Annotated in this window: 225 protein-coding genes and 3 riboswitches (2 of these 228 only partly in view); of the genes, 163 read left to right on the top strand and 62 right to left on the bottom strand. The window is 40.1% G+C overall.

Features of this window, described 5'->3' with window-relative positions; all coding sequences use genetic code 11:
* Positions 1-1,912 carry the 5' portion of a right-handed parallel beta-helix repeat-containing protein gene (locus A6M13_RS14550; protein ID WP_066548087.1) on the bottom strand. 17 nt of this gene lie to the left of the window's left edge, so the window shows 1,912 of its 1,929 coding nt (coding positions 1-1,912); the start codon lies at positions 1,910-1,912; the stop codon falls past the left edge of the window.
* A gap of 247 nt (positions 1,913-2,159) precedes the next feature.
* On the opposite strand from A6M13_RS14550, the gene A6M13_RS14545 reads away from it, so the two are divergent.
* The 7 genes from A6M13_RS14545 (at position 2,160) to A6M13_RS14515 (ending at position 11,657) form a co-directional block, all read left to right on the top strand.
* Positions 2,160-3,281 carry an AAA family ATPase gene (locus A6M13_RS14545; RefSeq protein ID WP_066548085.1) on the top strand — a complete coding sequence of 374 codons (1,122 nt, stop codon included), beginning with the start codon at positions 2,160-2,162 and terminating at the stop codon, positions 3,279-3,281.
* A gap of 14 nt (positions 3,282-3,295) precedes the next feature.
* Positions 3,296-4,771, top strand: coding sequence for a vWA domain-containing protein (locus A6M13_RS14540; protein ID WP_066548083.1), 1,476 nt, complete (start codon positions 3,296-3,298; stop codon positions 4,769-4,771).
* Between the two features lie 4 nt (positions 4,772-4,775).
* A complete protein-coding gene (locus tag A6M13_RS14535) occupies positions 4,776-5,108 on the top strand; it encodes a hypothetical protein (protein ID WP_066548081.1) in 333 nt (110 codons plus the stop codon).
* A 74-nt stretch (positions 5,109-5,182) separates the two neighbouring features.
* Positions 5,183-6,961: a glycerophosphoryl diester phosphodiesterase membrane domain-containing protein gene (locus A6M13_RS14530; RefSeq protein ID WP_066548078.1), complete on the top strand. Its 1,779-nt coding sequence runs from the start codon at positions 5,183-5,185 to the stop codon at positions 6,959-6,961.
* Positions 6,962-7,214: 253 nt separating this feature from the next.
* Positions 7,215-8,945 (top strand): ABC transporter ATP-binding protein, encoded by a 1,731-nt coding sequence (locus A6M13_RS14525; protein ID WP_066548074.1) that lies wholly within the window; start codon positions 7,215-7,217, stop codon positions 8,943-8,945.
* Between the two features lie 40 nt (positions 8,946-8,985).
* On the top strand, positions 8,986-10,734 hold the full coding sequence (locus A6M13_RS14520; protein WP_083998402.1) for an ABC transporter ATP-binding protein: 1,749 nt from the start codon (positions 8,986-8,988) through the stop codon (positions 10,732-10,734).
* A gap of 80 nt (positions 10,735-10,814) precedes the next feature.
* The gene (locus tag A6M13_RS14515) at positions 10,815-11,657 is read left to right on the top strand and encodes a DUF2785 domain-containing protein (protein ID WP_066548069.1); all 843 of its coding nucleotides are present in this window, start codon (positions 10,815-10,817) and stop codon (positions 11,655-11,657) included.
* Between the two features lie 44 nt (positions 11,658-11,701).
* On the opposite strand, the gene A6M13_RS14510 is transcribed toward A6M13_RS14515, so the two are convergent.
* Both A6M13_RS14510 and A6M13_RS14505 read right to left on the bottom strand, forming a co-directional pair.
* Entirely contained in the window at positions 11,702-14,965 is a 3,264-nt protein-coding gene (locus A6M13_RS14510) for a hypothetical protein (RefSeq protein WP_066548066.1), read from the bottom strand.
* 213 nt (positions 14,966-15,178) lie between these two features.
* Positions 15,179-16,078 (bottom strand): LysR family transcriptional regulator, encoded by a 900-nt coding sequence (locus A6M13_RS14505; protein WP_066548061.1) that lies wholly within the window; start codon positions 16,076-16,078, stop codon positions 15,179-15,181.
* 252 nt (positions 16,079-16,330) lie between these two features.
* Here A6M13_RS14505 and cyoE point away from each other — a divergent pair, with 252 nt between their 5' ends.
* Positions 16,331-17,272: a heme o synthase gene (gene cyoE, locus A6M13_RS14500; RefSeq protein WP_083998386.1), complete on the top strand. Its 942-nt coding sequence runs from the start codon at positions 16,331-16,333 to the stop codon at positions 17,270-17,272.
* Positions 17,273-17,583: 311 nt separating this feature from the next.
* Positions 17,584-17,796, top strand: coding sequence for a thymidylate synthase (locus A6M13_RS14490; RefSeq protein WP_066548042.1), 213 nt, complete (start codon positions 17,584-17,586; stop codon positions 17,794-17,796).
* 108 nt (positions 17,797-17,904) lie between these two features.
* Here the strand turns inward: A6M13_RS14490 and A6M13_RS16390 are convergent, their stop codons facing one another.
* The 3 genes from A6M13_RS16390 to A6M13_RS14480 form a co-directional block, all read right to left on the bottom strand.
* Positions 17,905-18,057 (bottom strand): hypothetical protein, encoded by a 153-nt coding sequence (locus A6M13_RS16390; protein ID WP_169817456.1) that lies wholly within the window; start codon positions 18,055-18,057, stop codon positions 17,905-17,907.
* Positions 18,058-18,069: 12 nt separating this feature from the next.
* Positions 18,070-18,582 carry a GNAT family N-acetyltransferase gene (locus A6M13_RS14485; RefSeq protein ID WP_245669339.1) on the bottom strand — a complete coding sequence of 171 codons (513 nt, stop codon included), beginning with the start codon at positions 18,580-18,582 and terminating at the stop codon, positions 18,070-18,072.
* 507 nt (positions 18,583-19,089) lie between these two features.
* Positions 19,090-19,509 (bottom strand): universal stress protein, encoded by a 420-nt coding sequence (locus tag A6M13_RS14480; protein ID WP_066548036.1) that lies wholly within the window; start codon positions 19,507-19,509, stop codon positions 19,090-19,092.
* A gap of 139 nt (positions 19,510-19,648) precedes the next feature.
* On the opposite strand from A6M13_RS14480, the gene A6M13_RS14475 reads away from it, so the two are divergent.
* Positions 19,649-20,158, top strand: coding sequence for a GNAT family N-acetyltransferase (locus A6M13_RS14475; protein WP_066548033.1), 510 nt, complete (start codon positions 19,649-19,651; stop codon positions 20,156-20,158).
* Between the two features lie 83 nt (positions 20,159-20,241).
* Here A6M13_RS14475 and A6M13_RS14470 read toward each other — a convergent pair whose 3' ends face one another.
* Complete coding sequence (locus A6M13_RS14470; RefSeq protein WP_066548028.1) at positions 20,242-20,424, bottom strand: hypothetical protein; 183 nt, start codon at positions 20,422-20,424, stop codon at positions 20,242-20,244.
* 319 nt (positions 20,425-20,743) lie between these two features.
* Between A6M13_RS14470 and A6M13_RS14465 the strand changes: the two genes are divergently transcribed.
* The 12 genes from A6M13_RS14465 (at position 20,744) to A6M13_RS14410 (ending at position 34,076) form a co-directional block, all read left to right on the top strand.
* Positions 20,744-21,859, top strand: a complete 1,116-nt coding sequence (locus A6M13_RS14465; protein ID WP_066548271.1) for a M20/M25/M40 family metallo-hydrolase — start codon at positions 20,744-20,746, stop codon at positions 21,857-21,859.
* A gap of 196 nt (positions 21,860-22,055) precedes the next feature.
* On the top strand, positions 22,056-23,471 hold the full coding sequence (locus A6M13_RS14460) for a GGDEF domain-containing protein (protein WP_066548026.1): 1,416 nt from the start codon (positions 22,056-22,058) through the stop codon (positions 23,469-23,471).
* Between the two features lie 171 nt (positions 23,472-23,642).
* On the top strand, positions 23,643-24,890 hold the full coding sequence (locus tag A6M13_RS14455; RefSeq protein ID WP_066548025.1) for a DNA polymerase IV: 1,248 nt from the start codon (positions 23,643-23,645) through the stop codon (positions 24,888-24,890).
* A 91-nt stretch (positions 24,891-24,981) separates the two neighbouring features.
* Positions 24,982-25,248, top strand: coding sequence for a hypothetical protein (locus tag A6M13_RS14450; protein WP_066548023.1), 267 nt, complete (start codon positions 24,982-24,984; stop codon positions 25,246-25,248).
* Positions 25,249-25,410: 162 nt separating this feature from the next.
* Positions 25,411-26,094 carry a reverse transcriptase-like protein gene (locus tag A6M13_RS14445; RefSeq protein WP_066548021.1) on the top strand — a complete coding sequence of 228 codons (684 nt, stop codon included), beginning with the start codon at positions 25,411-25,413 and terminating at the stop codon, positions 26,092-26,094.
* Positions 26,087-27,442 carry a hypothetical protein gene (locus A6M13_RS14440; RefSeq protein WP_066548011.1) on the top strand — a complete coding sequence of 452 codons (1,356 nt, stop codon included), beginning with the start codon at positions 26,087-26,089 and terminating at the stop codon, positions 27,440-27,442. The genes A6M13_RS14445 and A6M13_RS14440 overlap by 8 nt, the downstream gene beginning before the upstream one ends.
* Before the next feature lie 78 nt (positions 27,443-27,520).
* Entirely contained in the window at positions 27,521-28,468 is a 948-nt protein-coding gene (rnz, locus tag A6M13_RS14435) for a ribonuclease Z (RefSeq protein ID WP_066548008.1), read from the top strand.
* A gap of 150 nt (positions 28,469-28,618) precedes the next feature.
* Positions 28,619-30,613 (top strand): methyl-accepting chemotaxis protein, encoded by a 1,995-nt coding sequence (locus tag A6M13_RS14430; protein WP_066548006.1) that lies wholly within the window; start codon positions 28,619-28,621, stop codon positions 30,611-30,613.
* A 101-nt stretch (positions 30,614-30,714) separates the two neighbouring features.
* Entirely contained in the window at positions 30,715-31,062 is a 348-nt protein-coding gene (locus A6M13_RS14425) for an NUDIX domain-containing protein (RefSeq protein WP_066548003.1), read from the top strand.
* A 206-nt stretch (positions 31,063-31,268) separates the two neighbouring features.
* The gene (locus A6M13_RS14420; RefSeq protein WP_066548001.1) at positions 31,269-31,904 is read left to right on the top strand and encodes a hypothetical protein; all 636 of its coding nucleotides are present in this window, start codon (positions 31,269-31,271) and stop codon (positions 31,902-31,904) included.
* 48 nt (positions 31,905-31,952) lie between these two features.
* Complete coding sequence (locus tag A6M13_RS14415; protein WP_066547998.1) at positions 31,953-33,707, top strand: hypothetical protein; 1,755 nt, start codon at positions 31,953-31,955, stop codon at positions 33,705-33,707.
* A 180-nt stretch (positions 33,708-33,887) separates the two neighbouring features.
* Positions 33,888-34,076, top strand: coding sequence for a YhzD family protein (locus A6M13_RS14410; protein ID WP_245669338.1), 189 nt, complete (start codon positions 33,888-33,890; stop codon positions 34,074-34,076).
* A gap of 244 nt (positions 34,077-34,320) precedes the next feature.
* Here A6M13_RS14410 and A6M13_RS14405 read toward each other — a convergent pair whose 3' ends face one another.
* Both A6M13_RS14405 and A6M13_RS14400 read right to left on the bottom strand, forming a co-directional pair.
* A complete protein-coding gene (locus tag A6M13_RS14405) occupies positions 34,321-35,364 on the bottom strand; it encodes an acyl-CoA dehydrogenase family protein (RefSeq protein WP_066547994.1) in 1,044 nt (347 codons plus the stop codon).
* 64 nt (positions 35,365-35,428) lie between these two features.
* Positions 35,429-35,938 carry a DUF4242 domain-containing protein gene (locus A6M13_RS14400; RefSeq protein ID WP_066547991.1) on the bottom strand — a complete coding sequence of 170 codons (510 nt, stop codon included), beginning with the start codon at positions 35,936-35,938 and terminating at the stop codon, positions 35,429-35,431.
* A 136-nt stretch (positions 35,939-36,074) separates the two neighbouring features.
* On the opposite strand from A6M13_RS14400, the gene A6M13_RS14395 reads away from it, so the two are divergent.
* Complete coding sequence (locus A6M13_RS14395; RefSeq protein WP_066547987.1) at positions 36,075-36,506, top strand: winged helix-turn-helix transcriptional regulator; 432 nt, start codon at positions 36,075-36,077, stop codon at positions 36,504-36,506.
* A 63-nt stretch (positions 36,507-36,569) separates the two neighbouring features.
* Here A6M13_RS14395 and A6M13_RS14390 read toward each other — a convergent pair whose 3' ends face one another.
* The 5 genes from A6M13_RS14390 to A6M13_RS14365 all read right to left on the bottom strand — a co-directional run bounded on the left by A6M13_RS14390 (position 36,570) and on the right by A6M13_RS14365 (position 44,548).
* Entirely contained in the window at positions 36,570-37,331 is a 762-nt protein-coding gene (locus A6M13_RS14390) for an ABC transporter permease (RefSeq protein ID WP_066547985.1), read from the bottom strand.
* Positions 37,328-38,263, bottom strand: a complete 936-nt coding sequence (locus A6M13_RS14385; protein WP_066547978.1) for an ABC transporter substrate-binding protein — start codon at positions 38,261-38,263, stop codon at positions 37,328-37,330. Before A6M13_RS14385 ends, A6M13_RS14390 begins: the two co-directional genes overlap by 4 nt.
* A gap of 11 nt (positions 38,264-38,274) precedes the next feature.
* Entirely contained in the window at positions 38,275-39,051 is a 777-nt protein-coding gene (locus tag A6M13_RS14380) for an ABC transporter ATP-binding protein (protein ID WP_066547975.1), read from the bottom strand.
* Between the two features lie 482 nt (positions 39,052-39,533).
* Positions 39,534-40,562 (bottom strand): PTS sugar transporter subunit IIC, encoded by a 1,029-nt coding sequence (locus tag A6M13_RS14370; protein WP_066547969.1) that lies wholly within the window; start codon positions 40,560-40,562, stop codon positions 39,534-39,536.
* A gap of 356 nt (positions 40,563-40,918) precedes the next feature.
* Positions 40,919-44,548: a S8 family serine peptidase gene (locus tag A6M13_RS14365; RefSeq protein WP_066547965.1), complete on the bottom strand. Its 3,630-nt coding sequence runs from the start codon at positions 44,546-44,548 to the stop codon at positions 40,919-40,921.
* A gap of 286 nt (positions 44,549-44,834) precedes the next feature.
* Between A6M13_RS14365 and A6M13_RS14360 the strand changes: the two genes are divergently transcribed.
* The 6 genes from A6M13_RS14360 (at position 44,835) to ribH (ending at position 50,967) form a co-directional block, all read left to right on the top strand.
* Positions 44,835-45,749 carry a hypothetical protein gene (locus A6M13_RS14360; protein ID WP_066547963.1) on the top strand — a complete coding sequence of 305 codons (915 nt, stop codon included), beginning with the start codon at positions 44,835-44,837 and terminating at the stop codon, positions 45,747-45,749.
* A gap of 474 nt (positions 45,750-46,223) precedes the next feature.
* Positions 46,224-47,288: a branched-chain amino acid aminotransferase gene (locus tag A6M13_RS14355; protein WP_066547956.1), complete on the top strand. Its 1,065-nt coding sequence runs from the start codon at positions 46,224-46,226 to the stop codon at positions 47,286-47,288.
* A gap of 155 nt (positions 47,289-47,443) precedes the next feature.
* Positions 47,444-48,472, top strand: a complete 1,029-nt coding sequence (locus tag A6M13_RS14350) for an AI-2E family transporter (protein ID WP_066547954.1) — start codon at positions 47,444-47,446, stop codon at positions 48,470-48,472.
* A gap of 103 nt (positions 48,473-48,575) precedes the next feature.
* Positions 48,576-48,709, top strand: a riboswitch (FMN riboswitch).
* 152 nt (positions 48,710-48,861) lie between these two features.
* Positions 48,862-48,995, top strand: a riboswitch (FMN riboswitch).
* A gap of 217 nt (positions 48,996-49,212) precedes the next feature.
* A complete protein-coding gene (gene ribE, locus A6M13_RS14345; RefSeq protein ID WP_066547951.1) occupies positions 49,213-49,854 on the top strand; it encodes a riboflavin synthase in 642 nt (213 codons plus the stop codon).
* A gap of 15 nt (positions 49,855-49,869) precedes the next feature.
* Positions 49,870-50,469 (top strand): 3,4-dihydroxy-2-butanone-4-phosphate synthase, encoded by a 600-nt coding sequence (gene ribB / locus A6M13_RS14340; RefSeq protein WP_066547948.1) that lies wholly within the window; start codon positions 49,870-49,872, stop codon positions 50,467-50,469.
* 12 nt (positions 50,470-50,481) lie between these two features.
* Complete coding sequence (gene ribH / locus A6M13_RS14335) at positions 50,482-50,967, top strand: 6,7-dimethyl-8-ribityllumazine synthase (RefSeq protein ID WP_066547944.1); 486 nt, start codon at positions 50,482-50,484, stop codon at positions 50,965-50,967.
* Positions 50,968-51,003: 36 nt separating this feature from the next.
* Here the strand turns inward: ribH and A6M13_RS14330 are convergent, their stop codons facing one another.
* Together A6M13_RS14330 and solA are read right to left on the bottom strand one after the other, a co-directional pair.
* Positions 51,004-51,567 (bottom strand): dihydrofolate reductase family protein, encoded by a 564-nt coding sequence (locus A6M13_RS14330; protein WP_066547941.1) that lies wholly within the window; start codon positions 51,565-51,567, stop codon positions 51,004-51,006.
* Positions 51,568-51,579: 12 nt separating this feature from the next.
* Complete coding sequence (solA, locus tag A6M13_RS14325; protein ID WP_066547938.1) at positions 51,580-52,695, bottom strand: N-methyl-L-tryptophan oxidase; 1,116 nt, start codon at positions 52,693-52,695, stop codon at positions 51,580-51,582.
* 191 nt (positions 52,696-52,886) lie between these two features.
* On the opposite strand from solA, the gene A6M13_RS14320 reads away from it, so the two are divergent.
* From A6M13_RS14320 to A6M13_RS14295, 6 genes are all read left to right on the top strand, one after another.
* Complete coding sequence (locus A6M13_RS14320) at positions 52,887-55,229, top strand: penicillin acylase family protein (RefSeq protein ID WP_066547935.1); 2,343 nt, start codon at positions 52,887-52,889, stop codon at positions 55,227-55,229.
* A 108-nt stretch (positions 55,230-55,337) separates the two neighbouring features.
* A complete protein-coding gene (locus tag A6M13_RS14315; RefSeq protein ID WP_066547931.1) occupies positions 55,338-55,541 on the top strand; it encodes a hypothetical protein in 204 nt (67 codons plus the stop codon).
* A gap of 171 nt (positions 55,542-55,712) precedes the next feature.
* Entirely contained in the window at positions 55,713-56,144 is a 432-nt protein-coding gene (locus A6M13_RS14310) for a universal stress protein (RefSeq protein ID WP_066547928.1), read from the top strand.
* A gap of 177 nt (positions 56,145-56,321) precedes the next feature.
* A complete protein-coding gene (gene cysK / locus A6M13_RS14305) occupies positions 56,322-57,242 on the top strand; it encodes a cysteine synthase A (protein ID WP_066547925.1) in 921 nt (306 codons plus the stop codon).
* Between the two features lie 791 nt (positions 57,243-58,033).
* Positions 58,034-59,995 carry a transglutaminase domain-containing protein gene (locus tag A6M13_RS14300; RefSeq protein ID WP_066547923.1) on the top strand — a complete coding sequence of 654 codons (1,962 nt, stop codon included), beginning with the start codon at positions 58,034-58,036 and terminating at the stop codon, positions 59,993-59,995.
* Between the two features lie 136 nt (positions 59,996-60,131).
* A complete protein-coding gene (locus A6M13_RS14295; protein WP_066547921.1) occupies positions 60,132-60,374 on the top strand; it encodes a hypothetical protein in 243 nt (80 codons plus the stop codon).
* A gap of 42 nt (positions 60,375-60,416) precedes the next feature.
* Here A6M13_RS14295 and A6M13_RS14290 read toward each other — a convergent pair whose 3' ends face one another.
* A complete protein-coding gene (locus tag A6M13_RS14290) occupies positions 60,417-60,881 on the bottom strand; it encodes a GNAT family N-acetyltransferase (protein ID WP_066547919.1) in 465 nt (154 codons plus the stop codon).
* 219 nt (positions 60,882-61,100) lie between these two features.
* Between A6M13_RS14290 and A6M13_RS14285 the strand changes: the two genes are divergently transcribed.
* From A6M13_RS14285 to A6M13_RS14275, 3 genes are read left to right on the top strand one after another with little or no spacing between them, the layout of a single operon-like run.
* A complete protein-coding gene (locus A6M13_RS14285; RefSeq protein WP_066547917.1) occupies positions 61,101-61,724 on the top strand; it encodes a hypothetical protein in 624 nt (207 codons plus the stop codon).
* A 15-nt stretch (positions 61,725-61,739) separates the two neighbouring features.
* Positions 61,740-62,900, top strand: coding sequence for a tetratricopeptide repeat protein (locus A6M13_RS14280; protein WP_066547915.1), 1,161 nt, complete (start codon positions 61,740-61,742; stop codon positions 62,898-62,900).
* A gap of 10 nt (positions 62,901-62,910) precedes the next feature.
* Entirely contained in the window at positions 62,911-63,201 is a 291-nt protein-coding gene (locus A6M13_RS14275; RefSeq protein ID WP_066547913.1) for a hypothetical protein, read from the top strand.
* A gap of 43 nt (positions 63,202-63,244) precedes the next feature.
* Here the strand turns inward: A6M13_RS14275 and A6M13_RS14270 are convergent, their stop codons facing one another.
* Entirely contained in the window at positions 63,245-64,009 is a 765-nt protein-coding gene (locus A6M13_RS14270) for a TSUP family transporter (RefSeq protein ID WP_066547911.1), read from the bottom strand.
* A 143-nt stretch (positions 64,010-64,152) separates the two neighbouring features.
* On the opposite strand from A6M13_RS14270, the gene A6M13_RS14265 reads away from it, so the two are divergent.
* Genes A6M13_RS14265 through A6M13_RS14255 form a run of 3 tightly spaced genes read left to right on the top strand, consistent with a single transcriptional unit; the run spans position 64,153 to position 65,690 of the window.
* Positions 64,153-64,863: an AzlC family ABC transporter permease gene (locus tag A6M13_RS14265; protein WP_245669337.1), complete on the top strand. Its 711-nt coding sequence runs from the start codon at positions 64,153-64,155 to the stop codon at positions 64,861-64,863.
* Positions 64,860-65,180, top strand: coding sequence for an AzlD domain-containing protein (locus A6M13_RS14260; protein ID WP_066547904.1), 321 nt, complete (start codon positions 64,860-64,862; stop codon positions 65,178-65,180). The genes A6M13_RS14265 and A6M13_RS14260 overlap by 4 nt, the downstream gene beginning before the upstream one ends.
* A 45-nt stretch (positions 65,181-65,225) precedes the next feature.
* Positions 65,226-65,690 (top strand): universal stress protein, encoded by a 465-nt coding sequence (locus tag A6M13_RS14255; protein ID WP_066547901.1) that lies wholly within the window; start codon positions 65,226-65,228, stop codon positions 65,688-65,690.
* Between the two features lie 141 nt (positions 65,691-65,831).
* Here A6M13_RS14255 and A6M13_RS14250 read toward each other — a convergent pair whose 3' ends face one another.
* The 3 genes from A6M13_RS14250 to proC all read right to left on the bottom strand — a co-directional run bounded on the left by A6M13_RS14250 (position 65,832) and on the right by proC (position 68,880).
* Positions 65,832-67,070 carry an ABC transporter permease gene (locus A6M13_RS14250; protein ID WP_066547899.1) on the bottom strand — a complete coding sequence of 413 codons (1,239 nt, stop codon included), beginning with the start codon at positions 67,068-67,070 and terminating at the stop codon, positions 65,832-65,834.
* Positions 67,063-67,962, bottom strand: a complete 900-nt coding sequence (locus A6M13_RS14245) for an ABC transporter ATP-binding protein (protein WP_066547897.1) — start codon at positions 67,960-67,962, stop codon at positions 67,063-67,065. Before A6M13_RS14245 ends, A6M13_RS14250 begins: the two co-directional genes overlap by 8 nt.
* A 111-nt stretch (positions 67,963-68,073) precedes the next feature.
* On the bottom strand, positions 68,074-68,880 hold the full coding sequence (gene proC, locus A6M13_RS14240) for a pyrroline-5-carboxylate reductase (protein ID WP_066547896.1): 807 nt from the start codon (positions 68,878-68,880) through the stop codon (positions 68,074-68,076).
* A gap of 369 nt (positions 68,881-69,249) precedes the next feature.
* On the opposite strand from proC, the gene A6M13_RS14235 reads away from it, so the two are divergent.
* The 5 genes from A6M13_RS14235 to argH all read left to right on the top strand — a co-directional run bounded on the left by A6M13_RS14235 (position 69,250) and on the right by argH (position 74,564).
* Complete coding sequence (locus A6M13_RS14235; protein ID WP_066547894.1) at positions 69,250-70,200, top strand: MBL fold metallo-hydrolase; 951 nt, start codon at positions 69,250-69,252, stop codon at positions 70,198-70,200.
* Complete coding sequence (locus A6M13_RS14230) at positions 70,197-70,937, top strand: SDR family NAD(P)-dependent oxidoreductase (RefSeq protein ID WP_066547886.1); 741 nt, start codon at positions 70,197-70,199, stop codon at positions 70,935-70,937. The genes A6M13_RS14235 and A6M13_RS14230 overlap by 4 nt, the downstream gene beginning before the upstream one ends.
* 81 nt (positions 70,938-71,018) lie before the next feature.
* Entirely contained in the window at positions 71,019-71,690 is a 672-nt protein-coding gene (locus A6M13_RS14225; protein ID WP_066547884.1) for a hypothetical protein, read from the top strand.
* A gap of 250 nt (positions 71,691-71,940) precedes the next feature.
* Positions 71,941-73,134: an argininosuccinate synthase gene (locus A6M13_RS14220; RefSeq protein WP_066547882.1), complete on the top strand. Its 1,194-nt coding sequence runs from the start codon at positions 71,941-71,943 to the stop codon at positions 73,132-73,134.
* 56 nt (positions 73,135-73,190) lie between these two features.
* Positions 73,191-74,564, top strand: coding sequence for an argininosuccinate lyase (gene argH, locus A6M13_RS14215; protein ID WP_066547876.1), 1,374 nt, complete (start codon positions 73,191-73,193; stop codon positions 74,562-74,564).
* A gap of 185 nt (positions 74,565-74,749) precedes the next feature.
* Here argH and A6M13_RS14210 read toward each other — a convergent pair whose 3' ends face one another.
* Positions 74,750-75,196 carry a hypothetical protein gene (locus tag A6M13_RS14210; protein WP_066547873.1) on the bottom strand — a complete coding sequence of 149 codons (447 nt, stop codon included), beginning with the start codon at positions 75,194-75,196 and terminating at the stop codon, positions 74,750-74,752.
* Between the two features lie 120 nt (positions 75,197-75,316).
* On the opposite strand from A6M13_RS14210, the gene A6M13_RS14205 reads away from it, so the two are divergent.
* From A6M13_RS14205 to A6M13_RS14160, 10 genes are all read left to right on the top strand, one after another.
* Positions 75,317-75,940, top strand: coding sequence for a hypothetical protein (locus tag A6M13_RS14205; RefSeq protein ID WP_066547871.1), 624 nt, complete (start codon positions 75,317-75,319; stop codon positions 75,938-75,940).
* 200 nt (positions 75,941-76,140) lie between these two features.
* The gene (locus A6M13_RS14200) at positions 76,141-77,757 is read left to right on the top strand and encodes a YceG family protein (protein ID WP_066547869.1); all 1,617 of its coding nucleotides are present in this window, start codon (positions 76,141-76,143) and stop codon (positions 77,755-77,757) included.
* A gap of 12 nt (positions 77,758-77,769) precedes the next feature.
* Positions 77,770-78,942 (top strand): toxic anion resistance protein, encoded by a 1,173-nt coding sequence (locus A6M13_RS14195; RefSeq protein ID WP_066547867.1) that lies wholly within the window; start codon positions 77,770-77,772, stop codon positions 78,940-78,942.
* A gap of 156 nt (positions 78,943-79,098) precedes the next feature.
* A complete protein-coding gene (locus A6M13_RS14190) occupies positions 79,099-80,856 on the top strand; it encodes an ABC transporter transmembrane domain-containing protein (protein ID WP_066547866.1) in 1,758 nt (585 codons plus the stop codon).
* On the top strand, positions 80,853-82,628 hold the full coding sequence (locus A6M13_RS14185) for an ABC transporter ATP-binding protein (RefSeq protein WP_066547865.1): 1,776 nt from the start codon (positions 80,853-80,855) through the stop codon (positions 82,626-82,628). Before A6M13_RS14190 ends, A6M13_RS14185 begins: the two co-directional genes overlap by 4 nt.
* Before the next feature lie 413 nt (positions 82,629-83,041).
* The gene (locus A6M13_RS14180) at positions 83,042-84,304 is read left to right on the top strand and encodes an OFA family MFS transporter (RefSeq protein ID WP_066547850.1); all 1,263 of its coding nucleotides are present in this window, start codon (positions 83,042-83,044) and stop codon (positions 84,302-84,304) included.
* Between the two features lie 79 nt (positions 84,305-84,383).
* Complete coding sequence (locus A6M13_RS14175; RefSeq protein WP_066547847.1) at positions 84,384-85,670, top strand: glucosaminidase domain-containing protein; 1,287 nt, start codon at positions 84,384-84,386, stop codon at positions 85,668-85,670.
* A 108-nt stretch (positions 85,671-85,778) separates the two neighbouring features.
* Complete coding sequence (locus A6M13_RS14170; RefSeq protein WP_066547845.1) at positions 85,779-85,991, top strand: hypothetical protein; 213 nt, start codon at positions 85,779-85,781, stop codon at positions 85,989-85,991.
* A gap of 249 nt (positions 85,992-86,240) precedes the next feature.
* A riboswitch (glycine riboswitch) is annotated at positions 86,241-86,321 on the top strand.
* Positions 86,322-86,477: 156 nt separating this feature from the next.
* Positions 86,478-87,827, top strand: a complete 1,350-nt coding sequence (locus A6M13_RS14165) for an amino acid permease (RefSeq protein ID WP_066547842.1) — start codon at positions 86,478-86,480, stop codon at positions 87,825-87,827.
* Between the two features lie 431 nt (positions 87,828-88,258).
* Positions 88,259-88,669, top strand: a complete 411-nt coding sequence (locus A6M13_RS14160) for a hypothetical protein (protein WP_141680969.1) — start codon at positions 88,259-88,261, stop codon at positions 88,667-88,669.
* Between the two features lie 46 nt (positions 88,670-88,715).
* On the opposite strand, the gene A6M13_RS14155 is transcribed toward A6M13_RS14160, so the two are convergent.
* From A6M13_RS14155 to A6M13_RS14140, 4 genes are all read right to left on the bottom strand, one after another.
* Complete coding sequence (locus A6M13_RS14155) at positions 88,716-89,162, bottom strand: Dps family protein (RefSeq protein ID WP_066547832.1); 447 nt, start codon at positions 89,160-89,162, stop codon at positions 88,716-88,718.
* 75 nt (positions 89,163-89,237) lie between these two features.
* Entirely contained in the window at positions 89,238-90,344 is a 1,107-nt protein-coding gene (locus A6M13_RS14150; RefSeq protein ID WP_066547830.1) for a TFIIB-type zinc ribbon-containing protein, read from the bottom strand.
* Between the two features lie 12 nt (positions 90,345-90,356).
* Positions 90,357-91,682, bottom strand: coding sequence for an SPFH domain-containing protein (locus tag A6M13_RS14145; protein ID WP_066547828.1), 1,326 nt, complete (start codon positions 91,680-91,682; stop codon positions 90,357-90,359).
* 83 nt (positions 91,683-91,765) lie between these two features.
* Entirely contained in the window at positions 91,766-92,020 is a 255-nt protein-coding gene (locus tag A6M13_RS14140; protein WP_066547826.1) for a hypothetical protein, read from the bottom strand.
* 140 nt (positions 92,021-92,160) lie between these two features.
* On the opposite strand from A6M13_RS14140, the gene A6M13_RS14135 reads away from it, so the two are divergent.
* From A6M13_RS14135 to A6M13_RS16385, 6 genes are all read left to right on the top strand, one after another.
* Positions 92,161-92,358 carry a hypothetical protein gene (locus tag A6M13_RS14135; RefSeq protein WP_066547825.1) on the top strand — a complete coding sequence of 66 codons (198 nt, stop codon included), beginning with the start codon at positions 92,161-92,163 and terminating at the stop codon, positions 92,356-92,358.
* 460 nt (positions 92,359-92,818) lie between these two features.
* A complete protein-coding gene (gene rarD / locus A6M13_RS14130; protein ID WP_245669336.1) occupies positions 92,819-93,721 on the top strand; it encodes an EamA family transporter RarD in 903 nt (300 codons plus the stop codon).
* Positions 93,722-93,810: 89 nt separating this feature from the next.
* Positions 93,811-94,518 carry a cytochrome c biogenesis CcdA family protein gene (locus A6M13_RS14125; RefSeq protein ID WP_066547823.1) on the top strand — a complete coding sequence of 236 codons (708 nt, stop codon included), beginning with the start codon at positions 93,811-93,813 and terminating at the stop codon, positions 94,516-94,518.
* Between the two features lie 49 nt (positions 94,519-94,567).
* Entirely contained in the window at positions 94,568-94,930 is a 363-nt protein-coding gene (locus A6M13_RS14120; RefSeq protein ID WP_066547822.1) for a response regulator, read from the top strand.
* 35 nt (positions 94,931-94,965) lie between these two features.
* The gene (locus tag A6M13_RS14115) at positions 94,966-95,454 is read left to right on the top strand and encodes a CcdC family protein (protein ID WP_066547820.1); all 489 of its coding nucleotides are present in this window, start codon (positions 94,966-94,968) and stop codon (positions 95,452-95,454) included.
* A 169-nt stretch (positions 95,455-95,623) separates the two neighbouring features.
* Positions 95,624-95,788 (top strand): hypothetical protein, encoded by a 165-nt coding sequence (locus A6M13_RS16385; protein ID WP_169817455.1) that lies wholly within the window; start codon positions 95,624-95,626, stop codon positions 95,786-95,788.
* 18 nt (positions 95,789-95,806) lie between these two features.
* Here A6M13_RS16385 and A6M13_RS14110 read toward each other — a convergent pair whose 3' ends face one another.
* On the bottom strand, positions 95,807-96,259 hold the full coding sequence (locus tag A6M13_RS14110; RefSeq protein WP_066547819.1) for a DUF2621 family protein: 453 nt from the start codon (positions 96,257-96,259) through the stop codon (positions 95,807-95,809).
* Positions 96,260-96,371: 112 nt separating this feature from the next.
* Between A6M13_RS14110 and A6M13_RS16380 the strand changes: the two genes are divergently transcribed.
* The 4 genes from A6M13_RS16380 to A6M13_RS14095 all read left to right on the top strand — a co-directional run bounded on the left by A6M13_RS16380 (position 96,372) and on the right by A6M13_RS14095 (position 97,710).
* Entirely contained in the window at positions 96,372-96,593 is a 222-nt protein-coding gene (locus tag A6M13_RS16380; protein WP_066547814.1) for a DUF1659 domain-containing protein, read from the top strand.
* Between the two features lie 35 nt (positions 96,594-96,628).
* Entirely contained in the window at positions 96,629-96,844 is a 216-nt protein-coding gene (locus A6M13_RS14100) for a DUF2922 domain-containing protein (RefSeq protein ID WP_066547813.1), read from the top strand.
* 65 nt (positions 96,845-96,909) lie between these two features.
* On the top strand, positions 96,910-97,032 hold the full coding sequence (locus A6M13_RS16050) for a YvrJ family protein (protein WP_083998379.1): 123 nt from the start codon (positions 96,910-96,912) through the stop codon (positions 97,030-97,032).
* An 84-nt stretch (positions 97,033-97,116) separates the two neighbouring features.
* Positions 97,117-97,710, top strand: a complete 594-nt coding sequence (locus A6M13_RS14095) for an SCO family protein (RefSeq protein ID WP_066547812.1) — start codon at positions 97,117-97,119, stop codon at positions 97,708-97,710.
* Positions 97,711-97,750: 40 nt separating this feature from the next.
* Here the strand turns inward: A6M13_RS14095 and A6M13_RS14090 are convergent, their stop codons facing one another.
* Positions 97,751-99,166, bottom strand: a complete 1,416-nt coding sequence (locus tag A6M13_RS14090) for a SulP family inorganic anion transporter (RefSeq protein ID WP_066547811.1) — start codon at positions 99,164-99,166, stop codon at positions 97,751-97,753.
* Between the two features lie 167 nt (positions 99,167-99,333).
* On the opposite strand from A6M13_RS14090, the gene A6M13_RS14085 reads away from it, so the two are divergent.
* Both A6M13_RS14085 and A6M13_RS14080 read left to right on the top strand, forming a co-directional pair.
* Positions 99,334-100,986, top strand: coding sequence for an AAA family ATPase (locus A6M13_RS14085; RefSeq protein WP_245669334.1), 1,653 nt, complete (start codon positions 99,334-99,336; stop codon positions 100,984-100,986).
* A 50-nt stretch (positions 100,987-101,036) separates the two neighbouring features.
* On the top strand, positions 101,037-101,276 hold the full coding sequence (locus tag A6M13_RS14080; RefSeq protein WP_066547809.1) for a hypothetical protein: 240 nt from the start codon (positions 101,037-101,039) through the stop codon (positions 101,274-101,276).
* Here the strand turns inward: A6M13_RS14080 and A6M13_RS14075 are convergent.
* From A6M13_RS14075 to mscL, 4 genes are all read right to left on the bottom strand, one after another.
* On the bottom strand, positions 101,273-101,956 hold the full coding sequence (locus tag A6M13_RS14075; RefSeq protein ID WP_066547808.1) for a metallophosphoesterase: 684 nt from the start codon (positions 101,954-101,956) through the stop codon (positions 101,273-101,275). The two genes, A6M13_RS14080 and A6M13_RS14075, sit on opposite strands and share 4 nt — an antisense overlap.
* A gap of 78 nt (positions 101,957-102,034) precedes the next feature.
* A complete protein-coding gene (locus A6M13_RS14070; RefSeq protein ID WP_066547804.1) occupies positions 102,035-103,192 on the bottom strand; it encodes an aminotransferase class I/II-fold pyridoxal phosphate-dependent enzyme in 1,158 nt (385 codons plus the stop codon).
* Positions 103,193-103,194: 2 nt separating this feature from the next.
* A complete protein-coding gene (locus A6M13_RS14065) occupies positions 103,195-104,304 on the bottom strand; it encodes a methionine biosynthesis PLP-dependent protein (RefSeq protein ID WP_066547801.1) in 1,110 nt (369 codons plus the stop codon).
* A 357-nt stretch (positions 104,305-104,661) separates the two neighbouring features.
* Positions 104,662-105,057 (bottom strand): large conductance mechanosensitive channel protein MscL, encoded by a 396-nt coding sequence (gene mscL, locus A6M13_RS14060; protein ID WP_066547798.1) that lies wholly within the window; start codon positions 105,055-105,057, stop codon positions 104,662-104,664.
* Positions 105,058-105,170: 113 nt separating this feature from the next.
* Here mscL and A6M13_RS14055 point away from each other — a divergent pair, with 113 nt between their 5' ends.
* Positions 105,171-105,866, top strand: a complete 696-nt coding sequence (locus A6M13_RS14055) for a lytic transglycosylase domain-containing protein (RefSeq protein ID WP_066547792.1) — start codon at positions 105,171-105,173, stop codon at positions 105,864-105,866.
* A 101-nt stretch (positions 105,867-105,967) separates the two neighbouring features.
* On the opposite strand, the gene A6M13_RS14050 is transcribed toward A6M13_RS14055, so the two are convergent.
* Positions 105,968-106,231, bottom strand: coding sequence for a GlsB/YeaQ/YmgE family stress response membrane protein (locus A6M13_RS14050; RefSeq protein ID WP_066547790.1), 264 nt, complete (start codon positions 106,229-106,231; stop codon positions 105,968-105,970).
* 151 nt (positions 106,232-106,382) lie between these two features.
* Complete coding sequence (locus tag A6M13_RS14045; RefSeq protein ID WP_066547788.1) at positions 106,383-106,940, bottom strand: cysteine hydrolase family protein; 558 nt, start codon at positions 106,938-106,940, stop codon at positions 106,383-106,385.
* A gap of 802 nt (positions 106,941-107,742) precedes the next feature.
* Here A6M13_RS14045 and ilvD point away from each other — a divergent pair.
* From ilvD to A6M13_RS13990, 10 genes are all read left to right on the top strand, one after another.
* Entirely contained in the window at positions 107,743-109,413 is a 1,671-nt protein-coding gene (ilvD, locus tag A6M13_RS14040; protein ID WP_066547785.1) for a dihydroxy-acid dehydratase, read from the top strand.
* A gap of 410 nt (positions 109,414-109,823) precedes the next feature.
* Positions 109,824-111,602, top strand: a complete 1,779-nt coding sequence (gene ilvB / locus A6M13_RS14035) for a biosynthetic-type acetolactate synthase large subunit (RefSeq protein WP_066547777.1) — start codon at positions 109,824-109,826, stop codon at positions 111,600-111,602.
* Positions 111,602-112,114: an acetolactate synthase small subunit gene (gene ilvN, locus A6M13_RS14030; protein ID WP_066547773.1), complete on the top strand. Its 513-nt coding sequence runs from the start codon at positions 111,602-111,604 to the stop codon at positions 112,112-112,114. The genes ilvB and ilvN overlap by 1 nt, the downstream gene beginning before the upstream one ends.
* 124 nt (positions 112,115-112,238) lie before the next feature.
* On the top strand, positions 112,239-113,276 hold the full coding sequence (ilvC, locus tag A6M13_RS14025) for a ketol-acid reductoisomerase (RefSeq protein WP_066547770.1): 1,038 nt from the start codon (positions 112,239-112,241) through the stop codon (positions 113,274-113,276).
* The gene (locus A6M13_RS14020) at positions 113,263-114,801 is read left to right on the top strand and encodes a 2-isopropylmalate synthase (protein WP_066547768.1); all 1,539 of its coding nucleotides are present in this window, start codon (positions 113,263-113,265) and stop codon (positions 114,799-114,801) included. Before ilvC ends, A6M13_RS14020 begins: the two co-directional genes overlap by 14 nt.
* Before the next feature lie 118 nt (positions 114,802-114,919).
* Entirely contained in the window at positions 114,920-115,996 is a 1,077-nt protein-coding gene (gene leuB / locus A6M13_RS14015) for a 3-isopropylmalate dehydrogenase (protein WP_066547766.1), read from the top strand.
* 19 nt (positions 115,997-116,015) lie between these two features.
* Positions 116,016-117,428, top strand: a complete 1,413-nt coding sequence (leuC, locus tag A6M13_RS14010; RefSeq protein ID WP_066547764.1) for a 3-isopropylmalate dehydratase large subunit — start codon at positions 116,016-116,018, stop codon at positions 117,426-117,428.
* A gap of 30 nt (positions 117,429-117,458) precedes the next feature.
* Positions 117,459-118,052 carry a 3-isopropylmalate dehydratase small subunit gene (leuD, locus tag A6M13_RS14005; protein ID WP_066547761.1) on the top strand — a complete coding sequence of 198 codons (594 nt, stop codon included), beginning with the start codon at positions 117,459-117,461 and terminating at the stop codon, positions 118,050-118,052.
* A gap of 217 nt (positions 118,053-118,269) precedes the next feature.
* Positions 118,270-119,238, top strand: coding sequence for a LacI family DNA-binding transcriptional regulator (locus tag A6M13_RS14000; protein ID WP_066547759.1), 969 nt, complete (start codon positions 118,270-118,272; stop codon positions 119,236-119,238).
* Between the two features lie 679 nt (positions 119,239-119,917).
* Complete coding sequence (locus tag A6M13_RS13990) at positions 119,918-120,943, top strand: beta-carotene 15,15'-monooxygenase (protein ID WP_066547755.1); 1,026 nt, start codon at positions 119,918-119,920, stop codon at positions 120,941-120,943.
* Between the two features lie 312 nt (positions 120,944-121,255).
* On the opposite strand, the gene A6M13_RS13985 is transcribed toward A6M13_RS13990, so the two are convergent.
* Positions 121,256-122,458 (bottom strand): aminotransferase-like domain-containing protein, encoded by a 1,203-nt coding sequence (locus A6M13_RS13985; RefSeq protein WP_066547741.1) that lies wholly within the window; start codon positions 122,456-122,458, stop codon positions 121,256-121,258.
* Positions 122,459-122,772: 314 nt separating this feature from the next.
* Here A6M13_RS13985 and A6M13_RS13980 point away from each other — a divergent pair, with 314 nt between their 5' ends.
* Positions 122,773-123,669 (top strand): alpha/beta hydrolase, encoded by an 897-nt coding sequence (locus tag A6M13_RS13980; RefSeq protein ID WP_066547734.1) that lies wholly within the window; start codon positions 122,773-122,775, stop codon positions 123,667-123,669.
* Positions 123,670-123,857: 188 nt separating this feature from the next.
* Here A6M13_RS13980 and A6M13_RS13975 read toward each other — a convergent pair whose 3' ends face one another.
* Positions 123,858-124,217 (bottom strand): DUF3221 domain-containing protein, encoded by a 360-nt coding sequence (locus tag A6M13_RS13975; RefSeq protein WP_066547732.1) that lies wholly within the window; start codon positions 124,215-124,217, stop codon positions 123,858-123,860.
* A 96-nt stretch (positions 124,218-124,313) separates the two neighbouring features.
* Between A6M13_RS13975 and A6M13_RS13970 the strand changes: the two genes are divergently transcribed.
* From A6M13_RS13970 to A6M13_RS13960, 3 genes are all read left to right on the top strand, one after another.
* A complete protein-coding gene (locus A6M13_RS13970) occupies positions 124,314-124,907 on the top strand; it encodes a DUF4166 domain-containing protein (RefSeq protein ID WP_066547729.1) in 594 nt (197 codons plus the stop codon).
* A gap of 146 nt (positions 124,908-125,053) precedes the next feature.
* Positions 125,054-126,034, top strand: a complete 981-nt coding sequence (guaC, locus tag A6M13_RS13965; protein ID WP_066547726.1) for a GMP reductase — start codon at positions 125,054-125,056, stop codon at positions 126,032-126,034.
* A 95-nt stretch (positions 126,035-126,129) separates the two neighbouring features.
* Positions 126,130-128,124, top strand: a complete 1,995-nt coding sequence (locus tag A6M13_RS13960; protein ID WP_066547723.1) for an acyltransferase family protein — start codon at positions 126,130-126,132, stop codon at positions 128,122-128,124.
* A 62-nt stretch (positions 128,125-128,186) separates the two neighbouring features.
* Here A6M13_RS13960 and A6M13_RS16150 read toward each other — a convergent pair whose 3' ends face one another.
* On the bottom strand, positions 128,187-128,390 hold the full coding sequence (locus A6M13_RS16150; protein ID WP_141680968.1) for a hypothetical protein: 204 nt from the start codon (positions 128,388-128,390) through the stop codon (positions 128,187-128,189).
* Positions 128,391-128,471: 81 nt separating this feature from the next.
* On the opposite strand from A6M13_RS16150, the gene A6M13_RS13950 reads away from it, so the two are divergent.
* The 3 genes from A6M13_RS13950 to A6M13_RS13940 all read left to right on the top strand — a co-directional run bounded on the left by A6M13_RS13950 (position 128,472) and on the right by A6M13_RS13940 (position 132,280).
* Positions 128,472-129,011: a glycerol-3-phosphate acyltransferase gene (locus tag A6M13_RS13950; RefSeq protein WP_066547720.1), complete on the top strand. Its 540-nt coding sequence runs from the start codon at positions 128,472-128,474 to the stop codon at positions 129,009-129,011.
* 9 nt (positions 129,012-129,020) lie between these two features.
* A complete protein-coding gene (locus A6M13_RS13945; protein ID WP_066547718.1) occupies positions 129,021-130,526 on the top strand; it encodes a GNAT family N-acyltransferase in 1,506 nt (501 codons plus the stop codon).
* A 110-nt stretch (positions 130,527-130,636) separates the two neighbouring features.
* Positions 130,637-132,280, top strand: a complete 1,644-nt coding sequence (locus A6M13_RS13940; protein WP_066547715.1) for an S-layer homology domain-containing protein — start codon at positions 130,637-130,639, stop codon at positions 132,278-132,280.
* Positions 132,281-132,317: 37 nt separating this feature from the next.
* Here A6M13_RS13940 and A6M13_RS13935 read toward each other — a convergent pair whose 3' ends face one another.
* A complete protein-coding gene (locus A6M13_RS13935; RefSeq protein ID WP_066547707.1) occupies positions 132,318-133,385 on the bottom strand; it encodes an FAD-dependent monooxygenase in 1,068 nt (355 codons plus the stop codon).
* A 341-nt stretch (positions 133,386-133,726) separates the two neighbouring features.
* Here A6M13_RS13935 and purU point away from each other — a divergent pair, with 341 nt between their 5' ends.
* Positions 133,727-134,629, top strand: a complete 903-nt coding sequence (purU, locus tag A6M13_RS13930; protein ID WP_066547704.1) for a formyltetrahydrofolate deformylase — start codon at positions 133,727-133,729, stop codon at positions 134,627-134,629.
* A 42-nt stretch (positions 134,630-134,671) separates the two neighbouring features.
* On the opposite strand, the gene A6M13_RS13925 is transcribed toward purU, so the two are convergent.
* Both A6M13_RS13925 and A6M13_RS13920 read right to left on the bottom strand, forming a co-directional pair.
* On the bottom strand, positions 134,672-134,980 hold the full coding sequence (locus A6M13_RS13925; RefSeq protein ID WP_066547701.1) for a thioredoxin family protein: 309 nt from the start codon (positions 134,978-134,980) through the stop codon (positions 134,672-134,674).
* A gap of 34 nt (positions 134,981-135,014) precedes the next feature.
* Positions 135,015-136,943, bottom strand: a complete 1,929-nt coding sequence (locus A6M13_RS13920) for an elongation factor G (protein ID WP_066547691.1) — start codon at positions 136,941-136,943, stop codon at positions 135,015-135,017.
* A gap of 334 nt (positions 136,944-137,277) precedes the next feature.
* Here A6M13_RS13920 and A6M13_RS13915 point away from each other — a divergent pair, with 334 nt between their 5' ends.
* From A6M13_RS13915 to A6M13_RS13895, 5 genes are all read left to right on the top strand, one after another.
* Entirely contained in the window at positions 137,278-138,507 is a 1,230-nt protein-coding gene (locus A6M13_RS13915; protein ID WP_066547689.1) for a saccharopine dehydrogenase family protein, read from the top strand.
* Positions 138,508-138,542: 35 nt separating this feature from the next.
* Positions 138,543-139,700, top strand: coding sequence for a carboxynorspermidine decarboxylase (gene nspC / locus A6M13_RS13910; RefSeq protein WP_066548257.1), 1,158 nt, complete (start codon positions 138,543-138,545; stop codon positions 139,698-139,700).
* A gap of 118 nt (positions 139,701-139,818) precedes the next feature.
* Complete coding sequence (locus A6M13_RS13905) at positions 139,819-140,406, top strand: hypothetical protein (RefSeq protein WP_066547688.1); 588 nt, start codon at positions 139,819-139,821, stop codon at positions 140,404-140,406.
* A gap of 71 nt (positions 140,407-140,477) precedes the next feature.
* Entirely contained in the window at positions 140,478-141,623 is a 1,146-nt protein-coding gene (locus A6M13_RS13900) for a hypothetical protein (protein ID WP_066547686.1), read from the top strand.
* A 178-nt stretch (positions 141,624-141,801) separates the two neighbouring features.
* Positions 141,802-142,395, top strand: coding sequence for an NADPH-dependent FMN reductase (locus A6M13_RS13895; protein ID WP_066547683.1), 594 nt, complete (start codon positions 141,802-141,804; stop codon positions 142,393-142,395).
* Between the two features lie 566 nt (positions 142,396-142,961).
* Here A6M13_RS13895 and A6M13_RS13890 read toward each other — a convergent pair.
* Together A6M13_RS13890 and A6M13_RS13885 are read right to left on the bottom strand one after the other, a co-directional pair.
* A complete protein-coding gene (locus A6M13_RS13890) occupies positions 142,962-143,513 on the bottom strand; it encodes a hypothetical protein (RefSeq protein ID WP_066547680.1) in 552 nt (183 codons plus the stop codon).
* 63 nt (positions 143,514-143,576) lie between these two features.
* Positions 143,577-144,374 carry a TIGR00266 family protein gene (locus tag A6M13_RS13885; RefSeq protein ID WP_066547669.1) on the bottom strand — a complete coding sequence of 266 codons (798 nt, stop codon included), beginning with the start codon at positions 144,372-144,374 and terminating at the stop codon, positions 143,577-143,579.
* Positions 144,375-144,501: 127 nt separating this feature from the next.
* On the opposite strand from A6M13_RS13885, the gene A6M13_RS13880 reads away from it, so the two are divergent.
* Together A6M13_RS13880 and A6M13_RS13875 are read left to right on the top strand one after the other, a co-directional pair.
* Positions 144,502-145,065, top strand: coding sequence for an NUDIX hydrolase (locus tag A6M13_RS13880; RefSeq protein WP_066547667.1), 564 nt, complete (start codon positions 144,502-144,504; stop codon positions 145,063-145,065).
* Between the two features lie 65 nt (positions 145,066-145,130).
* Positions 145,131-145,745, top strand: coding sequence for a DedA family protein (locus tag A6M13_RS13875; RefSeq protein WP_066547665.1), 615 nt, complete (start codon positions 145,131-145,133; stop codon positions 145,743-145,745).
* A gap of 291 nt (positions 145,746-146,036) precedes the next feature.
* Here A6M13_RS13875 and msrA read toward each other — a convergent pair whose 3' ends face one another.
* Positions 146,037-146,558, bottom strand: a complete 522-nt coding sequence (gene msrA / locus A6M13_RS13870) for a peptide-methionine (S)-S-oxide reductase MsrA (RefSeq protein ID WP_066547663.1) — start codon at positions 146,556-146,558, stop codon at positions 146,037-146,039.
* Positions 146,559-146,749: 191 nt separating this feature from the next.
* On the opposite strand from msrA, the gene A6M13_RS13865 reads away from it, so the two are divergent.
* Both A6M13_RS13865 and A6M13_RS13860 read left to right on the top strand, forming a co-directional pair.
* Positions 146,750-147,760, top strand: a complete 1,011-nt coding sequence (locus A6M13_RS13865) for an LCP family protein (RefSeq protein WP_342669478.1) — start codon at positions 146,750-146,752, stop codon at positions 147,758-147,760.
* Positions 147,761-147,823: 63 nt separating this feature from the next.
* Positions 147,824-149,041 (top strand): AI-2E family transporter, encoded by a 1,218-nt coding sequence (locus A6M13_RS13860; protein WP_066547661.1) that lies wholly within the window; start codon positions 147,824-147,826, stop codon positions 149,039-149,041.
* A 133-nt stretch (positions 149,042-149,174) separates the two neighbouring features.
* Here A6M13_RS13860 and A6M13_RS13855 read toward each other — a convergent pair whose 3' ends face one another.
* Positions 149,175-149,972 (bottom strand): enoyl-CoA hydratase/isomerase family protein, encoded by a 798-nt coding sequence (locus A6M13_RS13855; protein ID WP_066547658.1) that lies wholly within the window; start codon positions 149,970-149,972, stop codon positions 149,175-149,177.
* A gap of 235 nt (positions 149,973-150,207) precedes the next feature.
* Here A6M13_RS13855 and A6M13_RS13850 point away from each other — a divergent pair, with 235 nt between their 5' ends.
* The 4 genes from A6M13_RS13850 to A6M13_RS13835 all read left to right on the top strand — a co-directional run bounded on the left by A6M13_RS13850 (position 150,208) and on the right by A6M13_RS13835 (position 153,045).
* Positions 150,208-151,116, top strand: coding sequence for a tyrosine-type recombinase/integrase (locus tag A6M13_RS13850; protein ID WP_066547656.1), 909 nt, complete (start codon positions 150,208-150,210; stop codon positions 151,114-151,116).
* A 49-nt stretch (positions 151,117-151,165) separates the two neighbouring features.
* Positions 151,166-151,351, top strand: a complete 186-nt coding sequence (locus tag A6M13_RS13845) for a DUF4236 domain-containing protein (protein ID WP_066547653.1) — start codon at positions 151,166-151,168, stop codon at positions 151,349-151,351.
* 62 nt (positions 151,352-151,413) lie between these two features.
* A complete protein-coding gene (locus A6M13_RS13840; protein ID WP_066547650.1) occupies positions 151,414-152,403 on the top strand; it encodes an LLM class flavin-dependent oxidoreductase in 990 nt (329 codons plus the stop codon).
* A 168-nt stretch (positions 152,404-152,571) separates the two neighbouring features.
* Positions 152,572-153,045: a hypothetical protein gene (locus A6M13_RS13835; protein WP_066547647.1), complete on the top strand. Its 474-nt coding sequence runs from the start codon at positions 152,572-152,574 to the stop codon at positions 153,043-153,045.
* Between the two features lie 520 nt (positions 153,046-153,565).
* On the opposite strand, the gene A6M13_RS13830 is transcribed toward A6M13_RS13835, so the two are convergent.
* Genes A6M13_RS13830 through A6M13_RS13820 form a run of 3 tightly spaced genes read right to left on the bottom strand, consistent with a single transcriptional unit; the run spans position 153,566 to position 155,115 of the window.
* Positions 153,566-154,009: a DMT family transporter gene (locus tag A6M13_RS13830; protein WP_066547644.1), complete on the bottom strand. Its 444-nt coding sequence runs from the start codon at positions 154,007-154,009 to the stop codon at positions 153,566-153,568.
* A gap of 3 nt (positions 154,010-154,012) precedes the next feature.
* A complete protein-coding gene (locus A6M13_RS13825) occupies positions 154,013-154,672 on the bottom strand; it encodes a Crp/Fnr family transcriptional regulator (protein WP_083998374.1) in 660 nt (219 codons plus the stop codon).
* Between the two features lie 17 nt (positions 154,673-154,689).
* Positions 154,690-155,115, bottom strand: a complete 426-nt coding sequence (locus A6M13_RS13820; RefSeq protein ID WP_066547640.1) for a DMT family transporter — start codon at positions 155,113-155,115, stop codon at positions 154,690-154,692.
* Positions 155,116-155,363: 248 nt separating this feature from the next.
* Here A6M13_RS13820 and A6M13_RS13815 point away from each other — a divergent pair, with 248 nt between their 5' ends.
* Positions 155,364-156,176 (top strand): undecaprenyl-diphosphate phosphatase, encoded by an 813-nt coding sequence (locus A6M13_RS13815; protein ID WP_066547638.1) that lies wholly within the window; start codon positions 155,364-155,366, stop codon positions 156,174-156,176.
* 221 nt (positions 156,177-156,397) lie between these two features.
* Here A6M13_RS13815 and A6M13_RS13810 read toward each other — a convergent pair whose 3' ends face one another.
* On the bottom strand, positions 156,398-156,748 hold the full coding sequence (locus A6M13_RS13810) for a hypothetical protein (RefSeq protein WP_066547636.1): 351 nt from the start codon (positions 156,746-156,748) through the stop codon (positions 156,398-156,400).
* Positions 156,749-156,922: 174 nt separating this feature from the next.
* On the opposite strand from A6M13_RS13810, the gene A6M13_RS13805 reads away from it, so the two are divergent.
* The 17 genes from A6M13_RS13805 (at position 156,923) to A6M13_RS13725 (ending at position 172,218) form a co-directional block, all read left to right on the top strand.
* The gene (locus A6M13_RS13805; RefSeq protein WP_066547634.1) at positions 156,923-157,816 is read left to right on the top strand and encodes an HNH endonuclease; all 894 of its coding nucleotides are present in this window, start codon (positions 156,923-156,925) and stop codon (positions 157,814-157,816) included.
* A gap of 137 nt (positions 157,817-157,953) precedes the next feature.
* Complete coding sequence (locus tag A6M13_RS13800; RefSeq protein ID WP_066547631.1) at positions 157,954-158,931, top strand: ring-cleaving dioxygenase; 978 nt, start codon at positions 157,954-157,956, stop codon at positions 158,929-158,931.
* Between the two features lie 275 nt (positions 158,932-159,206).
* A complete protein-coding gene (locus A6M13_RS13795; protein ID WP_066547629.1) occupies positions 159,207-159,833 on the top strand; it encodes a YczE/YyaS/YitT family protein in 627 nt (208 codons plus the stop codon).
* Between the two features lie 133 nt (positions 159,834-159,966).
* Positions 159,967-160,398, top strand: coding sequence for a MarR family winged helix-turn-helix transcriptional regulator (locus A6M13_RS13790; protein WP_066547628.1), 432 nt, complete (start codon positions 159,967-159,969; stop codon positions 160,396-160,398).
* Positions 160,399-160,413: 15 nt separating this feature from the next.
* Positions 160,414-161,349 carry a VOC family protein gene (locus tag A6M13_RS13785; RefSeq protein WP_066547626.1) on the top strand — a complete coding sequence of 312 codons (936 nt, stop codon included), beginning with the start codon at positions 160,414-160,416 and terminating at the stop codon, positions 161,347-161,349.
* Positions 161,350-161,361: 12 nt separating this feature from the next.
* Positions 161,362-162,294 carry a ring-cleaving dioxygenase gene (locus A6M13_RS13780; protein WP_066547624.1) on the top strand — a complete coding sequence of 311 codons (933 nt, stop codon included), beginning with the start codon at positions 161,362-161,364 and terminating at the stop codon, positions 162,292-162,294.
* Positions 162,295-162,297: 3 nt separating this feature from the next.
* On the top strand, positions 162,298-162,912 hold the full coding sequence (locus A6M13_RS13775) for a flavin reductase family protein (RefSeq protein WP_066547619.1): 615 nt from the start codon (positions 162,298-162,300) through the stop codon (positions 162,910-162,912).
* A gap of 14 nt (positions 162,913-162,926) precedes the next feature.
* Complete coding sequence (locus A6M13_RS13770; RefSeq protein ID WP_066547604.1) at positions 162,927-163,529, top strand: alpha/beta hydrolase; 603 nt, start codon at positions 162,927-162,929, stop codon at positions 163,527-163,529.
* 95 nt (positions 163,530-163,624) lie between these two features.
* The gene (locus A6M13_RS13765; protein ID WP_066547596.1) at positions 163,625-164,632 is read left to right on the top strand and encodes a nucleoid-associated protein; all 1,008 of its coding nucleotides are present in this window, start codon (positions 163,625-163,627) and stop codon (positions 164,630-164,632) included.
* Between the two features lie 245 nt (positions 164,633-164,877).
* On the top strand, positions 164,878-165,948 hold the full coding sequence (gene rsgA / locus A6M13_RS13760; protein WP_066547593.1) for a ribosome small subunit-dependent GTPase A: 1,071 nt from the start codon (positions 164,878-164,880) through the stop codon (positions 165,946-165,948).
* A gap of 120 nt (positions 165,949-166,068) precedes the next feature.
* Positions 166,069-166,905: a MerR family transcriptional regulator gene (locus A6M13_RS13755; protein ID WP_066547591.1), complete on the top strand. Its 837-nt coding sequence runs from the start codon at positions 166,069-166,071 to the stop codon at positions 166,903-166,905.
* Positions 166,906-166,978: 73 nt separating this feature from the next.
* Positions 166,979-168,190: a multidrug efflux MFS transporter NorA gene (gene norA / locus A6M13_RS13750; protein WP_066547589.1), complete on the top strand. Its 1,212-nt coding sequence runs from the start codon at positions 166,979-166,981 to the stop codon at positions 168,188-168,190.
* A 150-nt stretch (positions 168,191-168,340) separates the two neighbouring features.
* Positions 168,341-168,949 carry an NUDIX hydrolase gene (locus A6M13_RS13745; RefSeq protein WP_066547586.1) on the top strand — a complete coding sequence of 203 codons (609 nt, stop codon included), beginning with the start codon at positions 168,341-168,343 and terminating at the stop codon, positions 168,947-168,949.
* A gap of 66 nt (positions 168,950-169,015) precedes the next feature.
* Positions 169,016-169,513 (top strand): hypothetical protein, encoded by a 498-nt coding sequence (locus A6M13_RS13740; protein WP_066547583.1) that lies wholly within the window; start codon positions 169,016-169,018, stop codon positions 169,511-169,513.
* 5 nt (positions 169,514-169,518) lie between these two features.
* The gene (locus tag A6M13_RS13735) at positions 169,519-170,211 is read left to right on the top strand and encodes an AIM24 family protein (protein WP_066547580.1); all 693 of its coding nucleotides are present in this window, start codon (positions 169,519-169,521) and stop codon (positions 170,209-170,211) included.
* A gap of 11 nt (positions 170,212-170,222) precedes the next feature.
* Positions 170,223-170,678, top strand: coding sequence for a DUF1648 domain-containing protein (locus A6M13_RS13730; protein ID WP_066547577.1), 456 nt, complete (start codon positions 170,223-170,225; stop codon positions 170,676-170,678).
* A 196-nt stretch (positions 170,679-170,874) separates the two neighbouring features.
* Entirely contained in the window at positions 170,875-172,218 is a 1,344-nt protein-coding gene (locus A6M13_RS13725) for an S-layer homology domain-containing protein (protein ID WP_066547574.1), read from the top strand.
* Positions 172,219-172,266: 48 nt separating this feature from the next.
* On the opposite strand, the gene A6M13_RS13720 is transcribed toward A6M13_RS13725, so the two are convergent.
* Positions 172,267-173,181 (bottom strand): DMT family transporter, encoded by a 915-nt coding sequence (locus A6M13_RS13720; RefSeq protein WP_066547572.1) that lies wholly within the window; start codon positions 173,179-173,181, stop codon positions 172,267-172,269.
* A gap of 228 nt (positions 173,182-173,409) precedes the next feature.
* Here A6M13_RS13720 and A6M13_RS13715 point away from each other — a divergent pair, with 228 nt between their 5' ends.
* From A6M13_RS13715 to A6M13_RS13660, 13 genes are all read left to right on the top strand, one after another.
* Positions 173,410-173,823 carry a MarR family winged helix-turn-helix transcriptional regulator gene (locus A6M13_RS13715; protein WP_066547570.1) on the top strand — a complete coding sequence of 138 codons (414 nt, stop codon included), beginning with the start codon at positions 173,410-173,412 and terminating at the stop codon, positions 173,821-173,823.
* A 231-nt stretch (positions 173,824-174,054) separates the two neighbouring features.
* Positions 174,055-175,701, top strand: a complete 1,647-nt coding sequence (locus tag A6M13_RS13710; protein WP_066547568.1) for an ABC transporter substrate-binding protein — start codon at positions 174,055-174,057, stop codon at positions 175,699-175,701.
* A 13-nt stretch (positions 175,702-175,714) separates the two neighbouring features.
* Positions 175,715-176,719: an ABC transporter permease gene (locus A6M13_RS13705; protein ID WP_066547566.1), complete on the top strand. Its 1,005-nt coding sequence runs from the start codon at positions 175,715-175,717 to the stop codon at positions 176,717-176,719.
* Positions 176,720-178,414, top strand: a complete 1,695-nt coding sequence (locus tag A6M13_RS13700) for a dipeptide/oligopeptide/nickel ABC transporter permease/ATP-binding protein (RefSeq protein ID WP_211270320.1) — start codon at positions 176,720-176,722, stop codon at positions 178,412-178,414.
* Entirely contained in the window at positions 178,401-179,186 is a 786-nt protein-coding gene (locus A6M13_RS13695; protein ID WP_066547558.1) for an ABC transporter ATP-binding protein, read from the top strand. Before A6M13_RS13700 ends, A6M13_RS13695 begins: the two co-directional genes overlap by 14 nt.
* Positions 179,183-179,815, top strand: coding sequence for a hypothetical protein (locus A6M13_RS13690; protein ID WP_066547555.1), 633 nt, complete (start codon positions 179,183-179,185; stop codon positions 179,813-179,815). Before A6M13_RS13695 ends, A6M13_RS13690 begins: the two co-directional genes overlap by 4 nt.
* Positions 179,808-180,416 (top strand): hypothetical protein, encoded by a 609-nt coding sequence (locus tag A6M13_RS13685; protein WP_066547551.1) that lies wholly within the window; start codon positions 179,808-179,810, stop codon positions 180,414-180,416. The genes A6M13_RS13690 and A6M13_RS13685 overlap by 8 nt, the downstream gene beginning before the upstream one ends.
* A gap of 1 nt (position 180,417) precedes the next feature.
* Positions 180,418-181,059, top strand: a complete 642-nt coding sequence (locus A6M13_RS13680) for a cell division ATP-binding protein FtsE (RefSeq protein ID WP_066547549.1) — start codon at positions 180,418-180,420, stop codon at positions 181,057-181,059.
* Positions 181,052-181,924, top strand: coding sequence for a cell division protein FtsX (locus A6M13_RS13675; protein WP_066547547.1), 873 nt, complete (start codon positions 181,052-181,054; stop codon positions 181,922-181,924). The genes A6M13_RS13680 and A6M13_RS13675 overlap by 8 nt, the downstream gene beginning before the upstream one ends.
* Positions 181,917-182,858, top strand: coding sequence for a hypothetical protein (locus A6M13_RS13670; RefSeq protein WP_066547545.1), 942 nt, complete (start codon positions 181,917-181,919; stop codon positions 182,856-182,858). The genes A6M13_RS13675 and A6M13_RS13670 overlap by 8 nt, the downstream gene beginning before the upstream one ends.
* A gap of 10 nt (positions 182,859-182,868) precedes the next feature.
* Positions 182,869-183,783: a hypothetical protein gene (locus A6M13_RS13665; protein ID WP_066547542.1), complete on the top strand. Its 915-nt coding sequence runs from the start codon at positions 182,869-182,871 to the stop codon at positions 183,781-183,783.
* Positions 183,784-184,033: 250 nt separating this feature from the next.
* The gene (locus A6M13_RS16375; RefSeq protein ID WP_169817454.1) at positions 184,034-184,195 is read left to right on the top strand and encodes a hypothetical protein; all 162 of its coding nucleotides are present in this window, start codon (positions 184,034-184,036) and stop codon (positions 184,193-184,195) included.
* Positions 184,196-184,438: 243 nt separating this feature from the next.
* Positions 184,439-184,648, top strand: coding sequence for a hypothetical protein (locus A6M13_RS13660; RefSeq protein WP_066547539.1), 210 nt, complete (start codon positions 184,439-184,441; stop codon positions 184,646-184,648).
* A gap of 89 nt (positions 184,649-184,737) precedes the next feature.
* On the opposite strand, the gene A6M13_RS13655 is transcribed toward A6M13_RS13660, so the two are convergent.
* On the bottom strand, positions 184,738-185,478 hold the full coding sequence (locus A6M13_RS13655; RefSeq protein ID WP_066547536.1) for a tyrosine-protein phosphatase: 741 nt from the start codon (positions 185,476-185,478) through the stop codon (positions 184,738-184,740).
* Between the two features lie 323 nt (positions 185,479-185,801).
* Between A6M13_RS13655 and A6M13_RS13650 the strand changes: the two genes are divergently transcribed.
* From A6M13_RS13650 to A6M13_RS13620, 7 genes are all read left to right on the top strand, one after another.
* Positions 185,802-186,638, top strand: coding sequence for a phosphate ABC transporter substrate-binding protein (locus A6M13_RS13650; protein ID WP_066547533.1), 837 nt, complete (start codon positions 185,802-185,804; stop codon positions 186,636-186,638).
* A gap of 16 nt (positions 186,639-186,654) precedes the next feature.
* Positions 186,655-187,563: a phosphate ABC transporter permease subunit PstC gene (pstC, locus tag A6M13_RS13645; protein WP_066547530.1), complete on the top strand. Its 909-nt coding sequence runs from the start codon at positions 186,655-186,657 to the stop codon at positions 187,561-187,563.
* A 1-nt stretch (position 187,564) separates the two neighbouring features.
* On the top strand, positions 187,565-188,389 hold the full coding sequence (pstA, locus tag A6M13_RS13640; RefSeq protein ID WP_066547527.1) for a phosphate ABC transporter permease PstA: 825 nt from the start codon (positions 187,565-187,567) through the stop codon (positions 188,387-188,389).
* A 72-nt stretch (positions 188,390-188,461) separates the two neighbouring features.
* Positions 188,462-189,229, top strand: coding sequence for a phosphate ABC transporter ATP-binding protein PstB (pstB, locus tag A6M13_RS13635; RefSeq protein WP_245669345.1), 768 nt, complete (start codon positions 188,462-188,464; stop codon positions 189,227-189,229).
* Between the two features lie 110 nt (positions 189,230-189,339).
* Positions 189,340-189,789: a universal stress protein gene (locus tag A6M13_RS13630; protein WP_066547521.1), complete on the top strand. Its 450-nt coding sequence runs from the start codon at positions 189,340-189,342 to the stop codon at positions 189,787-189,789.
* Between the two features lie 115 nt (positions 189,790-189,904).
* The gene (locus A6M13_RS13625) at positions 189,905-190,666 is read left to right on the top strand and encodes a metallophosphoesterase family protein (protein ID WP_066547517.1); all 762 of its coding nucleotides are present in this window, start codon (positions 189,905-189,907) and stop codon (positions 190,664-190,666) included.
* Complete coding sequence (locus A6M13_RS13620) at positions 190,644-191,090, top strand: ASCH domain-containing protein (protein WP_066547514.1); 447 nt, start codon at positions 190,644-190,646, stop codon at positions 191,088-191,090. The genes A6M13_RS13625 and A6M13_RS13620 overlap by 23 nt, the downstream gene beginning before the upstream one ends.
* Before the next feature lie 110 nt (positions 191,091-191,200).
* Here A6M13_RS13620 and A6M13_RS13615 read toward each other — a convergent pair whose 3' ends face one another.
* The 3 genes from A6M13_RS13615 to A6M13_RS13610 all read right to left on the bottom strand — a co-directional run bounded on the left by A6M13_RS13615 (position 191,201) and on the right by A6M13_RS13610 (position 193,061).
* Positions 191,201-192,106, bottom strand: coding sequence for a cation diffusion facilitator family transporter (locus A6M13_RS13615; protein WP_066547507.1), 906 nt, complete (start codon positions 192,104-192,106; stop codon positions 191,201-191,203).
* A gap of 145 nt (positions 192,107-192,251) precedes the next feature.
* Positions 192,252-192,413 (bottom strand): pirin-like C-terminal cupin domain-containing protein, encoded by a 162-nt coding sequence (locus tag A6M13_RS16565; RefSeq protein ID WP_245669332.1) that lies wholly within the window; start codon positions 192,411-192,413, stop codon positions 192,252-192,254.
* The gene (locus A6M13_RS13610) at positions 192,414-193,061 is read right to left on the bottom strand and encodes a pirin family protein (RefSeq protein ID WP_245669330.1); all 648 of its coding nucleotides are present in this window, start codon (positions 193,059-193,061) and stop codon (positions 192,414-192,416) included.
* 104 nt (positions 193,062-193,165) lie between these two features.
* Between A6M13_RS13610 and A6M13_RS13605 the strand changes: the two genes are divergently transcribed.
* The 4 genes from A6M13_RS13605 to A6M13_RS13590 all read left to right on the top strand — a co-directional run bounded on the left by A6M13_RS13605 (position 193,166) and on the right by A6M13_RS13590 (position 195,570).
* Complete coding sequence (locus A6M13_RS13605; protein ID WP_066547505.1) at positions 193,166-193,693, top strand: TetR/AcrR family transcriptional regulator; 528 nt, start codon at positions 193,166-193,168, stop codon at positions 193,691-193,693.
* A gap of 168 nt (positions 193,694-193,861) precedes the next feature.
* On the top strand, positions 193,862-194,425 hold the full coding sequence (locus A6M13_RS13600; RefSeq protein WP_066547502.1) for a GGDEF domain-containing protein: 564 nt from the start codon (positions 193,862-193,864) through the stop codon (positions 194,423-194,425).
* Entirely contained in the window at positions 194,395-195,117 is a 723-nt protein-coding gene (locus A6M13_RS13595) for an EAL domain-containing protein (protein WP_083998371.1), read from the top strand. Before A6M13_RS13600 ends, A6M13_RS13595 begins: the two co-directional genes overlap by 31 nt.
* 57 nt (positions 195,118-195,174) lie before the next feature.
* On the top strand, positions 195,175-195,570 hold the full coding sequence (locus A6M13_RS13590; RefSeq protein WP_066547491.1) for a hypothetical protein: 396 nt from the start codon (positions 195,175-195,177) through the stop codon (positions 195,568-195,570).
* A 212-nt stretch (positions 195,571-195,782) separates the two neighbouring features.
* Here the strand turns inward: A6M13_RS13590 and A6M13_RS13585 are convergent, their stop codons facing one another.
* Both A6M13_RS13585 and A6M13_RS13580 read right to left on the bottom strand, forming a co-directional pair.
* Entirely contained in the window at positions 195,783-197,141 is a 1,359-nt protein-coding gene (locus A6M13_RS13585; protein WP_066547489.1) for an SEL1-like repeat protein, read from the bottom strand.
* A gap of 144 nt (positions 197,142-197,285) precedes the next feature.
* Positions 197,286-197,528: a hypothetical protein gene (locus A6M13_RS13580; RefSeq protein ID WP_066547486.1), complete on the bottom strand. Its 243-nt coding sequence runs from the start codon at positions 197,526-197,528 to the stop codon at positions 197,286-197,288.
* Positions 197,529-197,692: 164 nt separating this feature from the next.
* Between A6M13_RS13580 and A6M13_RS13575 the strand changes: the two genes are divergently transcribed.
* The 4 genes from A6M13_RS13575 to A6M13_RS13560 all read left to right on the top strand — a co-directional run bounded on the left by A6M13_RS13575 (position 197,693) and on the right by A6M13_RS13560 (position 200,635).
* Positions 197,693-198,058 (top strand): DUF423 domain-containing protein, encoded by a 366-nt coding sequence (locus A6M13_RS13575; protein ID WP_066547467.1) that lies wholly within the window; start codon positions 197,693-197,695, stop codon positions 198,056-198,058.
* A gap of 57 nt (positions 198,059-198,115) precedes the next feature.
* Entirely contained in the window at positions 198,116-198,424 is a 309-nt protein-coding gene (locus A6M13_RS13570) for a hypothetical protein (RefSeq protein ID WP_066547465.1), read from the top strand.
* Between the two features lie 207 nt (positions 198,425-198,631).
* Complete coding sequence (locus A6M13_RS13565; protein WP_066547463.1) at positions 198,632-199,105, top strand: hypothetical protein; 474 nt, start codon at positions 198,632-198,634, stop codon at positions 199,103-199,105.
* Positions 199,106-199,201: 96 nt separating this feature from the next.
* Complete coding sequence (locus tag A6M13_RS13560; RefSeq protein ID WP_066547449.1) at positions 199,202-200,635, top strand: S-layer homology domain-containing protein; 1,434 nt, start codon at positions 199,202-199,204, stop codon at positions 200,633-200,635.
* 116 nt (positions 200,636-200,751) lie between these two features.
* Here the strand turns inward: A6M13_RS13560 and A6M13_RS13555 are convergent, their stop codons facing one another.
* On the bottom strand, positions 200,752-201,354 hold the full coding sequence (locus A6M13_RS13555) for a Yip1 family protein (RefSeq protein WP_066547438.1): 603 nt from the start codon (positions 201,352-201,354) through the stop codon (positions 200,752-200,754).
* Positions 201,355-201,583: 229 nt separating this feature from the next.
* On the opposite strand from A6M13_RS13555, the gene A6M13_RS13550 reads away from it, so the two are divergent.
* The 5 genes from A6M13_RS13550 to A6M13_RS13530 all read left to right on the top strand — a co-directional run bounded on the left by A6M13_RS13550 (position 201,584) and on the right by A6M13_RS13530 (position 209,197).
* The gene (locus A6M13_RS13550) at positions 201,584-203,353 is read left to right on the top strand and encodes a dynamin family protein (RefSeq protein ID WP_169817453.1); all 1,770 of its coding nucleotides are present in this window, start codon (positions 201,584-201,586) and stop codon (positions 203,351-203,353) included.
* A 259-nt stretch (positions 203,354-203,612) separates the two neighbouring features.
* Entirely contained in the window at positions 203,613-204,710 is a 1,098-nt protein-coding gene (gene yfkAB, locus A6M13_RS13545) for a radical SAM/CxCxxxxC motif protein YfkAB (protein WP_066547433.1), read from the top strand.
* Positions 204,711-204,959: 249 nt separating this feature from the next.
* Entirely contained in the window at positions 204,960-206,153 is a 1,194-nt protein-coding gene (locus A6M13_RS13540) for an EAL domain-containing protein (RefSeq protein ID WP_066547430.1), read from the top strand.
* 155 nt (positions 206,154-206,308) lie between these two features.
* Positions 206,309-207,262, top strand: a complete 954-nt coding sequence (locus tag A6M13_RS13535) for a DMT family transporter (RefSeq protein ID WP_066547427.1) — start codon at positions 206,309-206,311, stop codon at positions 207,260-207,262.
* Between the two features lie 243 nt (positions 207,263-207,505).
* The gene (locus tag A6M13_RS13530) at positions 207,506-209,197 is read left to right on the top strand and encodes a methyl-accepting chemotaxis protein (protein ID WP_066547424.1); all 1,692 of its coding nucleotides are present in this window, start codon (positions 207,506-207,508) and stop codon (positions 209,195-209,197) included.
* 96 nt (positions 209,198-209,293) lie between these two features.
* Here the strand turns inward: A6M13_RS13530 and A6M13_RS13525 are convergent, their stop codons facing one another.
* Positions 209,294-209,803 carry a ferritin gene (locus A6M13_RS13525; RefSeq protein WP_066547422.1) on the bottom strand — a complete coding sequence of 170 codons (510 nt, stop codon included), beginning with the start codon at positions 209,801-209,803 and terminating at the stop codon, positions 209,294-209,296.
* A gap of 98 nt (positions 209,804-209,901) precedes the next feature.
* Positions 209,902-210,573, bottom strand: a complete 672-nt coding sequence (gene yeiL, locus A6M13_RS13520) for a transcriptional regulator YeiL (RefSeq protein ID WP_066547419.1) — start codon at positions 210,571-210,573, stop codon at positions 209,902-209,904.
* Positions 210,574-210,665: 92 nt separating this feature from the next.
* Between yeiL and A6M13_RS13515 the strand changes: the two genes are divergently transcribed.
* From A6M13_RS13515 to ald, 3 genes are read left to right on the top strand one after another with little or no spacing between them, the layout of a single operon-like run.
* A complete protein-coding gene (locus A6M13_RS13515; RefSeq protein WP_066547414.1) occupies positions 210,666-211,832 on the top strand; it encodes an MFS transporter in 1,167 nt (388 codons plus the stop codon).
* A gap of 59 nt (positions 211,833-211,891) precedes the next feature.
* On the top strand, positions 211,892-212,266 hold the full coding sequence (locus A6M13_RS13510; protein WP_066547411.1) for a hypothetical protein: 375 nt from the start codon (positions 211,892-211,894) through the stop codon (positions 212,264-212,266).
* A gap of 37 nt (positions 212,267-212,303) precedes the next feature.
* Positions 212,304-213,422 (top strand): alanine dehydrogenase, encoded by a 1,119-nt coding sequence (ald, locus tag A6M13_RS13505; RefSeq protein WP_066547408.1) that lies wholly within the window; start codon positions 212,304-212,306, stop codon positions 213,420-213,422.
* 17 nt (positions 213,423-213,439) lie between these two features.
* Here ald and A6M13_RS13500 read toward each other — a convergent pair whose 3' ends face one another.
* On the bottom strand, positions 213,440-214,282 hold the full coding sequence (locus A6M13_RS13500) for a S1C family serine protease (RefSeq protein ID WP_066547405.1): 843 nt from the start codon (positions 214,280-214,282) through the stop codon (positions 213,440-213,442).
* 664 nt (positions 214,283-214,946) lie between these two features.
* On the opposite strand from A6M13_RS13500, the gene A6M13_RS13495 reads away from it, so the two are divergent.
* The 3 genes from A6M13_RS13495 (at position 214,947) to A6M13_RS13485 (ending at position 220,043) form a co-directional block, all read left to right on the top strand.
* Positions 214,947-216,206 carry an L-lactate MFS transporter gene (locus A6M13_RS13495; RefSeq protein WP_066547402.1) on the top strand — a complete coding sequence of 420 codons (1,260 nt, stop codon included), beginning with the start codon at positions 214,947-214,949 and terminating at the stop codon, positions 216,204-216,206.
* A 416-nt stretch (positions 216,207-216,622) separates the two neighbouring features.
* Positions 216,623-217,438: a helix-turn-helix domain-containing protein gene (locus tag A6M13_RS13490; protein ID WP_066547398.1), complete on the top strand. Its 816-nt coding sequence runs from the start codon at positions 216,623-216,625 to the stop codon at positions 217,436-217,438.
* A gap of 226 nt (positions 217,439-217,664) precedes the next feature.
* Positions 217,665-220,043 (top strand): SMC family protein, encoded by a 2,379-nt coding sequence (locus A6M13_RS13485; RefSeq protein WP_066547396.1) that lies wholly within the window; start codon positions 217,665-217,667, stop codon positions 220,041-220,043.
* A 68-nt stretch (positions 220,044-220,111) separates the two neighbouring features.
* Here A6M13_RS13485 and A6M13_RS13480 read toward each other — a convergent pair whose 3' ends face one another.
* Entirely contained in the window at positions 220,112-221,182 is a 1,071-nt protein-coding gene (locus A6M13_RS13480) for a mechanosensitive ion channel family protein (RefSeq protein ID WP_066547395.1), read from the bottom strand.
* A 203-nt stretch (positions 221,183-221,385) separates the two neighbouring features.
* Between A6M13_RS13480 and A6M13_RS13475 the strand changes: the two genes are divergently transcribed.
* From A6M13_RS13475 to A6M13_RS13450, 6 genes are all read left to right on the top strand, one after another.
* Entirely contained in the window at positions 221,386-222,741 is a 1,356-nt protein-coding gene (locus A6M13_RS13475; protein WP_066547394.1) for a Na+/H+ antiporter NhaC family protein, read from the top strand.
* A 172-nt stretch (positions 222,742-222,913) separates the two neighbouring features.
* On the top strand, positions 222,914-224,407 hold the full coding sequence (locus tag A6M13_RS13470) for an S-layer homology domain-containing protein (RefSeq protein ID WP_083998370.1): 1,494 nt from the start codon (positions 222,914-222,916) through the stop codon (positions 224,405-224,407).
* 380 nt (positions 224,408-224,787) lie between these two features.
* On the top strand, positions 224,788-225,414 hold the full coding sequence (locus tag A6M13_RS13465; protein WP_066547389.1) for a C40 family peptidase: 627 nt from the start codon (positions 224,788-224,790) through the stop codon (positions 225,412-225,414).
* 190 nt (positions 225,415-225,604) lie between these two features.
* The gene (locus A6M13_RS13460; protein ID WP_066547387.1) at positions 225,605-226,324 is read left to right on the top strand and encodes a TspO/MBR family protein; all 720 of its coding nucleotides are present in this window, start codon (positions 225,605-225,607) and stop codon (positions 226,322-226,324) included.
* A 147-nt stretch (positions 226,325-226,471) separates the two neighbouring features.
* On the top strand, positions 226,472-227,329 hold the full coding sequence (locus A6M13_RS13455; RefSeq protein ID WP_066547386.1) for a patatin-like phospholipase family protein: 858 nt from the start codon (positions 226,472-226,474) through the stop codon (positions 227,327-227,329).
* A gap of 11 nt (positions 227,330-227,340) precedes the next feature.
* Positions 227,341-229,152: a DUF4886 domain-containing protein gene (locus A6M13_RS13450; protein ID WP_066547385.1), complete on the top strand. Its 1,812-nt coding sequence runs from the start codon at positions 227,341-227,343 to the stop codon at positions 229,150-229,152.
* Between the two features lie 138 nt (positions 229,153-229,290).
* Here A6M13_RS13450 and A6M13_RS13445 read toward each other — a convergent pair whose 3' ends face one another.
* Positions 229,291-230,262, bottom strand: coding sequence for a hypothetical protein (locus A6M13_RS13445; protein WP_066547378.1), 972 nt, complete (start codon positions 230,260-230,262; stop codon positions 229,291-229,293).
* Positions 230,263-230,360: 98 nt separating this feature from the next.
* Positions 230,361-230,686 carry the 3' portion of a PH domain-containing protein gene (locus tag A6M13_RS13440; protein ID WP_066547376.1) on the bottom strand. It continues 100 nt past the right edge of the window, so only the last 326 of its 426 coding nucleotides appear in the window; the start codon falls outside the window, past its right edge; the stop codon is at positions 230,361-230,363.

The following is a 230,686-nucleotide window of genomic DNA, read 5'->3' as shown; positions in this document are numbered from 1 at the left end:
CTTTTGTAATGGAACTATTGTTTTCAATATAAAATGCTTCGCCGCGTGTTGTACGTGTAATCGAGTCGTGCAGTTCGATTTTTGAATGATGCAACGCTTGAATGTTTTGGGCGACACGCTCATTGTAAATATAGCATTTATGCAAATCAATTGACGAATGCTTTGACACATAAATGTCGGCCTCCATTGCTTCTGTAAAATGAACGGTGCGTAGTTCAACAGAAGAATGGTCATTTACCCAAAGCTGTGGAAAGCGATGTTTGGATAAAAATGTGTCTTCAATTAATGCTTCGGCTTCATTTCCTAGCAATAAGCCATTTTCATAGCCGCTGTGTACTTCACAGTGACGCAAAATAAGCTGGCTATCATCGACGACAAGCTGTGGTAAACGATGGTCGGAAATTTCACTATGCACCATTTCTAAAAACGAACTTTCCGATACTTTAATCCCATTAGATTGACCAGCTGCAATTTTACTATGAAAAATCGTCATCTTTGTGCGCTCACGTATTTCTAATTGAATGCCATTACTTGTATGGATATGACTATGTTCAATTTTAACGAGCGAGTCTTCCAGTGCGTAAATACTTTTGCCATCTGCTAGCTCCGAATAGCGAATATGAATGGACGCACGAGATTTCCCGGCGAAGTGAGGCATCGCATTTTGCGAGAAACGACAGTCATCGGCATACACAGAAGCATGATTCATCAGCAGAACGGCATTGCCACTATTATGAAAAACATCGCTACTAAGTAACTCAACCGATGCGTCAACTGCCGAAATGGCGCTGCTTTTATGAAAGGACACACAACTTTGAATGACATACACGGCTGATTTGCGCTCGCAAAAAATGCCGTTTTGAATGCCGTGGTCAATCGTGCTGTCATATAAATGGAGCACCGATTTTTCAGACACATGGCACTGTGCTAAATAACTCTCGGAAATTTTACTTTCGGTCATATTAACCGTGGCATGATCCTTTAGTTGAATGGCATTACCACGACTATGCATCATTTGTGTTGTTGTAATATGGGCATGCGAACTTAATGTCACTTGTAAATGTGCTAATGTATGGTGCGTAAATTCAGCATCGAATATTTCAGCAGATGCATGATCTCGCAGCATAATACCTGATTCCTTGCCATGTGCAATCAATGTGTTGCGCACTTTCAAATGTGCATGTTGCATCCACACTTGTGGTAATGTATGTTCAAAAATTTGCGAGCCAATTAACGTCACCTCAGCTTGATTAGACGCATAAATGCCATTGCCATTGCCGCGCCAAATCTTACTGCCTTGGTCAAAAATAGAGGACTGCTGATGCGCAATCAGCTGTGTGCCTGTATGGTCATGGATGCGGCATTTTTTTAAATTTAATAAGCTATCATTTTTAAGCCACACAGCGTGGTTTGCTTCATACAGCGCGCAATAAAAGAGCTCGATATTCGCATGATCTGCTAAAATATTAACTTTTCCGTTCGTGTGTAAATGTGACCGATCCATTACCAGTTGTGCGTTTGGGCGTAATTCAAGACCCACTTCTTTTGCGCCGAATACTGTACAGTTTTTCGTTTCAAGCGTACCGAAAACCGTTACTAATGTAGATAATGACGTTGTGGAAATGTCACAGTTATTAAAAAAAGCATTGCCCTTTACAACGATTGTTGCAGAGGGATGCAATGTCATATTTTCAAGAACAATATGCGCGTTTTGCATGATTATTAATGTACCAGTAAAGACCGTTTGTTGTTTGTGCGAACCTTCAATCGTAACTGAACCTTCAATCTCAAGTGTTTCATTATACGTGCCATTTGCAAGGTGAATGACATCCCCTGCTTTTGCAATTTTCAACGCTTTTGTGATTGTACGAACAGTCGAAAAGATAGAAGAAGCGACTTTAATGATGGCCATACAGATTCCCTCCCATTTTTCGAACTTATCAGTACTTATCTATTACACAAAATTGTTTCTTTTAATCATAATTTTAAGTGAAAGTGTATTTTAAGGGCAGAAGCCTAAAAATAGCGCCGCGCTAAAATAGGTCGAATGTTGCGACTTTTTACGGTGATTTTACAAGGAGTGCGATTAAACAGTCGAAAAATAAGGTATAATTTAGGAAGGCGCTACGCAAGGCGGATGGCCGCAGGGGGGAAGAATAATGTCACATCAAAAATTACAGCATATTAAGCAGGCGTTAAACGCCAAGTTTTTTGACCGTACAGCAGAAATTGATGCGCTGTTAACAGCGATATTAGCAAAGCAGCATATTTTATTTATCGGGCCAGCCGGTACAGGTAAGAGCGCTTTAAGTGCTATGTTGGGTGAAATTGTCAAGCCTAGTACATATTTTCAACATTTACTGACACCATTCAGCACACCTGAGGAATTATTTGGTGTGTTGTCGTTAAAAGATTTAGAGCAAGGCATTTATAAACGTAATGTAGAGGGCATGTTGCCACAAGCGCATTTTGCGTTTATCGACGAAATTTTTAAAGCGAATTCGGCGATTTTAAATTCTTTGCTCACATTAATTAATGAGCGTGTGTATTATAATAACGGCGTTCCGGTAATGTCACCACTTCTGACATTAGTCGGGTCATCCAATGAGTATATTGAAGAAGGCGAAGGGCTAGAAGCATTATTTGACCGCTTTTTATTGCGCTATGAAGTAGATTATATACAAGATGAACAAACATTTATCGCGATGCTACAGTCAGATGGTGAGGTCGCCATCCCCACATTAACGATGCAAGAACTTATATTCCACCAACAAGTGTGTGAGCGTGTGGTCATCCCGACGGCAATTTACGAAACATTAGGGAAAATACGTCAGCAATTATTAGATGAAGGGATTCGACCATCTGACCGCCGTTTTAAACAAGCACTGTCGATTATACGTGCACAGGCGTATTTAAATGGCTGTAGTGAAGTGACAAAAGCACATTTGCTTATTTTAGAGCATGCATTATGGGAAACGGTCGAGCAGCAACAAACGACCGCTGCCATTATTCACCGTATTGCCAATGATGATATTGAGGCATTTATTCAACGAATTACGCCTGAATTTGAAGAGATTTTATTAAAGTCACAAAATGCGGCTGTTCAAAAGTCACCCACGTCGCGTAAGGAATTAAGCGATTTACTCGTGCAAGGAAAAGCATTGTTTTTAGAAGTGCAAGCGATGAATCGCCAACAACCAGACCGTGAAGAATTGCGACATTTAAAGGACCATATGCACCAGCGTCTACTGCATATGACGTCGCTTGTGATCGGTTTTTAAAGGAAGTGTTTCGTATGACAACGATGATGTTTGCGGAGAAGGACGTCGTATTTACACGTTTTGTACAGCTTTTGCAACAAGCGCCGATTTTTGAGCAATTATGTCAGCAAGGTGATACATTGCATCCGCAGTTTACAACTGTTACTGCACATTTATTTTGCGCATTGTATGCAGCTGATGTGGAGTGGCTGGACATGCCACTTGCACCTGAACAACGGATTGTAAAGCAAGTGGTAACAACGATTATCGAAAGTGATTGTTACAAAACACGACATCCACTAACAATAGGTGATGATTTATTAGCGTTAATTTGTGCGATGTCATTTGCCGAGGCAATGAAAGATTGGTTAGCACAGCATCATGTAGGTCATCAGCAAGCTGAAAATAAACGAGATACGGATTATGCGAAACAGCAATTGCAACAAGCACGTACACAAATGTTTGATGCGCAAGCAACGGACGCCGAAAAGGAACGGGCGCGGACACGCAAGCAGTTCGCTGAAAAACGCCTCGAACATTTACAGCGACGCGTGGAGCAACTGCGTCAGATGCCGACGCAATCTTTCGAGCAAATGCCCACAGAGGTAATTGTAGAAGCGCTAGAGCAAGCCTATACGAAAGGTACAACAACAACGGCAGCTGTTCAACGATTAATCGGTGACGACGGACAACGCCGCTTACAGCATATTCCACTACGACAGCAGCTCACATTAGCTGAAAAGGTACAATTTCATCCGAACTTACGAGAAATTGCCGAGCTTGCTGGACGCTTTCGACGCATTGCGAAAAAAAAGCAAAAGCAACTGCATAAAAAAACGATGGAGCGTAAATATATTGTACAAGGGCAGGAACTTGCGCGTTTGCTCCCTGTTGAATTAGCCAATTGGGCAATGCCACGGGCGAAGCAAGATTTTTTACGCCGTTTTTCCGAGCACCAAACACTGATGTTTAGTGAAAAGGGCAAAAGTAAGCGTGGCAGAGGACCTTTAATTATTTGTATGGATGAATCAAGTTCGATGTCGGCAATGCGCGCGAAAAGTAAGGCGTTTTGTTTAGCGTTAATGATGACGGCTAAAAAGCAACGCCGAGATGTCGCGATTATTCCGTTTGCGACGACTGTTGGGCAGACGATGTATGTGAAGAAGGGGCAGTATACAAGCGCGGAGTGTATGTCGTTTTGCGACCAATTTTTACATGGTGGTACGAATTATGAGCAGCCGTTACAGCAAGCGCTTCATGTTTTAACGCAAAGTCGTTATAATGAAGCGGATATCATTTTTGTGACGGACGGTGCGAGTCATGTAAGTGACCGTTTTTTACTACAGTTTCAGGACATTAAAAAACGTAAGCAATTTCAATGTTTGAGCGTGGTGTTACAAACAGCATATACTACGGTGGATGTGGCCGTTGTGGCACAGTTTTCCGATGTTGTTTATGAAGTGGATGATTTAGAAAAAGCAGAAGATATTTTTACAGTTGGGATGAGGTGAGTATGTGAGTGTTGTATGGTTTTTATTATTATGGGGCTTTGTTGGCTACATGCTTTATACAAAGTGGCAACGCATGCGTGGATTTGAACGAAAGCGCACAATAGCCGCAATGAAAGAGCCACGTTTTATTTTTTCAGTCGGCTTTTTATTCGGTGGCTTCTTTTTAACGAGTGTAGCGGGCATTTTCCAAAGCGGTATCGTCTATTTAATCGGTATGCTATGTATGGTAATTGGTGCGGTTGTATTAGCCGTACTTAATTGGCGAAAAAACCGTTCATTCAGCTATTTTTTATTAGCGATTGTTGGTTTAGTATCATTTGTTACATTATTTGGTTAAAAACGTGTAGGTATCATCGCTTGTCGGTCGATGCCTACATGTTTTTTAAACTACCAGCATAGAGGGGGATGCGAATGAAGCGAGCACAGCGCGTTTTAACCCATGCATTTCAGCAAATTTTCGAACATCGTATTGAATATGTACGAACGTTTTTAGTGGTGCGCGGTATTCAGGTATTGCTATTTTTACCGCTAACATCGTTGTTATTTTATTGTATGTATACGTGGACAGGGTTTGATGCGATTACCGAGCACAATATCGGAAAATTTTTAGCGCATCCATATGCTATTTTTTTAGTAAGTGTGTGGCTATTATGCTGTATTTTATTTATTTACTATGAGTTAGGCTTTTATTTTTTACAGGCATATTACCAGCAAAAAGGTATGCCGTACACATTCAACAAAATATGGCGACGTTTACATCGCAAAGCGGTTTATTTTTTTAGTGCGCAATCACTTGTGATTATTGCGTATGTTCTTTTATTAATACCGCTTGCGGCATTTTTATTGCCAGTTACGTTAACACAGCAGCTACAATTACCGGCATTTATTGTGGATGAGCTGATGCATTCGACAAGAGGCAAATGGTTGTATGGCATTGCGATTACAGTATTAGGTTTTATGACGCTGCGCTTATTATTTACATTGCCAATATTCATTATTCATCCACATCTTTCCATTTGGGAATCGGTTGTGCAAAGTTGGCAGTTTTCACGCAAAAAGCTATTTGAAACGATTGTATTATTAGCCACATTACTTGTGACATATAGTTCAATGTTGGCACTCATAATTGCTGTGGCATTTTTACCGTTGTGGGCAGTTGAACGTTTTTTACCAGTAGCGGCATTGCCGGTAGCTGGCATAACGCTCACACTATTAGAAGTATTTTTAGTGACGATGTTTACCGTGTTGCAAGCACTCTTTAGCCATATTATTGTATCGGTGCTGTATAACCATTCGCATGCGGTCTTTCATCCACCAACGCCGCAGCGTTTACGCCAGACGTACCGCAAATATATTCGAATAGGCGCACCTATCGTCATACTCGCACTTATTGTGACGAACATCGTCTCATTAGAGCGCAGTATTTACGCACCGGATACGCTGATTATTGCGCATCGTGGCTTTATGAGTGAAGGGGTAGAAAATACGATTAGTGCACTTGTCGCTTCTGTTGAGGCAGGGGCAGATATAGTAGAAATTGATATTCAACAAACGAAGGACGGCGAATTTGTCGTATTCCATGATGCGACACTTAATCGTTTGGCAAACCGGAGTGAGGCAGTGCATACGCTGACATTAGCGCAGTTGATGGCGATTGAAGTAACAGCAGATGGACACCGCGATATGATTCCATCGTTACAACAAATGATTGATGCGGCGAAAGCGCATGACGTCACATTGTTAGTCGAAGTGAAAACACATGGTTATGAGACACCCGATTATTTAGAGCGAATTGTCGCGCAGCTTGCTGATAACGGTGTGCTGAGTACGTATTATGTGCAGTCGCTGAATAATACGATTATGGAAAAAATGGAAGCGTTAGAGCCGCGCTTAAAAACAGGCAGTGTCTATGCGTTTCATGTTGGGTCTTTACCGACAACGGACACGGATTTTTATGCGATCGAAGATTCCTCTGTGTCAGCAAAAGTGTTAGAGGAGGCTCGCCAAAAAAATAAGCCGTTATTTATTTGGACTGTGAACTCAGAACGAAGCTTGCAACGTTATTTAGAGCAAGATGTCGACGGACTCATTACGAATAATCCACATACCGCAGCAAAGCTTCGCAGTCGTTTAGAGCAAGATGAATATTTTTTAACACGTGTCTTCCATCGTTTAACGATCATATTTTAACAACACATGGCTAGTATGAGTTCATTACATATTGAACTTACGCTAGCCATGTTTATTTTATGTATATATACCGTGTGATAAATAAGCGAGATGAGCGATAGAAAAAGAACGTGGCTGTTCATTTTATCTTAATCGGCATCATTTGTGGGCGCACCATTGTCATATTGCTATTTACGTAAAGCCGTAAAAAGGCGTATAGTAGAAAAATGAATGTATACGGATGTATACGATTTTACATGAAAGGAAGAGCTACATGTTACGATTATTAAAATATTTAGCGCCTTATAAAGCGTTTGCGATTTTAGGACCGTTATTTATGGTGGTAGAAGTCGCGATGGATTTATTACAGCCGACCATTATGCAACATATTATTGACGATGGTATTGCGAATAATGACGAAGCGTACGTGTATAAAATGTTCGGCTTACTATTAGTCATAGTGGTTGTTGGTTTAATCGGCGGCGTCGGTTGCTCGATTTTTAGTACACGCGCAGCCATTAATTTCTCGACGGATTTACGCCGTGATTTATACGATGTTATTACGGTGCTGTCAGTCAAAAACAAAGAGGAAGTCGGCATCGGCAAACTGATTACGAATTTAACATCAGATGTTGAAACATTGCAAAAAGCCGTCTTAATGATGTTGAAAATTTTTGTGCGCGGTCCGTTATTATTTATCGGTGCGATTATTGTTGTTTATTTCACAGCACGAGAACTATTTCCACTCTTACTCATTCTCGTACCGATTTTAATGGTACTGATTATTGTATTCACGACGCTCGCAGGGAAAGTGTTTACGAAAGTACAGCAAGCCATTGATAGCGTCAACACGTATATGCAAGAGAACTTAGCAGGTGTGCGTGTTATTAAGGCGTTTAACCGCAGCGCACAGCAAATGGAGAAGTTTGGGCATATTAACTATCACTTAATGAAGCGTAATATTCGCGCTGAGCATGTTGTCGGCATTTTATCACCACTTAGCATGTTTGTCATTAACATTGGCATTATGGCTGCACTTTGGAGCGGCGCCATCAAAGTAGAAGAAGGTATTTTACAAGTCGGCGTTATTTTAGCATTCATTAACTATTTAACAATTATTATGAACGGTATTATGTCGTCAAGTAATGTACTCATTCAAATTGCGCGTGCGATTCCAAGTGCAAAACGTATTAACACTGTGATGGATATGGAAAATAGCGTTACGAATACAGCAAATGCATCAACAACACCACTGCGAGGCGACATTCGTTTTGACAATGTAAGCTTTTACTATTATGACAATGGTGAGTATGTATTGGAGGATATTTCATTCCATGTGAAGCCAGGTGAAACGCTCGGTATCATCGGTATGACGGGTAGTGGGAAATCGACATTAACAAAGCTATTGCCGCGTTTATATGACGCGCAGCAAGGTCAAATTTATATGGACAATCAGCCGATTCAGCAAATTGATTTGACGACATTGCGCCAAGCGATGGGCATTGCCCCACAAAAGGCGACATTATTTAGCGGTACGATTGCCGATAATTTACGCTACGGTGCACCGCAAGCAACAGCAAGTGACATGGCATTAGCGATGGAGACGGCAGTAGCAACAGAATTTGTATCGCGTTTTGACGATGGTGTGGAGCATCATATTGCACAAGGTGGCAAAAATTTATCGGGTGGGCAACGTCAGCGTTTAGCAATGGCAAGAGCATTTGTGCGTCGTCCGAAAATTTTAGTGCTCGATGATTCAACTTCAGCTGTCGATGCGATTTCAGAGCGTCATATTCAGCAAGCGTTAGCACAACAATTTAGCGACACAACAACCATTATCGTCGCATCAAAAATTGCATCGATTCAGCATGCTGACCATATTTTAGTGCTAGAGCATGGCAAAATGGTAGGGCTTGGTACACATGAGGAGCTTGTCGCAACGAATGCGGTATACCGAGACATTTTAGCGACACAGCAGCAACAGGGAGGTGTCGTAGGTGAGTAATACACAACGTACAGGGGTCGAGCGTGGGCAACGTATCGGCATGAGCCTCGAGAAGCCACGTAACCAACGCCAAACACTTACACGCATTTGGCATTATATGCGCAATGAACGACTTGCGGTTTGGGTTGCGATTGTGACTGTTGTGCTCTTTACATTATTACAACTTGTCGGTCCATGGTTAATCGGCGTGATTATTGATGATTATATTTTAAAGCTCGATATTGAAGGTACGATTACGATGGTGCTTATTTTAGGGAGTACGTATGTAGCGACATTCGGTGTCACGTATATTCAAATGGTCGCAATGATTTTTGTTGCGCAAAAAACGATTCGTCGACTACGTCAGCAGCTATTTGAAAAGCTACAGCGTTTGCCAATTCACTTCTTTGACCGTCAGCAACAAGGGGATTTAATGAGCCGTGTGACAAACGATATTGATAGCTTAAACATGGCTTTGACACAAAGCATTACGCAAATATTGTCATCTGTTTTAATGGTCGTCGGTGTGGCAGTTGCCATGTTTTTAATGGAATGGCGTTTAGCGATTGTCGCGTTAACGGTTATTCCGCTTATTGTGTTCGTCACAAAGCAAATTATTAAACGCTCTAGTGTCAATTATAAGGCGCGTCAACGTGATTTAGGTGCACTTAACGGTTATATTGAAGAAACGATTAGTGGAACAGAAGTCGTGACATTATTTGGACAAGAGCAGCATGTTAGTGAAACATTCCATGAAAAAAATGAAAAGCTACGCCACTCGGCACTGCACGCCGAAACGATTTCAGGGATGATGGGACCGTTTAACAATGCGATGAATGGTATCGGTTTAACGCTCGTGATCGGGGCAGGCGCATTCTTTATTTTACAAGGCTACACAACTGTTGGGGTACTTGCGGCATTCGTCACGTATACACGCCAATTTTTCCGTCCAATCAATCAGCTGTCGAACTTATTGAATATTTTCCAAGCGGCAATTGCAGGCGCAGAACGTGTATTTGACGTGTTAGATGAAGACGATGAAGTACAAGATAAACAAGGGGCTGTTGTCGCTACCCATTTTGACGGACATGTACGTTTCCAAGACGTATCGTTTAGCTATAACGAAGGCACACCGATTTTAAAAAACATCTCATTTGAAGCACAGCGAGGGCAAATGATTGCGCTTGTTGGTCCAACGGGTTCAGGGAAAACGACGGTGATTAATTTATTAACGCGTTTTTATGATGTCGATAGCGGACAAATTGAGATTGATGGTCGTCCAATTGGTGATTACACGATGCATTCATTGCGTGAGCATGTCGGCATTGTTTTACAAGATACGTACTTATTTAGCGGCACGATTCGTGAAAATATTCGTTTTGGCAAACTACATGCGACAGATGAAGAAGTAGAAGAAGCGGCAAAAGTCGCGTATGCGCATCAATTTATTCGCCATTTACCCAATCAATATGACACGATGATTACGTCGGGTGGCACAAATTTAAGTCAAGGGCAACGTCAGCTATTAGCGATAGCACGCGCAATTTTAGAAGACCCGGATATTTTAATTTTAGATGAGGCAACGTCAAATGTAGATACGCGTACCGAGGTGCATATTCAGCATGGGTTACTCAACTTAATGAACGGGCGCACAAGCTTTGTCATCGCGCATCGTTTAAAGACAATCGAGCAAGCAGATCAAATTCTTGTATTACAGCAAGGAGAGATTTTAGAGCAAGGCTCGCATCAACAATTGATGGAGAAGCAAGGTTTCTATTATAATATGCAAACAAAGACGCAAGCGCGCTAAATTCGGTGTCTCGATTGCACACTTTTTTGTCAGAGTATGCGATAATAAGAGTAATTTGTAGTGTGGAGGAAAGCATACGTATGGAGCAATTAAAAGAAGTCATTCGCGACGTTTTAGCATTATCAAATGATGAGCGTGCAGACTATATGGAGCAACACGGGGAGTTGCTACTACAACAAATGCTAGAAAATATCGGTTCACCAGATTTAGCGCTACGTGACCAAGCCATTTATAGCTTATTTATGGAGCTATTAGTAAGCAATCAACTATCAGCTGACACGATGGATACGTTAATGAAACAATTGGCAACGGATGCGTATTTATTTTATAAAATGGGCGACCGCATGGATGATTCCGTGTTTACGCGTTCGTTTTCGGCATTATGGTTAGCAGGATTATTACGTATTGATATGATGCAGCCATATTTAACGGATGAGGCGAAAAGTCAGCTATACGATAAGGCGACACAGTTTTTACAACGTGAAAAGGATATTCGTGGCTATGTGGATGGCAAAGGATGGGCGAATGCAATCGCACATACAGCCGACTTATTAGCGTTAATGGTGCGTCATGACCATTTTGAAGTGAAATACGGTGTACCAATTTTACAAGGTATACAGTCGGTGTTTTGGAAAGGGCAAGTACTTGTAGATGACGAGGAAGAGCGTTTAGTTGAAGTCGTGTCAGCGTTAATTGAAGTGGATTTCCCAGAAGAAGTGTTAAGTGAATGGGTAGAGCAAGTATTTGACCAACTGCATTTATACTTAATGCAACGTGGTTATACACGTGAATATTTTACCGCGCGTACAATGGTCTTGCATTTTATGAAGACATTATACTTTGCATTGAAATATAAACAAAAGTATCCACAGTTACTAAGCACAGTGGCACACTTTATCGCGAAAAATTTTAAAGTACAATAATGAAAAACATCCAGCCAATGTACGGCTGGATGTTTTTTTAGTAATTAGTTCAGTAATAATAAATGATACGCACTTAATGTTAACGTATTAAATGACGATAATTCTTCACGCCATGGTGTATCGTCGACTGCTGGGTCTAGTGGCTGTGTATCGATAAGCTTTTGTGCAAGTGCGATATCTTTTTCAGCTTGTGTTACGACGCTATAGTTAAAGATAAGACGCTTTTGTGCCGGTGTAAGACGTTCATAGTGTGCTTTAATTTGCGCAATGGCTGTTTTAAAATCACTAATTGCGACATCACTTGGAATCTCATGATAAAAGTCTTCTGAATATTTTTCATTCACTACAATGCGGTCGATAATCGATGTTAATTGTGTCGTTTCAGTATTTAATGCGTTAATGTCTTGCTCGAATTGCATCACTTTGTCATAGACGCCTGTTGTATCCTCATCCGCGTTAGCTGTCGCGACAAGTAAGCTTACTTGCATGCTCGTTAATTTATCAAAGGCTGTTAAAATCGCTTGCTTTTGGTCTACTGACGGGCTGGCAGGTAGTTTGTTCACTTTATTCATAAATGACTCGACTAGTTTGGCATCTTTAATCGCTGCCGTTAAACGTGGTTTATCGACAATATATTTTTGCAAAGATGGCCCTAAATCTTTGTAGCCTTGTTCAAGCTCATGGATTTCACTTAACGGCATATCATAGCTGTAGCTGTCATTATAGTATTCTTCATACAGATAAACAGTTTCGCCGTCAACATCGGCCATTTCTTCATCGGTTACATTGTTCCAAAGCGGTGTATCAGACAGTTCACCTTCTACCGTAATTAATGTTTCGATGCGTTCATTTAACTGTGTAATCGTTTCGTCTGCCTGTGTTTTTTGCAACATAAACTGTGAGTATGGTGATTCTACACGATCTGTTTCTTCATCGTCTTCATCTAATGTGTATGGCAATTGTAATAATGTTTGCTGTGCAGCCGACAGTTTATAATAGGCGCGTTCAGCTGTTGTCAGGCGCGAAAATTCTTTCGCTAAATCCCCGATAGCTGCTTCAGCTGCATTCATTTTTTTAAGTGTCGCATTCACTGCACGTACATCCGCGACCGCTGTTTGCACGGCTAATGCATTGGTTACCGAGCGACGATGTTTGGACGCAAGTGAACGGTACGCGCTATTCGTCTGGCTAACAACAGCTTCAAAGCCAACGAATGTATCTAAGTCACCATACGAGCTATAGGCATCATCTCCGATTAAAATTGGTAAGCTATCATCAATCATCGCAATGACAATTTCTGCTTCTTCTGGCGGAACATCGACGTTCACGCTTTGTACTAAGTCCGCATAATCGATAAGCGCTTGTTTTTCAAAGACGATCGATTGCTCTAATAATGAAAGTTTCATAAACGCTTTTTGCGCAGTTTGTAGTTTTGCCTTAGCACGGTTATAGCGCTCTTCTGGGTTATGCTGGTTTAACTCTAAAATCAGGCGGTTCACACGCTTAGCCTCTTTAATCGATTGCACCGCTTCTTTTAATTGTAAATAGTTTGGGATGAACTTTTTAGAAACAGAGCTTAAATTATTGTACGCAGTCATAATGGCATTCACATGACTTTCAAATATCGCTAAGTCACGAGGACCAATCGGTGCGCCGTCTAATGCATAAATCGGACGATCCGCATCATCAGTCGCCGTTAAATTTTTAATCATTAATGTAATATTGTCGATTGTTGCTTGTTCTTGCGTAATCGCGTTTAATAATTTGGTTAATTCTTCATTCGTGACAAGTGATTTTTGAAGTGGCGTTAGCTTAATGTAAGCAGCTAGCGCAGTTTTGGCATTGTTAATATCTTGTCTTGTAAATGTTGTCGCATCATTCACACGCACAGCCTTTGTTTTAAAGCTATTGACAGCGCGCAAATCTTTTTGCGCATTGGCAATTGCTGTTTTTTCAAGTAATGCATGGTAACGCGTATTAATGAGTGGGTATTGCTCGGTAATTGCTGTAATTTCTGTTTGTAACTCGGCTAAAGGCAAGCTGTACGCCGCACGGAAGCCATCGTCATTTATCGTAAATAAATCATGAATTTGTGCATTAATACTTTCAATGGTTGCTACAGTTGATGTATAGGATTCGCCAGCAAATGCTGCATCTTTATACGTTAATAAATCGCTTAGCAATGTCGCATGGTTCGGGTCATACTGTAATAAGGATAACTCAAGTTGGTCCAATGTTTGAAACAGAGCGTCTGCTTGCGTCACATTTTCCTTAAATGTTTCAAACTCTTGTGCATAGTTAAATGCGCCTTCTTGTGGGATACCATTATCTTCAATTGTTGTCATAAGTGTAATGAACTGTTGGATATTCGTAATATCCGATTGCGCCTTTTGTAAAATACGCGCATTCGTAATTGTCGCTTTTGATGATGCTGTTAGTTCATCATAGCGCGCTTGAATTTCGGCTACATGCTCAATAAAGCCGTCTAAGCCTGGCGTCGTAATGGATGTAGGTAAGTTTTGTGTATACACATAATAATCGTCATTACTTTCTACACGTAACGCATCAATATCGTCGCGAATTCTTTGTAGAGGCGCTTCTGTAATTTCAATTTTATCAGACATCGCTGTACGAATAAGTGTTGTATTCGTCGGATCATCACCAATACGAGCCGTTACTTCGACCGTTATATACATCAGTGATTCATTCGCTAAGAGTGACGCAGGAATTGTGTACGTTTCGTTTGTGGCGCCGTTGATTTTTTCGGATGCGCCTGAAGCAGATGATTTGTACCACTGGTATGTATACGTCACATCTGTTGCAGGAATGGTTGCAGAAATTGACGATAAATCAATAATTTCAGTATTACCAGCTTTTAATATATCCGCAGGTAGAGCGGTTTCAATCGGTGTTGTGCTCGTTGACGCACTATCAAAAATTGCTGGCTTGTCATGCGCAAAGGCAGGCTGTAATTGCTCAACAAAAGAATAGCCCGTATACGCATTGCCATCTTCATCTAAAGCAACAACTTTTAATGTTTTGCCAGAATAGCTACTTTTTACAGGTAAGATGCTATCAGTCGCACCAGCAATCGGTGTTTCTGTTCCGCTGCTAACTAAATACCATTGATAACTAACGAACACCGTGTCTGCTAACGCTGGGATGTCAAAATTAATCGCTACATTTGTGTAAGGCTTTTGTACGTTATCAGGTGTCAATGTTAATGTCGATGCTTCAGCTGTCATAGGTGCAACGATGACGGCAGTCGCTGCAAGCATGCCGAATGCTAATTTATTTTTATAGGTCATAGTTGGAGTCCTCTCTTTACTTCAAACATTTTACGAGTAGCTTGAATACACCAAATATATTCAAGAGGTCATATTCTACTGTTGTTATCGACCTTGTAACTAAAACTTAAAGGATAACGAGGGAAATTTGACAAAGAGTGGTAAGCGGCATGGGCATAGTAGAAAAAAATCCTAACTGTTTTATGAGGGAAACAGTTAGGAGTAGAGGGAGTATTACTGTGCTAATGATGATTTCGTTGTTTCGATAAGTAGGTTCAGTGCGTCGGATTGTTTTGCTTTTGCATAGTTAATATAAACGTCACATGATAATGAATCTTGTGGCAATGTGTAAATATTCGTGTTTTGTAGTTTTTGTGAGTCCACCGCATACGATGGAATAATCGAGATGCCTAAGTTTGCGGCAACAAATTGTAAAATCGTATCCATGCTGCTTGTTTCCATTAAAATTTTCGGATGAATATTTAAGAGATTGAAATAATGATTAATTTCACGGCGCAGCACGTAGGACTCTTTTAATAAAACAAACGATTCGGTTGCAAGTTGTTTCATTTCAAATGGCAATGGTGTTATCTCTTGAACGTGTTCGTTATACAGACGATGCCCTTTTGGAATTAAAACATACGGTGTCCCTTGCAAAACACGTTCACTGACAATAGCACGGTCAATAACGGGTTGAACTGTAAAACAAAGGTCGACTTTATTCAATAAAATATGTTCGTTTAAATCGAATTGTAATTCCTCAGATACTTTTAATTCGGTTTGTGGTGATAACGCTAAAAAAGATGGTAAAATATTACGTAGTATGTAAGCAAGTGTTGGATGTGTCCCGATAACTAAACGCATGTCATCAGATGCTGATAATTGCTCAATTTCTCGTAATAAAATTTTATAGTCTTGCTCAAGTTTTTGAACCGATGTAATGTACATTTCACCAGCTTCTGTGAAGGCAATTGGATGTGTTTTGCGATTTAGCAATTCTACACCTACAGAGACTTCAAGTGCTTTTACACGATTGCTTAAATAGGGCTGTGAAACATCTAGTGCCTTCGCGGCTTTTGAGAAACTGCCGTGTTCAACAACGGCTAATAAATGCTTTACATCAAATTTTGTCATAAGGTTCTCTCTCTTTCTGGAAACGTTACACGACGTCTTTCGATTTATTATAATCGAAAAAAATTTTGCTTTGAAGTGCTATTTCTATAAATCATCTTTTGGACTTTTTAGCAAGTAGTTAGCTCGTACTTTTTTGTAAAAGTAGAAGTTCTGTGGCATGTATCTCCATTGTATTGACAATGCTCTTCTGAAGAAGGTATAGTCAATAAAGTATGTACACGACAATTATTCATATAGAAATGAGACTTGCACATGAATAACTCATATAAAAGTGAATTAAAACAAACGAATATGGACACTGTGATTGAACCGAAAAGTATGTCAGCCATTATAGCAGCAACAATTAAAACGGGTATTATTAAATCAAATGTCTTTGCGATGTTTGCCGGTTTAGCGATGGCGCTATATGTGAACGGTTTACATCCGTTTGAACACATTTGGCAAATTATTGCGGCTTTTGCCGGTTCCTTTTTAGTCATTGGTGCAGCTGGTACATTTAATAACGTATACGATATTGATATTGATTCGAAGATGGACCGCACGAAGGACCGTCCGACAGTAGCGGGAGATATTTCAAAACGTGCCGCACTTATACTTGGAACAGTAATGATGATTGCCGGTTTAGCCTTTTTATGGAGTGCTAGTTTTTATGCCGCATTATTTGGTTTCTTAGGATTATTTTTCTATGTTGTACCGTATACAATGTGGACGAAACGCTCGACCGTTTATAATACAGAAGTCGGCAGTATTTCAGGCGCATTTCCACCATTAATTGGTTGGGGTGCTGTATCAAGTGATTTAACGAATCCTGCAATTTGGGGCTTATTCTTTGTCATGGTTATTTGGCAAATGCCGCACTTTTACGCGATTGCGATTCGTAAGCATGACGACTATGCAAAGGCAAATGTTCCGATGTTACCGGTTGTAAAAGGCTTTAAACGCACATATATTCAAACGAATGTGTATTTAGTCATTTTAATCGGCGTGAGCTTTTCAATGCTAGCGTTTAGCCCGTATATTATGGCATTAACCGTTGCACTAAGCACAATTTGGCTATGGATTAGCTTAAAGTACGCAAAACTGCAAGATGATGCAAAATGGGCAAAAGTAATGTTCGTTTATTCATTAATTTACTTAATGGTATTGTTTGGTGCCATTATCTTATATTCAATTATTGGCTTATTAATTGCCTAGTATAATGAAAAACTACGTAGCATGAATAATGATGCTACGTAGTTTTTTGCGTTTAGCATCGCGTAGGAAGCGGTTTAATAGCCGTTGCATAACGGGTATGGTTGCTGTACAATACGAAATGATGTTGCGATGGGAAAGAGGGAAAGCAATGGCGAAAATAGTGATGCTAATTGGTGTGATTCTACTCTATATCGTAGCTTTTATATTAATGACTACATCAGAGCCGGTGTTTAGCTTTATACCGCTTATATTGGCTGTGGCTTTGTTGACAAAATTATTTATAGAAGTTTTTGAAAGGTGAGGGAATGCACATGCACGTTGTATTTGTAGATATGGAAACAGGAAATGAATTGTTAGTGACAGTGTCACATGATGTGGCAGGATTGTTAGCGGCATGCCAAGGTGAAAGTGTCACATTTCCTGTAGGCGCATATAAATATGATGCTCATAGTTTAGATTACTATGAAGACGAAGGTGTTTATAAACAAGAGCTTGTTGTGTATTTAAAACGACAACAAACCTAATACATAAATGAAGAAAGGAGCATCTTCCACGATGACAAGTTGTGGAGGATGCTTTTTTTATGTCATATATGATATAAAAAATAGAGGGGGAGTAAATACGTCATAGCTTCATTTTCCACGCGGTAAAAATGCCGTTAATACATAGGCACAACTTGCAAAAAAGGTATAATAAAGCGCTTGTTGCCAAGAACCGGTTATGACCCAAAGTAGGATACATAATGCACCGCAAAATAAGCAGCCTGTTTGAATGAAACTACGCATATGCCCACCTCTTTATGATTGTGCGACGCGTTTACCTAAAATGATTAAATCACGTTCGACATCGTCTAATTGTGCAACTTGTGGCAAGTGTGCCCAACGTTCAAATCCTACTTTTTCAAATAATTTTAAACTTGGCGTATTATGCCCAAAAATAAAAGCAAGCACTGTTTTAATATGAAGTTGTGGTGCTCTTTCAAGTGCATAGTGTAGTACCGTTGTGCCGAGTCCTTTTCCACGTGCGCTTTCTGCTAAATAAATTGAAATTTCAGCAGTACCATTATACGCAGCGCGACCGTAAAAGGATTGAAAACTAATCCAGCCGTACACGATATCATCTTTTTCACCTTCAATTATCCAAAGTGGGCGTGTTGCAGGGTTATGCGCATGAAACCATTCAAGTCGTTCATGAATGGTTACCGGTTCTGTATCTGCTGTGACCATCCGACCTTCAATAATCGTGTTATAAATATCGATGACTGTTTGTAAGTCATCCAGTGTTGCGTCGCGATAAGTAAGTGTTGTCACCGAAAGCATCTCCTTTATATGTATTGCGAAAATTATAGCATTTTTTGCCTCATCGCAGTTATAGTTTCTAAAATAGCCGCCGCTAACAATAGTTGCTATACTAGGAAAAAACATTGAAAGGTGTGTTTTCGTGTATCAGGTTGAGTGAAATGGGCGAGTGGTGATTGATTTGTTACACTGCCGCCACGTATCGTATTAGTCGATGAAACTATGATGGATACATAGCGTTCGTTAAAATGTGTGATGCAGTATAACTTTGACTTTGTGTACTGGGCGCATGTACCAGTACTAGAAGACGGCAAACAGATGCTTCAAGCAAAAAGGGATGTTATTTACAGATGATGGGTGAAGCTGAGCATGCACGATGAGGCGTTATGACACTCGCCACTATTACACAACAAATTTTCTCGAAAATAGCACGATTGTATCACATTCAAATGGTGAATGACCCCGTACACTAATCGTAAGGGCGATTTTACATGACATGTTTTATTTACAAACGCAATATTATTTCACAATTAACGCAGGACAGTTTACTCGTTTCATCACTTTATGACTAACGCTACCAAGCACCATTTCTTGCACTTTATTAAGCCCGCGACTACCGATAACCACTAAATCAACTTCGTGATCATTTGCGTATGTGACGATTGTTGGCCCAGGTTGCCCTTTCAAAATAGTCGATTTAAATTGAATACCAGCTTCTTCAAGTGCTATTTCATATGGACGAATACGTTGGCGTCGCTCTAACGCGACTGTATCAAGCGAAGAAGCATGTAAAACATCGAGGCGAGTTTGATGACTATCAGCTACATACACAAGGTCAATGACAGTTTCTTTGCAATATTGTGCGAGTTTAATCGCTTCTTTTGTTGCCCGCATCGCATGTTCTGAACCATCAACAGCTACTAAAATATATTTATACATGTAAAATACCTCCCAATAATGCGTATTGTTATTCGTAGTTTATCATGGTTATTGACGAAAAAATAGCGCAATATATGCAGGATTTTTAGGGGCATATCTAGAATGTACTATACAAGAGAGAATGAATGGAGAGTGTCGCATGATTCGACCAATTGAAATGAAAGATGCTGAGTCATTTTTAGCGTTATTAAAAGAAATTGACCAGTCTAACGTTATGCGCCAAAGTCCAGGAGAGCGCAATATGACGGTCGATTTACAGCTGCAATTAATTAGTGATATTATTCAAAATCCACGTGCCGTTTTATTTGTCTATGAAGAAGCACAACAACTAATTGGTTATAGTATTTGCCGTGCAGAAACGTTTGTACGCACAAAGCATATTGCTGAAGTAACGATTGGTGTAAGCGAAAAGTTTCGCCGTAAAGGTATTGCAGCAGCACTTATGTTACAAATCGAACAATGGGCTGCGACAGTAGGTATTCATCGATTAGAGTGTATCGTATTTGAGCGCAATGAATATGCGCAGCAATATTTGCATAAAATGGGCTTTACACATGAAGGACGTCGTGTACATGCCTTATATATTAACGGTGATTACTATGATGAGCTTTGCTACTACAAGCTCGTAACACCAGCACAAGAGACGTAAAAAAGGTATCGGCGAATGTGAATTCGTCGATACCTTTTTTAGATGAATAAGAAAAAATTGTTTCTGACTAAACAAGTTGTTTCTTAGCCTAATAAGTTATGCTTTACAACTTCGTATGCTTGGCAAATTGAGGCGAAGTCTTCACGAGATTGTGTTGTTAACATATCATGTGCAATGTCATATAAATTTGATTCGTTTTGCATCGCTAAGTCTGATAATAATGTTGCTTCCATCTGTTCTACATAATAAGTGATTGTTGTATTCATATTGATAAGCTCCTTTTTCGTTCGAGTGATTACCACTAATATACATGGTAAGAGGTCTAACATCAAAAGAAAAAGTGCGTAAAAATAAAGAAAACGCTTTAATTATGACAGAAAAATGAAGGTGTATGAATTTTGCTCGTTGGAAACGCATTTATATAACTGTGCGAAAATTCTAACGTATAAAGATATGGCTGTTATAAAACAAAATAGATTTGTAGTAATACAGATTTCATGTTACTTCACGAATGTCCAACAATTTGGATTTATGGTAAACTATTTAACGACAAAAATTATTCGTGACACGAAGGAGCGCATTCATATGACAAGTCGAGTAGTAGAGCAATTTTTACAATTAGTACAAATTGATTCTGAAACAAAGCATGAGGAAGTAATTGCACCAGTATTAGTATCATTATTAGAAGAGTTAGGTTTTGATGTGTTTCAAGATGATGCATATACGCGAAATGGACATGGTGCAGGCAATATTATTGCGACATTGAAAGGTAATAAAGACGGCGTTGACCCAATTTATTTCACAACGCATATGGATACAGTTGTACCTGGTAAAGGCATTAAGCCAGAAATTCGCGAAGATGGTTATATTTATTCAGATGGCACAACGATTTTAGGTGCGGACGATAAGGCGGGCATTGCGGCAAGTTTAGAAATGGTGAAACGTTTAAAGGAACAAAATATTGCACATGGCGATATTCAATTTATTATTACAGCTGGGGAAGAGAGCGGTTTAGTTGGCGCGAAGGAGCTTGACCCAGCGCATATTCACGCGAAATACGGCTTTGCGATTGATAGCGATGGAAAAGTTGGTGGCATTGTAACATCAGCGCCATTCCAAGCAAAATTAATGGTAAAAGTACTTGGCAAAACAGCACATGCTGGTGTTGCACCAGAGAAGGGGATTTCAGCGATTACGGTAGCAGCAAAAGCAATTGCCCAAATGAAGCTAGGTCGTATTGATGAAGAAACAACAGCGAATATCGGCCGTTTTGAAGGCGGGCAAGCAACAAATATCGTCTGTGATGAAGTTTCTATTTTGGCAGAAGCGCGTTCAATCCGTCGTGAAAAGCTAGATGCACAAACAGCGCATATGAAAGAAACATTTGAGCGTGTGGCACAACAACTTGGCGCACAAGCACAAGTGGATATACAAATTATGTATCCTGGTTTCTCTGTTACAGAAGACGATAAAGTTGTCCAAGTAGCAGTAGAAGCAGTGAAAACGGTAGGGCGTACACCGTTGCTTGGTAGCTCAGGTGGCGGTAGCGATGCAAACGTCATTGCAGGTTTTGGCATTCCAACTGTTAATTTATCGGTTGGGTATGAGGAAATCCATACAACAAATGAGCGTATGCCGATTGAAGAGCTTGAAAAACTAGCCGATTTATTAGTCGAAATTGTTCGTACTGTTGCGAAATAAATAACGAAAAAACACATTATTCACAGCGATTGTTCGTTTATGTGAATAATGTGTTTTTTACCATTGTGAGATAATTAACGGAAAATGATGGATAAAAATACGGCTGTAGTGTAAAATATACCGTAACAAAGAATTTTAATTGTGTCTATTGTTCTAAAATTATTTTTATTTTTAGGTAGTTAGGAGTGTTTTAAGGATGTATGAAGCCTTACAACAAATAGATACGCTAGAACAAGAAGCAATCAGTAAATACGATGACAAACAATATGCAAAGGCAGCGACATTATATAAACGGCTTATTCACTACGCAGAAATAAAAAAAGATTACGTTAATATTATTCGTTACGTCATTATGCTAATTACCTGTTATTTAGAGGCAAAGGACTATAAGATGGCATGTAGACAAGTGGAACTGTATGACTATTTATTCGCGCATAACGTGACATCGAGTCAGAAAAAGCAGTACACATTGTTAAAAGCGACGTTACATATTAAGACAGGGGAGTACCAACGCGCGGAACTCTATTTTCAACAGTTACTACAAATGTCTTTAGACGAGGACGAGTGCTGGGAAATTATTCAATATGGTACGCAGTATATGTCGTTACTCCATCGTATGGGTCAAGACGATAAAGCGCTCTCGATCGCGACACTCATCGAAGGCTATTTGGAAGGTCAAGAGAATAGACAAGTTGAACAGCGTGCAAAGTTTTATGTAAGCTATGTTGCGGTTTTATTGAAATTGAACTTTGCTGAACAGGCACAATATTACTTAACAAAAGCCAATACATTATTAGCGACATTGCCAATTAGCAAATATCATATGTATGCGCAGTATTATGATATATGTGTATGTTTTGCATTACACGCACAGACCGATTTCTTTGCGCGATTTGAGCAAGTACTACAGCAACTCTATGCAGTGCTGGAGCTTGATGATTATGTTTGGTTGCTAGAAGACTGTATTATGCGTTATGAGCAGGCGGCATGTTATAAAGAAATGGCACAGCTGCAAAAACATTATATTACGTTATTAACAGACCCAGCCTATGTAACGATGAAGGCACAGGTGAAAGAAACAGTAAAGAAATTACATTTATCAGAAGCGCAAAAGTTAGCGCATTATGATAGTTTAACAGGCGTATATAATCGCTACTATTTAGAAAAACAAGCAGAAAATACGATTTTGATGAGTCGTATTACAGATGAAAACTGTTCGTGTGCGGTGTTTGATATTGACCATTTCAAGAAAATCAACGATTCGTTTGGTCATTTAGCAGGCGACCAAGCGATTCAAATGCTTGCTCAGCGTGTAGCGCAACAAATAAAAGGTGCACCTGTATTATTTGCGCGTTATGGTGGTGATGAATTTGTGCTCATTTTATCAATGCCAGTTGCACAAGCGGAAGACTTTATTATGAGCTTATATGAAGAGCTGCATGAAACGCCATTTCAATTACAAGGTATGGAGTTAGCGCTTACATGCAGCATGGGACTTGTACACAACGAACATGTACAGGCGAATTCATTCCAAGAGCTGTTTAGACGTGCTGATGAAGCGTTATATTTTGCTAAACAAAATGGGCGAAATCAGCTGTATATCGACCAATAAAAACGAGCGATAAATAGCGGATTTAACGATTCGGTAATACGTAATGGGCAGTGGAACAGCGGTAGGGGAAATGTTATCATTTCTTCTACCGCTCTTTTATTGCGATACACTGTATTTTACTACAAATAAGAATGTATGTTTGGTAAAATGGATTGTATAGAGGTGATTCGGATGAGTGGACGTATTATTTTGCATATTGATTTGAATAGCTTTTTTGCCTCCGTTGAACAATTATTGCAACCACATTTAGCAGGGAAACCAGTGGCAGTTGCAGGGAACCCAAAGCAGCGACGTGGCATTGTTATTACCTGTAGCTATGAAGCGCGTGCGTACGGTGTGAAGACGACGATGCATGTGCGAGATGCGCTGCGTTTATGCCCACATTTAGAAATTGTTGCACCAAACTTTCCTGCTTATCGTGACTATTCCCAGCGCTTTTTTGCGTTGCTTCGGGATGTTTCGCCTATACTACAACCAGTATCCATTGATGAAGGTTACTTGGATATTACAGATGTAGTAGGGGAACACCCGTTACAGTTTGTCGACCAGCTACAGCAACGTATTTACACGGAATTACAATTGCCATGTTCGATTGGGGTAGCTCCAAATAAATTTTTAGCAAAAATGGCGAGCGATATGAAGAAGCCGATGGGGATTACGGTGTTACGTAAGCGAGATGTTCCGCAAATGCTATGGCACTTACCGGTAACAGCGATGCACGGAGTAGGTGCGAAAACAGCAGAGAAGCTCAAAACATTACATGTTACAACAATCGGGCAGCTTGCGCAAACAGAACGGCATGAATTACGTCGGCATTTTGGTGTGCAGGGAGAGCAAATGCATGAGCGTGCAAATGGGCAGGATCGTCGCGCCGTAGACCCACTCGCGATTTATGATACGAAAAGCGTTGGGAATTCTACAACGTTCGCCCAAAACTTAACGGAGCGTGTGGCGGTTTACGAAGCGGTAAAACGATTAAGTGTGAAAGTAGCGAAGCGTTTACAAATGAAATCACTCGCAGGGACAACGGTGAGCGTGATGATTCGCACAGCTGATTGGCAAACATATACGCGTAGTCAAACCGTTCAAAATGCGCTTCAAGATGAGGAAGAGATTAGTAGGGTTGCATGGATGTTAGTGGAACGTCACTGGCAAGGCGAACCGATTCGTTTATTAGGGGTAACAGTCAGTCACGTAATTGATGCACAGGCGCGAACGGAGCAATTAAATTTATTTAATTTTGAACAACATGCGCAAGAAGAACCAATTTTAACGTTATTAGACAATATTAATGCGAAATATGACAAACAGCTCGTCATGAAAGGGATGAAAAAGCGTATGGTGAGCGACGAATATTATGCAAATACGAGTTTTTCTAAGGATGTTTTTCTTCATTTTGATGTGAGTAAAAAGAGCTAATTGATGAGATTTAAACAATGAGCAAATCATTTGGGTGCGTGAAAAAACTATACTATAATAGCCTCATACCTTGAACGAAAGGGATGAGAATATGTTTGACGTAGGACAATGGATTCTTTACCGTAATGTACCAGGTTTTGTATTAAAAGCTGATGAAACCGATAACCGTTATTTAGTGCGCTTACCACGTGTGTCAAAAGATGCGTATTGGGTACCGGCGAAATATATACAAGAAAATAACGATGTACATTTACACTCAGACGATATCCAAGAGCTGATGGCAGTCGCTGTCCAAAGTGGCGACTTCGAATGGTACAAAGAATTAACTGAGCGTAACGTTCCGGCTAAAGATGAATAAGAAACAGATGTCACGTATCTTTTACGTGACGATACATAAAAAACAATATCTCATCCTTCTATAATGGAAGCAAGACGAAGTGCTCGTCTTGCTTTTTTATGTTGTGTTGTTTCGAAAAGTGATACACTGAATATACAAAATCGCTAATAGGAGGACGTACAGATGAATGTTACGCTAGAAATAACGTATCAACCGAAAAAAGGTGCAACAGTTACATTTCACTCTGAGCAGCTGTCCTATGAAGAGGCGATTGTGGTGCTCGAAGATTTACAGCAAACCGGACGTTTACAGCGTTACACTATAACCGATATGTATGATAGTACATGGACGTTAAAAGAGCTGAAGAAATATGCAACAGCACTAATCGAAGAGCCGCATCAAGTTGTTGTCTATTTTGACGGTGGATTTGATGAAGCGTTACAACATGCAGGACTCGGTGTTGTCATTTACTATAAGCAACAGCAAAAAATGCGCTTGCGGACAAATCATTTGATGACCAATATTACGTCTAATAATGAAGCGGAGTATGTGGCACTTTATGAAGCGATACGAGCATTAGAAGACTTAGGTGTTTCTCGTCAAACAATTACGGTAAAAGGCGATGCTCAAGTCGTTCTACAGCAAATGGCTGGAGAGTGGCCTGTGTATGAGCCTGTATTTCAACGATGGGCAAATCGAATTGATGCGTTAGTCGAGAAGTTACAACTACACATTCAATATGAACATATTGCACGTGCACATAATACCGAAGCGCACCGCTTAGCAACCCAAGCACTTGAACAAACGTCAATACATGCAGTAGCACCAATCGTCACAAAGCGACAAAGGAGAAGAACACATGATTGAAAAATTACAGCCGTTTGTACAACAAACCATTGCACATACAGAAGAAATAGAGCGCGATTTGTTTGTATTTTATAATCGCGCCGGTGAAGCAATTGGCGAATACGAATACTTTGATGGCTTATTACAGCGTATTCAATTATTTGAGGCAGAAGATGCCGTACTAGAGCACGTGGCTATTAGCGCCGAGCAAGCAACGAGCATTGCGAAAAATTTTATTGAACAAGTGGATAATCGAGGGCTTGTATTAGAGAGCTTAGTTAATTTTGATACGCATTATTTGGTTATTTTTGAAGAAGTGGATGAGCGATATCACTTACCATTACCAAATACTGGTGCGCATGTTTCGCTTGATGCAGAAGGGTACTTAATTACAGCGATGTTTTTCACAGAGCCGTATACCGTTACTTATCCAAAAAGCTGTATTTCAAAGGAACAAGCACGTGCCATTTTACATGAGCAATTACTTGTCGAAAAAGTGCTAGATACACAAAACTGGCGCTATGTGTATGGGCAAAACCATGAATTATTTGGCGTACATGTTGATGGTTCATTGAATCATTTAGCGCAAGATGACACATTAGAAACGCTTTACCATGATGTGCCACTTACCAAAATTGATGCGCCGCTAGATGTGTTAATGATCAATGAATATCCAGGCGTTGTTGTGAAGGAAGATACGTCACTAGACGGCATGAAGCATTGGTATATTGCACAAACAGATGAAGATGATCATTATCAACTTGATTTATCAAGCTTTGAAGATGTCGATGACGATATTTTAGATTTCGAGCTAGAGGACAATCATTTAGTGGAGCTTCCAGATACAGGTATATACATTGAAGATGATGTGCTACTGCAACGCGCACATGAATTACTGTATGTGCTTGTTGGAAATGAAATGGTCCATTATAAACGCGAAGAATCAACAGGGCTAGCGCAAATTTTACAACATTCCCCGTTTTTTGCCGATGACTTTGAATCGAGTGATACAAATTTCCGTTTCGTATATGCAGTAGACGGTGTGTATATTCATGATAAAGCGATTGATATATCAATTCATCGCAGTACCGGTGTTGTATTAGAAATTGTACAGGCGATTTTACCATACGATGTATTGCGCCGACTAGAACAGCCGAAATTATCATTGTCAGAAGCAGATGCAATCGCGCAAAATTTAGCAGATGTGACATTGGCATTTATGCGCACAAATTTAGAAGAAAATTTATATGAATTAACGTATTTAATTACGTACCCAGATTCGCCAACAGGTGGCCATATTGATGAAATTGATGGGGACACGGGTGAAGTAAGCTATGTCGATACGGGGTTTTCACCATTTGATGAATAACAAAGAGCTGTCCCAGAGACTATTATCAGGGGCAGCTTCTTATATGTCGAAACCGCTGGAAAGAAATGAGGAACATAGATGGAGTTACAATTTTTAGGGACAGGGGCAGGAATGCCATCAAAAGAGCGCAACACAACAGCGATTATGATGAAGTTATTAGATGAGCGTGGCACGATGTGGTTATTTGATTGCGGAGAAGCAACGCAGCATCGCATTTTACATACATCACTGAAACCACGGAAAATCGAAAAAATCTTTATTACGCATTTACACGGCGATCATATATTTGGGTTACCTGGATTACTTGGTTCACGTAGCTTTTTAGGAGGCACTGAACCGTTAACGATTTACGGGCCACGTGGTATTAAAGAGTGGGTAGAAACGACAATTCGTATTAGTGGTACGCATTTAACGTATCCACTGTTTATTGAGGAGATGGACGAAGCAGGCATTGTTTTTGAGGACGAGCAATTTACAGTGTATGCTGCTTGGCTGGAACATGTTGTGCCATGTTTAGGCTACCGCATTGAGCAAAAAGAACTGCCAGGTGCATTATTAATTGAAAAAGCGTATGAGCTTGGTGTACCGAAAGGACCGTTACTCGGTGCGCTGAAGAATGGTGCAGACGTAACATTAGCAGACGGGCGTGTCGTACATGCAAAGGACGTTGTTACGTCGCCGAAAGCAGGGTTTATTGTAACAATCCTTGGGGATACAAAATATTGTGACCAAGCGATTCAATTGGCGAAAAATGCGACCATTGTTGTACACGAGGCAACATTTGACGATACGACAGCGCAACTAGCCGCGCAGTACGGACATGCCACGAATATGGAAGCGGCACACGTAGCGAAGCATGCCGAGGCAAAATATTTAATTTTAACGCATATTAGTGCACGATTTTTGCCGGCGCAAAGTGAAGCGTTAGCGAAGCAAGCACGTACGGTTTTTGAACATACGAGTGTCGCGCATGATTATATAAGCTATGCGTTAATAAGTGATAATGATATAGTTATAAAGGATTAGTTTTTGCGGAGGTAATGTAGATTATCTCCGCTCATTTGTGTCTAAATTCTAATATTTTAGATATTTTGAACCTATAATTTTAGGTAATTTTAACAAAAATAAAATCTTTTGACGTATGATAAAGGAAGAAGAAAAGGAGGACAGTATAATATGTTTACAACGTTACGTTCAAAGATGATGGCACCTATTACAGTTGTAGTAGTATGTATTATCGCGGTTTTTAGTGTGTTCATTTACATGACAACCAATAAAAGTATCGAACAAAATGGAGAAGCGTTAGTTGAATCTGTGGCACTTGGGATAGAGGGCGCTATGGTCGCTCGTGAACAAGCGGAAACGATTATGGAACAAGAAATGGTTGCCCAAGCGGCGTTAGCTTCTTATATTGTTGCAAAAGGCACGACGCATGAAGATTTGAAGCGTTTGTCTGAAGTTGCAGGCATTGATGAAATTTGGAGTACAGATGCACAAGGCAATACGACACTCACATCAATCGCACCAACGATTGACTTTAATTTCGGGTCAGAGCCAGGGAGTCAGGCAGCGGAATATATGGCGTTATTAGAGGCGGACGTGGCGACATCGATTGTACAGCCAGCGCAAGTGCGCGTTGTTGATGATGCATTTTATAAATTTGTCGGGGTAGGTGGTTGGCAAGCCACAGCGCCACAAATTGTACAGGTCGCGCGCAATGGACAGCATTTGCTCGATTTAGAACAACAAATTGGGACAACGTTTTACATAGAACAATTAAAACAGTATTTGAGTGACACTGTACTTTATGCAGCTGTTGTCCGTGATAATGGTGACATCGTTGCGGCAACAGCAGAGGATACATTTGAACATGCAGGATTTACAAAAGATGCGTTAGCAGACAATCACTCGTTTAAAGGGGATGTTGGCGGGACGCGTACAACGAATTTTGTGAAGGCATTATCGAACGGTCAATATTTAGTGATTGCTGTAGATGCCCACGTATTAACGAGCATTTATTGGGGGACGATAATTGCTGCCATTGGTGCGAGTATTCTGATCGCTTTATTAACAAGCGTAACGATTACGAAACAAGTGAAGCGTATTTTAAGCATTCGTGATTCACTAGATGATATGAGCCATGATGAAGCAGATTTAACAAAACGCATTCAAGCAGACTCACACGATGAAATTGGGCAGCTCATTATGTCGTTTAACCAAATGATGGAAAATTATCAACGGATTATTAAAGATTTACAAGCACAATCGATGACAATTCATGCTGTGACCAATGAAATTACACAGCGCGCGCAAACGACTGAAGAGTCCACAGCGATTATCGTTGCAAGCACACAAAATATGAAAGAATTTTCGCATGTACAATTACAAAGTACAGAAGATAGTGTAGATGCCCTTGAAGAGTTAGCGCAAAATATTCAGCATATTACCGCATCCATTTCAGAAATTGCAGAGCGCTCAGCAGCAACGGGGCAAGAAGCGGCAGTTGGCTCTAACGTTATGTTTAATTTAACCGAGCAGTTACAACAAATTGAACAATCAACTGCTATTTGTGTTGAAAAGACAGAAGAATTAGTTAATTTGTCAGGGAAAATCGGTCAATTTACGAGTGTGATTACCGGCATCTCAAATCAAACAAATTTATTAGCACTCAATGCATCGATTGAAGCTGCGCGTGCTGGAGAAGCGGGGAAAGGTTTCGCTGTTGTTGCTGATGAAGTGCGCAAGCTAGCGGAGGAGTCGAAAACAGCTGCGGATGAAATTACCTATGTCGTACAAAGCGTTCAACTAGAAACAACGGAAATTGTGAGCGCGATTTTACAAACATCAAATGTTGTATCAAGCGGTCGCCATGTTGTAGACGAAGCACAAGCGACATTTGGTAATATTTCAGATGGTGTACAAATTATCGCGAAGGAAGTCGAAAGTGTATCTGAAGCCGCGCTTGTAATGTCTGCGAATACCGAAGAAATTACGGCATCTTTTGAACATATTGAACATTTAACAAAGCAAGGTGTCGACAGTATGGATGCAATGATGGACGCGACCGGTATCCAGCATGAAAATATGAATGATATGACAAAATCTGTTCGAACGTTAGATGCAGTCGCGAATAATTTGAAGGAAACGACCGCCAAATATAAATTAACGTAAGCATACATTATTTTTTCGTTAAAATTGATGTGCTTTGCAGGACTTTGCCTTATTTTTCACGAATACAACGTATACTTTCAAATAGAAATGAGGGCATGTTAATGATTCACAAAGCATACGGCTATGTTACATATGAACAAGCAGGCGCACATTTTTTACTGACGTTACCGAATGGACTTGTTCCAAACGATCATGTGAACGATGATGAGGAGTGGGCACAGACTGTGTTACGTGCAGTCGAAGAACAAACGGGCTTACAAGCAACAATCCAACGTTTTTTAACATCGGATTATGGCACATATGGCGGAGAAGCGGTACATCGTCATTTTTATTTATTAACGGTTGATTCGTCACAGGTGGAATTAGCGACAGGGCGTTGGGTAACAGGGGAAGAAATGGACGCATTAGCACCGGATATTTCACGTTATGCTTATTTAGCATTTACATAACGAGTAAGTTGACCTGATTTGACGCGCGATTATATCGTTACGTAACATCCTTATAACGTTCGTAAGAAAGCATCACACTCACATGAAATGTTGAGGTGATGCTTTCTTATATTGTGTTCAGATTTTTGTATGCGTTATGCGTATCTGCTACGTGAAATGGCATATTTTATGGTACGATAGATAGATGAAAGATAGGGGGGATGTGTGTGTCGAAACGCCTTTTTTTATATGCGGCGATCGCGCTCTATGTCGCAGCATTTATACTGTCGATGCCATACCCGAACAACATGAATGTCTATGCAACATTATCGGTGTTGACCATTCCGGTACAGACAACAGATGGCCTGTATATGGCTGGAATTTTTAGTTTAGTAATGTTAGTTGGGAGTATCGTCTGTTTTGTAAGTATGATTAAAAAGTGGAAGTGGGCAGCTGTCGTGTTACCGCTTGTGTTATTTTTAGTCTTGCCAAGCGTGGCGATTCCAATGTACCAAGCATATATTGCACAAGGCATCCAAGCGATTCATTATGACGAAGGGCAATCAGGTTGTCAGGCGACATTATTACAACAGGGCGACATGCAATTGTATTGTGAGTTAACTTTGCATAATTATAGTGACGAAGATGTACAAGCTTCGGTGGAGTTCGTTGGGCAACAACATAATGATGCGCTTGCACATTGGCTAAATGAAGCGGGTCCATATGATATTACGATACGAGCAGAGCAAACCGAAACAATTGTGATTGATCAACAAATTGTAGCACCTGCATATGCGCAAAATGTGCCGGTACAATCGCTCGCAATTCGCTTAATTGAAGGTGATGACCGGCGTACAATGTAGCAAATTATGCTACAATGAAATATGCAATTTCGCAATGAGGAGAGAAGGATGAAACGAGCAAAGTATATTGTATTCAGTAGTATTGCGCTCGCATTAATCGTGCTTACATTCGTCATCAAATATGAGGCAGACCAAGAATATGCCAAAAAGTTAGCAGCGAATCAAGAGCAGGAAAGTGCAACAGCAAAGGATAATGCAGAACTTGATGTAAAGGTAAATCCTGCAGGTGGTGTTTTATTTCATTTAGGAAAAGATGTATACGTGCGGGCAGCAAGCTATGAATACGAATTAGAACAACAGCAAACAATTGAGAAGTCTCATGCAACGGATACGATACTAACGTTTAATGTACGTGATCATGAACAAGCACTTGGTACATTAACAACAACGATTCGCCAAATTGACCGCGGAGATAAATTAGTATTTGCGGAATTTTTGAGTGTCACGCAAGAGCCAGTAACGATTCCATTACAGCTCGTTTCAAACAGCAGTGATGTATCTGAACTACGTTTTGATGATATTGAATTTGTACGGGAGCATGATAATACATTCGGCGTCAATGAAACGACGAATTTAGCAGGACTCTTCCGTTTTGAGGGGCGTGCCTATGAAGTGATTGCGTCGCAAAACTTTATTTCTCGTGAATTAGTGAAAGAATATGAAGATGGCGATAAAAGCGTTGTACGTGAATTAATCGAGGAGCAACGTCATGTAGTGGCAGAGCAACGCGGTGAACAATCGGTTGTGGCGATGCCGCTAACAGGCGCAGCAGGACAAATTTCTGAAAGTTGGTTTTTAGTTGGCGCAAATGCATTATTTAATAACGATGCCGATGCACTGTATTATCGCGATTATTCGGAGATTTATCATATTCGCTCGCAAATGTGGTTAAACGCAACTGGTGCGTATACAAAGCTACCATGGTCGATTGAGCCAGGTACGTCAAAAGGTTATGGACGTAATGTCTTGCATCAACGCGGAAAAATTTATTTAGACGAACTTGTCAGTAATGGCGACACGCGCTTCCATTATTCGATGCTGATGAATTCTATTAACTATTTACTCGATCGTAAAGTAGAAGGACAGCTTTGGGAAACGGAGTATACAAGTACATGGTTAAAGAATGATTATGGCATTCGAGCACCGTATACGGATACACGTCATAATGAGAATATCGCGCTCTTTTTAACCGATGCTGGCGATTATTTAGGTGATGAAATGTTGCAAAATATGTATTTTGAGTATGCGGATTATTTATCGAATCAAGTAAATATTGATAATGTACTCGCAACGGAAAACGGCTATTTCATTTTAGATTATTACGGCGATACATTGACGAAGAAAACACATGTATCACTTAACCATGCGCTCGGTGAAATGAACTTCTTACTACAGGCATATGGTCGCGAACCGAATCAGCGATACATGAATACAGCCATTGCGATTAAGCAGGCAATCGAAGATACAGGGTTGCAGTGGGTACGCGAGGATACGAGTGATTTTTGGTATCAAATTAATGGGGACTATACATTTAGTGGTCGCGATTACGAAATTTTAACGCTAGGGGATATTTTAAATACGTTAACGATTTATAAAAACCTTGGTTTAAAGTATGATCCAGTCCTGTATGCAACAATGATTGGTCATAAAGTCGGGTATATTAATTTAACGGGTATTCCTGTTACAAATGCATTAGAAAATGCGTTGAAACATCATGGTTTTGGCTTTTTACTAACACCTGAAACTGAGCGTGATGATAACAGTGAAAATGAACCAGCAAAAAGTGCACCACAAGCAAGTTAAGCTTTGGTGTACTTTTTTGTGTTTTATGAGGCGAAAGTCGGGTATAGATGTTAAAAAGAAACTAGTTGTCGCAAAGAAGACATATTATATGGCAATGGCGCAAAAAAAGAGGGCGAATGTTTAGAAATTACACAAAAAAATGCGTACAATTTAAAGAGAATGAATGAAAAGAGGGCGGTTATGATGGAAAACTACAGATTTACAGCATTTGGAGATGAAGGCGAAACATTGTTTAATGAGGTGTGGACATTTGAAAATGATGAACAAGCTAAACAAGAAGGACAGAAATTGATTGAAGAAAAAGGTGTTACGAATAAAACACATCGTTTAATTAACGCCAAAGGCAAAATTTTAATTTATCACGTATGAATACATAGAAAAGAGCGTAGGACATAATGGAAATGTCCTACGTTCTTTATTTTGGATTCTATAATATCGTTAGAGTATTTGTACAATTTTGAACGTAAATTACTGAAGAAAAGCTTGCTTGAAAGGAGCGCGATGGTAAAAGTAGAAAAGTGGCAAAAGAAATGTTGTTATTTCTCTTGCCACTTTATTTTGTTTCAGACCTAATATTTACGTTAGAACCTTATTTTGAATAGAACGAACTGTATTATTGGTTTTGAATAATTTTTTCTAAATGACGTACAGTCGGTGTTAAGTTAGCGAAGAAGTATGACTCTCGCAGTAAACGAGACGGCTTACTACCTGCAACATAACCTGCTGAACCATTGTGCAACATGCTAGCTTGTGTAGCCTCAAGTGTTGCATACACTGTGTGTAAACGCGTTTGGCAAATATCTTTTAACGGAGCGCCTTGTGTCAGCGTTGCAAGCTGTTGCTGCAGCGCCTCACGCTTGTCCGTTAAATCGCATGCTTGCGTTTGAAGATATTGGTTACAACCGTTTTGTTTCGCTTTTACTTTTTCAATCGAAGTAATCGCAGCGTCAATTACGCCTAGTCCAAGTGGAATTTGATAAATAATAAAGGCAGGGCGAATGTCAGCAACGAATGCACGTGCTTGATGTGAAATCACATATTCATCTGCTATAAAGACATTATCAAATCGGCAGCTATATGTAGCACTACCATTTAGACCGATAAAGTTGACCTTTTCTTTTAACGGTACGGCATGCTTTGTTAAATCGACTAAAAACATTACTTCTTCATCATTGGGCAATTGGGCAATCCCACCGAAAACATGGTCTGTTGCTAAGTTTGAAACAGCGCCTAGTACACCATTTACAACATAGCCACCTTCTACACGTTCAGCGTTTAAATGAAGTTTTTCAAGTTCAGTATAAAACTTCATTGGATTTGATAAACCTGTTGCGCCAAGTTGCTCACCTTGTTCAAGGCGCGGTAAGTACGTTGCTTGTAATGTTTTATTTGTCGTTGTGCGTAAATATGTTAAAGCGGCCAAATGGCACCAGAGGCAAAAGGCTGTCGTCATACATACAGCAGCTGTCTGTTCGACAAGTTTTGCTTCGTCAAGAAGTAGTGTCGCACGGTCTTTTCCAGCAGAGCGGAAGTATCCTTGCTTCCCTAATTCCCGTAAGTAGCTTTCGGCATACAAAGCTTCCTCGTCGATTTTTTTTACAAACGGTGCTAAATGTTGTTCAATAATTTGTTGGACTGCTAATTGCTCTTGTACCATAATAGGCCTCCTTGATTTATACAAACTTCACATGCAGAAAGCATGTGAAGTTTTTGTGTGTGAACTATTCTAATTCTGATAATGAAGAAATTGGTGTTGATACAGCTTCACGTGCGCGTTTTACAGCAGCTTCGTCTGGTGCATCATAGAAACATAAACATTTTGTCATATCTTCACATACATACGTACGAGAGAATTTTACATCTGGTACTTCTTCGTATTTTACAGAGTTTTTCTTTTTGCGCTCTAAATATTTATCCATTGTAATTTCGGCTGGGATTTCCCACTCTACTAAGTAGTTTACCTTTTCACTTGTACCAGCTTTTACCTCGTCAAGTTCTTTACCGATTAAACGAACTTCTTTTGCTAAATCAACAGTAATTTCTTGCGCTTCAAATGCAGCTTTTGCTGTCGCTTCGTCTGCGGCTTCAACGATGAAGTAAGCACGTGCAAATCCTTTTGCAACTTGAACTTCAATAACTTGTGCAGCTTGTGCAACGCGCTCGATTAATGCGTTGAATTCTTCTTTTGTTGCTACGTTTTGAATAGATGATTCGATTAAATATAATGACATAGTAAACACCTCGGATTAATTAATATTGACTACATGAGTTATTTTATTATACTTAGTTAAGAAAAGCAACTTAATTGTGCGAAAAATTAAAATTCGTTACACTAATACTAGGAATTTGCCGAAGGGGAGAAGATTTGTGACACGTTATGACTTACCATGCAATATTGCACAAACACTCAATATTATTGGTGACCGATGGACGATGCTTATTTTGCATGAATTATTAATCGGTACGGAAAACTTCAATGAAATTAAACAAAAGCTACCAGGGCTTTCAAGTAATGTGCTCTCGGCGCGTTTGAAAGCGCTAGAGGAAGCGGAGCTGGTCACGTCGCAATTATATTCAGCGCATCCACCACGCTATTCATACCGTTTAACAAAAGCCGGAGAGCAGCTAGAGCACGTCTTTAACGCGATGGCTATTTGGGGCAGTGAATATTTAAACCCGTGCTTTAAAGAGGTAGTAGACGCGACGACAGATGAAGCTGTTGAAATTGTATACCGCACAAAAGAAAGTGGTGCGATTACCGAAGACCTTGTCATTCGCGCCATTGAACGTCAACCATAATGAAAGTGCCATTCGAAAGAAAAGATTTCGAATGGCATTTTTATATTCTCTCCGATGAAAAACTTATATTGTTTTACCCGTCCATACTTTCTTGATCGCATGTTCAAAAATGCGTAGTAAGTGGTCAAGTGCTAAGCCGATTACACCAATTGTGACAATAGCTGCAAGTACCGTATCTAAATCTAGTGCATTTCGTGCGTCCACAATTAAATAGCCCAGTCCTGATTGTGCACCGACCATTTCACCGGCAACAAGAAAAATCCATGCTGAGCCAATTGCCATATGTAAACCACTACCAATTGCAGGGAAGGCGGCAGGCAAAATAATTTTCCAAATTAAATCTTTTTGTGATAATTCAAAGTTGGATGCCACCTTTAAATAAAGCGGGTCAATACGGTTCACAGCCGCTACTGTTGCAAGTAATACTGGGAAAAATGCAGCGATGAAAATAATGACAATTGCGGGCATATCACCAATACCAAACCATAAAACAATAAATGGCGACCAAGCAATTGGTGATACAGGACGGATGACTTGTACAACCGGGTCGATTAATGCCCATACGCGCGGCAGTCGACCAAGTAGGACACCGGCAATAATCGCAACGATGACTGCACTACCATAGCCAATGATAAATCGATATAAGCTAACACCAATATGAACAAATAACGAGCCATCTGCAACGAGTGCACACCATTTTTCTAATACAGCAAGTGGACCTGGGAACAAGGCTTCCGGGTAATCGCCAACAATAATCACGAGTTGCCATAGCCCGATCGCTAACGCAAAGCTAGCAAGGGCATACAGCCATTTTGAACCTTTCATTGTGTCACCTCATTTACTAAATAGCTATTATTGACAAAATCTTCGAAGGTTGGTGGATTTTCAGATAGCTCTAAATCCATCATCGCTTGACGTAATACTGTGTACGCATCTTCAGGAATCGCTAAATGCTCATAAGAAATCCACTCTAAAGATTGCGCAAGGACATTGTCTTGTAATTTTAAGAAGGCATTGATTTGTGTTAAAGCATGTTCATCTTTGGCATGTGCGTCTAACCCAGCTTGTGCATATTGCTGTACAAATGCAGTAGTTAGCGCTTCATCACGTTCGATAAAGGCAGTACGTAATACAAGGGCACAGTCAATTGAGTGTGGCCAAATTTCTTGTGATTGGTACAGTACTTTTCCAACACCAAGTGATACCCCAATTGAGCCAAATGGTTCTGCTACAACATAGCCAGCAATACGATTTTCTGATAGGGCAGATGGCATTTCAGCAGGAGCCATTTCCACAAGATTGACGTCATCAATCGAATAACCAGCTTGCTCTAGCATCTGATGTACATAAATATGATGGGTTGAATAGCGATTTGGAATCGCGATTGTCTCACCGATTAAATCTGCGGTTTCTTGAATATGTGGTGCAACGGTTACGATATTGCCATCTTCATGACCAAGTGCGACTGCTTGTAGATCAATGCCTTTTTCATGTGCTTTCATCGCCAGTTCAATTAATACAGAAGCACCGTCCACACGACCAGCATTTAACGCATCCATTAAATCAATCCATGTACTAAATCGAACGAGCTCGACGTCATATTCTGCCGTATCTTCCATAAAGTAAAGTGGACCTGCATGTGTTGTTGGCAAGTAGCCGATTTTAATAATCGGTTTGCCGTCTTCATTTACTGCTTGCTCATCGCTACATGCTACTAGTAGTAGCGCTGTTATAAAAAGTAATAGCCATTTCTTCATCGTCATACCCCTTAAATATTGTATTCAATTGCTGGTGGTTCGTGTGAAAGTTGGAATTCTTTGAAAATCAATTCACGATAGTGTTGAAAATCTTGACTTGCGCGGTCACGTTGCCGTGGCAATTGAATCGTAATTTCTTTGTAAATACGACCAGGGTTTGGCGCTAAAATAACGATGCGGTCTGCTAAATAAATCGCTTCATCAATATCGTGTGTAACGAGTAAAATCGTCATACGTTTTTGTGTATTAATCCGAACAATTTCGTCTTGTAAAAAATAACGTGTAAATGTATCGAGTGCTGCAAACGGTTCATCCATTAAAATGATTTCAGGCTCGATAGCTAACGCGCGTGCAATAGCAACGCGTTGCTGCATGCCACCAGATAACTCATTTGGCATGGCATTGGCGCGATCTTCTAATCCAACAAGCGTCAGGCCGTTTATGACACGCTCATGTCTCTGTTCTTTTGAAAGCGGGCTATTTTCAAGAGAAAATAATACATTGCTATAAACCGTACGCCACGGCAGAAGCCCGTAGTTTTGTAAAAGCATAATACTTTTTTTCGATGGCTTCGTCACGATTTCATTATCTAATAAAATACGCCCAGCTGTTGGGGCTTCAAATCCACCAATCATATTTAGTAAAGTTGTTTTACCACAACCACTTTTTCCTAAAAAGGCAACAATTTCACCATGTTCAATAGATAATGAAATATTGGATAAGACTGGTTTCGTAGCGGTAGGGAATTGTTTATGTAAAGCATCTACATGGATTACGGGATATGTCATCGGTTTCACTCCTAATTCCTACAAAATCTATAAGATTTATATTATAAAGGTTATTTTATTATACTTAATCTAAAAAAACAACCTAATATTCCAGGAAAAAAGATAATGCTCCGAATTATCTAAAAATAAAGGATTTTTAACGGTTTATTGCGAAATAATTATGAAGGGGTGAGGGCATCATGTTGTATCGATTACTAGAATGGGTTATTGCACCAGTGGCATTAATCATCATTGCAATTTATCAAGTAATAATCTATTGGGAAGACCACCGAGTTGTCGCTATTTTTTTCTTCATAGGTGGTGCAATCTCTGCATGGTTATTTGTTTATGGGATACGACGCGTCTTCATGTATCGCCAGCGAATGCGAAAACAAAATAATTGAGTAAAGTATGTACATACATAATGTGAACGTCTTTATCGAGTGACATGAAAAGCCCAACCGAAACGCTAATTTCGGTTGGGCCTGCGTTTGTGTGAGCAATTATTCGTATGTTACTTTGTAATCTTCTGCTTTTGAGAAGCGGAATTTTGCTTCAAATAGTTTAATGAACACAAGATTTAAAATAACTGGTAGAGCAATGAATAATGTGAAGGCAATCGTCATGCTTCCGATATGCCAGCCGACAATGTCTAAATATTTTAGTGGGCCGACGAATCCTGCTAAGCCAAAGCCAGCGGAATAGGGTGTTCCTTCAATTTGGAAATATCCACCAAATGCGCCTAAAATAGCCGCTGTACAAAGCATTGGTAATGCAATAACAGGTTTCATAAAGAAGTTACGCATTTGGATTTTTGCCGAAGCGATGTGTGCGAGTGCCGTACCTAAATTGTTGGCACGGTAGCTCGCAATGGCCATCCCCACACCAGAGGCACAAACGCCTAAGTTCGCTGCGCCCGCGCCGATACCTGATAGCATAATGACAGTAGCAACACCGATTGTAGAAATCGGAGAAATGATGAGTAATGAGAATACCATCGCGATTAATGCACCCATCACAATTGGTTGTAAACTTGTTAAATACATAATAAATTCACCGATAATACCTGATGCGTTTTGAACATAGGGTAGTGTCCATGTTCCGATAATCCCTGGAATGAATATTGTTAGCGCAGGCATTGCCAGAAGGGTCCACTCTTTTAGTTTTGTGCCTAAAAATTGAACAAATAATACCGCAATAGCAGCTGTAACCCCGATGTTAATAACAACGCCAATACCTGCAATTGTCATTGTGCCGTCTGCTGCAACAGTTGTGACACCACTGCCGACGAATGCTGCAAGACCGACTGATGTTGTTTGAATCGGTGTTAATTTAAATTGGATTCCAATCATAACCCCCATAATAACAGGTAATAAGCTCATAACAATAATCGATGTTGTTAATACCGGTTGTAGCCACGGGGCATACGGGATAATTAGTTTTAAAATTTCACCGACAAGCGCGTTTGGGATGAGGCAAACAACAATCCCTAAACTCATGCCTGTTAGCAGTTTACTAAAAAAATCTTTCATAAAAATGTCAGTCCTTTCAATCGTTCCGTTCATTTGGATAAGCTTTATTATAGGGATTCTTAATATTTTATCAATATAAAATATTCTGAAAAATGATGGCTTTTTACACGAAAACTGCAATTTACAGAAAACAAAAGTTCGAAACGAGCAAAAAGTGGTATAAATTATTTTAAGAAAATTATAAAAATGTGCGTGTTTTAATAATATTATGCGTTTTTGATAGCAAACGGGGATGGAATAGAAGATAGATAACATAAAAAGAATGAAATGAACGATAAAACGCACTCTCCGCCAGTTATTGTGCCGAAGAGTGCGTTTTTAGTTATGCATGTTAGTAATATTTGTAATGGAACGTGTTATTTACGTGTAATCGTAATCGTTTGTGTTGTGACATTGCCAGCAATATCCGTTACTTCAAATGTCAGTTCATTTTTTCCAGCTGCTAATGATACAGGAATGGCTAATGTATGCTTATATGCTTTTAAATCATTAACAGATTGCGATTTATTCCATTTTTCATCGCCATTTACTGTTAAGCGAACAGCATCATAATTATCACCGATTGTCACGTTCACTGTTTCTGTTGCATTTTTTGTGTTTTTCTTATAGTTGTTTTTAATACTTAATGTTGGCTTCGTTGTATCAATTAGCACTTTACGTCCAACTTCCATAAAGTTGCCGTGAATATCGGTTGCTTTTGCTTTAATATCGTATACACCGTCTTTTTTGAATGTCAGTGTATGGGTAAAGCTTGTGTTTGTAAATGTCGCTTGCTCACCGTTTACTGTAACGGTTGCAATATCAGATTGATCTTGAATTGTACCTGTAACGGTTACATTTTTCGTCGTTAACGCTTCGAGTAAGTCTGGTGTTGTAATACTAACGATTGGCTTTTTCGTATCAGTAATAATTGGTGCTGTTTGAACTGGGAACGTTGCCGTATTACGTGCCACGTCTGTTACATGTACTTGTACATCTTTATTTGTTGCATCAAGTGCAAATATCGTCGTTGTCATTGGTAATAGGTCACTGACAGCTGCACCATCTACAAGCACTTGCCAATAATCAGCACCTGTACCTGCATCGGCTACATTCGTTAGCGAAACAGTACCGTTTGCATAGCTAACGTTAGCAGTCGGTGCTTGCGTATCGACTTGAACAGGGAAGTCCAGTGATTGCCACTCTGCGCCGTCAAAGTCGATGACTGCACGTAAACGAACAGTATATTGTCCATCTTGTGCGACTTGTCCATTAATGAAGCCGTCCCATGCAAATAAATCACTAAATGTATACGGGCGTTGTGGTGCAGTATTTGTGTAATGTTTACGTAAATCTTCAGCTGTTCGTAATGTGCGAACGACATTGCCATGTTCATCGACAACTTCAGCTTTTAATGCTTTGGCGTTACGTAGTAATGAGAATACAGGGATAACTCGATCACGTACACCATCGCCATTTGGAGAGAAACCGAAGCGATTCATATCGTAATCGCCGCCACCGGAAATGAAGTTTCCTTCGTCATCAGCGAGCGCTGTGTAGCCCCAATATGATTTTTCGTCCCAAGCATAACGGTCAAAAATTGGTGCGTCATCCCATTCGCCATTAAAGCCAGTTACAGGAACAGCTAAATCAGGATTACCTGTTATATCTTGCTGCGGGTCTTCTAACGTTACAAATCCATCGACATAGAAGCCATTTGTAAAGAATTGCTTATAGTCGCTAAGTGCTGAAATATCAGCAGTAACGGTAAATTGTGTAGTGCCATTCGCAGGTACTGTAATTTGATCAACTACATCGACATCAACAGTATCCGTTACAACATCTGAGCCGATAATATTCGGTGCTGTAATAACGAAGCCACTTGATTGCGTTAATGCGTCTACTTGGAGCTGGAAATCAACATCGTATGTCTTTGCTTCATCTCCGTAGTTTTTCGCCTGTAATGTGAACGTGAAGCTTTCGCCTTCAATCTCACGTAGTGCTACTTTACCTTCACCAGTAGCTGTGGACGTAATGATCACTTCATTTTCGAGCGCATTGGCTAATTGCATTAAGCCAGCACCTTGACGACGTGGAGACACATATTCGCCTTCTGATAATTCAACAGGTTTTGCGGTGTTCATCAATAGCTGTTTAGCTAACGTAACACGCTCTGTACCAGTAACACCAAATTCTTCATCAATACGCTCAAATAACAAGGCAGCACCGCCAGCCACATGAGGAGCTGCCATTGATGTACCACTATTTAGACCATATTCATTATTGTTTAGTGTTGAGAAAATATTGCCACCTGGCGCAGTAATTTCAGGTTTGAAATCTAAATTTGGTGTCGTGCCCCATGATGAGAAATCACTCATTTTGCCAGCGAGTTCATTTGGCATTGTAATGAAATCACCATTAAAGGCAGCTTCTACTTTTTGACCAGCATCAATAGCCGCTTTTAACGCCAGTCCATCTTCTTGTGATATGGACATATACGGAATTGTAATAGCAGGGTCGGATGCCATATTAATCGTACCGACAGTATTGTTATAAATAAGTACCGCTTTTGCGCCAGCATTTTGTGCATGCAATGCTTTTTCAACGAACGTATTGCCACCGCGTGAAATCAGTGCAATTTTGCCTGAAACATCGACTTGTGCTAAATCTTCAGCCGTACCAAAGCCAGCGAGTACGACTTCGGTCGGTTCATTGACAACTTGAAGCGGGCTTACATCGTTTGCTGTTAAATATTGAATATTGTTTAATGGCTGTCCATCAGCAGTTGCCGCAAAACTATAGGCTGTTACTTGACTGTTTTCAAATGATGCAACACTTAACGAATTGTTCGACACACTTGGAGAGCCAACTAGTCCATAGTCTGGATTTTCAGCAAGTGGGTAGAAGTAGCCAGAGCCGTACATATTCGAATTACCTGCTGAAATCGCGACAAGTACGCCGCTATCTGTCGCACGTGTAATCGCTTGAGATTCTGCGCTATTTTCATCGACATAGCCGGCTGTTGACCCAAGTGACATATTAATAACATCTGCGCCTAGTTTAATCGCGTCATCAATCGCTTTGATATAAATATCTGAATATGTTGTTGGAATAGCAGGGTCATTACCAAACACTTTCATTGCTAAAATTTGGGCTTCAGGAGCAACCCCCTTAATGCCACCGTTTTCTTCGTCACCATTTGCACCGACTGTACCGGCAACGTGCATGCCGTGCATACCGGTTTCAGCATTATAGTCCACAATTTCAGTATTGCCATCCATATAGTTATAGCCGAATGGGACTTTTTCAGTGAAGTACGCACCTTCATGTACAGCGCCTTGCGTAATTAAAGTTTGTACTTCATCTTTGGAAATTTCAGCTTTTGTGGCATCACTTAAAATAAAGTCTTTATGTGTAGGGTCAACACCGCTGTCAATAACGGCAACGACCATTCCTTCGCCTTTAACACCGTAATTATGCCATGCTTGTTGTGCTTGAACGAGTTCCTTAGAATAGGCCATTTGAGGTTTTTCTTGTGGTGCTTCATATTCATTTGAGGCATAGACTGCTTTAACACCAGGCGTTTTCGCGATTTCATTGACATCTTTCGCTTGTACTTCGGCAGAGAAGCCATTGAAAATCGTTGTGAAGTTTTCAAGCACTTGTACGCTTGCCGCATGTTGTTCGACTTGTTGCTGAATGACTTGTTGTTCAGCTTCAACTTGTTGTTCTAACTTTTGGCGCTCTGCTTGTCGTAGCTGCTTATAAAGTTGTCCACGGTTTTTTGCGACAATAATTGTCGGCTCTTGCTCCAATTCAATAATGACACGTACTGTTCCTTGCTGTTCAACTGCTTGGTGTAATGCTTTGTCAATGACAGCTTTATGAGGTTTCTCTTTTACTTGTCCTTTACCAACTGTAACGTCTGCATGTGCAGTCACTGCAGCGGGGCTTAGTGCTAATAACGCTGCTAATGTACTGATACCTATCGTTTTTTTCGTTCCCACAAAAATCCCTCCTTCATCTGTATTCATAAGTATAGAAAAAAGCTTCGATATTAGAAATAGTTTATAAAGATTATTCTGATAATTCTAACTTTAGAGGGATTTTTCATCATTTTATAGGTGAATAGATACAGTTCATTCTACGTATACATATAAAAAAGTGATGTAATGCTACAAAATAGTTTGTCAATTTGAAAATATTGTGGAAAAATGAATCTTTCGGGTGGAGAAACATTCAGCTGTCTATAGGTATCGTGGCGCATTATAATAAAGACAAGAGGTGAGAACGGTGAAAGCTTTTTATGAGGCATTACGTCGTCATGATGATGAGTTGGCGACCTTTTATTTTGAAAAATGGCAAAAAACAGCCTTTCGCACATACACAGTCCAACATTTTTGCGAAGAAATTGGTCGATTGCGAAAAGTATATAAGGAAACGAAGCGCCAACAAGCACTGTTATTTGCAGAAATCATCGGTCAGCAAATGGTCGCAGCTTTTCCGCAACACGTATATGCGACGCAACAGTATGGCTGGGTGCTCTACGATTTATATGTAAAAAATACACAACAACCGCTACAAAAGCGTATCGATAAAGCACAGGAGATTTTGCAGTTAACAACAGCAGCCACGTATTCACCATTTGAGGTGACGATTTGGAAATTACTACAGTTGTATGAGACGAGCGGCGCACCGACTGAAACGTGTATGGCGTTAGTAGACAAGCTTGACCGTCATACGCTTTCACGTGACGAGTTGCGCATAGAGCGACAAGGTGAGCTGAAAATTTATCCGTCAAGTCGCGAAAAATATTATCGTACAAAAATACGTTATTTGTTTAAAGACAAGCACTACCGTGAATGTTATAAAGTATGTTATCAATTTTTATATGAATCGCATATTACAGTGCGAGATAGCTATGCAGTACATGAGAAAATGCTACAATGCTTATGCGAAATAGGACGCTATGAAGATGCTCTTCAATTTGCAACATCATTAGCGCATCATCAGGAGCAGCGTTATATCCTGTTGTTACAAAAGGTGTGTGGGTATATATTAGCGAACGTAGGAGGTCCACAAACAGAAGCGTTAAGACACATGCCGTTAATAGGGATGAGTACCTTACAACAGCACGAACATGAAATGAATGTACAGATAGGCGTTGTACATAAACAAATATATGGACAGTGGCAAAAATGGCAATAAAAAAATTCTTTCCTCTGTGGTGCCAGCATAGGAAAGAATCATTTATTTAATCGTGTGTACACACGTAGTTTTTTCATACATAAAAGTCCTTTTCTTCATCCATAAAAGCAGATAACCACTCAGCCCTTTTTGAGCGAGTGGTGTTCTTCTATGTGTACAATATCATCGGAGAAATTCTATGTCAAAATACCGTTTAGGGCTAAAAAAGTTAAAAGGTGTATACTACTACGTATTATAACGAACTATTATTTTTTGTTTTGTATCTATTGTAAATATCAATATTATGCCTATAAATCATTGTAAATAAAGGATAAAATCATTTTGTGGTGGTATCGGTTACATATGCATTTTTGCGGAAAAAAGTATTGTTTTATTCGTAATCTTTTTATACGGTAACATAAAATTCGTAATATTTAAAATCTTAAATACGTGGTATGATAGTATTTGTATATTTTATAGTGAGGGGATAGCACGATGACAACGATTCAAATTGAGCAAACGACACAACCAAAACAAAAACCAGCAGTAGAACAGTTAGGGTTTGGTAAACATTTTACGGACCATATGTGTATCGTTGACTATACAGAAGGTCAAGGTTGGCATGATGCACGAATCATTCCGTACCAGCCATTAACATTGGACCCATCGGCTATGGTATTTCATTATGGTCAAACGGTTTTTGAAGGGATGAAAGCATACAAAACAGCGGCGGGTGACATTACATTATTCCGTCCAGAACGTAACTTTGCTCGATTAAACGCATCGAATGCACGATTATGTATTCCTGCAATGGATGAGGCATTAGCGTTACAAGCATTAAAAGAGCTTGTGAAATTAGACGAGTCATGGATTCCGACGGCAGAGAATACTTCTTTATACATTCGTCCATTTATTATTGCAACAGAACCATACTTAGGTGTTTCACCATCAAAAAATTATCAATTTATTATTATTATGTCTCCGGTTGGTTCATACTATGCAGAAGGAATTAATCCGGTAAAAATTTTAGTTGAAAAGCAATATGTACGCGCTGTAGCAGGTGGTACAGGCGAAGCGAAAACGGGTGGTAACTATGCAAGTAGCTTAAAGGCCCAAGAACTTGCATCACAACAAGGATATGCACAAACGCTTTGGTTGGACGGTCGCGAAAATGAATACATTGAAGAAGTAGGCAGCATGAATATTTTCTTTAAAATTAATGGCACGGTCATTACGCCAGCATTAAACGGCAGTATTTTACCGGGGATTACGCGCGATTCGATGATTCAAGTGTTACAACATAAAGGGATTCCGGTAGAAGAACGCCGTATTTCGATTACCGAAATTATTGAAGCACATCAAAATGGCACGCTAGAAGAATCATTTGGCACAGGCACAGCCGCAGTTATTTCGCCAATTGGTGAGCTGAAGTTTGGTGACCATCAGTATGTTATCAATAACGGGCAAATTGGGGAAGTTTCGCAATTATTATACGATACGTTAACAGGTATTCAGTACGGTAAAATCGACGACCCATTTGGCTGGCGTGTAATTGTTTAAGTAACAATAACGCAAGAAGGATTTGCTTGAGGGTATCCTTAAGCAAATCCTTTTTGTCATCTATAAAATTAGTTGAATTTATTGTATAAATTTATGGTAATCTACAGAGTGGCAATTGTTTTCTAACGGTGTTAGAAAAAAGGAGGAATGCACAGATGATGCGATTGCTACAAGATAAGCAATATGTGAAGTGGTTAACGGTGCTAGGTGTTATTGCGCTGTTATTCTTTATGCAAAATGCGCTTAATTTTTTATTGTTAACGTTTATTTTTACGTATTTAGCGCATGCAATTTTCACAAAAATACTCGATGTATTACCCGTATCATTACGTAAGCCTAAACTACTAATTTTTATTATGTATAGTATTATTTTGCTCGCCATTATGACGATTGGGTATCGCTATTTACCAGTTGCATTACAGCAATTTTCAACGATTATTATGCAAGGCTCGTCGTTTAATATACAAGCATATAAAGACGTCTTACCGGAGCAGGTATATCACTTCATTGAAAACTTAGATATGCAAGGTATTTTAAGTGATGTAGGGGCGAAGATTCTTGGGGCAACAGCTGGCATTAGCACGCTGTTATTAGAGGCGTTTGTCGCGGTATTACTGAGCTTTTTCTTTTTGTTCGAACTGGATAAAATTAAAACGTTCTCAGCTTCTTTCCGAACAACGACGACCGCAAAAGTGTATGATCAATTAGTCGCATTTGGTCGCAATTTTTTAAATACATTTGGTTTAGCGATTAAAGTACAAATTATGATTTCTACCGTGAATACAGTTTTATCTGTTATCGGTTTAGTATTGTTCGGTTTCCCGAATATTATCGGCTTAGCGATTATGATTTTCCTATTAGGGTTAATGCCGGTAATTGGTGTCGTCGTGTCGTTAATTCCACTGTCAATTATTGCATTTCAAGTCGGTGGACCACTTTATATTTTATACATGTTTGTCATGATTATGGTTATTCACGCCATTGAATCGTATTTCTTAAATCCTAAATTATATTCGATTACGATGAAGCTGCCTATTTTTTATACGTTTATTGTGTTGATGGTTGGTGAATTATTATTCGGTGCTTGGGGATTAGTTATTGGGATTCCATTATTCGTATTTATCGTTGAAGTGATTAAAGGTGATGTGTACGAAACGGCAAAAAATAAAAAAATAAATGTGTAAAACGTAAGCTATGTCAAGGTTTTGGCATAGCTTACGTTTTATTTTCTGAAAATTTATGTTGACAGTTCATTTTTTCGTCTGCTACGCTTAATGCAATTAAACAAGTTGTCTTCGGGGTCGGGTGAAAATCCCAGCCGGTAGTGATTGAGCACAGTCTCATAAGCCTACGAGCGGTTCGCCGCAGGATTTGGTGAAATTCCAAAGCCGACAGTAAAGTCTGGATGGGAGAAGGCATAGCAACAGTCTGTAAAAAGGCTTATTTTGTGTACGAAAAAACGGATGTTTTCGTTAGAGGTATATAAAAAGGTCATGTATTTTTCAGCTTACTTGCTTTGCATATTTTCGCATCTACGACTCCACGTAGATGCTTTTTTAATACAAAAATTGAATACGGTCTTCGGGGTCGGGTGAAAATCCCAACCGGTAGTGATTGAGCACAGTCTCATAAGCCTACGAGCGGTTCGCCGCAGGATTTGGTGAAATTCCAAAGCCGACAGTAAAGTCTGGATGGGAGAAGACGTACATGAACACAAGCTTTTGAACAAGGGGGAAACCTTGTTTGTAAAAGGCGTCTTTCGTAAACACTTTTTTACGAAAAACACGCTGAAAAAGGGCTTATTTCGTGCACCGTAAATCTTCTCCGTCATGTATGTGGCGGAGTTTTTTATGTAGTACGAATTCACGTGTATAATACTCCCTCCTTTAACCCTAGTAAAAACATATGGTTGGGAGGATTTTTAATGTTTACAGGTATCATTGAGGAAGTTGGCAAAATCGAATATGTACAGCAAACACAGCAAGCGGTATCACTATGTATACAAGCGAAAGAGGTGTTACGTGATGTGAAGCTGGGTGATAGCATTGCTGTGAATGGCGTTTGTTTAACCGTAACAAGCTTCCAAGCAACGAGCTTTACAGCAGATGTAATGCCCGAAACGGTTAAAGCAACCAATTTACTAGCATTACGTCAAGGGAGTTTGGTCAATCTCGAACGTGCGATGTTAGCAAATGGGCGCTTCGGTGGTCATATTGTGTCTGGTCACATTGATGGTGTTGGGTCTATTAAACGCATTCAGCCACAGGCAAATGCCGTATACATTGACATTGATGTACCAGCAAGTATTGCGGGACAGTGTATCGTGAAAGGCTCGATTACATTGGATGGCACGAGTTTAACGATTTTTGATGTAGCGTCGACGACTGTAACGGTGTCACTTATTCCACATACGTACCGCGAAACCATTTTTGCAACGAAACGAAGCGGCGATGCTGTCAATGTGGAATGTGATGTCATTGGTAAGTATGTGCAGCATTTTCTAAGTGCGCAGCAATCGACACCAACAAAGATAAATGAACATTTTTTAGCACAGCATGGCTTTTAAAAGGGGGAATGACCAATGATTGAACAGGCATTAGATGTTTTAAAAAATGGTGGCATTATTATTGTGGTCGATGATGAAGACCGTGAAAATGAAGGGGATTTCGTCTGTTTAGCACAATATGCAACGCCGCAAAATATTAACTTTATGGCAACATATGGACGTGGCTTAATTTGTGCGCCGGTAAGTGAAGCCATTGCAGAGCGTTTAGCATTGCATCCGATGGTAACGACGAATACAGACCCACATGGCACGGCGTTTACCGAAAGTATTGATTTCGAAACGACGACAACAGGCATTAGCGCATTTGAACGTGCGGAAACGATTCAGCAGTTATGTAATGAGCACGTAAAAGCGCACCAGTTTAAGCGACCAGGGCATGTGTTTCCGTTACGTGCAAAAGCGGGTGGCGTTATTGAACGACGTGGACATACAGAAGCGGGCATTGAACTTGCAAAGCTTTGCAACAGTACCGAAGCCGCTGTCATTTGTGAAATTTTAAATGATGATGGTACAATGGCACGTCGTCCACAATTAGAACAAATTGCAAATCAACATAATCTACATATTATGACAATTGAAGCGTTAGTTGACTATGTTCAACTTGCACGCGTATAGGAGGAAATGGAAATGGTCAAAACAATTGAAGCAAATTTAATCGGTACAGGATTACGTGTAGGAATTGTAGTAGGACGTTTTAATGATTTCATCAATGCAAAATTAGTGGACGGTGCAGTAGATGGTTTGCGTCGACACGGTGTAGAAGACGACCTTATTGAAGTGGCATGGGTGCCAGGTGCTTATGAAGTACCATTTATTGCGAAAAAGCTTGTTGAGTCAGGGAAGTATGATGCCGTTATCGGTTTAGGAACGGTTATTCGTGGTTCGACAACACATTATGACTATGTATGTAATGAAGCCGCAAAAGGCATTCAGCAAGTGTCGCTACAAACAGGCGTGCCGGTTATTTTTGGCATTGTGACAACAGAATCAATTGAACAAGCGATTGAACGTGCTGGCACAAAAGCGGGTAATAAAGGCTATGATGCAGCGGTATCGGCAATTGAAATGGCAAATTTAGTGCGCACAATTGAAACAGTTCCGGTAAATGCGTAATATATTATAGAAGAAAGACAAAAGGTTTGTTCGAGATTACACCTCGAACAAACCTTTTTCTAATGGTGGGGGTGCTGGATGAATGACTTCATAACGCAGCTCAACAAATTGACCAAATGTTTCTGAAGCACGCAATCGTAAATGTTGCATATTGAGAACACCTGTAAATAGTGGCACACCTTTGCCGAGTAGCACCGGTGCAATTGTTAAAATCACTTCGTCAACAAGTTGGGCATTCAGTGCAGAACGAATGAGTTGTCCACCGCCGACGAGCCAAATGTCGCCACCTTGTCGATATTTCAAATCATGTAAAAATGTGTCGAAATCGTTATTTATCCATGAAAAGTGCGGGTCATGTGGCTGTGGTGTCGTTGAAATGGCGTAGCATGTTTTATCATGATACGGAAACGGTAAATTCGGAACTTTTTTGAGCCATTCAATAGTGTGACGACCAACAATAATTGTATCAATGGTGTCATAAAACCGAGTGTAGCCATTATCTCCTTGACCTTCTACTGCCTCTAGCCATTCCATCTGTTCATTTTCAGTAGCGATAAAATTATCAAGTGACATCGCGATAAATACTTTGACGCTACGCATGAAGCATTCCTCCTATAGGAAGCGATGAATCGAAAAGCGTTGTAAATTGTACGGCACATCTTGCTTCATCGCCATCATTGCTAACAGTTCACCAATGGCACTGCTAAATTTAAAGCCGTGACCAGAGAAGCCTGTCGCGATAACAATTGATGAGTCAGTTGGTAATGTATCGATAATAAAATCCTCATCAGGTGTCATATTGTATTTACATTCTTTGCCGTATTTATATGTACCCACTTGTGGCATATATGTATCCACAAATGATTGTAAATGCGCTAGGTCTTCGTCATGGAACGGTACAAGTGGTTGCGACGGATCAACCGCCTCACCGCCGTCATGTTTGCCAACTTTAAAGCCACTGCCATCAATGCTAGGGAAACCATAAAAGCAATACTTTGGACGTTCAAGCACAAAAGCGGGGAAATGACGCGCATCATACTGTTCAGGAGCATCAAACCATGCAAATGTTTTACGTGTCGGCGTTAACGGTAACGATACATGAATATTGTCTAACAGTTGCTTTGTCCAAGCGCCTGCACAAACAATGAGCGTTTTGCCTTCATATGTACCGTGTGTTGTTTCAACGATATGTTTATTATGTTTTTTAGACAATTGTTGAACGGGCTCATGTACGCGGTAAATCGCCCCGTGTTGTTCAGCAAGCTGACGATAGCTGCTAACACAGCGTTCGACATGTAATACACCTGCATCTTCTTCATAAACAGCTTCCATTGTATCGGGAATCGTAATCCCGTGAAAACGTTCATTTACGTCCGTGCTAGTTAAGCTTTCGACATGCAAATGATGTTGCAGCGCACTTTGTTTCACATTGTGTAAAAATGGCGCGTCTTTATCGGTCATATTTAATACCCCAACAGGCAGTAGCAATTGTTCACCTGTTAATGTTTCAAGCTCTTGCCATAATTGTTTCGCCCGGAGCGCTAAGTCGACATAATCTGCACCTTCCCCGTAAGCGTAGCGAATAATACGTGTCTCGCCATGATGGCTCCCTTCTGTGTGCGGAGGGTCGAATGCGTCGATACATAACACACGTTTTTGCTGTTTCGCTAAAAAATAACTTGCAGCTGTCCCCATCGACCCTGCCCCAATAATAATGACATCATACATAAAAAAGCACCTCTTTTTTACGCTTAGTATACGCGCTTTCACATCATAAATGTTAGATTAGTATGAAAAGTAAGGATATTTCGTTTGAAGAAGAAACTAGACCGTTCGTTGCATTTCGCGGATTCTACAAAATTCAAAAAGGAATATCGCACTCCTTGTCGAATATAAATAAACGAAAAGGGAGGAATGGTATGAAGAAAGGTTGGAAGATTGCACTCGGCATTATCGGTGCATGTATCTTATTCATGGCACTCGCAATTATTGGAGTGAATTGGTATGTGTCATCATCAAAGGCAGACATTGAAGGGGAAATCAATGTTCCAATTCTTGATGAAGAAGTACAAGTAGTACGTGATGACATGGGGGTACCACATATTACAGCAAAAAATGAAGCGGATTTGTATCGCGCACAAGGTTACATACAAGCACAAGATCGCTTATTCCAAATGGATTTATCTCGTCGCCAAGCGAGTGGACGTTTAGCGGAAGTTGTTGGCGAAGCGGCAGTAGATACGGATAAATTTTTCCGTACATTTAGCTTACGTCACGCAGCAGAAGCTTCGTGGGATGGTTATGATGCGGAATCAAAGCAAGTACTCGAATGGTTCGCAGAAGGTGTTAATGCCTTTATCGAAGAGGAGCAGTACACATATGAATTTAAAGTGCTTGGCTACGAGCCAGAGCCGTGGACGCCGATTGATTCTTTAACAATTGGAAAATATATGGCATATGACTTAGGTGGAAACTGGAATTTACTAGCGTTCCGTCATTGGGCGCTAAATAACTTATCAGAAGACTTATACCGCGAGCTAAATGTGACGTATCCAAAAGATGCTGAAACGGTTATTGCCGATATTCGTGACTCCACAGCACAAGTAGCGTCATGGTTTGATGCAAGTGTATTACCAAATGAATTTAATGGCAGTAATAACTGGGTCGTGTCAGGCGACAAAACAGCGTCAGGTAAGCCATTACTAGCGGATGACCCACATTTAGGCCTAGCAACACCATCCATTTGGTATCAAATGCATTTACAATCGCCAGAACAAAATGTCAGCGGTGTTATTTTTGCTGGGATTCCAGGCATTATTTTAGGGCATAATGAAGACATTGCGTGGGGTGTCACGAATGTAGGGCCGAGTGTACAAGATTTATACATCGAGCGTACAAATCCAGATAATCCGTATTCGTTCTTATATGATGGCGAATATTATGAAGCGGATGTCCGGGAAGAAAATATTCAGATTAAAGGCGGCGACGTTGAGGAATTTGAGGTTGTCACAACGAAGCATGGACCGATTATTTCTGATTTAATTTTTGAAGACCGCCCCGCAAGTGAAGTATATTCGATGCAGTGGACAGCACTTGAGCCGACGCTTGAATTACAGGCTATTTTAGGGTTTAATAAGGCAACCACATGGGATGAATTTGATGCAGCGCTGGCTAATTTTAATGCACCTGCACAAAATTTCGTCTTTGCGTCAACAGATGGAACAATTGCGTATAAAGCAAACGGCAATATCCCAATTCGCTTAAAAGGCGATGGTCAATTGCCAGTACCAGGGGATTCCTCTGAATATGGTTGGAGCGGCTATGTCCCATATGACGAGCTACCAACAATCATCAATCCAGAAGAAGGCTTTATTGCGACAGCGAACAATAAAATTGTCGGCGAGGATTATCCTTACCATATTACCGATTTATGGGCACAGCCGTACCGTTATGAGCGCATTGTTGAATTGCTAGAAGCAAGTGATAATTTAACAGCTGACGATATGATGGCCATTCAAATGGATACGGTGAATTTATATGCGAAAGAGTTTTTACCGCAGTTTATTGCGTCAATAGAAAAGCTAGATGAAGAAAAGCAATATACAGATATTTTAGCTTCGTTAAAAGAGTGGGATTATAACGAGACAGTAGACGCACCACAGCCGCTTATTTTCAATTTATTAATCGAGCATTTAAAGGATAATATTTTCCGTAGTGCTATCCCTGATGATGTGTATAAAATGATGCAAGGGAAATATCAAATTATGGATAACCTACTACGTGAAGGTTATGCTGGAGAAGAAGGCGCATGGTTAACGCGTGCAGGTGGTGTAGATGTTGTTGTATACAATAGCTTTATTGATACGCTTAACCGTTTAGAAGGTATGTACCCAGACGTGGCGTATGAAGATTGGCGCTGGGGTGATTATCACCAGCTTACATTTGACCATCCACTAGCGGTGAATCCATTATTTGAACGTTTCTTCACACCAGAGAAAATGGCAGTTGGTGGTTCACGTACAACAGTCATGGCTGCAGGGAACCCAGCGAGTGGCGAAGTCGACCACGGCGCATCGTGGCGATTTGTAGCAGACCTTGCTGATTTATCATATGCATACCATATTGTTGGACCAGGACAAAGTGGTCACTTTAAATCAGATTGGTATAAAGACCAAGTGGATGATTGGGTGCAAGGTGACTACCATGAAACATCGTTAACGCCTGTTTCTGGTACAGCACATGAACTAGTATTAACGCCATAACGATAAAGCTCCTGAAAAAGTTCTACACTTTTTCAGGAGCTTTGCTTATTTTTAGCATAAACGGGAATAGGTACATTACCAACGAGCTAAAGAAAGGAAGCGAACGGTATGCAAAAGCAACGAAATGAAGAGCTATGGCTATTTTTATTAGGAGCTGTCGTGGTCAGTGCAATTGGCATTTTAATCACTATGTTCACAGAGCAACTAGCTTGGATTTTAGTCGCGTTCGTCATCGGAGTGTTGTTAATAGGAGAAGTCCTTATTTACGCAGCAGAGCAAAAGGCAGCATTTGAAGATGAAGAAAAGAGCTAAAATCATTTGAAGTTGTGCAATTGTTTTTATACAATGACACAGCTTCGAGTACATAGGCATACCGTTTCTAAATGCTCCATTTTTGTATAAACAATGTATTTTTTAGAAAAACACGAAAAAATAACCTATTTTTGTTATACTGTAGAGGAATAGATGAAAGGTGGAGGAACGATGACAAACTTCTATAAACAAATCGTTGTGGCAGTAGATTTTTCTGAAGCATCTAAATTAGCATTTGAACGAGCGGCAGCAATTGCGGCAGCATATGACGCGACTTTAACGATTGTGAGCGTCATTGATGACCGTTCAGCAGCATCGGTTGCTACATATGATAAAAAATATATCGATGAATTGACAACAGAATATAATGAAAAATTAGACCGTGCCAAAGAAAAAGCGGCATCACTTGGTGTGAATGACGTGCGTGTATTAATTGAAGTCGGTTCACCGAAACAAATTTTAACAAGCTTTGATGACGCAGATTTAATCGTTTGTGGCGCGACAGGCTTAAATGCAGCTGAGCGTTTATTTATCGGCTCAATTTCAGAGGGTATTGTCCGTAAAGCAGCGTGTGATGTGTTAATTGTACGTGTAAAAGCATAACAGTCTATAGCTAAATTAAATAAAATGCACCGTCGAGATATGTAATTATTTCGATGGTGTATTTTTTATTAAGAATTGTGCGCCCAGAAATAATCGAAAGCATCTGTTCAATTGAAAGATTTACGCTATAATATAGTCAGTTAAAAAAATAAACCTAGTTTTAGTGGGGGAATTAATATGATTTACGATTCAATCATTGATTTAATTGGCAATACGCCAATTGTACGTATTAACCGTTTAGCGCAAGAAGGTAGCGCAGATGTGTATGTAAAGTTAGAATCTTTTAATCCGGGAGGAAGCGTAAAAGACCGTGCGGCAGCAAATATGATTCAGCGAGCTGAAGAAGAGGGCTTATTAATTCCAGGGAAAAGTGTTGTGATTGAGCCAACTTCAGGCAACACGGGTATTGGACTCGCAATGGTATGTGCGACAAAAGGATATCGTTGTATTATTACAATGCCTGATAATGCGACAAAAGAGCGTATTATGTTAATGGAAGCATATGGCGCAGAAGTATACTTAACACCTGCTGAAGAACGTATGACGGGCTCGATTAATAAAGCGAAGGAATTACTAGAAGGCTTTGAACATGGCTTTATTCCAATGCAGTTTGAAAATAGCGCCAATCCAGATGCACACCGTCAAACAACGGCTGTTGAAATTTATGATGCTTTTGACGGTCAATTAGATGCGCTTGTTTTAACAGCTGGTACAGGTGGTACGGTAACAGGTGTTGGTGAAGAACTGAAAAAACGCATTCCGAATTTAAAGGTGTATGTTGTTGAGCCAAAAGGGTCACCGGTATTATCGGGTGGCGAACCAGGACCGCATAAAATTGTTGGGACGGGTCCAGGATTTATTCCAACCATTTTAAATCAGCAAGTGTATGATGAAATTTTATTGGTCGAAGATGATCCTGCGCAGCAAATGGCACGTGATTTAGCGGCAAAAGAAGGTATTTTACTTGGGACATCAGGTGCAGCGTCAGTATATTGGGGAATAGAAATTGCAAAGAAATTACCAAAGGGTGCACGTGTGTTAAGTTTAGCACCGGATACAGGCGAACGCTATTTATCGTCTGATTTATATCAATTTTAAAATAACAAGGAGATTGCGAGAAAATCTTCTTTTAGTTGGATAAAGAGCCTGGGACAGAAACCTATTTCGGATGAAAATGAATGTCTTGAGATGATAAAAATGTGCTGGTGCGTCCACTATGTGGCGTAGCACCAAAAGTAGAAAAATGAGGTTGAGACAAAACAAAGTGTTAGGAGAAATATCGTCATTTCTCCTAACACTTTTCTGCTTTCATCGTCTTAAATTTTCGAGCAGGCTTTTCTGCGGTACGGCTCGAGCCTGTAGTCTCTCGCTCGTACTGTTCCGCTAGAAGTCCGCTCTTCATTTAACGACGACGTATCAAATGTTTATCATCGAACATCGGTGGGATTGATTTGGATTATCCTTCTGTCCCAAGCTCATTTCTTTTTATATCAGTCTCTTTGTTTCGTTTTTTAGTAAACACCGAGTTGGAGTCATTTTAGATGAGCGTGGTTTCATCTCTATTTTTAGCTTATAAAAAAATATCGAAAAAATAAGAATGCGCAAAAAAATATCATTTGAAAAAACCTATAAAATAGGAGAAAAGTATATTTCTATTATAGGTTGATAAAATAGAGCTTTTTTTCAGTGTATTATTTTTTAATATAGTATATAATACCTTCACTTTTATCTTTACAGTATCGAAAGTTTCATTCATACTGTTAAGTAACAAATAGACGTAGTTTATTAAGCCTAATGATTTATTTTCAAAAAAGGTTAGAAATCCTTATGTTAACGCCGATTAATAGGTAGGTAGATTTTTGTATTCTTGTAGATAGAGGTGTTTAATAATGAAAAAAAGAGTGTGGTTAGCAGGTCCGATATTAGCAATCGCGTTAATGGTTTCTCCAGTTTTAGCGGAAGAGCAAGTGGCACAGCCGTCTGTAGCACAAATGCAGTTCATCCAAAATCAAGCGTTTGTACCTGTACAACAAGGACAACATATATTCGTAGAGAACATGGAAGCAGACCGTCATGTGTCCTCTACCAGTCAAAATGCAATCTCTGTACAAGCGTTTAGCGATGCAATTTATGAAGCCGCATCGAATTTTGAAGAGGTCATTCAGGTGAAATTAACGGTAACACCAACGGAACAGATTTTAAGAACAGCGGTACTGAACGGATTAGGTAAAGGTGAGTATACGTATGGTAACGGCATTTCAACATCATTTGGTATGTCCTCAGATGGCACGGTAACGGTTCGATTTAGCTATCGTATTTCAGAGGCGAAAGAGCAAGCTATTACGAAATATGTAGAGGATATCGCTGCAGAGATTTTTACAAATGATATGACGGATTTTGAGAAAGTGCATGCGGCGTATCGTTACATTATTTTAAATACGAATTATTCGGTAGCACCACAAGCTGACGGTGGCGGGCATTCGATTTACTCGATTTTGAAAGATGGTATTGGTGTATGTCAAGCGTATGCACTATTATTCCAACGTTTAATGGATGAAGCGGGTGTAACATCGAAATATATTACTGGTATTACAGCACAAAACGTTTCGCATGCATGGAATGTCGTAACCATTGATGGCAAAACATATCATGTTGATGTTACGTATGGTGACCCTGTATTTGCACGCCAGCTTGTAAATTTTGATGCAAATGGCAGAGGGACGGTTGACACGAGTGTAAGCCGTCAAGAAGTGAATATGCCGCAATATGTATCATACGGTACATTTTTATTAACGGAGCAACAAATTACTAGCACGGTAGGGCATCGTATTACCGAACAGCGTCCTTACACAAAACCAAACACAGACACCTATTCAAAATGGCATGTGATGGAAAATGCAGTGACATTAGATGGTAAACATTATTATTATCAAAATGTTCGTACACAGGAGCTCGAGATGGTTGATGTTACTGCGCCAACTTTGACGCCAAAAACATTCCGAATTGATAATTATATTAACCGCGCAAATCATTTAGTAGTCTTTAATGACCGTATTTTATTCTCGAATATATATGGCCAACTATCACAAATTAAAAAAGATGGTACGGTTAGTGTCATTAACAGTGAGTATCGCCCCGGGTATAATTCGTTACATGCAGTCGGCTATATTGAGGTGACCAATGACCGTGTGAATGTATATAAGCTAGATGCAGTACAAACAGGGAATTACTATTCAAGTGTATACTATTATTCAAAAAAAGAGTTAATGTATACCGAAATGGCGACGAATCCGGTACAGCCAGAGCCGCCTGTAGAACCGCCGATAGAGCCAGAACCTGAACCAGAGCCACCAACACCGGAAGAACAAGTAAACGAGCTATTTAAACCAAATTCACCAACTGTTCAAGCGATTAACAATGCGATGACAAAAGCTGCATTTGAAGAGCTGCTTAATTCGTTACGTCAATTCATCAACACACCATCGACAAATGCTGAGTTTGTGAAATTTAAACAAAAAGTAGCAGGCTTTGAGGCTGTAAAGGAAATGGAACAGCAAGCAAGTAAGTGGCATAAAGAGTTCGGCGTAGTTGCACAGCAAAAAACGTGGACAATTGAGTTTTCAGCGCCGCTTCTTTCAAGTGAAGTCACGAAGCTAAAAGTTGTTGATATTTTCAATAATGCATTACGTGTACAGTCAAGACTGGATACATCAGGCAAAATTTTAACGATTACACCGCAAGAACGTTATAAAGAAGGGGCAGAATATTATGTTGTCATTCCTGCAGGGACAAAATCTGCTTCAGCTGGTACGTTAGACAAAGCGGTATATGTACCATTTAAATTTGAATAAGCACGAATGGATTGTCATAAAATCGCTATACTTTTTTAGTGAATTTATGTTACAATGAAATCCTTGTGCTATCAATTCGAGTTCACAGAAGTCTTTTTCTGTGAACTCTTTATATGAAAAAACGGAGGTAAGGTGCATGCGTTATTTTGTTGTCAAAGTAGAACAACAATACGTTGCAAATCGCTATGCATCAGCTCAATTTACAGAAGATGAAGAACAGGCATTTGCCTATACTTCATACGAAGAAGCGTTAGCGGCTGCAATGAAATTTAGCGGAATCGTAGTGGAGCAAGCAGTTACGCAAGATGAACTTGATGAACTACATTTCGAAAAAATCGATGTATCAGCGTGGATGGCTGAAACGATTTTTGCAAGCTAAAAGGGTATGTTAGACATTTGTCTGACATACCCTTTTTGTGTATTAAGATAGCTCTTTATACACGCGTTCATTATACGGAATGAAATCATGTTTACGGTAAAAATATTTCGCGCCGAAATTAGTTAACCAATAATCCAACTCAATGCGTGAGACGCTACGCGATTTGGCAATATCAGTTACGTAGTCGAGTAATAATTTGCCATTACCTTGTCCACGATACGGATCTTCAATACTAATTTGGTGAATATACATCGTTGTTTCACCAAATTTAAAGGGTGTTTCTCGTTGTTCGCGCCACTCTACCCACGCGTAGCCAATCGCTTGCTCATCATGCTGTAATATATAAAAGCTATGTTGCGGCTCGTTGACAAGTGCTTGAAACGCAGATGTCATGGCCACTTCATCAAACGGTTTGAAAATGGTTGGATGCAGCTCAACATGTGAATCATGAAAAATACGATGCATTTGTGCGATAAGTTTTGCATCCGTCGTTTGTGTAATTTGCATAAATGTCCTCCAATATACTTCTTTCTTAGAATAATTTAAAAGAAGGTGCTACCTTTAGTGTACCTAAAAAATGAAAAAAGGGTACAATAAAATGTAGCAGAAACATAATTTTTTCATGAAACATGAGGGAATAACGGCAATCTATTGCAAGTTCTATAGGAAAGTCTGTAAAATGAAACATATTGGAAAGAAATATCCATTGAATATGGAGGGATAACGATGGAAGAGCATTTAATGTATCGAAACCAACTGATGAAACAAATCGGGAAGCTACAATCAGTGGATGTCACGAAATTACAACGTCAGTTAGATGTAGCACAAAATGATTTAATTTATGTACTCCAGCAAATTACCGAACAAGTGAAGGTGGAGCTACTACGCAATCCACAGCTTGATACAGTAGCGTTACGGAACGAATTAGCGCCATTTGAACGTACATTACGAGGTGATGTGCTGCCGACTGCTGCAACATCGGTGAAAGAAGAAGTGAAAACGGATAATACATACGATGCGATTTTACTGCAAGCTATTGATAGTTTTGACCGTATTGCTGAGCAGCAAGATTGTGTGAGTGAAGAAACGGAGCGTTATTTAGATGCGCTTGAACAATTGCATTATGCGGAAATTGCAGTTGTAGGTGACCCATATGATGAAACGGTGATGATTCAAGCAGCTGAAGTGGCGGCTGAGGAAGCAGCGTCCATCGCACCAGGACATGTATGTGCAGTTATAGAACGTGGGTTTATTCATATGAAAACAGGGGCGGTACTACGTAAGGCAACGGTCCATGTTGTCGCTTCTCCCGATGTAGCAGACGACACAACGCAAAACGATAACGAATAGAATTGTGGTGTGAACATGACAGTAGAACAACAATATAAACGTGCAAAGTTATTAATGAAGCGCGAGGCGTATGATGACGCGATTGAATTATTTGAAGCGCTTCGAGAAGCATTACAGCATGACGCGCATATTTTAGAGGAGCTCGGTTTAGCATATGCGTTAAACGGCCAACCGTACGAAGCATTGCTTGCTTGGATGGATATCGCCGAGCCAGACGATAGCTTAGTGGCATTAATGGAATCAACTTATCGCCAACTTCCTACATATGACGCGATGTTTTATGATTATAATGAGGCAATTTTAGCGTTAAAGGATGGGCAATTCCAACAAGCGCAGTTATTATTGCATCGTGTCTGTACGCAAAGTTTACCGCTACCGATTTATGTGTATGAAGCCTTTATTTTAGCGATGCAATACGGTGGCAATGAAGATAAAATTGAGTTATTTGTGAATAAATGGCCACGCCGCGTTCAACGTCATAGCAGTATTCAGCGTTTATTGACGATGAAAGAGACGATTGAAGAACAAACGGAAACATTGCATATTTTAGAAGAAGAGCAAGAAGCATCGCGCAAACAAAACTGGATGCTTTATATAGCCATTGTCGTTGTGATTGTCGGTGCGATTATGGCAATTATTTGGACGCAATTACAGCCAGAAGAGCCAGTGACAGAAGACGTTCCAGCACTAGAGCAACCACAGTCAGAAGAACAAGCACCCTCTGAGGAATCAGAGGAGGCAACTTCTGAACAACCCGTGACTGAAACACCTACGCCAACACCATTAACAGAAGATGAAATTCGTGTGATTTACCAGCAAGGGTTAGCGGCATATGAAGCGGGGCAATATAATGAAGCACGCGATATTTTAGAAAATGGTACAGCAGCAGACCAAAGTTCGTATATGGCGGATGATATGGCATTTTTCTTAGCGAAAACATATGAAGCGTTAGGCGACCAAACACGTGCCAATGAATTGTATGAAATTGTCGCTACGCAAGAAGGTAATGTGTTTGTTAATTCATCGTATCGAGATGATAGCTTATTACAGCTTGTATTAATTTATAAAGAAGAAGACCCTGCATATGCGACATTGTTAGCAGAGCGTATCATTGCAGAATATCCAAATGAATGGACAGCGACGTTAGCGAAAAAACATTTAGAAGCGTTACAATAGAGGAGACAGCATGTTTATTATTGCGAGTACACGCCCATTGCCGATTCATTATGACGAACATGCAAAATGGTATTTTAAACGTGGCATTTATGCCGACCGTAAAGTAACGTATCCATTTTTTGTTGAGGTCGAGCGAGGAGCAGACTTACAGCCAGTTATTGGCTATATTGAGCGTTTCATTTCACAATATACACAGTATGAAATGGCGATACATGCCGATGACTGGTACATTCATTTTTATGTACAACAACAATTCCGACACGCCGAGTTTACAAATGGTGTCATATATTTAAAGCGTTAAAAGGCTATATGTGTCCAATGCGACGACATATAGCCTTTTGCCATTAAAAGAAATAGTCATATGTATTTTTAGCAAGTAAAATAACGGTTACGCTAATAAATAGCACACGTACAAAGCCTGCCCCTTTTTTGATGGCATACTGTGAGCCGATAATGGCACCGAAAATTTGGGCAACACCCATAATTAAGCCGTACACGATATATACTTCACCAACGACTAAAAATAAGAGCAGAGCGGCGATATTTGACGCGAAGTTTAAAAATTTAGCATTTCCTGCTGCGCGTACAAAATCATAGCGCAGTAGTAAAAACGTAAAGATAAAGAATGACCCAGTCCCGGGTCCTAAAAAGCCGTCATAAAAACCAATCGCAAAAATCACGAGTAAAAACAGCGCTTTTTTTATAGCGGTTAATGGTGCAGGCTCATTAATGGCAGACCAGTCTTTTTTGAAAATCGTATATACGGTAACAATGGCTAGCATTATTAACATAAGTGGCTTTAGCACATCAGGGTTAATGCGTGTAACGATATATGCCCCAATAAGAGAACCTAAAAAAACGAGCGGAAAATATTTCCCGACATCTTTTAAGTCGATTTTGCCAGAGCGGTAAAATGAAATGGTCGATGTAAAAGAACCGATTGTGCCAGCGAGTTTATTTGTTGCGACCGCAGCTGTTGGGCTTAAGCCTGCTGACATGAGTGCAGGTAATGAGATTAAGCCACCGCCACCGACGATAGAGTCAATAAAAGCTGCTAAAAAGCCAAATACTAATAATAATACAATAATTTCTACGGAAAGTTCGATGATGGGTAGCTCCTTTGCTTCATTTGTCCCTAAGTATAGTAGTTCGGTACCTTACATGTAAATGTAAACTTTTAAGTTGGAATATTGAGAATATTGTATAGGTCATGTACAATAGCGATACATTTGCTGAAAAAGGAGGGAACAATGTGCAACAGACAACAGGAACGACAGAAGATACCTTTATACAAGGTGTGCGAGACTGTATACCAACATTATTAGGTTATATTAGCATCGGTGTCGCATTTGGCGTTGTTGGGGTCGCGTCAAATTTACATATTTTCGAAATCTTTTTACTGTCTGTACTTGTATATGCAGGATCAGCGCAGTTTATTTTTTGTGGCTTATATGTAGCAGGTGCGCCAATGTCTGCCATTATTGTGACAGTATTTATCGTCAATTTACGGCATTTTCTTATGTCGTTAACGATAGCGCCTCATTTTGTGCGCTATTCAGCATTACGTAATATTGGTTTTGGGACGCTGTTAACAGACGAGACATTCGGCGTTGCAGTTACGAAGCTTGCGACCGAAAAGCGTTTAGGTGGCAATTGGATGGACGGTTTAAATAGTACAGCGTATATTGTTTGGATTGTGTCGTGTACAGTGGGCGGCATGCTCGGCGCGTTTTTACCAGATGCACAGCAATTTGGGCTAGACTTTGCGCTTATTGCGATGTTTGCCGCATTACTTGTATTAAATATGCAGGCGCTACAGAAAACAAAAATTATGCATTATTTACAGGTTGTTGGGATTGTCTGTATTTGTATGTATGGTCTAATGTATATCGTGCCTGGACATGTTGCAGTGTTACTTAGCACATTTATTGGCGCAACGATTGGAGTGTGGCGAGAGACATGACAACAGCTACAATGGTTGGATTAATCATCGGGTGTATGCTTGTAACGTGGCTGCCGCGTATTTTACCATTTTTATTTGTGCGAGCAATTACGTTGCCACCGATTCTACTACGGTGGTTACAATATATTCCGGTCTGTATTTTAAGTGCTCTCGTATTTGATAGCGTATTTGAAAAACGCGGAAATATCGTTGTAATCGACTGGCTACATGTAATCGCGCTCGTGCCGACGATGCTTGTTGCTGTGAAAACACGTAGCCTGTCGTTAACGGTCATTGTCGGTGTCGTGACGATGGCACTTTTACGTTTGCTCGCTTAATTGTGGGAAAACATGGGTATAGACGAACAAAGGGAGGGAGTGTACATGACAGTACTTGTATATGAACGAATTTATGTGGCGGTAGACGGCTCGAAGGAAGCAGAGTTTGCATTTGAAAAAGCAGTCGGCATTGCAAAGCGTAATGTTGGCTCCACACTCCATTTAGTGCATATTATTGACCGACGTTCGACCGTCATGATGGATTATTATGATTCTGCTACGATAGAGCAGGCGAAAGATTATGCGGAGCAATTATTAGCTTCTTATGTAGAACGTGCAGCGGCAGTGGGCGTTGAAGGTGTCGAAGTAATCATTGAAGAGGGGGCACCGAAGCAAGCGCTTATTAAAAAATTTACACCGCTTACGGAAAGCGATTTAGTCATTTGCGGGGCAACGGGCTTAAATCGGGTGGAGCGCTTCTTAATTGGCTCTGTCTCTGATAATATTGTGCGCTCAGCGGGCTGTGATGTACTTGTTGTGCGAACACCTGAACGTTATTTAGAGGAATAAGCACTGAAAATGAAACGAGAGATGCTCCAAAATAATGGGCATCTCTTTTTCTTGTTGCATTTAGTGTAACATAAAAAAGTTTGAAAATTCGGTGAAAATTGTGAAGATTGTTTGAAATCAATTGTCACACAATACGTAACATTAGCTTGTTACTTTCATAATTGTCTTGATTTTTTGTAAAACACCGCCTGTTGAATATGTGAGTACAGCACGTTTATAAAATGACATGCTGACCATATAAACAATGACGATAGTCGCTACTAAAATACCGAGCGAAATCCATGCTTCGATACTCGACATATTCGTACCTGATAAACGAAGCGGTAGCACCATCCCTGAAATAAGTGGAATAAAGCTTGAAATTTTAATTAGCAATGTGTCTGGATTCCATGTGCCTGACAGCATAATGTAAAAGCCTGCAAGTGTTACCATCATAATCGGTGACATCACTTGGTTCGCTTCTTCTACTTTGGCAACGAGTGAGCCAAACAGCGCACCAATAATTAAATATAATAAAATTGTTAAAATTAAGAACGCTACTGTAAAGAAAATATACTCGCCAGAAATATCTTTGAAAATATCTTGAATAACAGATAGCATATCGCCGTCACCAACAAGTGAGAAAATGAGGAAGGCATAGCCAACAATCACAATACCTTGTGTTAATGCTAATGCAAAAATCGAAATGATTTTTGCGTTGAAATGTGTTGTTGGTTTAATCGATACAAGCAGCATTTCAAGAGCACGTGACCCTTTTTCCGAGGCTACTTCGGTAATAATCATCGTTAAGTACATCATAATAAACGCAAAGATGATAATACCGACAACATAGGAAATCCACACACCTGCTGTTTTTTCGCCCTCGGATTTGTCGTTTTCAATATCGACGTTTAAAATTTTTGTCGTTGTGACGGGTTGGGCATTTAAAATATTATTTGCATCAGCTGCTGATAAGTTGAGCTGCTGTACCGCATAAATTTTATTGGCATAATCTAATGTGCTTAAAATCGCTGTTTCATCATTTAATGGCAGTGGGTCATAGCTCATTAAATCTGCATGTAAAACACCATCTTCATCGCGAATATGTAACGCGATGGCTTCCGGGTCATCGGTAATTTGTTGTTCAATGGCTGCAACAGATTCATCGCTAAATGTATACGTAAAATCTGCATTTGAAATAAGGAGTTCTTCTAAATTGGCGTCTGTGTCATTGAGTACTGTAATTTGTTGGGCCTCATCATTGAAGAGCGCATCACTAATTTGTGGCCAAAATGCCGCACCGGTTAAGATCAGTAAATAAATGAGTGTCCCAAATAAAAAGGATTTCGACGTTACTTTTTGAATGTACGATTTTTTCGCTAAAATCATAAACTTAGACATGTGTGCCACCTACTTTATGTTTGAAAATTTCATCGAGTGATAAATAGTCCAAACTAAACTTTTCAATAAATAGTCCGTTGCTGACGATGTCAAAAATCGTCTTTGCATAGCGTTCGTCTTGGAGCGTAATCATATATTCATCACGGAACGCTGTCGCTTCTTCAACACCTTCTAATGCAGCGAGCGCATCCAGTGGGTAATCGGTGCGTAAGCGTAATTTTACTTTACCGTATTGCTTTTTTAAATCGAGTAAGCTACCCGCAAACAAAGAGTGCCCCTGTTTTAAAATGCATAAATGGTCGCATAATTCTTCAACGTTTTCCATTTGGTGACTTGAAAATAAAATCGTTGTCCCGCGGTCTTTTAATAATAAAATGGCATCCTTTAGTAAATCTTTATTGACCGGGTCAAGACCACTAAAGGGTTCATCCAAAATTAAAAATTTAGGGCGATGGATAAAGCTTGCAATTAGCTGTACCTTTTGCTGATTCCCTTTTGATAATGTTTCCGCTTTTTCATTGCGCTTATCGTCTAGCTCAAAACGCTCAATCCAAAATTGTGCCTGTTCTTTCGCGTCTTTTTTCGTCATACCACGCAACTCACCTAAATACAGTAATTGTTCCTCGACTTTCATCGTTGGAAAAATACCGCGTTCCTCTGGTAAATAACCGAGGTAGTCACGGTTAATGTTACGAATTGGCTGACCTTCCCATGTAATCGTGCCTTCTGTCGTTTCTTGCAAATCTAAAATCATGCGGAATGTGGTCGTTTTACCAGCGCCGTTTTGTCCGATAAGACCGAAAATCTCACCCGGTTCCATGATAAACGACAGTTGATCAACAGCTGTAAAGTCTTTGTAACGTTTGACGACGTTTTCAAGTTGTAACATAATGCAAGGCTCCTTTATACGTTAATATGTATTCTACGTATCATTATGCAAAAGGATGTCAAATTTATAAAAAAAAAACGAGCGCTCAGAAAAAAAGCACTCGTTTTAAAATCGCTATTTGCCGCTTGCGAGTTCACGCGAGCGTTTTTCAGCGCTCATCACACAATTTTCAATGGCATCTTTTACATGTAGTTCATCTAATACGCGGATACCTGCTTCAGTTGTGCCACCTGGAGAGGTTACTTGTTTACGCAGTGTCGCAGGTTCTTCATCAAAGCGTTTTAACATAGCGGCAGAGCCAGCAATCGTTTGCGTCATCAGTGCGCGAACCGTTTCTTTTTCAACACCGAGCTTTTCACCAGCTGCTAAAAATGCTTCCATTACATAATAAATATATGCGGGACCGCTACCAGAAAGAGCGGTTACCGCATGTAATTGGTCTTCCGGCACTTCGACAACTGTGCCGACTGCATTTAATAATGTCATGAAAAATGCTTTTTGCTCTGCTGTCATCACGTCATTAAACGCAATACCGCTCGCACTCATACCAAGTGTTGCTGACGTATTAGGCATCACGCGAGCAATCGGACGCTCACCTAAGCCGACTTGAATGGTTTCCATCGCAATACCTGCAAGTACGGATAAAATAATCGTATTATTCGCGATAAACGGACGTAGCTGTTCCATACTTGTATGAACATCTTTCGGTTTCATCGCTAATACGATAATATCCATATGCGCGATTTTTTCATTGTTTGCCAGTATTTTTACACCGTATCGTGTTTGTAGCTCCGTTAAGCGAGCTTTGTTTGAACGGTTCGTCACATAAATATGTCCTGGTTTTACCACTTGTTCACGAATCCATCCTTGTAGTAATGCTTCAGCCATTGAACCAGCACCGACAAATAAAATATTTTGCATATTATTTCCTCCTATACATATAAAAAAGCGTTTTCGTCCTAAAATTTAAGGACGAAGACGCTTTAGCTCCGCGGTACCACCTTAGTTTGCCAATAAGAGTATTGACCACTTTATGAACCCTTGTTAACGCTAGGGCATGCGGCTAGTTTTCTAGCAGCTCAGAAGGAGGGTTTGACCATATACAGTGGGTTATGCTCCTTGCAGCCAGTGGGAACACTCTCTAAAAACCTTCTATAGGAAACATGTCTTCATCAACGCTCGTATTTTTGTACTATTCTAAATTATAACAAAACAATCGTCAATGACGGATTGCGAAAAAACGTGTACACTAAAACTATGAGTTATTATTCAGTACAAAGGGGTGTACATATGGATATTACACGTGTTTCTATTCAAACAATTTATCGCAATATCGTCAACCTGTTTATCACAAAAGGAGAAACTTTGACATTAATTGATGCAGGTTTTAAAAGTGAAGAAGGTAAACAGCAAGTTGAGGATGCGCTTCGGACGATGGGCTATACATTAGCGGATGTTGAGCAAGTCGTTTTAACCCATCATCATCCGGACCATTGTGGCTTAGTTGACGCTTTTCCGAATGCTACGATTGTTGGGCATCCGTACTGTAATCACTTTTTGCAGCCGACCGAAGCATTTTTTGCGTATTATGAGAAGTTTCACTTGCATTTACTTGCACAGCACGGCATTCACGGCGTAGACGCGATGCTGCAAGATTTTATGAAGTCGGATATGGAGCATTTCGGGACAAATCCAGTGACGCATTTTTTAGCGCACGGAGACGAAGTACCCGGCATGCCCGGATTTGTCGCACACTACACACCAGGGCATTGTCAAAGCCACTTAATTTTTGTGAATGAACAAACAGGTGTGGGCTTTGGTGGTGATTTAATTTTAGATACGATTTCACCAAATCCATTTGTTGAACCACCACTAGATTTATCGCTAGAGCGAGAGTCTTCGATTTTAAAATATCATGCCTCATTAGCACATACGAACGAACTTGCGATTGATGCGTTATATACAGGGCACGGGGAAGTCGTAACAGATGTACGTGGACGTATTGCAGAAATTTTAGCAGAGCAACGTGCACGCGCACAAAAAGTACAAACATTCTTTGTGAAGGGGCAGCGCTACACAACCGTTCAAATTGCCAAACAATTATTTGGACCTGTATTTTTTAAGCAGCCAGCGCTTACTTTATCTGAAACATTGGCACAGCTGGATTATTTAGTGCAACAACAAGCACTCGATATTGTGTATGACAATGAAACTTACTATTATACATTGAGGGCATTATGACGAAAAAAATTTTTATTACAGGTGCAACGAGTGGTGTTGGGCTACTCATTGCAAAAAAATGCATTGAAGCGGGACATACCGTATACGCGACAGGTAGAAACGCTGCGACACTTCAAACATTACAAACACTCGGGGCTATTCCAATCGAAGCTGATTTACGTGATGTGGCGAGTTTTGAACGGGTGAGTGCGCAATTGCCGCCACTTGATATTGTCGTTTTTTCAGCAGGTGTCGCGACATTTAAACAAGCAAATGTGTTACATCCATCTGAAATTGATGCGATGTTAGATGTAAATGTGCGTGCACCGATGCATTTTGTACGTCACATTACAGCGAAAATGCAACCCGGTAGTCAGTTTATTTTTATCGGTTCGCAAGCAGGAAAAGTACCAACACCAAAAGCGAGTGTGTATGCCGCAACGAAATTTGCAATTGTCGGCTATGTCAATGGCTTACGAATGGAGCTGGCAAAAGAAGGCATTACCGTATCAGCTATTCATCCAGGGCCAATTGATACACCATTTATTGACCATGCAGACACGACAGGTAATTATAAACAATCACTTGGTCGTTTTCTATTGAAGCCGGAAGTTGTTGCGGACGAAGTGATGACATTGATGTGTACACGGAAGCGTGAAGTCAATTTACCACGCATGATGGGGATTTCAAGCAAATTGTATGCAATCGCCCCAGCATTATTTGAACGAATTGCGAAGCCTTTATTTGATAAGAAATAAGTGTTTGTGAAACAGCGCGACCAATGCATAAAGGGAGCTTTCGATGCTCGTTTTACGAATAGGAGAAAGAGGAGGGCGTACATGGATACACTCATTTATACATTATTTACAGTAGCGTATATTGGCTTGATTATTTGGCTATTGCAGCGAAGTGAACCTCGTTTTGTATGGACGAATGTATTATACCTTATTATTTTAGCGCTTATTTACGATAACGGTATTATTGCATTAGGAAAAGTCATCGGTGAAAGTGATATTTTATACTATTTAAATTATATGCGCTTTGTATTACATGCATTTATCACCCCATTACTTGTTGTATTTTCAGTCGCTGCGTTACGTGAGGCGAATATTCGCTGGGCAAAACATCGCGCTGTATTTTTAATCGCTACATTGTATACCATTGTGTTGATGGTCATTGAGTTTATGATTGGCGTATGGGATTTATCTTTACAGCCGGCGCTAGAATACGGCGCGCTTCGATATGAGTCGACAGCAGAACATAGTGGGCCACCTGTCATGATTTTATTAGCAACGGTTGTTATGCTGATTTGTAGCTTGTTTTTATTGTTACAGCGTAAGTGGCCATGGTTTTTCATCGGTGTGGTAGTTATGACGATTGGCAGTATGGTGTCGTTTAGTGTGCCAAGTAGTGCCATCACCAATTTATTTGAATTATTTTTAATGACGATGCTTGTGCTAACGAAGAAATGGTTGGGCCGAGGGAAGCGTTTTGGCTTTGAAGGTGACTGATATACAAAGATATTCAAGAAAATGCATATTACTTGTATAGCGTGATTGTGCAAAATGCAGAAAAATTACACATGAACGAGCGACAACGAACGCTTGTATAAATAGACTTTTTCATTCATTTGAAAAAGTCTATTTTTTTATAAAAATGCACTTGCGCTAATTTTTATTACGTGTTACTATTCGTGTATAAAGTTTTAAAGAAACGTATAAACATACAATATTGATTATATAATTTGGAGGCAACATTCTTATGGCAAACAAAAAAGTAGTACTTGCATATTCAGGTGGTCTTGATACTTCAGTAGCAATTCCATGGTTAAAAGAACAAGGTTGGGACGTTATTGCGGTATGTCTTGATGTAGGTGAAGGAAAAGACTTAGAATTCATCAAAAACAAAGCGTTACAAGTTGGTGCGGTTGAATCTTACATGATCGACGCAAAAGACGAATTCGCTGAAGACTTCGTATTAACTTCTTTACAAGGTCATACTTGGTACGAGCAAAAGTATCCATTAGTATCAGCATTATCTCGTCCGTTAATTTCAAAAAAATTAGTTGAAATTGCAAACGAAACAAACGCTGACGCTGTTGCACACGGTTGCACAGGTAAAGGGAATGACCAAGTTCGTTTTGAAGTATCAATTAAAGCATTAAATCCAGATTTAGAAGTTTTAGCACCTGTTCGTGAGTGGGGCTGGAGCCGTGATGAAGAAATCGAATACGCACAAAAGCATGGTGTACCGATTCCTGCAACACTTGATTCTCCATTCTCAATCGACCAAAACTTATGGGGTCGTGCAAACGAAGCTGGCGTAATGGAAGATCCTTGGGTAGCACCACCAGAAGAAGCTTACGGCTTAACAGTGGCGCTTGAAAACACACCAGATACAGCTGAAATCATTGAAATCGAATTCGTTGCTGGTAAACCAGTATCATTAAACGGAAAAGAAATGAAATTAGCAGACTTAATTCAAGAATTAAACGCTGTAGCAGGCGCACACGGTATCGGCCGTATCGACCACGTAGAAAACCGTTTAGTTGGTATTAAATCTCGTGAAGTATACGAAATTCCAGGTGCAAAAGTGTTATTAACTGCACATAAAGAATTAGAAGATATTACGCTTGTAAAAGAAGTAGCACACTTCAAGCCAATTATTGAACATAAGTTATCAGAAATTATTTATAACGGTTTATGGTTCAATCCAGTACGTGAAGCATTACAAGCATTCTTAAAAGAAACACAACAATACGTAAACGGTACAGTACGTGTGAAATTATTTAAAGGTCACGCAATTGTAGAAGGACGTAAATCACCAAACTCTTTATATTCTGAAGAGCTTGCAACGTACTCTAAACATGACCAATTCAACCACGCTTCAGCAGTAGGCTTCATCGAATTATTCGGTATGCCAACAGTTGTAGCATCAGAAGTAAACAAAAAATAAGAAGAAGGTGAGGGCTTGTCCCTCTTCCTTTATAGAAGTAAGGACAGGTGTAGAACATGACGAAATTATGGGGTGGACGTTTCCAAAAATCAGCGGAAGCTTGGGTAGATGAATTTGGTGCGTCAATCGGCTTTGACCAACAGTTAGTAATGGAAGATATTGAAGGTTCAATCGCGCACGTAACGATGTTAGGCGCACAAGGAATTTTACCTGCTGAAGATGTAGAGAAAATTCTTGGCGGCTTACGTGAGTTAAATGTGAAGGCAGAGGCTGGACAACTTGAGTTTACAGTAGCGAATGAGGACATTCACTTAAATCTTGAAAAAATGCTAATTGATTTAATTGGCCCAGTAGGTGGGAAACTGCATACAGGACGTAGCCGTAACGACCAAGTTGCAACAGATATGCACCTTTTCTTAAAGAAACGTGTAGCGGAGGTTATCGATTTAATCGAGACGTTCCAAGCGACGATTTTAGAAAAGGCCGAACAGCATGTTGAAACAATTGCACCAGGCTATACGCATTTACAACGCGCACAACCAATTTCGTTTGCACACCATTTAATGGCTTATTTCTGGATGCTTGAACGCGATAAGCAACGTTTTACAGAATCGGTAAAACGCATTGATATTTTACCACTTGGCGCGGGCGCAATGGCGGGTACGACTTTCCCAATCGACCGCTTAAAGTCAGCGGAGCTTTTAGGCTTTAGCCAAGTGTATCAAAACTCAATGGACGCAGTAAGTGACCGTGATTTCATCGTAGAATTTTTATCAAATTCTTCACTGATGATGGCGCACTTATCACGTTTTGCAGAAGAAATTATTTTATGGTCAACAGATGAGTTTAAATTCATCGAGTTAGATGACGCGTTCTCAACGGGTTCATCGATTATGCCACAAAAGAAAAATCCAGATATGGCGGAGTTAATTCGCGGCAAATCTGGACGCGTGTATGGTAATTTAATGGGCTTATTAACGGTGCTAAAAGGTACACCACTTACGTATAACAAAGATATGCAAGAGGATAAAGAGGGTATGTTTGACACAGTTCAAACAGTACTTGGTTCTCTAAAAATCTTTGAAGGTATGGTGCGTACGATGACGATTAATACAGCACGTTTAGAACAAGCTGTACAGTCGGACTTCTCAAACGCAACTGAACTAGCTGATTACTTAGCGACGAAGGGAATGCCATTCCGCGAAGCGCACGAAGTAACAGGTAAATTAGTATTTACATGCATTCAACAAGGCATTTACTTATTAGACTTACCATTAGAAGAAATGAAGAAGGAAAGCGAACTGATTGAAGCGGACATTTATGATGTATTAGCGCCAGTTGCAGCAGTTTCTCGTCGTAATTCTTTAGGTGGTACTGGTTTTGAACAAGTGAAAATCCAACTTGAAGCGGCAAAGGCATTACTTTCATAATAAACGCTGCCGGACAATGTTTGACGTTGCCCGGCATTGTTATAAAATTGGTTATTTGAATATTAGCAATCCTCAATTAATGATGTCCAGTGAGGCACAATTGAATAGCGCAGCTTGTGAGTAAACAGAGGGAGAAAGCAGGCTGTTACATAAAACACCATGCCAAGACGGGCATGGTGTTTTTCCTATGTATTTTTTGATTTACGTGCGGCGCGCTTTTCTAAAATGATATAGTCACGATGTTTTTTAATCGGGATGTCATGCGTCAAACAAAATTGCTCCAGTATGGTCGTAATAGTATCCGGCGCAAAATTTGTGAGCGCAATGCGTATCCCTTCGTGGCGACGAATAATGGCTTTTCTATCGGTCCAGTTGCTGCGATGAAATTCGACAGCGTGAATCATTGGTGGGGTTAGATGTGCTTGAAATAATGTAAATGTAAATAGTTTGGCGCTATAGTGAATCGTCTCGTCGTGTATAGTACAGTAAAATCGAATACAACATGCTAGCGAAAGGATAATCGGGATACTATAAAACAGTGGATGAATATGTTGGTCACGCATCAAGGTCGACAACATAACGATTATTGGAATAAATAACGCGCTTTGCATACGGCTTTCATAACGGTGCATGTACGAAACTCCTTTCTCTTAACATGAATTCGAGGTGGATGGGGGAAAACCCTTTTTATCGCCAGAAATCGTATGCTATACTGAACAAAGAAGAGTGTAGTATTAGGAGGAAGTTAACATATGCGTAAGCGTTTTTTAGGAGCGACTGCACTAGCTGTATTAGTGTTAGCCGCATGTAGTGATAAAGAGGAAGCAATAGAAGAACAGGAAGAAATCGAAATTTTACCTGTTGATGAATATATGGCAGAATTTAAAGCGTCAGAAGGCTATGAAACATATATAGGAGAAAATGAACCGCACTTTATTCAGCCGGTTGATTTTACAAAAGATGATATTCCAGAGTTTGTGACGAGTTATGAAGCGGAAGTAGAAGGTAAAGCGTATACATATGTGTCAGTATTTAGCCGTGCAGAGACAGAAGAAGAGGTTAAATGGAATTTAGCGACAGAAATGTATTCAGAAGACCCGAACTATACGTATAATAACTACGGCACATTTAATGAAGATGAGTTTGTCAGCTTATGGGCTGGTGGTTATACAGAAGGCACCGGGGACGATGCAAAAAAAGTGGTGCAAGTGTATGATTTAATGGGCGGAAAATTAACACCACTTGAGTCGATTGAAGGCGTAGCATCAGAAGACGTAACGTTTGATGTGGCAACGGAAACATTAACGTATGTTGGTGAAGTTACATATACCGTACGTTATGAACAAGGACAGCTTGTTGTTGAAAAAATACAATAAATTGAATGGGGCTGGGACAAGACACTATTTTTGTTTTGTCTTAGCCTATTTTTTATAGCTGTACGAAATTTCAGTGGAAAAGACCGCACTTCATTTTGATTTTTTTGAAAACTTTGCGATAATACGAGTAGATGAAACTTTTTACTGAAAAAAACGTATAACAATGAAGAGAGAGAAAGCATAAAAGGAGGGCTTCGTGCATGAAATTTCACCCTCATAACTCTGAGCAACTTGCACTATGGGATGCACAAATTTTAAAGCCATTATCACAGCGCACAGGGTATGCAGAAAGCCCATATACGTATGAGCGTATTGCCGTACAAGTATTAGGCAGTTACCGAGACCACGATGACTACCGCGATTATTTACACATGATTGGTTCCGAGCCTTTATATAAATGGGACATGCTATTTACAGGTATGCCGAAAGAAATTTTGCCCGAAACACGAGCAGAAGTACAAAAAATACTACAAATTCATAAAGAAACCCCGTTGTCTGCGAACCGTATGATGGCATTTTTCCATGGCGCGAATTTATTTCCGCTAAAAGGGACGATATACGATGAGCAGTACCGCGAAACATTCAAACTTTGGTTAGCCATGTTAGAGGAGCGCTATCCGAAACTGCAAGCCCCAAACTTACATCGCTTTTTTATGGATTTAGTGAAATGGTCTGCGCATTATTTTCCACGCTGGATTGCAGAAGGGCGCTTTAACGATGAAGTACCGCGTGTTTTGTGGTACGGCGATGCAAAAGAAACAGAAGTGTATTGGTTATACTTTTTATATATGTATGGCTGCGATGTTGTCGTCATTCATCCAACAGGCGACGATATATTTGCTCCGTACCGTTTGTCATTACCTGTACACCGACTAGACGAAGAAATCCCATATTTTGATTTTCCATTTGAAAAACCTCGTCGCTTACGTACTGTTGCACAAAAGGCATCTGAGGAATTGCAGGAAACAATTTATGGCGAACATTCGTTACATTATCCGTGGAAGTACCGTGACTATGCACCACAAAACCGTATTTTGCAAACAACATACGATGAAATCTTTTTACTTGCGCGCGAACATACGCATATTCGACAAGGATTTGAAGCGGATAAAACGAATGTATATATTCCAACGCTATTTGCAAAAATTGTTGGTGTGTCACGTCATAAAGAAGAGTATATGACGCGTCTAAAACAACTCGTAGATGATGAGTGGACCTATACGATTAATCAGTTGCCAGCTGTGACACGTCAACGTGCGAATATGCAGTTCCATTACCGCGATGCAAGCGTCAATGGGAAGCTACAGCCGGAAAAAATGATGGAGCTTGCGGTATGGCCGTATAAGCGCTTAGCGATTGCGCTACAAAAAGGGTTAGCGAGCGCGATTATTCGTCTGATTGAAGAAGCGCCGATTGAGCGTTTAGCGAGTGAAACACAAGCACAGTATGAGCATTATTTATTCGGGCAAGCACTTGCGATTCCAGATGAAGCGATTCAGTTGTTCCAGCGCTTCGATTATGCATATAGAAGCCCGACCGTTGTTGTGTTTTATGAAGAAGCAAAAGGGGCATTTACACGAGAAGATGCCGTCCTTTTAAAATTACTAAATATGCTAGGGTTTGATATTTTATTATTTAACCCAACAGGTCAGCGTGACATTGAAGCTTATCTGTCAACGGACTTTTATGATACACATTGGCTAGAGGAAATGAGCTTCACGGAAACATTAGAAGCGATTTTAGCCCATCGTCAAAAACCGTCACTCAATGATACACAAACAAAAATACGTACAATGTTTAAACGATTTTTAAATTAGGGGGAATAATAGATGTCAAATAATAATGAAAATCCATTTTTAAGTGAAGATGTGTTTGCGAAGGAGCCAGAGCCAACGCCACAACCAGAGCCGGCGCATGTGCCAGCACAAACGACAATTTTAACACCGACAACAGAGGAAAAATCACAGCTTTTAAAGCAACGTGAAATGTTACGTACAAAGCCAGAAGTGATGCAACTTGCGACGAAGATTGACCCGAAAGACCAAATTGCTGTACTTGAGTTTGGGAAGGAAACAGCAACAGGTATTTCACAGTTCTCAGACCGCATGCTAGCGTCAATGCGTACGTCAAAGCTAGAGCAGTCATCGGTATTACTCAATAATTTAAACTCGATTATGGACCGTTTCGACCCAGAAGACTTTAAAGAAGAAGAGAAAAAAGCAGGGCTCATTAAACGTCTATTCAATAAAGGGAAAGAAAAGCTTGAAACGGTATTATCAAAATACGACACGATGAATAAAGAAATTGATGTCATTTATCAAGAAGTAAAAAAATACGAAGTCGAAATGAAAAAAGGTACGTTAGAGCTAGAAGAAATGTACAATCAAAACTTAGCGTACTTCCAAGAGCTATCGAAATACATTGCAGCGGTAGATGTGAAGCTAGACGAAATTGATGTGCAACTGCCACAATTAGAAGCACGTGCACAAGACGGCAATCAAATGGCAATTATGGAATACGAAACGGTGCGTCGTGCACGTGGTTTACTAGAGCAGCGCCGTTATGATTTAGAAATGGCACAACAAGTATCATTCCAATCTGCCCCACAAATTCGTTTAATTCAAGAAAGTAATAACCATTTAATTAGCAAAATTAACTCAGCGTTCGTTGTGACGATTCCTATTTTTAAACAAGGGTTAATTCAAGCAGTGCAAATGAAACGTCAAAAGCTGATTGCAGACTCGATGTCAGAGCTTGACCGCCGTACAAACGAAATGCTTGTACGTAATGCGGAAAATATTAGCCAAAACTCGGTACGTATTGCCGAGATGGCAGGTAGCCCGTCGATTAAAATTGAAACGATTGAAAATACGTGGCAAACAATTATGTCAGGAATTGAAGAAACAAAACGTATTCAAGCACAAACAGCCCAAAGCCGTGAAGATGGTCGTAAGCGCATTGAGCAATTACAACTAGAATACGAAAAACTGCAAAATAAATAAGGCATAAAGAGGTGTCCAACTGCGTTTTGTTGGACGCCTCTTTTTTATGGAGAATTGCATTTTTCGCTGAAATAAAGACTCGAACGACGAATGTAGTGTTGTTTTGCTAGTAGATTTGCTAGACTAATAGTAATGAAGCGCAAAGTAGGTGAGGAGATGGGGGTTTTTAAAAAGCTCGCATGGTTTTTTGCGATGCGAAAATGGCAATACAGCTTTGGGGTGCTCATGCTGATGCTTGTGACGATCTTAATGCTATTACCGCCAAAAATTATTGGTGCGATAACGGATGCAATCGCCGAGCACACATTAACACGCACAATGCTATGGCAATATATCGGAGCGTTAGCAGTTTTAGCGATTGTGGTTTATATACTACGCTATTATTGGCGTTTATTCGTATTTGGTTCTGCCAATTATTTAGCACAAGTATTACGCGAAAAATTATTTCGTCATTTCACACGAATGAATCCGACCTTTTATCAAAAAAAGCGTGTCGGGGATTTAATGGCACATGCCACAAATGATATTAGTGCCGTACAAAATACAGCAGGCGGCGGTGTTTTGACGCTTGTGGATTCGTTATTTTCCGGTACACTCGTTATTTTAATGATGGCAATAACGATTGATTGGCGTTTAACGCTTCTTGCGCTAATTCCGATGCCGATTGTTGCCTTGTCAACGCAGTATTACGGCAAGCTTTTACATAAACGTTTTGGCGGAGCACAGCAAGCCTTTTCAGCACTTAATGATAAAACGCAAGAAAGTATTACAGGTATGAAGGTGATTAAAACATTTGGGCAGGAGCAACAAGATATTGCCGATTTTCGTGCGAAGTCGGAAACGGTTGTTCATGAAAATATTCGCGTTGCTAAAATTGATGCGTTATTTGACCCGACGATTAATATTGTTATTGCACTCAGCTATTTAATTAGTTTAAGTTACGGTGCAAAGCTTATTACAGAAGAACAAATTACAGTTGGTGATTTAATTGCATTTACGACCTATTTAGGGATGCTTATTTGGCCAATGCTCGCACTTGGCTTACTGTTTAATATTGTCGAGCGTGGCTCAGCGTCCTATGACCGTATTGAAGCGTTATTAGAGGAGCCTGTTGATATTGTCAATGCACAACATGCCTCTACAACAAAACCGAGCGGCGATTTATCAGTAGCGTTAACATCATTCACATTCCCGAATGCGACAAAGCCCGTTTTGCGAGATATTTCCTTTACGATTCAAGCGGGCCAAACATTAGGCATTGTCGGTAAAACCGGTGCTGGGAAGTCTGCGCTCTTAAAGTTGCTATTAAGGGAATACGATGTGAACGACGGAGATATTTTATTTGGGGGTAAGTCTATCCAGCAGTATACGATACAGGCGCTGCGTGAAAGTATTGGCTATGTGCCACAGGAGCATTTTTTATTTTCAGCGTCCATTTATGACAATATCGCCTTTGCAAATCCGCAAGCATCACAAGATGATGTCTATAAAGCGGCGCAACTTGCACATATTCACGAGGATATTTTACGTTTGCCACAGCGTTATGACACCCTTGTTGGTGAACGTGGGGTTAGTTTATCAGGTGGGCAACGTCAGCGTATTTCGATTGCGCGCGCGTTACTTATGACACCAGAGTTACTGATATTAGATGATTCCTTATCAGCAGTCGATGCAAAAACAGAAGAGGCGATTTTACAAGCATTAAAGTCCGTACGTCAACAGGCGACGACGATTATTACATCGCATCGTTTAAGTGCCATTCAACATGCGCACCATATACTTGTCTTACATGAAGGGCGCGTAGTTGAGCAAGGTACGCATGCACAATTGCTTGCATTGCACGGTGTATATGCAGAAATGTATCGTTTGCAGCAGCTAGAACAAATTGTTGAGCAAGGGGGAGACAGCGCGTGACGACATTTACAAAAAAAGAGCAACGTCGCGTGTTACTACGACTGCTCAGCTACTTAAAATATCATAAAGGTGTCACGGTGTTTGCATTAGTTTTACTGGCGATTTCAAGTGCGGGTGAAGTAATTGGGCCACTGTTAATTCAGCGGTTTTTAGATGATTATGTCGTACCGCAACAATTTATTGCTCCCGAATTAATTGAGCTTGCCACTATTTATTTAACGGTATACATCATTTCGTCGATTGTGAAATATATGGAAGTGTTAACATTTCAAAAAATTGCGCTACGTATTATTCAGCAAATGCGCGTGGATGTATTTACAAAAATTCAAACGCTCGGCATGCGCTATTTTGATGATACACCGACAGGCTCAATTGTCTCACGTGTGACGAATGATACCGAGGCGATTAAAGAGATGTTCGTTAATGTGTTGACGGCGTTTATACAGGCATTCTTTTTAATGATTGCGGTGTATATTGCGATGTTTTCATTAAATCCGACATTGGCATTTTGGACATTACTAGTATTACCGGTGCTATTTTTTATTGTATATATGTATCGTAAATTAAGTGGGGTCGTTGTCATGCGGATGCGTGAAAAGCTCGCAGATTTGAATGCGAAGCTCTCAGAAACATTGTCAGGTATGCATATTGTGCAAGCATTTCGTCAAGAGGAGCGCTTTATTCGTGAGTTTGAAGCGGTCAATGAAGCGCATTATAAAGCATCGATGCGCAACACGAAAATGAACAGCTTATTACTGCGTCCGATGATTGATTTAGTGTATTTTGCAGCGATTATTATTGTGCTGTTTTATTTCGGTTTTACATCGTTCTCGACGGCTGTTGAGATTGGCGTTTTGTATGCGTTTATCACATATATTAACCGCTTCTTTGAGCCGATTAATCAAATGATGGAGCAAATGGCCTTTTATCAACAAGCCATTGTCGCGGCATCACGTGTTTTCCATGTGATGGACCATACTGAGGAAGCGCCAACACAGCGAGGGCATGCACCGATTACAGACGGACGTATTGTATTTAACGATGTGACGTTTAGCTATGATGGGAAAGAACCAGTGCTAAAAAATATTTCGTTTACAGTAGAGCCAGGGCAAACAGTTGCGCTTGTCGGGCATACCGGTTCAGGAAAATCATCGATCATTAATATATTGCTTCGTTTTTACGAATATTCACAAGGCGATATTTCAATTGATGGTACATCGATAAAAGACATTGATGCTGCGCAATTACGTCAAAAAATAGGGCTTGTGCTGCAGGACCCATTTTTATTTTACGGTTCGATTCGTTCGAATATTCGTTTGTTTGATGACACCATTACCGATGAAGATATTGTTGAGGCAGCAAAGTTTGTGGAAGCACATCCATTTATTTTACAACTAGAAGATGGGTATGATGCTTTTGTGACTGAGCGTGGTAGTACATTTTCAAGCGGCCAACGTCAGTTGATTGCATTTGCGCGAACGATGGCGACTCAGCCGAAAATTTTAGTGCTTGATGAAGCGACAGCCTCGATTGATACCGAAACAGAAGTCGCTATTCAGCAGTCGCTTGAAAACATGCGAAAAGGTCGTACAACCATTGCGATTGCACATCGCTTATCAACGATTCAAGATGCCGCGCTCATTTTAGTGTTGCATCAAGGCGAAATCGTTGAGCGCGGCACACATCAACAGTTATTACAACAGCGAGGTGTATATTACAATATGTACGAATTACAAAATGGGGAGCGCGCACTCATTGAACAGCAAGAGTGATTTGTACATGTAAAATGGCTCGTATATTTACGAAGCGGTAGGAGAGATTTTGTTATTCTCTTACCGCTTTTTTGCTTTTAGTGCGACGCTACATAGCGGACGCATGAACGCATTTTGAGCGGAAGTAATGCGTTCTCTCGTTTATGCCATGATGTAAGCCGTACATTCATAGGGTTGTCAGACCTTTAATGTTCGGTTTTTGTTGTTTTATTGACGTATAAAAGCGTTTTTTTTTTTTAATGTTCGTGAATTATTTGTGTTTTTAGCGAAAAATGCCTTAATTACATGAAAAAATGAGCTAAACACGATTTATCTTTATGCTTTACTGTTCTATAATGACATTATTGTGTTTTAGTACACAATCAAAATACAAGCTTCTACAGCGAATCTGGGAAGCAAGGAAGAGGCGTTTCATGAGTAAGATAGACAATAAGTGGATGCGCGCAGTATTGCCTGCATTATTAATCCACTGTAGTATCGGGACAGTATACTGCTGGTCATTATTCAAGGCAGATATTGCGCACTACATTGATAAACCACTAGGGCAAGTCGAATGGGCATTCAGCCTAGCTATTTTTGTGTTAGGGATGTCAGCGGCATTTGGTGGTCGCTTCGTTGAAAAAGATATTAAACGTTCCGCAATTTTATCGGCATTATTTTTCACAGTTGGTATGTTAGGAACAGGCTTCTTTATTTATCAAAAATCATTAATTGGTATTTATATTTGTTATGGTGTCATTATGGGGATTGGGCTAGGTATCGGTTATTTAACACCGGTGAAAAACTTAATGCTTTGGTTTAAAGAGCGTAAAGGATTAGCAACGGGGATTGCGGTTGCAGGCTTCGGTCTAGCAAAAGTAATTGCGTCACCATTAATGGAAAACTTATTAGGACCAGCAAATGCAGACGGTGTACTCGTTACACCATCGAATGTCTATATGATGTTTTACATATTAGCGGCAGTTTATTTAATTTGTATGCTGATTGGTTTTGCGTTAATTCGTAAACCAGAAGGGCATGTTGAATCTGCGTCAGCAGCAAAAGCGTTTAGCTACAAAAAGGTATTAACGAACAAAACATTTATCGGTATTTGGATTATGTTCTACATTAATATTACGTGTGGGTTAGCACTCATTTCACAAGAAAAATCAATGCTTGCAGCAGTTGGTTTTACGGCAATTGGCTTTATGAGTGCAATGACTGCGGTGTTTAATGCAGGTGGTCGCTTATTCTTCTCAGCGTGGGCGGACCGTTTACGTGATCGCAACACGATTTACAAAGTTATTTTCGGTTCAGCACTGATTTCGATTGGGGCAATGATTGTCTTTGACGGCATTGATGCTGGCTCTGTGTTATTAGTCGTTGTCTTATTATGTGTCATTAATGCAGGGTATGGCGGGGGCTTCTCAAATTTACCGACATTACTAGCAGACCGTTTTGGCATTAATAGCATTTCGACAATTCACGGTTTAGCATTATCAGCGTGGGCATTTGCCGGCTTATCAGGCAACCAGCTAAGTGCAATTATTTTAGAAAAAACAGGTTCATATGATTATGTTATGTACGCAATTTTAGCGTTATTTTTAGTCGCGATGGCGATGAGCGTCTTTATTGTAAAGCCTGGTCGAGTAATATTTGATGACAAAGCCGTGCAAACAAACGAACAGCACGCATAGAAAACTTGCGCGGGAATAATTTCTCGTGCAAGTTTTTTGTTATGATGGAATGAGAAACGTACAAAAAGGGGGAACATTGATGAAATGGATATATAGTATGATAATCAGTATTATCGTACTGAGTGTTGGCTTAGAAGTAGCGTATGCTGCTAATAATCAAGGGGTCGAACTCGATAAATCGTGGGAAATTACGTTTACCAAGCCACTTTATATAGACGCGTCGATAAAGGATGATAAAGAAGCAGTGTCCGATTTTTATGCACAATTTGTATGTATGATAAATGATGATGTAGTCGATCAGTTTACGTCATGTAAAACGGATAAAACGGTAGCAGTATCTATTGAACGCGTCAATGATACGACATTAAATGTTCGTCTTAACGGTGTATATAGTGGAAAGAACTATACAATTTATGTGGATGGTATTCAAAGTCAGGACGGCGAGATTGCACCGACCTATAGAGAAACGTTTGAGACAGATAATTCTTGTGCATATCGTTGGCATGAAGAAGTGGAACTACATACGACAAAAGCCGTTCATTTCAAAAATCCAGGTGGTAGTAATTTACATATTTGTAGTGTTGGGCATGTAGGTGATACACCGACATACTTAATGAAGCGTAATTATTCTTCGATGGCGCAGGGATATTATTATCCATACGTCGGAGAAAGTGCATTGTATTACGCGGTAAACATTGATGGGCAACTGATGCACGTGTCAAAAAACGATGCGGAAGTTGTCGAGTTAGGTAATAATGTCACAACATATTATACGGTAGAGCAACGTACATTATACCGCCATATTTGGAACGGAACGACGTATAAAAAGTTGTCTTCATACGGAGCAGTAACACCGAATATGGAGCAGAAGCTAACCGACGGACAGAAATATTACAGTACAGACGGCGGTATTACATTGTCTGAAACACCAAATGGTCCAGCAATTGTCACGAGCTATCGTTATTTCCAAAATGTATCGCTACGTACACCGAGTGCTTATCGTGAACAAGAGCTCCGACACTATATTGAACAATATGTACCAGCAAATTCTGTCATTCATAAAGAAGATTTTGCGCGTATTTTAATCGACACACAGCAGCAATACAATATTAATGCGACCTTTTTATTAGCGTTTGCGCTTCATGAAAGTGCAGCGGGTACAAGCTGTTGGGCGACAGAAGCGAACAATATATATAGCTATAAAGTAGTCGATGGCATGACATGTCAGTCACCAGAACATATGGAAGCGGCGAAACACGACAGTATTGCAGCGAATACAGAAGCGATGGCAAAATGGTTAAATGTACAATATGGTCAGCTCGGTGAGGACTATGCAAATGGCTTTGTCATCGGCAATAAAGCATAAGGCTTAAACACACGTTATGCAACAGACCCACATTGGGGAGCGGGGATTGCGCATCATTATGGGCTAATTGATGAACAGCTTGGTGGCAAAGAGCGCAATCATTATGAATTGGCGCGCGTATGGAATAACCTCAATTACATCAATATTCATTTTACAGGTACAAATTCACGTACCCACTATTACACGAATAATCGTCCGCTTACACTCGTAACGAATACAATGAATAATGCTGGGCGTTATGAAGTGTTTTCCGATTATGATGTAGCGCGTACAATGCTGATTCATGAATCGAATATGCAGCGATTTATCGAGCGTCGCTAATGTGAAAATATCTTTTACGATATAATATTGTCGTAGAGGATATTTTTATTCTCTCAAAAAAATTTTTAGTGGTAATTTTTCGACAATAGATAGATAGCTCGCTATAATATTAGTATTTTTGCTTTAGGGCGTTAAAGTAATGAAAATTATGTTGGCATAAAGCGCAAAAACTTGTTATAGTAAACACATTACTACATTGCACGATGAATTTTATAAAGGCGTTGACAGCTATTAGGTCGTTTAATAGCTCGAGCATTTTCTGGAGAGAGTATAAGTAATTATACCGCCGAAGGGTTAACCATCTCAGGCAAAGCGGACAGAAAGGTATTTTGGAAAACATTTTTTGTTATTCATTTTTGGTTTTTTTATTATGGAAGCATAGTGAAGGAAGCATATATCTTTTGTTTTGTTTGAGGTTGGGAAGCATATTCCTAACCTCTTTTTTGTGCCATCAGCAGTGTAAGTGAAGAATTTGGAGGGTTTCGTTTGGCACAACATGAACAACAAGAATTACAACGGGATTTAAAAAATCGCCACGTCCAATTGATTGCGATTGGCGGAACGATTGGAACAGGCTTATTTTTAGGCGCGGGAAAAGCGATAGAATTAGCAGGTCCATCAATTATTTTAGCGTATTTAATTGTCGGGACAGCATTGTTTTTTGTGATGCGCGCACTCGGTGAATTATTATTAACGGATGCAGGCTTTGAAAGCTTCACCGATTTCACAACGCATTATGTCGGCTCATGGGCAGGCTATATTACTGGCTGGACGTATTGGTTCTGTTGGATTATGGTGGCGATGGCAGATATTATTGCGGTCGGGTTATATGTAAACTACTGGTTTGATATACCACAATGGATTCCAGCGTTAATCGCTGTAGTCATTTTACTAGCACTCAATTTATTAACGGTAAAATTATTTGGTGAACTTGAGTTTTGGTTCGCATTGATTAAAATTGTGACAATTATCGGCTTAATTATTGTCGGTATTGTGATGCTTGTGATTGGCTTTGAAACAGAGCATGGTACAGCAAGTGTGACAAATTTATGGGCGCATGGAGGCTTCTTCGCAAATGGCTTATCAGGCTTCTTACTAGCATTCCAAATGGTGGTGTTTGCGTTTGTTGGGGTCGAGCTTGTTGGGGTAACGGCGTCTGAAACCGCAGACCCGAAAAAAAATATTCCATCGGCGATTAATAAAATCCCAATGCGTATTTTATTATTTTATGTCGGTGCATTAATCGTGATTTTATCGATTACACCGTGGACAAATATTTCAGCTGCATCAAGTCCGTTCGTACAAGTATTCACATTAGTCGGTATTCCGGTAGCAGCAGGTTTAATTAATTTTGTTGTGTTAACATCGGCAGCGTCAGCAGGAAACTCAGGGCTATTTTCAACAAGCCGTATGTTATACAACTTAGGGAAAAATGCCAATGCACCAAAAATGTTCGCGAAATTAAATCGCCGTGCAGTGCCACAAAATGCACTCATTACATCAACAATTGTAGCAGCGCTTGGGGCATTATTAGCAAAGTTATTACCCGAGACAGCGTTTAACTTAGTAACGACGGTTTCCGCAATTTGCTTTATTTGGGTGTGGAGCATGATTTTAATTTCACATATTATTTATAAGCGTCGTCATCCAGAGCAGCATGCGGCATCATCATTCCGTGCACCGTTAACACCAGCGATTAACTATGTGATTTTAGCGTTCTTTGCATTTTTACTCGTAATTATGGCAGTGTCAGAAGATACACGTATGGCATTACTGTGCACACCGATTTGGTTTATCGTTGTCGCAATTGCTTATAAACTGACGAAGAAAAAATAATGCATTTGTATAGGGATACGAAACAATGATTTCTTAAATCCAATAAAGGATAGAAGAAAGAACAGACTGAGACAAAACAAAGTGTTACGAGAGATGTCGATAGTTCTCGTAACACTTTTTTGTTTTCGTTATCACACACGCTCGAGCAGGCAATTGTTGCGGTACGGAGGCAAAGTAGATGTTTCTCCTGTAATCTCGCGCTCGTATTATTCCGTTAGAAGTCCGCTGTTCCTTGTACGACGATGTATCCAAATTAGAAAATCTCTACATTTAATTTTTAGATCCACCGAAATTATATCCGAAATAAGTACTTCTACATTGTCACTTCCAGAGATGCTTATTTTTCATGTTCGGACAATTCACATTTGCAATTACTTCTCGTCGTTTCGCTTTTTTAGTACAATAAGAAGAAGCGTAGAAAGGGTGATGGCGTGAGGAAAAGACTAATTGTAGGGTTGACGACAGTATTAGGCGTACTTGGTGTTGTCGCATGGAAAGGTGTACAGTCGTTAGATGAGATTGAACTATTTGGCGATGTTCTAAAAGACATCATCGGTGAGGCACATATTGAAAAGTTAGTCATTACAGATGGTAGCGGCGTAGTCTACACAATTCGTGATCGTGTTCAAATTGATGAAATTATGCAGGCATCCTTTTCGATGGAGCTGTATCCATCACAGCAAGCACCACTCGTTGATTATACGATTGATGTGTATACAGCCGCTTCAGTTGTGCCACAGCGCATTATCGTTGGTAGCGACCATCAATTACAAGTAAATGAGGCACGTTTTACAGTACACAGCGATAATGTATTGTTAGGTCATTTACGTACGCAATTATAAAAAAAGGTTGAACGGGGAAGTGTGATGCGCCCGTTCAACCTTTTTATTATTCTTTCGGATTGTCACCTAAGAAGGCATTTAACATCCATGCATGTTTTTCGAGTGATTGGATAATACCGTTTAATAAATCTTCTGTGCGGTCATCGCCTTCTTCACTTGCGGCATCCATTACTTGTTTCGATGCTTCTTTAACGGTTGTAAAGTCTTTGACGATTTGTTGCACCATTTGCGAAGCATTTTCTGTCCCCTTTGCTTCGTCGACTAATGATACTTTTAATTGCTCTTTTAATGTAGCGACTGGTTTTTCGCCGCGTGATAAAATACGTTCTGCTAACTCATCTAAGTGAAGAGCCGCTTCTGTATATAACTCTTCGAACTTCGCATGTAATGTAAAGAATGTTGGTCCAGATACATACCAATGATAGTTATGCAGTTTCGTATACAGAATTGACCAAGATGCTACTAATTCGTTTAATTGTTTTTCAATTGTCATAAAGGACACCTCTTCAATGAATTGTTTTCTACAATTAATGTATTCCCATCTCTTAGAAGGCTAAACATCTTTTTACTAATAATAACTGCTTTCGCCAAATAACACATAAAAAATGCCGATAACGAGCATCGTGAGCATAATGGCAATAGCAACACGCAGCGGAGAAATTGGTGCGTCCCCGCCGACTTTTCCTGTTTGTCCGTTCACCATAAAACGATACAACTTTTGTTTATATTGGAACGACGAAAGCCAAATCGGCAGCATCACATATTTAAACGTAATATCGTCATGAGTTGTCGAAAATTGTAAGCTTTGCACATGGTCTGCACGATGACGCATGCGAATTTCTTGGCGAATTTGACTATCCAAATCACCATGAATCCCCTGCTGTGCTATACGCCAGCCATCATCTAAACCGATGCTATAGCGCTCTGCTAAAAAGCCAGCGACATATTCGGGTTTATAGCCTTTTGCATTATTCGAATCAAATGGCTGAATTTTAGCGAGCATATCGCGGTCATAACGATTCGTCGCCGATACTAAATAATCGTCATAGTGCTGTTGGTAAATGCCACTCGTTCTATACCACTTTGTTTCGACCTGTGTTTTGCCTTCACGGTCCGTATAGTAGTGATTGATGCCGTAGCGTGCAGAATAATGGCTCATTGTGTTTGTATCAAATGTCCAAAACGGCATATACACACCTTGAAACGCATCCGGTTTCGCACTTTTTTTCGCTTTTGACGGCGTGAAAATACGTCCTTTAATCCATTGATGAAACGCTTCACCAGCTTGCTGTTTTGTGACAGCAAACGGGATAACGCCATTTGGTGCGAGGGTATCGGACGCGCTGGCTTCCATGACTTGATGTGAGCCACAATAGGGACAAGTGTCAGCTACTTGCAGGGCATCGTAAATCGTTTCTGCTGCACATGCTTCACAAATAATACGCTTTTTTTCAACGCCCCAGTCAAAATTACCGCGTGCTTGTGCATCGTGGAAATTAATTTCACGTGCAATCGTATCTTGCTGTTGTTCAGGAATCGGAATTTCCGCGCGGTAGCCACAATAGGGACATTCTAGCAATCCACTTGCGGGGTCAAATGCAATCGATGCAGCACAGCTCGGACATTCCGTATCAAATTCAACCGTTACTTCATTTGTTTCAATATCACGTGTCATGCAAACACCTCTTTATTGTTTGTCTGCGTCATCAAATACATCGCCACACTCAGGGCAAAACTTTGGCGGATTTGTCGGGTCTGCTGGCATGCAACCACAGTTATTGCAAGCGTAAGTAGGAAGGGCAGCAGGTTTTTGTGTACCGCAGTTTGAACAAAATTTGCCTTTATTTTGTGTGCCACATGAGCATGTCCAGTGGTCAGCTTCTGCACTCGGCTGTTTTGCACCACATTCAGAACAAAATTTACCGCTATTGGCGGCACCACATGTACATGTCCAAACAGCCCCAGTTGCCGACACAGGTGGCGGTGGGGCAGGTTGTTGTGCTTTTTGTTGTTGGCTTGTCGCGTATAAATCATTCGCATTAATGCCACCTGCATTTTGCGCCATATTCATGCCCATAAAGCCACCGAGCGCACCGTTTTCATTTTTAGACGCATTAATCATCGCATCAGCTTGGGCGCCTGCTAAATTGGCAGCTGCCATATCTGCATTGCGGAATACCGCATTTTTTTGTAATTGCTTAATCATTGCTTCATCTTCTTCAGATGCTTTTAATGTGCTAATCCCAAATGTAAATACAGCGATACCGCGTTTTTTTGTCCATGAAGCCGATAGCACTTCGTTTAATGCTTGTGCAAGCTGTGTTGTATGTGCAGGTACTTCACTATAACGCACACCTTGTGCAGAAATTTGTGCAAATGCCGGCTGAAGTGCCGTCATCAGCTCTGATTTTAGCTGGCTATCAATTTGCGCGCGGTTAAATGTATCTGGTACATTTCCAGCAACGTTTTTATAAAATAAAATCGGGTCGACAATTGTATAGGAATACTCACCGTGGCAACGAATGGCAATATCGATATCAAGACCGATATTGCGGTCCACTACACGGAATGGTACGGGTGCAGGTGTACCGTATTTATTGCCTGGAATTTCTTTAATATTCACGAAATAGAGGCGCTGGTCTTTCGGAGGTTCACCACCAAAAACGAAGCGTTTGCCAAATTGTTTAAAGCTTTCGATAATCGAGTTTTTCAAACTACCAGTGAAAATACTCGGCTCTGTAGAAAAATCGTATACATATTCACCAGGCTCTGCACTAAAGTCTACAATACGCCCTTGTTCGACAATGATCATACATTGTCCTTCATTAATGGCGATAATCGAACCGTCAGAAATAATATTGTCATTACCTTTATTATTCGAGCGTTTTCCTGTTCGGCGATTTGCCTTTACCATTAAAATATCAGCTGGCAACGCGTCCACATAAAAGTAATCACGCCATTGGTCTTCAAGCACACCAGCAGCTGCATCTTTTCCAACTTGTAATAAACCCATACAATCCCTACTTTCTTTATTTTGAATGTTTTACATAATTCAGTATAACAAAAAAACTTACGTTGGAAACTTTCCAACGTAAGTTAGTAGAGTACAGTATGTAGCGTAATAAAAATAGCTGTTGTGCTTAAAATACCACCTAGCTCAAATGTAACCGTAAATAGATCGAGTGATTGTTGTTGGAGCTGTATATAAAGCCGCTTACATGTGTAAGCAATAAATGGTAGCAGTAAAATCGTTATCGGTAACGTGGTTGCGATAATGAATAAGCTAAAGCAAGCATATAAAATAAGCAGCTTTATGCGTTTATCTTCTAATCGAGTTGTCAGTTGTTGCATGAAAACCACGCTCCTTTCTATAATATATAATACTTTAATATAAGAAGTCAGAAAAGTAAATATTTTTAGATTAATTTGTATTTCTATTTGTTTTGCCGTATGCTGTTACTAACAGCACTATGTTATGTGGGGGAGAAATTATGCAACAGAAAATCATTACGTATATTGACCATGCAATGATTCTATTGATGCTTTGTTTTATAAAAGATTATTTTATTATAAATACCGTCTATTCAAAACAGCTCGTAATGATGAATATTATTTGTGCGCTAAGTTTAGCATTTGTCGTACCTGCTTGTTATGAATTATTTTTTGAGCGACGTGATACATCACAATAAATGAATCAGTAACTATAAATGACAACTTACTACGGTTTATAGCGCGTAGTGGGGGATATAAAGAGATTGGAACCAAAAGAGGCTGAGACAAAACAAAGTGTTAGGAGAAATCTGGTCATTTCTCCTAACACTTTTCTGCTTTCGTCGTCGTAAATTTTCGAGCAGGCTTTTCTGCGGTACGGAGGCAAACACGATGTTTGTCACATCTGTCTTGCCACACAACGTGGCGTTTTTGGCCGATATCCCTCTTTTAAATGAAAATATGCTAGAAATGTGCATTATTTCAAAAATAGGCATCTGCGTATTGTTATACAACAAATATAATTTCGCTTGTGAAGAAATGAGCAAGTCTCTATATAATAGGAAGAAACTCCATTTGGCTATTTGTGTTGGCTCATTGTTGTTTATTAAAAGAAGGACTATAATTGAACAAGGAAAAATGATGGAAAGGAATGTTCGTGTGAATGCAAAATTAGGTTTTACAAATGGCATCGCTACATATGTCATGTGGGGGCTATTTCCACTCTTTTGGACATTGCTTGCACATGTGAATAGCTTTGATATTTTGGCCAATCGTATTGTTTGGTCTTTTGTTTTTAGTGTTGTAGCGATGATTGTATTAAACAAGTGGCATCGTTTTACCGACGTTGTGCGACAACTCATTGAATCTCCGAAAAAAGCCATCATTTTATTTTTTGCCTCGGTATGTATTTCGGTGAATTGGTTCATGTATATTTGGGCGGTTGCCAACCATCATGTTATTGATACAAGTTTAGGCTATTATATTAATCCGTTATTATCGATTGTGTTTGGCGTTATTATTTATAAAGAGACATTACTACGTGGGCAGAAAATTGCCATTACAATTGCGGCCATAGGTGTAGCGATTATGATTGTGAGCTACGGTGAAATACCGTTTATTGCGTTAACATTAGCTGTGTCATTTGCGTTATATGGGGTTATGAAAAAGCAAGTCCAGCTAGAGGCGTTACATTCTGTTGCCCTTGAAACGCTGCTTATCTTGCCAATTGCACTAGGGTATATGGTGTACCAATGGCAACAAGGACAGGCTGCATTTTTACACATTCATTGGACAACTGACGTATTATTAATCGTGTCAGGACTTGTAACGATTATTCCGCTTGTTTGTTTTGCGGTGGCTGCAAAAAACTTACCGTTATATGTTCTTGGGTTTTTACAGTATATGACGCCAACAATGACGTTACTATTCGGTCTGTTTTTATACGGCGAAACATTTTCACAAGCAGATATCATTGGCTTTAGCTTTATTTGGTTGTCATTGTTTATTTTTTCAGTGGCGACCTATCGACAACATCGTCGGATGAATAAAGTTGCATCATAAGCGTAAATGAAAAAATTAAGAGAGCAAACAAGCGTAATTTCTTATGACTTTTGGTAGGATGGAAGAAGCAGATAGGAGTTGACGATGAAGTGGCAGATGTGAATATTTTTTTAGCATTTGGTGCAGGGTTTTTAAGTTTTATTTCGCCGTGTACATTGCCACTCTATCCCGCATTTTTATCGTATATTACGGGGATGAGTGTCGATGCGTTAAAAAATGAACGGGGGATGATGCAAAAGCGAGCGATTTTACATACATTAAGTTTTTTAATCGGCTTTTCAATCATTTTCATTGCGATTGGTTTTAGCACCTCGCTCGCACGTGATTTTTTTGTGACATATCAAGACTTATTGCGACAAATTGGCGCTATTTTAATCGTATTATTTGGTACAATGATAGTAGGTTGGCTACAAATTGATTGGTTAATGAAGGACCGTAAAGTGCATTTTACGAATCGTCCATCAGGTTATATTGGGAGTGCTATTATCGGGCTTGCATTTGCGGCTGGTTGGACACCGTGCACAGGTCCAATTTTAATGGCAATTATTGCGTTAGGTGGCACAAATCCAGATGCAGCTATGTCGTATATGCTTGCATACTTTTTAGGATTTGCGATTCCGTTTTTCGTACTCTCATTTTTTATCGCGCGTCTTGGATGGATACGCAAGCATAGTCAAATAATCGTTAAAGCTGGCGGTTACATTATGATTGCGGTCGGTATATTATTGTTCTTCGACGGTATGACTTTTATCATCCGCATCCTTTCTCCTATTTTTGGTGGATTTACTGGTTTTTAGTCTGCTAAAATAAGATAAAGATAAAGAGTGGGGAAGAGGTGGCGTTAATATGCCAAAAGTGTTAGTCGTCGATGATGCATTATTTATGCGTGTAGCATTAAGTGATATGTTAACAAAATGGGGCTATGAGATTGTTGGACAAGCATCAAATGGTAAAGAAGCAATTGAAAAATATAAGCAATACCAACCAGATATCGTCACAATGGATGTAACGATGCCGATTATGAATGGCGTCGATGCACTTGAGCAAATTGTGCAGCAAGACCCACATGCAAAAGTTGTGATGGTCACCGCACTCGGCCAACATAAGCTTATGAAGCGTGCTTTACAAAGCGGTGCAAAAGAATTTATTACAAAGCCGTTTGAGCCGAGTCGTTTAAAAGAAGTGTTAGACCAAGTGCTAACGATGTAAAAATCGGAACGTAAGTGAACGAAGGAGGGACGAAAATGTTAGAGGCAATCCCTTCACATTATTTATTGATTGGTTCAACAGTGTTGGCGCTCTGTATGGGTATCGGTGTAACCGTTATGCGTATGCGTGCGCATTTACGACCAATTAATGCAAAGCGAATTATTATTCCACCATTTGCAATGTCAACAGGTGCATTGATGTTCATTTTTGAACCATTTCGAATCGCACCGATGCAAATACTTGAAGTATTTTTATTAGGCGCAGTATTTTCCATTTTTCTTATTTGGAAAACGCAATTCGAAGTGCGCGCGCAACAAATTTTCTTGAAGAAATCAAAGGCATTTATCATTATTTTATTTGGATTATTGGCCGTGCGTATTGTGATGAAGCTTGTACTACAAGATACGCTCGATATTGGAGAACTTGCAGGTATGTTCTTCTTATTAGCCTTTTCAATGATTATTTGCTGGCGAGTAGCGATGCTCATTAAGTATCAGAAACTAAAAGCGACATTAAATATGTGAATGACACGCATCGATGCCATGTGAAATGATAGCGATGCACAAACATAAAAGAAGCACCATCTGAAACAAACGTGTTTTCAGATGGTGCTTCTTTTATAGGGGTTAAAAGCGTTACAGTTTCAGCATAGTTGCAACCTTTTTAATGATACAACGTATATATAGGAGTGAGGTGATTGTTATCGAACTTGTTATATTTATCGTCATTATCGCAGCGCTTATTTGGTTATCATTTCAGTTAGCGGGATGCTTTGTTGGAATTATCCGCATTGCGGCCATTTTATTTTTATTATGGTGTATGTATGTGTATATAATTGTGCCTTTATGGCCATCATAAAAACAGGCAGTGTCTTATTTATTCAGACACTGCCTGTTTTGTGTTGTCTTGTAATAAATGTTCATATGGAGAGAGGTCGATATCCATTTCATGCAATTTTTTACGTAAAAATTTATGGTCCCGTTTTGGTGAAGCCATAATATAACCGCGAATAATTAAGTCGAGCGTTAATGTTTTTGCCCGTTCTTCTACTGCTAATTTGCCAATCATACCACCAATTTTTTCTTTTGCAACGGGGCGAAACAGCTCGGGAACGGGTGCAGTTAATTCATTCAGTAATGCTTTATGTTCGTCTTGCCACAGGTGGAGTGTTTTATGTAAATAATAGTTTTGCCAATCAAGCTCCGATTTCCCGTCTTGCTTTGGCAGCTGTTTTAAAAATTTGCGGAACATAAAAAAACCACCAATTGCCATTAATACAACCATGATGATAATCCATCCAACAATAAATGTAGAAAACATGCCACTCATGCATCTCGCCTCCTTTTCTCTATTATACCGACTAATGTTGCAAAAAAACAAAACAAAATGTCCTCTTTTTCGACGGAATTTGTTATATAAGCGCGAAAAGGAGGTGAGCAATATGGCGACGAAAGTATTTGAAAAAGCAACGTTACGTCTGACGTTGGATGAAGGGATTAACGAAGGCGGTGCAGTTGTATTTAGCACAAAAAGCTTTACACATGTTCGTGAAAACGCAACATCGGAGCAATTGTATCAATTTGCCGCGGCGTTTAGCTCATTAAGTGCACATCCATTAGTGGACGTACAAATTGTTCCACAATATGCAGTGCAACCAGTGTAACGTGACAGATCGAAAATAGAGGAGGTGACACGGTTATGACGAAAGTGTTAGAGTTGCTATTTACAATGACAGGCGATAAAACAAAAACGTATACGGTCGATGCACCACAGGCAAATTTGACTGCTGCTACAATTGAAGCGGCGATGCAGACGATGATTACGGCATCGATTATTGAACAAGAAGGGCAGGCACTACAAAGCATTAAAGGTGCGCGTTATGTCGAGCGCATTGTCACACCAGTGATTGCGTAATAAACAGGGCTTGTCTTTAGGGAACTAAAGGCAAGTCTTTTTATATGTATGGGGGAGGTGTTGACATGGAACCATGGATGGAGTTTATTTCAACGGTTGGTTTTCCAGTAGCGATTGCTTTTTATTTATTACATCGCATTGAAACGAAGCTCGATGCAATGATTCAGTTGCTCTCAACGATTAAATGAACGATTTTTCACAAAATTGTGAGACTTTGAGAGCTTGTCGCTTTATCGTGCGTACGATAAGATAGATGTAAGGGGTGATAGGAAATGCAAAAGCAAGTAATCGCAGTTTTCCTTTGTGTATTACTGCTAAGTGGTTGTAGCAGTTATCAATTTAAAGCGGATACGAACTGGGAAGTCGAATCGTTTACGATGACCAATCACCGAGGTGAGACCGTAACGAATGAGACATTCGCTGGTAAACCGTATTTAGCGATGTTTATGTTTACAAGCTGTGTTACTGTATGTTCACCGATGACATTTAATATGACGCAAATTCAACAGGAGCTTGCAACATTAGGGGTGGAAGACTATCATATTGTTGGGTTCTCTGTAGATCCAGATGTCGATACACCACAAAAATTAACCGAATATTTATCGTTTTATGAGCCAGCAGATGAATCAAAATGGCAACTTTTAACGGGCTATGACCAAACGTTTATTACACAGTTTGCGAGAAATTCATTTAAAACATTAGTGCAAGATGACCCAACATCAGACCAAGTGATTCATGGCATTACGTTTTATTTAGTCAATGAGGATGGCATTGCTGTTAAAAATTACACAGGCTATGCCGAAGATGATAACGCTGTGCCTATTGAGCAAATGGCGAAAGATTTACAACAATTAATCGAACAATAAAAATGCGATGCCCATCACGTGGCACCGCATTTTTTGGTGTTTATAGGTGATATTTAGCCAGTAATTCTTTTCCGCTAGCATTCACACCAATGACTGTAAGTGTACAGTTGCTTTTTTTTAGCATTTCTTCAATACGCATCACACAAGCAACGGCAGAATCATCCCATAGCTGACTATTTGAAAAATCAAGCGTGACATTCGTATCGTGGAATTCCATTGCGTCAATCGCCTTCACAAGCTGTTCTGTGGAAGCGAAAAATAGCTGTCCGTGAACGATAACTTTTGTCGAAATACGTTCAATACGCAACTTCGAAATTTTGGCTGCAAAGAACATCGCACTAATAAATACACCACCGATAACACCAATTGCTAAGTTATGTGTCCACACAACTAACGCAACAGTTGCGAGCATGACGATCACATCTGCACGAGGCGCTGTACGGATATAGTGGAAGGATGACCAGTCAAACTGTGCGATACATACCGTTACCATAATTCCAGCTAATACAGGCATTGGAATGGACACAACATAATCCCCTAAAACGAGGATTAAAAACATTAAAAACGCACCGGAAACGAATGTCGATAAACGACCACGTCCACCTGACCGAACATTAATCACCGATTGACCAATCATGGCACAGCCCGCCATCCCACCGAAGAAGCCGTTGACAAAGTTAGCGATACCTTGCCCGCGCGCTTCTTTATTTTTGTCGGAAGGTGTGTCCGTCATATCGTCTAAAATGGATGCTGTTAAAAGTGACTCCATTAAACCGACTACTGCTAATGCAAGTGCATATGGCAAAATGATTTGCAATGTTTCAAAGTTAAATGGTACATCTGGAATAAAGAATGTTGGCAAACTTTGTGAAATTGTACCAAGGTCGCCTACATTTTTCATATCTACGCTTAAATATATTGCAAGTGGCGTTAAAAGCACAACCGTAATAAGTGGTGCTGGAATACCTTTAATCAATTTAGGGATGATGTAAATCAGTGCGATTGTTGCACCGGCAAATACATAAGATATCCATGTTACATTGATAAAGTGTGGTAATTGCGCCATAAATACTAAAATCGCCAGTGAATTGACGAAACCAATCATGACGGAATTCGGAATAAAGCGCATGAGTTTCGCGACTTTTAAATAGCCGAAAATAATTTGAATAATTCCAGTCAAAATCGTAGCTGCGAGTAAGTACTGCAAACCGTGTTCTTTGACAAGTGACACAATGACAAGTGCCATGGCACCGGTTGCAGCAGAAATCATCGCAGGTCTGCCACCGAAAAATGCGCAAATAATAGCAATTGTAAACGAAGCGTATAAGCCAACCATTGGGTCAATGCCCGCTAAAATCGAAAAGGCAATTGCTTCGGGAATAAGTGCTAAGGCGACGACCATCCCTGCTAAAATATCGCCGCGAATATTATGAAACCATTGTTGCTGATACCTCATTTTTCAAACTCCTTTTGTACACAACTCGGTTTATCATATCATATTTTGATTTTCGTTCGATATTGTTTTTTTATGTTGTCCTTCTTTGCGCGAAGAAATGAAAAGTTTTGTTAAAAGTATCGTAAACTTTCAGAAAATTTTGTACGATAGAGCAGAGGTGAACGAAAGTGACGACAACAATTTATTATGAAAATGGGCAAGTTATGTATGAAGGGAATACGAAAAAAAATACATTTGGGCATGATATTTATGACGGCTTTGGTACAGTATATGACCGACAAGGACATGTGATGTATAGCGGGCAATGGTTAGAGCATGCTAAACACGGCGACGGAGAAATGTATGTGGATGGCAAGCTACAGTTTAAAGGAACATTTGTGAAAGGGAAAAAGCAAGGCTTTGGTCGAACGTACTTTGCAGATGGGTCGGTGCAATATGAGGGACAATTTGTAAACGACCAATATAGTGGTGAAGGTGTGTTGTATTATCCGCATGATTTTTTAGCGGAGCATATGATTGTGCGACAACAATATGGGTACGTAGACCGTCCGTATTACCGAGGTGCGTTTTTGCAAGGGATGAAGAAGGGGCAAGGTGTACAGTATTACCCATCAGGGGCAGTGCAATATGAAGGTGAGTTTTTATGGCAGGAACTATCAGGAAAAGCCATCGAATACTATGACGTACATGACGCATTACCGAATACGATAAAATATGACGGTTATTTTTTTGATAGTAAACGTCACGGCACGGGACAGTTTTATACAGTTGACGGTACTTTACAATATGACGGTGCCTTTCGTGATAATGAAATGACCGGTGTTGGTAGTTTATATGTAGACGGCAATATAGTGTATAAAGGTGAATTTGTAGACGGTGTGCGACATGGACGTGGTGAAGCGTATAATGACGACGGTAAAGTGATTTATAGCGGGGAATTTGTAGGTGGTGAGCGCATGCGCATTACACCCGAAGTAGCACAGGAAATAGAGGCACTGCAGCAACAGCTAGAGTCGCTTGTTGGCTTGCCAAATGCGAAACGGGAACTGACACATTTAATCCATTTTATTAAAATTCAAGGCATGCGTGTAGACCACGGTTTAGCGAGCGTGCAAATGACGTATCACCTTGTGTTTACCGGCAATCCAGGGACCGGGAAAACGACCGTTGCGCGCATTATTGGGCGTATTTACAAATTGCTCGGTGTCCTGTCAAGTGGTCATTTTGTTGAAACTGACCGAGCAGGGCTTGTGGCAGGGTATGTCGGACAAACGGCTTTAAAAGTACAAGAGGTCGTGAAAAAGGCGACAGGTGGCGTGCTGTTTATTGATGAAGCATATGCGCTTGTACAAGAAGAAAAAGATGTATTTGGTAAAGAGGCGATTGATAGCTTATTAAAAGCAATGGAAGATTTACGCGATGATTTAGTCATTATTGTGGCAGGTTATGAGGAATTAATGGAACGCTTTTTACAGGCAAATCCAGGCTTTAAATCGCGTTTTAATCATTTTGTCGCATTTGAAAATTTTACGACCGATGAATTGTTTCGCATTTTTGAGCAATTATGTGACAAACATGACTATAGATATAAAGAGGCGTTTGCTGCGGCTATTTACCGAGAGTTGCAAGCCTTGCCGGTGGAGCAATTGCCAAACTTCTCAAATGGACGCTATATTCGCAATGTGTTTGAAAAGTTAGCAACGCTGCAAGCAAATCGTTTAGCACAGCAAGCACATGTGACAAAAGAAGAATTACAGACGTTCACACTGGCTGATTTTGAAGCGGGGCAGGCACAGCAGTTGTTTGAAAAAACCTTTTAATCGTTGTCAATTGTGCCGATAATGCAAAAGATAGGGTAGGAGTGACGACGATGAGTATTATAGGAATTGTAGTCGGGGTTTGTTGTTTTATTAGCGCATTTTTAGTGTTAGTTGTGCAGGTGCTATTACAAATTGACGGCTATATTTATGTATATGCCCAAGCGCTTTGCTTTATTGGCGCGCTTGGCGCATTTTTTGCCCGTGAAAATGTCGGGTTTACGTTAAATTTATTACTGCTCGCATTCATTGCGGCCATATGGTTTACATTTGATTTTGTGTGGCTGATTTAGACTGAATAAACATGCAGCGAAGGATATTCAAGACAATGAAGTTGACCACCGAGTGACGATGCTCCGTCAATGCCGATAATGCGATTGTCACCGAAATAAACCGATGAATTGTGTGGGTCGCGATGAAGGCGGGGTGTCGTTGTATGCCCAAATATGACATGCTTTTTGCCACGATAATTGTCATGAAAGTCATCGCGTACCCATAATAATGTGCGTTTAGAATTTTTATGCAGTGGCAGTTTGTCGTTGACACCTGCATGTACGAAAATGGCGTCATCGGTTTCATAATAAAGCGGTAATGTATGCATCCACTGCAATGTGTTCGTTAGCGCTTTTGTACGAGGCTTATGATGCGGTGACGTTTTATGTGGGTCAATACCGTAGCTACGTAATGTTGCATCGCCGCGACATGTGTCGAGCCAATGATACCACATGCCCTCGTAGCTGCCATAAAAAGCATCATACATAATCGCTTCGTGGTTGCCACATAATACAATTGCGCCTTGGCGTTCTAGTTGTTGAGCAAGTTCAACGACTTCCTTAGATTTTGGACCACGGTCTACATAATCACCACATAAAATGAGCTGGTCGCGGTCAGCATTATAGTGTGCGAGCTCGAGTAAGCAAGTGAGCTCGTCATATTGTCCGTGAATATCACTAATGGCTAAAATACGTGTCATAGAGAAGCCTCCTTTCATCTAGTGTACCGAAATGAAAAAACACTTACGACGAATTTGCTCGTTGTAAGTGTTTTTTTGTTAGGCATCTACTTTTTCAAGTGCTTGTGCAAAGTCTGCTACTAAGTCGTCGATATTTTCTAAACCGACAGACATGCGTAGTAAGCCGTCTGTAATGCCGCGTTGTGCGCGAGCTTCTGGCTCCATCGCTGCATGACTCATTTTTGGCGGGTATGACAAAATCGATTCAACGCCACCAAGACTTACTGCAAAAACAGGAATTTCTGTCGCTTCAGCAAATGCTTTTGCTGCTGCGTAATCTTTTAAGCGGAATGATAACACGGCTCCTGCTGATGTACTTTGGCTATGGTGAATGTCATAGCCTTCGTGCGTCGGTAAACCAGGATAGTATACGTGCTCTACTTTTGGATGGTTGTGTAAAAACTCGGCCAAAATTTGTGCTGATTTCGTTTCGGCTTCAAAGCGCACACCCATCGTTTTAATATTTTGAATTAATGTGTAGCAATCTTGTACGCCAAGCGCTGTGCCACATGAATTTTGAATAAAGTAAATGTCTTCAGCTAATTGTGGGTCATTTGTTGCGATAACACCTGCGATAATATCAGAATGTCCTGATAAAAACTTTGTCGCTGAATGAATGACAACGTCGACACCCATCTCGATTGTTCGCTGGTGAAGCGGCGTCATAAACGTATTATCTAAAAATGTTTTCAGATTGTGCTTTTTCGCAATCGCCACAATGCCGCGAATATCGGTAATTTTAAGCGTTGGGTTCGACGGTGTTTCAATAAACAATACTTTTGTATTTGGCTGAATCGCTGCTTCCACCGCTGCTAAATCTGAACAATCAACAAATGTATGCGTAATGCCGTAACGTGGCAATAGCTTCGTTACTAAACGATACGTCCCACCGTATACATCTTCGGTAATGACAATATGGTCGCCTTGTGACAAAGTCATAAGGGGCGCTGTAACGGCTGCAATCCCTGACGCGAACGCATAACCAAATTGTGCACCTTCTAGTTCCGCGATACATTTTTCAAGTGCCGCACGTGTCGGGTTACCTGAACGGGCATAATCGTACTCACCGAAATCATCAATCGACTCTTGATGGAAGGTTGATGATAAATAAATCGGTGGGTTGACCGCACCTTTTTTATCGGCGTAGCCTTCACGAATCGCCCCGTGAATTAACGCTGTTTCGATATGTTTGCCCATGTTTACACCTCCGAGCGAAGTGCATCAAATGTTTGGCGTAAATCTGCAATAATATCGTCCGCATCTTCTAAGCCGACAGAGAAGCGTAATAAACGGTTACATACACCGCGCTCGACACGCTCTTCATACGGCATATCTGCATGTGTTTGTGTTGCAGGGTATGTAATAAAGCTTTCTGCACCACCAAGACTTTCCGCAAATGTAATGAGCTCGATTTTACGTAAAAATGGGTCTACTAATTTTTCATCGCTGACGCGGAATGATAACATACCGCCTTTACCGGTATACAGAACATCTGTTACAAGTGCTTCTGTTTCTAAATACGCGGCAACCGCTTTCGCATTTTTATCGTGCTGTTTTAAACGTAAGTGTAACGTTTTTAACCCACGAATGACTAACCATGAATCCATCGGTGATAATACCATACCAATGCCGTTATGTAAGTAGAATAGACGCTCACATAAAGCTTGTCCTTTTGCGACAACAAGTCCTGCTAATACGTCATTATGTCCACCGATGTATTTCGTAGCAGAGTGGATAACGATATCTGCACCTGATTCCATTGGTCGTTGGAAGTATGGTGTGTAGAATGTATTGTCGACAATAAGCAACGCGTTTTGTGCATGTGCAAGCTCCGCATACTGTGTTAATTCGAATTCTTGCATTAACGGGTTTGTCGGTGTTTCGATAAAGATGGCTTTTGTATTCTCTGTCACAAGTGCCGCAACTGCTTCTGTTGACTCAAACTTTGAATAGATTGTACGGATGTTATACATATCAGCAAAATGTTTAAATAAACGGTATGTGCCGCCGTATAAGTCATCTGGGCAAATAATTTCGTCACCTGGTTTAAATAGAGACATGACTAGTTGAATGGCTGCCATTCCTGAGCTACATGCATAACCTTGGTCGCCGCCTTCTAAATCTGCAATGCCTTCTTCTAAAATTGTACGTGTTGGGTTTTTTGTACGTGTGTAGTCATAACCCGTTGATTCGCCAATACCTGTATGTTTATACGCAGTAGATAAATAAATCGGTGGGTTGACCGCACCTGTTTTGGCATCTGATAAATTGCCTAATTGCACTAATTTTGTTTCGATTGAACGTGTCATACTTTCACTCTTTTCTAGTCAGATTATATAGAAGGTTCATATTTACGGTAATATTCCGAAAAGTGATGAACATTTCTATCAATTTACCATTGAAAGAATTGTTACACAAGGCTTTCTCGTGAAAAGTCGTGAAATTGCCTACATTGTGTGGCTGTATAGGAGGATAAAGGAATGTGAGGTAATGAGGCGTATATAAAAAGAACTGCTAAAATAGAACCCTGTTTCGCATGAAAATAGGTTCATTAAAAGGGCAATAAATGGCTCGTGGGTCCCGACACAATCGTTAACTTCTGCAGGAGTCGCACGAAGCATGAAAAAACCCTTCAGCAATGCCCATTGCTGAAGGGTTTTTAGTTATTAGCGTAGTGTGTTTTGTGATTTTAGTAAATCGCGAATTTCAGCTAATATCTCTTCTTTCGTGTCTAACTCTGGAGCTGTTTCTTCGACAGCTTCCTCTTTTTTCTTCTTCATTAATTTGTTCAGAACGCGTACAAACATAAAGATAGCAAAGGCAATAATTAAGAAATCAATGATGGCTTGTAAAAAGATACCAAATTGTACTTGCGCTTCTCCTACTGTCCAAATAAATGATTTTGTGAAGTCAACACCGCCTGTTAACACACCGACTAATGGCATAATAATGTTGTCTACTAACGAAGATACAATTTTACCGAATGCAGCACCGATAACTACGGCTACAGCAAGATCGATAACATTGCCCTTCATGGCGAATTCTTTAAATTCTTTCCACATAGAGAAACCTCCAATAAAAATTATGATATGATGTCTAGAGATGTATTGTATCCTGTTCACCCATGAAATTCAATCCTCAAAAGGATACAAAAGGAAAAAGGAATGGTGAATTCATGATGCGCCCAACAAAAAAGCAATATGAAGCAAGCAAATGGAAACAAATCACTCTTATCATGATTGTTATACCCACAATTTTTGTAATGTACACCTTTTTATTTATTTCTTGGCAAGATTTACGTGATATTCCGACTGTGCAAAAGGTGCAGTCTGTTGCACAAGAGGTAACTAAAACGGTGGAACATGTATTTGGCTTTGACCTTGAAATCCCTGTGAAGTATATTCCGGTTTATATGGAAGCTGCACAAGCATATGACATTCCGTGGACATTACTGGCTGCACATCACCGTGTCGAAACACGTTTTTCGACGATGAAGTCAGATGTATCGTCGGCTGGCGCAGAAGGACCGTTTCAATTTATGCCGTGTACATTTGTTGGGTGGGAGCATCCGACCTGTAGCGATAAAGGAAAAGGGGACATACCACAAGCTGAAAAAATCAGTGTTACGACAATTACGCAGTACGGGGGCTACGGCATTGATGGCGATGGTGACGGAGTAGCGGACCCCTTTAATATCGTCGATGCTACGTATAGTGCGGCAAACTTCTTATCGCGTTACGGTGCAGCAGATGGTGATTTAGAGCGCGCGATTTATCAATACAATCACAGTAATGCGTACGTATCAAATATTTTATATTATTTTGAACTATATGAAGCAAACCTTAAAAAGTTGGAGCAACAGGTGCAGTAATATATTGTGTCGTCACGAAAAAAACCACAGCGAATGAACATTCGCTGTGGTTTTTTATATAGAGGAGAGGTGCATCTCCTCATGTTGAGTAGGCGCAAACCTTAATGTGAAGTACCGCGACCTAAAGCTTTTAACGCGAAACTTACAATTAAAATTAATACGATGGCACCAATTAATGCTGGGAAGATGTAAAAGTCACTTACTTGTGGCCCCATACTTCCTAAAATCATTGAACCAATCCATGAACCGATAATACCAGCAATGATGTTACCAATCACGCCGCCTGGTACGTCTTTGCCTAAAATAACGCCGGCTAACCAACCTAAAATACCACCGATAATTAAATACCAAATAAAGCTAATCATAATTACGTTCACTCCTTTTGAAAAAATAGTCGTTCTTGAAAAAAGTTAAAAACTGTTATTAGTGCGCCTAGTTATTTATAGCCTTTATTTGATTTATATAAACATCATCGAACGATAAATAGTGAAAAAGTATTAAAATTCGTCATGTTAGCTAGCGTGCAGAAATGACTGTCGCACCAAGTGAATTTGTGAAGTGCGTTAATGCCCAAGCGTGTCCTTGCTCATTGAAACTTGCGACACCATTTTCATGTACGACAATGGAGAAACCTTCATTATACGCATCTACAGCCGTATGTAATACGCAAATGTCTGTACAAACACCGACTAAATGAATTTCTTGAATGCCACGCTCACGTAAACGTTGTGCTAAGTTTGTACCAGCAAAACTTGAATAGCGTGTCTTATCCATATAGTATACGTTTTGTAAATGTGCAATTGTGTCATACAGTGTTTGAATGGACCCATATAAGTCGCGTCCTTTTGTATCACGAATATTATGTGGGGGGAATAATGTTGTCTCCGGATGATAGGGGTCATGTTCTTCGTGTAAATCACATGCGAACACAATGTATTCATGTTCATTTACAAATTGTTCAATTAACGCGTAAATCGGCTGTTCTAATTGTTGACCAGGCTCTCCGCATGTAAGTGCACCGTGATCTGCCACAAAGTCCACCGTATAATCAATGACGATTAAAGCTTTTTTCAAAAAAATCACCCTTTCTTCTATTATGTAGTAGTATAGCATGACTTTATTATTTTTATATCATGTCAACAACATTTTTGTTTAAAGTACAAAATATTTTGTTTTTCGACATAAAGTTGTTGAATTTTAAAATGTGCTGATCTATAATAAATTTAATCAAACATGGAGGTGGCACTGATGAACACATTAACAGTGAAACAGTTAGATAAACGTGCATGGCTATTTGCAGGGATTCATACGCTAGTAATGGTAAATGTAGTAGTCGATTTAATCTTTGCACTATAACAGAAAATAACATAAAGGAGGGAATGCCTCGTGTATAGGCAGTAGAGCTCGATTTGTTCGCGGACGTTAACGTCACGGCAAATCGAGCTTTTAATTTACACGGCGATGACAATTTACAAACGTATTCGGCATGTAAATATTTTATTAAAAAAGCAAGTACTAAATTTTGAACGAACCGTCAAAACTATCTATAAATAGCGAAAATTCGCCTAATTTATCACGTTGGAAACGTTTACAAAAAATCTTAGTTTTTTAAATTGTGCAAATAATTCAAAAAATAGTGTTGACGCACCTACATGTTTCGTACTATGATTACAACAATTTAACACGAACGTTTTAGCAATAAACGCTTCGTTAACCGTTAATCGGTATGTGAGGATGTAGATTCCTCTTACCAATAACGTGTAAGTACTACCATCAAATTACGTTGATGCTAACTACGTAAGTTTGACACTGGAGAGTAAGTTTACATCAACACACAGACAACAGAGCTGTAGGAAGTATCGGGGGCAAGTGAATTATGAGAAGTGATATGATAAAAATGGGGATTGATCGTGCTCCTCACCGTAGTCTTTTATATGCAACAGGAAAAGTAAAAGCAAAAGATTTAGGCAAGCCATTCATTGGGGTTTGTAACTCATATATAGATATTATTCCAGGGCACGTGCATTTACGTCAGTTCGCGGATGTTGTAAAGGAAGCCATTATTGAAGCAGGTGGTATTCCATTTGAATTTAATACAATCGGTGTTGATGATGGAATTGCAATGGGGCATATCGGTATGCGCTATTCATTACCATCACGTGAATTAATTGCTGACTCAGCAGAAACAGTTATTAATGCGCACTGGTTTGACGGTGTATTCTACATTCCAAACTGTGACAAAATTACACCAGGGATGCTAATGGCAGCTGTACGTACAAACGTACCATCCGTTTTCGTATCAGGTGGCCCAATGGAAGCCGGTACATCAGCATCAGGTAAACAATTATCATTAACAAGCGTGTTCGAAGGTGTCGGCGCTCATAAATCAGGCAAAATGACAGCAGAAGAACTTTTAGATATTGAAAATAACGCATGTCCAACATGTGGTTCATGTTCAGGGATGTTCACAGCGAACTCTATGAACTGTTTAATGGAAATGCTTGGTTTAGCTTTACCAGGGAACGGCACAATCGTGGCGACAAGCGACGAGCGTCACCGTTTAATTAAAGAAGCAGCACATCATTTAGTGCGTATGATTAAAGAAGATGTAAAACCGCGTGATATCGTCACAAAAGAAGCAATTGACGATGCGTTTGCATTAGATATGGCAATGGGTGGTTCTACAAACACAGTGCTTCATACATTAGCGATTGCAAATGAAGCGGAAATTGATTATAAAATCGAAGACATTAATAAAGTCGCAGAGCGTGTACCTTATTTAGCAAAAATCATGCCAGCTTCTGATTTATCAATGGATGACATTAATAAAGCAGGTGGCGTACAAGCGATTATTAACGAATTAGTGTCAATTCCAGGCGCCATTCACCCAGATCGTCCAACGATTACAGGGTTAACGATGGGTGAGCTTGTAAAAGACTATGCGATTACAAATCCAAATGTGATTCGTACAAAAGAAAATCCACATAGCCCAGTTGGTGGTTTATCGGTATTATTCGGTAACATCGCACCAGAAGGCTCAGTCATTAAAGTAGGCGCAGTGGACCCATCAATTAAAGTATTTGAAGGGGAAGCAATTGTTTTCAACTCACAAGATGAGGCACAACAAGCGATTGATGAAGGAATTGTGCGTGAAGGACATGTTGTCGTTATTCGTTACGAAGGGCCAAAAGGTGGTCCAGGGATGCCGGAAATGCTTGCACCAACATCAGCGATTCAAGGTCGCGGTTTAGGAACGAAAGTCGCACTAATTACAGACGGACGTTTCTCAGGTGCATCACGCGGTATTTCAATCGGACATATTTCACCAGAAGCAGCTGAAGGTGGTCCAATCGCATGTGTACAAAACGGTGATACAATCATTATTGATTTACCGAACCGTACAATTAACTTACAAGTATCAGATGAGGAAATGGCAAAACGTGCTGAAAACTTACCGGTATTTGAACCGAAAATTAAGCGCGGCTGGTTAGCGCGTTACTCAAAATTAGTAACGAATGCTTCTCAAGGCGGCGTTATGAAAATTTAAATTTTGTTTGACAAATAGATACTAAGATTAAATCGTTGATGAGGTTAAAGGTTTTAGAGACTTGCATCTACCAGAGAGCCGGACGTGCTGGAAGCCGGCGATGCAACTAGAACCGACATCCCCTCGGAGTGGATTATTAAACGCGTAAGCCATTAGATAATCCCGGGCATATTTCAAAGTGCTCGTTATTAATGAATCGTGTAAGCGATGCTACTCATATGTAGCAATTTGTTTACGTGTTACGGTTCCTGAGGTAGCGTAAAGCTATAAATAAGGGTGGTACCATGAAAAGTCTTTTTCATCCCTACGTAGAAGGTTTTCTTTTGCGTGAGGAGAAAAGGCTTTTTCTTTTTGTCAGCAATGCACATAATGAAAGCATTTATATAAGAAGAAAATAGGAGGGAAATCGTATGAATACGAAAATTTCAGAAGATTACAAGGAAGATCAGCTTAAAGTTCAGCGTCAAGCAGCTGAAAACACACCGCCACATAAGGACGGGGCAGATATTTTAATTGAAGCATTACATGAAGCCGGTGTTGAAATTGTGTTCGGTTATCCAGGTGGTGCGGTGCTACAAGTATATGATGCACTATATCGCAACCCGATTCGTCATATTTTAACGCGTCATGAGCAAGGCGCGATTCATGCAGCTGAAGGTTATGCACGTGTTGCCAATAAACCGGGTGTTGTCATTGCAACTTCAGGACCAGGTGCAACAAACTTAGTAACAGGTATTGCGGATGCGATGATTGATTCAATTCCATTAGTTGTGTTTACAGGGCAAGTTGCGACATCATTAATCGGTACAGATGCATTCCAAGAAGCAGATATTATCGGGATTACAACGCCAATTACAAAGCATAACTACCAAGTACAAGATATTCGTGACATTCCGCGTATCGTACGCGAAGCATTCCATATTGCGAATACAGGTCGTAAAGGTCCGGTTGTAGTAGATTTCCCGAAAAACGTATCGCAGGCTGTATTTACAGAAGCCGTAATGGAAGAAATTGCAGCACAGTCAAAAGACATTAACTTACCAGGCTATCAACCGACATATAAGCCGAACTATTTACAAATTCAAAAAGCGATTCAGCTACTAAGTGAAGCGAAAAAGCCACTTGTACTTGCAGGCGCGGGGACATTATTTGCAGACGCAACAGAACAATTAACTGAATTTATCGAAAAGTATAATTTCCCATTAGTAAGTACATTATTAGGGTTAGGCGCTGTGCACGGTGAGCACGAGTTAAACTTTGGTATGGCAGGGATGCACGGCACATACGCCGCGAATACAGCGATTCAAGAGTGTGATGTGTTACTAAACATCGGTGCGCGCTTTGACGACCGCCTAACAGGGAATTTAACGACATTTGCACCGAACGCAACGGTTATTCATATTGACATTGATCCAGCGGAAATCGGTAAAAACGTACCGACAGCAATTCCAATTGTTGCTGATGCAAAAGAAGCGTTAAATGCGTTACTGAAAAAAGATTTTGAAACAGCACAAGAGGATACATGGCTAGCACGTATTCGCGAGCATGCTGCGAAATATCCATTATGGATTAATGAAGAAGCGGCAGCGGGTGAAATTTTACCGCAACAAGCATTAGATATTATTCACCGCGTAACAAACGGTGATGCCATCGTAACGACTGACGTAGGTCAGCACCAAATGTGGACAGCACAATACTATAAATTAAACAACCCACATTCATGGGTAACATCTGGTGGACTAGGTACGATGGGCTTCGGTTTCCCAGCGGCAATCGGAGCGCAATTTGCGAAGCCAGATAAGAAAGTTGTCTCTGTTGTTGGTGACGCAGGTTTCCAAATGACAGCACAAGAGCTTTCATTATTACAAGAGTTTAACTTACCAGTAAAAATCGTTATTTTAAACAATAGCTGCTTAGGAATGGTACGCCAATGGCAAGAAACATTCTATTCAGAGCGCTATTCATCATCATTAATTCCGGTACAGCCGGACTTCGTTAAGCTTGCGGATGCCTATAGCATTAAAGGTTACCGTATTGACAAGCTTGAGGATGCAGAAGCGATTTTTGCGGAAGCATTAGGATCAGACGAACCAGTATTAATCGATTGCCGTGTGAAACAGCTTGAGAACGTATATCCAATGGTTGCGCCTGGTAAAGGGTTACATGAAATGATCGGGGTGGAAGAATAATGAAACGTGTAATTGTTGTAACAGTTATTAATCAAAGCGGTGTATTAAACCGCGTAACAGGTCTTTTAATGAAGCGTCAATTTAATATTGAATCCATTACAGTTGGTCATACTGAAAATGATCATATTTCAAAGATGACATTTATCGTTAATGTACCAGACCAAAATAGAATTGAGCAATTAGTGAAGCAATTATCGAAACAAATCGATGTATTAAAGGTACAAGATATTACAGATAAATCGATTGTGCTACGTGAATTAGCATTAGTAAAAGTTATTTCACCAGCAAATTTACGTATGGAAATGAACGCGATTGTCGAGCCTTTCCGTGCGCAAATTATCGACACAGCCAAAAATGTTGTGACATATCAAGTAGTCGGTTCACCAGAAAAAATCGACGCGTTTATTGATTTATTACGCCCATATGGCATTAAAGAGCTGACGCGTGCAGGTGCAACAGCGACTGTACGTGAAACACAGCTTGTTCATTCGCAGCTTTCTATTCTGAAATAATGAAAAGTTTAGAAAATTTTAAATTATTTTCCTAAATACACTTGAAATTTCTGAATAGTTCGCATATATTAAGTCTTACGCCACACTTTAAAATTTAGACAATTGAAATTGGAGGAACAAAATCATGGCACAAATGTATTATGAACAAAACATCAACGAAGAAGTACTAAAAGGTAAAAAAATCGCAATCATCGGTTACGGCTCACAAGGTCACGCGCACGCACTTAACTTAAAAGACTCAGGTTTTGACGTAGTAGTAGGTGTTCGTGCAGGTGGATCATTTGACGCAGCAAAAGCTGACGGTCTAGATGTAAAAACAGTTGCAGAAGCAGCACAAGAAGCAGATGTAATCCAAATCTTACTTCCAGATGAGCGTCAAAAAGCAGTATACGAAGCAGAAATCGCACCGTACTTAACAGCAGGCAAAACGTTAATGTTCGCACACGGCTTCAACGTACATTTCGGTCAAATCGTACCTCCAGCAGATGTAGACGTATTCTTAGTAGCTCCTAAAGGTCCAGGTCACTTAGTTCGTCGTCAATTCGAACAAGGCGCTGGTGTACCAGGATTATTCGCTATCCACCAAGATGCAACTGGTCAAGCTCGTGACCTAGCATTAGCTTACGGTAAAGGAATTGGTTCAGCTCGCGGTGGTTTATTAGAAACTACATTTAAAGAAGAAACAGAAACAGATTTATTCGGTGAACAAGCAGTACTTTGCGGTGGTGCAACTGCATTAGTACAAGCTGGTTTCGAAACATTAGTAGAAGCTGGTTACCAACCAGAACTTGCATACTTCGAAACATTACACGAACTTAAGTTAATCGTTGACTTAATGTTTGAAGGCGGTATGGCAACAATGCGTTACTCAGTATCAGATACAGCTGAGTGGGGCGACTACGTGTCAGGTCCACGTGTCATCGACGAGTCAGTAAAAGCTCGTATGAAAGACGTATTAACAGACATCCAAAACGGTACATTCGCTCGTGAGTGGATTGAAGAAAACGAAACAGGTCGTCCAAAATATACGAAGTTCAAAGAAGCTGGTGCTAACCACCAAATCGAGGAAGTGGGCGCTCGTTTACGTGAAATGATGCCGTTCATCAACGAAGGTAAGCAAAAAGTAGTTCGTGAAGAAGTGACTCAAAGTGCGCAAAATTGATATCTTTGATACAACGCTACGAGATGGTGAGCAATCACCAGGCATTAACTTAAATACAGCTGAAAAGATTGAAATTGCAAAGCAGCTTGAACGTTTAGGTGTTACCGTGATTGAAGCAGGATTCCCTGCTTCATCGCCTGGTGACTTCGATGCGGTACATCAAATTGCGAAAACGGTAAAAAATTCAATCGTGACAGGACTTGCACGCGCTGTGAAAAGTGACATCGACGCGGTATGGGAAGCAGTGAAAGTTGCTGAACAGCCACATGTTCACACATTTATCGCAACAAGCCCGATTCATATGGAATACAAACTAAAGAAAACACCTGACCAAGTAATTGAGCAAGCAGTTGCAGCTGTTAAGTATGCAAAAGAAAAGTTCTCACTAGTTGAGTTCTCTTGTGAAGATGGCTTCCGTTCAGATAAAGAGTATTTAGTGCGTATTATTAATGAAGTCATTAAAGCTGGTGCAACGACAATTAACGTACCTGACACAGTTGGGTATGCATCACCTCAAGAATACGGCGCATTATTCCGTTTCTTACGTGAAAATTGTACAGGGGCTGATAACGTGAAGTTTTCAGCACATTGCCATAACGACTTAGGGATGGCAGTTGCAAACTCGATTGCAGCGATGGAAAACGGTGCAGACCAAATTGAATGTACAATTAACGGCTTAGGGGAACGCGCTGGTAACGCAGCATTAGAAGAAATTGCGGTAGCACTTCATATTCGCAATGACATCTATCCTGTTGAAACAGGCATTACGCTAAAAGAAATTAAACGTACATCACAATTAGTTAGCCGTTTAACAGGCTCAGTGATTCAACCGAACAAAGCGGTTGTCGGCAAAAATGCATTTGCACACGAATCTGGTATTCACCAAGATGGCGTGTTAAAGCATAAAGAAACGTATGAAATCATTTCACCGGCACTTGTGGGTGAAGGAGACGTACCGCTTGTATTAGGCAAGCACTCAGGTCGCGCAGCATTCCGTGACCGTGCGGAAACAATGGGCTTTGAATTATCAGATGACAAGTTAAACAAAGCATTTGAAGACTTTAAAAAGCTTGCAGACCGCAAAAAAGAAGTAACAGAAGAAGACCTTGTGACAATTTTAACGGAGCAACAAATTTCAATTGAAGATGTTGCAGTATTCGAGTTGAAAAGCGTACAAGTACAATACGGCTCAGCACATATTCCAACAGCAACGGTTGTTGTACAAACACCGGCAGGGCAACAAGAAATCTTTAGCGGGACAGGCAACGGTTCAGTAGAAGCTATCTTTAATACACTTGAACAAATTGCAGATGAAAAAGTGAAGATTCTTGATTACCGTGTGAAATCAGTTGGACAAGGTGAGGATGCATTAGGTGAAGCAGTGATTAACGTAGAATACAAAGGCTATAAATATACAGGACGCGACGCAGCACAAGACGTGCTAGAAGCTTCTGCAAAAGCATATGTGAATGCGTTAAACCGTCACTTAATTCAGGCAAGCACACGTGCATTAGCAGTCAACTAAGAACGTTACAAAGTACCAGCTTAGTCTGACATAGACAGGCTGGTCTTTTTTCTACATAGCAACACGGTTGTTACACATCAAAACGGAAAATGCGAAGAATGAAAGGATGTTTCGAACAATGGAGAAGAAAATCACGATTTTACCTGGCGATGGCATTGGCCCAGAAGTAGTAGCGTCAGCTGTTGAAGTATTACAAGCAATTGAAACGCGCTTTGGTCATAAATTTGAGCTAGATTACGCACTGATCGGTGGTGCAGCAATTGATGCAGAAAATAACCCATTACCAGAAGAAACGATTGCAAAATGTGAAGCGAGTGACGCTGTATTATTAGGTGCAGTAGGAGGACCGAAATGGGACAACAACCCATCTCATTTACGTCCAGAAAAAGGCTTATTACAAATTCGCAAGCACTTTGATTTGTTCGCAAACCTTCGTCCTGTTGCAGCAATTCCGAGCTTACTGGATGCTTCACCATTAAAACGTGAAGTAGCAGAAAACGTTGACTTACTTATTGTACGTGAATTAACGGGCGGTCTTTATTTCGGAGAGCCACGCGTTTTAACAGACGAGCATGCCGTTGATACACTAGCATATACACGTAAAGAAATTGAGCGCATTGTTGATACAGCGTTTAACTTAGCACGTGTACGTCGTGGTAAGCTTTGCTCAGTGGATAAAGCAAATGTCCTTGATTCAAGTAAATTATGGCGTCAAATTGTTGAAGAGAAAAAAGCACAATATCCAGATGTAGAAGTAGAACATAACTTAGTCGACTCAGTGGCAATGAAGCTGATTACAAATCCAGCGCATTATGACGTTGTCGTAACTGAGAACATGTTTGGCGACATTTTATCAGATGAAGCATCGGTAATTACAGGCTCACTTGGTACATTACCATCTGCCTCAATGCGTTCTGATAATTTCGGTTTATACGAGCCAGTCCATGGTTCAGCACCAGACATTGCAGGGCAAGAAAAAGCGAACCCAGCAGCAACAATTTTATCAGCAGCAATGCTCTTAAAATACTCATTCGGTTTAAATGAAGAAGCCGCTGAAATCGAACGTGCAGTAAATGCTGTATTCGAAAAAGGCTTATTTACAGGAGACCTTGCAAAAACAGGTTCTCGTGTACTATCAACGTCAGAATGGACAAAAGAAGTGTTAGCAGAAATTAGTACTCCAGTGTCAAACTAGTTAAGGAACGGTGATAAACATGGCGAAAAATATTATCGATAAAATTTGGGAACAACACGTTGTCTATCGTGAAGACGGCAAACCGGATTTACTTTATATCGACCTACATTTAATTCACGAAGTAACAAGTCCACAAGCATTTGAAGGGTTACGTTTAGCAGGTCGTCAAGTGCGTCGTACAGATTTATGTTTCGCAACGATGGACCATAACGTACCAACAAAAAATTTACCCGTTATTAATGACCCAATTGCAAAAAAGCAAATTACAACACTTGCTGATAACGCAAAAGAGTTCGGTGTACAATTAGCAGATATTGGCCATCCAGACCAAGGGATTGTACATGTAATCGGGCCAGAGCTTGGCTTAACACAGCCAGGTAAAACAATCGTATGTGGTGACTCCCATACAGCGACACACGGTGCATTCGGTGCATTAGCATTCGGTATCGGTACATCGGAAGTAGAGCATGTTATGAGTACACAAACATTATGGCAAACAAAACCACCAACAATGGAAATCCGTGTAAACGGTGAGCTTGGCTTTGGCGTAACAGCAAAAGATATCATTTTAGCGATTATCGCAAAATGGGGCATCGGCATTGGTACAGGCCATATTGTGGAGTATACAGGTGAAGCGATTCGCAAGCTGTCAATGGAAGAACGTATGACAATTTGTAATATGTCGATTGAAGCAGGGGCAAAAGCAGGATTAATTTCACCGGATGAAACGACAGTAGAATTCCTACGTGGTCGTCGCTTTGCACCACAAAAACAATTTGATGAAGCGGCAGCATATTGGTTAAGCTTAGCATCAGATGAAGGTGCAACGTATGATGTTGTTCTTGAAATTGATGCAGCGGATATTGAGCCAGTTGTAACATGGGGCACAAACCCATCAATGGGGATTGGCGTATCAAAAACTGTACCAACAAAAGCAGACTATGATAACGACATTGACCGTAACGCATTAGAAAAAGCGTTAAAATATATGGACCTTGCAGAAGGTCAAAAAATTACAGATATTGAAGTACAACATGTCTTTATCGGCTCTTGTACAAACTCTCGCTTATCAGATTTACGTGCCGCAGCAAGCATTGTTGAAGGCGAAAAACTAGCACCAGGCGTAAAAGGTATTGTCGTACCAGGATCTTGGTCAACGAAAAAAGCGGCGGAAGAAGAAGGTTTAGATAAAATCTTCACAGCAGCAGGCTTTGAATGGCGTGAGTCAGGATGTTCAGCATGTCTTGGCATGAACGAAGATGTTATTCCATCAGGTGAACGTTGTGCATCAACATCAAACCGTAACTTCGAAGGTCGTCAAGGTGCAGGGGCACGTACACATTTAGTGTCACCAGTAATGGCAGCGGCAGCCGGCATTCACGGTCGCTTCGTCGATGTACGTGAATATATGAAACAAAAACAAGAAGCGTAAGCGAAACCATTTTGCAGGAGTGTGAAAGACATGGAACCAATTAATGTTGTGAAAAGCGTATATGCACCGCTTGATCATAAAAATGTCGATACGGACCAAATTATTTCAAAAGAATTTTTAAAGCGTATCGAACGTACTGGCTTTGGTGAGTTTTTATTCCACCACTGGCGTTTTAACGAAGATGGCTCAGTGAATGAGGACTTCGTATTAAATAAGCCACAATACCAAGGTGCTAAAATTTTAGTTGCACAAGACAACTTCGGCTGTGGCTCTTCACGTGAGCATGCACCGTGGGCAATTTTAGACTACGGCTTCAATGTAGTTATTGCGCCAAGCTTTGCAGATATTTTCCACAATAACTGTTATAAAAACGGGATTTTACCTGTGAAGTTAACAGAAGTAGAGTGCGAGGAGTTACTAGCAACAGGTATCGCACAAGCACAGGAAATTGAAGTAAACTTAGCGGAACAAACTGTAACGACTGCGGACGGCAAAGTGTACAGCTTTAGCATTGATCCGTACTATAAAGAAATGCTTTTAAATGGTTGGGACGAAATTGCATTAACGTTTAAATATGAAGATCATATTAAAGCGTATGAAGAAAAGCGCATCGTATTCGAATAAGCACATTTTTAGCGAGGGCCTCGATAGACGAGGGCCTCGCTTTTATGTTTTAGCAAGAAGTATTGTGGGTAAAAGGTTATCGAATATGTGTAAAACGTCAATTTCATACATAGAGGTATAGTAATTTTTAGCAATATATGACATAATACAACTATTCGAGGGGAGTTGTCTAAAAAAGGCAACGGTACTGATTACACAAGGCAAAGGTGAAGAAGACATGGCAAATATTAAGCAAGTAGCAAAACAGGCAGGTGTGTCGGTTGCGACGGTGTCTCGTTTTTTAAATAATAAAGATTATGTGAGCCAAGAGGCAAAAGCGGCAATTGAACGTGCGATTAAAGATTTAAATTATCGTCCGAACCAAGTCGCACGTAGTTTAACGACGAAGCAGACGAATTTAATTGGCTTAATTGTGCCAGATATTACGAATCCGTTTTTTCCGCAGCTAGCACGAGCAGTTGAAGATACAGCATTAGCACTTGGTTATACGGTTGTGTTATGTAATAGTGATGAGCAGCAAGAAAAGGAATTACATTATATTGCGATGTTACGTCAAACATATGTAGCAGGCTTTATCGTAGCATCAAATCTTATCTCAGAACAAAGCTATTTAGATTTAAATATACCGGTTGTCGCACTTGACCGTTCACCGGAAAGTTTATTACCAAATGTATCAACGAATAATTTTGAAGCCGCTAAATTAGGTGCCTCTTATTTGATTGAACGTGGCGCCAAGCATTTAATATGCTTACGTGGTACAGTCGATGTTGCATCGTCAAATGAGCGTGTAGATGGCTTTTTAGCAGCGATGACGGAAGCGGTTGATTACGAAATCCTCATTGGCGATTACGGCTTTGATAACGCGTATAAACTAATGACAACGTACTTACAACAAGGAAAGCCAGTAGATGGCATTTTTACATGTAGCGATTACGCAGCACTTGGCGTCTTAAAAGCGGTCAAAGAAGCAGGGCTACGTGTGCCAGAAGATATTCAAATTGTTGGCTATGACGGTATCCAGCTAGGAGAGCTTGTGCCACCAGGTTTAACGACCGTTGCACAGCCTGTATATAATTTGGGAGAGCAAGCAACACGTATGCTTGTGAACAAATTAGAAGGTAAAGATAATCCTGATACACGGATTGTGCTAGAAGCATCACTTTGTGTACGAGGGACGACTAAGTAACGTGAAAAAGAAATTGGGACAAAAAGAAATATCCTTCAGCAACGGCAATTGCTGAAGGATATTTTTCTGCTTCTAGTGCTACGCCACATAGCGGACGCGTTTCGCAGGCAGGGCTTGGGGCAAACACGATGCCCCGCTTAAAAGCTTCTGCTCCTGCGGTACCTCGTCGCAGAAAAATATTGCTTGTCCTGCTGAAGTCGCCGCTTGTGTCGGGACGCACTAGCACATTTTAATCATTTCAATCAACTTATTTCCATCAGAAATACGGTTCTGTCCCAGCCTATTTTTTAGAAACAATCATCGTACACAAAACCGAATATTCGGTGGGATTGCTGAGAGGTTTGTTCATTGGTACACTTGTATGTATAAAGGAGTGGTACATATGAATTGGAAAAGGATTGGTATTGTCATATTGTTGCTGTTCATTATATCGTCACTTATAGAGAGGTTACCAATCCCGTCGTATGCAGATTTTCTACACTGGGCATTTGGAGAGGATAAGGTGCTTGGGGTAGGCTTTTCAGTGATGGTTATTGCAGTGATAATACTGTCAATGAGAAAAGGGATAACAGGCAAAGAACATTAGTACAAATAGCGCTAAAAAACACAGAATGGTCAACTTGTTTACATTGAATGTATGGTCATAAGCCTTTATGCTTAATGTAAGGGAGTGATGAACATGACATTAATTCAAAAGGGTAGACCAGTGTGGTTATTCTTGTTAATCGCTGTTGTTGGAAGTAATCTATTGCTATATACAACACCGTTTGGCTTGTCATTAATTACACCAGAAGCACAAGGGGTTGTTTTAGGGTCATTACTTGATTTATTACTTGTAACACCTATTTTATTTATGTTATATCGTCAAAAATTTTCATTAAAAACAGCTATAGTGGTGGCAGCGTTTGGTTGTGTATTGTTACGACTTATTGTACCAGCGCCTATTTTAGCGCCGTACGCTTCAATTACGTGGGCAGGTATTGGTATTGAAGTAGCCATTATTCTATTTGAGCTTTATATTATTGTGGCATGTATTCGTTATGTGCCAAAGTTACGTGCTCATATGAAGGCGAGTACATTACCGGCCATTTTTGCCTTTTCAGAAGGCTTTGAGCGTTATATGAACAAACAGCCACTTGTGCATATTATTGCCTCGGAGCTTGTGATGTTTTATTATGCATTGTTCAGCTGGAAAAAGCAGCCGTATGAAGGCATTACATTGTACAAAAATACGAGCTATATTGCCTTTCAGTTAATGATTATTCATGCGCTTATTATTGAATCTATCGGGCTTCATTATTGGTTACATAGTAAAATGCCGCTTGTATCATGGGTTTTATTAGCAGTGAATATATACGGGTTGTTCTTCTTATTAGCGGATATGCAAGTGCTTCGTTTACACCCTATGCATTTTAAGCATAATCAACTATATGTATCCTTAGGGTTAATGCAGCGAGCGGTTATTGACTGTCGCCAAATTGAGGAGATTATCGTTGGGAGTGAGCATGACCACAAAATGTATAAAAAGCAAACCGCGCATTTTATTGTGCGTGAGTTTGAAGAAGCGGTCCCGGATATTGTATTAAAAATGAAATCGCCACAAAAAGTAACGCTTATGATGGGCTTTGAGCGTCATTATGATTATATTGCCATTAAATCAGATGATGCGGCTGCACTAAAAGAAGCGATTACAGCGCGGATGTAAACAGGAAAGATGAGCTGGGACAAAAAGAAAGATCCTTCAGCAACGACAACTGCTGAAGGATATTTTTGTGTTTTAGGTGCTACTCCACAGAGCGGACGCGTTTCGCAGGCATGGCTTGAGGCAAACACGATGTTTGTCACATCTGCCCTGCCACACGACGTGGCGTTCTTGGCAGATGTTCCTCTTAGTAGTCTCAAGCGCATGCTTGTCTTGCTGAAGTCGCCGCTTGTGTCGGGACGCACCCGCAAATTCTTATCATCTCTATACACTTATTTTCATCAGAAATAAGGTTCTGTCCCAGTCTCATCGTTTTTATTGTGCCACTACTGCATGTGATGCGATGACTTCTTTCATAATTGTACCAAGACGTTTAATGCCTTCTTCAATCACTTCTTCGGTTGCGTTTGTATAGTTTAAGCGCAGTGTATTAATATTTTCTGGATGTGTATAGAATGGGTCCCCCGGTACGAATGCCACATTCACTTTCATCGCGGCATCAAATAGCTCAAGCGCTGAAATTCCTGCAGGCATCGTTGCCCAAATAAACATGCCTCCCTCAGGCTTTGTATATTTTACTTCAGCAGGGAAATGCTTTTCGATCGCTTGTAGCATCGCATTTGCTTGTTTACTGTAAAGAGCAATAATTTTATCAACGTGCTCTTGGTAGGCATTGTGTGTTAAATATTCGGCAATCGTCATTTGTGCGAAAATATTTGTATGTAAATCTGTTGCCTGTTTTGCTGTCTCTACATGTGATAAAATCTCTTTGTTTTTTGTGACGATATAGCCTAAGCGGAAGCCAGGTGTCACCGTTTTAGAGAATGAACCAAGAAGCACCGAGTTTTCTAAACGTCCTGCACCGATATATGGTAGTGCTTCACCTTCAAAGCGTAATTCGCCATACGGGTCGTCTTCAATTAATGCGACATCATATTTTTTGACAACTTCATAAATGGCCTCACGTTTTTCTTTAGAATACGTAATACCAGTCGGGTTTTGGAAGTTCGGCACGGTATAAATGAATTTAATATTAGCATTATTGGCAAGCGTAGCTTCAAGTTCGTCCACGTTTAGGCCATCATCTTCTAATGTTACGGGGTAGAAATTTGGCTCGGCTAATGTGAAGGCTTGAATCGCACCTAAATAGCCAGGTGCTTCCATAACAACGCCGTCTCCTTTATTTAAAAATACTTTGCCGAGTAATTCTAATGCTTGCTGTGAGCCAGTTGTAATGAACACATCTTCTGCTTGAATATCAAGTCCGAAGTTTCGTTGATATTTTGCCGCAATGAGCTGGCGTAACGGTTCGTAACCTTGTGTTGTGGAGTATTGGAATAGCTTTGCACCTTGTTCAGCAATTGCGTTATTAATCGCCTCTTGTAACGCATCAATTGGGAACGAAATGGGGTTTGGTAAGCCGCCTGCAAATGAAATGACTTCTGGTGAATCTGTTACCTTTAAAATATTTCGAATAAATGATGATGGTGTGTTTAAAATTTTGTCTGAAAACTGCATATGTTATCTCGTTCCTTTACGTATAAAATGTGATGTAGCCAATCATAATATCGCTACGTTGCCAGCGAAAATGTGGCAAGTGTTGAATTTTCGGTACATTCAGTATTATCTGATAATATCAGAAAATTAAAATAAATAAAAGAGGTTATGTGTAACTATAGCTGATTCTTTTGAAAGGGGGCATTTTTAAGTGTAAACGAGTGAATTCCTTCGCAAAAATGTTGGGAGTTGCCGGCAAATGTAGGGTTGCGTAAGGCGTAGAAGTGGTGTAAACTATAAAACATAGTAACTTAATCGGAATAGGTGGGAAATAAATGATGACAATGAATAATAAAGCGAAAAAATATATTGCACGACAACAAAAACTTCCATCTTTACACACATTATCACCACAAGAAGCGCGTAAATTACGGGCAGTGCCACGAATTGCAAAGCCGGTATCACCACTTGCTTCAATTCGCGATGTGCGCATTGATGTAAAAGATGGGCAAATTGTATTACGTATTTATACACCGCAAGTGATCGGTAAATTAAAAGCGATTTTGTATATTCACGGAGGAGGATGGGTCATTAACAGCATTGACACGTCAGATGAATCGTGCCGACGTTTAGCTGAAAAAACAGGACGTGTTGTCATTTCTGTCGATTATCGCTTAGCGCCTGAATATGCGTTTCCAGTGCCGTTAGAAGATTGTGAAGCGGCATTTCGTTGGGTCGTGGCACATGCGCAGCAATTACACATTACACCAACACATATTGCAGTAGCAGGTGATAGCGCTGGGGCTAATTTAGCGACTGTGTTAGCCAATCGTTTTAGCGACGCCATTGAAGCGCAAATTTTATTATATCCCGTGACCGACGCAACAATGTCAACAAAATCATATGAAATCTATGCTGAGCAGCACGGTTTAGATGCGGTTGTGATGAAATGGTTTATTGAACAATATGTCGAAGAGGCAGAGCGAAAAAACCCGCTCGTATCGCCATTGTATGCAGAAGTCGTTCATGCGCCAAAAGCGTTTATTATTGTGGCTGAAAATGATGTATTAAAGGATGAAGGTATTTTATATGCGAAAAAATTGGAGCATGTAGGAACGCCCGTGAAGCTTGTTGAAATGGAAGGCTTAATTCATAGTTATTTTACAAATAATGCGATTTTTGCCGAGGAAATTGATTCAACGATTGCTAAAATTACAGCATTTTTAGCGTAAATGGGCAAATAAAAAAGGCGGGGGCTCATCCACCCCGCCTAAAACAGCTGTCACCTAGCATTCCGTGCTATTAGCGGTGCATAGCTGCTGTAACAAAACAAGTTTGTTACGAAAGGTTTTGGCACCTGTCTTTAAGTATAGCATAAAAAAGAGTGCGCCTAAATTTTTAGAAAAATATAAATTTAGTATTAGTCAATAATATCAATTTGAAATACGCCCCCAAGTTGCGCTGGATAACTTTCCATCACGACACCGTCATAGTGGATACGTATTTCCATGTTCTCTTCTAGTTGTGTAATAGCTACTTCTTGTTGCGCAGCATTATATACTTTGACACCCTTTGTTGTCAGCATAAATTCCCCACGATGATTAATATCGTTTTCGTCAATTCCCTTTACAAGTAAGCTCCCATCGCGTACTTCGGTTATATGTGCATAGAAGGTCGGGGCAGCTTCTTCTCTTCCACGTTCAACGCCAAACTGAAAACTTACATATACAATTGCAAATAATAAAAGTAACGCTAATACTAATAAAATCATTCGTTTCATACACATCACCTCGTTATAATAGAACGTTTCTTCACCTAATTGGTTCGCATGTTATTGTAAATGATGGGTAAAGAGAAAGCAAAGGGAGGAATCGACATGCATTATTACGAAGCATTACTACAAACGGATTTTGAGCGATTACATCCATTACTGAAAAAGCGGTACGCAGAACAACCTGGCAAGCCGCTGCGCATTACTGGGGTGATGCACCATATTGAAAATGGTTCCCCATTGCTAACACCTGCACTGAAATTCGCAGAGCCAACAAAGTTTATGTTTGCGAATGAAGGGCAAAACATTCCGTTTGAACTAGAAACAAATGTTACGATAGAGGATGGAAATTATGTTATTTATTGGAATCGCACATTCTATTTTCCGAATGAACCGAAGTTTTACGATACAGAAATGGTAATTGACCCTATCACACGCCAAGCGGTCGATTATAACGGACAAGGACGTTTATTTGGTTCGCGCATGGACATTCGCGTAACAGCAGAAGGCGCACTTTGGATGCAGTCTACATCACAATTTGTGCGCATCGGAAATCAACGAATGACTGTGCCGAAATTAATGTACGTAAAAGGGGCAGCACTTGAATGGGCAGAAGACGACCATATTTGTATGGCTATTGATGTATATCATGAAAAAATAGGGCGAATTAAGCGATACATCGGTGAATACACATTGTAAACGCTCTATTTACGAACAATTAACAATTTAAATTAAAAATTTTTCGTTTTTTGTTGACTTTCGTTTTAAATGTGTGTAAATTATGTAATGGCGAACGAAATAAGAAAAAAAACAAATAACATTCGTCTTTTAGGAGTGGGATTTTTATGGATACAGTATTTGATTATGAAGACATTCAATTAGTACCGGCAAAATGTGTTGTGAATTCTCGTTCGGAGTGTGACACGACAGTTAAGCTTGGTGAACATACATTTAAATTACCAGTTGTACCTGCAAATATGCAGACAATTATTGATAAAGAGTTAGCAGAAAAATTAGCAGCAAACGGTTACTTCTATATTATGCACCGCTTTAACCCAGAAACACGCGCACAATTTATTCGCGATATGCATGCAAAAGGTTTCATTGCATCCATTTCTGTTGGGGTAAAAGACGATGAATATCAATTTATTGAGGAGCTAGCACAACAAGCGCTAGTACCAGATTATATTACAATTGACATTGCACACGGGCATTCAAATGCGGTTATTGCAATGATTCAACATATTAAAAAGCATTTACCGAACAGCTTTGTGATTGCGGGGAATGTTGGGACACCAGAAGCGGTACGTGAGCTTGAAAATGCAGGCGCAGACGCAACGAAAGTGGGCATTGGGCCAGGGAAAGTATGCATTACAAAAATTAAAACTGGTTTCGGTACAGGTGGCTGGCAGTTAGCAGCACTTCGCTGGTGTGCAAAAGCAGCACAAAAACCAATTATTGCAGACGGTGGTATTCGTACACACGGCGATATTGCTAAATCAGTACGCTTCGGTGCATCAATGGTGATGATTGGTTCATTATTTGCAGGGCATGATGAGTCACCGGGTGAAACAGTGGAAGTGGACGGCGTATTAATGAAGGAATACTTCGGTTCAGCGTCTGAGTTCCAAAAAGGTGAACGTAAAAACGTTGAAGGCAAAAAAATGTACATGCCGTATAAAGGGAAAATCGTCGATACATTAATCGAGATGGAGCAAGACCTGCAGTCATCGATTTCATATGCAGGTGGTCGTGATTTAGAAGCGATTCGTAAAGTCGATTATGTTGTTGTGAAAAACTCAATTTTCAACGGCGACCGCTACTAATAGAAAATGAAAACGCGCTGAACAAGCCTCTCCTTGTTCGGCGCTTTTTTGTATTGTATGATACACATGATGACATGAATAAAGGAGATGTACATGTGAAAGATTTACCGCTTGCTTCGCGTCAGTTTTATGCTGAAATAGCAGGCTTACGTTTACTTTGTATCACATTAATTGTGATTTATCATATTTGGCTTCATAAAGTGTCTGGTGGCATTGATGTTTTCTTTGTGCTGACAGGCTTTCTTACAATGCTTACAATGCTGTATCGCATCGATGAAGACGGGAAAGTCGCACCGTTTACGATAGTGGCACGCATTATTAAAACACAGTGGTTACATGCCTTTATCGTCATAGTTGGCATTATGGTGATGCTGTTTTTTACGTATCCGATTGGACAGTGGGAAAGTGCTCTTGCGCATATGCGGATGACGATGATGGGTGTCGAAAATGGGTATTTAATTGACCAAGCGACAAATTATTTAGCGTTTGACCAAGCAGCGAGCCCGTTCCAACATTTTTGGTCGCTAGCAGTGCAGTGGCAATATGCAATCGTCGCAGCGTTTGTTGTAGCATTTGTGCACATCTTTAGTAAACAAGCAAAGCTACCAGTGCGTAAAACATTACTCGTCGTTGTAGTCGTGTTAGCAGCAATTTCCTTTTATGCTAGTATTTTGTGGACGGCAAATGCACCACATACTGCGTATTTCCATACATTAACGCGTCTGTGGGAAATACTTGCTGGGGCAGCGATGGCACTCGTTGTGACAACGATTAAGCTCCACCGCTTTGTAGCTCGGCTGGCAATGTGGGTGAGTATCCTTATGTTGGTGATGACCGGTATACTTGTCCCAACTACGTTAGCGTTTCCGGGTTATATCGCGGTTATACCGGTGATGGCTGCATGTTTATTTTTAGTGTCTATTACAGGACAAACGATGACATGGGGACTGTTTCGCGCGCGTCTAACGGTGTGGTTAAGTCAATATACGTATGGCTTATTTTTATGGCATTGGCCGGTATTAATGATGGCAAAAATGGTATGGCAGCGTGAAGTGTTTACAGTTGAAGAGGGCCTCCTGATTATCGCGGTGTCGCTAGCATTCGCAGTCATCTCGCACCATGCGACACAGCTTGTGCAGTCGATGTTTACGATGCGTCGCTATCAATTTGTCAGCATCGTCACGTTTGCCATTGCGGTGTCTGTCTCCGTTAATTTAATGATGACGCAGTATATAGACGATCGACAATTAAAGCACGCGGAAGCCGAACATTTAATGCCGGTCGAGCAGTATCCAGGAGCGGCAGTATTAACAACAGGTGTGGAAGCGGAGGCAAATGTGCCGCTCATTCCCCCAATGTTAAATGTACGCGGTGATTTGCCACAAATAGACGGGCCAGATGCGTGTAATGCGACGACACAAGCCATTGTTACGTGCTCCTTCAACGCAGGAGCAGAACGTCCCATTATTGCACTTGTTGGTGGATCACATTCGGGGCATTGGTTCCCAGCATTAGAAGAACTAGCAGTGGCGTTAAATTTTCAGCTCGATACGTATTTGCATGACGGTTGTCGCTTTACAAATGATGATTTCAATGGGCAAATGACCGAGGCATGTTTAGCTTGGAATGCTACTGTAATCGAGCACTTTCAGACATCGCCACCCGATTTTATTTTCACAACAGCGACATTAAATAAACGCCCGACTATACCGAGTGGCTATATTGCACAGTGGCAAGCACTAGAAGGCTATACGCATATTATTGCGGTACAAGATAATCCGCGTATGCCACATGATGTGCCGGACTGTATTGCGTTACACAATGGTGATGCGCGTGCGTGCCATGTGGAACGAGCAGATGTATTACCAGATGTGCTACCATGGGACGTCACAGACAACTTGCCGAGCAACGTTACATTTATTGAAACGGCACAAGCGTTTTGTGACGACACAACATGTTTTGCAGCGGCTGGCAATATTATTGCATACCGTGATACAAATCATATTACAGCGACGTATGCGAAAACATTGCAGTCTATATTGCACGAGCCATTGCGCAGTGTGCTGACAGAGACAAACAACCTCAATTGAAATAAAACATAATAAATAGAAGGAAAAAGCACTCTCGATGTTGAAAAATGCGAGAGTGCTTTTTATAGTTGCTTAAACTGCTTCTCATAGTCTACTAACGCGCGTTGTAAGCGAAGCTCATATTTCGGCAGTAACGGTTTATGGCGTGCGAGGATTTGAATCGTTGTGCGTTTCGATAAGCCTGCATGAATTGCGAGCCATTCAATAGGAATGTTATCTTCATGTAAATATTGTTTCCAACGGTCAATAATGTCGATATGAATCACTCCTTTGCTGTAAGGATACAAAAAATTTACACGAATGTCGACAATTTGCGTACAATAAAGAAAGAAAAGGGGTGGAATGCAATGCTATGGGTATATATAATAAGTGCCTATGTCCTCGGCACATTTTTGACGGCGACCGTTGTTGGGCGCTTGCGTGGTATCGATATCAGTAAAGCAGGTAGCGGCAATTTAGGTGCGCGTAATGCGGGGCGTGTGCTCGGGAAATGGGCATTTTTTAGTGTAATGATTGGCGACGGACTAAAAGGCGTTATCGTAGTGCTGAGTGGACAGGCACTTGCAATGACAAATAGTGTTATTGCGCTTGCTTTATTATGTGCTGTTTTTGGACATGTGTATCCTTTTTGGCGCAAATTCCGAGGTGGCAAAGGTGTCGCGACATTAGTGGGCGGATTACTTTTTTTCCAACCGTGGGGGATTGTATGGCTCGTAAGTGGTTTTAGTGTCGTCGCACTTATAACACGTAGCAGTACAAAAGGTATGTACGGCGCGTTTGTCGTCTATAGTATGATGTTGCTCATCTTTGAACAGCAGAGCGCGTTTTTCGCTGTCATTGCGATGGCATTCGTCGTGTGGGCAAACAAGCAGGAAGTAAAGGAGTAGGTGACGAGTATGTATCATTGTAAAATCGCAACAACTGCGCAAGAGTTTGAGGAAATTGCGCGTTTAAATTATGAAACTTTTGTTGAAGAAATTCCGCAACATCCACCGAATCACGAACGTAAACTTGTCGATAAATTTCATGAGGATAATACATATATTGTGATTTATAAACAGGCAACATTAATCGGAATGTTGGCATTTCGTGATAAGCGACCGTTTTCGATTGATGGCAAAATAGGTGAGGTGGAAACGTATTTACCTGAGCATCTTTGTACAAAAATGTGTGAAGTACGTCTATTAGCCATTCGCGCACAATATCGTCGCGGACGTGTTTTTCTGCGTTTAGCACAGGCACTATATGCGTATGTGCTCGGGCAAGGATATAGTGCTTGCGTCATTTCAGGTATTACAACACAAAAAGGACTGTATCGTCAAATTGGTTTTGAACAATTTGCGGAACGTGTCGGGACTGCTGGTGCGATGTATATTCCGATGGTGTTAACGAATGAGCGCGGTCAACAGTTTTACGAGCAGTTTCAGCAAAAGAATCTCATTTTCTTTCCGGGACCCGTGCAACAGATGAAGCCACTGCAATACACACATATTTCTCATCGCAGTGCAACATTTGAGGAATTAAAAGCGCGCGTTTATGAGAAGCTTTGTACGCTTGCAGATGCAGAGAATGTCGCGTTGTTACAAGGTAGTGGAACGCTTGCTAATGATGTTATGTTACAGCAGCTCGTCAATCAATACGGGCAAACGAAAGGGTTAATTTGTGTAAACGGCGAGTTTGGTGAGCGACTTGTGAAACAAGCACAAGCCTTACAGTTACAGTTTGATGTTTATGAAGAGCCACTCGGAACGCCATTTCAGAAAGAGCTCCTGCAGCAACAATTACAGCAAGCTGCGTGGTGTGTCGTTGTGCACGGTGAAACATCAAGTGGCATGTGTAATGAACTTGCACCGTTTATCGAATGGCGTCAAAAGACGGGGCGTACATTAGCCGTTGATTGTATTTCAACGTTTGGTGCGTTGCCATTTTCATTAAAAGGCGTAGATATAGCGACTGCGACATCAGGGAAGGCGCTCGGTGCGTTAGCAGGCATGAACTTTATTTTTTACAAGCAAGCGAAGCCAGGCGGTGCACGTTATAGTGACCTGACACAATACGCTGAGCGGACGCCATTTACATTGCCTGCGTATTTATTACACAATGTGTGGACCGCACTAGAAGCATATCCGCAGCGATATACGCTGTTAGAAGAACGTCTACAAACATTGTTGACATTGCCGTTACAGTGGCTTACGGCAGCGCCTTACGCAACAGCCGTAAGCTTTTATACGAGCGCTAATTTTGTGCGTGATGCTCGGTTAAATGGTTTTGAGTTACATGCAGATAGCGACTATTTACAGCGCCTTCAAATGGCACAAATGAGTGTGATTCAGCCACAATTTGAAGCGGATATTCGTGCTTTTTCCGAATGGCTCCATGTCTATCCGTCTAATCCATCATAAAAAGCTATGCGTAATGCCATGTCCATTACGCGTAGCTTTTTTCTTCTATTGGTCTATCGTATTTCATCGCTTACTTCTATATGATAAAGGAATATAAAGGAGGAAGTAGTATGAAGCAATTTTTCGTGAGTGTATTTGTTTTTTCTATACTCGTTGTACCGGGACTTACTGTTAGTGCAAACGACATACAACAATGGCAAGTGGGCGAGACAGTAACGACTGTGTTCAATGACGCAGGGCAATATGAAGAGACAATGTATACGATAACATTAACAGAAGATCAGCTCGTTACATTTACAATAAACGATACGTTTTACAATGTATTTGTGGCATTGAAGACAGCAGAGGGAGAGCCGATTACGGTGTTACGTGGACATTCGTTAAGCGATACACCAAATGAAACAACGATGCGCGTGCAATTGCGTAAGGGCACTTATTATGCGACGTTATCCGGTAGAGATACGAAACAAGCGGCAGCCAGTTATACGATAGCACCGTTAGTATCACCTTACAATATTAAACCAAATGATTCAGAAGAACGCGCCAATCACATCCCGACAAATACAACAATTGATGTTGTGCAAACGACAGGAGATAGGTACGAAGAAAGCTATTTTTCGTTTACGTTGTCACAACTAAGTGCAGTGACGCTCCAAGGTGCGTTACAAGGACATAATATGCCGGATGCCGCCTTCGATTTATCGCTTGTTGCGGCACCACGCTTTGTCGTTACGGAACATATTGGGCCGGACACGAAGCTTTCTGATATGCCAGAAGCGGGCTACTATGTATTGCCAGCAGGACAGTATACGGTGAAATTACAGCTAGGCGCGGTCATGTTTGAACCGAACATGCAGTTCCATGTCAATGCTGTGCCAATTCAACCGAACAAGCACGTGAAAATAACGACTGAACGAACAGCTGTTGATATCGGTACGGTATACGGTGGCATTTTCAATACATTTACACATGATGAGTATGTAGTAGCTGCACAGGCACAACAGCAAGTAGCGATTATACTTGATGCGACAATGACGAACGATACAGCAGTTGCGTTTGGGGTGCGCGCGACTGACGATACCGTATTTCTAAAACCGATGGCGACATCGACAGAGCCTACACGAACAGTTCATGTATATAAAGATATACCTTCTACAAGTATTATTCAGCTAAGTACGTACGGAAATATCAATCAAGCACGTCATGATTACGCGTTACGTGTTTACAACGTTCTCTATCGGGATGTATTAGGAACGCATCGTTATTTCCCGGAAATTATGCAGCTACAGCACGCAGGTCTTGTACATGGCTATCCAGATGGTACATTTCAGCCGAATGTGTCTATTACACGTAAACAAGTGTTATTAATGCTATCACGCGACACGAATGTAACATTACGAAAAGTGCGCGACATGATTGCTTTTAAAGACCTCGTTGGTAATCCGACATTAGAAGGAATTGCAAAGCCTTTTTACGAAGCGGGTATTATTGATGGTAGTGACGGCACGATACGCTTAAACAATACATTAACGCGCGCACAGCTAGCAAAAATTTTAGTCAATACGTACGGGCTGACAATGCAAGGAGAAGTGATACCGTTTAGCGATGTGAGCACACAGCATGGCTCGTATCACGATATTCAAATTTTGGCGTCAAATGGCATTACAACAGGCGATAATGGCGAATTTATGCCAAATGTACCGGTAAGTCGTCAACATTTTGCGGTATTTTTATCGCGCATTGTCAATAAGTAAAAGGATTGGTTGAGTGTGATGCTCAACCAATCCTTTTTTACGCAAATACAACAAAGGCATCGGCAAATGATGCTTCCTTTTGTCGTTGGAGTTGCTGAATTTCTTTTACTTGTGTTTTACGCATCGTTTCGCATTGCGTATAGCTAATCGTGTCCATACGTTCACCGGCAATAATGTCACCTAAAATATCAGCATCGCGCAATGCACAGTTTAATCCGTACGCACCAGTTGGCGTCATCGTATGAACAGCATCACCTAAAAAGACAAGACCATCTTTTTGCCACGTTTCGACTTCACTGCTATAAACATCGAGTAAAATAAAATCTTTCCACGAATGCAAATGCGCTGTAATGGTCTCTGCAAGTTGTGGCATCGTTTCACATAAGCGTTGTTTAAATGGCTCGAACGGTTGATTACGAACATCTTTAAATGTTCCTTCTGCAATTTGCCAGCCGATTTGTATATAATTTGCTGTTTGCGTAAAAATCGATAATTGAAAATCATCCATAAGCGCAAATTCAATAGAAGGTTGCCACGTCGCAGGCGCAGGAATACGTGCCCATAATAAATCGTAGCCATGCTTTATAATTTTCACATCAATACCAGCTTTTTTTCGAACAGTTGAGTAACGTCCGTCTGCACCAATGAGTAAATCGCACGTGATCGTTTGCGTTTTGCCGTCTTTTACAGCTACTACGCCGTAATACGAGCCATCTTCTCGCTGTAATAATTCTTTTACAGATGTACCTAATTGATAAGAAAAATTATCGAAGGCAGTTGCTTTTTCTATAATTGCTTGCAGTAAATGTGTTTGTGGCACATGAATGCCAAAATGTGTATTTGTTGTTAGTTCTTTAATCAGTTGTCCGTTATGCCAATAACGCAGTGCTGTCATTGGTAAACAGCCGATTTGTTCAACGGCGTCATATAAATCATATTTTTTTAAAATCATTTCGCCTTCTTCATTTAAATGTTCGCCTCGAAATGCTTGTCCAAGTGTCGCAGTGCGTTCGAGCAACAACGTGTGAATACCACGTTTGGCGAGTAAATAAGAAAGTAGCGCGCCGCCTGGACCTGCGCCAACAATTAAAGTTTGTACGTGCATACATAACCGTCCTTTGCTTACATTTTGTAACTAAGTATAGGATAGTGAATTTTTATTGTCTAGTGAAAGTGATGAAATAGGATGATTGAGCGACTTAAAACATGTTGCGAGGCATAAATAGGGCAGAGGAAAAGAGCTTGGAATGAATAAACTTGTGTAGAATGTCTTTTATAAGAGGACAATATTTCATTGTTTGATTTTAATGTTGATATAATTGTTGTTTGTGTACACCTTAAAAGCACATAATTTTTTATTTTTATTAAAAATTCTAAAAATATATTGAAATGAAACGCTTTTCGTATGATAATAAAGCAATCATAACAAAGCTAGGAGCGTATAACATGTCTGTTCAACATATGAAAGTAACAAAACGTATCGACCCAAAATATCAAAATGAAGCGGTATTATTAGTGAAATGTCCAGATAAGCCAGGGATTGTGGCTGTATTATCGGAGTTTTTACATACATTTGATGCTAATATTATTGAATCAAGTCAATATTCAACTAATCCAGAAAACGGTACATTTTTCATTCGTTTAGCGTATTATTGCGACCAGCTTGCTGACAAAGCAGAGCAAATGGAAAAGAATTTCGCAGGGATTGCGCGCGCATTCGATATGCATTATGAATTTCATTACCGTGCGCAAACGAAACGTGCTGCGATTTTCGTATCAAAAGAGCCACATTGTTTATTAGAGCTTTTATGGGAGTACCAAAACGGGGATTTAAATATGGATATCGGTGTGGTTATTAGTAACTATGAAGATTCACGTGACATGGTGGAGGCACTCGGCATTCCGTTTTATTATATTCCGGCGAACAAAGATATTCGCGAGCAAGTTGAAGCACAGCAAATTGCTTTAATGGAGGAGTTTGAGATTGATGTGTTAATTTTAGCACGCTATATGCAAATTTTAACACCGAACTTTGTCAAGCATTTTGAAAATCGTATCATTAATATTCATCATTCATTTTTACCAGCATTTATCGGGGCAGATCCGTATGCTCGTGCCTTTGCGCGCGGTGTAAAGTTAATTGGCGCAACAAGCCATTATGTAACAAATGACTTGGATGAAGGACCGATTATTGAGCAAGATGTAGAGCGTGTCGACCATCGTTCAGACGTGAAGGAGCTACGCAAAATCGGGAGTAAAATTGAACGTCGCGTGTTAGCAAAAGCCGTGAAATGGCATGTTGAAAATCGCATTTTAGTAGAGGGAAATAAAACGATTGTGTTTCATTAAAGAAAAGGTGTGCAGCTATAAAAGCCGCACACCTTTTTTGCATTATAGCGCTGTTAAAAACGCCTCGATTTGTTCTTGTGTTTTGCGATCGCGATTGACGAAACGACCTACTTCTTCGCCATTTTTAAATGCGACAAAACTTGGGATGCCAAATACATCTAATTGGGCGCAAAGATCAATAAAGTCATCACGATTAATTTTTATAAATGTATAGTCGCTAAATTTTTGCTCGACTTCTGGCATAAACGGGTCAATAAATGTACAGTCAGGGCACCAGCCAGCTGAGAAGACAAATACCGTTTGTTGTTGCGTTAACGCCTCAAATTGTTCGATTGATTGTAAGTTTTCCATAAAACACACTCCTTTGTTTCTAGTATACGCAAAATTAGCGACGTTGCACGGTTTTCTTTTCACAATGCATCATGTCAGCCGCTTCGTGCCAAGGGACGGTATAACCTTTTCCTTTTGCGCAAAAAATAGATGATGAGCTATAATCCGGGTCTGCATCTTTCCGGTAACCGCTGCGCTCAATCACGTCAGCGGTATTGTGACACGTATCATAGCCATCAAATTGTAATGAAATTGCTCCTTTGCCGTTTGTGTAAGCCGCAAATGTAATCGGGTATTGCATAAATGTTGCGACAGGCACACGTCCAGTTAGGAGGGCGTGTGTTTCTGTTAAGATAGGTGCATCAAATGTGCCATGCGCTTGTTGAATATCACTCATCATACGTCCAAGATGGTCGATATCAGCGCGAAGGCGGAAGCGGTAAAATGGCTCCAGTAATACATTGTCCACTTGTTCAAGTGCTTGGCGAAGTGCACGAATGGTTGCTTCACGGAAATCGCCACCATCTGTATGCTGATGATGAGCAGCGCCTGTTAGTAGCGTAATATGCATATCGGTTAGCGGAGCGCCTGTTAATAAGCCGTGATGTTCGCGCTCAAAAATATGCTGTTCAATTAAGCGCATATGCCCGACAGATAAATGATCGGCGTGGCATTGATTGCTAAATGTAATACCTGTCCCGCGCGGATTTGGTTCGATATGAAGATGGACTTCTGCGTAATGTTTAAGTGGCTCGAAATGTCCGTAACCGTAAGCAAACGTCGCACATGTTTCTTGATATAAAATGGTCGGGTCACCGAATGTCACATCGAGCTGGTAACGCTCTTGTAAAATATGCGTCAATACTTCAAGCTGAATCACACCCATCACATGTAATTGAATTTCTTGATGGCGCTCTTGCCAAAAGACACGTAATGTCGGTTCTTCGGCTTCAAGCTGGCGCAACATTTTTAAAATTTCTTTTATGTGTAGCGAACTCTTCACATGACACGTTGCTTGTAATGTTGGGACGAGAGTAAAATCACGCTTCGCTTGTCCGTTAATCATGTCACCAACAATCGCAGTAGGTAAGCCTTTCATCGCAAAAATTTCGCCACATGCAACCTGTTGTACACTTTCAAAGCGTGTACCGTTATAAAGACGAAGTTCTGTAATTTTGTAAGACTCACCGTTCACGGTAACATCATCACGCACATGCAATATGCCACTCCGAGCTTTCGCAAACGTCAGGCGCTGGTCGTGTTCATGGCGAATTTTAAAGACATCTGCCGTAAACGGACCTTCAGTTGTAGCAGTTGGCTGAATGAAGCGGTGAATGCATGCTAAAACGTCCGTAACACCTTCTCCGCGCAAAGCCGCACCGGTAATAATCGGGATAAGTTGCTGCTGTTTGATCAGTGTCGTCGCTACATTTGTAACAAGATCATCGTTCACTGTACCTTCTAAAAAGGCATCGAGCATTTGTTCATCGCGCTCAGCAACTGCGTCAATAAAATTATGGTGATACAGCACAGCATCCTCGCATAATAACTGCTGAATTTGTGTCACAACCGCTTCAATATTAGCGCCTTCACGGTCTGTTTTATTGAGAAAAATTACAGTCGGTACGCGATGTTGTCGAAGCAATTGCCACACCGTTTCAGTATGGCCTTGTACACCTTCTACTGCACTAATAATGACGACTGCTACGTCCATTACCCGTACAGAACGTTCCATCTCAGGTGAAAAGTCGACATGTCCAGGCGTATCAATTAAGTGATATGTGCGGTCATTGTACGTAAAGCGTCCTTGCTCTGCGAAAATCGTAATGCCACGCGCACGTTCAAGTGCGTGGTTATCTAAAAATGTATCTTGATGGTCGACCCGTCCACGTGCTTTAATCGCGGCTGTTTCATAAAGTAGCTGTTCTGAAAAGGTTGTTTTGCCTGCGTCTACATGGGCTAACACACCGATTGTTGTTATCATGGCCATTCCTCATTTCTTCTGTTGCCTATAGCAGTATTGTACGCAAAAAGTGTGGGGTTGCACAATTTCTTAGCAGACTTACAGAGAAGCCATTTATTGAAAGGCTTTATCATTTTAATAGAAGGAATAACATTTTTGAATATTGCATCTTATAGGGAATTATCTCGTAAATTCATTAAATTTTTCGTTTACGTCTATTATTCTTACAATTTAGAAAGGAAAGACAAAAATTTAGTAAATGTAATTGTAAACTTTAAGTTTATTGATTATAATCAAAACTGTTGTCGATAAGACATTCATATAATATTTATAGAGTTTCTAGGAGGAATGGTAATTGGGTAAAGCATTGATTATCGGCGCTGGCGGAGTAGCGAGCGTTGTCGTACACAAGTGTGTTCAAAATTCAGAGGTATTTGAAGAAATTATGATTGCAAGTCGCACAAAGTCTAAGTGTGACGCTCTGAAAGAAAAATTAGACGGTGGTAAAACAATTATCCACACAGCACAAGTAGATGCTGATAACACAGACGAATTAATCGAGCTAATCAACTCATTCAATCCGGATGTAGTCATTAACGTGGCACTTCCTTATCAAGATTTAACAATTATGGACGCATGTTTAGCGACGAAGACTCACTATGTAGATACAGCAAACTACGAGCCTTTAGATACAGCTAAATTTGAATATAAATGGCAATGGGCTTACAAAGAGCGCTTTGAAGAAGCTGGTATTACAGCACTTTTAGGCTCTGGCTTTGACCCAGGTGTTACAGGGGTATTCTCTGCACACGCATTAAAACACGAATTCGATGAAATTCACTACATCGATATCGTTGATGCAAACGGTGGGGACCATGGTTTACCATTCGCAACAAACTTCAACCCAGAAATCAACATTCGCGAAATTACAGCGAACGGTCGCTTTTGGAAAGAAGGCGAGTGGGTTGAAACGGCACCACTTGAGCACAAAATGGTATATAACTTACCAGAAATCGGCGAAAAAGATTGCTACCTTCTATACCATGAAGAATTAGAATCTTTAGCGAAAAATATTACAGGCTTAAAGCAAATCCGCTTCTGGATGACGTTTGGTGAGAAATATTTAACACACTTAAACGTATTAGAAAATGTTGGGATGACATCAATCGAGCCAATCGAGTTCCAAGGGCAAATGATTCAACCAATCCAATTTTTAAAAGCCGTTTTACCAGACCCAGCAACACTTGGACCATTAACAAAAGGTAAAACAAATATCGGTATTATCGCACGTGGTATTAAAGATGGCAAAGAAAAAACATACTATGTATATAATGTATGTGACCACCAAGAGTGTTACCGTGAAGTTGGCTCACAAGCAATTTCATACACAACAGGTGTACCAGCAATGATTGGTGCAATGCTTGTGATGAATGGCGAGTGGCAAAAGCCAGGTGTTTGGAACGTAGAAGACTTCAATCCAGACCCATTCATGGACGCATTAAACAAATGGGGGCTGCCATGGCAAGAGTCTCATAACCCAGATTTAGTAGACCTTGACTTCACGAACCCGAAGGAACAAGCATAATGAGCGGCGTAAAAGACGCGCGCATCACAAAAGCAATGCAAGAGGCGCAAGCGCAAACTGGTATTGACTGGACAACGGCTCCGTCTCCTGCATTCGTTGTAGATGAACGCTTACTAAAACGTAACTGGGAAATTTTAAAATCTGTACAAGATCGTACAGGATGCGATATTTTGCTTGCGTTAAAAGGTTTCTCAATGTGGTCAACATTCCCGATGGCACGTGATTATTTAGCAGGTATTACATCGTCATCTTTATTTGAAGCACGTCTTGGTTATGAAGAGTTCGGCAAGGAAGTACATGCATATGCACCAGCGTATGCAGCGCATGAAATTGACGAATATTTAACATATGTAGACCATATTGTTTTCAACTCATTTGATCAATTACGTCAATATAAAGAAAAAGTACAAAACCATGAGAAGAACATTTCAATCGGTTTACGTGTAAATCCAGGTTATTCTGAAGTGGAAACACCAATTTATGACCCATGTTATATTAATTCACGCTTAGGAATTTCATTTGAATCATTTGAGCCACAAAGTTTAGACGGTGTAGAAGGTATTCACTTCCACGCAATGTGTGAGCAAGGCGCGGATGTATTAGAGCGTATTTTAGTACACTTTGAAGAAAAGTACGGCAAGTATTTACACCAAATGAAGTGGGTAAACTTTGGTGGCGGTCACCATATTACACGTGAAGATTATGATGTAGAGCTATTAGTGAAGCTGATTACACGCATTCAAGATACGTATGATGTGAAAGTGATTTTAGAGCCAGGTGAAGCATGCGCACTAAACACAGGTTACTTAGTTGCAACGGTACTCGATACGATTAAAAATGGTATGGATTTAGCTATCGTTGATTCATCAGCGACATGCCATATGCCAGATACGTTAGAAATGCCGTATCGTCCACATATTATCGGTTCTGGTAAAGCGGGCGAAAAAGCATACACATATCGCTTAGGCGGTATGACATGTTTAGCGGGCGATATTATTGGTGATTATTCATTTGATGAGCCGTTAAAAGCTGGCGACCGTTTAGTGTTTACCGATATGGCACACTATACAATGGTAAAAACACATATGTTTAACGGTGTGAACTTACCAAGTATTTGTTTATTTAATGAAGAAGAAGGCGTAAAAACGGTTCGTACATTCCAATACGAAGATTACCGTAACCGCTTATCATAAAAAGGAGGATTTGCCTGAGTAATTGGGCAAATCCTTTTTTTGTGGGGCGACATGCTTTAAGAATAGGCGCAATGTTCGGTATAATGGTAAGAACGAATGTATAAAGGAGTTAAAACGAATGACAAAAGCATTAGTCGCAATTGGTGCTGCAACGGTAAATGTATTAACAACATGGCTTGCTGAACAATCATCACCACCGTTACCGATTGTTTGGATTGGTTCACATGCGCAAGATTTTATGAGTGAGAAAGTGCGCGCATATATTGGCAAGATTCAGTATGAAACTACAAACCATGTCGTTGGTGAGTACGGAGAGCTGATTTATTTACAGCGCGGGCAAACATTTTTAGCGGACGATGAGCGTGTCACACAAGACCGTATTTGTTTACAGCAAGCACTCTCAAAATTCGATGATGTCTACATTTTATCGAACTTAGGAGGCGGTACGACATCGCATGTAACACCTTATGTCGCAAATATTATTGTCGAAAAAGACCCGCTAATGCAAGTGATTTTAACGATGCCCGCAAAACTAGAGCCTCGTAGTCGCCATGAAAAAGCACAGCAAGCATTTACGGTGCTACAGCAAACATGTCCGATTTTACATGTTGTTACAAATAGTGGTGAGCGTGAACAATCACTCGTTGAAACGTTTGCGAAGCGGGATATACTGCTTGCGCAATTATTAAATAAATTATTATGTTAGAAATGGAGAAGCTATTGGGTATAACACAAATAGCTTCTTTTTTATAAATTTCGTTAAAAGGGGGAGGCATGATGAAATCGCAACGACAACGCATGATCATAGTAGCTTTATTTACATGTTTACTTGTCATTGTCGCCAACGCGGAACATTTATTCCAAAAAGTCGCGACGAGCTATTATACGATGAATGCCGACTTCATAGCGTACCCTGACGATAAGATGACCATTTTTGCGCGTGAAGATTATGCGGATGTAGCGGCTCAGCTCATTACATTACGTGAGCAAGTTCAACAACAAACACAAACATTATTGCCAGTTGAAGAGGAGCACGAGCTTACGGTTCTGTTACTCGATGAACGAGATGAGCGATATGCCCAATATTTACAGCACAATACAATCGGTATTTATTTTCCGGCGTTAAATACGATGATGATTGACAGTACGAATAAGAAAACAGTGACGCATACATTTGTACATGAATATGCGCATTATTTAGTCGACCAACAATTAGAGCCCCTCATTATTGATGAAGAGGCACTGCCAGATTGGTTTCATGAAGGGGTCGCAAATTATATCGAATTTCGTATTTTAAATGCACTTCCGTTTACATTTAGCCGTTTTGAAGCATTGCCGTATGCCGATTTATGGCATCAAACATATGAAAATGCCCATTCGATTTATCACCAGGGGTTTTATACGATAGCGCGATTAGTACACGAACATGGAGATACGATTATTGGTGATATTATGCGAGAGACAAATGAAACACGAGTATTTCAACGTGGTTTTGCCTATGCGACAAATGCCAATTTACAACGTTTTCATGAGCAATTTATATATAAGCAGGAAGTTGTCGATACATTGTTTTCAACGGTGCGCACAAAACCTGAACAAGCGCAGCAATATTTAACTGTGCAGCAGCAAAAAAACAATTTATTAAATCAATACAGCGATGATTATTTATTTGCGCAAATTGCGCTTGCTGTCAAAGCGCATGATGATGCGAAAATAAACACGTTGCTACAAGACTACGCGTATTTATTAGATAGACCTAGCATTTATTTACGATTAGCGGAGCTGTTAATTTGGTACGATGAATCGCTGGCACAAACATTATTAGCAGAAGGAAAAGAAGTAAGTGATATGACAGAGCGACCATCGTATGAAGCGCAAATGACGACATTGCTAGAACAAAAACATCATCATGTTCTTCCATGACGAAAAGCATGAAGTGAATCGACGTATGATTTGCTTCATGTTTTTTTATATGCACGAATAAATTTTTAGTGAAAGTAGTTGACACGAGAAAATACGCATGATATATTTATCTCGAATTAAAAATAAACAACTTCAAGATATAAGGATTTGAAGTGAATTATAAAGGTGGTACAAGCATATGAGCTTTTTCCATAAATTATTTGGTAAATCACAGGCACAGGAGGAAATAACAATGACAGAAACGTTAAATATCGGTATTATTATTGGTTCGACTCGTGAAGGACGTGTTTCTCCGCAAGTAGCACAATGGGTAAAAGAAATTGGCGACAAGCGCGGTGACGCGAATTATACAATTATTGATATTGCAGATTATAAATTACCATTACTAGGTGAAGCCGAAGCACCAGGCGCAGCAGAATGGTCAAAAGCTGTCGCAGCACAAGATGGTTTCGTATTTATCGCACAAGAATACAACCACTCCATTACGGGCGCATTAAAAAACGCATTAGATTATTTACGTGAAGAGTGGAACAATAAAGCGGCAGGTATTGTATCGTACGGTTCAGTTGGAGGCGCACGTGCAACGGAACATTTACGTGGCATTTTAGGCGAGCTTCTTGTAGCAGATGTGCGTGTACATCCAGCGCTATCATTATTTACAGATTTCGAAAACGGCTCAAATTTTGCGCCAAAAGATGTGCAAGTAGATTCGGTAAACCAAATGTTAGACCAAGTCATTCCATGGTCAACAGCATTAAAAACAATTCGTTAAATATATCTTGATTTATAGCCTTCGACAATATTTTGTGGAAGGCTTTTTCTATGGTGCAAAGGCATACGTCGTTAAATGAAAATAGTTGTATGTGTGGATGAAATATTGTACATTTGGCTAGAGAAAAATATGAGGTGATAGCTATGAATGTACAACCATCTATGCCACTATTTTGCACGACTGTGAACGATATTCAACAGCAGCTTCAGCCATTACAACCATTTAAGGCAAGGGTTTTTACAAGGCATTGCATGTACACATGAAGATGGCTATATGGCTGTTGTGAATGCAGGGGATGCTTGTGCATTAAGTTTAGCTGGTATTGAAGATAGCTACACATGGATGCCTAGCGTATGAAAAAGCTTGAGATATATGTAAAAAAGGCTGGGACCGAAACCTATCTCCGATGAAAATGAGTGTATTAATATCGTAAAAATTTGCGGGGGCGTGCCGACACAAGCCGCGACTTCAACACCAAAAACAGAAAAATATCCTTCAGCAGTTTTCGTTGCTGAAGGATATTTTTTTGTCCCAGGCTCTTTCTTTTACACTACGTCCGACATGCGTTATTTAATGACGCGTTCTTCGCTATAAACAATATCGTGTTGGCGTGCTGTTGTGTAAATGAAGTTAGAAGCCTCATCAAATTGCCGATTATTTTCAATAAGGACGCTTGAGCCATCTTTAAACGTAAATACATAATCTTCCGTTAGTTGTATGTCATCATATTGTAGCGTAATCGCTGCCATATCCGTCCATTTATACGAATGTTCAGTGAAAACATCTTTTATATACATACGCTCCTCATCAAATGTCGTAATGCTTAAAAATGACATGTACATGAGTGCAACAGCAGCAATGCCGAGTACCACTGCACTACTATATGTTGCAATATGACGCGCAAAACCTAAAATGAAAAGTAATACCACAATACAGCCAAGCCCTGCTGCGAACAGTACATAATTTTTAAAAGGAACGTACCAATAAACAACATCTAAGCTGTGATATTTTGTTTCGCTATATGTAAGGGGTACAAATAGTGCGAGTATGAGTGAAACGAGTGCGACTGCAAGCGCGGCAATCCAGAAGCGCCCGCGTATCGATAATGTTCTTTGCATAAAAATCCCTCCCGTTAGTATATACGGAAGAGATAGCAATAAGTTTCGGAATGTTGTGGGAATTTAACGGTTAAATATATCAAATAAGCCGCCAATGCCGCCTTCATCAGAGCCACGACCGCCGCCACCTTGTGACACAGGTGCTGCTGCAAATACACGACTTGCTAATCGACTAAATGGCAATGATTGAATCCATACTGTTCCAGGACCCCGAAGCGTAGCAAAGAAAATGCCCTCGCCGCCAAATAAAGCCGTTTTAATGCCCCCAACTGCTTGAATATCGTAGTCCACATCGGCGGTCATCGCCACTAAACAGCCTGTGTCGACGCGTAAACGCTCGCCTGGTGCTAATTGACGTGAGGAGATTGTGCCGCCTGCATGTACAAAAGCCATGCCGTCACCTTCAAGCTTTTGCATAATAAAGCCTTCACCACCGAAGAAGCCTGCCCCCAGTTTACGCTGGAAAGCAATGCCAACTTCAACGCCTTTAGCAGCAGCTAAAAATGCATCTTTTTGACAAATGATTTTGCCGTTTAATTCACTTAAATCCATTGGAATGATTTCGCCAGGGTACGGTGAAGCGAAGTAGACATGTCTTTTTTGTGTGCCTTCATTTGTGAATGTTGTCATAAATAAGCTTTCTCCAGTAATGACGCGTTTTCCTGCGCCGATAAGACGATTCATCAAACTGCCACCGCTAGACTTGGAGCCATCACCAAAAATTGTTTCCATTTGAATATCATCTTCCATCATCATAAGAGCGCCTGCTTCTGCAATAACAGTTTCGTTCGGGTCAAGCTCGACTTCCACAAATTGCATGTTTTCGCCATAAATTGTGTAATCAATTTCGTGGTTATTCACGATATAGCCTCCTTTAATTCCCGTATTATCGTTATCATAACGGAAATATAGTACGATGAATAGTGATAACATAAATTGCCTTTTTCAATGCTTTCTCTTAAGCTAGGATAGGATAGGAGTGGACAATATGACAGTAAAGCAAATGATCACAAATTATGTCGCAACAAATGAACAAGAACAACAAGATAAAGTACAAATACTCGCTTGCCTTGATACATTCGACGATGTGCTAACACGCAAAAATACGATTGCGCATTTTACATGCTCAGGTCTTGTGTTTAATGCTGCACGTACACATGTATTAATGGTACATCATAATATTTATGATTCATGGGGATGGACAGGCGGTCACGCAGACGGAGAAGCGGACTTTTTAGCGGTTGCACAACGAGAAGTATTGGAAGAAACCGGTGTAGAAGCTACGCCCATTATCAAAGACATCTTATCACTGGATGTGTTGAATGTATTAGGACACGTAAAAAATGGGGAATTTGTATCCGCGCATCTCCATTTAAATGTGACCTACGTATTTGAAGCGGACGAACAAGCAGCATTAACGGTTAAGGAAGATGAGAATAGTGGTGTTGCATGGATTGCTATTGAAGACATTCATCAAAAAGTGAATGAGGCACATATGAAGCCGATTTATGATAAAATTGTAAATCGTGTGAAAAACGGCAACCATTTATAAATGATTGGCGTTAACGTTAACAGGACAAAGAAAAAGTTATCGTATGAGGAAGTGAGCTGAACTTTATGGAACAATGGATTGAGCAGCTAATGAGCGATTGGGGCTATATTGGAGTTGCCTTTTTAATTGCTTTGGAAAATTTATTTCCGCCAATCCCTTCAGAATTTATTTTAACCTTTGGTGGCTTTATGACAACACGTACATCAATGACAATAGTCGGTGTCATTATTGCATCGACAATCGGGTCTGTCTTTGGTGCGATTTGTTTATATATGGTCGGAAAATTAGTGCGTTTATCGGTACTTAAACGCTTTTTATCGGGACGTATGGGATTAATTTTACGTTTGAAGCCGTCTGATGTCGATAAGGCAATGGTTTGGTTTCAAAAGCATGGCTTACTGACAGTGTTTTTCTGTCGTTTCGTGCCGGTGATTCGTAGTTTAATTTCAATTCCAGCAGGGGTAGCGCGCATGAATATGACACTATTTTTAGTGTATACAACGCTCGGTTCACTGATTTGGAATACGGTGTTAATTTGCTTAGGTGCATGGGCTGGCGACAACTGGGAAAGTATTTTAGCGACATTTGATTCGGTGAAATATTATATCTTTATTCCAGTCGCAATCATCGTCGTATACTACGGCTATAAGTTTGTACAATCACGTAAACATATGGATTAATGGCTGTACATAGTGTGCATAATGTAACAAGTTTAAGACAAAATAACATGTCTGGACAAAAACCTTCTTTAAATGGAACAAAGCCGTGGCGAGCATGACATTCGCTACGGCTTTGTTGTTGTATGTATCACCGAGTCGGCTCCGTTATGTGGCGTAGCACCAAAAGCAAAGAAATATCTTTCAGCTGTTGTTATTGCTGAAGGATATTTCTTTTTGTCCCAAGCTCGTTTGTCCGCTGTTTCTCGAACTACTGTTGGCAGATATAAAAAATACGGATCTCTCGGCTTCTGTTTATGCCTTTGTCCAATGCTCATTAATAAACGTATCGCGACCTGATTTCTCGCGGTCTGCCTCATAACGTGCTCGTTCGCGTTTGTAGTAATCTTGGTGATAGTCTTCTGCGATATAAAATGTTTGTGCATCACGAATTGCTGTAACAATGGGCTTTTTAAAACGACCACTTGCTGCTAATACGTCACGAGATGCCAGTGCTTTTTGACGTTGCTCCTCTGAATGAACGAAAATAGCTGTCGCATATGACGCGCCGCGGTCATGGAATTGTCCGCCTGCGTCTGTTGGGTCAATTTGCATCCAATAAATTTCAAGCAATTGCTCATATGTAAAGACAGACGGGTCAAATGTAATTTGAACGACTTCTAAATGACCAGATTCGCCACCTTTTACATCTTCATACGTTGGGTTTTCTACATGACCACCCATATAACCAGATACGACTTTCTCAATACCATCCCACTGGTCAAATGGTTTTACCATGCACCAAAAGCAGCCACCTGCAAATGTTGCGTATTCCATTTTTTCAACACCTCTTTTATGTAAACTGTGCTTTATTCTAACATGCTTTAAAACGTGATGCCAATGGAAACAATTTAGACAAAAGGATGTTCAATATAATGGAAGAAGGGTATAATACACCAAGTATATAATGAAGGGAACTATTTCAATTGCGACAGCGTCCTTAACGGTAATGAGTAGGAGGATTTTATATGGAGGAAATGTCGCGCGTGAAGCGCAAACATAACGCAAGTGCAGCGAAGCAGCGTCCTACAAAGACGCCGCCAAAAAAAGCACCACAACAAAAAAAGAAAAAGAAGTTCCGGTTACGCCGTATTTTTTGGCTACTAATGTTTATCATGGTATTAATCGGAGGGTATTCGTACTATCAATATCAAAAGGGAATCGATTTAGCAACAGCGGATAAAGAATTATCGGAAGAAGATATTGCCTTTATGGGAGATTCGGTTAGTTCTAAAACGGAGAACTTTCTATTAATAGGTGTAGATAGTCGAGGAGAAGCACAATCGCGTTCAGATTCGATGATGGTGTTAAGTTGGGATAAAGAACATAACACATTACGTACTATTTCATTTATGCGTGATATTTATGCCGATATTCCGGGGTATGAACGACAAAAGCTTAACGCAGCGTATTATCATGGCGGTGTACAATTATTAAAAGAAACCTTAAATGATATGTTTGATTTACCGATTCACCATTATGCGATGATTGATTTTGTGTCATTTGAGAAGATGATTGATATTATTGCGCCAGATGGTGTCACGATTGATGTTGAAAAAGATATGTACGAAAAAATATATGTACAACTTTATGAAGGTGTTCATGATTTAAACGGGCAAGAATTACTTGGCTATGCGCGCTTCCGTGCCGATGCAGAAGGTGATTTTGGCCGTGTACGTCGTCAGCAACAAGTTATTAGTGCGTTAAAAGAACAATTGTTGTCAACAACGACGTTAATGCAAGCGCCAAAACTAATCGGTGCGATGCAAGGCTATATAAATACGGATGTCGATACAGCGGGTCAAATCGCTTATTTAGCGAAGCTATTATCAGGCGGCGCCCTTGAAGTAGAAGGTATGACCGTACCTGTACAAGGAACATACAGCGATTATCGTGATTATAAATACGGCCTTGTATTAGATATTGATGTCGAACAAAATACACAAGCAATTCATGATTTTATTGGAACGTCGGATTAATGGCGTTCCTCTTTTTATACGTGTTAGACTAGAGGTAAGTGGAAGTAGAAAGGTGTGGATGGCATGAATTTACATAACCAAGATGAAAAACCACCGCGCAAACGCGAAAAAGAAAGTTTCTTTGACACGAAATTTATTCGCTTTTTAGGCGGCAAAAATATGATTTTTATTACAATCTTATTATTATTAATTGGTAGTACAATCTTTGTATTTGATAAAATATCGTTTGTTTTCCATCCATTGGCAGTGCTATTTGAAGTCGTTGTATTACCAGGCGTATTAGGCGTTATTTTGTACTATTTATTACGCCCGATTTTACGTATTTTAATGAAGTGGCGCATTCCAAAAGGCTGGGGTATTTTACTCATTTTTATCGGGGCAATTGGTGCATTAACATTGCTGATTGTACTGGTGTTTCCATTCTTACGTGACCAATTTACAGAACTTGTACAAGAATTTCCGAATTATGTGAGCAGTGTTATTAATAATACGGTACAGTGGATTAATAATTCGCGTTTCGATGATTTCTTTGCACGTTTTAACATTGATTACATGCAAATTGCACAAGATTTATCAAATGACTTAATTACCACGGTAAAAGATACGTTATCGACGTTTGCACAAAGCATCGCAAGTGGTTTAACGAGTTTCGTATCGGCATTAACGGGATTTGTTTTATCACTAGTGATTGTGCCATTTATTCTATTTTATTTACTGTGGGAAGGGGAGAAATTACCGAAGTTTGTTTTACGAATTTTCCCACCACGTGCACGTGAAGAAGTACATGCTATCATGTCAGACATGGACAAACAAATTAGCTCATATATCCAAGGACAGATTTTAGTGTCGATTTGTATTGGAATTATGATTACGATTGGTTTTTTAATTATCGGTATGCCGTATGCATTATTACTTGGCTTCCTAGCGATGATTACGTCGGTTGTGCCATATTTAGGGCCGGTGATTGCGATTACACCAGCTGTCATTTTAGCTATTGTGTCATCACCGTTTATGTTAATTAAATTAGCGGTTGTGTGGACAATTGTACAGTTAGTTGAAGGGAAATTTATTTCACCACAAATTATGGGGAAATCATTATCGATTCACCCAATTACGATTATATTTGTGTTGTTAACAGCAGGCTCGTTATTCGGTGTGCCAGGTGTCATTTTAGGGATTCCAGGATATGCGTTATTGAAAGTGCTTGTGACACATATTTTCAAAGCATTTAAACGTCGTTATAACCGATTTGAAGACATGGACCATTATAAATACGATTAATGGAAAATTGCCGAAATAAAGAGATTTATTTGCGCCTTCATTAAATATACGATATGCTTATTTATGAAACACGCATATTGTTTAGAAAAACCCCCGCTACATGACCAACGTGTAGCGGGGGTTTTTTCCTGTTTTATCGTTGACGTGGTGCAAAGTTCGGTTGACGTTTTTCAACGAATGCACGAACGCCTTCTGCAAAATCTGTTTGGTCAACAAATGGAGTAGAGCCTTCCCAAATAGCAGGAACAGAGTCCACACATTCTTTCACGGAGTTTTTCACCGCAAGAAGAGAAGCGGGGCTCATACCTGCTACTAATTTCCCCATGCGAATCGAGAAGCGTGTTAAATCTTTTTCAGCGACTAAATAGTTCAGCATGCCAGCTTTAAATGCTTCTTCCGCTTTATACATACGGCCAGTAAAAACAAAATCCTTTGTTGCAGACGGCCCGACTAAATCGACAAGACGTTTTGCGAATTTATTGTTTAACGTAATGCCTAATTTGCCAACTGGAATACCCATTTTCGCTTTTTCTGACCCGATACGAATATCACAAGCAAGCGCGAGTTCTAAACCTGCGCCCATCGCTGGCCCGTTAATAACGCCAATTGTGGGGATTGGTAAGTTTTCAATTGTTGAAATCGTGCGCTCCATATGAATGAATGCTTCTTCCGCTTTTTCAAGTGAAATCGAATTGAACTCTTTAATATCAGAGCCTGCTGTGAAGTTTTCGCCTGAGCCACGAATGAGTAATACTTTATTTTTCGGGTTATCTAGAACGCGTAACGCGACTTTCGCTAACTGGTCCCACATATTTGCTGTTAATGCGTTTTTTAATTGCGGGCGATGAATGGTAATAATGGCTAGACCAGCTGTTTCTTGATAAATAAGCTTTGCATCTTCTGCTTCGAGACGCATTGTTTTTACTTGCATCGTGCCAACTCCCTTATCTAAATATAACTATTATTATAGTACAGAAGTATTTGGAATGGCTGAAAAAGCCTGAATTTTTTCAAAAAATGAAGAAAGCGCTTTAAAAACACGTATAGTACATGAAAATAAGCGACAATTGGGTAGATACATGCAGGAAATGAGCAAACAAATATGTAGTGATTATCCGACTATGTTTGTTATACTACACATAGATAAATGTGATAGGAGGATGTGTATGCAAACGATTCAGCAAGCATGGGATATTTATATTTTACATATTGCGAAAATGGGCAGAGCGCCGCTAACCATTAAGCAATATAAAATTGATGGGAAGCAATTTATTCGTTTTTGTTGGGACGCAAACGAAGAATATTTACAAGACGAAACAATTGGCACTTTAGTCGAAGCATATCGGGAGCATTTGCAGGAGCGATATACAAATACGCAAAGTATTAATCGTAAATTTGCATCTCTGCGCTCTTTTTTACAGTATTGCCATTTTCGTGAGTGGCTACGCGTTGTACCAGAGCAATATGTAAAGCCGTTGCCGCGAATTGAAAAGCATGTCGATGTGTTAACGGATAAAGAACGTGAACAAGCTGTAAACGTTTGGCTACATGCGTATCAAACGATTGACGAAAAAGCACATCGCTGGATGGCATTGCGTAATTTTTGCATTACGCGTTTAGTGGCAGAGCTAGCGTTAAAACCGTACGAAGTGGTAAAAATGAAATGGTCGCATATTGACGAAGCAAAAGGAACGGTGCGAATTTTTGGCTCGCGCAGTCATCGAGATTTGGAATTATCGACATCCATGCAAAGTTGGCTTATGTTTTACGAGAAGCAAACGCATGAGCTTTTTCCAGCGCTACTCGAGGCGGAGCATATGTGGTTAGGGCTAAGCAATAAAGCAGGGGAGCCGATTACGGTGAAAACGATTGAACGTATTATGCTACATATTTCAAAAGTAGTTGATAAAAAAATCACATGCACCAATTTACGTTACTCGGCAATGCGTGATGAATTAATTGAGCAAGACCGCCAGCGTGTGAAACAAATTTATGAAAAGTATGGCTATGTGCAGCATTCTGTGATGGAGGAACGAAGAAAACGGATTTTTAATTTGCGCCAGCGCTCAAACTAGCATAACGTAAATGGATTTCGGTACAATAGATGAAAAGGAGGGCGAGTAAATGGCGTTTCGTTTTTCAACATCTAAAAAAATTTTACCAGGTGTATCGGTAAATGTGTCGACGAGTGGTCCGAGTGTATCGATTGGTCCAAAATACGCAAAGCTTAACATTTCAAAGCGTGGTGTCCGCGCAACAATATCGATTCCAAAAACGGGTATTTCAATCTCTAAAAAAATTGGTAAATAACATATGTCAGATCGTCTAGTAATAAAGGCGATCTTTTTTGTCTAATGAAAGGGAGCGATTCGATGTCATTACAACAAACAGCTTTTTCTGTCTTAGATTTAGTACCGATTCGTGAAGGAGAAAGCGCAAAAGAAGCGATTGCGCAAAGCGGGCGACTTGCACAGCATGTAGAGCAGCTCGGCTATACACGTTATTGGCTAGCAGAGCATCACAATAGTGTGACGCTTGCGAGCTCTGCAACATCTATATTAATCGGTTATATTGCTTCACAAACGAAGCACATACGTGTTGGCGCGGGCGGTATTATGTTACCGAATCATGCACCACTCGTTGTAGCCGAGCAATTTGGTACATTAGATGCGATGTATCCACAGCGTATCGATTTAGGTATCGGGCGTGCACCAGGAACGGACCCGTTTACAGCACGCGCATTGCGACGAGGCGCAGCTGCGGAACCATTAGACGTATTACTAGATGAGCTAGAAGGTTATTTCGCCCCAACTGCGAGTGATGGCGTCCGTGCAACACCAGGAGAATACGCAAATATTCCACGATTTATGCTTGGTTCAAGTACGTACAGTGCACATGTGGCAGCACAACGCGGAATGCCGTATGCGTTTGCCAGTCACTTTGCACCAGATGCTTTTGAGGAACCTTTAGCCATTTATCGACAACAATTCAAACCATCAGCGCAATGCGATAAGCCTTACGTAGCAGCGGGTGTTAATGTGATTGTTGCTGATACTGAAGAGGAAGCGGCGTACTTAGCTACGACCTTTTATCAGTTTTTCTTAACGATTGTGCGACGTTCGCATCAAAAAATACAGCCACCTGTGTCATCGATGGAGCAAATTTGGACATCATTTGAAAAGGACGCTGTATTACGTGATAGACGCTTTACATTTATCGGTACAAAAGACAGTGTAAAGGAGCAACTAGAAGCGTTTGTGGCCATTCATCAAGTCGATGAATTGTTGATAGTGACCTATATTTACGATGAATATTTGAAACAGCGCTCGTATACCTATATTGCGGAATTAATGCGCACATAATATGTCGGAATATTTTCACAAATCTATGTATCAAAGCGATAATCATTTTGTATAATAGAGCTAATAATATGCAAGCTTTATATATTATTTCTACATCACGAGTACACATCTAATGTGCGGAGAATAAACGCATATTTTCAGTCATTCAATTTGAAGGAGGACACTACGATGTCAAAAGGATTAGAATTTTATCAAGAGTTAGTCGATTTTATTGTGCATGAAAATGATGGTACATTAAAAGGTACGAAGAAAAAGTTCGGTGTATCGAAAAAAGAAGCGACAGAAATTTTAGTGCAGCAAGGTTATAGCGTTGACGAAAACGGCAAATGGTCTGCGGAACAAGCAGCAAACATTGACGGTTTTTCAAATGCAGAAATCGAACTGTTACGCGAGTTAATTTCAGATGTGCAACAGCAAAAGGAAGCGGCAGTATTTGTGCCAAAGCACGAGGCAGGTTCACTCCCAGCGTTATTGCAAGGCGTGTCTGATGAGGGGGCTGCGAAAGTACGCCGAACATTTACAGTAGATGAAGATGTGATGCATGCGTTTGATGCATTTTGTGAGCAAAATGACTATACGAAAAGTCATGTTATTACCGTTGCATTAAAGCAATTATTACAAACGTATCAAGAGCAAGTATAAAAAAATAGTGTAGGCGCTAGCGTTAAATAGACTAAACTAATAAGAGGATATTATGTTCAATATATGAGCATATATTCTCTTTTCTTAAACAATTTTAGTAAGATGGCTTCCTCGCTTACAGTTGTGACCGTTTTTTAATAGAAAAATGAAGTGTGAAAAGGTTCCAAAGCGAAGTTGAACGGTCTTCTAATTGGTAGATACATTTAACAGCTAGGGGATGTCATATTTAGTAACCTTTTTTTATTAACATAAAAATTGGATGCGTTGTTGTGAAACGAAGAGTGGACTTCTAACGGAGCAATACGAGCGAGAGACTACAGAGGAACAGCTACTTTGTCTCCGTACCGAAAGAATTGCCTGCGAAACACGTCCGCTCTTTGGCGTAGCACCAAAAGCAAAAAATATCCTTCAGCAGTTGTCGTTGCTGAAGGATATTTCCTTTTGTCCCAATTTCTTTGTATTGTCTCAAGCTCTTTAATTTTTCTGCCTTTTTTCATTTGGGTCTGGATACATATGACGCTTACGCTGTTTTCTTTTTCATATTAAAAATGGTAATGCCAACAATCATCAGTAAAAGACCGGCGATATGATTCCACCCAATGTCCATTTTCGGTAATGCTAAAAAGCCCGTCATATCAAAAAACATCGACGCAGTTAATTGCGCAATAACGCCAATAACAATCGTTTTCGTCGGTCCAATTTTTTTCATCGCTGTCATCGTACAGAAAATAACCCCGATGCCGACTAATCCAAATAGCCAATAAGCAGGTTTCATACCACTTACATCAAAAATCGCTGTGCCATCGATGACAAGTCCCATAATAAGCGCAGCTAAACTGCCTGTTGCTAAAATAAATGCGGTTGCTGCCCAACTGCTGACGTGCATATTCACATGTCGGTTGAAAATCCCTTGTACACCGACAAATACACCGGCACAAACGGCAAATAAAAGTCCTATAATCAAGCGTTATCGCTCCTCGTAAATATTATATTTTGCTAAGTGTAATAATTGTTCGCGGTTTAAAATGCGAATCGTGCGCTGTGCCCGTTCAATATATCCGGCATCACTTAATTGACCAATAATACGGTTTAAATGTCGGTAACTTGTCCCAATCATTTGTGCGACATCTTTTAAGTCGTGAATGGGTACATTTGGTTCTTCATGCGTCATCGCCAATAAATAACTTGCAAAGCGTACGTCCACACTGTGCAAAAAGTTAAAATGCAGTGCATTGGCATTATCATAAAATTTACGGGTTAATGTTTTTAGCATAAACGTCATAAACGGTAAATGTTGCATACCGTACTGCTCAACAAGTGTTAACGGTAATTTTAAATAGTAGCCATCTGTTACAGCTTCAACCGTATTTAAATACGGTCGACGTTCAATAAATTCAATATCGCTAATGACTGTGAACGGTGTCGTAAATGTTAAAATCAATGAACGTCCATCTTGAGAAGTCGTATATACTTTTGAACGTCCCTCTACTAAAAAGTAAATAGCATGCGGCATTTCACCTTGTGTAATAATACGTTCACCTTTTTCGAACGCTTCAAGCGTCATCGCATGTAATAAAACGTCTGGTAAAACATTGGCAAGTTGAAATTTTTGAATATACTGTTGCAAAATAGCATGCCTCCTGTTTAAAGCGTAATGAGTAATGCGCCGATAATCATAATGGTTAAACCAAGTAATTGCTGTCGAGCAATTGGCTGCTTGGGCATTTGGAATAAGCCGAGTGTTTCGATTAAAATGACCGTTGCTAATTGTGCAAGTAACATTGCTGCATTTGTCATGGATGCGCCGACATATGTCACAGCAAATACGCTCGATGCGACAACAATTGCACCGAATGACCCGCCAAATAAATACAGAGGCTTTACTTGTTTTAAAGCATTAAACGAAGGTTCGCGTGCAATGAAATAGAGAAAAAGCGCGCCGAGTGCTGCGACAGCTTGCGTAATTACAGCCGTTGACCACGTACTCACAGCTGTGCCAATCGTCGCGTTAAAAACATTTTGGAGTGAGATGAAAAAGCCACTTAAAATGGCAAAAAGTATTCCTGGCATTATATCCTCTTTCTTGTTACGTAATCGTTTTGCTTTATTTAACCATGTTTTCCTCGCATTAAAAAGGACATATGTCCCGAAAAAACGCTTTCAGCAAAATTTTTTTAAAAAGATGTGTATTTATGGAATCTATAATTGCCAAATACATCATAAAATCATACAATAAAAAGAGTGCATTTTTGACGCAACTTTATCGTAAGCAAGTGCGTCGTACGTAGTTGAACAAGAAGAATAGGAGAACGATTAACGTGGAATTTGATATTTTATACACATTAAAGCTAATTATTATTGGCCTTGTGCAAGGGTTTACCGAACCAATTCCAGTTTCATCAAGTGGTCATGTGATGATTGCGAGTGAGATTTTGGGCGTGGGCGAGCAAGGGTTTACATTTGCCATTTTAACAAATACAGCATCATTATTAGCGATTTTATTTATTTATCGTAGTGATATTATGCGTTTAGTGACAGGGTTTTTAAAGTACATACAAACGCGCGAAATGCGTTATAAATCAGACTTTAATTTCGCTTTATGCGTCATTATTGCATCGATTCCAGCAGGTGTATTAGGCGTAGTATTAAGCGATGTCATCGCTGAATCGGTAAGTATGAATGTAATTGCTACAATGTTACTTGTAACAGGGGTAGCGCTTTGGTTAATTCGTAATTTAAAAGGTCGTAAAGGCGATAAAGATATTACGAAAAAAGATGCCATTTTAGTAGGTTTTGGTCAAGCGGTAGCTTTAACACCAGGGATTAGTCGTTCAGGAGCAACGGTTATTACAGCAATCGCAACCGGGATGCGTCAAGATACAGCATTACGCTTCTCATTTATGATGTATATTCCAGTAAGTTTTGGTGGCGTTGTACTTGGGTTAACAGACTTCTTAAACGAGCCAAATAAAGGTGATTTAGCGATTCCGTACATTGCCGCATTTATTGCGACATTACTGATGACATACTTTGCGATGCGTTGGTTTATGGGCATTATGCAAAAAGGAAAGCTACATTATTTTACGTATTATTGCTTCACAGTCGCTGCTTTATTATTTATTTTCTTCTAATAAATGAGCGGTTAAATAAAAGGGGAGTAGAAATAAAACTATTCTCGTAATTGAACAAAGCTCCAGCGAATATTACATTCGCCGGAGCTTTGTTTTATTTATTTGTATATCGTCAAAATCGTTTCGTTTTGGGTGACGCTTTTTGCGAGCGTGGCTTCGTTTTATGCATGTAACGACTAGGCGCACTCTCCAGACACACCTAGTTGTTTACCATGAATGACTTAACGTTCTTTCTCCTCTTCTTCATCCGTATCTTGAGCGTCTGCATAAAACTGCATATCATCTGGTGGTGGAGCTGTGTGGCGTTGTTTTAAATCATCTACTGATACGGTAAACTGAGCAGCAATTTCTTCATCGAGCATGTCGTCTCCCTCGCCATGCATCATTTTGTTTTCCATCTCTTCCTTATGATCCATATGCGTATCGTGCGTAGAGGCAGACATCTGTTTCTCATCCATTTTCATATCAAAAAATTCACCGGTCATGTTTACTTCGCTTAAGTTTTTTGCTTCACAAATCGAACAAGGCATCATTTCCATTGTCATTTCGCGTTTACATGTGTGACAAATCATACAATTAACCCCCTCAAGTAAAGTATGGACTTTCTTATAATATATGTTCCCACCTCACTGAAAATAAAACGCTTTCATTTGTGACGAAATGAAAAACAAATCATTGAAAGTATAAATAGTCGAAATATTCTAGTGATTATGATACCGTTGAAGAAAAAGGAGGCTTGAAGAAATATGGTACTTAAAAAGGTATTTGACACAGCAACGAGCATTACAGAAACAACGATTCATACGGCAACAGATGTGATTAGTGGTACAGTGGAAAAAGCGGGGTTAAAGCAAACTGCACAATTTGTACGTGATACAGGCAATATGACGCAAGATGTTTCAAAAGCAGGGTTATACGTAACATCGCATTTAACGGAAGGGACAGCTCGAACGTTACAAGGTGTATTAAACAAAGATACACAAGTTCGCCAATCCGGTATGAATGAAGTGAAAGATACAACAAAGGCCGTATTTTCAAGTGTTGGTTCAATGCTACAGCATGGTGTAAACCATACATACGAAGCAGTAGCAGGCGTTGTTGGGCGCGACGAACAACGCATTAAAACAGCCGCTAAATCACTTTGGAAAACGCCAAGTGTCGGCAGTAAGGTGTTCCAAGATGACCAAATTGTTGCCGCAGATTTTAGTAATGTTGATGCGATTCAATCGATCAATGAATTATATGAAGGAACTGTGCACCCCATTACAGGTGTCGCATTTGAACGAACAGAGCTTCTAATTGGTGAACAAATGATCTCAGACGTATTCCCCGTATTTGAAGCGGCATTTACGGCTCGCTTAGCACCCGATGAATATTTACTGACAGACGAAGAGCACGACGAAATTGCCAATGCGCAACTTTATAAAGCAATTTTAGAAGATACAGCAATTGGTGAAATTATCGGGTTAAGTGCGGATGATATAGAAGCATTACGACAAGGGCAAACGCCAGCTGGTTATACATGGCATCATCATGAACAGCCAGGGACATTGCAATTGGTCGATGCCAAAACACATGCGCAAACGGAACACGTAGGTGGTCGTGTTATTTGGGGTGGCGGTTTAGAACGTCAATATTAACGGCATAAGGCAGATGTGAAAGGTCTTTTTCACATCTGCTTTTTCTATTTTTATAAATAGTTGACGAGATTATTATTTCGTGTTAAAGTATCTTTAAATCGAGATATTAAAAAACGAGACAAAGGGAGCGATTCTTTATGGTAACAGTAAAAGGTATGCATCACGTAACAGCAATTACATCAAGCGCAGAAAAAAATTATGAGTTTTTCACATATGTATTAGGCATGCGTCTTGTGAAAAAAACAGTCAATCAAGATGATATTCAAACATATCATTTATTTTTCGCCGATGACCGTGGCAATGCCGGAACAGATATGACGTTCTTTGATTTCCCAGGTATTCAAAAGGGGCAACACGGCACAGATGAAATTTATCGTTCGTCATTCCGCGTGCCAACGAATGAAGCATTAGCGTATTGGGAAGCACGATTTGACCGTCTAGGTATCAAACATGCGGGCATTACAGAAGAGTTTGGCGTAAAAACATTAGCGTTTGAAGATTTTGATGAACAGCAATATGCACTTGTATCAGATGAAGGACAAGAAGGCTTAGCATCAGGAACGCCTTGGCAAAATGGCCCTGTCCCACTTGAATATGCGATTACAGGTTTAGGACCGGTAACGATTCGCATTGCAGATTTTGATTATTTCCATAAAGTGATGGAAGTAGCGATGCAATATACGCAAATTGGACAAGAAGGTAACTTCTATTTATATGAAGTAGGAGAAGGTGGCAACGGTGCACGTGTAATTGTTGAACATAACAATACATTACCACGCGCACGCCAAGGGTTTGGTACGGTGCATCATGCTGCATTCCGTGTAAACGACCGCGCTGAAATTGAAGCATGGGATGAGCGTTTACGTCAAATCGGTTTTGGCACATCTGGCTTTGTAGATCGCTTCTTCTTCCAATCTTTATATGCACGTGTAGCAAACGGGATTTTATTTGAATGGGCAACGGACGGTCCTGGCTTTATGGGGGATGAGCCGTATGAAACATTAGGCGAAAAATTATCACTGCCGCCGTTTTTAGAGCCAAAACGCGCATACATTGAATCTGTTGTACGACCAATTGATACAGTGCGCAGTACAAAAACATTTGAAAAAGAATAAGGGTATGCAGCGTTTGAAAAATACTTCTCCTTATTAAATAAAGCCACGGCAAATGTTATTTTGCCGTGGTGTTATTTTGTTTATGGATATATAGTTGGGCAACGCTTTTATGGAAAATGGGTACTACTCTCATAAAAGTCGCCACTTATCTTGCATATGCGTAAAGAGCACTTCTTAAGTGTATTGTTAAAGAATAAGTATTCAGAAAAAGGCATGTGACGAATTTCTCTTGTTATAATACTGCATTGTGAATAGAGAAGAAGGAAGCGATTGACATGTCAACAAACGGATTACGCTGGATTTTTTTCATGGGCGGGCTCATGATTTTAGCATTAGGTGTTACATTAACGATTAAAGGCAGTATGTTGGGCGTTGGCTCATGGGATGTGCTGCATATAGGATTAGCTAATTATGGCTTAACAATTGGCACATGGGCAATTGTCACAGGTGTGATTGTTTTAGTCATTGGGATTTATTTTAATAAAGAAATGCCGAAATTTGGTACATGGATTAATATGTTTTCAGTTGGTTTGTTTATTGACTTATTTAACTGGCTATTACCAGATGTAGAAGGCTTATTTTTACAAACGTGCATGTTTGTACTAGGTATCTTGTTATTAGGCTTCGGTTGTGGCATGTATATTGTGGCAAATTTTGGCGCAGGTCCACGCGATAGCTTAATGATTTTATTAACACAGCGTCTTGGATGGAGTGTGACAAAAGCGCGTACAGTGATGGAAGTAAGCGTAGCGATTGTCGGTTTTACAATTGGTGGTCCAGTCGGTATTGGAACGGTCTTTATGGCAATTGGTTTAGGCCCAATTGTGGCAAAGTCACTGCAGATGAACGAAAAGTTATTCAATGTATTAAGCAAAGAGCAGTATATTGTACAACCTCATTAATCAAAAAGGTATCCAACATGATTTGGGTACTTTTTTTATACCTTCTTGGTTGCATTTTACTATGACTATGCTATAATAAAATAAAATATCTCGAATTAAAGATAAATGAATTTGGAATAAAGGCGGTGAAAACATGGAAGAACTTCAATTGAAGGCGATGACTGTTATGATGCGTGCATCGCAATATATGGCAGAGGTTTCGCGCCAAGATATTAAACGGTACGGCTTGAACATTACTGAGTTTGCCGTACTGGAATTATTGTATCACCGAGGTGACCAGCCGATTCAAATGATTGGGAAGAAAATTTTAATTGCGAGCAGCAGCATTACGTATGTTGTCGATAAGCTTGAAAAAAAGGGCTATGTTAAACGCGTTCATTGTGCAACAGACCGTCGTGTAATTTTTGCAGCGATTACCGATGAAGGGCGCACATTTATGGAAGGTATTTTCCCACAACATGCACAGCAAATGGCAAAAATGTTTGAAGGATTAACAGAGCAAGAATTAGAGACGTTGGTTTCTATTACAAAGCGTGTCGGCAAAACAGCTCAAAATTCATTATAGAATAGGAAGAAAAAAATGAAATTTACAAGACATCACCACGTATCAATGGTCGTAAAAAACGGTAAAAAAACAGATGCATTTTATACAAATGTTCTCGGGCTACGTCGCGTGAAAAAAACGGTCAACCAAGATTCTCCGAGTATGTATCATTTATTTTATGGAGATAAAATCGGTACGGCTGGAACCGAGCTTACATTCTTTGAAATTCCAATGGTTGGTCGTACACACCGAGGGACCGATGCTATTACAAAGGTGGCATTAAGTGTGCCATCTGTAGAGGCGTTACAGTACTGGCATCAACGTTTAACAGAAGCAGGTGTCGCAGTAAGCGCGCAACAGATATATGCAGATAAACAGGCAATTTTATTTGAAGACCCAGACAGTTTACGTTTAGCGTTTGTAGCAGACGCACAGTTTATACCCCCAACTGCTTGGACGTATTGGGAGCAATCAACAGTGCCACAAACATATGCGATTCAAGGATTTGTCACGACAGAGTTAACAGTAAGTGATGTACAACAAATGGAGACGGTGTTAACGGAGCTATTTGGATATGAGGTAGTCGCGCGTACTGAAGAGGGCATTCGCTTCCGCGGAGATGGTGGACTTGAAACGGAATTATTCGTTGTACAGCAAGATGGCCCAGTTGAACGACCAGGGCGCGGCAGTATTCACCATATTGCATTAAGTGTAAAAGATGAACAGGAGCTTGCCGCATGGGAAGAGCGTATTCGCGCATTTGGCTTAGTCCCGACACAAATTATTGACCGTTATTATTTTAAGAGTTTATATGTCAATATTGTCGGTCATATTATTTTTGAACTGGCAACGGACGGTCCAGGGTTTTTACGTGATGGACATATTGATACATTAGGACAACAACTTGATTTACCAGATTTTTTAGAGCCGCACCGTGCGGATATTGAAGCGGATTTAGAACCGCTTGATTAAGGAGGCAGCGCTATGCAAACAGTAGGCATTCATCATATTACAGCGATTGTTGGCGACCCGCAGGAAAATGTTGATTTTTATGCAGGTGTGCTCGGTTTACGTTTAGTGAAGAAAACGGTCAATTTCGATGACCCGGAAACGTATCATTTATATTTTGGCGATGACGGAGGACGACCAGGCACGATTATGACCTTTTTCCCGTGGATAAACGCGTACCAAGGTGAAATTGGCGACGGTCAAGTCGGTGTGACCGTCTTTGCGATTCCACAACAGTCGATATCCTATTGGGAAAAACGTTTAACGACACTACAGATTGCGTATACAAAAACAACGCGCTTTGACGAAGTCGTTTTACAATTTAGCGATGTACACGGCTTACAGTTAGAGCTTGTGGAGCGTGATGTGTCACAGAAAAATCAATGGGCGGGTGGTGTACCTGCACAATATGCGATTCAAGGTTTTGCAGGTGCAGTATTATATTCAGCTGACCCAGAAGAAACGATTACGACGCTAACGAACACAATGGGGCTAGCGTATGTAGCAACAGAAGGTGATTATACGCGTTACGTTGCAAGTGCAACACTTGGCAATACGATTGATGTGAAAATGGTAACAGGTGAGCGCGGTACAACAGGTGTGGGTACTGTCCATCATATTGCATGGCGCGCAGCAACAGATGCACAGCATATCGCGTGGCAGCAGCATGTCACGCAGCAAGGGCATTATGTAACGGACATTAAAGACCGTAATTACTTTAATGCGCTGTATTTCCGTGAACCTGGCCGTATTTTATTTGAAATTGCGACGGACGAACCAGGCTTTGCACATGATGAAAGTATTGATACAATGGGCGAAGGACTGATGCTTCCACCACAATACGAGGAGAAGCGTCAGCAACTAGAACAATCATTACCGCGTGTAATGGTCACATATAATGAGGTGTAGTGTATGAAATCAATCGATCCAATGTCTTTAACAGAACGTGAAAACTACAAATTTTTAATTGGCTCCGTCATTCCGCGTCCAATTGCGTTTGTGACATCTATTAATGAAGAGGGTGTTGCCAACGCAGCGCCATTTTCATTCTTTAATATTGTGTCATCGAATCCACCGATGCTCAGTGTATCTGTGCAGCGTAAAGCAGGCGTTCAAAAAGATACGGCTCATAATATTACAAACAATAAGCAATTTGTTGTGCATATTGTGAGTGAAGATATCGTTCATGACGTGAATAAAACAGCGGCAAACTTAGCATCATATGAGAGTGAAATTGATGAAACAACTTTTACACTTGTTGATAGTACAGTTATTCGTGTACCAGCAGTGGCACAGGCAAAAATTCGTTTTGAATGTGAACTTGTCCAACATGTGCCACTTGGCGGGGAAGACGGTCAGTCGGGCTGTGATTTACTGATTGGTCGTGTCGTACATTATCACATTGATGAAGATATTTATAATGAACGAGGACATATTGACCCCGTAAAGCTACAGGCGATGAGTCGTTTAGCAGGAAATGATTACGCAACAATTGGTCAGCTACTAACCATTGCGCGTCCACAATAAAGGGAGGAAACAACATGCAACACATTTATGAAGCAGGGCAATCACAAACGACGTTCTTATTACTACATGGTACAGGTGGCAATGAGCAATCACTGCTACAATTAGCACAGCTAATTGACCCGACAGCAAATGTTTTATCGGTACGCGGCAATGTACTCGAGCAAGGCATGCCACGCTTCTTCCGCCGTTTAGCAGAAGGTGTGTTTGACTTTGAAGATTTAGCGTTGCGCACAAAAGAGCTACATGAATTTATTGGGGAAGCGAGTGAGCGATATCACTTTGACCGTGAACATGTTGTCGCACTTGGCTATTCAAATGGTGCGAATATCGCGGCGAATTTACTCTTTACGTATGAAAACAGTGTGAAGGGTGCGATTTTACACCATCCAATGGTACCGCGTCGTGATGCGACGATTCCAAATTTAGAGGGTACAGCAGTATTTATCGCAGCTGGTGTGAATGACCCGATGTGTACAAAAGCAGAGTCAGAAGAGCTAACAGAGCTTCTAACAGCAGCAGGCGCAACCGTAGAAACTGCTTGGTATCAATATGGTCACCAACTAACAATGGACGAAGTAAATGATGCAAAAGCATGGTTTGTACGTACATTTTTATAAGTAAGGCACAAGGACATTGCTCGGGCAAAACAGCTCGGACAATGTCTTTTATTATGGTATAGTGAAATGGCAAATTAGAGAAATAGGTGAAAAATATGATTGAAGTAAGTGATAGTAAACTAAGTCGCTACGCCATTCATTATGTTGGCAATGCGAATAATGATACGGTGCGCCTAAGCGACACGATTTTTACAGACATGTCGATGGAATTAGAAGCGGCATGGACGACAGTTGCGTTCCAAAAATTTGAGCAACTAGATGAATATCGTTTTACCCATGCAAGCAATATTCATATGAATGAAATGTATGCGTATGCGACTGAAATTTTTCGCAATGAATCCGAGTTTTTATCGCAGTCTCAGCATATTGCGACACATTTACACAATGCCTCACAGCACCCAAATATTAAAAGTGGGGAATTATTTATCGGTCTTTTTGATAACTGTACGTGGGTAGACAGAACGGTACGTGTACTAGCAATTATGAAAATTGATGAAAAGGACACGTTTATTGATGTGAAGCAAGCAGACGGTGTGTTAGCCATTCAAGATGTTGAGGGCATTAGCTTAAAACGTGTTAATAATACCGCGCTGATCGTGGACTTCGGCAATGACACCCCATCTGTCTTTATACGGACGAAGAAAAAGGACGATGTCGTGTATTGGACTGAGCGTTTTTTACATGTCAACGTGGCAGATGAAAGCTATCATAAAACGACAGAGGCACTTCAAGCGTGTAAAAAATTTATTACAAAAGAGGATTTTACAAATACCGAGAAATTGACGTATTTAGCGAAAACACTCGAATACTTTGAAAAAGAAGAGAGCTTTTTACCAACAACGTATGTAGAGGAAGTGTTTGAAGCGCCAAACGAGGCACAACGTGATACGTTACTGACAATGATTGCACCACTTGCGACGGATATTTCATTAACGGCTGTGGAAAAGGTGCAAAAATCGTATAAGCGTAAAATTAAGCTCGATGACCATATTGAAATACATGTAGCGATGCGAGATGCGAGCGATGTTGAGAAATATATTGAAAGTGGCATCGATGAGCAAGGACGCAAATATTACAAAGTGTTCTTTGATGAAGAGCAGTAAAGTTTTGTTTGACAATTGCGAATGTTTTTCGTATAGTGAAACTACTAAATAACGGGAGTAGGTGATGACAATGACAAATACAGTATATGCGATTGCGAATCCGCAATTTAGTTTGTCGTTGTTATGCCTGCATTGTACACAGTAACTGTACAAGTTTCTTTCTGCATGCATGTAAACGTAATGACAAGCTAAATTGCGCTGTCATTACGTTTTTTTTATGCACATATTTAGGAGGAAACTATACAATGAATTTAGAAACACTAGGATTTACAACATATTTTGAACAACAGCTTGAACAGCTACGTGCACCGTTTGCAACAAAGGCATTACATGTTGGGCGAGTTGTGTTAGAACATAAACATATGTACCGTGTCATAACGGAGCAACGTGAAGTGCTAGCAACCGTTTCAGGTAGCTTTGCACATGAGGCAATAGCACGTGAGCAGTACCCAGCAGTCGGTGATTTTGTATTAATCGAATATATGGACGGAGAAGACCGTGCGGTTATTCATGCATTATTTACACGTAGCTCGAAGTTTGCGCGAAAAGTAGCTGGTCGTGATATTGAGGAGCAAATTGTCGCAGTGAATGTCGATGTTTTACTGCTTGTGATGAGTGTGAATGACGATTTTAATATACGTCGACTAGAGCGTTATATAGCAGCGGCGTGGGATTCCGGTGCACAACCAATCGTTGTGTTAACGAAAACGGATTTATGTGACGATGTGACACCGTTTATCGAACAGGTGGAGCAAGTAGCCTTTGGGATTGATGTGTATGCGGTCAGTGTTGTGACACAACATGGCTTAGCGGCATTAATTAGCCGTTTAACAGTCGGGAAAACAGCCGCACTTGTCGGTTCGTCAGGCGCTGGGAAATCGTCGCTCACAAATGCGCTTGGGCAAAACGAGCATATGCAAGTAGCTAGCATTCGCGAAGATGACGCAAAGGGACGCCATACGACAACGCACAGAGAATTAGTTGTTTTACCGTCAGGCGCGTGTTTAATTGATACACCAGGGATGCGAGAGTTACAGCTGTGGACGGATAGTGACAGCGTAGGTGCGAGCTTTCAAGATATTGAAGAACTATCCGAGCAATGCCGCTTCCGTAACTGTACACATGCAAATGAACCTGGCTGTGCGGTTGTCGAAGCGCGTGAGCAAGGCGTATTAACAGAGGAACGCTGGCAAAATTATGTGAAACTACAGCGTGAAGCTGCCTATCTTGCGCAAAAAACAAGCCGTGATGCTCAACTTGCAGAGAAGCGCAAGTGGAAGCAAATTTCAAAAGGTTTAAAAAAGAAGAAACGATAAATTATAGGGTACTGCTTTGCATCATTACACGCAGTGCCCTTTTTAGTGTCATTTCTTTTGTGTCGTTCAGCGTTTTAGTATAATAGGGAGACAGTTTGATACAAGAAAAGAGGAACGACGATGCCACAACAACGATTATATAGCATTGGTGAAATGGCCAAGATTACGAATGTCTCGGTGCAAACACTGCGTTATTATGACCAAATTGGCTTATTAAAACCGGTACGCGTCGATGCAACGACAAATTATCGGTATTATGACGAGGCACAAATATACATTATGGATTTAATTAAGTCGTTAAAATATATTGGCACACCGTTAGAGGATATTAAAAAAGCACAAGCCTTTACACCGGAAGAAATGTTGTTATATTTGACGGAACAAGAAAAGGTAATGGAACATAAAATTCGTCGTATGGTGGAAGTGCAACATACATTATTGAAGACAAAAAAGCAGCTTGAAAATCATTTATTAATTCCTATCTATAATGAAGTATATGAATCGGTTGAAGAACAACAACGCTTACTTGCGGTACGTACAAATGACTTAACGGCTGATTATGTACCGAATGAATATTTTAGCGCGCTAACAAAAACAGTTGAACGTGAAGGGGTCGCGATGAATAGCCGTTACGGCGGGATTTATCCTCTTCGACCGTATGAACAGCTTCAGCATGTGGTATATAGTCATGTGTTCACGCCACTCTTAACAGACCGTTATATAGAAGTATTAGATGATGAAATGGATGTACTTCGCATGCAGGAAGGACAATATGCATGTATTGCGTTTAAATATGATTTAAACACGTATTTATCGCAGTATCAAAAGCTATATCAGTATATTCAAGAGCACGAACTTACACCGACGTCGGATGTGTATGAATTTTTTGTGCAAGCGAATTATTCACCGAATGAAACACCGGTATATGTCATGGAATTAAAAGTGAAAATAAGTTGAGATTTTTCCATTGACTCTCTAGTTACTATAGGGTTTATGCTGTATTGTAGCATAACAGTAAGGAGCAAGAGAAATGGAAAAAAAGCAACGTTTAACCTTAAGTATTTTATTGATGAATTTATTCATTGCGTTTTTAGGTATTGGTCTTGTTATTCCCGTATTACCAACGTTGATGAACGAGCTGAACATTAGCGGAACAACGGTTGGTTATTTAACAGCAGCATTCGCCTTAACACAATTAATAATGTCACCATTTGCCGGAAAAGCAGCGGATCGTTTTGGTCGTAAAATTATGATCGTTATCGGTCTCTTTATTTTTGGTCTTTCTGAGTTTTTATTTGGTTTTGGTAAAACGATTGAAGTGTTATTTTTATCGCGTATTTTAGGTGGGGTGAGTGCGGCATTCATTATGCCAGCAGTAACAGCCTTCATTGCAGATATTACAACGATGGAAACACGTCCGAAAGCGCTTGGCTATATGTCAGCGGCGATTAGTACGGGCTTCATTATCGGGCCTGGTATTGGTGGTTTCTTAGCGGAAATCGGGACACGTGTGCCATTTTATTCAGCAGGTGTACTTGGTACAGTTGCAGCGATTTTATCGATTATTTTACTGCGTGAGCCAGAGCGTAGCACAGAAGTATTTGAAGAAAACGAAGCGTCAGGAAAAAGTGGCTTACGTAAAGTATTAATGCCCATGTTCTTAATCGCTTTTATCGTTATTTTCGTATCGTCATTCGGTTTAGCAGCATTCGAATCATTCTTTAGTTTATATGTAGACCATAAATTTGCGTTTACACCAGCAGATATTGCAATTGCCATTACAGGCGGTGCCATTTTAGGGGCGATTGCGCAAGTAGCGTTATTTGACCCAATGATGAAGCGTTTAGGTGAAATTAATTTAATTCGCTGGATGCTCATTTTATCAGCCATTTTAGTATTTGCGATGACGCTAGCAAATTCATATTGGATGATTATGCTTGTCACATTTACGGTATTTATCGGATTTGATTTAATTCGTCCAGCCGTAACGACATATTTATCACGTATTGCAGGAAGTGACCAAGGATTTGTCGGCGGGATGAACTCATTCTTTACATCACTTGCGAATGTATTTGGACCCGTCATTGGTGGTATGTTATTTGATATTGATATTAACTACCCGTACTATTTTGCAACGGTGTTCATTCTTGCAGGTCTTGCAATTGCAATGTTCTGGAAAGACCCAGCGATGCAAAAGCGTAATCGTAAAGAGGCAGTCGTGGCAGAAAAAGTCATGCAGTAATGAGAAGCTGTGCAAATCGTTTAAAGCGATTTGCACAGTTTTTTTATCGAGCTATACACCGAAATCTGCAAACGTGCGCTCGTTACGGCATTTTTAACGAGAACATGTTACGATACATATACGAACAAGACAGATAGGAGCGAGCAAACGGTGCGAGAGAAAATTATTGCAAACTTACAAAAACCTCAACCTTTATTTATCGGAGAGGATAGTGCCTTTCAATCGGCTGTCATGATTCCACTTGTTGAAAAAGATGGAGAACTACATGTATTATTTCAAGTACGTTCCTTTACGATGCGTAAACAGCCGGGAGATATTAGCTTTCCAGGTGGTAAAATTGATACGACAGATGATTCACCACTGGCTGCGGCTATTCGTGAAACGCATGAGGAATTAGGCGTCGACAAAGCGCATATTCAGGTTATTGCAGAGTTAAGCCCATATATTGCATCGTCGTCATTTATCGTGTATCCATTCGTTGGGATTTTATCGGTCGATGAATTTAAGGTTAATGAAGCGGAAGTCGCAGAGATCTTTTTAGTACCGCTACAACATTTACTGGATTTTGAGCCGTATTTACATTTAGTTGATGTAGCACCACAGCCTGGAGAGGACTTTCCGTTTGAAAAAATTATGAACGGAGCACAATACCAGTGGCGTTCTCGTCAAATGGAAGAATGGTTTTATGACTATGAACAGTACACAATTTGGGGCTTAACCGCGCGCATTTTAAAATATTTTTTAGAGCGCATTCAATAAAAGGCGAAACTTTCTGACACAACTCTCGTATGTAATATACGGGAGTTTTTTTAGGAGGTGTAGCACTTGCATTTAGAAAATCGCTTTCGTTATTTATATACAGGAGAATTAACGGCGGCTATATTGTTTATTGGGCTAAGTGCGCTCGTGAATTATACATACCCGTATTTATCATTGTATGCATCGCTTGCTTTTTGGAGCGCATTTATATTGTTAGAAGTTTTATTAGTACAAGGTAGTTATTATTGGTATCATCAGCTTAAGAGCTACCGAAAACGCCAGCGCATACCGTTACAAATTGTACGTCAGCTCTATCGATTTCAGCGTATCAATTGGTTCATCATGCCGATTCCATTGATTATTTTCATCATCGAGGCATCGAGCATTTCTTGGCAAACGTGGTGGCTTCGCTTCGCGATATATGTATTTGCCTTGCTGGAGTATATCAATTATTTTCATGTGCAGCTGTCGTATGATAATGTGGCCGATATTCGTTATTTATGTACACATAAGCAGTTGAAGCGAGCGACATTACAAAAAGACTTTCAACGATTAAAGGAGTGAATGAGATGTCACGTTATACATTGACACAACTAGTAGAAGCAACGAAGCAAGTTGATAGAGGGCAAGGTTTTTTTGAACTGGAAACACCTCGAACGTTAGAGGTAAATTTAGCCGGTAGTGTATGGGCAAAAGCGGGTTCTATGATTGCGTATGAAGGCACCATTAAATTTGAACGCGAACGTTTACTTGAGCAGGGGATTGGCTCGATGTTTAAAAAAGCATTCACTGGTGAGGGCGCACGCTTAATGAAAGCCGAGGGACAAGGGAAATTATATTTGGCGGATAACGGTAAGCGCATTTTAATTTTACAGTTAATGAATGATGCGATTGTTGTGAATGGCAATGATTTACTCGCAATGGATACAGCCATTAACCATGAAGTGAAAATGATGCGAAAAGTGGCAGGGATGCTGTCAGGTGGATTATTTAATGTTCGCTGTGAAGGCACGGGATTAGTGGCCATTACGGCACATTATGAACCATTAACATTGCGTGTAACACCAGGAAAGCCCGTAATTACAGACCCGAATGCAACGGTGGCATGGAGCGGTAATTTACAGCCGGAATTACAAACCGATATTTCATTTAAAACATTTGTTGGACGTGGTAGTGGCGAGTCGATTCAAATGCGCTTTGAAGGGGACGGCTTCGTCATTGTGCAACCGTTTGAAGAAGTGTATATGCAACAGCAAGTATAAAGGAGATTTTTATGATTCGTACATTATTAAAATGGTGTGGAGCGGCAGTTCTCGTTGCCGCTTACATACATATTGCTATGCATTGGTCTATTTTACCAGACGAAGTGCCAAGACATTATAATGCGCTCGGTGAACCGGATGCATGGGCAGGGAAATGGTTTATTTTCTTTGCACCAACAGTAGGTTTTGTACTATGGTTTTTACTTGGTGCAATTGAAAAACGCCCACAGTTTATTAATATGCCCGGCTTTCAACGAGACAATCCAAAGCATTTAGCGATTTCTTCTGTGTTATCAAGCGTTCTTCGTTTTGAAGTAGCACTTTTATTTAGTTATGTAAGTTTTAAAGATGTGTATATTGCTCAAGGTATGTCATTTGGCTTAGGATCATATGAGTTGCCAGTCATTTTAGGTGTGCTATTTGGGACTGTTTTTTTCTTTATGTTCCGAATGTTGCGTTCCGCATAAAATTGCATACATTTATATTAAAAACGAGAAGATATTACATGTATCTTGTCGTTTTTCTTATACTTTTTACGCAAAAGTACATACTTTAGGTCCTGTTTCTACAATAATAAGAAGGGAGGAAAGAAGGTGTGTCGAATAGTATAACTGTATAAAAAGCCACAGCCAGCCCTAGAAATATACTTAGGAGGTTGTCATAATGACACACACAACAAGATATGCTGTTGCAATTGTCGCTTGTTTGCTGTTTTTAAGCACATTTACATTGAACGCACAAGCACAGTCCTTTTCAGATGTTCCAGAAAGCAATCAGTTTTATGAAGCGATTGAATGGGGAACGGAATCAGGCATTATTAAAGGATACGGAGATGGTCGTTTTGGTCCAAAAAACATTTTAAATGGTGCGAATTTTGCCGTGATGTTTACGCGTTTAGTCGATGGAAGACTTTTTTATGAAAATAATAATTTAACGGAACGTCAAGTAGCCTTTTCTTATTTGAAATCGAAGCGTATTCCATTTAATGAAGCGACACAAAATGCGCCATTTACACGTTTGGATGTAGCCAAAATTATGTACGCGTATACGTACGGAGAAGTTGGCACGGAAAAAGAAGTAATTGACTTTATGTATGCACATCATATTACACGCGGGAAAGGCATGAGCGAAGACCCATATATTGATTTTGCAGGTGGGAACCAATTACGACGTGAGCATGCCGTTCAGTTTTTACTGAATTTCTACCATCATATTTGTGAAGAAGAAGAGCTACGTGAGCAACTAGGAGTAGCACCATTAGTCTCGTTAGAAAGCATGTTTGGTAAAGACCAGTATAAGTATATTGATTTCAACGGAGATGGTATACACGAATTAGCTGGTACTATAGAATCAGGCAAAATGGGGCGCTATTATGTGTTAATTTATAGTACGGACAATGGCACACATGGTGAATTACGAGATATCGTTGCGATGGAGGGAAGAGAACCAGTGCTTGAAGTCATTGACGGATTAACTGAAAATGATACAGAGCAGCTGGCTTATTTCTTCACAGATGGTATGGTGAATAATCTGTATTTCTGGTTAATAACAGCCGATGACTTAGAAGAAGTGAAAGTGTCTGAAATCGCCTTTCACCCATATGCACGATGGCGTATAGAAAACGGTCGTCTAGTCGTTTATTCAAGCGATAGTTATTCAGGCAATTACGGATTAGAAGACGGTTATTTAGTCGAGTATCCATTAACAGAATTTCCGCCGAAGGCACCAGACGCGAACCGCTTAACGATTCAGTATGATGTACACAATGACCGCATTGTGTCTCCATATGCAAATGGTGCAACAATTTCTGCTAAAGTTGGTCAGTATATTGATTTCGTACAAGGCGACGATGATATTTTCACTGAATATGTAGGGATTCTGTATCATGATGACGATTATATTACAGATGCAGATGGTTATTTTACAAAGCCAGGCACTATCGAAGTATTATTAGTGTTAGAGGGCAATCTGGATGAAAGTTATCGCTTATTTATTGAAGTGGAATGATAGAAAAAAAGCACAGTGCGAATTACTTTGCGCTGTGCTTTTGACGATTTAAGATGCTGCTGTTTTTGGTTGCGTCGGTATAAACGATAAACCTAGTACCATGCCCATAATGCAAAGCGCACCGACAAACTGCCAAAGACCAAATGGTAAGCTAAGCCATACAATACTACTAACGACAGCTGTTAGTGGCTCAAGCGTACCGAAAATGCTCGTTTCTTTTGGCGAAATATAATTTAAGCTTGCGACGAATAACCAAAAGGCAAGTGCAGTACCACATAAAATGGTAAAGGTCAGTGCTGCATATGTAGACGTGTCAAAAATAGATGCTTCACCGACTTGCCAAAAGGGCGCGACAAAATTAAAGAGCACGCCTGCGACAAGCATTGCCCAGCCAACGACTAAAATAGACGGCTGTGAAGCAAGAAGCGGTTTAGCATAAAGTGTATAAAAGGCTAACGATAGCCCTGAAATAATGCCCCAAATCATCGCGGAAAGTGGTACAGATAAAGAGTCAATTTGCCCGTTCGTTAACAGCAAGAATGTGCCACCGACCGTTAAACAAATTAACAATGCATCAAATTTTGTAAAGCGTTGTTGTCCAACTAAAATATAATACACAATAATAAATACCGGCGCTAAATACTGAAGTAATGTTGCCATTGCCGCATTGCCAAGCGCAATGGAAATCATATAGGAGTATTGTACAAGTAGCATACCGACGATACTAAAAATAATCAGGCGCACAGCCGTATATTTTTGTTGCCAAATGCCGAATATGTTTTTACCGATGAGCAGTTGTGAGCCAACAAGGAGCAAACCACCTACGAGCAGTCGTACAGTGACAAACCAATTGACATCAATTTGTTTTTGCTGGAACAAATATTGCGCGACTGTACCGCCAATCCCCCAAAAGCTTGCACTGATTAACGCGAAGCATATACCGATAAGACGTTTGTTTTTCATAAAATCCTCCAAAATAGTCATTATAGTAACTGTACTAATGATTGTGTGAAAAAGAAAGCATGAATCTGTCAACGTGTTCCAAAGAAATGTGTCGAAAATGGGAACGGTTTCACAAATAGTCGGTATTGTCGCTATGTGATTCCTTTTTTTTCAAAACATCATCTTTTATAATGGAAATTATGAAAACGCTTGCGCAATATGAGGCGCATATTATTAGGGAGAGAGTTTATGGAATTATTTACGTCAATGAACCGGTTAAACCGCTTTTATACAGTGCAAGTAAATGAAATTTGTGCCACACGCAAAATGACTTCAATGCAATTTTTAATGTTGCGTTATATTCACCAATCGAAAAGCTGTACAAGTATGGACATTGTGAAAGCATGGAATGTTGAAAAGCCAACTGTATCTGAGCATATTCGCCGTTTACATGACAAAGGGTGGGTAGCTATTACACAAGGTGCAGATCGTCGTGTGAAAAATTTATCGTTAACAACTGAAGGTATCGCAGTGTATGAAGACATCATTATTGAAGTAGAGCGTTTGCAACAAGAGGTAACAGCGATTTTTACGGAAGATGAGCTAGATGTATTTACACGTTTTGTCGCGAAGTTAGAACAGCAATTTTTATCGTATGAATAATCGTGAAATGCAAGTATTGTTTAAATTTTAAACAATACTTGCATTTTTTTATTTGTCTATTTGCCATTTTAAAAATTAAGTAAATGATTATTATTCTCATTAAATATGGACAAAAGTGCGTTTTAGACAAACGTGTCTATTATTATTTCCAAAAAACGATATTGATAATCATTATCAATGGATGTATGATAACAACTTGTACGAGCAAAACAACGAAAGAGGAGGAACATCATGAAAAGCATGAAGAAATTTTTTATGCTGCCAGTGCTAGCAGCGGGTTTAGTATTAGGCGCGTGTTCAGCAGATGAAAAAGAAACATCAGATGCTGAAGCAGTAACCGACACAGCGAGCGTTGAAAACTTAACGATAGGTCTATCAAGTGACGTAGGCCCATTAAATATTTATACAGGAAATTTAGATTGGTTAACGGATATGGTGTATGACAAATTATTCTCACCATCACCATATGTGGATGAGCCAACACCTTGGTTAGCCGAATCAGCGACACAAATTGATGCAGATACATGGGAAGTGGTCGTACGTGATGGCATTACATGGCATGACGGTGAAGCATTCACAGCAGAAGATGTGAAATTTACATATGAATACTATCGTGATGGCCCGGCGAACCGCCATACACACCATGTAAGTGAAGTACCACAAATTGATGAAATTTCAATCGGTGACGATGGGAGAACGGTTACATTTGAGTGTGGCTATGCTTGTCCATCCCTACAAACGATTACATTTGCCGATTTACCAATTTTACCAGAGCATATTTGGAGCAATGTGGAAAACCCACGTAAATATACGGATTTAGCAATCGGTACAGGTCCATTTAAGTTAACAGAATATGTAGCAGACCAACATTATATTTTAGAGGCGAACAATGATTACTTCATGGGCGCGCCAACTGTTGGCAAAATTACATTACCGATTATTGCGGATTCAACTGCGATGTTTAATGCGTTAAAATCAGGTCAAATTGATGCGTCATCAAAAACAGTACCAGCAGAATTAGTATCTACATTTAAAGGTGATGCTCAGTTTAAATTAGCAGAAGCAACAAACTTATCAATCGTACAATTTGGCTTAAACTACCAAAAAGCACCGTTTGATAACGAGAAATTCCGTCAAGCGATGTCACTAGCAGTAGACCGTCAAGCGATCGTTGACACAATTTTATTGGGACAAGGTCGTGCAGGTGATAAAGGGTATCCACACCCAGACTCACCATGGACAAATCCAGAATTATCAACACCATATAACACAGCAGAAGCAATTGCGTTATTTGAAGAGTTAGGATACAAAGATACAGATGGTGATGGCTTCCGTGAAGATATAAATGGCGAAGCATTACAATTATCGATTAAAGTATCATCAGGTGAACCAATTTACGTACGTGCAGCGGAGTTAATGGTGGAGCAGTATAAGGCAGTGGGCATTAACATGTTCGTAGAAGCGTTAGACCCAACAACATTTGCAGCGCACAACTCTGAGAAAAACTTTGACACGTATGTGAGCTTAATCGGTCCACACGGTGTAGCAGACCCAGACCAATTTATTATGTCTCACCGTTCAGGTTATTTATGGGCGAAAGAAATGCCATATGCCAAAATGGATGAGCTTGTAACGAAATGGATGGCGGCATCAACAATTGAAGAACGTAAAACAATCTCATTTGATATGCAAACGTTATACAATGAGCAACCGACAGCTATTGCTTTATACTATCCAGAAGAAGTATATGCATATAATGCAGAGAAATTTGATGGTTACGTAGAATCATTAGGCTACGGCGTTATTAATAAGTTCTCATTCTTACCAGAAGCAACACAACAAGCAGTTTCAGCAACACAACCAGTAATTGTAGAATAAGGTGGCAATGTAGATGAACAGACGTTTTTCGTACTTCGGAAAAAAACTGTTCCAATACACGCTCGTGCTTTTCGTGGCAATCTCGATTAATTTCGGATTGCCTCGTTTAGCACCGGGCGACCCATTATTATATTTTTTCGATGAATCAACGATTAAAGAGTTAACGGGTGCACAAAAGCAGGAAGTGCTCGACTCAGTTGGTTTAGGTGGGACGTTATGGGAACAATATATCCAGTATTTAAAAGGGATTTTTACATGGGATTTCGGCACATCCATTAAATATGCGCAGCCAGTAACTGAGGTCATTGCAGATAAATTATTATGGACTGTAACATTGATTTTACCGGCATTATTACTGAGTGCCGTTATTGGTGTCATCATCGGTGCCTATTCGGCATGGAATCGAGGACGTAAACGAGATATCGGATTTTTAACGATGATGCTGACATTCCAAGCTGTGCCAGGTTTCTGGATAGGGATGTTATTCATTGCGATTTTTGCTGTACAGCTCGGCTGGTTCCCAACATACGGTGCAGTGTCAATTGTACAAGACGGCACAACATGGGGCTTCATAAAGGATGTCGCTTGGCATTTAGTATTACCGATTGCGACATTGAGTATTGCGACAGTAGGCTCCAATTACTTGCTGACACGTTCGTCAATGTTAGAGTCATTAGGGCAAGATTATATGACGATGGCGGAAGCGAAAGGTGTGACGAAGAAAACATTAATTTTCAACCATGGTTTACGTAACGCATTACTACCCATTTATACACAATTTACAATGTCACTCGGTACATTAATTGGTGGCTCCGTTGTTGTAGAAACGGTATTTTCATATCCGGGCATTGGACGGCTTTTATATGAAAGCGTCGTGGCACGAGATTTCCCAATGATGCAAGGTGTCTTTTTAATGATTACATTTGGTGTCATTGCAGCGAATATTTTTGCAGATCTTACATATCCGCTTATCGACCCGCGCGCAAAATCATCTGCGGTACATAAGGGGGGACAATAAATGCGTAAATCAACGAAGTTTATTGGTTTAACGGGTGTCGTGATGTTCAGTATCGTCGCATTATTTGCAATATTTGGTCCATTATTCATCCCTTATGATGCGTATAAACAAGCAGGAGCATCATTTCAGCCACCGAGCGCGTCTCATTGGCTCGGCACAAATGATATGGGACAAGATATTTTAGCCGAATTGGCGGTTGGGGCACGCACATCGTTATTTATCGGAATTATGACGGCAATTTTAGCGACACTTATTGGTGGGATTGTCGGCGTGTTATCTGGTTATATCGGTGGTCGTTTTGAACAGTTGATGATGCGTATTATTGATGTTGTATTAACGCTTCCCTATTTACCGTTAATGATTGTTGTCGCGGTATATATGGGACCAGGCGTATTTACACAAATTTTCGTCATTACGCTCGTGATGTGGGCAGGCAAGGCACGTCAAATTCGTGCGCAAACATTATCGATTAAGTCAGCAGGTCCTGTGCTTGCGGCAAAAACAATGGGTGCAAGCGATTTTTATATTTTCAAGAAACATATTTTACCTGGTGTCTTTCCATTGTTTATTCCCCAATTTGTTGGTGCAGTGAATGCGTCGATTTTAATGGAGTCATCACTAAGCTTTTTAGGAATGGGTGATCCGACGATGAAAAGTTGGGGCAGTATTTTATACTATGCCAATAGCCGAAGCGGTTTCTTAACAGATGCGTGGATATGGTGGATTATTCCTCCAGGGATTTGTATTGTTCTTGTTGTATTAGCCTTCTCATTTATGGGTTATTACTTAGAGGAAAAAGTGAACCCGCGTTTAAGTGCATATACAGCAGCACAAAAGCGTGTGAAGCAACAGATTACAGTAAATGAAGAGCTTGTTGCACAAAACATCGCATTAGCAGTACGTGATTTATCGGTAAAATATCCGAAAAATGGCAAATTTACAACCGTTGTATCAGATGTGCGCTTTGATGTGAAACAAGGGGAAGTGCTCGGTATCGTTGGGGAGTCCGGTAGTGGAAAAACAACGGTGGCATCAGCAATTATCCAGCAACTTCGTTCACCTGCACATGTACCGCATGGCGCGATTTATTTTGAAGGACGCGATTTACAGCTATTTAGTGACGAAGAAATTCGCGAAGTACGCGGTCAGCAAATCGGTTATATTGCACAAGCAGCGATGAATGCTTTAAATCCGGTTGTCTCAGTGGAGAAGCAGTTAAAGGAGGCACTACTTGCACACCAAACATTATCGACAAAGGAAATTGATGAGCGTATTGATGAAGCATTAATTCAAGTAGGACTAGAGCCGAAATGGCGTTATGCATTTTCACATGAATTATCTGGTGGTATGCGTCAGCGTGTCATTATTGCGATGGCACTGATTAATAAGCCGCGCTTTGTCATTGCGGATGAGCCGACAACTGGCTTAGATGTGATGGTACAAGTTGAAATTATTCAACTGCTACGCAAATTGCAACGAGAATTGAATTTATCGATGATTTTCATTTCACATGATTTACCGGCTGTGCTATCCATTACAGATCGCTTAATTATTATGAAATACGGACATATTGTCGATGAGGGACCTTCGAAAGCATTAGCGAAAACCTCTACCCATCCGTACACACGCCGTTTAATTGATGCCATTCCATTATTACAACCACGCAAGGAGGAAGTGCGCGATGTCGTTCATTGAGATTGAACATTTAATGAAAATTTACGGTCACTCGAAAAGCGATAAAGTCGCCGTTTTAAAAGATGTATCGTTTACAATGGAGCAACGTGAAATCGTTGGTTTAATTGGTGCGTCAGGCGCTGGGAAAAGCACGATTGGCAAAATTTTAGCAGGACTTGAAATGCCGAATAAAGGCACGATTCGTTTTGACGGGCATGATTTAACAAAAATGTCGGGACGAGAGCGCCGCGCGTTTTCCAAACACATTGCGATGATTTTTCAAGACCCGTATGAATCACTATCGCCCCGTATGAAAATTCGAGAGCTTGTCGAAGAACCACTCATCATTCAGCAAATTGAACGTGATAAACAAAAGCGTCTCAATATTGTACGAGAGGCACTACAAGTTGTGTCTCTTGACCCAGATAAATATTTAGAGCGTTACCCACATGAATTATCCGGTGGGGAGCGTCAGCGTGTCGGTGTTGCGCGCGCCTTTGTGTGTAAGCCGAAGCTGATTATTGCGGATGAGCCAACATCGATGCTCGATACGTCACTGCGTTTAGAATTGATTGCGCTACTAAAATCAATGAATGAGCAGTACGGCATTTCATATGTGTTTGTTACGCATGATATTGCGCTGACAAAAGGGTTTTGCGATCGTATTATCGTTTTACATGAAGGGGAAATTGTTGACGAAGGTATGACCGACGATGTCATCAACAACCCGACACATCCATTTACAAAAGCGCTCATTCATGCGCTATTAACACTTGAAGGAGCACACGAATGACAGCAGAGTATATTGTAATTCACCCACGTAATATTTTTTCAGATGAAGAGGCGAATGAGCGATTTGACATCATTGATATGTATGACTTAGAGCGTACAGATTTAACACCATATACATGTATGATTGTGTTAAATTTTGTCGACCAAGATTATTTGTTGGAGCAAAAGGCGGTGATTGATGCGTTTTTAGCAGCGGGCAAAATTGTCGCGTTTTTTGGGAATTTAGTTACACCGTGGCTAGAGGGGCAAAGTATGTTTATACCGAAAGAAATTCGCTGGCACGGTGACTACAATATTTCAATTGCAAGTGACCATCCGATTTTTGACGGGGTGTTAGAAGATGATATGACAACGAATAAAGGTGTAAAAGGTTTCTTTGCTCGTGGCCATCACGAAGCACCAGCACACGCGGAAGTACTGCTGACATTACCAGATGGTGAAACGGTTACGTACATTGATCGTACGTCTACAAATGGTACGATTTTTATGCATGCAGGTGGGAATTTATTCCGCATTGGCTTAGGGATGAAAAACCAACCGACCAAAACAACGGACGTCATTCCTGCGCGTATGGAAGCATGGGTTGACGAAGAATGGGCACGTTTAAAAGGAGCGAAAATAAATGCGTAAAATTGCAGTATTTTATAGCGGTAGTTCACATCATAGCCGTACATATAAAACATCGGAGTTTGGCCAATATATTGATGTGTGTATTCCTGCGCGTCATTTCGCTGAAGCATCGCTTGACGATATGGATGTTTTGATTATCCCATCACAGTCTCATTTAGGTTTATTGGAACAAAATGTCGACAAAATTTATGCCTTTGCCAACAGTGGAAAAACAGTCGTAACGTTTGGCCCACAACATCGTGATTGGTTACCAGAACAAAATTGGGAGTTCCGTCCGACCAACTTTTGGTGGTGGTTAGAAACAGGTGCAGATTCAGGTCTGCGTTTGCCGGGCGAAACCCATGATTTATTTACCAATTATTTAACACTTGATGATGCAACGTGGCATCAGCACGGCGTATATTGGCCAACAGATGGCTGTGAAACGTTAGTATCAACGGTTGACGGCGGCTCGGTGCTCTATATTGATAAAGTGAACACAAGTGGCACATGGATTAATACAACACTCGACCCAGATTATCATTACGGTTCGTATTTTATGCCAGCAACGGAGCGCTTTTTACGCGGCTTCTTACCTTGGTTAAAAGAAGGAGTTTTATAACATGATTCAGATGCACGATGTAACAAAAAGCTTTGACGGTGTACCCGTGTTAAATGGTGTGAATTATACACTTTCGCATGGGGAGTTTGCTTTTTTACGTGGACGCTCTGGCTCAGGGAAAAGCACATTTTTAAAGCTTTTATATCGTGAGTCAGAACGTGAACATGGCACAATTTTGATCGATGGTACAGCAATTGATGCGCTACAAAAATTCGAATTGCGCCGAAAAATGGGCATTATTTTTCAAAGTTACGAATTAATTTCACAACATACGGTACTTGAAAATGTTTTAATAGCCGGAAAAGCACTTGGGCGTCCGCTAGAAGAAATCGAAGCGGAAGCGATGCGTCTTTTAACGCGTGTCGGTTTAGCTGATAAAGTTCATCAGTTTCCGAATAAATTGTCAGGTGGTCAGCAACAGCGTGTAGCAATTGTACGCGCGTTGCTGAATAAGCCAAAACTCTTGCTTGCAGACGAACCGACCGGTAATTTAGACCGTGAAACAGCACAAGATATTATGACGTTGTTGTACGAATTGCACCGCGAAGAGCAAATGGCGATGCTCATTGTGACGCATTCAGAGGAATTACTAACGTCAGGTGCTCGCGTATCGGTGATGGAAGGTGGGCATATTGATGAATAAACACCAATGGCAATATATGTTTCATGATACGAAGCTCGGCTTAAAGCGTAACAAAGGTGCAGTCATGGCCTCGGTCACGCTTCTTTTTATTGCGCTCTGTCTAATTGGACAATTACTGCTTGTGCGTGCGTATATTACAGAAGCAGTGCATTATGTGGAGTCACAAGTTGCGATGAAAGTGTATGTGGAAGATGGCATGGCTCAAGAGGTTGCAGCGATTTTAGCAGAGCAGTCCTATACAAAGGATGTAAACGTCGAAACGGGTGCGGAGATGATAGCATCGCTTGCCTTTTTCTTTGAAGGGAGAACGCATTTACTGGAGAGCTTTACAGATGGGCGTGTACCTGATGCAGTGAAGTTCTCGGTAAAAGATGCGGAAATGATGCAAGTAATTGCAAAAAATTTAGAAGGTGCATCCGGTATTGTCTCAGTGGTCTACCCGCAGCAAATGGCACAAATATTAGTGTCGTGGATAGAGACGATTGAGTTATACGGTGTACTCGTTGTACTGCTGTTTTTTGTCGTTGCTTTTATGATGGTGTATAGTACATGCCATTTAGCCATGTATAAACGTCAACAAGAGCTAAAGGTGAAACTGTTGCTTGGGATGAATCCGAAAATTGTGCGCATGCAATTTTTAATGGAAGGCGTCGTACTTGGAATAAGCGGTGCATGTATCGCAATGCTGACGACTGCCGTAAGCTACTATACAGTTTATGCAGGTATTCACCAGGCCGTGCCGTATTTGGGGAAGCTACACACGATGGATTTGGTCATGGTATGTAGCGTACAGCTTGTAATGGGTGTGTTTTTAAGCGTGCTCGCAAGCTATATATCCACGCGGGATGTGATTGCTGATGTGTAAACGGCTACTTCTAATCACGACATTATTACTAGCAATGGCCGTGCCGACCTATGCGCATTTAACGGGGGCTTTTGCCGATTTTTTAGCGATTGTTTATGATGAAACAACGATTTCAACATTGCATGAAGAATTAGCGCAAACACGCGCGGATATCGAGGCGTTAACACCGCAAGTCGCAGAAGCTGAAAATGTATTCCGCGACAATCAGCAACAAGCAATTATGCAATTACAGGCGTATGCGGAAACAGGCTTAGACACATGGCTGACGATGATGAAGCAAGGAAATGATGTTGTTGATTTACTTGGGAATCAGTGGCTGATGGAGCAACAAATTACGACATATTTACAGCAGCTCAATGTTTTGTATAGTGAATTTAAAACATTAGAGCAGGCACAACAATCATTACAAGGGCATGAACAGCTACTTTATGCAATCGAAAAAAACTTGCAAGCAAGGGAAGCTTTTCTTGCGGAAACAGCAGGTCTTGAATTAGATGTAATTGCGAATTATTTAGATATTGACTGGACCGCAGAAGTAGAAGCGCATATTATTGCTGATTTGACAGCGGATATGAATGTCATTAACGATGAGCTTTTACAATGGGTACAGCAACCGGCGTTAACGCTTCCTGAACAATGGCTGAATGACAAAAGCGCCGCTACGTATTATTTCCGAAACGACCATATTTATATGGAGTATGAATTGGAATTTGCGCATGTGTTAATTCTTGGACAAGTGTTACAACAGGAAACCGGCGATGCAGCGCAGTTTGTGATTGAAGCAGGATTTTATAACGGCTTCTTTTTACCGGAGGAATTATTAGTGGAGCTATCTGGGTGGTCGATTGCTTATGAAACGCTTCAACAGCTCGACGGTGTCGATCAGCCATATATTACACAGCAAAATGGCTATTTACAAATTGTATCAAAGTAGGAGGATGGAGATGAAACAAAAAATAATCGTCTGGTTTGCATTTTTCATGCTTGTCACATCAAGTGCCTCTGCTCACGTCATGAACCGTGATAATATGTATCGTGACATTGCGATGTCAGAAATGGCGGATGCGATTGTGTTTGCGACATCGCTCGGTATTATTCGTGATGTAGAAAATGACCAGCAATTTAAGCCATCAACAACACTGACAATGAAGACGCTTGCTGCATGGTATGGGGCATTTCAACGGTTAGATGGTACGAGTGAGCATGAGCTTGCAACAGCAGCTGTAGCAGCAGGCTATGTCTCAACAATAGAAGGTAATGCGACGTATGCCGACGTAAATCAATTGTATTTTGATGGACAATTAGCGCTTACTAATAAACAGGCTACCTTAACACGTGCGGAGTTTGCCGAATTTATTACGACCCACGCGATGACAGTGTTTGGTGAGGAAACATTGCTAGCACAAGCTGCGTTTACAGCCGGGCCAACCGGTGTTGTCGAAGCAGTTAACAAAGTAGACACAGCGTATGTATTAACAATTGGTGGGAAGCCGTACACGTTAGGGATGCATCCAAGCATTATTGGCAATAGTGTTGATCCGTCGATTTGGACAGGACAATATATTGCACAATCTTTTTTTGCACCAAATCATACATCGGACATGCATTCACACGATGCCGCGTCACAGGCACTACAGTTTATCGTATTAGGGGACACACCATTTATTACTGCGATAAGTGAAGTAGAGGAGGATACTACAGCGACGTCATTACAAACGATTGAACAGGCTCTTATCATCGACGAAGAACCAGTAGAAACATCATCGGAAAATAACAGGATGATGTGGCTAGTAATGTTTGGTGTAGGTGCTATTGTTATCGGAAGTCTATACATGTATAAACGAAAATCGCTAAAGTAAACGTTTCATACATTGACACCTTTATGTTAGAAGTACGTAGTGTATGTCAATAGTGCTACGTACTTTAGTACGCTTTTTAAGCAAGTTATGCAACTTTTTTCAGAAAAATCAGTTATAATGAAAATGTGTCGAAATTATGTGTAAAATATGAAGTAACATTAAGTATTTGTAAGGCAGTTTTTTGTCGACATCTAGCAACTTAATGTTCTCTACAACGTTGTAACATGTGGAGAGAAAAGGAGGGGTGAACATGAAAGGACGCAAATATTTTGCTGTGAGCTTTTTATTTACAATAATTGTGTTAATGTTTGCCGTGATGAACGAACCACCTGTATTTTACACACAGTTTCAAGACGAATTATTTTTAGTGGCTGGTACATTGTTGGTGACTTCCGTACTAAGGCAATCTTAATGAATAAAATATTTACATAAAAACATAGAGGCTAGGACAGAAACCTATTTTTGATGAAAATGTGCTGCTGCGTTCGGACATAAGCGGCGACTTCAGCAGAAAAAGCACCAAATACACAAAAATATCCTTCAGCAGTTTTCGTTGCTGAAGGATATTTCTTTTTTCCCAAGCTCTTTTTTAGATCAGTAACACTTTTTTAGAAGAAAGCATGGTATAATAAAATCTTTATGGAGGTGTAGAACGATGAGTAAAAAGTGGACGTTACCTGCGATTCAAGAATATATCGCAAAAAACTCAGACAGTAAATTATTATCAACAGAATTTAAAGGCTTCTCACAAAAGTTAGATTTTGAATGTGCATGTGGTGCGCATTTCCAAAAAACGTGGAAGAAATTCAAAGAAAATAAACAACAAAAATGTGATGTGTGTCAACCACCAAAAGAATCACGCTAAATGATTGTTTAAGCAATAGCACGTGTGAAATCTAAACGTTATAAAAGCAGAGACAGGATAAACCTTGTCGCTGCTTTTTTTATGTATAGTTATTTTAAATAGTACTGTTGCACATGCGTACGCATGTCAGTTGAAATATTAAATTCTTCATAAAAATAGCGTTCGTAGTTACCATATGTTTTACGTATACGACAAAATGCTTCTCGTAATGCGCGTTCATTGGCATATAAAAGCGTTTCACCATGCTCGATTGATGATAAAGTATGTTGCCAATGCGTATACCATAAAGGTTTTTTCTCGGCAATGGCTTGGTTTGTTTGTAAAAAATCAGCAACAATGGTCTCTTCATCGACCCCTAACAATAAATATACGAGTGCGACACCGATGCCAGTACGGTCTTTTCCAGCTGTGCAAAATTGTAGAAGCGGCACATCTCTATGAACAATGCGGTCCATGAGCGCGCGGTACGCTGGATTATGAAATGGTAATTGTGCACACGCCTCAATAAAATTGTCAACGGTGATACACGTTGTATCATCAACACTTGGGTTCACATGAAGCGATGCATTCGTCGTTGCGCTAATTTGCAATAATTCAGTACCATCTAATGTAGGTGGTGGATAGACGAATGTTTCAGCTAAATCGCGATAATCTAAAATGGTTTTTAATTCGAGTTTTTCGAGCATCATTTTATCGTGAATGGTCGCATAACCAATCTCACCGCTACGATATAACTGACGGTGTCGGACCGTGCGCCCATCAGCAGTGCGGATTCCTCCTAAATCACGAAAATTACAAACGGCTTCAAATTGTTTTGTCGTTTGAATCAAACTTGTCACTCCTTCACACCATATTCACCCTTTATTATCCTATTAATTTTTAAAAATTTCCATATTATTTTATGACACCTTTTTTACAATAGTTTCTTTATATTAAAAAGAATCGTCTTGTTTGTAAAAAGTCGGACGTTATTATGAATTTACTGTAAATTCATAATAAGAATTTTCTTAATATTCAAGATGGTCCTTTGCAATTTGCAACATAATATTTACATTGCGTTTACAAAACTCGAATAGGGCGTTAATAAAAGCACGTTATGATAAAAGTAAGTTCAAGAAATGACAGACAAATTGTAAAGAAACGGTGGAGAAACATGAAGGTTCTAAAAAAGACATGGTTAAGTGCAGCGATCCTGAGCAGCTTACTGTTAGCAGCATGTGGCGGTGACGAACAAGAAGCAGGTAGCGCAACAAATTCAGGTGGCGAGACAATTGCAATTTCAGGTTCTACATCTGTTGGCCCACTTGCCGAGAAATTAGCAGCTGAACATAGCGAACAAACAGATGTCAATATCGAAGTGAATCAAATTGGTTCTTCAGCCGGCATTACAAATGCGATAAACGGTGTATCAGACATCGGCATGTCGTCACGTGATTTGAAGGATGAGGAAGCAGCACAGCTTGATCAAACAATTATCGCCTATGACGGAATTGTCGTTGTAGCGCATCCAAGTAATCCTGTAAAAGACCTTACAATGGAACAAGTGAAACAAATCTTTACCGGTGAAGTGACAAACTGGAAGCAGTTAGGCGGAAAAGATATGGAGATTGTTGTTGTATCTCGTGAAGATGGTTCAGGTTCACGTGATGCGTTCCAAGAAATCGTTGGCTATGAATCAGGACAATTAATTCGTAACGCTATCGTTGCGAGTGGTAACGGTAACATTAAAACAACCGTTGCAACAAACAAACATGCAGTCGGCTTTATTTCATTTGAATATGTCGATGAAACAATTTCTACATTTAATATTAACGGTGTCGAGCCTATCGCAGATAACGTTTTAAATAATTCTTACGCTTTAGCACGTCCATTCTTATTCGTGCATACAGAAGAAGCTTTAACGCAGCAAGGACAACAATTTATTGACTTTATTTTAAGCAGTGATGGACAAGACATCGTCGAAGCTGCAGGGGCAATTCGCCTCGACTAATTAGGAGGATATAGGCATGACGTCACCGGTGGACACAACAAAGACAGATATTACAAAAGCGAATAAGCGCAAATATGCGATGGAGAAAGTTTCGTCGAAAATCTTTTTAATCTGCGCATTACTATCTGTATTTAGTTTAGTACTGATTGTAGGCTTTGTATTTTATAAAGGAGCAACGCCATTCGTTGCAGGTGGTTATAGCTTTATTGACTTTATCTTCGGTTCAGATTGGGTACCAAGTGAAGATAAGTTCGGCATTTGGCCGATGATTGTTGCGTCACTATACGCAACAGTCGGCGCATTAATTATCGGTGTACCAATCGGTTTATTTACAGCGATTTTCTTAGCTGAAATTGCACCAAAATCAGTAGCACGTATTTTATCACCAGCCATTCAATTATTAGCAGGGATTCCATCTGTATTATACGGTGTATTCGGTTTAGCCATCATCGTACCATTTTTACAAAACAATTTAGGACTAGCACGTGGACAAAGTTTAATAGCCGTTATTATCGTGTTAGCGATTATGATGTTACCAACGATTGTTACAGTATGTGAAACAGCGATTCGTGCAGTACCGAAAACATATCGTGAAGGTTCACTTGCATTAGGTGCTTCACAAATTGGTACAATTTTTAAAGTGATTGTACCAGCAGCAAAATCAGGTATTTTAGCGGCGATTGTTTTAGGATTAGGGCGTGCTATCGGGGAAACGATGGCAGTAATCTTAGTCGCAGGGAACGCATTAATTATTCCAACAAGCTTAACAGATTCTGTGCGTCCATTAACGACAAATATCGCGTTAGAAATGGGTTACGCAGCAGGTACACATCAAGAAATGTTATTTGCAACAGGTATTGTGTTATTCTCATTCATTTTAATTTTAAACTTCGTGTTAGCGAAAATTGCAAAAGGTGGTCAATAACATGAGACAAACAAAAGATGCACTGTTACGTGGCTTACTGTGGGCATCAGCAGCAGTTTCAGTCGGAATTCTAGTGCTAATTGTCGGCTTCATTTTCTATAAGGGTATTGGCTACATTAGCTTTGATTTTATTTTTGGTGACTACTCGCCAACAGGTGGCGGGGGTATTTTACCAATGATCGTCACAACGATTTATACAATTGCGATTTCATTAATTATCGCAACGCCACTTGGTATTTTAGCGGCAGTTTATTTGCAAGAGTATGCAAAGCAAGGTCGTTTAGTAAATATGATTCGCTTTGCTACAGAATCATTAACAGGGATTCCATCAATTATTTATGGTTTATTCGGTGCGGTATTCTTCGTAGCGACATTAAAGCTAGGCATGTCCATTATCGCAGCATCATTAACATTAACAATTATCGTATTACCGGTAATTATTCGTACAACAGAAGAGGCTTTAAAAACAGTGCCAGCCGCATACCGCGAAGGTTCACTTGCACTTGGTACAACAAAGCTTCAAACGTTATATAAAGTTATTTTACCGAGCGCAATGCCAGGTATTTTATCAGGAATTATTTTATCAATCGGTCGTATCGTCGGGGAATCAGCAGCCATTTTCTTAACAGCAGGTACAGTAGCAGCGATGCCAGATAGTATTTTCTCATCTGCACGTACGCTGACAGTACATTCATATTTAGTGACGCAAGAGTCTGGAGACATCGGTCTTGCAGCAGCAGTAGGTATTGTGTTGATCGTGCTGATTTTTGCAATCAACATGACAGCAACATTTATTTCAAAAAAGCTTAATAAAGCAGATTTTTAATATAACTTGGAGGGTTTCGTTATGACAACGATTTTAGAAGAAACAACGTATGCACACACAGCACCAACGGCAATGGCACATACAACAAAAGCGACAAAGATCAACGTAAATAACTTAAATTTATTTTACGGTGAAAAGCAAGCATTATTCGATGTATGCTTAAACATCCAAGAAAAAGAAGTAACAGCATTAATCGGTCCGTCTGGTTGTGGGAAGTCAACATTTTTACGTACGTTAAACCGCATGAATGATTTAATTGATGGCGTAAAAGTTTCGGGTGAAATTGTTGTAGATGGCGAAAATATTTACACATCTCAAGACGTCATTAAATTACGTACACGAGTAGGGATGGTATTCCAAAAGCCAAACTTATTCCCGATGAGTATTTATGATAACGTAGCGTACGGTCCACGTATGCAAGGTGTGAAAAACAAAAAAGTATTAGACGCATTAGTAGAAGAAAGCCTACGTGGCGCGGCGATTTGGGATGAAGTAAAAGATCGTTTAAAAACATCGGCACTTGGTCTTTCAGGTGGTCAGCAACAACGTGTCTGTATCGCACGTGCAATTGCGATGAAGCCAGATGTTATTTTAATGGATGAGCCAACGTCAGCACTTGACCCAATTTCAACATTAAAAGTAGAAGAATTAATTTCACAATTAAAAGAAGATTACACAATTGTTATCGTAACGCACAACATGCAACAAGCAGCGCGTATTTCAGATAAAACGGCATTCTTCTTAAACGGTGAAGTTATTGAGTATGACGAAACAGATATTATTTTCCAAACGCCAAACGATGCGCGTACAGAAGATTATATTACAGGTCGTTTCGGATAAGTACATGAGGTGTATGTGGATTGCATTGTCCACATACATCTTTTTTTATGGAAACGAGTTTGTCTGATTATGTATAACGGGCATAGGTAATAAAAGAGGAGGCGGTTTACATGGAAAAGGTGTACCAACGTATTGTGGTGGCTGTGGATTCATCGAATGAGGCAGCGTATGCATTTGAAACGGCACTTGGTATTGCGAAGCGTAATAAAGGGGCCGTGTTGCATATTGTTCATGTCATTGATACGAATGTGATGACAACCGTTAGCAGTAGTTTAGAACAAACATCGCTCGAGCGGGCACAGCAAGAGGCACAAAATTTAGTAGACCGTTTTGTGCGTCAAGCGGAAGACTTTGGCCTTTTATATATTCGACCTGTCATTGAAATTGCCTCACCGCGTAGTTTTATTCCAAAAGAATTTGCCGAAGCGGTACGTGCGGATTTAATTATTTGTGGTGCAACGGGTAAGTCAGGTTTACGTCGTATGTTGATGGGCTCTGTATCAGAAGCAATTGTTCGCTCAGCAACATGTGATGTACTCATTATTCGTACGCCACAGTAAATAAAGAGATTTGTGCCAAATGGTGCAAATCTTTTTTGAATTTACAAAAAACATGACGCACAAGCGATATAAATACGTGTATAATACACAACAACATATGTAAGGGGGAGTGACGATGCAACAGGCATTTTGCATCAGTGATATTCATGGCTGTGATAAAGAGCTAGAACTTCTTTTGCAATTTTGGCAACTTGAAACGCAAAAGCTAATCTTTGTTGGTGATTATATAGACCGTGGCGAAGCATCGGTTCAAGTGATTGAGCGTCTTATGCTACTCGTCGCAAAATACAGTGAACAAGTATGCGTGTTAAAAGGGAATCACGAGGCGATGCTATTAGAATTCGTAGAAGCGCCATTATCGAATTTGGGCGACCGTTATTTGCGAAATGGTGGCATTGATACGTTAATGTCATTTATGGACCGTGCGCAAATTAGAATCGATAGTTATTATGACGAAGCTGCGTGGGTCGCAAAATATATGAAAACCTATTTTAACGAAGAGCTTACCTTCATTCGCAATATGCCGCATGTTACTGTATATGGTCGTGCATTGTTTACGCATGCAGGTTTTAATACAAAAGCAACACATTGGCAACAAACATCGAACGACCAATTTTTATGGATGCGCAAGCATTATGAGTATCCGAATACAACTGGCTTGCGTAATTTTTTTGGTCATACCCCAACAAATGTCATTCGAGGGAATGAAGATTATCATGTATGGCAACATGACAGTGGCGAATATGTCGGCATTGACGGAGGTTGTGTATATGGCGGTCACCTACATGCAGTCGTTATTGACGAGCATGCGAACATACAAAATATATTTTCAATAAAGAAAGGTATGGTACTTGATGAATCAACCCGCACATATTGAGGCGTATTGGCAAGCATTTTTACAACAACATCCAGAATCGATCTTGTATGAAACATTTCAGTTTGCAGGAGGAGGCGCGATTGGTGATACACTAGGGGCACTTGTTGTAGCTGGCACAAAAACGGCTACATGCTCTGCTTATGATTTATATGAAAAAGAAGGCGATGCACTGCCACAAGTAGGGCATTATTCAATTGTGTTAAATAGTCGAGAAGAGGTGTTAGCACTTATTCAGACAACACATGTGGAAATTGTACCGTTTAACGAAGTGAGTGAAGAGTTTGCGCTTGCGGAAGGTGAAGGGGATTATGAAGATTGGTGGGAAGGGCATGTCCGCTTCTTTTCACAATTATTACCGCAATATGACGTGCCGTATCGCGAAGATATGCTTGTTGTGTGTGAGCGTTTCCGCGTTGTCCAGTAACGCATTTACATAAGGAATTGTGAAATAACACGAATCGTATAAAAAAGGAGCTAGCCGAAAATGATGACTCGGCTGGCTCCTTTTGTTTTTATCAATAAATAGACGTCCAATTAAAAGTGATAGTCGTCCTCGCAAATAATGACTTCTTTCGGGTCATATGGTTCGATATGCACGAATGCAAGCGCATTTGGGTGCATAATTTGAATATTTTGTTCGATTTCTTCGGTAATCTCATGGGAGCGACGAACGCTTAAATTCGGATTTACCGCAACAGTAACATCGAGTAACATAAGGTTGCCATGTTGACGCCCACGAACCTCACGTACTTCACGTACTTGTGCAATTTGTGCTGCTTCTTCTTTTACGCGAGCGAGCACATCGCTATCAAAGCCGTCTGTTAATAAATGAATGGCCTCTTTTAAAATTTCATACGCTGTTTTTAAAATAATGACACCGACAATAAATGCAGTAATCGTATCAACTGAATGGAAGCCGATAATCGCACCGATAATACCAAGTGCAGTTGCTAAGCTCACCAGTGCATCCGAACGGTTATCGTAAGCAGCAGCTTTCACAGCGGTACTTTTTATTTTTTCAGCGAGTTGTAAATTGTAGCGATAAACAGCATACATCACAACAGCACTAAACAACGACACCCAAATTGTTAACGTATCTGGTTGACTATGATTCGCACTAAACATGCTTTTGCCCGCGGTTAATAATACTTCAATCCCTACATAAATCATAACAAATGCAGCGACTAGTGAAGCGATTGTTTCGGCACGTAAATGCCCATATTGATGGTCGTCATCTGGCGGACGTTGTGAAATACGTAAGCCAATTAATACAGCAATAGACGCGACAATATCGGTTAAGTTATTTAAACCATCTGCACGTAATGCTTGTGAGTCGCCAACGTATCCAAAAATAAGTTTTAGCGTACTTAAAAAAATATAGGCAACGATTGATAAATACGCGCCTTTTTCACCAGCACGTAAGTTTGTATAGGTTTCCACAATGTTTCCCTCCCGCAACTATCCTAAAAACACGAAAGAGGCTGCCCGCAAAAATACTTTTTGCGGACAACCTCTAGCTATATGCAATGTTGAAACCTAATTATAACATAGTTATGTTAAAAAAGATGGGGGCAATTCGCTCGTTTTAGTACGCTTTTCCACCTAAAAATGTTCCTTCGCGGTAGTCACGGAACGCTTGTTGAATTTCTTCTACGGTGTTCATGACGAATGGACCTTGTGCAACAATTGGCTCACCAATCGGCTCGCCACTGAAAAAGACGAAGCGGGTATTTGCTTGCGCGACCATTTAGAGTTGCGCAACTTCTTCTGGTGCAATATGAATAAAATCATACGTACGCACGGTTTCACCGTTAATCGTTGCCTCGCCGTCAAGCATGTACACATACGTATTGTAATGAGCTGGAATATCAATTGTATATGTCGCTTCCGGTTGTAGCACAACATTACCGTAGACAAAAGGTGTTAATAACGAAAGTGGAGATGTGACACCGTTAATTGTTCCAGCTAACACATCGATATAGCCGCCATCAAATTGGTGGCGTGGGATATGCTGCTTCGTTAAATCCTCATAATACGGTGCATGTTGTTTATGGGCGCCAGATAAATTTATCCATAACTGTAGGACACGGACATCCTCACCACGGTCAGGATTTTCATTGTGAATAATGCCACGACCTGCCGTCATAATTTGAAAATCGCCTTCACTTAAACGACCACCGCCGCCTGTTTCACTATCGTAATGCGTTAAACTCCCTTCTAATACGTATGTGACCGTTTGGATGCCTTTATGTGGATGGTCAGCAAATGTATTGTGTGCAAATTTATCATCAGCCAAAATAATAAATGGGTCATTTCCGTAAATATTGTCTGTTCGTAATGCATAACGTAAATTGCGTCCATCGCCGTCTTGTAAATGAATGTGTTGAATGTTCATAAAGTATCGCTCCCTTTGTTTGTTGATATCTTCAGTATAGAGCCAGTGCTAATAACGCTCAATGACCAGAACAGGCAAATTGTTGTGTAAAAGGAGGGGGAAGAATGGACCCACGTACAATTCGAACACGCCAATTAATTGTTGATAGCTTTAATCAATTAATTCGCACAACTGATTTTCAACAAATATCAGTCACATTAATTACAGAAATGGCTCATATTAATCGCGCGACATTTTATGCGCATTTTGCCGATAAATATGAGTTATTGGATGAAGTGTTAAATGAAGTGATTGGAGACGCTTTTGAACATTGTCAAACAGCGCAACTAGATGCGCCCTTTATTGCGCAGTTATTTTTAGCGTTAGCACATGTTCATGAACAAATGCATACGAGTTGTCGCCGTGGTTACGATAGTTTTACAAGTCGGATTGAAGAGATAGCAAAAGTACAAATGGAACAAAAAATTCGTCATGTTGAACCATCCATCGATGCATTAACAGGCACAATGATGACTTGGGCACTATACGGTGCGTTTACAAGGTGGCAATTGGAAAAATCAAGTAGTGAAACGGACATTGCTGAACAAGCAGCGGATGTTATGCAGCATTTATTTAGTCATAAAATAGGTTAAAAGACTCTTCTTAAATGGGAATTTAAGTGATTTTTTTAGAGAATCAATAGGGGTAATGCAATAGTCCTTTTTAAAAAATTTCAATAAATAGGCATCAAATTTGTACTAAGCTTTGACAGGAAAGGGTAAATAAGAGTTAACTTTGAGTAAAGGACATGGTGGTGTGCAATGGTAAATGATCAATTGACAGGCTTACGCAGTCGTCCACAATTGATGCGCGACTTAGCGCATCAGATGGAAGCATCTCAAGTATTTTCTTATATTGTAATTAACGTCAACCGTTTTCGCTATATTAATGAAAATTTAGGATATGATGTAGGCGATCGATTATTACAAATGCTTGCGCAAAAATTAGAAAAAATTGCGCTAAATCGCAATTATCGTATTAGTGCGGATGAATTTGTTTGTCTTGTAGCGCCTAGTGATGTTTCCTATGTTGCGAACCAGCTTTCACACATGTTTGCAGAACCTGTAATGATTGATACACATCGTTTTTTTGTTAGCGTAAGTATTGGCATTGCCCATTATCCTGCTCATGCTCAAACAATAAATGATTTGATGAGATATGCCACATATGCGTTAAATGAGGCGAAGCAACATCGTGGCAATACGATAAAACAATTCGACCGTACAACCATTACAAATCATATTAACTATTTACAAATGGAGACCATACTGAAACGTGCGTTAGCAGAGCATTTATTTTATATTATCAACCAAAATTTTGCTTAAAAACGAATCGCATAACAGGCGTAGAAACGCTTATTCGCTTGTATGATGAAGAGCTAGGTTTTGTTCCACCAGATGTATTTATTCCATTTGCAGAAGAAAGTAATTTAATTATTGATATTGGTCAATGGGTATTAGAAGAAGCGACTAGACAAGTAAAAGTGTGGCGTGATGCATTTGATACAACGATTACGGTGGCGATTAATATGCCATCGAAGCAGTTAATACAGCCGGATTTTTTAACTGTTTTTGAACAGGCGCTCGAAAAAAGTGGCGCTTCGCCGGATGCGATTGAAATTGAAATTACTGAACGCATGTTAATTGATGAAAATGCAGATGTGTTAATGAAGCTGGAACATTTGCAACATATCGGTGTTAAAATCGCCATTGATGATTTTGGCACGGGTTATTCATGTTTAAGTTATTTGCAACATTTGCCGGTAGATGTATTGAAAATTGACCGCTGTTTTACAGAAGCTCTAAAACCAGGGCGACAAACGATTGTATCGTCGACTATTGAACTCGGTCACTCCTTACAGTTGCATGTGGTCGCAGAAGGTATTGAGACACTGGAACAGTTAAATTTATTGAAATCACTTGGCTGTGATGTTGGTCAAGGTTATTATTTGAGTCGTCCTCAACCAGCCGAAGAAATTGCGATGTTATTAACACAGGTGACGATGAACGATGTTTAAAAGTTGCTTGTTTTGTCTACTAGTAAAGAGAGAATGATTAGAGAAGGAGTGGACAGGATGGAGAAGTATCATCAAATTTTAGAGGATTTTTTAAAGCAACTTGAAAGTACAACGATGCCGACTGAGGCGACTGCATATGATTTCCGTATTGCAATGGACCCAACCATTAATTCCTTTGATATGGATTTTTATATTTTGAACCGCACAGGAAATTCAATTGCTGTTCAAGGGCAAGAAAAATTACAAGTGATTACGAATGGCTATGAGGAAATGCCCGAAGATGATTTTAAAGAGATGATAGAAGGATTATTTGGCGCGTTATATACAGATGGTCATGGTCATTTTGATCGCGCCACTTACGTAACATTCTCAAATGAAATGTCGAGCTACTATGTACAAGGCGACAAGCATGTTTCAGTAGGCACGCGTGGCAATCCCGACCCATTGGCATAAGTAGTAGAAGACATGGGAAAGCGATTGAGACAAAAAGCAATAGAGATTGGAATAAAAAGAAATATCCTTCAGCAACGACAATTGCTGAAGGATATTTTTGTGCTTTTAGGGCAATGCCACATAGCTTGTGTCGTTATACGCCAGCACATGTTTATCATCTCAATGACCTCTTTTTATCAGAAATTGTGACGATAAGCAATAGATGCACACAATCACTCGCTAAAATAAGAAGTTTGTTCGAATCCGTGCTGTTTGGCAATGTTGAACCATTGTGCGGCAAGCGAAGCATTGTCTTCTTTATAAAGTTGCGATAATAAATAGGCAGCGTGCATTTTTTCAAGCTGAAGCCCGTGTAAAAAAGCATGCTCTAATAAAAAGATCGCTTGTTCATGTTGGAACGGTTCGCCGTGCATAGCTGTCCATTTCCCATAAATTAAACAAGACGTAATTGATTCTTGTGTCGTATTTTCTAAAATAAGTGGATAAATATCATATACCGTTGTCTCATGTTGCTCCGCAGCAATTGCTTTGACAACATAAGCAAGCATCATCGCCGCTTCATCATCGCCGCGCATATAAGCTTCCTTATAAAAATAATAACTTTCAGCCAAGTCGCGCGTGACACCATGCCCTTTAAAGTAAAGTTTGCCTAATAACGATAATGCAAATACATGTTGCTCATCAGCAAGCTTTTGCGTAAGTGGCAATAAAGTATCGTATTTGCCATCATGGTACAGTTGTAATAAATGTTGAATCGTTGCAAAGTCAGGCGTATTGGGTGTATCTGCATGTACATATGTTTGTTGGGCAACAAAGCGTTGCTCAATTTGTTGAAGGGTTTGTGTTTGCCACGCAACCTCTGGATAAAATATCGAAAAGAGTGATAAACATTGTTCAGCAACCGGCCAATATTGAATCGGTGCGTGTAAAAATTGCTCAATACCATAGTCGTAATCGTTCGCAAATGTACGACGTGTTTGGAAACAAGCGCTTAAACGGTCAACGCATGCATCATCGAATACATTGTATTGTAAAATCCAATCAAACGATAACACGGGCTCTAATTGTTGTTGGCAACGCATCATACATTCATCTAGCCAAGCGCAGACAAAAAGTTGTTGCGCAATATCACGTTGTTCGGTACATAACGCGATTTGCCCAAGAGCGATTTTATATTGCTTACGTTCGTCTACAAGCTGGCTTCGTTCATGGAGTGTCAGTAAAATATCAATATATAAAGGCAATGGCAGCATCGCATACAGCTCTAGATGCGCAGGCGAAGCGTTTGGATACACATATTCATCAAAAAAAATATGACAGTCTTCTCGTTCTGGATAATCAACGCGCAATTGTTCAAACAATGTTTGCTCAACCGTATATTGCATTTGTTGTGCAAGGAAGAAGTGGTGATAATGCGCTTGTGTATAAATTGCGTACATCAGTGGCATACAAGCCTTTAATGTCCAAGGCTGTAGGCGAATCATCGTTGCTTGCTCATCAATAAAGCCTTCTTTTTGCTGACAAGCAGCAGTATAAGCTTGGCACGTTACGAGCATATGTGGCAAATTCACACAAAATGTCCCCTTTCTAAAAAAACAATTACTTTATATTGTAAAACATTGTGAAAGTTTTCACCAACATTAACCAACGAATTTCAAAAATTTTTTTATGCGCATATAAAAAGCTGTGTAGCAAAGTGCTACACAGCTCGGTTGTTATAAGAGGTGAACAAAATAATCGCCAAAGAAACCATATGTTAAAAATAAGACCGTTAAAGCAATGTGCATAACGCCTTCAATAATGCGGCTATCCATTAATGCATCAACAGCGAAAATAGCTGTCATAATCGCTAATGCAAGCAAGGCGATAGTGGCAAACAATAAATTAAACGTATAATACGCTACTGCTGCAAAAATGACGAAAATGATAAAACAAAATAATGTGCTTTTTCGAACCATGTATATTCATTCCCTTAATAGATTATTCAAATTGTATCATGTGCACGCATTGAAAAAAAGACATTCCTTTTATTTCTTTCAAGGTGGAACAGGCAAAAAGCTATTGTCACACAGTATGAAAATCGCTACACTGTAAAGCGATAAGAAAAAGGAGGTATACCGATATGTTAATAATAGGAGCTGTATTGGCATTTTTAGCTGTTGCACTAGGCGCATTCGGTGCGCATGCATTAAAAGGAAAGTTTGCCGAGGCGCGTTATGAAAAAACATGGGAAACAGGGACGCAGTATCATATGTACCATGCATTAGCTATTTTACTAGTAGGCGTTTTATTAAATGACAGCTTGCTTGGTGATCGTGAACAATTGATGTGGGCAGGCTATTGCTTTATTGCAGGGATTGTATTTTTCTCAGGCAGCTTATATGTATTATCTGTTACAGGTATTAAAAAGTTAGGCGCGATTACACCAATTGGTGGCGTATTCTTTTTAGCTGGCTGGGTGCTTGTTGCACTTGCTGCAATGTCATAAAATTGATGCGTGCATTTTCGCGTGAAAGCGGACATAATACATATAGGAGGTGGACGTATGACGACGAAACAACAGCATTACGGACGACAAATTGCCTGCGCAATTATTCTTGCCATACTCGCCTATATGATGACATCAAGTATTGAGTATATTTTACATACGACTATATCGTTACATCGCTTTTTAATGTTGATGACAACTTGTATTGTGTGGGCAATGACCGCAATTGCATGTTATTATTTAATACGTGCGAGCAATATTGATATCACATATACGAAGCGTAAAATCATTCTGCTTGTGTTAGCTGTTTTCCCGATTTATGTGTTTGTGTTCCAAGGTGCATTATTATGGATATGGCTGTTTTAAAACATGCTAGGTGACGAAGGCTACCGTTGAAACGATTTGTTTTCAGCGGTATTTTTTTGTCGTTGTTTTTGTTCTCTAGCCCCATTAAAAATGAATGAATGCTGCGCCTATTATTTTTCGTAGAAATGACTCGCCAAACATAGTCGTCAGAATATTTTGTGTTACACTAGTTTTACATCAATACGAAGAAGAAGGGAGCAGATGTGTATGTTTTCATTTTTCGTCAAAGAAGAAGTTGTTGTGCCAGAAGTCGAGCAGCAATTACTGTATGTAACGGACCGTATTTTACAGTATGAAGCGCGACATTTGCCGGCAAGTTACGATAAATTACGTCGCTATGGCACACTTTATTATGAAATTTGTGAAATGCTTCGCCACCATGACACGGCGAAGCAACAACCTGTGTTAGCACATTTTCATCAGCAAGCGTATGAACGTTTACTCGTACGGAAAAAACGTATCGAACATATATGGGACGTTTATCGTTTACTAAAAGGGCAGCAAACAACGAATCTTACACATCAGCTCCGTTTTTACATGGCGGATATTGAACAGCTATATGAACAATTACAAGCATATGAACAATTTCATTACGACGACGTAATGGCACAACAATTTTTCGAAGCATTTTATGAACATTTTATGCCAATTGTCGCTTTATTGAATGACATTTATCGGTAAATTCACACGATGAATTGCGACATTGCTTAGTTGTTGATAAAGTGGAAGAAGTGAGCGTGGGAACGTAACATTTGCAGGATAGGGAGAGGGTTTGACATGACAAAGAAGTGGTGGCAGGCAGCAGCGATGGCAACAGTATTAGGGATGACAACATTATTAGCGACACCAGCAGAGGCCTCTTTTTCCGACGTGAAAACGTCGAATAGTCATAAAGTCGCAATTGACGCATTGACAAAAGCAGGGGTTTTACGGGGATTTGAAGATGGTACATTCCGACCGAGTGTAACGATTACACGAGGGCAGGTGGCAAAAGTGTTAAGTGGCGTTCTAACACTTAACACACAAAATGTAGAAAATCCAAATTTTAGTGATATTCCAATGGGACATGCTTATTACCGAGAGATCGCGGCGTTAGCGAATGCCGGTATTATTAGTGGCTTTACAGATGGTACGTATCGTCCAGGTGGTGGTTTAACACGTGAACAAATGGCACGCATGCTTGTGAATGCGTACGGACTGACGTATAACTTTAGTGACTTACCATTTTCAGACGTTGTCAAAAATAGTGAAGCACATATGTTAGTAGGGGCACTTTACGAATACGGTATTACAACTGGACGTACACCGACAACATTTGATTTAGTCAGCAGTGTGACACGTGGTCAATTAGCGACATTTGTGTATCGTACAACACAATTAATGGAGGACTTAGTTACATTGGAGTTGTCACCAGATGCATTTTATGTCGATGCATTAGATGCGTATACGTATGAGGTAGAAGAGCCGATTATTTCTCTGCGACAAGCGGGTCATCGTATTATTGTGGAAGCGCTGCGCCCAGGAAAAACGACGCTCTTTTTAGATGGCTATCATGAAACGGAGGAGTATTATGAATATGCCTTTTCTCAAAAGTATGCGGTAACGGTTGGTGAACGTAACGGTCAATTAACGATTGAAATGGAAGAGGATGATAGCTTAACGCCAGGTAGCACGATTTTTAGTGCAGATGACATTGGCTTTGCACCGAAGCAAGTGACGCTACAAACATTATCAGGCGAATTGATTGATACATCGATGTATGCATTGCATTACCATGTAGAAGAACAAGTATATGAGCTAATGCTGTTTGAAGCGGGCGAGTATATCGCAACATTTACAGATGGCACTGGGAAATCACAACGTGCAGGCATTATTAGTGAAATGGGAGAAACGGAGCTATATGTATACGATGCGCTGGAACGAAACACAGCGAGCATAACATTTAGTGATTTAGGCTTTAAACCAGTGAAGGTCGAATATGAGCAGTTTACGGGTATGCTCTTTAAAGAACCTGTTGTGACTGGCAGTATCGGTACAGATGCCTTTATCATTCGTCATGCGATGGTCGGTGATGCGATGTTTAGTTATAAATTAACTGGTGCAAGTGGCGATGTTATGTATATTCAAGGAGCATCTTATCAAACGGCGGGCATTACGACGATTGAATATACAGTCGTTACACCAGAAGAAATGGCATCCGGTATTTTTTAATAAAAAATATGCTGGCAAACGCAATGAAAGTGGAGTAGCACCAAATACAGAAAAATATCCTTCAGCAACGACAACTGCTGAAGGATATTTCTTTTTTCTCAATCTCTGATGATATTTTAATTACCGGTAAGGAACGTGACTAACGCGACAAGTATAAGAAATAAGAAACCCATTAGTAAAGCGGCAGGAATGAGAAGTGTTAAAACACTTTCTTTATAACCAAACCGATGTGCTTCAGCAATTGTTCCAATCGTTAAATAAAAAGCGGAAACACTGCCAATGACAGATGCAATAAAGCAAATAACACCTGCGAGTGAGTGATAACTAATTAAAAAGCCGTGCGTATCGACAATTAACCAAGCAAGCATAAATGGTACTGGTAACAACATAGGAAGGTGTCCAACCGCAATGGCTTTATAAATATCGATGAATGTGCCCTTCCCTTTAAAAAAGCGGCCCATCCATGTTGTAATGAGTCCAGCGCCTACTAAAAAGAGCATAATTAAAAATGGGGCAATCAGGATATACATAACAATAAATTGCTGTAATGTAACGGCAGTAAATTCTGTTGCTAATTCTGCTTTTGCATGATAACTCGCCATCGAAACACCAAGCAGCGTCACCCAAAAAAAGGCTAATGTTGCAGGAAGGCGAACATGCTCAATCACATAACGTGTTGTTTCGCGGGGATGTAGCCAAACGTTGCGCACAATATTCATCGACAATCAACTCCTTTTCTACTTATAAGTATCATATCACGTTTGGAAGAGCTTCAAACATCGATAGCCGTAAGCTTAGCACAAAAGACCTAACAAAAGGGTGAAAATAAAGAGTGCAAAATTAGATGCTGGACATTTATATATCTCAAGATGCAATTTGATTCCAGGTGGTCGAAAAATGTCCAAAAAAGCCGATATAATTGTACATGGAGTAAAGGGGCTACAAATTATGAACAAGCATGGATTAGTCTCGATCAGTGAAGAGAATATGGAAACAGTTGTCCATTCACTTGAGGAAGTCGAAGAAGCATTACAATCAAATACATATGTTCGCGCAACGACGCGCATTTTACAAAGATTATTAACAGATGTGCAACGCAATCCAATCATTCTCGTTGTAGGTCGTGAAGGTGTTGGCAAAACATCGGTTATTAATGCATATTTACGCGAACCATTATTGTGCAGTCGTTCAGAACAGCAAACAAAAATACATACATTCGTTCATTACGGCGCACATCATCATGTAGAAGCATCATTTTTAGATGGTGTAGAAGCGACATTTGAATTATCAAAACTTGAGTTACTATCGGTATCAGACCGTTTTGCGGCACAATTATTACGTGAAAGTATGGATTATTTAACGGTTTATGCGGCGAATGACTATTTACAGCCGATTTCATTTATTGATACACGCGCGTTTGAGACAACAAATGAGCAGCAATATTATATTGCAGATAGTATATTACAACGAGTAGATGATGTGTTTTACGTTATCAGAGCGGACCAGGAAGTGGAAGACACCGAAATTACATGGCTGCAGCAATTACATGAACGCTTACAAATGAAACCGATTTGCATTGTGAATTATAGTGACCGACAAGTGGTCAATCATGAGAAAATAACGCCTTATGTGCGTGATATGCGATATATGAGCGCAAAGCAATTGTTGCAGATGGCGCCAAAAGCACCGAATGACACGCAATTTATTATGATTGACGATGCGGTGCAAGATGTCATTAATCATACGGAACGCCGTACACAAAAATTTACGCGCCGTTTGTTTATGTGGCTAGAGCGTTTTGCAACAGAGCTAGAAACAGTAGTACAACGCGAGCCGCTAAACTTATCGATGAGTGAAGAGATGCAGCAAGCGAAACAACAAATTCAAAAGCGAAACCAAGCTATTTTAGAAGAGTATGAATTAGAATATGAGCGCTATAGCAGTTTGTTTGAACCAATTCAAACATTATTCCAGTTTGTACGTCTTATTGAGCAGCACGATTATTTATTAACGAATGACACGATTTTATTTTGCCGCGTAGCAGGCGAGTATCAACAAGCGTTACGTGAATATCGAGTGAAGCACGCGGAATATGCCGAGTTGTATGAAAAGCTACAAAAGCATGTACAAACACGTGCACATGGCGGCTTTACGATGATTAAACGCTTATTTGGCGAAAAAGAAGCATCGTTTGATATGACGAAACAAATCGAGCAATTAAATTTACAACGTGGTTTACTCGATTTAATGCACGAGCGTATTCGTCAGCTAGAAACCCAAATTTTATCGGCATATGACGATGTATACACAGTTGTTACATATACAGTGAAAAAAAGAGCGGATGATAGTTTACAAAAGCTGTCTCAGTTTAAAGCAGAACAGCAACGTGAAGTGCGTCAATTATATTATGTAACACGTAAACTTGAACAGTTTGATGGTGTGCGTCATGCACAGCGTCTTGTGTGTGTGTTAATTGCGGATTTATTAATACGCGAGTCTGATTTTCCAGAAGAGCAAAGAGCGTCATTACAGCGTATTTATGAGCGCATTTTCGCAGTGAAAATTGCACAAAATGCCGAGGATTTAGACATAGAAGATTTAGATGACAATATGTATAACAAACCATATGCACCGTTCCAACCGCTTCATTTATCGGTAGACATGCTACGCTCAGACTATCCAGCAGTTCCGATGTATGTAAAAGAAGACCTTTCGTAAATTGTGACGAAACGTAAAATTAAAGTTGCCACAAAACAAAGAGGTAAGAGAAATGATGTCATTTTTCTTACTTCTTTTCTGTTTTTATTTCGCGCTAAAATCTATAGGAATAGCACTTCTATCCAACATACTTTTATGGAGCGCTAATCTTTAGCAAAGTAACGACGTCTAGCACTGTAAATGAACGGCTTTTATTTTTATTCTTTATTCAAACAACAATCTATGAGAAAATGTGTAATGTAGAAAGAGGGTATTTACAATGAACGAAAAAATAATAGACCATTGGGAAGCGTATTTAGATGTTGAAAAGTATGGGAAATTAACCTTATCGAATATTGAATTTACAACGACAAATTTATGTAATATGAGATGTTCGCATTGTGCAGTAGGGTATACATTAACGTCGAAAGAGCTAGATGCATTACCAGTTGAAGATATGATTAGACGATTGGATGAAGTCGAGACGCTACGAACGATGAGTTTTACCGGTGGCGAGCCGTTATTAACGAAACGTGGCATTAAGCATAATTTATTACCACTATTAAAATATGCAAAAAGTCGAGGCATTAAAACGCAAATCAATTCAAATTTAACATTGCCGATGTCGCACTATGAGTTAGTGGCGCCTTATTTAGATGTGATGCATATTAGTCATAACTGGTGCACCGAGCAGGAATTTGTGGAAACAGGGTTTGCGATGATGGATAAAACGCCATCGATCGAATATCGCAGTCAGTTGTACCGTAATATTTTTGATAATGCGAAAGAATTATCGAACGGCGGTATGTTTGTATCTGCTGAAACGATGTTAAATCGTAATACAGTCCCGTATTTACGCAAAATTCATGAGGAGATTGTTCATGAAATGAATTGTAAACGACATGAGCTTCACCCGATGTATGCAAGTGATTTTGCTGAAAATTTAGAGACGATTGGTTTAGATGAATACCGAGATGTCGTAAGTGAATTACTTGATTATAAAGATAAAGATATTTGGTTATTACTAGGCACATTGCCGTTTTATAAATGTAGCGCTGATACACGTGATTTAGATTTATTAGCGAAAATTGAGCAAACGCCGAATACGACAGTTCGTAATGACGTCGATGGGCGTTCTCGCATGAACTTAAATATATTTACTGGTGACGTTTCTGTCTCAGATTTTGCAGATGACGGCGCGGCACTAGGCAATATTTTAACAAGCTCCCTCAATGATATTTATGATAAGTGGCTAAGTACAAATATTTCTAAAAATATTAACTGTCACTGTCCAGCGGTAAAATGTTTAGGCTCTAATGTCATTGTGAAGAATATGTATTATCCGAATAAGGAATTTATTAGTGGCTCTGTAATGTAAGGAAATAGTATATTCACTAAACTAGCTATCGACAGCATAAACGGTCGGTAGCTAGTTTTTATATGGCCATATTAGCGCATATTTTATATATATGTCGCATAAATCGGGTATGATATGAGGAGGGATAACGCAATGATACATACGGATGAGTAACGTCACATAAGTATGTAACTTTGCATAATTATTATAATAGTTGTATAATATATCATAGACGTTTATGTGAACGGGATATGTATTGGAGGTTTAGCAATGGATACAATGGAAGTATTAACAAAATTACAGCAAGTGGAAGTGCGTTATGAGCCAGTATATAGTGCAGATGCACACCTTGTAGAAGGCTACGCGGTCAGTGGGTTTTTGGAAGGTGCCAATATTCCAGCCTTTTTATATGACGAAGAAGTGCCACTTGAATATCGTGTGGAGTTAGAACAACTGATTATTGAGCGTGCGCTACAACCGTTCAAAGATGAGCCACTCACATATGACTTGTACATTCCGCTTAATCCGAATTTATTAATGCAAGATTTTGCAGAAAGTTATTTTACTCTTTTAAAGGAATCTATTGCAGAGGATAGCTTTAAGCATATTATTTTAACGTTGGCAGAGCATGAATACCATGAAGATGTTGAGCAATTACAGCATGCGATTCGTTACTTAAAAACATACGGCATGAAGTTGTGCTTAAATAAAATCGGCTCAGAAAGCCATTTAGATTATGTGCTTTTATTGAAACCAAATATTTTAAAAATTGATATTGATATGCTCGATTATGATTCTTGGGGCGCACAAAATGATATATTTATGACGATTAGCTCGCTAGCATTGCGAATTGGCGCATCGATTTTCTTCGATGACATTGAAACGACCTATCATATGCAGTTGGCGTGGAAGCATGGGGCGCGTTATTATAAAGGACGTTATTTAACAGAAGCTAGTGAAACCTTTATTGAGCCAACGAGCTTACAGCAACGTTTGCATGAAGAAAGCATTCGTTTTATTAAGGCGGAGAAAAAGCAATTGGAGCAACGTTTTGATGCGATGCGTACATTGCAGCGAGAGTTAACGGCCATTGTTGAAAAGTGTCAGCCACAACCAGATAACGTTGCGTCATTACTAAAGCTTGCTGAAGCGGTCACACCCTATTCATTCCGATTATATATTACCGATGAAGATGGTTTCCAAGTATCGCCGAATATTATGCGCTACGATCATAACTGGGTTGTGCTAGAACATGCGAAAGATAAAAACTGGAGTTGGCGTCCGTATTTTTTAATGAATATTATTCGTTTACGTCATGAAAAAACAGGTGAAATTTCGGACGTATATCGCGATATTGAAACAGGTGAGATGACACGTACATTTTCAATTGAGCTGCCGACACATCATTATATTTTTATCGATATTACGTACGATTATTTATATGAACATAGCATTACAAAATAAAATAGGTTACGTCGTTAAAATGCTAAGCGAGATGTTCATCGCTTGGCATTTTTTTATGTGAAAAAGAAGTCGCTGTCATTTTTTCTGAATAGTGTATTCAATATAACGCTTGTTTGTTATGCTAAATAAATGAGAATGGCGCAAGGAGGGTTTATATGAAAGCGATTGTATTAGGCATTATGTCGGCGTTGTTTTTTGCCGTAACGTTTGTGTTAAATGCTTCAATGGAGCAAGCAGGTGGGCACTGGGCATGGAGTGCATCGTTACGTTATTTTTTTATGGTGCCATTTTTAGTAGTCATTGTGGCATGGCGCCAAAAATCGGCACCGCTTAAACAATCCATGAAAACGCATCGTACAGAATGGATGATATGGAGTACGGTAGGGTTTGGGTTGTTTTATGCGCCGTTATGTTTTGCGGCGATGTATGCACCAGGCTGGCTCATTGCAGGTACATGGCAGGTGACTATTATTGCGGGGGCGCTGTTATCGCCGTTATTTTTTACAACAGAAAATGGAAAAAAGGTACGCGGGAAAATTCCGTGGCGTATGCTTAGTTTATCGAGCATTATTTTGTGTGGTGTTGCATTGATGCAGCTAGAGCATGCAAAAAACATTACGCTTTCGACGATTTTACTAGGTGTGTTGCCAATCATTGTAGCAGCGTTTATGTATCCGCTCGGCAATCGAAAAATGATGGATGTGACAGCTGGAAAAATCGGCGTCTTTGAGCGTTTATTAGGTATGACAATTGCAAGTATGCCTTTTTGGGTTCTTCTTGCTTGTTACGCGTATATTGAAGTTGGATTGCCGTCAACAACGCAGATTGTCCAAAGTGCGGTTGTGGCGATTAGTTCAGGTATTATTGCAACAGCATTATTTTTTGCCGCGACAGATTTAGTAAAGGGCGATATGACGAAGCTTGCTGGTGTAGAGGCAACACAATCATTTGAAGTATTATTTGCGCTTGTCGGAGAAATATTGTTTTTAGCAATCGTATTACCGTCTACATTAGGTATAGTCGGTATTGCACTTGTCATGCTAGGTATGATGATGCAAAGTATGTATTTAATGGTACAGGCGAAAAAAGGGAGACTGTTGATATCGTAAATTGCGAAGGCTTTCGACATGGAAAGCCTTTTTTATTCGCGAAAGAGAGAGTGTATGGTTAACGAATGAGAGCAATATGACTTCCTCTGTCTAAAGACGGTCGTGATGTAAAATAGATTTCTGGTCAGCTGATGTTAATATTTGTGAAAAGTTAGTTTGAAAGGTTTCAAAAAAGGGGAATATTAACAAGGATATACATCTAAAGTTTTTAGGTCTTTATGTTTACGAAGGGGAGGGGAATGTATGAAGAAAATATTATTTTCATCGATTCGTAAACAATTATTAGTGGCGTTTGCTACAGTAATTATTATTATGCTGTTATCGTACGCATATATTTTTATGATGAATCAAGAACTAGAACATGAAAGCAATGTGTTAGCAACAACGGAATTAGAATTACTCTTAACGAATGAGGAATTATATCGTTTACTGTCTGAAATGTATATGGCTGCAAGTAGCCTTGTTATTACGGGCGATAGCGTATACGTGGCACAATTTGAGGAAACGGAACAACAAGTACAAGAGGCCATTACGTATTTAGAAACTTTCGGTAGTAATGCAGAGCGAGATGCATTGATTGCTACAGGGAATATGTGGATTCAAACGATGCAAGCAACGGTATTGCCGGGCTTACAAAGTGAAAATCGTCAAAGTGCAATCGAGGAATATGAACGATTAAAACCACAAATTGAAGACGTATTAACTGGTTATCATGCGTTAAATGTGATGCGCGGAGAGAATATTAAAACGTTATCTGGAAATATTCATGATATTGCACAAGGAAATGCACGTTTAGTCATTATTGCGGCTATTCTTGTCATCATTAGTGCAATTGCCATTGGTTTATATACAGCAAACAAATTTTCAGGCGAGTTAAATCGCCTAGTGGCATATATGAAGGAATTAGCCAATGGGAATTTAACGCAAAAGCCGCTTCAAACAACGCGTAATGATGAATTTGCGGATGTTGTGATGGCGGTGAATGAAATGACCGAGCAGACGCACCGAGTTGTGTCCGCCATTGATCATGTAGCACAAACGGTTGCGACCGATAGCGAGCAGTTATCGACATCCGCTGAAGAAGTGCAGCACGGAATGGAGCAAGCGGCTGAAACGACGCGTAATTTGGCAGTTGGCGCTGAACAACAGGCGCAATCGACAGTAGATTTAACACAAACGATGGACGGTTTCACAAAAGATATCGAAAAAATTGTGGAAGCAGGGGATGTACTGCAGCGAGAATCTGAAAATGTGTCGACAATCACAGCGGAAGGCAAATCACATATGGCAAGCTCGTTGACACAAATGCATGCGATTAATGCCGTGATGCATGAAGCGGTACAAAAAGTAGAAGGGCTTCAAAATCAGTCCGAGCAAATTACAAAGCTTGTATCCGTGATTAATGATATTGCGAACCAGACGAATTTATTAGCGTTAAATGCGGCAATTGAAGCGGCTCGTGCAGGAGAACATGGCAAAGGGTTTGCAATTGTAGCAGATGAAGTACGCAAGCTAGCAGAACAAGTGTCAGCGTCCGTAACGGATATTTCAGGCATTGTGTCAAGCATTCAACAAGATACACGCAATGTGACAACTTCTTTACGCACAGGCTATGAAGAAGTAAAAACAGGATCTGACCAATTAAAGGCAACAGGGAAACGCTTCGATGATATTTCAGAAGCGGTTGGGCAAATGGATGTTGAAATTCGTACAATTGCTACACGTTTAAATGATATTTATAGCTCATCAAATTCGATGGCAACATCCGTAACGGATATTGCGGCGATTTGTGAAGAATCTTCTGCAAGTTCAGAAGAAGTGACAGCGACTGTAGACCATGTAACGTCAACGATGCAACAAGTGGCAGCAAGTGCTGTGAACTTAGCGCATATGTCTGAACAGCTAAAAAGTAATGTGGCACGTTTCCAAGTGTAATGATTGAGTATATAAAACAGGTACAGACGATTTGATTTCGTCTGTACCTGTTTTTCATATAACGAATATGGTTAAACTGTATAAACGAGAGTAGTACTACTCGCCAGCGGGTGGGACGAATGTGCGTGTCGCAAGCTCTGCATCTAGCATAAACATCGCATTTGAATCGTTTTCAATACGTTTAATTTTTTGGATCAATGTATCAAAAGTTGCTTCTTCTTCTACTTGCTCATCAATAAACCATTTTAAGAAAGCCATTGTCGCATGTTCGCGCTCATCTAATGCGATATCCGCTAAGTGATAAATGCGACGTGTTACTTCTTTTTCATGGTGTAGCGCTGTTTCGAAAACATCTAAAATCGATGAAAATTCATTGCCAGGATTGTTGAAGCCTTCTACTGTTGCACGGTATCCTTTATCGCTTAAGTATGTGTAAAATTTCATGGCATGGAAACGCTCTTCTTCAGCTTGTACTAAGAAAAAGTTTGCAAAACCATCATATGATTCATTTGTGCAATATGCTGCCATCGCTAAGTAAGCATGTGCAGAATAAAACTCATAGTTCATTTGTTCATTTAACGCTGCATGTAAGTTTTCAGATAACATAAACCTCATCCTTTCGATTGAACAATTCAAAATATGTTCTTATATGTAGTGTACACCTATTTGGAAGGTATTTCAAAAAAATGACTTTATCAATTTGCCTACTGTTGAGGTAACAGAACATCGGCAAGGTCTTTCAACGCCTGGCGATTTAAAATACGGTAGGCACGTTGCTCTTTTTGTAAAAACCCTTTGTCGCAAAATTGCGCGAGTGTATGCAGCAGGTGACGATACGACACACCTAAGTAGTCACACACCTCTGTATGGCGTTCTTGATAAAGGTCTTGTTGCGCGGATACTAAAATAAACTGCGCTAAATGATGCTCTAAAGGATAGGCTTGAATTTGTGATATTTTAGAACCGTTGCGAATTAATTTCTTACTTAAAAATGTTGCCAGTTGCACTAAAAATGCATTGTTTTCGAGCAAACGTTGGCGATACAGATGAACTGGAAATGCGATGCAATAACTTGTGCGCGTTGCTTGGATAGCTTTTGCTTGTCCGATTGCTGCATCTACTAATTCGAGCTCACCAATAAAATCGCCTGGTCCAATAAAGTGAATAATCGATGTTTTTCCATTTTCATGGGTAACAATGATTTTACAACGACCTTCAATCAGGTAATATAAGTAAGAAGGTGTTGCGCCTTCATGAATAATAAATTCACCGCGATTGAATTTGTGTACTTCAGCATGGTCAAGTGGAATACATAGTTGTTGGACATCATATTGGTGTAAATAGAAGTCTCGTTCTTGTTCGTGTAAAATTTGCATAAACGCCTCTTCTTTCCATTGAAATATGCGATGACTTTATTATTGTACGATTTATCATAGCTTGTGACAAATAGTTTAGGGGGGGAATTTTTATGAACGCACAGCGCTGGATGTCGCAGCAATTTTTTCTTTTTTTTATTGGGTGGGGTGTGTTTTTACCGTATTGGACAGGTTGGTTAGTCGATGCAAAAGGTATTACGATTGCACAAGCGAGTACGATTATGAGTATTGGATTGGTTGCGCGTGGATTATCGACATTATTTATATTCCCGGCGATTTCGAAAAAATACGATGCTAAAAAAGTAATAATACTATATGCAGTCGTGTCGTTGGTAACTGCCTTATGTTACATACCCGCGCATGAATTTTGGTCACTCTTAGTTGTGACAGCACTATTTAGTTTGAGCTATCCATCTTTAATGCCAGCATTAGAAAGTGCGGCAGGTATTTTAGTACAACGTAGTCATCTCCATTACGGACGTGCCCGCAGCTATGGCTCGATTGGCTTTGTGCTCATGGTCCTCGTGTTGACGCTTATTGTTGGTGTCACGAACGATATGGCGATTTTTTGGTTGATGCTTGTTGCCATCGCGCTATTTTGTATCGGTCTAACGTTTGCAACACCCGCTGTTATTCAAGAAAAACCTGAAACAACAGCTCAAAGTAGCCAAACATTTCGCCAGTTATTGACACAAAAACGATTTGTCCTCGTGTTATTTATCGTTATTTGTATACAAGGCGCACATGCAACGTATTACAATAATGGCTATTTATATTTACAGCATTTAGATGTGCCTGCCTATTATATTGGCATTATTATTAATATTGCGGTTGTATTTGAAATCGGCATTTTGCTTGTTGCCGATAAATGGTTTGGGCATTGGCATCCGGTCAAGCTATTATTAATTGCTGCGATTGGTGCAACGGTAAGGTGGGGAATGATTTACATAGTTCCATCGGTCGCAATGTTTGTTGTGTCGCAATCACTACATGCATTGTCATTTGCACTTGCACATTATGCATTTATTTTATATATGACAAAAACGTTGACGAAGGCGCAAATACCGACTGCACAAGGCTTATACTCGGCATTTGCATTAAGCTGGGCAACGGCGATACTGACATTATTTGCAGGTCGTCTTTATGAAATGGAACCGCGAAGTGCCTTTTTAGCAATGGGTGTTGTGACGGTAGTTGCGATCTTTGCATGTGTCTATTATTTGTCAAAAGATAAAACAATGGCCGAAACAATGTCGTAAATGGAATGACGATGTTATGATAAGAATGTGCTCTATTTAAAGAAAGGACGTTTTACATTATGAAAGTTGTACAAGCGATGATTATTTTATTGCTACTAGCATTCCCGTATAGCTATTTTGCGATGTTTATGCAGTATGAGGTAGACACAATTTTAGGCTATATCATTAGCTTACTGATTTTAGTAGGTGTAACAATTTGGGCGGCTCGTCAGCGACAATTTATCGTCTTTATTGCAGGCTGCGTGCTAACATTTGTTATTTCATATGCGTATGCAGGTCGTGCGCATGCGGATGAATGGCAAACAATGTTTTTCTCATTGGACCCGGCTCAGTTTAGCATTGCTGTTTCAGCGGTATTTATAATAATAGCGAGTGTATTATTTTACTTTTTGAAAGCTAAAAAGCGTAGTTCATACTATTCATCACGTTGGTAACAAAACACATCAATTCGTTTGAAAGGTAGTGATTTTCATGTATATTGGCGTACCAAAAGAAGTTAAAAACAATGAAGCACGTGTCGCGATTACACCAGCTGGGGTAGACGCATTTGTACGTGCAGGGCATCAAGTTGTCATTGAGGCAGGCGCAGGTGCATTATCAAGTTTTAGCGATGACGAGTATGTAACAGCGGGCGCAACAATCGGCACAGTCGACGAGGCGTGGCAAGCAGAACTTGTTTTAAAGGTAAAAGAACCAATCGAAACAGAATATCAATACTTTCGACAAGGGCTCGTGCTCTTTACATATTTACATTTAGCAGCCGAGCCTTCGTTAACGAAGGCCTTAATCGACGCAGGTGTTACAGCAATTGCTTATGAAACAGTGGAAGTAAATCGTACATTGCCATTGTTAACACCGATGAGCGAAGTAGCTGGGCGAATGTCTGTTCAAGTCGGCGCACAGTATTTAGAAAGTATTCATGGTGGCATGGGCATTTTATTAAGTGGTATACCAGGCGTTGAGCGTGGGCATGTGACGATTATTGGCGGTGGTGTTGCGGGTGAAAATGCAGCGAAAATGGCGATCGGCTTAGGTGCGCATGTAACGATTTTAGATGTTAGTGCGCCACGTTTGCAAGAGTTAGATGACCGTTATGGCAGTGCGATCCAAACGTTAATGTCAAATAGCTATAATATTGCACGTACAGTCGCACAGTCTGATTTAGTCATTGGTGCGGTATTAATTCCAGGCGCAAAAGCACCGAAGCTTGTAACAGAAGAGATGGTTCAAACAATGAAGAAGGGTGCTGTCCTTGTGGATATTGCGATTGACCAAGGCGGTATTTTCGAAACATCGACGCATGTAACAACACATGACGACCCGTATTATGTGAAACATGGTGTTCTGCACTATGCAGTAGCGAATATGCCAGGAGCTGTACCACGCACATCGACAATCGGTTTAACGAATGTGACATTACCTTATGCGCTATTATTAGCAAATGTTGGAGTTAAGCAAGCCATTACTCAAAATAACGCATTATATAAAGGCGTTAACGTAGCGGGTGGCTTTGTTACATATGAGGCAGTTGCAACGGCACTAGGGTATGATTATATGCCAGCTGAGCATGTAATCCAACAAGTAGAATAAATAAAAGGAGCTGACGATTACATATCGTCTAGCTCCTTTTTTAATGCTTTAGGCATATAGTGTGAAATGGTATCAATAGGAACGAATAGCCCTACTTTTGATAATTCTTCATGCTCGATTGTCGCGAATACGACACCAATAACATCACCGTCTTCATTAAATACAGGTGAGCCACTATTTCCTTTATAAACAGGTGCGTCTATTTGGATGACTTCCACTGGCCACTGGGCTAACTGTAGCGGTCCAACAATTTCCCCTTCGTTAGCAATACCGGAAAAGGCTAATGGATTGCCGATAAATGTAATCGCTTCATGTTCCACATACGTAATCGCCTGTCCTAATGTGACAAATGGCAGTTGTTCTGCTTCTACTTTTAAAAAAGCGGTATCAATCTCAGGATAAGTCGCGATAACACTTGCTTCATATACACCGTGCTCGGGAAACGAGACGGCAATGGACAGCGCATCGTCGACAACATGAGCATTTGTAATAATCCAGCCATCATCTGTGACAGAAAAACCTGTACCTTTGCTGTCAGTTGTCCGAATTTCAACGACACTTTCTTTATGCGCCTGGACCGTTTTATCTTGTGACAAAATAGCAGAAACTTTCACAAATTCAATGGCAGGGATTGAATAGACTTGGAGAAGTAGCGCCCCAGCATTTAATAAGAGAACAATTGCCATCGTCCACATTATTAGACGCAATGAACGTCGTTTGCGCGTGTGTGGTAGTTGTCCTTGAGCGCGTAACTGACGCAAACGTCGCTCCTCGGCTAAAGCTTTCTCTTGTTCGGCAAGTACTAGTTCTAAAAACTCTTCTTCCGTTAGTGGCTCTTGTGTAGGCGTTTTTTTTTCCACAATAAAGCCTCCTTTATTCAACAATTATAGTAAGTGTAGTAGAATCCAACGTTTCATGCAACGGCTATAACAAGCGATTATGTTACTTATTATTTTTAAAAAATAGTTTTCATGATCAGCTAGGCGATTTTTAACCCCACTTTACAATAAAAAACGACACTATTCTTCTAGAATATGTAACTAAATTGTTCGTGGTATCGTTTACAAACAATGATTTTAGCAAAAAAATGCGCGAAGGACAAAATAATGCGCGTGAATAACGGTGTTTTTCTTTATTTTTAGAAAAAAATGATTTTAAGTACTTATTTTTTATCTTTAGTGAGTAAAAAATGACATAATTAAATATTTATTATTTTTCTTATTATTATTTTAGAATATTCATTTAAAATGACAGAACAGTCTGTATTATTGATATGTAGTACAGATTAATACTTGATTTCACTGTTTTTATAGGGTGTATAAGTACAGTTTTTTCTTCTTTATGCGTATATTTTCTTTATAGATAAAAAATATTAGCGCTTTCATAATTGTTAGTGTAGAAAAATAAAAGAGTTGCATAGAAAAGGTTTTGAATGATACTGTGTAAATACGAAGTTCACAGAAAAGACAAACATACAAAAAAATAGGGTGAACGACTGATATTTATGAATGAGGGGGCGATTTTATGAACAAAAATCGTTGGTTAATCGCATTATCTGCGATTGCAATTCACTTATCAATTGGTGGAGCATATGCATACAGTGTGTATAAAAATCCAATTGTTGCAGAAATGGGATGGAATGCGACAGAGGTGACGGTCGCTTTTACAATTATGATGGGGTTAGCGGGTTTTTCAGCCGCAATGTTTGGTAGCTTTGTTGAAAAGCAAGGTCCACGTAAGTCAGCGTTATTAGCAGCAGTATTATTCGGTTTAGGACAAGCAGGTGCAGGGGTAGCGATTATGCTTGATTCGATTCCACTTTACTGGGCAACATACGGTTTATTAAGTGGTCTAGGGATGGGTATTGGTTACATTGCACCGGTATCGACACTAGTGAAATGGTTCCCAGACCGTCGCGGTTTAGCTACGGGGATGGCTGTACTTGGATTTGGTGCAGGTTCATTAATTACAGCGCCTGTTGCTGTATCATTAATGGAGTCAGTAGGGATTCAAAATACGTATTTTGTTTTAGGAGCTAGTTATTTCTTATTAATGCTGTGTGGTGCATTATATATCGCACCGCCAAAAGCAGGGGAAGTACCAGGTTCAGAAGCGGTCAGCAAATATGGACCAGCTCGCGCAGAGATTCCACAACTATCAGCGCGTGAAGCAGTGCGTACAAAGCGTTTCTGGATGCTTTGGTCGATGCACTTAATCAATGTAACAGCCGGTATTATGATGATTTCTGTCGCTTCTCCAATGGCGCAAGAAGTCGTTGGTTTATCGGTTGCAGCAGCCGCAACAATGGTTGGTTTAATGGGCTTATTTAACGGTGGTGGTCGCTTAATTTGGGCGGCAGCATCGGATTATATTGGGCGACAAAATGTCTTTGTAATCTTCTTTACCATTCAATTAATTGCGTTTATTACACTGCCATTTACATCAAGCATTTTATTGTTCCAAATTTTAATATTCTTAGTAGTAAGTTGTTACGGTGGTGGCTTCTCAAACTTACCAGCATTCGCATCAGATATGTTCGGTACAAAGCAATTAGGCGTTATTCATGGCTATTTATTAACAACATGGTCATTAGGTGGCGTATTCGGACCGATGCTTGTCACAGCGATTCACGAAACAGCAGGAAGCTATGTGCCAGTGTTCTACGTATTTACAGCGTTAATTGCCATTGCTTTTGTCATTGCGGTGTTATTACGTCGTGATATTGAAAAAGCAAAAAAAGTACGCAAAACAGAACAAGCAGCCGATATGCAAACAGTTCAATAATAGTAAAAAACCACAAAGAAGCTGTCTAGAACGAATCGTTCAGATAGCTTCTTTATTTTTATGTGAATATCTTGATTTTTTTTTGGCGTTAACAGTGATTTCTGCACAACTAAAAAACGCTAATTGAGAATCGAAAGAAAAAAATCGCGGGTATGAATTTTTCTTTGCTATTCGCAAAAGGATAAAAGTGTTTGGTGTGCTTTTTATTTGATTGTGAGATGGCGCGATTTTATTCGTGTTTTGTGTGTTTTAGATAATACAGTTTTCAGGCGAAAGGATAAAAAGTATGTTGTGTTAAGAGTGGCTATGTATTTTTTTGTCAAATGTGCGGTTGACAAAGATGAGAATGATTTATATGATATTGATAATCATTTTCATTAAGAAACTAGTAACAAAGTTGGAAGGACGTACATACAATGAATATTAATCAACTAATCGAGCTTTATGCACAGACACCAACCTATTTTGTCGACGTATACACGACGACATTACCAGCCACAAAAACACAATCATTTCGCACAACTAATGAAAAGACTAATTGTTTTATTGTGCCATTTTCAGGTGAAGCGACCATTACGATGGACAATACACAATATGTCACGAAAAATAATAATGTATTCCACTGTGGGCCGAATGCGCAGTGCCAAATTTATGTGACAAGTGAGAGACCTTTTCATTATGCCCTTATTCAATATGAAGTGTTACGCGCTGAAAATAGTTTGAATATCGCTTTCGATTACCAATTAGACGATGCGGTGCGCTGTCAACATTACGTACAGCAATTAGTAGAATTAGCCGCAACACCTGGGAACTATGCATTGTTACAAAGCCACACAATCTTTATGCAATTCATTGAAGAATTTTTAGCGAGTGCGAAGCGTACAACATTAACGCCTAAGAGTGAAGTGGCTGCATTTGCGATTGCGTATATGCACGAGCATTATGCGAAGGATTTATCAATTGCGCAATTAGCTGAACATGTCGGCATTGAACGTCGCCGCTTTAGTGAAGTGTTTGAAGCGACAACAGGGATGAATCCAAGTCAATATTTAATGGAGCTACGTATACGTAAGGCAAAAGAAGAATTGCGTGCAGACCGTGAATCCATCGCTGAAGTTGGCGAAAAGGTCGGCTATTACGATTGCTTTTACTTCAGCCGTGTGTTTAAAAAGTGTACGGGCATGTCGCCATCGACATATCGTAAAAAATATCGTCAGCTTGTAACGAAATAAAATGTTAGGCAAAGAGCAATTGTGCATCGCGTCACAATTGCTCTTTCTCTATGTCTTTATACATATAGGTAATATGAGTGTGAAGTCGTATTGGGAATGTAAAAAGGCATAGCATCTTTGCAAACATGCGCTTTTTTTCTTGAAAAACAGCAAAAATGGTGTATATATGAACGAATGATAAACTATGATATAATAAAGGATATTTTGTATTTAAAGGACGAATTTTATGAATATCACATTAACGAATCAAGTGCAGCGTTTAAAACAAGAGCTGATTGCGTATGTTACAGCATGTACTGAGCGAGCATATGTAACCGAAGACGCAGGGCGTTATTTTATTGATGCACTAAAAGCTATGCCCACAGTGCCGCATTACGCACTAACCGGGTTGTCTGGCGTAGGCACGACAACCATTTTAGAATTGCTATTAGGGCGTATTGCGGCGAATTGTCCACCTAGCACTATATTTATGCATGAACAAATGGTCATGACAACGGATGCAACGGTGTTTTTACATGATATAGATACATTACAAGATTGTTTAATCCAATATACGTTACCAAATGATGTACCAGATGCGTGCAATATGGTGTTGTGGGTAACGCAGTATGGCAATATTGGTAGTGTGGAGGAACAGCAGTATTTGCAGGCACTAAAAGAAGCAGGCAAAACGATTATTTGTGTTGTGAATATGATTGATATTCATGAGCAATTAACGAATGAATCGTTAGAAGAGCATGTAATACGACAGCTTCAACCATTACAACCGTATATAACGGCTCACCTTTGCATTTCAGCAGCTTACGCAAAAGCCGCGCAAGAATTTTACGATGATGAATTATATATACGAAGTGGTTTTCATTTAGTGGAGCAGTTTTTTGAGGAACATGAATATTTTTATGTGCAACAATTAGAAGCATGTTGGATGTTGTTTGAGCCTTTTATTGAATATATTGAGGCGATCATGCGTACGAGTGTCAAAGATGTTGCTGATTTAGTACATCAAGCTGCATTGCAAATGACCGAAATGCTTTTGATTGAACAAGAACAGGCGCAACAACTGCATCAGCAGCCGTTAGAACAGTTTTTACCACCATTTGAGACGAGTATTCGAGCATATATGGCACATGAACAGTTTCAACAAGGTGTGTTAAAACAGGCGACATTGCAAGTAGAAACATTATTTGCGATGCCCGCGACCGTACAAGAGTTAGAAGATGTTGTCGGATTTTTACTACAGGGAGACGCCCCGATTGGTGATGACCACCATATTTATGTGCAATTGCAGCGCGCATATCAGCAAGTACATGCATTGCTCGATAAGTTTGCTCGTACGCAAAAGGCACATATGTTAGCGAATGTGAAGCAGGAGCAAGTGGCACACTATCGTTTGCATGAAGATATTGTGGCATATGATGAGGCGTATGCGTTCCATACAGAAAGACTAACGGCAATTGAAGCGGCTTTCCAACATCCGCTACATATTGATCTTATGCCTGCACCAGATTTACAAATTGACGAAAGTCGCGTTGTACTTGATGATGCTCCGTATCCATTTTCGTTGCCATTTACATTTGAACGCTTTGTCGTTGAATATATGGATGAACAGTTAACATTTATTTTAGATGAGGTGTCACAGCAGCTCGAAGCGAGTGCCAGTATTTTAGCAGAGATGGACCAAATTGCACAATCAGCAAATGAGGATGCGCAAAAAATGCGCAGTTTTCAAGAGCGATTGGAACAAGCTGAAACGATTAATGAATTATTGCTATTATTTGATGGGCAACTAGAAGATGATAAATACGCGCAAGAGCGTTTTGAATTATTTCATGAGTTAATTGAAAGTTATCGTGTCATGCAGGCGAAAATCGATGTATACGATGAGCAAGCGCTGCAAACATTACTGCAACATGAGCAAACTTATAAAGCGATTATTGCGCATTATCGCCATTTAGCATTGTTAACAAATGCCGATAAGCGAGAGTTACGCGCGATTGTACAAGATTATAACGGTATTCAAGCATTTAGAAAGCAACAATATGAAGAGCTTGCACGTGCGTATGAAGATTTGGACAACCAAGCGACTGAACATAAACAAATGCTTATTCGGGAATATGACCGCTATATGCGTCTATATAAAGAGCAATTACAGCAGCGTGAATCGGTTATGAATGAATGGCAACAAGCGTTAGAAGAAAGACAACAAGCGCTTGTGAAGCGAGACCGGTTACGTGTACTCCAGCATATTGAACAAAGTGCAGAACAGCATCAAGCTTTGCAGCCGCTCGTGCTACGCATTACGGATATGTTCGCGGCAATTGAAGCTGCGTATGATTATGACATGCCACAATTACCAACGTATGAAGCAAAAGATTATAATACAGTGTCGATTAAAGATGCTGCCATTCCAGTCGAGCAAGAGTATCCGCAATTTGCGGAAATTCAGCAAATTGCGACGAAATATGAAGTTGTACCATACCGAGGAATTTTTATTACCGGCGTCTCAGTAATCACGATGTGGGTATTATTTAGCTGTATTTATGCGGTATTATATGCAACAGGTTTTGTTGACATACCGCTGAGTGAGTTATTTGGACAGCTATAATATAATAAATAGAGAACATGAAAAAGCGTACCATTGGACATCATTTGTCGAATGGTACGCTTTTTTACTTATAGTGGAATGGTCGTTGTGTATTGTGTATCTAATTGTGTGACGCCGTGACGCTTGAAAATGTCATGCACAGCAAAAATAATATCTTGGCGTACGGCTAAATTCGTTGCTGTCACATCGGTTGCGACAAAAAATCGAATTAGCAGTCGGAACGCATTTGGCGTGAAGTCATCAATGAACACATGCACAACGTCTTTTTCCGTTTGTTCATGGAGCATAATTTGTTCATGAATTTCTTCACATGCCGTACGGATTACTTGTTCATCGTTTGTAAGGTCAATAAAAAAGTGCATTTCTGTTTTCAGTTTCTGGCGCTTGGAATAATTGTAAATCGGGCGGTTCATTAAAAAGGCATTTGGCACATATACAAGTCCTTTTTCGCCTGCATCAAGGAGCGTACTGCGTAAATTGACATCCTTTACAGTACCGTCGAGCTTTTGGTCATCAGTTGCAATCCAATCCCCAATTTGGAACGGTTTATCCAAGCCAACCGATAGCCCACCGAAAATATGAGACGATGTATCACGTATACCGAATGCTAATGCAACACCGGTTAATCCAATCCCCGTTAAGAAGCCATTGACGTTAAAGCTCCACAGCGCAGCGATACTAAAAATGGCTATCGCTATCATGACGGCTTTTGCAATACGGATAAGATATGGTGCGATAAATTCCTCGCGATGTTCAGACAGCTTAATTTTTGCCGGATTAGCGGTATAGTAGTTCATAATGTCATAGACAGCTTTAAAGACAAAGTACAACATTAACGAGTAGAAAAACTTTTCAATTTTCGTGACGTCAAACAGCCAAACATTTAGCGTATAGGAGCTTGCAAAAAAGAATGAAGCTGTCAGTAAGGCATGGCGGAATGACCGACCGAAATAGTGCCATACATTGGCGACAAATGGTTTATCAACCTTCTTAAAATAGCGTACAAGTGAGTGAAGAAGCGGTTTTAACACATATTGTTGGAGAACAAATATTACGATAATAAAAGCGATAGCAATCGCAATTTGTGTCCAAGAGGGTACAGTCATATTAGGAACGAGCCAGCGAATCGTTTGTAGCATATCGAATTGTTAAACTCCTTTATCGAAAAAAATCATTGTAGCTAAATCGTACCATGATTTGAGAAAAGAAGGGCATAACAAATATGTAATTTTAGGAGAAGATGAAAAGTCAGAAAAATCTTTCAATCGTTATTTGTAAGTTATATAAGGTATACTAAGTTCAAATAATTCAATGCGTTGAAGTGTGAAAGTGAGAGAGCGTTATGCAGCAACAAGCGTTACAGCAAATTCGAGCATCGGAAGCATTCCTTGTGTTCGCTGTTACGATGTCGATTATTTTTACAACATTATTATATGCAAAAGCATCGCCACATATTGGGTTGCTGTTTGCCATAATTTTTTTAATAATATATGGCTTGTTGAAGAAATGTCGCTTTACAGCATTACAGCAATCAATGGTCAATGGGGCTGTCGATAGTTTGCCAGCGATGTATTTATTTTTCTTAATTGGTATTTTAATTGCCACATTTATGTATGGCGGTGTTATCCCAACTTTAATTTATGCAGGCTTTTCCATTATTTCAGGGACATTCTTTTATGCGATTGTATTTGTTGTATGTGCGGTTATCGGCGTAGCCATCGGTAGCTCATTAACAACGGTTGCGACACTCGGACTAGCCTTTATCGCGATTGCTACATCGCTTGATTTTTCATTAGCGATTACAGCTGGAGCGATTGTATCAGGCGCGTTTTTTGGTGATAAAATGTCACCAATTTCGGATACAACGATTTTAGCGGCATCAACAGTAGACCAAGATTTATTTACGCATATTAAAACGATGATGGCGACGACTGTGCCAGCATTTGTGATTTCATTAATTGTCTTTGCTTTTTTATCACCTTCAGAGGCGACGATTCCAGCAAAGGAATTACAAAGCATGAAGGACGCATTAATATCGCTCGGTTTAGTGCAGTGGTGGACGTTGTTGCCATTAGTAGCGCTTGTTGTGTTAGCGGTGTTAAAAGTGCCGGCATTGGCAACATTAACAATTGTTAGTGGCATTGCTGCGATACAAGGCTTTATTTTATCACCAGTTTCAGCAGAGGCGTTTATGACCTTATTGTTAGAAGGCTACAAGGTGACATCGCCGAATGAAGCGATTAATGATATTTTATCGCGCGGTGGCATTGCATCGATGTTCTTTACAATGACCCTAATTGTGCTAGCATTATCGTTTGGTGGTTTATTGTTTGGTTTAAATATTGTCCAAACAATGTTTATGCAAATTAAAAAAGCCATGACAACGGTACGCAAGGCCACATTTGGCGCGGCAACATCGGCTGTCCTTCTCAATACCCTGATTGGTGAGCAGTACTTGGCAATCTTATTAACAGGTACGAGTTTTAAAGACTTTTTTGTAGAGCGAGGCTATTCAAAACGTCAGCTAGGGCGCGTGATGGAAGATGCGGGTACAGTTGTGAATCCACTGGTGCCGTGGAGTGTATGTGGTATTTTTATTACTTCTGTATTAGGCGTTACGACCATTGAGTATATTCCATATGCAATTTTCTGTATTGCTTGCCCGATTATTACGGTGCTGGCCATTATAAAAAAATAAGTAGTGTGTAATGGGGCGTCTGCTAATTTAGCAGATGCCCTCTTTTTTTATGCGACTTATTATATTATTGAGATAAAATATCTATTTCATATGATTCATTTTTGCTTTTAATATCATTATTTTGACTTTTTTCGGGGATAAATTGATAAGAATATGTGATGGGGTGAGGAGTATGAAAAGGTATTTGCAAGGAATTATCTGTACGCTACTGTTATGGAGCGGAAGTAGTTCTGCTGCATTCGCGCATAATGTGCCACCGAATAATCCACATTACGGCGCGTACACAGAGCTTGTTGCTAGAGGCGCAGTTGCACCCAATCGTTTACCGTATGAAGCAGTGACACGCGGAGAAGTCGCGATGATGCTCGTACGTGCAAAGCAGCTTGGCGAGGTTACGACGCCACAGCAAGCGATGGATATCGCCATTGCACATCAGTTTTTTACAGGCTATGCAGATGGCTCTTATGGTACGCATGATGCAATCACGCGAGCACAAATGGCAACGGTAATCGTTCGAGCGTACGGACTACAGGCACGCAGTACAATGCCTGCACATGATGTTGCGATGGACTCTACACATTATGATGCCATTCGTATTTTATATGCGTATGCCATTACAACAGGTACATCTGCAACGACATTTTCCCCAAATGCGCCGGTACAACGAGTAGAGGTGGCATCGTTTATTTATCGTACAGAACAAGCGTTATCTGCTCTTTCATCTTCTCCTCATGTCACAGCACGTGCAACAGTGATTCAGCAAGCTTGGTTTGATTGGCGCCCTCAATATCGAGGTGCCCCGTTTGCTACATTACCGAATACAACGCCATCGTATCGTTTAGGCAGTTTACAACAGCCTTTACTGACAGATGCACGAAATTTGACCAATTTTCTTCGGTTTATAGCTAGCGTGCCGAGCAATGTTCGTGTAAGTAATACGTATAATATGTATGCACAAGCAACAGCTGTTGTAAATGCAGCGAATCAGTCGATTACACATACACCAGCAAAGCCATATAATATGTCGCCGTCGTTATTTGAACAAGGTAGAAGTGGTTCTGCCACAAGTAATTTAGCGCGCAAAATTCCGAATGTATTAGTCGCAATGGCATACGGCTTTATGAATGACGGCGATGCACAAAATATGTCACATGTTGGACATCGACTATGGATGTTATCGCCATTTGTCGATGAGGTAGGGTTTGGACAAGCACTTGATACAAACGGCGATATGTATGTTGCGATGCGTGTGACGGATGAGCAAAAGCAAAAGCAACAGCGCCAATATCGTGAGGAAGCCGTTACATGGCCTGGAAAAGTGGCGATGCCGACGCAATTTTTCACAGCAACATTCCCATGGTCTGTGTCTTTAAATCCACATCTCTATAGCAAGCAAAATGTCGAACATATACGAGTAATCTTGACAAATGAAACGACGAAAGAGGCATGGTTCTTTTCCCAGCAACAGCAAAATTTATCGGTGAGTAGGCACGATTATGGCGGTTTAAGTTTTTCGATTATTTTCCGTCCAAACGTTAAGCAGTATACAGCAGGGCACACATATCGCGTCACCATTACAGGGTTACAGATGCATACAGGTCAATATACAACGTACCAATATGCGACAACTTTTTTTGATTTAGCAGGTTATTCATTCCCACAGTAATGATAAAAATACGAGGAAACCGTGATTTTTTTGTTGTTTTTTTATGAAAAACATGCGTTTATAACGAAACGCATAAAAAAGATCAAAAATGATTATCTATTGCTATAATCAAATTTTTGATCTTTTTATTATGAAATCAAATACATACATTATAAAAATTTATGTTACATCATTAAAGAGAGAAGTAGAGGGTATTTATTGACTGGTAAATCGTGTAATGTCATACAACTCGGCAATTTTACATCATTTTGTAAAGGTATTGTAATATAAAGCTGTTATGATTAGTCTCGTTGGTGAATCAGCACCAAGTTAACTACACATTCAATCGAAATATTATATAGAGCAATATACTACAAACAAAAGTGAGGAACTAATTAATTATGAATACATTAACGAAAAAAGTAGCAGCAGTCGTAATCGGGTCAACGGTAGCATTTTCAGGTGTCACAGCAGCTTCAGCGGCAACGTATACAGTAAAATCAGGTGATACATTATCGAAAATTGGTTCAAAATACGGTGTGTCATATAAAACAATTATGAGCCAAAACGGTTTAAAATCGACAAATATTTATGTAGGTCAAAAATTACAAGTAGGTGGCAAAGCGACAAAAGCTTCATCTTCGTCGTCTTCATCAAAAGCGTCTGCTAGTGGCTCAAATATCGTGGCGAACGCAAAACGTCATTTAGGTACACGTTATGTATTTGGCGGTTCTTCACCACGTTCAGGTTTTGACTGTTCAGGATTTGTTTATTACGTATTAAAACAATCAGGTAAAAAAGTTTCACGTACATCAGCAGCTGGTTTCTACAGCGCATCAAAAAAGGTTAAAAATCCACAAGTGGGCGATTTAGTATTCTTCAGCGGTACGTACAAAAAGGGCATTTCTCATATCGGTATTTATATCGGTAGTGGTAAAATGATTTCTGCAAGTGGTAAAAAAGTAAATATCGCAAGCATCCATAGCGGATACTGGGGCAAATATTTCACTGGTTACGGCCGTCTGTAATCAGCGTTACACCCTATTTATTATATACGCAAAGCTTTTTCATCTTTCTTTGATGAGAAGGCTTTTTTGTTTGTTCTTATCTATACCACTGTTGCCTGTACAAAAACATTACAGTCGTGAAAGGGATTAGTGCGTATGAAAGAAGGGAATGGTGTTACAAGAAAATACTTGCATCACGAGGAGGGATTTCATGAAATGGTTATTGGTAGTAGCATGGCTCGCCGTTGTAGCGGTCAATGCGTTGGCAAATATTTTACCGATTAACGGACAACAAACAGGTGAGATTTCGGATCAGCTCGATGTTCTATTTACACCTGCTGGGTATGTGTTTAGCATATGGGGACTTATTTATGTATTGTTGGCAGTATGGGTATTTTTCCAATGGCGTGATTTAAACCGTGGCGAGCAAGGACAAGCGAATACGTATTATTTATTCATAGCGAGCTGTGTATTTAACATCGCTTGGTTGCTTTCATGGCATTATGAAATTTTCTGGTTGGCACAAATTTGGATGTTTATCTTATTAGGCACATTAATTATGCTGTACCGTTCGTTTGGACAGCATACAGGATTTGGTGGCCGTTTACCGTTTTCGATTTATTTAGGATGGATTTCAGTCGCAACGATTGCGAATATGAGTTACACATTGAAATATTATGACATTAGTTTAGGTATTTCTGAGCCCGTTGGAACCGTTCTATTAATGGCCGTTGCAGCAGCGCTTGCGCTACTCGGACAATACCGTGAAAATGATGCGTTATTTACGGCAGTTTTTATTTGGGCAATTATTGGTATCGCAGCATCGAATACGGATGGTTTAGTAGTCACTAGCGCGTATATCGTCGCAGCCATTATTTTTATCGGCGGTATTGCGATGTCCTTTTTACCGAATAAAAAGTTATATGCATAAAGTATGAAAAATTGCGGAAGTCCTACAAACGTATAGGATTTCCCTTTTTTTGTGTGCTAAATATGGTATGATAAATATTGTTTAAATTATGGACATTATACAATACATAGAATGAATGGCTGTTTAACAGGCGAAAGGATGAGAGACATGGAGCGACAGCATCCAAGCTTAATTTTAGAAGGTGGTACGTTTCGCACCGTTTATACAGCGGGTGTACTGGACTATTTTTTAGAAAGAGATTTTCATATGCCATATGTACTCGGCATTTCTGCAGGGGCTATTTCTGCGTGCTCGTATGTTTCGAAGCAAAAAGAGCGTACGTTTCGGGTCATTGCGAATTATCGGAATGATAAACGTTATATTGGTGTTGGGAATTTTTTAAAAAAAGACCGTAGTTATTTTGGATTAGATTTTTCCTATAATATTATTCCCAACCAAATTGATTACTTTGATTGGGCAACATTTACACAACATGAAGGTGAAGTGTTGTTTGGGGTGACAAATGCCTATACAGGTAACGTAGAATATATGAACGCCAAAGATATGGACGAACAAAATATGATGCTTCGTGCAACATGTGCGATTCCTATTTTATTTCCTGAAATTAAACTTAATGGCATTCCATATTACGATGGTGGCTTAAGTGAGCCGATTCCGATTAAACGTGCTATTGCAGATCAGTACGACCGTCATGTGCTCGTCTTAACACAACCTGAAGGATATGAAAAAAAGTTAGACCGTTCAAGCAAATGGGTTATTAAATTATTCGAGAAAAAATACCCGAAACTTGCAGAACAAATGAAACATCGCGCAGAACGGTATAATGAAACGATTGCGGAAATTAATCGTTTAGAGCAGGCGGGAGATGCGTTTGTGTTCCGTCCGCAATATGCCTTAAATAGTTTTGAAAAGGACCGCTTTATTTTAAAGCGTAGCTACGATATGGGCTATGATTTAGCAAAAGCGCGTTTTGATGATTTACAGTATTTTATGCATTCTAAATAAGAGGTGATTCTATGCGACACTATCGGCTTCTGTTTGTCGTGGTTTTCGCTGTTGTTTTGCTATTTGCAACAACGAATGAGCGCACCGCAGCAGCGTCCGATCCAGTGAAGATTTTATTTATTGGAAATTCTTTTAGTGAAGATACATCGTTATATCTTTATAATATTGCCAAATCTAATGGTAAAAATGCCGTCGTCGCCGAGGCGCATATTGGTGGTATTGGCCTAGAAGGACATTGGCGCAATATCCAGCAAAATAAAGCGTCGTACCGTTATGTTCGTTACGAGGCAAAAGGATGGTCACAGCAACGAGGCAAAACATTGCGTCAAGTGCTGCAATCCGATGATTGGGACGTTGTCTTTATGCAACAAAACTCACCCAACTCTGGTGACTATAGCACATTTCAACCATATTTAAATAATATTCGTGATTATGTATTGAAAACGGTGAAAAATCCAACGCGTGTGAAAACGGGCTTAAATGCAACATGGGCCTATGCGACAAGCTATTATTCATATCCGTCGTATGCGAAGACGCAACTAACGATGTATAACGCCATTACACAAGCATATAAAAAAGCGATTTCTTCCGCACCGTATGATTATATCATTCCATCCGGTACAGCTATTCAAAATGCACGTGCTAATGATATTATCGACAAATATGGCACAGAATTAACACGTGATGGTATTCATTTAGATGCATCCATTGGTCGTTACACAGCAGGGCTTGCTGCATATAAAACCATTTTTGGGCAAAATGAATCGAAAGGTGATTTCTTCGTGCAGCCACAAAACACAGAAGAACAAGTGATTTTAAAGCGTTACATCAATGCAGTTGTAGATGCCGCAGTTGCTGCGCCACATGTATTTACGTTTGTTGATGTAGACGATATTAAATATACATATTATCGCCAACGCATTACACCTTCTGTAACGAAGGTGAGTGATACAAAAGGTAATATTTATACAAATTTATCGGTGAAAGAAATTCAAACGATTAAAACGGACATCGAAGCGTTTTTAAAGCGTGCGAATGTAAAAGCGTTAACGGATAATTATGCGGCACTGTTTAAAAAAATGGACGCGCGTATTCAGGATCTTAATCATACAGAAAAAGTGTTAACGGATTTACGCACACGTTATAAAGCAATCTTTACGATTACCGAAGCGGAAGTGACGATGACAGAAGGGCGTCCGTATCGCCAATATGTTACAACATTAAATGAGCTAACGGCACATGCAGCGACAACAGAAGATATGTATACACTCAAAAAAATTAGTGCTATGACAGAACAAATTAAAGCATATATGGCGGAGCTGGATGATACGTACACGCTATTCTTTAATAAAGTGACGGCGTTACAAAATATCTTTCATAGTAATTTTAATAAGCAAGCAACAGAAATTTTAGCGATGTACCCAACCGTTTCAACGGTATATTCGTTAGAGGCCGATGTCGTGTCGAAAGTAGAGGACATTGAAGCCGCAAAAAAGGACTATGATGCCTTTCAAGAAACAATCGCTAATGGACAAGCTTACACGAAAGAGCCATTGATAACGACCGACACAATGAAAGAGTGGCGTATCACATTTACGGAAGCGCTAGCCAATAATTTCCGTGAAGGCGATGTGTATGTCGTGAATCAATTTGGCCAACCTCATGATGTAACGATTGCTGTGGAAGGTACAAAACTTCTTATTTCACCAACGCAACCGTATCAACTTAATACTGCTTATTATGTCGTCGTTGATGAATGGTTGCGCGGCGAAACGAGTTTATTGAAACAACAACAATATATTTCATTTATCGTGAACGACTAAACGGTCATATTTAGTATAGACGAGGGCGAGTAAATAGCTTAGCCGGTAAAAAAGAGATGAGACAAAACCTTTCTCTAAATTGAACAAAGCTCCAGTGAATGTACGATTCACTGGAGCTTTTTTTTGTATGTTCATAGATCACGGTAATACTTGTTCACTGCCGAGCGCTTTACAAATAGCACAACTTGTTACGATAGCTTGCTGTTTATATGGAATGGCAAAATTAAATTCTTGTTGTAAAAACTGTACAAATTGTTCTGGTGTTAGCGGGTCATTACTTTCAAACTGTACGAGTTCTTTTGCACAGTCACAACAGCGCTTTTTACGTGTTAGGATAAAAAGGTGAGCATCCAGTGCATAAAAGGCAGTTGGCGCAACCTTTGCTGTCATGTATGTACTATACATAATACCCACATTTGTCCACTTTTCATAATGACCGTACCGCACATGTGAAGGCGTCCATGTAGACGGAGCAGGTTGGCATGTTTGGCAGCGCTGTTTACGTGGTGTCGTAGCAGGTAAAACCGTGAGTTGAAATGTTTGCGATATATATGTTGTAATGGCTGCTGTTGAAGATAGCGAAATGGATAGTTTTCCAACTTCTTTCATACATGCGCAGTTTTGTTGTTGTATGTACACTGTAAATGTTGAAGCTTGTAATGTTGGTACTAAAACAATGGCAGTAGCCTGTTGTAAGAGTGACGGTGGAAATGTTAATTGTATCGCACACTGTGATTGTTCATTTGTATAATATGTATCAGCATAATACGCAAACGAGCTCCATTGTTGCGCACAGGCAGCACAATATCGGCGTAGCTGTTGCACATCCTCACAAAACGTTAACGTATGATCGAAAAAGCGATGGATTTGGGCACTTGTTGGTGCTTCATCGACATCGTATGTTTCAATGACGACATTCGTTGCTTTCGCAAAACACCCACATTTTTTCTGTGTGTACAAGGAATAATGATGTGCATGCATCGAAAAAATCGATTCCTCATGCACTAAATACGCAGTATCTTTAATGTCACGAGGACCAATATTACTTTCAATACTGACATCATCGGTATGATAAGATGCGTGGAAAAACGAATTAGTATAATGCCACATTAGCATTGTCTCCTTTATAAATAGGATAAAAGAAATCGTGCATTCCTCTCTAGTATAACGTAAATAATGGATTTTTTAAATGCTTCGACAACTGCACATTACGAAGAAGGTTGCATTTGTGCACGAATCACTTGACGAAATTCAGAAAGACGTTCATCGACAAACGACACAATAAATACTTTTTCCATGCGGCGAAAACGTAGCACAATTTCTGTCTGTTTCAGGCGTCTTGTACGCAACTGTTCAATCGTATCATACGGGTAAATATCAAAGAATGAGCCGTAATGGCGAGATGATGTAATAAAGAGTAGGCGCTCAGATGTGGCTACAAGTAAACCATACATATGTCGATGAATGGCTTCAGGAAGTTGAACAGCAATCGACGCTAAAATGCGCTCGTGTTGTTGTATTACTTGTGCCTCGC

This window comes from Caryophanon tenue, from assembly GCF_001700315.1.
GTDB classification, from domain to species: Bacteria; Bacillota; Bacilli; order Bacillales_A; family Planococcaceae; genus Caryophanon; species Caryophanon tenue.
The sequence above is the reverse complement of the archived record's forward strand: the minus strand, read 5'-3'. Positions and strand labels throughout refer to the sequence as shown.

Coding starts and splice junctions, on each gene's coding strand:
- A6M13_RS14545 (WP_066548085.1), top strand. CDS start 2,160: ATGTCACATCAAAAATTACAGCATATTAAGCAGGCGTTAAACGCCAAG.
- A6M13_RS14540 (WP_066548083.1), top strand. CDS start 3,296: ATGACAACGATGATGTTTGCGGAGAAGGACGTCGTATTTACACGTTTT.
- A6M13_RS14530 (WP_066548078.1), top strand. CDS start 5,183: ATGAAGCGAGCACAGCGCGTTTTAACCCATGCATTTCAGCAAATTTTC.
- A6M13_RS14525 (WP_066548074.1), top strand. CDS start 7,215: ATGTTACGATTATTAAAATATTTAGCGCCTTATAAAGCGTTTGCGATT.
- A6M13_RS14520 (WP_083998402.1), top strand. CDS start 8,986: ATGAGCCTCGAGAAGCCACGTAACCAACGCCAAACACTTACACGCATT.
- A6M13_RS14515 (WP_066548069.1), top strand. CDS start 10,815: ATGGAGCAATTAAAAGAAGTCATTCGCGACGTTTTAGCATTATCAAAT.
- A6M13_RS14510 (WP_066548066.1), bottom strand. CDS start 14,965: ATGACCTATAAAAATAAATTAGCATTCGGCATGCTTGCAGCGACTGCC.
- A6M13_RS14505 (WP_066548061.1), bottom strand. CDS start 16,078: ATGACAAAATTTGATGTAAAGCATTTATTAGCCGTTGTTGAACACGGC.
- cyoE (WP_083998386.1), top strand. CDS start 16,331: ATGAATAACTCATATAAAAGTGAATTAAAACAAACGAATATGGACACT.
- A6M13_RS14490 (WP_066548042.1), top strand. CDS start 17,584: ATGCACGTTGTATTTGTAGATATGGAAACAGGAAATGAATTGTTAGTG.
- A6M13_RS16390 (WP_169817456.1), bottom strand. CDS start 18,057: ATGCGTAGTTTCATTCAAACAGGCTGCTTATTTTGCGGTGCATTATGT.
- A6M13_RS14480 (WP_066548036.1), bottom strand. CDS start 19,509: ATGTATAAATATATTTTAGTAGCTGTTGATGGTTCAGAACATGCGATG.
- A6M13_RS14475 (WP_066548033.1), top strand. CDS start 19,649: ATGATTCGACCAATTGAAATGAAAGATGCTGAGTCATTTTTAGCGTTA.
- A6M13_RS14470 (WP_066548028.1), bottom strand. CDS start 20,424: ATGAATACAACAATCACTTATTATGTAGAACAGATGGAAGCAACATTA.
- A6M13_RS14465 (WP_066548271.1), top strand. CDS start 20,744: ATGACAAGTCGAGTAGTAGAGCAATTTTTACAATTAGTACAAATTGAT.
- A6M13_RS14460 (WP_066548026.1), top strand. CDS start 22,056: ATGTATGAAGCCTTACAACAAATAGATACGCTAGAACAAGAAGCAATC.
- A6M13_RS14455 (WP_066548025.1), top strand. CDS start 23,643: ATGAGTGGACGTATTATTTTGCATATTGATTTGAATAGCTTTTTTGCC.
- A6M13_RS14450 (WP_066548023.1), top strand. CDS start 24,982: ATGTTTGACGTAGGACAATGGATTCTTTACCGTAATGTACCAGGTTTT.
- A6M13_RS14445 (WP_066548021.1), top strand. CDS start 25,411: ATGAATGTTACGCTAGAAATAACGTATCAACCGAAAAAAGGTGCAACA.
- A6M13_RS14440 (WP_066548011.1), top strand. CDS start 26,087: ATGATTGAAAAATTACAGCCGTTTGTACAACAAACCATTGCACATACA.
- rnz (WP_066548008.1), top strand. CDS start 27,521: ATGGAGTTACAATTTTTAGGGACAGGGGCAGGAATGCCATCAAAAGAG.
- A6M13_RS14430 (WP_066548006.1), top strand. CDS start 28,619: ATGTTTACAACGTTACGTTCAAAGATGATGGCACCTATTACAGTTGTA.
- A6M13_RS14425 (WP_066548003.1), top strand. CDS start 30,715: ATGATTCACAAAGCATACGGCTATGTTACATATGAACAAGCAGGCGCA.
- A6M13_RS14415 (WP_066547998.1), top strand. CDS start 31,953: ATGAAACGAGCAAAGTATATTGTATTCAGTAGTATTGCGCTCGCATTA.
- A6M13_RS14410 (WP_245669338.1), top strand. CDS start 33,888: ATGATGGAAAACTACAGATTTACAGCATTTGGAGATGAAGGCGAAACA.
- A6M13_RS14405 (WP_066547994.1), bottom strand. CDS start 35,364: ATGGTACAAGAGCAATTAGCAGTCCAACAAATTATTGAACAACATTTA.
- A6M13_RS14400 (WP_066547991.1), bottom strand. CDS start 35,938: ATGTCATTATATTTAATCGAATCATCTATTCAAAACGTAGCAACAAAA.
- A6M13_RS14390 (WP_066547985.1), bottom strand. CDS start 37,331: ATGAAAGGTTCAAAATGGCTGTATGCCCTTGCTAGCTTTGCGTTAGCG.
- A6M13_RS14385 (WP_066547978.1), bottom strand. CDS start 38,263: ATGAAGAAATGGCTATTACTTTTTATAACAGCGCTACTACTAGTAGCA.
- A6M13_RS14380 (WP_066547975.1), bottom strand. CDS start 39,051: ATGACATATCCCGTAATCCATGTAGATGCTTTACATAAACAATTCCCT.
- A6M13_RS14370 (WP_066547969.1), bottom strand. CDS start 40,562: ATGAAAGATTTTTTTAGTAAACTGCTAACAGGCATGAGTTTAGGGATT.
- A6M13_RS14355 (WP_066547956.1), top strand. CDS start 46,224: ATGACAACGATTCAAATTGAGCAAACGACACAACCAAAACAAAAACCA.
- A6M13_RS14350 (WP_066547954.1), top strand. CDS start 47,444: ATGATGCGATTGCTACAAGATAAGCAATATGTGAAGTGGTTAACGGTG.
- ribE (WP_066547951.1), top strand. CDS start 49,213: ATGTTTACAGGTATCATTGAGGAAGTTGGCAAAATCGAATATGTACAG.
- ribB (WP_066547948.1), top strand. CDS start 49,870: ATGATTGAACAGGCATTAGATGTTTTAAAAAATGGTGGCATTATTATT.
- ribH (WP_066547944.1), top strand. CDS start 50,482: ATGGTCAAAACAATTGAAGCAAATTTAATCGGTACAGGATTACGTGTA.
- A6M13_RS14330 (WP_066547941.1), bottom strand. CDS start 51,567: ATGCGTAGCGTCAAAGTATTTATCGCGATGTCACTTGATAATTTTATC.
- solA (WP_066547938.1), bottom strand. CDS start 52,695: ATGTATGATGTCATTATTATTGGGGCAGGGTCGATGGGGACAGCTGCA.
- A6M13_RS14320 (WP_066547935.1), top strand. CDS start 52,887: ATGAAGAAAGGTTGGAAGATTGCACTCGGCATTATCGGTGCATGTATC.
- A6M13_RS14315 (WP_066547931.1), top strand. CDS start 55,338: ATGCAAAAGCAACGAAATGAAGAGCTATGGCTATTTTTATTAGGAGCT.
- A6M13_RS14310 (WP_066547928.1), top strand. CDS start 55,713: ATGACAAACTTCTATAAACAAATCGTTGTGGCAGTAGATTTTTCTGAA.
- cysK (WP_066547925.1), top strand. CDS start 56,322: ATGATTTACGATTCAATCATTGATTTAATTGGCAATACGCCAATTGTA.
- A6M13_RS14300 (WP_066547923.1), top strand. CDS start 58,034: ATGAAAAAAAGAGTGTGGTTAGCAGGTCCGATATTAGCAATCGCGTTA.
- A6M13_RS14295 (WP_066547921.1), top strand. CDS start 60,132: ATGCGTTATTTTGTTGTCAAAGTAGAACAACAATACGTTGCAAATCGC.
- A6M13_RS14290 (WP_066547919.1), bottom strand. CDS start 60,881: ATGCAAATTACACAAACGACGGATGCAAAACTTATCGCACAAATGCAT.
- A6M13_RS14285 (WP_066547917.1), top strand. CDS start 61,101: ATGGAAGAGCATTTAATGTATCGAAACCAACTGATGAAACAAATCGGG.
- A6M13_RS14280 (WP_066547915.1), top strand. CDS start 61,740: ATGACAGTAGAACAACAATATAAACGTGCAAAGTTATTAATGAAGCGC.
- A6M13_RS14275 (WP_066547913.1), top strand. CDS start 62,911: ATGTTTATTATTGCGAGTACACGCCCATTGCCGATTCATTATGACGAA.
- A6M13_RS14260 (WP_066547904.1), top strand. CDS start 64,860: ATGACAACAGCTACAATGGTTGGATTAATCATCGGGTGTATGCTTGTA.
- A6M13_RS14255 (WP_066547901.1), top strand. CDS start 65,226: ATGACAGTACTTGTATATGAACGAATTTATGTGGCGGTAGACGGCTCG.
- A6M13_RS14250 (WP_066547899.1), bottom strand. CDS start 67,070: ATGTCTAAGTTTATGATTTTAGCGAAAAAATCGTACATTCAAAAAGTA.
- proC (WP_066547896.1), bottom strand. CDS start 68,880: ATGCAAAATATTTTATTTGTCGGTGCTGGTTCAATGGCTGAAGCATTA.
- A6M13_RS14235 (WP_066547894.1), top strand. CDS start 69,250: ATGGATATTACACGTGTTTCTATTCAAACAATTTATCGCAATATCGTC.
- A6M13_RS14230 (WP_066547886.1), top strand. CDS start 70,197: ATGACGAAAAAAATTTTTATTACAGGTGCAACGAGTGGTGTTGGGCTA.
- A6M13_RS14225 (WP_066547884.1), top strand. CDS start 71,019: ATGGATACACTCATTTATACATTATTTACAGTAGCGTATATTGGCTTG.
- A6M13_RS14220 (WP_066547882.1), top strand. CDS start 71,941: ATGGCAAACAAAAAAGTAGTACTTGCATATTCAGGTGGTCTTGATACT.
- argH (WP_066547876.1), top strand. CDS start 73,191: ATGACGAAATTATGGGGTGGACGTTTCCAAAAATCAGCGGAAGCTTGG.
- A6M13_RS14210 (WP_066547873.1), bottom strand. CDS start 75,196: ATGCACCGTTATGAAAGCCGTATGCAAAGCGCGTTATTTATTCCAATA.
- A6M13_RS14205 (WP_066547871.1), top strand. CDS start 75,317: ATGCGTAAGCGTTTTTTAGGAGCGACTGCACTAGCTGTATTAGTGTTA.
- A6M13_RS14200 (WP_066547869.1), top strand. CDS start 76,141: ATGAAATTTCACCCTCATAACTCTGAGCAACTTGCACTATGGGATGCA.
- A6M13_RS14195 (WP_066547867.1), top strand. CDS start 77,770: ATGTCAAATAATAATGAAAATCCATTTTTAAGTGAAGATGTGTTTGCG.
- A6M13_RS14190 (WP_066547866.1), top strand. CDS start 79,099: ATGGGGGTTTTTAAAAAGCTCGCATGGTTTTTTGCGATGCGAAAATGG.
- A6M13_RS14180 (WP_066547850.1), top strand. CDS start 83,042: ATGAGTAAGATAGACAATAAGTGGATGCGCGCAGTATTGCCTGCATTA.
- A6M13_RS14175 (WP_066547847.1), top strand. CDS start 84,384: ATGAAATGGATATATAGTATGATAATCAGTATTATCGTACTGAGTGTT.
- A6M13_RS14155 (WP_066547832.1), bottom strand. CDS start 89,162: ATGACAATTGAAAAACAATTAAACGAATTAGTAGCATCTTGGTCAATT.
- A6M13_RS14150 (WP_066547830.1), bottom strand. CDS start 90,344: ATGACACGTGATATTGAAACAAATGAAGTAACGGTTGAATTTGATACG.
- A6M13_RS14145 (WP_066547828.1), bottom strand. CDS start 91,682: ATGGGTTTATTACAAGTTGGAAAAGATGCAGCTGCTGGTGTGCTTGAA.
- A6M13_RS14140 (WP_066547826.1), bottom strand. CDS start 92,020: ATGCAACAACTGACAACTCGATTAGAAGATAAACGCATAAAGCTGCTT.
- A6M13_RS14135 (WP_066547825.1), top strand. CDS start 92,161: ATGCAACAGAAAATCATTACGTATATTGACCATGCAATGATTCTATTG.
- A6M13_RS14120 (WP_066547822.1), top strand. CDS start 94,568: ATGCCAAAAGTGTTAGTCGTCGATGATGCATTATTTATGCGTGTAGCA.
- A6M13_RS14115 (WP_066547820.1), top strand. CDS start 94,966: ATGTTAGAGGCAATCCCTTCACATTATTTATTGATTGGTTCAACAGTG.
- A6M13_RS14110 (WP_066547819.1), bottom strand. CDS start 96,259: ATGAGTGGCATGTTTTCTACATTTATTGTTGGATGGATTATCATCATG.
- A6M13_RS16380 (WP_066547814.1), top strand. CDS start 96,372: ATGGCGACGAAAGTATTTGAAAAAGCAACGTTACGTCTGACGTTGGAT.
- A6M13_RS14100 (WP_066547813.1), top strand. CDS start 96,629: ATGACGAAAGTGTTAGAGTTGCTATTTACAATGACAGGCGATAAAACA.
- A6M13_RS16050 (WP_083998379.1), top strand. CDS start 96,910: ATGGAACCATGGATGGAGTTTATTTCAACGGTTGGTTTTCCAGTAGCG.
- A6M13_RS14095 (WP_066547812.1), top strand. CDS start 97,117: ATGCAAAAGCAAGTAATCGCAGTTTTCCTTTGTGTATTACTGCTAAGT.
- A6M13_RS14090 (WP_066547811.1), bottom strand. CDS start 99,166: ATGAGGTATCAGCAACAATGGTTTCATAATATTCGCGGCGATATTTTA.
- A6M13_RS14080 (WP_066547809.1), top strand. CDS start 101,037: ATGAGTATTATAGGAATTGTAGTCGGGGTTTGTTGTTTTATTAGCGCA.
- A6M13_RS14075 (WP_066547808.1), bottom strand. CDS start 101,956: ATGACACGTATTTTAGCCATTAGTGATATTCACGGACAATATGACGAG.
- A6M13_RS14070 (WP_066547804.1), bottom strand. CDS start 103,192: ATGGGCAAACATATCGAAACAGCGTTAATTCACGGGGCGATTCGTGAA.
- A6M13_RS14065 (WP_066547801.1), bottom strand. CDS start 104,304: ATGACACGTTCAATCGAAACAAAATTAGTGCAATTAGGCAATTTATCA.
- mscL (WP_066547798.1), bottom strand. CDS start 105,057: ATGTGGAAAGAATTTAAAGAATTCGCCATGAAGGGCAATGTTATCGAT.
- A6M13_RS14055 (WP_066547792.1), top strand. CDS start 105,171: ATGATGCGCCCAACAAAAAAGCAATATGAAGCAAGCAAATGGAAACAA.
- A6M13_RS14050 (WP_066547790.1), bottom strand. CDS start 106,231: ATGATTAGCTTTATTTGGTATTTAATTATCGGTGGTATTTTAGGTTGG.
- ilvD (WP_066547785.1), top strand. CDS start 107,743: ATGAGAAGTGATATGATAAAAATGGGGATTGATCGTGCTCCTCACCGT.
- ilvB (WP_066547777.1), top strand. CDS start 109,824: ATGAATACGAAAATTTCAGAAGATTACAAGGAAGATCAGCTTAAAGTT.
- ilvN (WP_066547773.1), top strand. CDS start 111,602: ATGAAACGTGTAATTGTTGTAACAGTTATTAATCAAAGCGGTGTATTA.
- ilvC (WP_066547770.1), top strand. CDS start 112,239: ATGGCACAAATGTATTATGAACAAAACATCAACGAAGAAGTACTAAAA.
- leuB (WP_066547766.1), top strand. CDS start 114,920: ATGGAGAAGAAAATCACGATTTTACCTGGCGATGGCATTGGCCCAGAA.
- leuC (WP_066547764.1), top strand. CDS start 116,016: ATGGCGAAAAATATTATCGATAAAATTTGGGAACAACACGTTGTCTAT.
- leuD (WP_066547761.1), top strand. CDS start 117,459: ATGGAACCAATTAATGTTGTGAAAAGCGTATATGCACCGCTTGATCAT.
- A6M13_RS14000 (WP_066547759.1), top strand. CDS start 118,270: ATGGCAAATATTAAGCAAGTAGCAAAACAGGCAGGTGTGTCGGTTGCG.
- A6M13_RS13990 (WP_066547755.1), top strand. CDS start 119,918: ATGACATTAATTCAAAAGGGTAGACCAGTGTGGTTATTCTTGTTAATC.
- A6M13_RS13985 (WP_066547741.1), bottom strand. CDS start 122,458: ATGCAGTTTTCAGACAAAATTTTAAACACACCATCATCATTTATTCGA.
- A6M13_RS13980 (WP_066547734.1), top strand. CDS start 122,773: ATGATGACAATGAATAATAAAGCGAAAAAATATATTGCACGACAACAA.
- A6M13_RS13975 (WP_066547732.1), bottom strand. CDS start 124,217: ATGAAACGAATGATTTTATTAGTATTAGCGTTACTTTTATTATTTGCA.
- A6M13_RS13970 (WP_066547729.1), top strand. CDS start 124,314: ATGCATTATTACGAAGCATTACTACAAACGGATTTTGAGCGATTACAT.
- guaC (WP_066547726.1), top strand. CDS start 125,054: ATGGATACAGTATTTGATTATGAAGACATTCAATTAGTACCGGCAAAA.
- A6M13_RS13950 (WP_066547720.1), top strand. CDS start 128,472: ATGCTATGGGTATATATAATAAGTGCCTATGTCCTCGGCACATTTTTG.
- A6M13_RS13945 (WP_066547718.1), top strand. CDS start 129,021: ATGTATCATTGTAAAATCGCAACAACTGCGCAAGAGTTTGAGGAAATT.
- A6M13_RS13940 (WP_066547715.1), top strand. CDS start 130,637: ATGAAGCAATTTTTCGTGAGTGTATTTGTTTTTTCTATACTCGTTGTA.
- A6M13_RS13935 (WP_066547707.1), bottom strand. CDS start 133,385: ATGCACGTACAAACTTTAATTGTTGGCGCAGGTCCAGGCGGCGCGCTA.
- purU (WP_066547704.1), top strand. CDS start 133,727: ATGTCTGTTCAACATATGAAAGTAACAAAACGTATCGACCCAAAATAT.
- A6M13_RS13925 (WP_066547701.1), bottom strand. CDS start 134,980: ATGGAAAACTTACAATCAATCGAACAATTTGAGGCGTTAACGCAACAA.
- A6M13_RS13920 (WP_066547691.1), bottom strand. CDS start 136,943: ATGATAACAACAATCGGTGTGTTAGCCCATGTAGACGCAGGCAAAACA.
- nspC (WP_066548257.1), top strand. CDS start 138,543: ATGCAAGAGGCGCAAGCGCAAACTGGTATTGACTGGACAACGGCTCCG.
- A6M13_RS13905 (WP_066547688.1), top strand. CDS start 139,819: ATGACAAAAGCATTAGTCGCAATTGGTGCTGCAACGGTAAATGTATTA.
- A6M13_RS13900 (WP_066547686.1), top strand. CDS start 140,478: ATGAAATCGCAACGACAACGCATGATCATAGTAGCTTTATTTACATGT.
- A6M13_RS13895 (WP_066547683.1), top strand. CDS start 141,802: ATGAGCTTTTTCCATAAATTATTTGGTAAATCACAGGCACAGGAGGAA.
- A6M13_RS13890 (WP_066547680.1), bottom strand. CDS start 143,513: ATGCAAAGAACATTATCGATACGCGGGCGCTTCTGGATTGCCGCGCTT.
- A6M13_RS13880 (WP_066547667.1), top strand. CDS start 144,502: ATGACAGTAAAGCAAATGATCACAAATTATGTCGCAACAAATGAACAA.
- A6M13_RS13875 (WP_066547665.1), top strand. CDS start 145,131: ATGGAACAATGGATTGAGCAGCTAATGAGCGATTGGGGCTATATTGGA.
- msrA (WP_066547663.1), bottom strand. CDS start 146,558: ATGGAATACGCAACATTTGCAGGTGGCTGCTTTTGGTGCATGGTAAAA.
- A6M13_RS13865 (WP_342669478.1), top strand. CDS start 146,750: ATGGAGGAAATGTCGCGCGTGAAGCGCAAACATAACGCAAGTGCAGCG.
- A6M13_RS13860 (WP_066547661.1), top strand. CDS start 147,824: ATGAATTTACATAACCAAGATGAAAAACCACCGCGCAAACGCGAAAAA.
- A6M13_RS13855 (WP_066547658.1), bottom strand. CDS start 149,972: ATGCAAGTAAAAACAATGCGTCTCGAAGCAGAAGATGCAAAGCTTATT.
- A6M13_RS13850 (WP_066547656.1), top strand. CDS start 150,208: ATGCAAACGATTCAGCAAGCATGGGATATTTATATTTTACATATTGCG.
- A6M13_RS13845 (WP_066547653.1), top strand. CDS start 151,166: ATGGCGTTTCGTTTTTCAACATCTAAAAAAATTTTACCAGGTGTATCG.
- A6M13_RS13840 (WP_066547650.1), top strand. CDS start 151,414: ATGTCATTACAACAAACAGCTTTTTCTGTCTTAGATTTAGTACCGATT.
- A6M13_RS13835 (WP_066547647.1), top strand. CDS start 152,572: ATGTCAAAAGGATTAGAATTTTATCAAGAGTTAGTCGATTTTATTGTG.
- A6M13_RS13820 (WP_066547640.1), bottom strand. CDS start 155,115: ATGCCAGGAATACTTTTTGCCATTTTAAGTGGCTTTTTCATCTCACTC.
- A6M13_RS13810 (WP_066547636.1), bottom strand. CDS start 156,748: ATGATTTGTCACACATGTAAACGCGAAATGACAATGGAAATGATGCCT.
- A6M13_RS13805 (WP_066547634.1), top strand. CDS start 156,923: ATGGTACTTAAAAAGGTATTTGACACAGCAACGAGCATTACAGAAACA.
- A6M13_RS13800 (WP_066547631.1), top strand. CDS start 157,954: ATGGTAACAGTAAAAGGTATGCATCACGTAACAGCAATTACATCAAGC.
- A6M13_RS13795 (WP_066547629.1), top strand. CDS start 159,207: ATGTCAACAAACGGATTACGCTGGATTTTTTTCATGGGCGGGCTCATG.
- A6M13_RS13790 (WP_066547628.1), top strand. CDS start 159,967: ATGGAAGAACTTCAATTGAAGGCGATGACTGTTATGATGCGTGCATCG.
- A6M13_RS13785 (WP_066547626.1), top strand. CDS start 160,414: ATGAAATTTACAAGACATCACCACGTATCAATGGTCGTAAAAAACGGT.
- A6M13_RS13780 (WP_066547624.1), top strand. CDS start 161,362: ATGCAAACAGTAGGCATTCATCATATTACAGCGATTGTTGGCGACCCG.
- A6M13_RS13775 (WP_066547619.1), top strand. CDS start 162,298: ATGAAATCAATCGATCCAATGTCTTTAACAGAACGTGAAAACTACAAA.
- A6M13_RS13770 (WP_066547604.1), top strand. CDS start 162,927: ATGCAACACATTTATGAAGCAGGGCAATCACAAACGACGTTCTTATTA.
- A6M13_RS13765 (WP_066547596.1), top strand. CDS start 163,625: ATGATTGAAGTAAGTGATAGTAAACTAAGTCGCTACGCCATTCATTAT.
- rsgA (WP_066547593.1), top strand. CDS start 164,878: ATGAATTTAGAAACACTAGGATTTACAACATATTTTGAACAACAGCTT.
- A6M13_RS13755 (WP_066547591.1), top strand. CDS start 166,069: ATGCCACAACAACGATTATATAGCATTGGTGAAATGGCCAAGATTACG.
- norA (WP_066547589.1), top strand. CDS start 166,979: ATGGAAAAAAAGCAACGTTTAACCTTAAGTATTTTATTGATGAATTTA.
- A6M13_RS13735 (WP_066547580.1), top strand. CDS start 169,519: ATGTCACGTTATACATTGACACAACTAGTAGAAGCAACGAAGCAAGTT.
- A6M13_RS13730 (WP_066547577.1), top strand. CDS start 170,223: ATGATTCGTACATTATTAAAATGGTGTGGAGCGGCAGTTCTCGTTGCC.
- A6M13_RS13725 (WP_066547574.1), top strand. CDS start 170,875: ATGACACACACAACAAGATATGCTGTTGCAATTGTCGCTTGTTTGCTG.
- A6M13_RS13720 (WP_066547572.1), bottom strand. CDS start 173,181: ATGAAAAACAAACGTCTTATCGGTATATGCTTCGCGTTAATCAGTGCA.
- A6M13_RS13715 (WP_066547570.1), top strand. CDS start 173,410: ATGGAATTATTTACGTCAATGAACCGGTTAAACCGCTTTTATACAGTG.
- A6M13_RS13710 (WP_066547568.1), top strand. CDS start 174,055: ATGAAAAGCATGAAGAAATTTTTTATGCTGCCAGTGCTAGCAGCGGGT.
- A6M13_RS13705 (WP_066547566.1), top strand. CDS start 175,715: ATGAACAGACGTTTTTCGTACTTCGGAAAAAAACTGTTCCAATACACG.
- A6M13_RS13700 (WP_211270320.1), top strand. CDS start 176,720: ATGCGTAAATCAACGAAGTTTATTGGTTTAACGGGTGTCGTGATGTTC.
- A6M13_RS13695 (WP_066547558.1), top strand. CDS start 178,401: ATGTCGTTCATTGAGATTGAACATTTAATGAAAATTTACGGTCACTCG.
- A6M13_RS13690 (WP_066547555.1), top strand. CDS start 179,183: ATGACAGCAGAGTATATTGTAATTCACCCACGTAATATTTTTTCAGAT.
- A6M13_RS13685 (WP_066547551.1), top strand. CDS start 179,808: ATGCGTAAAATTGCAGTATTTTATAGCGGTAGTTCACATCATAGCCGT.
- A6M13_RS13680 (WP_066547549.1), top strand. CDS start 180,418: ATGATTCAGATGCACGATGTAACAAAAAGCTTTGACGGTGTACCCGTG.
- A6M13_RS13675 (WP_066547547.1), top strand. CDS start 181,052: ATGAATAAACACCAATGGCAATATATGTTTCATGATACGAAGCTCGGC.
- A6M13_RS13670 (WP_066547545.1), top strand. CDS start 181,917: ATGTGTAAACGGCTACTTCTAATCACGACATTATTACTAGCAATGGCC.
- A6M13_RS13665 (WP_066547542.1), top strand. CDS start 182,869: ATGAAACAAAAAATAATCGTCTGGTTTGCATTTTTCATGCTTGTCACA.
- A6M13_RS16375 (WP_169817454.1), top strand. CDS start 184,034: ATGAAAGGACGCAAATATTTTGCTGTGAGCTTTTTATTTACAATAATT.
- A6M13_RS13660 (WP_066547539.1), top strand. CDS start 184,439: ATGAGTAAAAAGTGGACGTTACCTGCGATTCAAGAATATATCGCAAAA.
- A6M13_RS13650 (WP_066547533.1), top strand. CDS start 185,802: ATGAAGGTTCTAAAAAAGACATGGTTAAGTGCAGCGATCCTGAGCAGC.
- pstC (WP_066547530.1), top strand. CDS start 186,655: ATGACGTCACCGGTGGACACAACAAAGACAGATATTACAAAAGCGAAT.
- pstA (WP_066547527.1), top strand. CDS start 187,565: ATGAGACAAACAAAAGATGCACTGTTACGTGGCTTACTGTGGGCATCA.
- pstB (WP_245669345.1), top strand. CDS start 188,462: ATGGCACATACAACAAAAGCGACAAAGATCAACGTAAATAACTTAAAT.
- A6M13_RS13630 (WP_066547521.1), top strand. CDS start 189,340: ATGGAAAAGGTGTACCAACGTATTGTGGTGGCTGTGGATTCATCGAAT.
- A6M13_RS13625 (WP_066547517.1), top strand. CDS start 189,905: ATGCAACAGGCATTTTGCATCAGTGATATTCATGGCTGTGATAAAGAG.
- A6M13_RS13620 (WP_066547514.1), top strand. CDS start 190,644: ATGAATCAACCCGCACATATTGAGGCGTATTGGCAAGCATTTTTACAA.
- A6M13_RS16565 (WP_245669332.1), bottom strand. CDS start 192,413: ATGGTCGCGCAAGCAAATACCCGCTTCGTCTTTTTCAGTGGCGAGCCG.
- A6M13_RS13610 (WP_245669330.1), bottom strand. CDS start 193,061: ATGAACATTCAACACATTCATTTACAAGACGGCGATGGACGCAATTTA.
- A6M13_RS13605 (WP_066547505.1), top strand. CDS start 193,166: ATGGACCCACGTACAATTCGAACACGCCAATTAATTGTTGATAGCTTT.
- A6M13_RS13600 (WP_066547502.1), top strand. CDS start 193,862: ATGGTAAATGATCAATTGACAGGCTTACGCAGTCGTCCACAATTGATG.
- A6M13_RS13590 (WP_066547491.1), top strand. CDS start 195,175: ATGGAGAAGTATCATCAAATTTTAGAGGATTTTTTAAAGCAACTTGAA.
- A6M13_RS13580 (WP_066547486.1), bottom strand. CDS start 197,528: ATGGTTCGAAAAAGCACATTATTTTGTTTTATCATTTTCGTCATTTTT.
- A6M13_RS13575 (WP_066547467.1), top strand. CDS start 197,693: ATGTTAATAATAGGAGCTGTATTGGCATTTTTAGCTGTTGCACTAGGC.
- A6M13_RS13570 (WP_066547465.1), top strand. CDS start 198,116: ATGACGACGAAACAACAGCATTACGGACGACAAATTGCCTGCGCAATT.
- A6M13_RS13565 (WP_066547463.1), top strand. CDS start 198,632: ATGTTTTCATTTTTCGTCAAAGAAGAAGTTGTTGTGCCAGAAGTCGAG.
- A6M13_RS13560 (WP_066547449.1), top strand. CDS start 199,202: ATGACAAAGAAGTGGTGGCAGGCAGCAGCGATGGCAACAGTATTAGGG.
- A6M13_RS13555 (WP_066547438.1), bottom strand. CDS start 201,354: ATGAATATTGTGCGCAACGTTTGGCTACATCCCCGCGAAACAACACGT.
- A6M13_RS13550 (WP_169817453.1), top strand. CDS start 201,584: ATGAACAAGCATGGATTAGTCTCGATCAGTGAAGAGAATATGGAAACA.
- yfkAB (WP_066547433.1), top strand. CDS start 203,613: ATGAACGAAAAAATAATAGACCATTGGGAAGCGTATTTAGATGTTGAA.
- A6M13_RS13540 (WP_066547430.1), top strand. CDS start 204,960: ATGGATACAATGGAAGTATTAACAAAATTACAGCAAGTGGAAGTGCGT.
- A6M13_RS13535 (WP_066547427.1), top strand. CDS start 206,309: ATGAAAGCGATTGTATTAGGCATTATGTCGGCGTTGTTTTTTGCCGTA.
- A6M13_RS13530 (WP_066547424.1), top strand. CDS start 207,506: ATGAAGAAAATATTATTTTCATCGATTCGTAAACAATTATTAGTGGCG.
- A6M13_RS13525 (WP_066547422.1), bottom strand. CDS start 209,803: ATGTTATCTGAAAACTTACATGCAGCGTTAAATGAACAAATGAACTAT.
- yeiL (WP_066547419.1), bottom strand. CDS start 210,573: ATGCAAATTTTACACGAACAAGAACGAGACTTCTATTTACACCAATAT.
- A6M13_RS13515 (WP_066547414.1), top strand. CDS start 210,666: ATGAACGCACAGCGCTGGATGTCGCAGCAATTTTTTCTTTTTTTTATT.
- A6M13_RS13510 (WP_066547411.1), top strand. CDS start 211,892: ATGAAAGTTGTACAAGCGATGATTATTTTATTGCTACTAGCATTCCCG.
- ald (WP_066547408.1), top strand. CDS start 212,304: ATGTATATTGGCGTACCAAAAGAAGTTAAAAACAATGAAGCACGTGTC.
- A6M13_RS13495 (WP_066547402.1), top strand. CDS start 214,947: ATGAACAAAAATCGTTGGTTAATCGCATTATCTGCGATTGCAATTCAC.
- A6M13_RS13490 (WP_066547398.1), top strand. CDS start 216,623: ATGAATATTAATCAACTAATCGAGCTTTATGCACAGACACCAACCTAT.
- A6M13_RS13485 (WP_066547396.1), top strand. CDS start 217,665: ATGAATATCACATTAACGAATCAAGTGCAGCGTTTAAAACAAGAGCTG.
- A6M13_RS13480 (WP_066547395.1), bottom strand. CDS start 221,182: ATGCTACAAACGATTCGCTGGCTCGTTCCTAATATGACTGTACCCTCT.
- A6M13_RS13475 (WP_066547394.1), top strand. CDS start 221,386: ATGCAGCAACAAGCGTTACAGCAAATTCGAGCATCGGAAGCATTCCTT.
- A6M13_RS13470 (WP_083998370.1), top strand. CDS start 222,914: ATGAAAAGGTATTTGCAAGGAATTATCTGTACGCTACTGTTATGGAGC.
- A6M13_RS13465 (WP_066547389.1), top strand. CDS start 224,788: ATGAATACATTAACGAAAAAAGTAGCAGCAGTCGTAATCGGGTCAACG.
- A6M13_RS13460 (WP_066547387.1), top strand. CDS start 225,605: ATGAAATGGTTATTGGTAGTAGCATGGCTCGCCGTTGTAGCGGTCAAT.
- A6M13_RS13455 (WP_066547386.1), top strand. CDS start 226,472: ATGGAGCGACAGCATCCAAGCTTAATTTTAGAAGGTGGTACGTTTCGC.
- A6M13_RS13450 (WP_066547385.1), top strand. CDS start 227,341: ATGCGACACTATCGGCTTCTGTTTGTCGTGGTTTTCGCTGTTGTTTTG.
- A6M13_RS13445 (WP_066547378.1), bottom strand. CDS start 230,262: ATGTGGCATTATACTAATTCGTTTTTCCACGCATCTTATCATACCGAT.